This is a genomic window from Mycobacterium shunyiense, assembly GCF_058270075.1.
On record NZ_JBZDPU010000007.1, the window covers coordinates 1 to 227,169 of the forward strand.

At 66.2% G+C, this 227,169-nt stretch carries 217 protein-coding genes, 2 tRNA genes and 1 other RNA gene (1 of these 220 only partly in view); 102 read left to right on the forward strand and 118 right to left on the reverse strand.

Annotation, left to right across the window (positions count from 1 at the left end):
- Positions 1-104: 104 nt before the first annotated feature.
- The 3 genes from AC4ELH_RS05560 to AC4ELH_RS05570 form a co-directional block, all read right to left on the reverse strand.
- On the reverse strand, positions 105-1,439 hold the full coding sequence (locus AC4ELH_RS05560; protein ID WP_064878835.1) for a macrolide-binding ATPase MABP-1: 1,335 nt from the start codon (positions 1,437-1,439) through the stop codon (positions 105-107).
- Positions 1,440-1,481: 42 nt separating this feature from the next.
- Positions 1,482-2,333, reverse strand: a complete 852-nt coding sequence (locus AC4ELH_RS05565) for a cyclodehydratase (protein WP_498883433.1) — start codon at positions 2,331-2,333, stop codon at positions 1,482-1,484.
- 61 nt (positions 2,334-2,394) lie between these two features.
- Positions 2,395-3,843, reverse strand: coding sequence for a zinc-dependent metalloprotease (locus AC4ELH_RS05570; RefSeq protein WP_498883434.1), 1,449 nt, complete (start codon positions 3,841-3,843; stop codon positions 2,395-2,397).
- 91 nt (positions 3,844-3,934) lie between these two features.
- Between AC4ELH_RS05570 and AC4ELH_RS05575 the strand changes: the two genes are divergently transcribed.
- From AC4ELH_RS05575 to AC4ELH_RS05610, 8 genes are all read left to right on the forward strand, one after another.
- A complete protein-coding gene (locus tag AC4ELH_RS05575) occupies positions 3,935-4,963 on the forward strand; it encodes a YlbL family protein (protein WP_448442683.1) in 1,029 nt (342 codons plus the stop codon).
- A 98-nt stretch (positions 4,964-5,061) separates the two neighbouring features.
- The gene (locus AC4ELH_RS05580; protein ID WP_463790027.1) at positions 5,062-8,070 is read left to right on the forward strand and encodes a UPF0182 family protein; all 3,009 of its coding nucleotides are present in this window, start codon (positions 5,062-5,064) and stop codon (positions 8,068-8,070) included.
- Positions 8,071-8,238: 168 nt separating this feature from the next.
- Entirely contained in the window at positions 8,239-8,760 is a 522-nt protein-coding gene (locus tag AC4ELH_RS05585; protein WP_064878844.1) for a WXG100 family type VII secretion target, read from the forward strand.
- A gap of 25 nt (positions 8,761-8,785) precedes the next feature.
- A complete protein-coding gene (locus tag AC4ELH_RS05590) occupies positions 8,786-9,961 on the forward strand; it encodes a type VII secretion target (protein ID WP_498883435.1) in 1,176 nt (391 codons plus the stop codon).
- Positions 9,958-10,488, forward strand: coding sequence for a hypothetical protein (locus tag AC4ELH_RS05595; protein WP_498883436.1), 531 nt, complete (start codon positions 9,958-9,960; stop codon positions 10,486-10,488). The genes AC4ELH_RS05590 and AC4ELH_RS05595 overlap by 4 nt, the downstream gene beginning before the upstream one ends.
- A 129-nt stretch (positions 10,489-10,617) precedes the next feature.
- Positions 10,618-12,012 (forward strand): FAD-binding oxidoreductase, encoded by a 1,395-nt coding sequence (locus AC4ELH_RS05600; protein ID WP_498883437.1) that lies wholly within the window; start codon positions 10,618-10,620, stop codon positions 12,010-12,012.
- Between the two features lie 84 nt (positions 12,013-12,096).
- Positions 12,097-12,173 (forward strand) — tRNA-Met (locus AC4ELH_RS05605).
- A gap of 43 nt (positions 12,174-12,216) precedes the next feature.
- Complete coding sequence (locus tag AC4ELH_RS05610; protein ID WP_498883438.1) at positions 12,217-12,414, forward strand: hypothetical protein; 198 nt, start codon at positions 12,217-12,219, stop codon at positions 12,412-12,414.
- 27 nt (positions 12,415-12,441) lie between these two features.
- On the opposite strand, the gene AC4ELH_RS05615 is transcribed toward AC4ELH_RS05610, so the two are convergent.
- The 3 genes from AC4ELH_RS05615 to AC4ELH_RS05625 all read right to left on the reverse strand — a co-directional run bounded on the left by AC4ELH_RS05615 (position 12,442) and on the right by AC4ELH_RS05625 (position 15,779).
- On the reverse strand, positions 12,442-13,197 hold the full coding sequence (locus AC4ELH_RS05615; protein WP_498883439.1) for a hypothetical protein: 756 nt from the start codon (positions 13,195-13,197) through the stop codon (positions 12,442-12,444).
- A gap of 9 nt (positions 13,198-13,206) precedes the next feature.
- Positions 13,207-14,274: a class I SAM-dependent methyltransferase gene (locus AC4ELH_RS05620; protein WP_498883440.1), complete on the reverse strand. Its 1,068-nt coding sequence runs from the start codon at positions 14,272-14,274 to the stop codon at positions 13,207-13,209.
- A gap of 74 nt (positions 14,275-14,348) precedes the next feature.
- Positions 14,349-15,779, reverse strand: coding sequence for a TIGR00366 family protein (locus tag AC4ELH_RS05625; protein ID WP_064878854.1), 1,431 nt, complete (start codon positions 15,777-15,779; stop codon positions 14,349-14,351).
- A gap of 366 nt (positions 15,780-16,145) precedes the next feature.
- Here AC4ELH_RS05625 and AC4ELH_RS05630 point away from each other — a divergent pair, with 366 nt between their 5' ends.
- Both AC4ELH_RS05630 and AC4ELH_RS05635 read left to right on the forward strand, forming a co-directional pair.
- Entirely contained in the window at positions 16,146-17,588 is a 1,443-nt protein-coding gene (locus AC4ELH_RS05630) for a DHA2 family efflux MFS transporter permease subunit (RefSeq protein ID WP_498883441.1), read from the forward strand.
- A gap of 38 nt (positions 17,589-17,626) precedes the next feature.
- Positions 17,627-18,364, forward strand: coding sequence for an SDR family oxidoreductase (locus AC4ELH_RS05635; RefSeq protein WP_498883442.1), 738 nt, complete (start codon positions 17,627-17,629; stop codon positions 18,362-18,364).
- 93 nt (positions 18,365-18,457) lie between these two features.
- Here AC4ELH_RS05635 and AC4ELH_RS05640 read toward each other — a convergent pair whose 3' ends face one another.
- Positions 18,458-18,607: a hypothetical protein gene (locus AC4ELH_RS05640; protein WP_498883443.1), complete on the reverse strand. Its 150-nt coding sequence runs from the start codon at positions 18,605-18,607 to the stop codon at positions 18,458-18,460.
- A gap of 243 nt (positions 18,608-18,850) precedes the next feature.
- Here AC4ELH_RS05640 and AC4ELH_RS05645 point away from each other — a divergent pair, with 243 nt between their 5' ends.
- Complete coding sequence (locus AC4ELH_RS05645) at positions 18,851-20,347, forward strand: PucR family transcriptional regulator (protein ID WP_498883444.1); 1,497 nt, start codon at positions 18,851-18,853, stop codon at positions 20,345-20,347.
- On the opposite strand, the gene AC4ELH_RS05650 is transcribed toward AC4ELH_RS05645, so the two are convergent.
- Genes AC4ELH_RS05650 through AC4ELH_RS05660 form a run of 3 tightly spaced genes read right to left on the reverse strand, consistent with a single transcriptional unit; the run spans position 20,307 to position 24,123 of the window.
- A complete protein-coding gene (locus tag AC4ELH_RS05650) occupies positions 20,307-21,464 on the reverse strand; it encodes a CaiB/BaiF CoA transferase family protein (RefSeq protein ID WP_498883568.1) in 1,158 nt (385 codons plus the stop codon). The two genes, AC4ELH_RS05645 and AC4ELH_RS05650, sit on opposite strands and share 41 nt — an antisense overlap.
- A 2-nt stretch (positions 21,465-21,466) precedes the next feature.
- Positions 21,467-22,930 (reverse strand): aldehyde dehydrogenase family protein, encoded by a 1,464-nt coding sequence (locus AC4ELH_RS05655; protein ID WP_498883570.1) that lies wholly within the window; start codon positions 22,928-22,930, stop codon positions 21,467-21,469.
- Positions 22,927-24,123 carry an acyl-CoA dehydrogenase family protein gene (locus AC4ELH_RS05660; protein ID WP_463790038.1) on the reverse strand — a complete coding sequence of 399 codons (1,197 nt, stop codon included), beginning with the start codon at positions 24,121-24,123 and terminating at the stop codon, positions 22,927-22,929. Before AC4ELH_RS05660 ends, AC4ELH_RS05655 begins: the two co-directional genes overlap by 4 nt.
- 208 nt (positions 24,124-24,331) lie before the next feature.
- Between AC4ELH_RS05660 and AC4ELH_RS05665 the strand changes: the two genes are divergently transcribed.
- Positions 24,332-26,401 carry an acyltransferase family protein gene (locus tag AC4ELH_RS05665; protein WP_498883445.1) on the forward strand — a complete coding sequence of 690 codons (2,070 nt, stop codon included), beginning with the start codon at positions 24,332-24,334 and terminating at the stop codon, positions 26,399-26,401.
- A 3-nt stretch (positions 26,402-26,404) separates the two neighbouring features.
- On the opposite strand, the gene AC4ELH_RS05670 is transcribed toward AC4ELH_RS05665, so the two are convergent.
- Both AC4ELH_RS05670 and AC4ELH_RS05675 read right to left on the reverse strand, forming a co-directional pair.
- Positions 26,405-26,827, reverse strand: coding sequence for a nitroreductase family deazaflavin-dependent oxidoreductase (locus AC4ELH_RS05670; RefSeq protein ID WP_064878870.1), 423 nt, complete (start codon positions 26,825-26,827; stop codon positions 26,405-26,407).
- A 39-nt stretch (positions 26,828-26,866) separates the two neighbouring features.
- Positions 26,867-27,847: an NADPH:quinone oxidoreductase family protein gene (locus AC4ELH_RS05675; protein WP_498883446.1), complete on the reverse strand. Its 981-nt coding sequence runs from the start codon at positions 27,845-27,847 to the stop codon at positions 26,867-26,869.
- 69 nt (positions 27,848-27,916) lie between these two features.
- On the opposite strand from AC4ELH_RS05675, the gene AC4ELH_RS05680 reads away from it, so the two are divergent.
- Positions 27,917-29,014, forward strand: a complete 1,098-nt coding sequence (locus tag AC4ELH_RS05680; RefSeq protein WP_498883447.1) for an NAD(P)-dependent alcohol dehydrogenase — start codon at positions 27,917-27,919, stop codon at positions 29,012-29,014.
- A gap of 43 nt (positions 29,015-29,057) precedes the next feature.
- Complete coding sequence (locus tag AC4ELH_RS05685; RefSeq protein WP_448442716.1) at positions 29,058-29,984, forward strand: alpha/beta fold hydrolase; 927 nt, start codon at positions 29,058-29,060, stop codon at positions 29,982-29,984.
- Here AC4ELH_RS05685 and AC4ELH_RS05690 read toward each other — a convergent pair.
- A complete protein-coding gene (locus tag AC4ELH_RS05690; protein WP_498883448.1) occupies positions 29,974-31,335 on the reverse strand; it encodes a flavin monoamine oxidase family protein in 1,362 nt (453 codons plus the stop codon). The two genes, AC4ELH_RS05685 and AC4ELH_RS05690, sit on opposite strands and share 11 nt — an antisense overlap.
- 27 nt (positions 31,336-31,362) lie before the next feature.
- Here AC4ELH_RS05690 and AC4ELH_RS05695 point away from each other — a divergent pair, with 27 nt between their 5' ends.
- The 4 genes from AC4ELH_RS05695 (at position 31,363) to AC4ELH_RS05710 (ending at position 35,038) form a co-directional block, all read left to right on the forward strand.
- On the forward strand, positions 31,363-32,334 hold the full coding sequence (locus AC4ELH_RS05695) for a TIGR03617 family F420-dependent LLM class oxidoreductase (RefSeq protein ID WP_064879137.1): 972 nt from the start codon (positions 31,363-31,365) through the stop codon (positions 32,332-32,334).
- A 45-nt stretch (positions 32,335-32,379) separates the two neighbouring features.
- Positions 32,380-33,873: a flavin-containing monooxygenase gene (locus AC4ELH_RS05700; protein WP_448442718.1), complete on the forward strand. Its 1,494-nt coding sequence runs from the start codon at positions 32,380-32,382 to the stop codon at positions 33,871-33,873.
- A gap of 128 nt (positions 33,874-34,001) precedes the next feature.
- On the forward strand, positions 34,002-34,676 hold the full coding sequence (locus AC4ELH_RS05705; RefSeq protein WP_498883449.1) for a TetR/AcrR family transcriptional regulator: 675 nt from the start codon (positions 34,002-34,004) through the stop codon (positions 34,674-34,676).
- On the forward strand, positions 34,673-35,038 hold the full coding sequence (locus tag AC4ELH_RS05710; RefSeq protein WP_498883450.1) for a DoxX family protein: 366 nt from the start codon (positions 34,673-34,675) through the stop codon (positions 35,036-35,038). Before AC4ELH_RS05705 ends, AC4ELH_RS05710 begins: the two co-directional genes overlap by 4 nt.
- 36 nt (positions 35,039-35,074) lie before the next feature.
- Here the strand turns inward: AC4ELH_RS05710 and AC4ELH_RS05715 are convergent, their stop codons facing one another.
- Entirely contained in the window at positions 35,075-35,830 is a 756-nt protein-coding gene (locus AC4ELH_RS05715) for an AraC family transcriptional regulator (RefSeq protein WP_498883451.1), read from the reverse strand.
- Here AC4ELH_RS05715 and AC4ELH_RS05720 point away from each other — a divergent pair.
- Entirely contained in the window at positions 35,829-36,230 is a 402-nt protein-coding gene (locus tag AC4ELH_RS05720) for a DUF4345 domain-containing protein (protein WP_448442726.1), read from the forward strand. The two genes, AC4ELH_RS05715 and AC4ELH_RS05720, sit on opposite strands and share 2 nt — an antisense overlap.
- 183 nt (positions 36,231-36,413) lie before the next feature.
- On the opposite strand, the gene AC4ELH_RS05725 is transcribed toward AC4ELH_RS05720, so the two are convergent.
- Together AC4ELH_RS05725 and AC4ELH_RS05730 are read right to left on the reverse strand one after the other, a co-directional pair.
- Positions 36,414-37,529, reverse strand: a complete 1,116-nt coding sequence (locus tag AC4ELH_RS05725) for an Rv3169 family protein (RefSeq protein WP_498883452.1) — start codon at positions 37,527-37,529, stop codon at positions 36,414-36,416.
- The gene (locus AC4ELH_RS05730) at positions 37,530-38,675 is read right to left on the reverse strand and encodes a phosphotransferase family protein (protein WP_064929171.1); all 1,146 of its coding nucleotides are present in this window, start codon (positions 38,673-38,675) and stop codon (positions 37,530-37,532) included.
- 45 nt (positions 38,676-38,720) lie between these two features.
- Here AC4ELH_RS05730 and AC4ELH_RS05735 point away from each other — a divergent pair, with 45 nt between their 5' ends.
- The 6 genes from AC4ELH_RS05735 (at position 38,721) to AC4ELH_RS05760 (ending at position 44,274) form a co-directional block, all read left to right on the forward strand.
- Positions 38,721-39,329, forward strand: coding sequence for a TetR/AcrR family transcriptional regulator (locus AC4ELH_RS05735; protein WP_498883453.1), 609 nt, complete (start codon positions 38,721-38,723; stop codon positions 39,327-39,329).
- Positions 39,330-39,425: 96 nt separating this feature from the next.
- Positions 39,426-40,718: an MFS transporter gene (locus AC4ELH_RS05740; protein WP_498883571.1), complete on the forward strand. Its 1,293-nt coding sequence runs from the start codon at positions 39,426-39,428 to the stop codon at positions 40,716-40,718.
- Entirely contained in the window at positions 40,715-42,079 is a 1,365-nt protein-coding gene (locus AC4ELH_RS05745) for an LLM class flavin-dependent oxidoreductase (RefSeq protein ID WP_498883454.1), read from the forward strand. The genes AC4ELH_RS05740 and AC4ELH_RS05745 overlap by 4 nt, the downstream gene beginning before the upstream one ends.
- A gap of 41 nt (positions 42,080-42,120) precedes the next feature.
- Positions 42,121-42,519 carry an SgcJ/EcaC family oxidoreductase gene (locus tag AC4ELH_RS05750; RefSeq protein WP_498883455.1) on the forward strand — a complete coding sequence of 133 codons (399 nt, stop codon included), beginning with the start codon at positions 42,121-42,123 and terminating at the stop codon, positions 42,517-42,519.
- A gap of 2 nt (positions 42,520-42,521) precedes the next feature.
- Positions 42,522-43,196 (forward strand): PIG-L deacetylase family protein, encoded by a 675-nt coding sequence (locus tag AC4ELH_RS05755; protein WP_463790051.1) that lies wholly within the window; start codon positions 42,522-42,524, stop codon positions 43,194-43,196.
- A gap of 31 nt (positions 43,197-43,227) precedes the next feature.
- Positions 43,228-44,274, forward strand: a complete 1,047-nt coding sequence (locus tag AC4ELH_RS05760; protein WP_498883456.1) for a zinc-dependent alcohol dehydrogenase family protein — start codon at positions 43,228-43,230, stop codon at positions 44,272-44,274.
- Here the strand turns inward: AC4ELH_RS05760 and AC4ELH_RS05765 are convergent.
- The 18 genes from AC4ELH_RS05765 to AC4ELH_RS05850 all read right to left on the reverse strand — a co-directional run bounded on the left by AC4ELH_RS05765 (position 44,271) and on the right by AC4ELH_RS05850 (position 62,033).
- Complete coding sequence (locus AC4ELH_RS05765) at positions 44,271-45,047, reverse strand: enoyl-CoA hydratase (RefSeq protein WP_448442738.1); 777 nt, start codon at positions 45,045-45,047, stop codon at positions 44,271-44,273. The two genes, AC4ELH_RS05760 and AC4ELH_RS05765, sit on opposite strands and share 4 nt — an antisense overlap.
- Before the next feature lie 57 nt (positions 45,048-45,104).
- The gene (gene nuoN, locus AC4ELH_RS05770; RefSeq protein ID WP_448442739.1) at positions 45,105-46,670 is read right to left on the reverse strand and encodes an NADH-quinone oxidoreductase subunit NuoN; all 1,566 of its coding nucleotides are present in this window, start codon (positions 46,668-46,670) and stop codon (positions 45,105-45,107) included.
- A 2-nt stretch (positions 46,671-46,672) separates the two neighbouring features.
- A complete protein-coding gene (locus AC4ELH_RS05775) occupies positions 46,673-48,262 on the reverse strand; it encodes an NADH-quinone oxidoreductase subunit M (RefSeq protein WP_448442741.1) in 1,590 nt (529 codons plus the stop codon).
- Positions 48,256-50,136 (reverse strand): NADH-quinone oxidoreductase subunit L, encoded by a 1,881-nt coding sequence (nuoL, locus tag AC4ELH_RS05780; RefSeq protein WP_498883457.1) that lies wholly within the window; start codon positions 50,134-50,136, stop codon positions 48,256-48,258. The genes AC4ELH_RS05775 and nuoL overlap by 7 nt, the downstream gene beginning before the upstream one ends.
- Positions 50,137-50,143: 7 nt before the next feature.
- Positions 50,144-50,443: an NADH-quinone oxidoreductase subunit NuoK gene (nuoK, locus tag AC4ELH_RS05785; protein WP_064878910.1), complete on the reverse strand. Its 300-nt coding sequence runs from the start codon at positions 50,441-50,443 to the stop codon at positions 50,144-50,146.
- A gap of 4 nt (positions 50,444-50,447) precedes the next feature.
- A complete protein-coding gene (locus AC4ELH_RS05790; protein ID WP_448442987.1) occupies positions 50,448-51,191 on the reverse strand; it encodes an NADH-quinone oxidoreductase subunit J in 744 nt (247 codons plus the stop codon).
- 14 nt (positions 51,192-51,205) lie between these two features.
- Positions 51,206-51,730: an NADH-quinone oxidoreductase subunit NuoI gene (nuoI, locus tag AC4ELH_RS05795; RefSeq protein WP_064878914.1), complete on the reverse strand. Its 525-nt coding sequence runs from the start codon at positions 51,728-51,730 to the stop codon at positions 51,206-51,208.
- A 1-nt stretch (position 51,731) separates the two neighbouring features.
- Positions 51,732-52,955, reverse strand: coding sequence for an NADH-quinone oxidoreductase subunit NuoH (gene nuoH / locus AC4ELH_RS05800; RefSeq protein ID WP_448442745.1), 1,224 nt, complete (start codon positions 52,953-52,955; stop codon positions 51,732-51,734).
- Positions 52,952-55,354: an NADH-quinone oxidoreductase subunit G gene (locus AC4ELH_RS05805; RefSeq protein ID WP_498883458.1), complete on the reverse strand. Its 2,403-nt coding sequence runs from the start codon at positions 55,352-55,354 to the stop codon at positions 52,952-52,954. Before AC4ELH_RS05805 ends, nuoH begins: the two co-directional genes overlap by 4 nt.
- A gap of 92 nt (positions 55,355-55,446) precedes the next feature.
- A complete protein-coding gene (nuoF, locus tag AC4ELH_RS05810; RefSeq protein WP_498883459.1) occupies positions 55,447-56,763 on the reverse strand; it encodes an NADH-quinone oxidoreductase subunit NuoF in 1,317 nt (438 codons plus the stop codon).
- The gene (gene nuoE, locus AC4ELH_RS05815) at positions 56,760-57,491 is read right to left on the reverse strand and encodes an NADH-quinone oxidoreductase subunit NuoE (RefSeq protein ID WP_110776842.1); all 732 of its coding nucleotides are present in this window, start codon (positions 57,489-57,491) and stop codon (positions 56,760-56,762) included. Before nuoE ends, nuoF begins: the two co-directional genes overlap by 4 nt.
- A 58-nt stretch (positions 57,492-57,549) precedes the next feature.
- Positions 57,550-58,854 carry an NADH dehydrogenase (quinone) subunit D gene (gene nuoD / locus AC4ELH_RS05820; protein WP_064878924.1) on the reverse strand — a complete coding sequence of 435 codons (1,305 nt, stop codon included), beginning with the start codon at positions 58,852-58,854 and terminating at the stop codon, positions 57,550-57,552.
- Positions 58,854-59,537: an NADH-quinone oxidoreductase subunit C gene (locus AC4ELH_RS05825; RefSeq protein WP_064959444.1), complete on the reverse strand. Its 684-nt coding sequence runs from the start codon at positions 59,535-59,537 to the stop codon at positions 58,854-58,856. Before AC4ELH_RS05825 ends, nuoD begins: the two co-directional genes overlap by 1 nt.
- Complete coding sequence (locus tag AC4ELH_RS05830; protein WP_036388633.1) at positions 59,534-60,088, reverse strand: NuoB/complex I 20 kDa subunit family protein; 555 nt, start codon at positions 60,086-60,088, stop codon at positions 59,534-59,536. The genes AC4ELH_RS05825 and AC4ELH_RS05830 overlap by 4 nt, the downstream gene beginning before the upstream one ends.
- The gene (locus AC4ELH_RS05835) at positions 60,079-60,447 is read right to left on the reverse strand and encodes an NADH-quinone oxidoreductase subunit A (protein ID WP_055112226.1); all 369 of its coding nucleotides are present in this window, start codon (positions 60,445-60,447) and stop codon (positions 60,079-60,081) included. The genes AC4ELH_RS05830 and AC4ELH_RS05835 overlap by 10 nt, the downstream gene beginning before the upstream one ends.
- A 173-nt stretch (positions 60,448-60,620) precedes the next feature.
- The gene (locus tag AC4ELH_RS05840) at positions 60,621-61,019 is read right to left on the reverse strand and encodes an Rv3143 family two-component system response regulator (RefSeq protein WP_448442752.1); all 399 of its coding nucleotides are present in this window, start codon (positions 61,017-61,019) and stop codon (positions 60,621-60,623) included.
- A gap of 64 nt (positions 61,020-61,083) precedes the next feature.
- Complete coding sequence (locus AC4ELH_RS05845; protein WP_064959443.1) at positions 61,084-61,599, reverse strand: YceI family protein; 516 nt, start codon at positions 61,597-61,599, stop codon at positions 61,084-61,086.
- A 41-nt stretch (positions 61,600-61,640) separates the two neighbouring features.
- A complete protein-coding gene (locus AC4ELH_RS05850) occupies positions 61,641-62,033 on the reverse strand; it encodes a nuclear transport factor 2 family protein (protein ID WP_498883460.1) in 393 nt (130 codons plus the stop codon).
- 55 nt (positions 62,034-62,088) lie between these two features.
- Here AC4ELH_RS05850 and AC4ELH_RS05855 point away from each other — a divergent pair, with 55 nt between their 5' ends.
- Entirely contained in the window at positions 62,089-62,724 is a 636-nt protein-coding gene (locus AC4ELH_RS05855; protein ID WP_498883461.1) for a class I SAM-dependent methyltransferase, read from the forward strand.
- Between the two features lie 5 nt (positions 62,725-62,729).
- Here AC4ELH_RS05855 and AC4ELH_RS05860 read toward each other — a convergent pair whose 3' ends face one another.
- The 8 genes from AC4ELH_RS05860 to AC4ELH_RS05895 are packed head-to-tail and all read right to left on the reverse strand — an operon-like array spanning position 62,730 to position 70,370.
- A complete protein-coding gene (locus AC4ELH_RS05860; RefSeq protein ID WP_498883462.1) occupies positions 62,730-63,077 on the reverse strand; it encodes a DUF6285 domain-containing protein in 348 nt (115 codons plus the stop codon).
- Positions 63,074-64,054: a phosphotransferase family protein gene (locus AC4ELH_RS05865; RefSeq protein WP_448442757.1), complete on the reverse strand. Its 981-nt coding sequence runs from the start codon at positions 64,052-64,054 to the stop codon at positions 63,074-63,076. The genes AC4ELH_RS05860 and AC4ELH_RS05865 overlap by 4 nt, the downstream gene beginning before the upstream one ends.
- Complete coding sequence (locus AC4ELH_RS05870) at positions 64,051-65,295, reverse strand: acyl-CoA dehydrogenase family protein (protein WP_064878943.1); 1,245 nt, start codon at positions 65,293-65,295, stop codon at positions 64,051-64,053. Before AC4ELH_RS05870 ends, AC4ELH_RS05865 begins: the two co-directional genes overlap by 4 nt.
- 20 nt (positions 65,296-65,315) lie before the next feature.
- Entirely contained in the window at positions 65,316-65,927 is a 612-nt protein-coding gene (locus tag AC4ELH_RS05875; RefSeq protein ID WP_498883463.1) for a TetR/AcrR family transcriptional regulator, read from the reverse strand.
- 7 nt (positions 65,928-65,934) lie between these two features.
- A complete protein-coding gene (locus AC4ELH_RS05880) occupies positions 65,935-66,837 on the reverse strand; it encodes a hydroxymethylglutaryl-CoA lyase (RefSeq protein ID WP_498883464.1) in 903 nt (300 codons plus the stop codon).
- A 1-nt stretch (position 66,838) separates the two neighbouring features.
- On the reverse strand, positions 66,839-68,041 hold the full coding sequence (locus AC4ELH_RS05885; RefSeq protein ID WP_498883465.1) for a CaiB/BaiF CoA transferase family protein: 1,203 nt from the start codon (positions 68,039-68,041) through the stop codon (positions 66,839-66,841).
- Positions 68,038-69,264 carry an alpha/beta hydrolase family protein gene (locus AC4ELH_RS05890; RefSeq protein ID WP_498883466.1) on the reverse strand — a complete coding sequence of 409 codons (1,227 nt, stop codon included), beginning with the start codon at positions 69,262-69,264 and terminating at the stop codon, positions 68,038-68,040. The genes AC4ELH_RS05885 and AC4ELH_RS05890 overlap by 4 nt, the downstream gene beginning before the upstream one ends.
- A 2-nt stretch (positions 69,265-69,266) precedes the next feature.
- Positions 69,267-70,370 carry a homogentisate 1,2-dioxygenase gene (locus AC4ELH_RS05895; RefSeq protein WP_064878952.1) on the reverse strand — a complete coding sequence of 368 codons (1,104 nt, stop codon included), beginning with the start codon at positions 70,368-70,370 and terminating at the stop codon, positions 69,267-69,269.
- Positions 70,371-70,545: 175 nt separating this feature from the next.
- On the opposite strand from AC4ELH_RS05895, the gene AC4ELH_RS05900 reads away from it, so the two are divergent.
- Positions 70,546-71,103, forward strand: coding sequence for a type 1 glutamine amidotransferase domain-containing protein (locus tag AC4ELH_RS05900; RefSeq protein ID WP_064959435.1), 558 nt, complete (start codon positions 70,546-70,548; stop codon positions 71,101-71,103).
- A gap of 7 nt (positions 71,104-71,110) precedes the next feature.
- Here AC4ELH_RS05900 and AC4ELH_RS05905 read toward each other — a convergent pair whose 3' ends face one another.
- Together AC4ELH_RS05905 and AC4ELH_RS05910 are read right to left on the reverse strand one after the other, a co-directional pair.
- Positions 71,111-71,734, reverse strand: coding sequence for an NAD(P)H-dependent oxidoreductase (locus AC4ELH_RS05905; protein ID WP_064959434.1), 624 nt, complete (start codon positions 71,732-71,734; stop codon positions 71,111-71,113).
- A 26-nt stretch (positions 71,735-71,760) separates the two neighbouring features.
- Entirely contained in the window at positions 71,761-72,927 is a 1,167-nt protein-coding gene (locus tag AC4ELH_RS05910; protein WP_448442769.1) for an acyl-CoA dehydrogenase family protein, read from the reverse strand.
- A gap of 461 nt (positions 72,928-73,388) precedes the next feature.
- On the opposite strand from AC4ELH_RS05910, the gene AC4ELH_RS05915 reads away from it, so the two are divergent.
- Positions 73,389-74,366 carry an esterase family protein gene (locus tag AC4ELH_RS05915; protein ID WP_064878964.1) on the forward strand — a complete coding sequence of 326 codons (978 nt, stop codon included), beginning with the start codon at positions 73,389-73,391 and terminating at the stop codon, positions 74,364-74,366.
- Between the two features lie 228 nt (positions 74,367-74,594).
- Here the strand turns inward: AC4ELH_RS05915 and AC4ELH_RS05920 are convergent, their stop codons facing one another.
- From AC4ELH_RS05920 to AC4ELH_RS05930, 3 genes are all read right to left on the reverse strand, one after another.
- Positions 74,595-75,815 (reverse strand): acyl-CoA dehydrogenase family protein, encoded by a 1,221-nt coding sequence (locus AC4ELH_RS05920; protein WP_055112260.1) that lies wholly within the window; start codon positions 75,813-75,815, stop codon positions 74,595-74,597.
- Positions 75,816-75,842: 27 nt separating this feature from the next.
- Positions 75,843-77,240, reverse strand: a complete 1,398-nt coding sequence (locus AC4ELH_RS05925; protein ID WP_463790073.1) for an acyl-CoA dehydrogenase family protein — start codon at positions 77,238-77,240, stop codon at positions 75,843-75,845.
- Positions 77,241-77,334: 94 nt separating this feature from the next.
- A complete protein-coding gene (locus tag AC4ELH_RS05930) occupies positions 77,335-77,784 on the reverse strand; it encodes a winged helix-turn-helix transcriptional regulator (protein WP_448442989.1) in 450 nt (149 codons plus the stop codon).
- Positions 77,785-77,903: 119 nt separating this feature from the next.
- On the opposite strand from AC4ELH_RS05930, the gene AC4ELH_RS05935 reads away from it, so the two are divergent.
- Positions 77,904-78,821 (forward strand): NADP-dependent oxidoreductase, encoded by a 918-nt coding sequence (locus tag AC4ELH_RS05935; RefSeq protein ID WP_448442774.1) that lies wholly within the window; start codon positions 77,904-77,906, stop codon positions 78,819-78,821.
- A gap of 2 nt (positions 78,822-78,823) precedes the next feature.
- Here the strand turns inward: AC4ELH_RS05935 and hisN are convergent, their stop codons facing one another.
- Positions 78,824-79,606: a histidinol-phosphatase gene (gene hisN / locus AC4ELH_RS05940; RefSeq protein ID WP_448442776.1), complete on the reverse strand. Its 783-nt coding sequence runs from the start codon at positions 79,604-79,606 to the stop codon at positions 78,824-78,826.
- Positions 79,607-79,629: 23 nt separating this feature from the next.
- Here hisN and AC4ELH_RS05945 point away from each other — a divergent pair, with 23 nt between their 5' ends.
- Positions 79,630-79,962: a hypothetical protein gene (locus AC4ELH_RS05945; protein WP_448442778.1), complete on the forward strand. Its 333-nt coding sequence runs from the start codon at positions 79,630-79,632 to the stop codon at positions 79,960-79,962.
- On the opposite strand, the gene AC4ELH_RS05950 is transcribed toward AC4ELH_RS05945, so the two are convergent.
- The gene (locus AC4ELH_RS05950) at positions 79,963-81,333 is read right to left on the reverse strand and encodes an FAD-dependent oxidoreductase (protein WP_064878981.1); all 1,371 of its coding nucleotides are present in this window, start codon (positions 81,331-81,333) and stop codon (positions 79,963-79,965) included.
- A 150-nt stretch (positions 81,334-81,483) separates the two neighbouring features.
- Between AC4ELH_RS05950 and prfB the strand changes: the two genes are divergently transcribed.
- The 11 genes from prfB to AC4ELH_RS06005 all read left to right on the forward strand — a co-directional run bounded on the left by prfB (position 81,484) and on the right by AC4ELH_RS06005 (position 93,754).
- Positions 81,484-82,593, forward strand: coding sequence for a peptide chain release factor 2 (gene prfB, locus AC4ELH_RS05955; protein WP_064878984.1), 1,110 nt, complete (start codon positions 81,484-81,486; stop codon positions 82,591-82,593).
- Positions 82,594-82,599: 6 nt separating this feature from the next.
- The gene (locus AC4ELH_RS05960; protein ID WP_064878987.1) at positions 82,600-83,574 is read left to right on the forward strand and encodes a mechanosensitive ion channel family protein; all 975 of its coding nucleotides are present in this window, start codon (positions 82,600-82,602) and stop codon (positions 83,572-83,574) included.
- Entirely contained in the window at positions 83,571-84,095 is a 525-nt protein-coding gene (locus tag AC4ELH_RS05965; protein WP_463805825.1) for an Rv3103c family proline-rich protein, read from the forward strand. Before AC4ELH_RS05960 ends, AC4ELH_RS05965 begins: the two co-directional genes overlap by 4 nt.
- A gap of 45 nt (positions 84,096-84,140) precedes the next feature.
- Positions 84,141-84,830, forward strand: a complete 690-nt coding sequence (gene ftsE, locus AC4ELH_RS05970) for a cell division ATP-binding protein FtsE (protein ID WP_055112280.1) — start codon at positions 84,141-84,143, stop codon at positions 84,828-84,830.
- On the forward strand, positions 84,831-85,727 hold the full coding sequence (ftsX, locus tag AC4ELH_RS05975) for a permease-like cell division protein FtsX (RefSeq protein ID WP_064878993.1): 897 nt from the start codon (positions 84,831-84,833) through the stop codon (positions 85,725-85,727). It abuts the gene before it with no gap.
- A gap of 10 nt (positions 85,728-85,737) precedes the next feature.
- Complete coding sequence (gene smpB / locus AC4ELH_RS05980; RefSeq protein ID WP_064878994.1) at positions 85,738-86,229, forward strand: SsrA-binding protein SmpB; 492 nt, start codon at positions 85,738-85,740, stop codon at positions 86,227-86,229.
- 174 nt (positions 86,230-86,403) lie between these two features.
- Positions 86,404-86,772: a transfer-messenger RNA gene (gene ssrA, locus AC4ELH_RS05985) on the forward strand.
- Positions 86,773-86,901: 129 nt separating this feature from the next.
- Positions 86,902-87,876, forward strand: coding sequence for a cutinase family protein (locus AC4ELH_RS05990; protein WP_498883467.1), 975 nt, complete (start codon positions 86,902-86,904; stop codon positions 87,874-87,876).
- 120 nt (positions 87,877-87,996) lie between these two features.
- Positions 87,997-88,731 carry a YwaF family protein gene (locus AC4ELH_RS05995; protein WP_498883468.1) on the forward strand — a complete coding sequence of 245 codons (735 nt, stop codon included), beginning with the start codon at positions 87,997-87,999 and terminating at the stop codon, positions 88,729-88,731.
- A gap of 110 nt (positions 88,732-88,841) precedes the next feature.
- Positions 88,842-91,727 (forward strand): MMPL/RND family transporter, encoded by a 2,886-nt coding sequence (locus AC4ELH_RS06000; protein WP_498883469.1) that lies wholly within the window; start codon positions 88,842-88,844, stop codon positions 91,725-91,727.
- A gap of 617 nt (positions 91,728-92,344) precedes the next feature.
- Positions 92,345-93,754 (forward strand): glycoside hydrolase family 183 protein, encoded by a 1,410-nt coding sequence (locus AC4ELH_RS06005; RefSeq protein ID WP_082448917.1) that lies wholly within the window; start codon positions 92,345-92,347, stop codon positions 93,752-93,754.
- Here AC4ELH_RS06005 and AC4ELH_RS06010 read toward each other — a convergent pair.
- Together AC4ELH_RS06010 and AC4ELH_RS06015 are read right to left on the reverse strand one after the other, a co-directional pair.
- Positions 93,726-94,379: a TetR/AcrR family transcriptional regulator gene (locus tag AC4ELH_RS06010; protein WP_064959426.1), complete on the reverse strand. Its 654-nt coding sequence runs from the start codon at positions 94,377-94,379 to the stop codon at positions 93,726-93,728. The two genes, AC4ELH_RS06005 and AC4ELH_RS06010, sit on opposite strands and share 29 nt — an antisense overlap.
- A complete protein-coding gene (locus AC4ELH_RS06015; RefSeq protein WP_498883470.1) occupies positions 94,376-95,707 on the reverse strand; it encodes an aromatic ring-hydroxylating oxygenase subunit alpha in 1,332 nt (443 codons plus the stop codon). Before AC4ELH_RS06015 ends, AC4ELH_RS06010 begins: the two co-directional genes overlap by 4 nt.
- 98 nt (positions 95,708-95,805) lie before the next feature.
- On the opposite strand from AC4ELH_RS06015, the gene AC4ELH_RS06020 reads away from it, so the two are divergent.
- Positions 95,806-97,566 carry an N-acyl-D-amino-acid deacylase family protein gene (locus AC4ELH_RS06020; protein ID WP_498883471.1) on the forward strand — a complete coding sequence of 587 codons (1,761 nt, stop codon included), beginning with the start codon at positions 95,806-95,808 and terminating at the stop codon, positions 97,564-97,566.
- A gap of 18 nt (positions 97,567-97,584) precedes the next feature.
- Positions 97,585-98,598 carry an alpha/beta fold hydrolase gene (locus tag AC4ELH_RS06025; RefSeq protein WP_064879015.1) on the forward strand — a complete coding sequence of 338 codons (1,014 nt, stop codon included), beginning with the start codon at positions 97,585-97,587 and terminating at the stop codon, positions 98,596-98,598.
- On the opposite strand, the gene AC4ELH_RS06030 is transcribed toward AC4ELH_RS06025, so the two are convergent.
- Positions 98,543-99,160 carry a TetR/AcrR family transcriptional regulator gene (locus tag AC4ELH_RS06030; protein ID WP_064879018.1) on the reverse strand — a complete coding sequence of 206 codons (618 nt, stop codon included), beginning with the start codon at positions 99,158-99,160 and terminating at the stop codon, positions 98,543-98,545. The two genes, AC4ELH_RS06025 and AC4ELH_RS06030, sit on opposite strands and share 56 nt — an antisense overlap.
- A 133-nt stretch (positions 99,161-99,293) precedes the next feature.
- On the opposite strand from AC4ELH_RS06030, the gene AC4ELH_RS06035 reads away from it, so the two are divergent.
- From AC4ELH_RS06035 to AC4ELH_RS06060, 6 genes are all read left to right on the forward strand, one after another.
- A complete protein-coding gene (locus AC4ELH_RS06035; protein ID WP_448442798.1) occupies positions 99,294-100,244 on the forward strand; it encodes a metal-dependent hydrolase in 951 nt (316 codons plus the stop codon).
- Positions 100,237-101,403, forward strand: a complete 1,167-nt coding sequence (locus AC4ELH_RS06040; RefSeq protein WP_498883472.1) for a hypothetical protein — start codon at positions 100,237-100,239, stop codon at positions 101,401-101,403. Before AC4ELH_RS06035 ends, AC4ELH_RS06040 begins: the two co-directional genes overlap by 8 nt.
- Before the next feature lie 62 nt (positions 101,404-101,465).
- Positions 101,466-102,500: an LmeA family phospholipid-binding protein gene (locus AC4ELH_RS06045; protein ID WP_498883473.1), complete on the forward strand. Its 1,035-nt coding sequence runs from the start codon at positions 101,466-101,468 to the stop codon at positions 102,498-102,500.
- The gene (locus AC4ELH_RS06050; RefSeq protein ID WP_498883474.1) at positions 102,500-103,054 is read left to right on the forward strand and encodes a chorismate mutase; all 555 of its coding nucleotides are present in this window, start codon (positions 102,500-102,502) and stop codon (positions 103,052-103,054) included. Before AC4ELH_RS06045 ends, AC4ELH_RS06050 begins: the two co-directional genes overlap by 1 nt.
- A 113-nt stretch (positions 103,055-103,167) precedes the next feature.
- The gene (locus AC4ELH_RS06055) at positions 103,168-103,818 is read left to right on the forward strand and encodes a hypothetical protein (RefSeq protein WP_236734631.1); all 651 of its coding nucleotides are present in this window, start codon (positions 103,168-103,170) and stop codon (positions 103,816-103,818) included.
- A complete protein-coding gene (locus AC4ELH_RS06060) occupies positions 103,815-104,258 on the forward strand; it encodes a hypothetical protein (protein ID WP_498883475.1) in 444 nt (147 codons plus the stop codon). Before AC4ELH_RS06055 ends, AC4ELH_RS06060 begins: the two co-directional genes overlap by 4 nt.
- 26 nt (positions 104,259-104,284) lie before the next feature.
- On the opposite strand, the gene AC4ELH_RS06065 is transcribed toward AC4ELH_RS06060, so the two are convergent.
- Positions 104,285-105,871, reverse strand: coding sequence for a PTS transporter subunit EIIC (locus tag AC4ELH_RS06065; RefSeq protein WP_498883476.1), 1,587 nt, complete (start codon positions 105,869-105,871; stop codon positions 104,285-104,287).
- A 135-nt stretch (positions 105,872-106,006) separates the two neighbouring features.
- On the opposite strand from AC4ELH_RS06065, the gene AC4ELH_RS06070 reads away from it, so the two are divergent.
- From AC4ELH_RS06070 to AC4ELH_RS06085, 4 genes are all read left to right on the forward strand, one after another.
- A complete protein-coding gene (locus AC4ELH_RS06070) occupies positions 106,007-106,477 on the forward strand; it encodes a PTS sugar transporter subunit IIA (RefSeq protein ID WP_498883477.1) in 471 nt (156 codons plus the stop codon).
- 12 nt (positions 106,478-106,489) lie between these two features.
- The gene (gene nagB / locus AC4ELH_RS06075; RefSeq protein WP_064879037.1) at positions 106,490-107,275 is read left to right on the forward strand and encodes a glucosamine-6-phosphate deaminase; all 786 of its coding nucleotides are present in this window, start codon (positions 106,490-106,492) and stop codon (positions 107,273-107,275) included.
- Positions 107,276-108,421 (forward strand): N-acetylglucosamine-6-phosphate deacetylase, encoded by a 1,146-nt coding sequence (nagA, locus tag AC4ELH_RS06080; protein ID WP_498883478.1) that lies wholly within the window; start codon positions 107,276-107,278, stop codon positions 108,419-108,421. It abuts the gene before it with no gap.
- 145 nt (positions 108,422-108,566) lie between these two features.
- Entirely contained in the window at positions 108,567-111,185 is a 2,619-nt protein-coding gene (locus tag AC4ELH_RS06085) for a helix-turn-helix transcriptional regulator (RefSeq protein ID WP_498883479.1), read from the forward strand.
- An 11-nt stretch (positions 111,186-111,196) separates the two neighbouring features.
- Here the strand turns inward: AC4ELH_RS06085 and AC4ELH_RS06090 are convergent, their stop codons facing one another.
- On the reverse strand, positions 111,197-111,397 hold the full coding sequence (locus AC4ELH_RS06090) for a hypothetical protein (RefSeq protein ID WP_064959415.1): 201 nt from the start codon (positions 111,395-111,397) through the stop codon (positions 111,197-111,199).
- Between the two features lie 20 nt (positions 111,398-111,417).
- Here AC4ELH_RS06090 and AC4ELH_RS06095 point away from each other — a divergent pair, with 20 nt between their 5' ends.
- Both AC4ELH_RS06095 and AC4ELH_RS06100 read left to right on the forward strand, forming a co-directional pair.
- Positions 111,418-111,777, forward strand: coding sequence for a DUF488 domain-containing protein (locus AC4ELH_RS06095; protein ID WP_448442816.1), 360 nt, complete (start codon positions 111,418-111,420; stop codon positions 111,775-111,777).
- 85 nt (positions 111,778-111,862) lie between these two features.
- Complete coding sequence (locus AC4ELH_RS06100) at positions 111,863-112,513, forward strand: GNAT family N-acetyltransferase (protein WP_064879050.1); 651 nt, start codon at positions 111,863-111,865, stop codon at positions 112,511-112,513.
- 10 nt (positions 112,514-112,523) lie between these two features.
- On the opposite strand, the gene mbtN is transcribed toward AC4ELH_RS06100, so the two are convergent.
- The 6 genes from mbtN to crcB (AC4ELH_RS06130) are packed head-to-tail and all read right to left on the reverse strand — an operon-like array spanning position 112,524 to position 117,430.
- Entirely contained in the window at positions 112,524-113,699 is a 1,176-nt protein-coding gene (gene mbtN / locus AC4ELH_RS06105; RefSeq protein ID WP_064879053.1) for a mycobactin biosynthesis acyl-ACP dehydrogenase MbtN, read from the reverse strand.
- Positions 113,696-115,261, reverse strand: a complete 1,566-nt coding sequence (gene mbtM, locus AC4ELH_RS06110) for a long-chain-fatty acid--ACP ligase MbtM (protein ID WP_448442991.1) — start codon at positions 115,259-115,261, stop codon at positions 113,696-113,698. The genes mbtN and mbtM overlap by 4 nt, the downstream gene beginning before the upstream one ends.
- Positions 115,262-115,266: 5 nt before the next feature.
- Complete coding sequence (mbtL, locus tag AC4ELH_RS06115) at positions 115,267-115,536, reverse strand: mycobactin biosynthesis acyl carrier protein MbtL (RefSeq protein WP_055112333.1); 270 nt, start codon at positions 115,534-115,536, stop codon at positions 115,267-115,269.
- A 60-nt stretch (positions 115,537-115,596) separates the two neighbouring features.
- On the reverse strand, positions 115,597-116,670 hold the full coding sequence (locus tag AC4ELH_RS06120; protein ID WP_448442819.1) for a DUF190 domain-containing protein: 1,074 nt from the start codon (positions 116,668-116,670) through the stop codon (positions 115,597-115,599).
- Entirely contained in the window at positions 116,667-117,035 is a 369-nt protein-coding gene (gene crcB / locus AC4ELH_RS06125; RefSeq protein ID WP_064879061.1) for a fluoride efflux transporter CrcB, read from the reverse strand. The genes AC4ELH_RS06120 and crcB (AC4ELH_RS06125) overlap by 4 nt, the downstream gene beginning before the upstream one ends.
- Complete coding sequence (crcB, locus tag AC4ELH_RS06130; protein WP_055112339.1) at positions 117,032-117,430, reverse strand: fluoride efflux transporter CrcB; 399 nt, start codon at positions 117,428-117,430, stop codon at positions 117,032-117,034. Before crcB (AC4ELH_RS06130) ends, crcB (AC4ELH_RS06125) begins: the two co-directional genes overlap by 4 nt.
- 48 nt (positions 117,431-117,478) lie before the next feature.
- Between crcB (AC4ELH_RS06130) and AC4ELH_RS06135 the strand changes: the two genes are divergently transcribed.
- Positions 117,479-120,847, forward strand: coding sequence for an ATP-binding protein (locus AC4ELH_RS06135; RefSeq protein WP_448442821.1), 3,369 nt, complete (start codon positions 117,479-117,481; stop codon positions 120,845-120,847).
- Here AC4ELH_RS06135 and AC4ELH_RS06140 read toward each other — a convergent pair.
- The gene (locus AC4ELH_RS06140) at positions 120,795-121,493 is read right to left on the reverse strand and encodes a hemerythrin domain-containing protein (RefSeq protein ID WP_448442823.1); all 699 of its coding nucleotides are present in this window, start codon (positions 121,491-121,493) and stop codon (positions 120,795-120,797) included. The genes AC4ELH_RS06135 and AC4ELH_RS06140 overlap by 53 nt on opposite strands.
- A 92-nt stretch (positions 121,494-121,585) precedes the next feature.
- Between AC4ELH_RS06140 and pgm the strand changes: the two genes are divergently transcribed.
- From pgm to AC4ELH_RS06155, 3 genes are all read left to right on the forward strand, one after another.
- Positions 121,586-123,232, forward strand: a complete 1,647-nt coding sequence (gene pgm, locus AC4ELH_RS06145; RefSeq protein ID WP_448442825.1) for a phosphoglucomutase (alpha-D-glucose-1,6-bisphosphate-dependent) — start codon at positions 121,586-121,588, stop codon at positions 123,230-123,232.
- Complete coding sequence (locus tag AC4ELH_RS06150; protein WP_055112345.1) at positions 123,229-124,491, forward strand: MFS transporter; 1,263 nt, start codon at positions 123,229-123,231, stop codon at positions 124,489-124,491. The genes pgm and AC4ELH_RS06150 overlap by 4 nt, the downstream gene beginning before the upstream one ends.
- A gap of 55 nt (positions 124,492-124,546) precedes the next feature.
- Positions 124,547-124,619, forward strand: a tRNA-Ala gene (locus AC4ELH_RS06155).
- Between the two features lie 281 nt (positions 124,620-124,900).
- On the opposite strand, the gene AC4ELH_RS06160 is transcribed toward AC4ELH_RS06155, so the two are convergent.
- The 3 genes from AC4ELH_RS06160 to AC4ELH_RS06170 form a co-directional block, all read right to left on the reverse strand.
- The gene (locus tag AC4ELH_RS06160; protein ID WP_448442993.1) at positions 124,901-125,656 is read right to left on the reverse strand and encodes a nucleotidyl transferase AbiEii/AbiGii toxin family protein; all 756 of its coding nucleotides are present in this window, start codon (positions 125,654-125,656) and stop codon (positions 124,901-124,903) included.
- Positions 125,656-126,300, reverse strand: coding sequence for a type IV toxin-antitoxin system AbiEi family antitoxin domain-containing protein (locus tag AC4ELH_RS06165; protein WP_498883480.1), 645 nt, complete (start codon positions 126,298-126,300; stop codon positions 125,656-125,658). Before AC4ELH_RS06165 ends, AC4ELH_RS06160 begins: the two co-directional genes overlap by 1 nt.
- A 336-nt stretch (positions 126,301-126,636) precedes the next feature.
- Positions 126,637-126,825, reverse strand: coding sequence for a hypothetical protein (locus AC4ELH_RS06170; RefSeq protein WP_448442830.1), 189 nt, complete (start codon positions 126,823-126,825; stop codon positions 126,637-126,639).
- Positions 126,826-127,042: 217 nt separating this feature from the next.
- Here AC4ELH_RS06170 and AC4ELH_RS06175 point away from each other — a divergent pair, with 217 nt between their 5' ends.
- A complete protein-coding gene (locus AC4ELH_RS06175; protein ID WP_448442832.1) occupies positions 127,043-127,357 on the forward strand; it encodes a hypothetical protein in 315 nt (104 codons plus the stop codon).
- A gap of 251 nt (positions 127,358-127,608) precedes the next feature.
- On the opposite strand, the gene AC4ELH_RS06180 is transcribed toward AC4ELH_RS06175, so the two are convergent.
- The 4 genes from AC4ELH_RS06180 to AC4ELH_RS06195 all read right to left on the reverse strand — a co-directional run bounded on the left by AC4ELH_RS06180 (position 127,609) and on the right by AC4ELH_RS06195 (position 130,790).
- Positions 127,609-128,031: a DUF6319 family protein gene (locus AC4ELH_RS06180; RefSeq protein ID WP_110917080.1), complete on the reverse strand. Its 423-nt coding sequence runs from the start codon at positions 128,029-128,031 to the stop codon at positions 127,609-127,611.
- A gap of 103 nt (positions 128,032-128,134) precedes the next feature.
- Complete coding sequence (locus AC4ELH_RS06185) at positions 128,135-128,833, reverse strand: HAD family hydrolase (protein WP_498883575.1); 699 nt, start codon at positions 128,831-128,833, stop codon at positions 128,135-128,137.
- A 43-nt stretch (positions 128,834-128,876) separates the two neighbouring features.
- The gene (locus tag AC4ELH_RS06190) at positions 128,877-129,263 is read right to left on the reverse strand and encodes a MerR family transcriptional regulator (protein ID WP_448442836.1); all 387 of its coding nucleotides are present in this window, start codon (positions 129,261-129,263) and stop codon (positions 128,877-128,879) included.
- A gap of 18 nt (positions 129,264-129,281) precedes the next feature.
- Positions 129,282-130,790, reverse strand: coding sequence for a SulP family inorganic anion transporter (locus AC4ELH_RS06195; RefSeq protein ID WP_448442838.1), 1,509 nt, complete (start codon positions 130,788-130,790; stop codon positions 129,282-129,284).
- 349 nt (positions 130,791-131,139) lie between these two features.
- Between AC4ELH_RS06195 and AC4ELH_RS06200 the strand changes: the two genes are divergently transcribed.
- On the forward strand, positions 131,140-131,661 hold the full coding sequence (locus AC4ELH_RS06200) for a hypothetical protein (protein WP_498883481.1): 522 nt from the start codon (positions 131,140-131,142) through the stop codon (positions 131,659-131,661).
- On the forward strand, positions 131,658-133,124 hold the full coding sequence (locus AC4ELH_RS06205; protein WP_498883482.1) for a peptidoglycan-binding protein: 1,467 nt from the start codon (positions 131,658-131,660) through the stop codon (positions 133,122-133,124). Before AC4ELH_RS06200 ends, AC4ELH_RS06205 begins: the two co-directional genes overlap by 4 nt.
- A gap of 7 nt (positions 133,125-133,131) precedes the next feature.
- Here AC4ELH_RS06205 and AC4ELH_RS06210 read toward each other — a convergent pair whose 3' ends face one another.
- The gene (locus AC4ELH_RS06210) at positions 133,132-134,628 is read right to left on the reverse strand and encodes a potassium/proton antiporter (RefSeq protein WP_064961162.1); all 1,497 of its coding nucleotides are present in this window, start codon (positions 134,626-134,628) and stop codon (positions 133,132-133,134) included.
- A 79-nt stretch (positions 134,629-134,707) separates the two neighbouring features.
- Between AC4ELH_RS06210 and AC4ELH_RS06215 the strand changes: the two genes are divergently transcribed.
- On the forward strand, positions 134,708-135,400 hold the full coding sequence (locus AC4ELH_RS06215) for a potassium channel family protein (RefSeq protein WP_448442997.1): 693 nt from the start codon (positions 134,708-134,710) through the stop codon (positions 135,398-135,400).
- Between the two features lie 22 nt (positions 135,401-135,422).
- Here the strand turns inward: AC4ELH_RS06215 and AC4ELH_RS06220 are convergent, their stop codons facing one another.
- Complete coding sequence (locus tag AC4ELH_RS06220; protein ID WP_448442842.1) at positions 135,423-136,688, reverse strand: HNH endonuclease signature motif containing protein; 1,266 nt, start codon at positions 136,686-136,688, stop codon at positions 135,423-135,425.
- Between the two features lie 68 nt (positions 136,689-136,756).
- On the opposite strand from AC4ELH_RS06220, the gene AC4ELH_RS06225 reads away from it, so the two are divergent.
- Positions 136,757-137,056 carry a hypothetical protein gene (locus AC4ELH_RS06225; RefSeq protein WP_498883483.1) on the forward strand — a complete coding sequence of 100 codons (300 nt, stop codon included), beginning with the start codon at positions 136,757-136,759 and terminating at the stop codon, positions 137,054-137,056.
- Positions 137,057-137,060: 4 nt separating this feature from the next.
- On the opposite strand, the gene AC4ELH_RS06230 is transcribed toward AC4ELH_RS06225, so the two are convergent.
- The 3 genes from AC4ELH_RS06230 to AC4ELH_RS06240 all read right to left on the reverse strand — a co-directional run bounded on the left by AC4ELH_RS06230 (position 137,061) and on the right by AC4ELH_RS06240 (position 140,304).
- Positions 137,061-138,437, reverse strand: coding sequence for an NtaA/DmoA family FMN-dependent monooxygenase (locus AC4ELH_RS06230; protein WP_498883484.1), 1,377 nt, complete (start codon positions 138,435-138,437; stop codon positions 137,061-137,063).
- 18 nt (positions 138,438-138,455) lie between these two features.
- A complete protein-coding gene (locus AC4ELH_RS06235; protein WP_498883485.1) occupies positions 138,456-139,616 on the reverse strand; it encodes an LLM class flavin-dependent oxidoreductase in 1,161 nt (386 codons plus the stop codon).
- Positions 139,617-139,767: 151 nt separating this feature from the next.
- A complete protein-coding gene (locus tag AC4ELH_RS06240; protein WP_498883486.1) occupies positions 139,768-140,304 on the reverse strand; it encodes a methyltransferase family protein in 537 nt (178 codons plus the stop codon).
- A gap of 89 nt (positions 140,305-140,393) precedes the next feature.
- On the opposite strand from AC4ELH_RS06240, the gene AC4ELH_RS06245 reads away from it, so the two are divergent.
- On the forward strand, positions 140,394-140,993 hold the full coding sequence (locus AC4ELH_RS06245) for a TetR/AcrR family transcriptional regulator (RefSeq protein ID WP_064879090.1): 600 nt from the start codon (positions 140,394-140,396) through the stop codon (positions 140,991-140,993).
- A 4-nt stretch (positions 140,994-140,997) separates the two neighbouring features.
- Here the strand turns inward: AC4ELH_RS06245 and AC4ELH_RS06250 are convergent, their stop codons facing one another.
- From AC4ELH_RS06250 to AC4ELH_RS06260, 3 genes are read right to left on the reverse strand one after another with little or no spacing between them, the layout of a single operon-like run.
- On the reverse strand, positions 140,998-141,630 hold the full coding sequence (locus AC4ELH_RS06250) for a nucleotidyltransferase domain-containing protein (protein ID WP_448442854.1): 633 nt from the start codon (positions 141,628-141,630) through the stop codon (positions 140,998-141,000).
- Positions 141,623-142,429, reverse strand: a complete 807-nt coding sequence (locus tag AC4ELH_RS06255) for a Fic/DOC family protein (protein ID WP_498883487.1) — start codon at positions 142,427-142,429, stop codon at positions 141,623-141,625. The genes AC4ELH_RS06250 and AC4ELH_RS06255 overlap by 8 nt, the downstream gene beginning before the upstream one ends.
- Complete coding sequence (locus AC4ELH_RS06260) at positions 142,423-143,451, reverse strand: putative nucleotidyltransferase substrate binding domain-containing protein (RefSeq protein ID WP_498883488.1); 1,029 nt, start codon at positions 143,449-143,451, stop codon at positions 142,423-142,425. Before AC4ELH_RS06260 ends, AC4ELH_RS06255 begins: the two co-directional genes overlap by 7 nt.
- A gap of 171 nt (positions 143,452-143,622) precedes the next feature.
- Between AC4ELH_RS06260 and AC4ELH_RS06265 the strand changes: the two genes are divergently transcribed.
- From AC4ELH_RS06265 to atzF, 5 genes are read left to right on the forward strand one after another with little or no spacing between them, the layout of a single operon-like run.
- A complete protein-coding gene (locus tag AC4ELH_RS06265) occupies positions 143,623-145,161 on the forward strand; it encodes an amino acid permease (RefSeq protein ID WP_064879101.1) in 1,539 nt (512 codons plus the stop codon).
- A 2-nt stretch (positions 145,162-145,163) separates the two neighbouring features.
- Positions 145,164-145,991, forward strand: coding sequence for an urea amidolyase associated protein UAAP1 (locus AC4ELH_RS06270; RefSeq protein WP_498883489.1), 828 nt, complete (start codon positions 145,164-145,166; stop codon positions 145,989-145,991).
- Positions 145,988-146,608 carry an urea amidolyase associated protein UAAP2 gene (locus tag AC4ELH_RS06275; protein WP_064961153.1) on the forward strand — a complete coding sequence of 207 codons (621 nt, stop codon included), beginning with the start codon at positions 145,988-145,990 and terminating at the stop codon, positions 146,606-146,608. Before AC4ELH_RS06270 ends, AC4ELH_RS06275 begins: the two co-directional genes overlap by 4 nt.
- On the forward strand, positions 146,605-148,599 hold the full coding sequence (locus AC4ELH_RS06280) for a 5-oxoprolinase/urea amidolyase family protein (RefSeq protein WP_448442862.1): 1,995 nt from the start codon (positions 146,605-146,607) through the stop codon (positions 148,597-148,599). Before AC4ELH_RS06275 ends, AC4ELH_RS06280 begins: the two co-directional genes overlap by 4 nt.
- On the forward strand, positions 148,596-150,257 hold the full coding sequence (gene atzF / locus AC4ELH_RS06285; RefSeq protein ID WP_448442864.1) for an allophanate hydrolase: 1,662 nt from the start codon (positions 148,596-148,598) through the stop codon (positions 150,255-150,257). Before AC4ELH_RS06280 ends, atzF begins: the two co-directional genes overlap by 4 nt.
- A gap of 18 nt (positions 150,258-150,275) precedes the next feature.
- Here the strand turns inward: atzF and AC4ELH_RS06290 are convergent, their stop codons facing one another.
- On the reverse strand, positions 150,276-150,854 hold the full coding sequence (locus AC4ELH_RS06290) for a TetR family transcriptional regulator (RefSeq protein ID WP_498883490.1): 579 nt from the start codon (positions 150,852-150,854) through the stop codon (positions 150,276-150,278).
- Between the two features lie 182 nt (positions 150,855-151,036).
- Between AC4ELH_RS06290 and AC4ELH_RS06295 the strand changes: the two genes are divergently transcribed.
- Positions 151,037-152,623: an FAD-dependent oxidoreductase gene (locus AC4ELH_RS06295; RefSeq protein WP_498883491.1), complete on the forward strand. Its 1,587-nt coding sequence runs from the start codon at positions 151,037-151,039 to the stop codon at positions 152,621-152,623.
- Here the strand turns inward: AC4ELH_RS06295 and AC4ELH_RS06300 are convergent.
- The 3 genes from AC4ELH_RS06300 to AC4ELH_RS06310 all read right to left on the reverse strand — a co-directional run bounded on the left by AC4ELH_RS06300 (position 152,601) and on the right by AC4ELH_RS06310 (position 155,960).
- Complete coding sequence (locus tag AC4ELH_RS06300) at positions 152,601-153,500, reverse strand: DMT family transporter (protein WP_448442870.1); 900 nt, start codon at positions 153,498-153,500, stop codon at positions 152,601-152,603. The genes AC4ELH_RS06295 and AC4ELH_RS06300 overlap by 23 nt on opposite strands.
- Positions 153,501-153,584: 84 nt before the next feature.
- Positions 153,585-154,727, reverse strand: coding sequence for an acyl-CoA dehydrogenase family protein (locus AC4ELH_RS06305; RefSeq protein WP_498883492.1), 1,143 nt, complete (start codon positions 154,725-154,727; stop codon positions 153,585-153,587).
- A complete protein-coding gene (locus AC4ELH_RS06310) occupies positions 154,728-155,960 on the reverse strand; it encodes an acyl-CoA dehydrogenase family protein (protein ID WP_498883493.1) in 1,233 nt (410 codons plus the stop codon).
- Between the two features lie 197 nt (positions 155,961-156,157).
- Here AC4ELH_RS06310 and AC4ELH_RS06315 point away from each other — a divergent pair, with 197 nt between their 5' ends.
- Positions 156,158-156,520, forward strand: a complete 363-nt coding sequence (locus AC4ELH_RS06315) for a PAS domain S-box protein (RefSeq protein ID WP_207549021.1) — start codon at positions 156,158-156,160, stop codon at positions 156,518-156,520.
- Between the two features lie 2 nt (positions 156,521-156,522).
- Here AC4ELH_RS06315 and AC4ELH_RS06320 read toward each other — a convergent pair whose 3' ends face one another.
- Together AC4ELH_RS06320 and AC4ELH_RS06325 are read right to left on the reverse strand one after the other, a co-directional pair.
- Entirely contained in the window at positions 156,523-157,173 is a 651-nt protein-coding gene (locus AC4ELH_RS06320) for a ScbR family autoregulator-binding transcription factor (protein WP_463790119.1), read from the reverse strand.
- A gap of 13 nt (positions 157,174-157,186) precedes the next feature.
- Positions 157,187-157,867 (reverse strand): TetR family transcriptional regulator, encoded by a 681-nt coding sequence (locus AC4ELH_RS06325; RefSeq protein WP_088305047.1) that lies wholly within the window; start codon positions 157,865-157,867, stop codon positions 157,187-157,189.
- Between the two features lie 369 nt (positions 157,868-158,236).
- On the opposite strand from AC4ELH_RS06325, the gene AC4ELH_RS06330 reads away from it, so the two are divergent.
- Positions 158,237-159,136 carry an FAD-binding protein gene (locus AC4ELH_RS06330; protein WP_064957778.1) on the forward strand — a complete coding sequence of 300 codons (900 nt, stop codon included), beginning with the start codon at positions 158,237-158,239 and terminating at the stop codon, positions 159,134-159,136.
- On the opposite strand, the gene AC4ELH_RS06335 is transcribed toward AC4ELH_RS06330, so the two are convergent.
- The 4 genes from AC4ELH_RS06335 to AC4ELH_RS06350 are packed head-to-tail and all read right to left on the reverse strand — an operon-like array spanning position 159,083 to position 164,132.
- The gene (locus AC4ELH_RS06335; RefSeq protein ID WP_064879128.1) at positions 159,083-160,945 is read right to left on the reverse strand and encodes a putative bifunctional diguanylate cyclase/phosphodiesterase; all 1,863 of its coding nucleotides are present in this window, start codon (positions 160,943-160,945) and stop codon (positions 159,083-159,085) included. The two genes, AC4ELH_RS06330 and AC4ELH_RS06335, sit on opposite strands and share 54 nt — an antisense overlap.
- Positions 160,946-160,964: 19 nt before the next feature.
- The gene (locus tag AC4ELH_RS06340) at positions 160,965-163,163 is read right to left on the reverse strand and encodes an Rv1355c family protein (RefSeq protein ID WP_498883494.1); all 2,199 of its coding nucleotides are present in this window, start codon (positions 163,161-163,163) and stop codon (positions 160,965-160,967) included.
- Entirely contained in the window at positions 163,160-163,915 is a 756-nt protein-coding gene (locus tag AC4ELH_RS06345; RefSeq protein ID WP_064957777.1) for a hypothetical protein, read from the reverse strand. The genes AC4ELH_RS06340 and AC4ELH_RS06345 overlap by 4 nt, the downstream gene beginning before the upstream one ends.
- A 19-nt stretch (positions 163,916-163,934) precedes the next feature.
- Positions 163,935-164,132: a hypothetical protein gene (locus AC4ELH_RS06350; protein ID WP_498883495.1), complete on the reverse strand. Its 198-nt coding sequence runs from the start codon at positions 164,130-164,132 to the stop codon at positions 163,935-163,937.
- Between the two features lie 243 nt (positions 164,133-164,375).
- On the opposite strand from AC4ELH_RS06350, the gene purU reads away from it, so the two are divergent.
- From purU to AC4ELH_RS06370, 4 genes are all read left to right on the forward strand, one after another.
- Positions 164,376-165,266, forward strand: a complete 891-nt coding sequence (gene purU / locus AC4ELH_RS06355) for a formyltetrahydrofolate deformylase (protein WP_498883496.1) — start codon at positions 164,376-164,378, stop codon at positions 165,264-165,266.
- Between the two features lie 22 nt (positions 165,267-165,288).
- A complete protein-coding gene (locus AC4ELH_RS06360; protein WP_055119889.1) occupies positions 165,289-165,741 on the forward strand; it encodes a MaoC family dehydratase in 453 nt (150 codons plus the stop codon).
- Positions 165,742-165,901: 160 nt separating this feature from the next.
- Positions 165,902-167,254 (forward strand): flavin-containing monooxygenase, encoded by a 1,353-nt coding sequence (locus tag AC4ELH_RS06365; RefSeq protein WP_498883497.1) that lies wholly within the window; start codon positions 165,902-165,904, stop codon positions 167,252-167,254.
- Positions 167,251-168,168 (forward strand): alpha/beta hydrolase, encoded by a 918-nt coding sequence (locus tag AC4ELH_RS06370; RefSeq protein ID WP_064886160.1) that lies wholly within the window; start codon positions 167,251-167,253, stop codon positions 168,166-168,168. Before AC4ELH_RS06365 ends, AC4ELH_RS06370 begins: the two co-directional genes overlap by 4 nt.
- A gap of 52 nt (positions 168,169-168,220) precedes the next feature.
- On the opposite strand, the gene AC4ELH_RS06375 is transcribed toward AC4ELH_RS06370, so the two are convergent.
- Genes AC4ELH_RS06375 through AC4ELH_RS06385 form a run of 3 tightly spaced genes read right to left on the reverse strand, consistent with a single transcriptional unit; the run spans position 168,221 to position 171,746 of the window.
- The gene (locus AC4ELH_RS06375) at positions 168,221-169,711 is read right to left on the reverse strand and encodes a class I adenylate-forming enzyme family protein (protein WP_498883498.1); all 1,491 of its coding nucleotides are present in this window, start codon (positions 169,709-169,711) and stop codon (positions 168,221-168,223) included.
- Positions 169,712-169,717: 6 nt separating this feature from the next.
- Entirely contained in the window at positions 169,718-170,539 is an 822-nt protein-coding gene (locus AC4ELH_RS06380) for a mycofactocin-coupled SDR family oxidoreductase (protein ID WP_090434121.1), read from the reverse strand.
- Between the two features lie 25 nt (positions 170,540-170,564).
- Positions 170,565-171,746 carry an acyl-CoA dehydrogenase family protein gene (locus tag AC4ELH_RS06385; protein WP_498883499.1) on the reverse strand — a complete coding sequence of 394 codons (1,182 nt, stop codon included), beginning with the start codon at positions 171,744-171,746 and terminating at the stop codon, positions 170,565-170,567.
- 66 nt (positions 171,747-171,812) lie between these two features.
- Here AC4ELH_RS06385 and fabG point away from each other — a divergent pair, with 66 nt between their 5' ends.
- The 5 genes from fabG (at position 171,813) to AC4ELH_RS06410 (ending at position 176,954) form a co-directional block, all read left to right on the forward strand.
- On the forward strand, positions 171,813-172,601 hold the full coding sequence (fabG, locus tag AC4ELH_RS06390) for a 3-oxoacyl-ACP reductase FabG (RefSeq protein WP_064886168.1): 789 nt from the start codon (positions 171,813-171,815) through the stop codon (positions 172,599-172,601).
- Positions 172,598-173,815 (forward strand): acetyl-CoA C-acetyltransferase, encoded by a 1,218-nt coding sequence (locus AC4ELH_RS06395; protein WP_498883500.1) that lies wholly within the window; start codon positions 172,598-172,600, stop codon positions 173,813-173,815. Before fabG ends, AC4ELH_RS06395 begins: the two co-directional genes overlap by 4 nt.
- Entirely contained in the window at positions 173,812-175,005 is a 1,194-nt protein-coding gene (locus AC4ELH_RS06400; protein WP_418048651.1) for an acyl-CoA dehydrogenase family protein, read from the forward strand. Before AC4ELH_RS06395 ends, AC4ELH_RS06400 begins: the two co-directional genes overlap by 4 nt.
- Positions 175,006-175,008: 3 nt before the next feature.
- Positions 175,009-175,677 carry a GntR family transcriptional regulator gene (locus tag AC4ELH_RS06405; RefSeq protein ID WP_418048650.1) on the forward strand — a complete coding sequence of 223 codons (669 nt, stop codon included), beginning with the start codon at positions 175,009-175,011 and terminating at the stop codon, positions 175,675-175,677.
- A gap of 89 nt (positions 175,678-175,766) precedes the next feature.
- Positions 175,767-176,954 (forward strand): CaiB/BaiF CoA transferase family protein, encoded by a 1,188-nt coding sequence (locus AC4ELH_RS06410; protein ID WP_064886172.1) that lies wholly within the window; start codon positions 175,767-175,769, stop codon positions 176,952-176,954.
- Here the strand turns inward: AC4ELH_RS06410 and AC4ELH_RS06415 are convergent.
- From AC4ELH_RS06415 to AC4ELH_RS06425, 3 genes are read right to left on the reverse strand one after another with little or no spacing between them, the layout of a single operon-like run.
- Positions 176,951-177,421 (reverse strand): nuclear transport factor 2 family protein, encoded by a 471-nt coding sequence (locus AC4ELH_RS06415; protein WP_498883501.1) that lies wholly within the window; start codon positions 177,419-177,421, stop codon positions 176,951-176,953. The genes AC4ELH_RS06410 and AC4ELH_RS06415 overlap by 4 nt on opposite strands.
- The gene (locus AC4ELH_RS06420; protein WP_498883502.1) at positions 177,414-178,244 is read right to left on the reverse strand and encodes a TIGR03619 family F420-dependent LLM class oxidoreductase; all 831 of its coding nucleotides are present in this window, start codon (positions 178,242-178,244) and stop codon (positions 177,414-177,416) included. The genes AC4ELH_RS06415 and AC4ELH_RS06420 overlap by 8 nt, the downstream gene beginning before the upstream one ends.
- The gene (locus tag AC4ELH_RS06425) at positions 178,241-179,080 is read right to left on the reverse strand and encodes an SDR family NAD(P)-dependent oxidoreductase (protein ID WP_448442907.1); all 840 of its coding nucleotides are present in this window, start codon (positions 179,078-179,080) and stop codon (positions 178,241-178,243) included. The genes AC4ELH_RS06420 and AC4ELH_RS06425 overlap by 4 nt, the downstream gene beginning before the upstream one ends.
- Before the next feature lie 69 nt (positions 179,081-179,149).
- Between AC4ELH_RS06425 and AC4ELH_RS06430 the strand changes: the two genes are divergently transcribed.
- Complete coding sequence (locus AC4ELH_RS06430) at positions 179,150-179,749, forward strand: TetR/AcrR family transcriptional regulator (protein WP_064886179.1); 600 nt, start codon at positions 179,150-179,152, stop codon at positions 179,747-179,749.
- A gap of 14 nt (positions 179,750-179,763) precedes the next feature.
- Here AC4ELH_RS06430 and AC4ELH_RS06435 read toward each other — a convergent pair whose 3' ends face one another.
- From AC4ELH_RS06435 to AC4ELH_RS06475, 9 genes are read right to left on the reverse strand one after another with little or no spacing between them, the layout of a single operon-like run.
- On the reverse strand, positions 179,764-179,949 hold the full coding sequence (locus AC4ELH_RS06435; protein ID WP_498883503.1) for a hotdog domain-containing protein: 186 nt from the start codon (positions 179,947-179,949) through the stop codon (positions 179,764-179,766).
- A complete protein-coding gene (locus tag AC4ELH_RS06440; RefSeq protein WP_498883504.1) occupies positions 179,946-180,152 on the reverse strand; it encodes a PaaI family thioesterase in 207 nt (68 codons plus the stop codon). The genes AC4ELH_RS06435 and AC4ELH_RS06440 overlap by 4 nt, the downstream gene beginning before the upstream one ends.
- Positions 180,149-181,276 carry an NDMA-dependent alcohol dehydrogenase gene (locus AC4ELH_RS06445; RefSeq protein WP_498883505.1) on the reverse strand — a complete coding sequence of 376 codons (1,128 nt, stop codon included), beginning with the start codon at positions 181,274-181,276 and terminating at the stop codon, positions 180,149-180,151. The genes AC4ELH_RS06440 and AC4ELH_RS06445 overlap by 4 nt, the downstream gene beginning before the upstream one ends.
- Positions 181,273-182,742 (reverse strand): class I adenylate-forming enzyme family protein, encoded by a 1,470-nt coding sequence (locus AC4ELH_RS06450; RefSeq protein WP_498883577.1) that lies wholly within the window; start codon positions 182,740-182,742, stop codon positions 181,273-181,275. The genes AC4ELH_RS06445 and AC4ELH_RS06450 overlap by 4 nt, the downstream gene beginning before the upstream one ends.
- 16 nt (positions 182,743-182,758) lie before the next feature.
- On the reverse strand, positions 182,759-184,183 hold the full coding sequence (locus AC4ELH_RS06455; protein ID WP_498883506.1) for a class I adenylate-forming enzyme family protein: 1,425 nt from the start codon (positions 184,181-184,183) through the stop codon (positions 182,759-182,761).
- A 13-nt stretch (positions 184,184-184,196) separates the two neighbouring features.
- Complete coding sequence (locus tag AC4ELH_RS06460; protein ID WP_498883507.1) at positions 184,197-185,645, reverse strand: class I adenylate-forming enzyme family protein; 1,449 nt, start codon at positions 185,643-185,645, stop codon at positions 184,197-184,199.
- Positions 185,645-186,418 carry an enoyl-CoA hydratase/isomerase family protein gene (locus AC4ELH_RS06465; RefSeq protein WP_498883508.1) on the reverse strand — a complete coding sequence of 258 codons (774 nt, stop codon included), beginning with the start codon at positions 186,416-186,418 and terminating at the stop codon, positions 185,645-185,647. Before AC4ELH_RS06465 ends, AC4ELH_RS06460 begins: the two co-directional genes overlap by 1 nt.
- Before the next feature lie 6 nt (positions 186,419-186,424).
- The gene (locus AC4ELH_RS06470) at positions 186,425-187,231 is read right to left on the reverse strand and encodes an enoyl-CoA hydratase/isomerase family protein (RefSeq protein WP_498883509.1); all 807 of its coding nucleotides are present in this window, start codon (positions 187,229-187,231) and stop codon (positions 186,425-186,427) included.
- A 9-nt stretch (positions 187,232-187,240) separates the two neighbouring features.
- Positions 187,241-188,035 carry an enoyl-CoA hydratase/isomerase family protein gene (locus AC4ELH_RS06475; RefSeq protein ID WP_448442920.1) on the reverse strand — a complete coding sequence of 265 codons (795 nt, stop codon included), beginning with the start codon at positions 188,033-188,035 and terminating at the stop codon, positions 187,241-187,243.
- A gap of 91 nt (positions 188,036-188,126) precedes the next feature.
- On the opposite strand from AC4ELH_RS06475, the gene AC4ELH_RS06480 reads away from it, so the two are divergent.
- From AC4ELH_RS06480 to AC4ELH_RS06490, 3 genes are read left to right on the forward strand one after another with little or no spacing between them, the layout of a single operon-like run.
- Positions 188,127-188,900, forward strand: coding sequence for a FadR/GntR family transcriptional regulator (locus AC4ELH_RS06480; RefSeq protein WP_064886192.1), 774 nt, complete (start codon positions 188,127-188,129; stop codon positions 188,898-188,900).
- Positions 188,890-189,792, forward strand: coding sequence for an enoyl-CoA hydratase/isomerase family protein (locus AC4ELH_RS06485; RefSeq protein ID WP_498883510.1), 903 nt, complete (start codon positions 188,890-188,892; stop codon positions 189,790-189,792). Before AC4ELH_RS06480 ends, AC4ELH_RS06485 begins: the two co-directional genes overlap by 11 nt.
- Before the next feature lie 52 nt (positions 189,793-189,844).
- A complete protein-coding gene (locus AC4ELH_RS06490; protein WP_064886194.1) occupies positions 189,845-191,026 on the forward strand; it encodes a thiolase family protein in 1,182 nt (393 codons plus the stop codon).
- Here the strand turns inward: AC4ELH_RS06490 and AC4ELH_RS06495 are convergent.
- From AC4ELH_RS06495 to AC4ELH_RS06520, 6 genes are all read right to left on the reverse strand, one after another.
- Positions 191,013-191,858 (reverse strand): MerR family transcriptional regulator, encoded by an 846-nt coding sequence (locus tag AC4ELH_RS06495; protein ID WP_064886195.1) that lies wholly within the window; start codon positions 191,856-191,858, stop codon positions 191,013-191,015. The genes AC4ELH_RS06490 and AC4ELH_RS06495 overlap by 14 nt on opposite strands.
- A gap of 9 nt (positions 191,859-191,867) precedes the next feature.
- The gene (locus tag AC4ELH_RS06500) at positions 191,868-193,406 is read right to left on the reverse strand and encodes a flavin-containing monooxygenase (protein ID WP_498883511.1); all 1,539 of its coding nucleotides are present in this window, start codon (positions 193,404-193,406) and stop codon (positions 191,868-191,870) included.
- Between the two features lie 13 nt (positions 193,407-193,419).
- Positions 193,420-194,340, reverse strand: a complete 921-nt coding sequence (locus AC4ELH_RS06505; protein WP_064886197.1) for a hypothetical protein — start codon at positions 194,338-194,340, stop codon at positions 193,420-193,422.
- A gap of 37 nt (positions 194,341-194,377) precedes the next feature.
- On the reverse strand, positions 194,378-195,235 hold the full coding sequence (locus AC4ELH_RS06510; protein WP_448442927.1) for an SDR family NAD(P)-dependent oxidoreductase: 858 nt from the start codon (positions 195,233-195,235) through the stop codon (positions 194,378-194,380).
- Positions 195,235-196,227, reverse strand: coding sequence for an alpha/beta hydrolase (locus AC4ELH_RS06515; protein ID WP_064886198.1), 993 nt, complete (start codon positions 196,225-196,227; stop codon positions 195,235-195,237). Before AC4ELH_RS06515 ends, AC4ELH_RS06510 begins: the two co-directional genes overlap by 1 nt.
- Before the next feature lie 200 nt (positions 196,228-196,427).
- Positions 196,428-197,168: a TetR/AcrR family transcriptional regulator gene (locus tag AC4ELH_RS06520; RefSeq protein ID WP_179964497.1), complete on the reverse strand. Its 741-nt coding sequence runs from the start codon at positions 197,166-197,168 to the stop codon at positions 196,428-196,430.
- A gap of 261 nt (positions 197,169-197,429) precedes the next feature.
- Here AC4ELH_RS06520 and AC4ELH_RS06525 point away from each other — a divergent pair, with 261 nt between their 5' ends.
- The 9 genes from AC4ELH_RS06525 to AC4ELH_RS06565 all read left to right on the forward strand — a co-directional run bounded on the left by AC4ELH_RS06525 (position 197,430) and on the right by AC4ELH_RS06565 (position 206,966).
- Positions 197,430-198,191: a crotonase/enoyl-CoA hydratase family protein gene (locus AC4ELH_RS06525; protein WP_003881296.1), complete on the forward strand. Its 762-nt coding sequence runs from the start codon at positions 197,430-197,432 to the stop codon at positions 198,189-198,191.
- 41 nt (positions 198,192-198,232) lie between these two features.
- On the forward strand, positions 198,233-199,027 hold the full coding sequence (locus tag AC4ELH_RS06530) for an SDR family NAD(P)-dependent oxidoreductase (protein ID WP_064886199.1): 795 nt from the start codon (positions 198,233-198,235) through the stop codon (positions 199,025-199,027).
- An 8-nt stretch (positions 199,028-199,035) separates the two neighbouring features.
- A complete protein-coding gene (locus tag AC4ELH_RS06535) occupies positions 199,036-200,043 on the forward strand; it encodes a dihydrodipicolinate synthase family protein (RefSeq protein WP_498883512.1) in 1,008 nt (335 codons plus the stop codon).
- 112 nt (positions 200,044-200,155) lie between these two features.
- The gene (locus AC4ELH_RS06540; RefSeq protein WP_448442932.1) at positions 200,156-200,977 is read left to right on the forward strand and encodes an enoyl-CoA hydratase; all 822 of its coding nucleotides are present in this window, start codon (positions 200,156-200,158) and stop codon (positions 200,975-200,977) included.
- Between the two features lie 4 nt (positions 200,978-200,981).
- A complete protein-coding gene (locus tag AC4ELH_RS06545) occupies positions 200,982-202,229 on the forward strand; it encodes an amidohydrolase family protein (protein WP_498883513.1) in 1,248 nt (415 codons plus the stop codon).
- A gap of 8 nt (positions 202,230-202,237) precedes the next feature.
- A complete protein-coding gene (locus AC4ELH_RS06550) occupies positions 202,238-203,860 on the forward strand; it encodes an acyl-CoA synthetase (protein WP_448442936.1) in 1,623 nt (540 codons plus the stop codon).
- On the forward strand, positions 203,857-204,696 hold the full coding sequence (locus AC4ELH_RS06555; protein WP_448442938.1) for an amidohydrolase family protein: 840 nt from the start codon (positions 203,857-203,859) through the stop codon (positions 204,694-204,696). Before AC4ELH_RS06550 ends, AC4ELH_RS06555 begins: the two co-directional genes overlap by 4 nt.
- 33 nt (positions 204,697-204,729) lie before the next feature.
- Positions 204,730-205,773: an acyl-CoA dehydrogenase family protein gene (locus AC4ELH_RS06560; RefSeq protein ID WP_463790150.1), complete on the forward strand. Its 1,044-nt coding sequence runs from the start codon at positions 204,730-204,732 to the stop codon at positions 205,771-205,773.
- Positions 205,774-205,775: 2 nt separating this feature from the next.
- Positions 205,776-206,966, forward strand: coding sequence for an acyl-CoA dehydrogenase family protein (locus AC4ELH_RS06565; RefSeq protein ID WP_498883516.1), 1,191 nt, complete (start codon positions 205,776-205,778; stop codon positions 206,964-206,966).
- Positions 206,967-207,061: 95 nt separating this feature from the next.
- On the opposite strand, the gene AC4ELH_RS06570 is transcribed toward AC4ELH_RS06565, so the two are convergent.
- Positions 207,062-209,362 carry an MMPL family transporter gene (locus AC4ELH_RS06570; protein ID WP_498883518.1) on the reverse strand — a complete coding sequence of 767 codons (2,301 nt, stop codon included), beginning with the start codon at positions 209,360-209,362 and terminating at the stop codon, positions 207,062-207,064.
- A gap of 102 nt (positions 209,363-209,464) precedes the next feature.
- Here AC4ELH_RS06570 and AC4ELH_RS06575 point away from each other — a divergent pair, with 102 nt between their 5' ends.
- On the forward strand, positions 209,465-210,064 hold the full coding sequence (locus tag AC4ELH_RS06575) for a TetR/AcrR family transcriptional regulator (RefSeq protein ID WP_498883520.1): 600 nt from the start codon (positions 209,465-209,467) through the stop codon (positions 210,062-210,064).
- Between the two features lie 51 nt (positions 210,065-210,115).
- Here the strand turns inward: AC4ELH_RS06575 and AC4ELH_RS06580 are convergent, their stop codons facing one another.
- The 3 genes from AC4ELH_RS06580 to AC4ELH_RS06590 form a co-directional block, all read right to left on the reverse strand.
- The gene (locus AC4ELH_RS06580) at positions 210,116-211,300 is read right to left on the reverse strand and encodes an amidohydrolase family protein (protein WP_498883579.1); all 1,185 of its coding nucleotides are present in this window, start codon (positions 211,298-211,300) and stop codon (positions 210,116-210,118) included.
- Positions 211,301-211,450: 150 nt separating this feature from the next.
- Positions 211,451-212,599 (reverse strand): thiolase family protein, encoded by a 1,149-nt coding sequence (locus AC4ELH_RS06585; RefSeq protein WP_064886208.1) that lies wholly within the window; start codon positions 212,597-212,599, stop codon positions 211,451-211,453.
- Positions 212,600-212,611: 12 nt separating this feature from the next.
- Positions 212,612-213,037, reverse strand: coding sequence for a Zn-ribbon domain-containing OB-fold protein (locus AC4ELH_RS06590; protein ID WP_498883523.1), 426 nt, complete (start codon positions 213,035-213,037; stop codon positions 212,612-212,614).
- Between the two features lie 28 nt (positions 213,038-213,065).
- On the opposite strand from AC4ELH_RS06590, the gene AC4ELH_RS06595 reads away from it, so the two are divergent.
- The gene (locus AC4ELH_RS06595) at positions 213,066-215,303 is read left to right on the forward strand and encodes a molybdopterin-containing oxidoreductase family protein (protein ID WP_498883525.1); all 2,238 of its coding nucleotides are present in this window, start codon (positions 213,066-213,068) and stop codon (positions 215,301-215,303) included.
- 109 nt (positions 215,304-215,412) lie between these two features.
- Positions 215,413-216,948 carry an aldehyde dehydrogenase family protein gene (locus tag AC4ELH_RS06600; protein WP_498883527.1) on the forward strand — a complete coding sequence of 512 codons (1,536 nt, stop codon included), beginning with the start codon at positions 215,413-215,415 and terminating at the stop codon, positions 216,946-216,948.
- Between the two features lie 52 nt (positions 216,949-217,000).
- On the opposite strand, the gene AC4ELH_RS06605 is transcribed toward AC4ELH_RS06600, so the two are convergent.
- The 3 genes from AC4ELH_RS06605 to AC4ELH_RS06615 all read right to left on the reverse strand — a co-directional run bounded on the left by AC4ELH_RS06605 (position 217,001) and on the right by AC4ELH_RS06615 (position 219,802).
- Positions 217,001-217,699 (reverse strand): TetR family transcriptional regulator, encoded by a 699-nt coding sequence (locus tag AC4ELH_RS06605; protein ID WP_498883529.1) that lies wholly within the window; start codon positions 217,697-217,699, stop codon positions 217,001-217,003.
- Between the two features lie 14 nt (positions 217,700-217,713).
- Positions 217,714-218,934, reverse strand: a complete 1,221-nt coding sequence (locus AC4ELH_RS06610) for a cytochrome P450 (protein WP_498883531.1) — start codon at positions 218,932-218,934, stop codon at positions 217,714-217,716.
- Between the two features lie 82 nt (positions 218,935-219,016).
- The gene (locus AC4ELH_RS06615) at positions 219,017-219,802 is read right to left on the reverse strand and encodes an SDR family oxidoreductase (RefSeq protein ID WP_498883532.1); all 786 of its coding nucleotides are present in this window, start codon (positions 219,800-219,802) and stop codon (positions 219,017-219,019) included.
- A gap of 160 nt (positions 219,803-219,962) precedes the next feature.
- Here AC4ELH_RS06615 and AC4ELH_RS06620 point away from each other — a divergent pair, with 160 nt between their 5' ends.
- On the forward strand, positions 219,963-221,450 hold the full coding sequence (locus AC4ELH_RS06620; protein ID WP_064957782.1) for an aldehyde dehydrogenase family protein: 1,488 nt from the start codon (positions 219,963-219,965) through the stop codon (positions 221,448-221,450).
- On the opposite strand, the gene AC4ELH_RS06625 is transcribed toward AC4ELH_RS06620, so the two are convergent.
- The 3 genes from AC4ELH_RS06625 to AC4ELH_RS06635 are packed head-to-tail and all read right to left on the reverse strand — an operon-like array spanning position 221,434 to position 224,728.
- Positions 221,434-223,077, reverse strand: coding sequence for an acyl-CoA synthetase (locus tag AC4ELH_RS06625; protein ID WP_498883533.1), 1,644 nt, complete (start codon positions 223,075-223,077; stop codon positions 221,434-221,436). The two genes, AC4ELH_RS06620 and AC4ELH_RS06625, sit on opposite strands and share 17 nt — an antisense overlap.
- A 20-nt stretch (positions 223,078-223,097) precedes the next feature.
- Entirely contained in the window at positions 223,098-223,715 is a 618-nt protein-coding gene (locus tag AC4ELH_RS06630; RefSeq protein WP_064957747.1) for a cysteine hydrolase family protein, read from the reverse strand.
- Positions 223,712-224,728, reverse strand: coding sequence for a Rieske 2Fe-2S domain-containing protein (locus tag AC4ELH_RS06635; RefSeq protein WP_498883534.1), 1,017 nt, complete (start codon positions 224,726-224,728; stop codon positions 223,712-223,714). The genes AC4ELH_RS06630 and AC4ELH_RS06635 overlap by 4 nt, the downstream gene beginning before the upstream one ends.
- 220 nt (positions 224,729-224,948) lie before the next feature.
- Between AC4ELH_RS06635 and AC4ELH_RS06640 the strand changes: the two genes are divergently transcribed.
- Together AC4ELH_RS06640 and AC4ELH_RS06645 are read left to right on the forward strand one after the other, a co-directional pair.
- On the forward strand, positions 224,949-225,287 hold the full coding sequence (locus AC4ELH_RS06640) for a hypothetical protein (protein ID WP_498883536.1): 339 nt from the start codon (positions 224,949-224,951) through the stop codon (positions 225,285-225,287).
- Between the two features lie 77 nt (positions 225,288-225,364).
- Positions 225,365-225,799, forward strand: a complete 435-nt coding sequence (locus AC4ELH_RS06645; protein WP_064887793.1) for a nuclear transport factor 2 family protein — start codon at positions 225,365-225,367, stop codon at positions 225,797-225,799.
- Positions 225,800-225,861: 62 nt separating this feature from the next.
- Here the strand turns inward: AC4ELH_RS06645 and AC4ELH_RS06650 are convergent, their stop codons facing one another.
- Entirely contained in the window at positions 225,862-226,803 is a 942-nt protein-coding gene (locus AC4ELH_RS06650) for an LLM class F420-dependent oxidoreductase (RefSeq protein ID WP_498883538.1), read from the reverse strand.
- A gap of 90 nt (positions 226,804-226,893) precedes the next feature.
- Between AC4ELH_RS06650 and AC4ELH_RS06655 the strand changes: the two genes are divergently transcribed.
- Positions 226,894-227,169, forward strand: partial view of an NAD-dependent epimerase/dehydratase family protein gene (locus AC4ELH_RS06655; protein WP_498883540.1) — the start only. The gene runs 744 nt beyond the window's last position; only the first 276 of its 1,020 coding nucleotides appear in the window; its start codon is at positions 226,894-226,896; its stop codon lies off the right edge, out of view.

Sequence of the window (227,169 nt, forward strand, 5' to 3'; positions counted from 1 at the left end):
GCCGAAGAACTCGACCGACTACTGTCAGACCCGTCCACATTCGTTGCAGCCACCGCCTGAATCCAAGCCGAGAAGAACGCGCCCTGAGCGCAGGCTCGACGGTTCTAGGCTGCTTCGTCCGCGAAGCCCGGAACCAGTTCGGTGGCAATGGCTTTCATCGGCACATGCGCGTCCAGCTGACAGCACATGGCGATCGTCGAGGCGATCACCCGCAGCGGAATGGCCAGGTTCGGCGGCAGATCGAGCTGGCGGGCTGTCCTGATCTGGGCCACCCAGTTGTCCATCTGACCGGCCGCCATCCGCTGAATCCAGCGGCGGTTGTAGTGGAACACGTCGACCTCGATCGGTTCGACGTACTGGCGCAACATGTCGTCGACTTCTTCGATCGAAACCTGTTGGCCCTTCTGGATGAAACCGGCTTCCTCCATGGTGGGCAGCAGGTCGTCGTAGTTCTTGTCCCGGGCCAGCCGGATGCACTCACCCAGCGCCGTCGGGAAGCCGTCGGGCAGTGGCGCGACAGCACCGAAGTCGATGACGCCCATCCGCCCGTCGGGCAGAAGCATGAAGTTCCCCGGATGGGCATCGCCGTGCATCATCTGCAAGCGCTTGGGCGCGTCGAAGGTGAGTTCGGACAGTCGGGTGCCCATCAGGTCGCGCTGTTCGGGTGTGCCGTCGCGGATGATCACCGACATCGGGATGCCGTCCATCCATTCGGCGATGACGACCTTCGGTGCGCTGGCGACGATGGCCGGAATGCGGAAGTGCGGATCGTCGCGGTACGCCTTGGCGAACGCACGCTGATTCTCTGCCTCGAGCCGGTAGTCCAGCTCCATGTCGGTGCGTTCGATCAGCTCGTCGACGATGCCCTGGATGTCGACGCCGGGGGCCAGCTGCTTGAACACGCCGACCAGGCGCTGGATCGTCTTGAGGTCCGCGCGCAGTGCCTCGTCGGCACCGGGGTACTGGATTTTGACGGCCACCTCGCGGCCGTCGGACCAGACCGCCTTGTGCACCTGGCCGATGCTCGCCGAGGCCACCGGGGTGTCGTCGAAGGAGGTGAACCGCTCCCGCCATTTGGTGCCCAACTGTGCATCGAGCACGCGGTGCACCTTGGCGGCCGGCAGCGGGGGAGCCTCGCGCTGCAGTTTGGTCAGTGCTTCGCGGTACGGCTTGCCGTACTGCTCGGGGATGGCCGCCTCCAGCACCGACAGTGCCTGGCCCACCTTCATCGCTCCGCCCTTGAGTTCACCGAGCACGGCGAACAATTGTTGAGCGGCCTTGTCCATCAGTTCGGCAGTGACTTCGTCCTTGGACTTGCCGGTCAGACGCTTGCCGAAGCCCAGTGCTGCCCGTCCGGCCATGCCGCCGGCCAGACCGGCCAGCTTCGCATTCCGTGCGACGCTTCCCCGTTTGATGTCGGTCACCAGACCATCATCCACGATGCTCCTGAATGCGCCGCAACTAACTGGCAACATTCGTTTTCAACACGGGCAGTCGGGGTGACGGGACCAATGCCTGGCGGCGATCGCGTACCCGTCGGCGTCGAGTTCGAGTGTGGTGTTGAGTGTCGGCGGCGCCTCGGGCGCAGGCTGGGTATCCCCGGAATGGCTGACGGCACGGATCACCAGATCGACCTGACGCATTGCCAGGGCGGCGGTGGCCAGGATGGTCGCGCGGCTGGCGCTGCCCACGGCACCTCTGAGCTGGGTGGCCACGGCCGGCCACGCCGCGTCGCGATCGGCGCGGTGCAGATCGGCGCAGTGCAGGCAGCTGGTCAGGCCGGGGACCACCAGCGGCCCCACCAGACCGGCGCCGTCGCGGACCCGCACCGGCAGGTGGGCGATCCCGCCGCGATGCAGTTCTTGCAGCAGCCGCGGGTCGGACATCTGGTAATCGGCCAGCACCACGAGGTCGGTGGAGGCCGCGACGTTTCTGGTGTGGGGGTGCGTGCTGTGCCTGACCCGAGCGCCTGAGCAGCGCAGGCCGTTGGTCAGGAGTTCCGACAGCGGTCCGCGGCCGTGCACGCGGATGGAGGCCGACCGGGTCGGCTGTGGCGGCGCGGCCGTCAGCGTCGTGAGCATCCCCGCTTCGGTCAAGGCGCCGATGAGCTCGTCGATCCCGTCGGCGTCATCGTCGAATATTCCTGCAGCCGTGAGTAATTCGTTGTGAGTGGCGCCGGCCTGCAGTTCCCGCAACAGATCGGCCAATTGCGCCTGGCTCATTCCGGCCGGCGGCCGCACCAATACGGCGCGCCGCGGATCCCAGCCCAACTGAACAGAGTCGTCGGGGCGCAGCAGGATCGGACGGCCTGCGGCGAGCACGTAGCGCGTCATGCGATGACTCTGCCACGGCGGCCGACACCGCCGTTTCAGTTATCCACAGGCCGTGCGGGGGTCAGGCCTGGCTGTCGCCGTCGCCCTTGGTGTCGTCATCCTTGGTGTCGTCGTCGCCACCCTCGCGCTGCTCTTTCTCCAGGTCGGCTTCTTTTTCAAGATCAGCCAGAGCCTGTTCGAAGGCACTGTCGATGCCGCTGGTGTCGCCGCCGACCATCCGGTCGATGAAGCCGGCCGGCTCGTCGAGATCGGCGGCGCTCGGCAGCAGGTCGGGGTGCTGCCACACGCTGTCGCGGACATCGGTGCCGACGGCCTCGGTGAGCCGTTCCCACAACACCGCGGCTTCGCGCATCTTGCGGGGGCGCAATTCCAGGCCGACGAGCGTGGCGAAGGTCTGCTCGGCGGGTCCACCGGTGGCGCGCCGCCGGCGAAGCATTTCGGCCAGCGCGGAGGTGCCGGGAATGCGATCGCCCAGTGCTGCGGTGACGACGGTCTGCACCCAGCCTTCGATGAGCGCCAGCAGGGTTTCGAGCCGTTCCAGCGCGGCTTCCTGTTCGGGTGTGGCCTTGGGCTCGAAGATGCCCTGGTTGAGCAGCTGTTCCATCTCCGACGGGTCGCCGAGGGAGGCCGGGTTGAACCCGCGGGCGAAGTCCTCGATGCCCGACATGTCGACCTTCATGCCCTTGGCGAAGGCCTCGACGGCGCCGAGCAGCTGGCTCGACAGCCACGGCACATGGCTGAACAGCCGGTGGTGGGCGGCCTCGCGGGCGGCCAGGAAGGTCAGGATCTCGCTGCGCGGACGCTCCAGCCCCTCGGCCAGAGGTTCGATGGCCTCGGGCATGAGGGCCGCGACTCCCTTGGGGCCCAGCGGCAGGCCGACGTCGGTGGAGGTCAGCACCTCGCGGGACAGCTTGCCCAGCGCCTGGCCCAGTTGGGAGCCGAACGCCATGCCGCCCATCTGCGACATCATCGCCAGCAGCGGGCCGGCCATGCTCTTGGCCTCTTCGGGCAGCGCCGACGCCCACACCGAGGAGATCTGCTCGGCCACCGGGTCACACAGTCGCTTCCAGGTGTCCAGCGTGTTGTCCAGCCAGTCGCTCGGGGTCCACGCCACCGACCTGGTGGTGCCCGCGGGCAGCGGGGTGACCCCGTCGAGCCAGGTCTCGGCCAGGCGTACCGCGTCCGCGACCGCGCCGGCGGTCTTCTCCGGCACCGGGGCGACGAATCCGATCGAGTTGGACGCCAACTGCCGGGCCAGGTCGTAGTTCACCGGACCGGATTGTTTGCCGCCCATGGCGCCACTTGCGCCGCTGAACATCTCCCCGAGCTTGGTGAAGATCTGCCCGAGATCGCCCATGTCGAAGTTGGCTCCGCCCATGCCGAAACCGAACGGATCCGACCCCGGACCTGGCCCGGAGTTGCCGGAACCGGATCCCGAATCGGGGTCCTTCTTGTCTTTGTCTCGGTCGGGGTCGTTCCCGGCGGAAAAGCCGAAGGGCAGGTCAGCCATACCCACAACGGTACTCATGACGGGGTGCCCGGGTGTGCCTGTGGGTCACGCTGTGGGTGAACACGATGGTTCAGGCTTTACTGTGGGCGGCGTGAACAGGCGGATTTTGACGCTGCTGGTTGCGCTGGTGCCGATTTTGGCGTTCGGCGTCCTGCTGTCGGTGGTGACGGTGCCCTTCGTCTCGTTGGGGCCGGGTCCGACGTTCAACACCCTGGGCGAGGTCGAGGGCAAGCAGGTCGTCGACATCCAAGGCCCCGATGCACACGTCCACCCCACGGCGGGGCACCTGAACATGACCACGGTGTCCCAGCGTGACGGCCTGACCCTGGGCCAGGCGATGGCGTTGTGGATGTCGGGCCGTGAGCAACTGGTGCCGCGCGATCTCGTGTACCCGCCGGACAAATCCAAGAACGAGATCGACGAGGCCAACAACTCGGATTTCAAGAGGTCCGAGGACAGCGCCGAGTACGCGGCGCTGTCGTTCCTGAAGTACCCCGTGGCGGTGACCGTGCAGAGCGTCACCGATCCGGGTCCCTCGGCGGGCAAGCTGCGCGACGGTGACGCGATCGACGGCGTGAACGGGGTACCGGTGGCCAACCTCGACGAGTTCCAGGCCATCTTGAAGAAGACCAAGCCGGGCGAGCAGCTGGTGATCGACTTCCGTCGCAAGAACGCTCCGCCAGGGGTCGCGACGATCACGCTCGGGGACAACCCCGATCGGGACTACGGGTTCCTGGGCGTGGGCGTGCTCGATGCGCCGTGGGCCCCGTTCGCCATCGACTTCAACCTGGCCAACATCGGCGGCCCGTCTGCCGGGCTGATGTTCAGCTTGGCCGTCGTCGACAAGCTGAGCACCGGTGATCTCAACGACGGCAAGTTCATCGCGGGCACCGGAACCATCACCGGTGAGGGCAAGGTCGGGTCCATCGGTGGCATCACGCACAAGATGCTGGCGGCCAAGGAAGCGGGCGCCACGGTGTTCCTGGTGCCGGCCGACAACTGCACCGAGGCACGTTCTGCGCCCCAGGACGGCATGGAGTTGGTGAAGGTGGACACCTTGACCCACGCCGTCGATGCATTGCACACGATTTCTGCCGGTGGCGAACCGCCTCGTTGCTGAAACCCGCGCGCAGCCTGTGGATGACTAGAGTTGTAGAAAATCGGGCGGCCCCGTCGGGCATGCCACGAGTCCACCGAGGCTGAAACGGGAGTTCACGAGTGGGGATGCGGCCCGCGGCGAGGATGCCGAAGCTGACGCGACGTAGCCGGGTACTGATCGGCCTGGCACTGGTGGTAGTGCTGGCGCTGTTGATCGGACCTCGGGTCGTCGACGGCTATGTCGACTGGTTGTGGTTCGGCGAGCTGGGGTACCGCTCGGTGTTCACCACAGTGCTGGCCACCCGGCTCATCGTGTTCCTCGTGGTCGGCCTGCTCATCGGTCTGGTGGTGTTCGCCGGCCTGGCCCTGGCCTATCGCACCCGTCCGGTGTTCGTCCCGGCGGCGGGCCCGAACGATCCGGTGGCGCGTTACCGGACCACCGTGTTGGCCCGGCTGCGCTTGTTCGGGATCGGGGTGCCGGTCTTCATCGGCCTGCTGGCCGGTGTCATCGCGCAGAGCTACTGGGTGCGCGTGCAGTTGTTCCTGCACGGCAGTGACTTCGGGATCACCGATCCTCAGTTCGGTCGGGATCTGGGCTTCTACGCGTTCGACCTGCCGTTCTATCGGCTGGTCCTGACGTATCTGTTCGTCGCGACCTTCCTGGCGTTCGTCGCGAATCTGCTGGGGCACTATGTGTTCGGCGGAATCCGTCTCGCCGGTCGCAGCGGAGCGCTGAGCCGCGCTGCGCGCATCCAGCTGATCAGCCTGGTCGGCTTCCTGATCCTGCTCAAGGCATTCGCGTACTGGCTGGACCGCTACGAGTTGCTGAGCAATACCCGCGCCGGCAAGCCGTTCACCGGTGCGGGCTACACCGATATCAACGCCGTGCTGCCTGCCAAGCTGATCCTGCTGGCGATCGCCCTGATCTGCGCGGTGGCGGTGTTCTCGGCGATCGTGCTGCGTGATTTGCGGATTCCGGCCATCGGCGTGGTGCTGTTGCTGCTGAGCTCGATGGTGGTCGGTGCAGGGTGGCCGCTGATCGTCGAGCAGTTCAGCGTCAAGCCCAACGCCGCGCAGAAGGAGAGCGAGTACATCAGCCGCAGTATCACCGCGACCCGGCAGGCCTACGGGCTCACCGACGACACGGTGACGTACCGCAATTACGAGAGCAACGGTCAGACCACCGCTGCGCAGGTCGCTGCGGACCGGGCGACCACGTCGAACATCCGGTTGCTCGATCCGACGATCGTCAGCCCCGCGTTCACCCAGTTCCAGCAGGGTAAGAACTTCTACTTCTTCCCGGATCAGCTGGCCATCGACCGCTACGCCGGCCCCGACGGCGGTCTTCGTGACTTCGTCGTCGCCGCACGCGAACTCAATCCGGACCGGCTGATCGAGAACCAGCGCGACTGGATCAACCGGCACACCGTCTACACCCACGGCAACGGCTTCATCGCCTCGCCGGCCAACACGGTGCGCGGTATTGCCAACGACCCCAACCAGAACGGTGGTTACCCGGAGTTCCTCGCCAGCGTCGTCGGTGCCAACGGCAAGGTGGTCTCGCCCGGGCCGGCACCGCTGGACCAGCCCCGGGTGTACTTCGGGCCGGTGATCGCCGATACCGCGGCCGACTATGCCATCGTCGGCAAGAACGGTGACGTCGACCGCGAATACGACTACGAGACCAACACCGACACCAAGAACTACACTTACTCGGGCACCGGCGGTGTGCCGATCGGTAACTGGCTGGCCCGGTCGGTGTTCGCCGCCAAGTTCGCCGAGCGGAACTTCCTGCTGTCCAACGTGATCGGTGAGAACAGCAAGATCCTGTTCAACCGGGATCCGGCCGAGCGGGTGGAGGCGGTGGCGCCGTGGCTGACCACCGACACATCCGTGTACCCGGCGATCGTCAACAAGCGAATGGTCTGGATCGTCGACGGCTACACCACGCTGGACAACTATCCGTATTCGGAGTTGACGACGTTGTCGAGTGCGACGGCCGATTCGAACGAGGTGGCGGTCAACCGACTGGCACCGGACAAGCAGGTGTCCTACATCCGCAACTCGGTCAAGGCCACCGTCGATGCGTACGACGGCACGGTCACGCTGTACGCCCAGGACGAGCAGGATCCGGTGCTCAAGGCCTGGATGAGCGTGTTCCCCGGCACGGTCAAGCCGAAGGCGGACATCTCTCCGGAACTGCAGGCGCACCTGCGTTATCCCGAGGATCTGTTCAAGGTTCAGCGGTCGCTGCTGACCAAGTACCACGTCGACGACCCGGTGAAGTTCTTCACCAACGCCGACTTCTGGAATGTGCCGCTCGATCCCAACCCGACGGCAAGCAGCTATCAGCCGCCGTTCTACATCGTCGCCAAAGACCTGGTGAACAACAATGGTTCGGCGTCGTTCCAGTTGACCAGTGCATTGAACTGGCTGCAGCGCGAGTTCTTGGCGGCCTATGTCAGCGCCAGCTCGGACCCGGCGACCTACGGCAAGATCACCGTGCTGACGATCCCGGGCGAGGTCAAGGGTCCCAAGCAGGCGTTCAACGCGATCAGTACCGACACCGCGGTGACGCAGGACCTCGGTGTGATCGGACGCGACAACCTGAACCGGATCCGGTGGGGCAACCTGTTGACCCTGCCGGTGGCCGACGGTGGATTGCTTTATGTGGCACCGGTTTACGCGTCACCGGGAACCAGTGACGCAGCCTCGACCTATCCGCGGTTGATCCGGGTGGCCATGCTCTACGGCGACAAGGTGGGTTACGGCCCGACCGTCGGTGCCGCGCTGACCGAGCTGTTCGGGCCGGGTGCCGGCGCCACCGCCACCAATGTGGCCCCCACCGACGGCAAGCCGCAGTCTGCCGCGACGCCGGAAGCGGCACCGGCGGCGCCGCCACCGGCCAATGCCGACGGCCAGGCGCCCCAGGCGGTCCCACCGCCGGCCGCCGCAGTGCCGCCAGGTGAGCCGGTGCAGCTGTCGCCGGCCAAGTCCGCGGCGCTCAAGGACGTCGAGTCGGCGCTGTCGGAGGCACAGGATGCACAGCGCAGTGGCGACTTCGGTAAGTACGGGCAGGCGTTGCAGCGCTTGAACGATGCGATGAACAAGTTCAATACCGCCAAGTAGCCCTAACGCACGCGAAAAGACGCGTAGGTACCGCAGATCTCGGGATTTCGGGTACCTACGCGTCTTCTCGTGGTAGTTGCCGCGCCGAATATTGGTGCATCACCGGGCCGCTCCGGTGGGTGACAATGGACCAGTACTCGGTGGGCGGTTGGCGGTGGGGAGTCGCTGGTGGCGGTGACGATTTCGCAAGTGCTGGGCAGCCATCCCGAGCAACTGGTGTCGGCCGCCGGTGATGTGGCCTCGGCAGCGGGTGACATCGACAATCAGATCGCCCGCGAGCGCCTGCAGTTGACCCGGTTGGCGTCGGACTGGCGCGGCACCGCGTCCGACACCGCGCAGGGCCACGCCACCGAGATGTTCGGCGATCAGGAGCTCTACCGCGACAGGCTCAAGTTGCTGCACACCGCGATGTCCTCCGGTGGTGCGGAGCTCGGCAGCATCCGCACCCGGGTGTCGGATCTGGTGTCGAGTCCGGAGGCGGACCTGTTCGACATCTCCGACGAGGGCCGGGTCTCGCTGGGATGGCGGCTGAAGGCCCTGGTGGCGGTCTATCCGGTACTGGCCCTGAAGTGGGGGATGCGTCGGCTGGCGTTGCAGACGTCCATTCAGACCGCGTTGGCCGAATTCGACGCGGCGGACAAGTCGACGGCCAGCAAGATGGACCGGATCAACAAGGGGCTCGTGAAATGAAGCCTCGGGCCGTCGGCTGCGTGACATGAGTGACGCCACGCTCTACGTCGATGAACAGACGATGCGGGAGACGGCGTCCACCTTCGACACCGCGGGCCATGGCGTCAGCGGCAATCGCGCCGGTCCGGTCATCTCCGGTGCCGCCGGGGCGATGCCCTCGCTGGCGGTCGGGGCGGCATGCGGGACGGTGGGATCCGCACTCACCGAGCAGGCCAAGATGCTGGGCGGCGATGTGACGGTGTACGCGCAGAAGCTCCGGGTGGCCGCCGACCGTTACGAGCGCGGGGATGACGAGGCGGCCGAACGCATCGACTTCACCGGGACGGCCGAGCTGCCCGACGCCGGTGAGCATCCGCCGGTCACTGATTACGAGAAAGCGTTGCGTGATGCCGGGCTTCTCACCGGCCCGGTGGTGCCAGGATCCAAATACGCTCAGTGGCTGGAGAATGCGTCCAAGCACGGGGTCGACCCGCAGACCATGGTCGACATCGCCCGGGCACAGAACATCACCCCGCAGTCGTTCGACGTGCTCAACGGACTGCAGGAGGTCAAGGACAAGGACGGCAAGTCGTTCTTCATCCTGCCGCCCGGTACCAGCAAGGAGGACGCGAAGAAGGCCGTGGTGATGACCTACATCCTCAACGCCGGCACCGACTACGACGCCGCCGAGGCCGGTGCGGACGGGAAAGTGGGCACCGCCGACGACGTTCACAACGATTTCGAGGAAACGCCCTACTCGGCTTCCGAGGTGCAGCGCATCATCGACCGACAGAACGCGAACTCCTGGAGCTATGACCAGATTTTCGACAAGGGCGGCGGGGGATCGTTGGCCACGACACCCAACGGCATGCTGATGGGGTTGGGCGGGCCGGTGATGGACAAGATCGGCGTCCACGGCGGTACAACCTACGGCGACGTGTTCGTGATGAACATCGACGGATCCAAGGATCCGGCTGCTCAGCTGAGCCAGATCATCCAATCGGGGGCCAACTGGGGACAGGATGACAGCGGTGTGCCGTTCCAGAGCACCCTCGACCTCGACCGCCTGTTGCACCACGAGGAGCGCCATTCCGAACAGTGGGCCCAGAAGGGATTCGCCTGGATGGCACGGGATTACGGGCTGGGTGCGATCATCGAACAGAAGACCGGCATCAACCCGCTGGAACGCGATGCCGGCTTGTCCGACGGGGGTTATTCGTGAGGTCCTGGCTGGCCGTGCTGTTGACGCTGCTGGTGGCGGCGGGGCTCACCGCTTGCCGGACCGGGGACCGCCCGTGGTCGGATGCCCCGTTCGCCGCCCCGATGCGACCGGCGTTCGGTGCCCGGGTCACCGACGGCAAGCTGGAGATCTGGATGCCGCCGGGCTGCGCCGGGGTGCGGTCGGCGGAGGTCGGGTTCGGATTCGGCCCGAAGCTCGTGTTGACCGATCCCTCCGGTACGGCGACTCTCGACCGGTTCACCGTCGGCGGACCCTATCCGGGTCTGACCGTGACGGAAGCGCCGCCGCCTGACTTCGATTGGCGCACAGAAGAATATTTGTTCCTCAATGTGCAGTCCACACCCGGGGGGTATCCCGCGACCGCTCGGACGGCCGAGATCGTCGCCGGATCTGACAGTCACCCGGCCGACACCTTCTACTTCGAAGGCGTCGGTTGGCTCGACGCCGCGGGTGTGGCGGAGAAAGAAGGCAAGGAGTTCGCGGGGGTGTGTACGCCGCAAAAGAAGTGATGCGGCTCAGGTCTACTGCCGCGCCACTGCCTCTCTGAACTGGCCGCCAAGTCAACGCCAAGTCGGCTAGGCGATGCTGTGTGGCGAGTATCTTGCACGACTTTCTGCGCTCATCTTGAGAGGACCCCGATGACCCTGACCGATGTCGCCCACGACGGCCTGGACGACGCGTTGAAGGGCCTGCGAGCCCACGTCGCCGCCCCCGTGGCCCTACCTGGGGAAGCCGGCTATGAACGGGCCACCCCGTGGAATGCGGCGGCCGTTGTCGAGCCTGCCGCGGTGGTGCTGGCGGCCACCGCCTACGACATCGCCAACACCGTGGGCTTCGCGGCGGCCAGAGGCTACCGGGTCGCCGTCCAGGCCACCGGCCACGGCGCCATGGTGGTGGCCCCCGACACGATCCTGGTGCTGACCTCTGAGATGACCGGTGTCACCGTCGATCCCGTGGCGCGTACCGCGCGGGTGGCGGCCGGGGCCACGTGGCAGCAGGTGCTCGACGCGGCCGCCCCGCACGGTCTGGCCGGGCTGGGCGGTTCGGCCCCCAGCGTCGGCGTGGTGGGATTTCTCACCGGCGCAGGCATCGGGCCGTTGGTCCGCACTTTCGGGTTGTCGTCGGACTACGTGCGGTCGTTCGAGTTGGTCACCGGGGCGGGCGAGTTGCTGCGCGCCACGCCGGAGGAGAACGCGGAGTTGTTCTGGGGGCTGCGCGGCGGAAAGTCCACGCTGGGTATCGTCACCTCGGTCGAGATCGATCTGCTGCCGATCGCCGAGTTCTATGGTGGCGCGGTGTATTTCGACGGCGCAGACGCCGGCGTTGTCCTCCGCGAGTGGGCGGGCTGGTGTGCCGACCTGCCGGAGTCGGTATCGACATCCATTGCACTGCAACAGCTCCCGCCGATGCCCGGCGTTCCGGAACCGTTGGCCGGCCGCCTGACCGTGGCGGTGCGGTACGCGGCCGTCGGCGATTTCGCCGAGGCCGAGCGGTTGCTGGCGCCGATGCGCGCAGTCTCGACCCCGGTGCTCGATACCGTCGCGGTGATGCCCTATGCCGCCATCGGCGCCGTGCACGCCGACCCGGTGGATCCGATGCCGATCTTCGAGCACCACACGCTGTTGCGGGAACTGACCGCGGAGACGGTCGAGGTGCTGCTGGCCGCGGCCGGGCCTGATTCGGGCTCGGTGCAGACGATTGTGGAAGTCCGGATGCTGGGCGGGGCGCTGGCCCGTGAGGGACGGCACCGCAGCGCGTTCTGCCATCGCGACGCCGCTTTCGCGGTGAGCACCATCGGGGTCCTCGTGCCCCCGATGGCCGATGCCGTGGTGCCGCAGGCCGGCGCGCTCATCGTGGCCCTGTCGCCATGGTCCAGCGGCGGCCAGCTCGCCAATTTCGCACCGTCCGAGGACGCCGGGCGGGCCGCCCGCGTCTATGACGAGGACACCCGGCACTGGTTGGCCGCACTGGCCGACCGGCACGACCCGGCCGGGGTGTTCCGGTGCGGTCAGGTGGTGCGTTTTGTGGGCTGATTTCCGGTCGTTTTCGGGCAGGAAACCTCTCTGAGCACTCGATTTGGAGCTCGACGTAAGACCCCGGTAACCTTGTATTCGCAACGCGGGGTGGAGCAGCTCGGTAGCTCGCTGGGCTCATAACCCAGAGGTCGCAGGTTCGAATCCTGTCCCCGCTACCAAGAGGAAATGGCCCTCGGAGATTATCTCCGAGGGCCATTTTCTATGGATTGGGAACGCGGATCGACAGTGCTTGTCGGTGGAGATCTGAACTCCCACACGTGGGCACGAGCCGTCGACCCCGCGACGTGCACCACGCAATGGGAGATCACCAGCGACGTCAAATACACCGTCGTCAACGCCGGAAGCGGGCCAATTCAAACGACGCCAAGCGAGATCACCCAGCTCGTCGCACCTGCCTGATCCAACGAAACGAGACGTGACCGCAGGCTATTTCGTCAGCGTGTCCCGCATCCCCGGCGCGAGCACGCCCGCGACGGCGTCCCAGTGCACGGTCACCGGGTAGTAGTCGCCGAGTACGTGGGCGACCGAAACGTAGACAACCAGTCCGTCGTCGTCGGGTACCCAATTGCCGAGTTGATCGGCGACCGGGGCCGGCGCGGGCTGATTGGCCAACTTCTCCTCGTCGGCCATCTCGGCCTTGATGCCGTCGACCAACGCGGTCAGTCCGGCAGTCTGGTCGGTGAACAGATCGGTGATCAGGATCGGCTTCGCCGTGTGGACGTCGATCACCTTCGTGGACACGGTGTTGAACGGGTGCGCTGCATGGTCGACGAAGATGTTGAGCAGCAGCACGCCGGCCACCGCGCCGAAACCGATGTGGGACACCTCGCTGCGCTTGTCTTCATCGATGACGCCGGGCGCGACCGTCACCGGGTGGTTGTCGTCGGGCGGTGTGAGGTATTCGGCGAGGGCCGCGCGCATCCCGGTGTTGAACTCGTCGCGGGCCGTTGCGTCTCCGTCGCGCAGCTGAGGGAGCTCCGCCCGGTAAGTGACGGGCCCTTTGGCGCCGTTGACGGCTTCGATGAATCCGCTGAACGGCGCGACGTTGGCCGATGCGCTGGTGGTCGGAGCCGGACTGCTGGAGTTGCCCGAACCGCCGGAGTGGCACGCCGTACCCACGCCGATCATCGACACGACGACAGTTACCGAGGCTATTCGGCGTATCACGGCTGACTCCCGCATGTCGCGACCCTAAGCCTGTGAAGTAACTGCGGGTGATGGTTTCGGCCGGGTAGCCGAAGCGAACAGGTTGATCCCCGTGGCTTCGCGACGAATCTCGACCGGCGCGTGCCCGAACTCCGATCGTGCGAACAGATCTGCCAAGTCTTGCGGCGACCGGTGAATCAGCCTCCAGTCCAGCAGGTGGTCCATGAACGCCCGGTCCGGATTGTCGACATCGAAGTTCCCGACAATCGCCGTGCCACCTGGACGCAGGTGGCGGTAGATCCAGTCGAGCAGTCTGATGACGAGGTGATCGGCCAGATAGTCGATGAGGCCAATCGAATACACCAGATCCTGATCGCCCAACGTCAGAGTTTGACGTCCCAGCGCTAGTTTGACGACGTTGGCTTGAACGAACGTAACTCTTCCGGTCACACCGGCACTGTCTGCGAGGCTCTGTGCGTAGGCCAATGCCTGGTCGTCGATGTCCAGACAGGTAGCGGTGATGTCCGGGTGGTCTGGCTCGGAGAAGATGTCGAAGATCTCCCGGGCGGGCCCGCAGGCCAGACTTGTTATCGCAGCCCGTCTATCGTTGCAGGCCCGCGCAGTGTCGATGATGGTGTCGCGCAGCAGCTGTCGACGATTCTTCACGGCGCGCGAGGCCGGTATGTCGAGAAACCACCGGTCGATGTAGGGACCGAGCCTGCGTACCCCGTCCGGTTGGTCGTCGTAGACCATCTGCAACGTCAGATAGTCCCCGGCATAGCCCCGCGGTTTGGTGTAGGAGCGGTCGATCAGGGTGCTCAGCCCCAGGTACGGGTAGGTCTCCGCGTGTATGAATGCCCCCATCTCGTCGACGCCGGGGTTACCCGGCCGCAAGTGGAGGTGGATCTGGTCGGAGAGGGCATTGCAGGCGGACGAAACATGGGCCTGTGCCTCATCGGGTGTGGCACGGCCGTCGATGATCAGCTTGTCCGCGGCCAACATCGCTTCTTTGAAACGGGCTGCGATGAGGGCCAAGGGATGTGGTGCATCGTTGGCGGATACCAGGAATGTGGGAGCGCTCCCATTGTGCGGCGCCGCGTCCGTGATTGTCATGGGCCGATACTTGCGTGACGCTGCAGTGCAGTATGCAGTAGTGCACTACTCGATTTTTGTTTGTGACACCGACTTCAGATCACGTACGGCGCAATGAGCGTGGTGGCGCCCAGGACCACGACTCCGATCAGGAACGCGACGACCGTAAAGCCCATCACCTGACGGACATTGAGTTTCGCAATCGCCAGCAGGGGCAGTAGCCAGAACGGCTGGATCATGTTCGCCACGCCCTCGCCGACGGCCACCGCCATGGAGATCAAACCCAGGTACGCCGGTGAGTCCTGACCGATCGCCAGCGCCGAATCGACGGCGATCGGGCCCTGTACCGCCCAGTGCCCACCGCCCGACGGCACGAACAGGCTGATGATCAATGAGCCGATGAAGGTCAGGAACGGCAGCGTGTACTGGGACGCGCCGTTCACGAACGCCTCGGCCAGCAGGGTCTGCAGCGGTTTGGCACCCTCCACCGCCTGATAGCCCAGCAAGCCGACCAGACCGCCGTACAGCGGGTACTGCAGGAGCAGTGGGCCGGACACCTTGGCAGCACCGGTGAAGGCCCGGATGAACCGGATCGGTGTCCGGTGCAGCAACGCACTGGTGATGGTGAACAGCATGATCATCGACGAGATGTTCAGTGCGAAGCCGCTGAGGATGAAATAGGCGATGCCCGCGGCGAATACCAGGACGTTGAGGATCCACAGGTTTTCCAGCCATTCGGCGAACGTCTTCTTGCCTTCCGCCGGCGAAGCGGCCGATCCGCCCACGTCCTCGGGCGCATCCTCGTCCTCGAACACCGCGGGATCGGGTGCGAGGCTCTGTGTCGGTTCCATCCGCCAGATGGCGAGCGCGAGCAGCGCCAGCACGACGATCACCGACAGCCAGCTGTAGGGCTGGAAAATCGTCTGGCTCAGCGGCACGGTGACGCCGGTGATCTTGTGGATCACGTTGATCGGGCTGCTGCTGTCCGTGTTCGCCAGGGCGATCGACGACGAGAGCCCCTGCGTCCACACGATGAAGCCCATGAACGCCGCCGCGATGAGGTAGCCGAAATGCGCGTCGGTGAATCGCTTCGCGACCTGGCGGGCGACCAGCGCGCCGGCCACCAACCCGAGTCCCCAGTTCAGCAGGGAGAGAACAGCGCTCACGCCGAAACAGAGGAAGGCGCCCTGAACCTGGTTGTTCGGTTTGGCGGCGATGGCGACGATGGCCCGCTTCAGAATCGGCGCCTCGGCGAGGGTGTAACCCGTCACCAGGATCAGAACCATCTGGAACGCGAACGTGAAGATGTTCTGCGATCCCCACACGCCGCCGTACCACGCCTTGAGCATGCCGTCGGGCGTTGCACCGTGTACGAGGAAGGCGACCAGTCCGGCGACGATGAGGGTCAGGATGACCGCGAACAGGTATGGGTCGGGCATCAGACGCTCGACATAGCGGACACACAGCCCGGTGAGGGACTGCATGATTCCGCGGCGCTTGGTCCGCGGTTCTTCGCTCGTGGTCATTGATCCACCTCGCCGTTTTGGTGCCCCATCGCTGCCGCCGTCGGCAGCAGCCGCCGCGGTTCGGCACGGACTCTAGTCTTTGGAGCACTCCGCAGTGGGCGGTTGGCCGGGACGGATCGACAGAGTCCACTCGCCGACGAACTGCCGGGTGGATGGTGCCCACTCGGTGCGAATATCGCACTGGCCCAGCGCTTCGTGCGGCGTGGCTGCGCTCGTCTGCTGCCGTGTTTCGAGGCGGCTCGATGGGCGAGCACTGCCGGCGCCGGTCAACCACAGCAAAAAATCGGTTTCCCTGATGTCGGGTGTCCGACCTACCCTGGGTGGCTGCGCAGGCAAAGCTCGGGGGAGCTAGGAGAGTGGGAAACAATGACGGGCCCGAGCACGGGGGAGATCGCGGCGCAACCGCGTGCCCAGTCGAGCGCCAATGTCATCATCGCGCTGTTGGTCAGCTCGGCGTTCGTGATGATCCTCAACGAGACGATCATGAGCGTGGCGCTACCTGCACTGATCGTCGACCTGGACATCTCGGCGAGCACCGCGCAATGGCTCACCAGTGGCTTCCTGTTGACCATGGCGGTGGTCATCCCGATGTCGGGTTCGCTGCTGCAGCGGTTCCCGGTGCGCAGTATCTACCTGGCGTCGATGACCCTGTTCTGTACCGGCACATTGGTGGCCGCGCTCGCGCCGGGGTTCACGGTTCTGCTGGTCGGGCGCATCGTGCAGGCCTGCGGTACCGCGGTCATGATGCCGCTCCTGATGACGACGGTCATGACGCTGATTCCCGCGGACCGGCGCGGCCAGATGATGGGCACCATCTCGATAGTCATCGCCGTCGCACCGGCGATCGGGCCCACGCTGTCGGGGTTCATCCTCGGCTCACTGGACTGGCGATGGATGTTCTGGATCGTGCTGCCGATCGCCCTGCTCGCGCTGAGCGCCGGTCTGGCGTGGCTGCGCGTCGACGACGAACGGGAGGATCCCACCCCGATCGATCCTGTCTCGGTCCCGCTGTCGGCGATCGCGTTCGCGGGCTTGGTGTTCGGGCTGTCGCTCATGGGCGAATCCGCTCACAGCCCGCAGTCGGTGCCTGCGTGGGTGCCGATGGTGATCGGTGCGGCGGCGATGGTGGCCTTCGGTGCGCGGCAGATACTGCTGCAACGACGCGACCGTGCGTTCCTGGATCTGCGGCCCTTCACCTATCGGCGGTTCTCGGTGTCGCTGAGCCTGGTGGTCCTCGGCTTCATGGGGTTGTTCGGCGCCATCATCATGGTGCCGCTGTACGTGCAGGACGTACTGAAGCAGAGCGCACTGGTGGCCGGGTTGGCGACGCTGCCCGGCGGGCTGTTGATGGGGTTGGCCGGGCCGCTGGTCGGCCGAGCCTATGACCATCACGGCGCCCGTCTGCTGGTCGTGCCCGGGTCGTTGATGCTGTGTGTGTCGCTGTGGGGTTTCACGCTGCTGTCGGCGGCGTCACCGGTCTGGGAACTGGTGGTCTTGCAGTCGGTCATGATGTTGGGCCTGTCGATGATGTTCACCCCGTTGATGACTGACGCGCTCGCAGTCCTGCCAGACCGGCTCTATGCGCATGGCAGTGCCATCCTGACGACGCTGCAGCAGGTTGGCGGTGCCGCGGGAACCGCGTTGTTCGTGACGGTGATGACCAAGGCGTCCCACTCGGGTGGGGCCCCGGATCTGCCCGGCGTGCATGCGGCCTTCACAGCCGCCGCGGTGATCAGCGTGTTCGCCGTGATCGGGTCCTTCTTCACCGCTCCGCGTCCGAGCCCCGCGGGTGGCACGCCGATACATTGAGCCCGGTCGCTCGGTCGAGGTCGGGCACAATCGGGCGCATGGGCAAAGTCGTGGTCATCACGGGTGCGGGTAGTGGTATCGGCCGCGCGACGGCCCGGGTTCTGCTGGACGCCGGACATCAGGTGGCGCTGGCCGGCCGCCGCGCCGAGCCGCTGGCCGAGGTGGGAGGCGGGAATCCCAACGCCCGCATCGTGCCGACCGACGTCACGGATTCAGCCTCGGTGCAGGCGTTGTTCGCCGACGCGGTGTCGACATTCGGGCGCGTGGATGTGTTGTTCAACAACGCAGGGGTGTTCGGGCCGTCGGCGTCGATCGCCGACCTCGACGACCAGCAGTGGCACGACACTTGGCGCACCAACGTCGACGGCGCGGTGTTCTGTGCACGGGAAGCCGCTCGAGTCATGGCCGCCCAGCTGCCGCGCGGCGGGCGGATCATCAACAACGGATCGATCTCGGCACACCGGCCCCGCCCCAAGAGCCTGGCCTACACCGTCACGAAACACGCGATGAGTGGGCTGACCGCATCAATGTTGTTGGACCTTCGCGATATCGACATCTGCGTCACCCAGATCGACATCGGCAATGCCGCGACCGACATGACTGCGGGATTCAGTCACCAGACCCTGCAGGCCGACGGAAGTCTCGCAGCTGAACCGACTTTCGACGTCGGGCATGTGGCCCGCGCCGTGGCGCACCTGATCGATCTGCCCCTGGAGGTGTCGGTGCCGACGCTGACGGTCATGGCGCGGTCCATGCCGTACTTCGGCCGCGGCTGAGGGAACAGACCCCGAGATCAACCGGCGATCGCCAACCGCCGAAAAACAACAGAGCCGGAGGGGCCACCGGCTCTGTACAGCGGAATCGTCATCTCAGCGATCTGCATCCTGAAGCTCGTGCCGCTGAACTACTGCGATCAACTCTTCGCGAACCGACGAATTCGGCAGTTCGTTGATCCGCGCATAGAGGCGGCGCCGCATGTTGGCGCGCTTCTGGTTTGCGCGAAACTGTGCGAAGGACATACTTCTCACTCCTCGAAAGTGCCCCGGATCACGGGTACTCGTTGTTTGTTGACGTCCACACCTCGGGGATCGCCCGAGCGAACTGGACATCTCCCATGCTCCTCGCAGCGGCTGTCTAAAAGCAATTCTTAGAGTGTGAGTTTCGCTACAGCTCAACCAGTTTCGTCGCAGCGGAGTGGGCGCAGTCACAGTCAGGCGTCCAGGTGATGCCGCCGACTGCGGAAAAGGAGTAAGACTTCTCCTGTGGCACTCACCGTGCGAGATCTGACCGAGGTCGACAGTCTCGGTCTGGTCCTGGTGGCCGGAGCGCGCGGCGCTGACCGTGAGATCGCGTGGGCGCATGCCATCGAGTTGCCCGACCCGGCTCCGTATCTGGCCGGGGGCGAGTTGGTCATGACGACCGGCATCAACATCGGAGCTGACGCCGACGCGCAATTCGCCTACGTGGCACGCCTGGCCGCGGCCGGGACCGCGGCACTCGCCGTCGACACCGGCACCATGATTGCCGACATCCCGCCGGCGGTACGTGCCGCCGGAGATCAGTTGGGGATTCCCGTGCTCGAAGTGCCCGCCTCGACGCCGTTCATCGCGATCGCCAGGGTGGTGATCGACGCGCTCAAGGCCGACGAACTGCGCTCGGTGCAGCGCGTGGTCGACGATCAGGAGGTACTGGCCCGGGCGACACTGCGGGGCGGCATTCCCGGGGTGGTCGACGCTTTGGCGGATCGTCTGTCCGCGACCGTTGTCGTGGTGGACAACGACGGCACCGTGCTGGCGGCCGGGGGTGACGACCAGGAGCGGCTGATCGTCGTGCTCGGAGAGCAGGTTCAGCCCGCGCATCGGCACGGCGGCGCCCATGTCACCGCTGACGGGGATGCCTACGTCACCATCCAGAATCTGCGGGCCGCCCAGCCCGTTCGCGGCCGGCTTGCGATACGCACGTCCGATCCGATGTCCAACGCCGACCGGCTCCTGGTCGCCCATGCCGTGTCGCTGATCTCGATCGCGATCGAGAAACCGGCCCGGGTGGTCGACGCCGAACAGCTGCTGCGGACCGCGGTGGCCCGCGAGATGATTTCCGGCACCGGAGCTGTCGACGGTGCGGTGTTGCGCTACTTCGGTTTTGAGCCCGACGATGACATCGTGGTGGCGTCTTTCACCGGTGCGGGCCCGCTGCTGGCCGCGCAGCACGTGCTGGGACGGGTGCTGACATCGTTTCTGATGGCCCCGATGGGTGACGAGATCGTGATCATCGTTCCGGCGACCGGGAGCCGACGCCGCATCCGCTCGGTGATCGAGGAACTCGAGCAACAGACGGGTATCACGGTCGGTGGCGGGATGAGCCGGCCTGTCGGGCCGACCGATCTGTCCACGGCCTTGGAGCAGGCCCGCATCGCGGCGAATTCGGGCAGGGAGCGGTTCACCGAATTCGGTGAACTCAGCCCGATGGGTGTGCTGCTCGAGGGCCGGAGCACGGCCGAATTGCGGGTGTTGGCAGCACCATTGGATGCACTGGCGGGTGGGGAGGATCTGATCCCCACCTTGGCGGCCTTCCTCGGTCGCAACGGTCAGATGGAGGCGGCGGCGGCTGAGCTTGCGGTGCATCGCCACACCATGCGCAACCGGATGCGGCGAATCTCCCAATTGTTGGGTGACGACCTTGAATCGGCCGATACCCGGGCACAGTTGTGGCTGGGGCTCAAGGCCTGGCAGCTGCTGGCGTCTCGCCGGCCGGGCTGAGCGTGTCGTCGACGGAGCCCAGGCTTGGTGGTCCACTTCGGTAGGTGACCGGGGTGGCCGACAAGGTGATCGGGTTGGCCACTTGAGGTGTCGGTGTCCCTGGTACCGGCACGGTTGCCTCCAAGCCGAGTCGGCGGGCGAACGCGAATGCCTCCGACAGATCGTTGATTGGGCCGGCCGGCACGCTCGCGGCGGTCAGCACCGCGTACCAGTGATCGGCGCCGTGTCTCTTCAACGCGGTTTCGATGATGGCGCACAACGCATCCCGGTGGGCGACCCGGTCCGGATTGGTAGCGAACCGGGGGTCCTGGGCCAGCTGTGGTTCGCCGATGGCGGCGGCGAAGGACCGGAACTGTTTGTCGTTGCCGACGGCGACCGCGATGGGCCGGTCGGCGGTGTCGAACGTCTGGTACGGCGCGATACTCGGATGGCGATTGCCCATGATCTGCGGCACTGCGCCGGCCCCCAGGTATCCGGAGGCCTGATTGACCATGGAGGACAACAACACCGAGAACAGGTTGGTGTCGACGCGCTGTCCGACCCCGGTGCGGTCGCGGTGCGCCAGCGCCGCCAGGATTCCGCTCAGCGCGTGCAGGCCGGCCAGCACATCGACCAGGGCCACGCCGGCCTTGGTCGGATCGCCCGGTTCGGTTCCGGTGACGCTCATCAACCCGCCGACCGCCTGCACCAGCAGGTCGTAGCCCGGCAGCGCGGCGCCGCCGTCGCGGCCGAATCCGGTGATCGAGCAATAGATCAGGTCGGGACGGACCACCCGCAGATCCTCGTAGCCCAGACCGAGTTTCTCCATGGTCCCCGGCCGGAAGTTCTCCACCACGATGTCGGCCCGGGCCACCAGGGAGCGGGCGTGCTCCCGGCCGGCCGGATCGGACAGGTCGAGTGCCACTGAACGCTTGTTGCGGTTGACCGCGTTGAAATACGTTGCCACACCGGTCGAGTCGTACGGCGGGCCCCACGCCCGGGTGTCGTCGCCGGTGCCCGGGCGTTCGATCTTGATCACCTCGGCGCCGAAGTCGCCGAGCATCATGGTCGCGTACGGCCCGGCCAGCACGCGGCTGAAATCGACGACGACGACTCCGTCGAGGGCGCCCATCCTCACGCTCATGCTCCCGGCCGCCCGCCCCGCAGGTACACCGTCGTGGTGTGGGTGAAGAATTCCCGTGCGGCGCCGCCCTGCTCCTTGGGGCCGAGCCCGCTCTTCTTGGCCCCGCCGAACGGTACGTGCGGATCGGCGCCGGCCGACTCGGAGTTGACGTGCAGCACGCCGACGTCGATCTGCTCGACAGCCCGCAGTGCCCGGGTCAGGTCCTGGGTGAAAACCGCCGCCGAGAGCCCGAACTCGCTGTCATTGGCAAGGCGGAACGCGGCGTCGGCGTCGGCGGCCCGCTTGACGGCGAGGACCGGTCCGAACAATTCGTCGGTCCATACGTCGGCGGCTTGACCGTTGAGTTCTACGACGGTTGGCGGGATGAAGTAGCCCTCGGCCAGTGGTCCTTCCGAGTAGGGGGTACCGCCGGTCAACACCGTGGCGCCCTGCGCGGCAGCGGCCTGAATCCCCGCCGAAATGGACCGGTGTGCAGCGTCATTGGCGACAGGTCCCATCTGGGTCGCGTCGTCGGTGGGGTCCCCGACGGCCAGGGCCGCCGCGCGCTCGGCCAGTGCGGCCAGGAACTCGTCGGCGATCCCGTCGGTGACGATCAGGCGGGACGTGGCCGTGCATTTCTGCCCGGTAGAGCGGAACGCCCCGAGCATCACCTGCTCAAGGGCCAGTTCGACATCGGCGTCGTCGAGCACGACGGCGGCGTTCTTGCCGCCCATTTCGGCCTGAGCGGGGACTCCGCGCGCCGCCGCGGCCGCGGCGATTCGCCGCCCGACCCCGGTGGAACCGGTGAACGTGATGCCGTCGATGCCTGGGTGGTCGACGATGGCGTTGCCGATGTCGGATCCGCCGATCAGCAGGTTGAGCACGCCGGAGGGCAGGCCGGCCTCGGTCAGTGCCTGCGCGAGCCGGATCGCCAGCAGTGGAACGGTGCTCGCGGGTTTCCACACGACGGTGTTGCCGTAGATCAATGCGGGCGCGATCTTCCAGGCCGGAATGGCGATGGGGAAGTTGAACGGGGTGATCACCCCGACCACGCCGAGCGGTTTGCGGGTGATGAGGATCTGTTCACCGGCCCGGGGCGAGGCGTAGATCTCGCCCGCCTGCCGGTCGCCCTCGTTGCCGTAGTAGCGCAGGATCTGCGCGGCCCGCCGAACCTCGCCGATGCCTTCGGCTTTCGTCTTGCCTTCCTCGCGGGCCAGCTCCATGCCCCACGCCTCGGCGTTGCGGTCGACGATGTCCGCCGTGCTCAGCAGCACCGTACCGCGCTGATGCATCGGGGTGGCGGCCCAGGACGCGGCAGCCTCGCCGGCGGCACGCACCGCGGCGTCGACGTCGGATGTGCGGGCATTACTGCCCTGGGCCACAACCACACTCGGTTGTGTCGGGCTCACGCTGAGCAGCGTGTCGCCGGTGCCGGGTAGCCACTGTCCACCGATCAGGTGCTCGATGGCAACGGTCATCAGCGGAAGGCCGCCTGCCCGGTCAGGGCCTTGCCGATCGACAGCAGGTGCATCTCGGAGGTGCCCTCGTAGGTGAGGACGGACTCGAGATTGTTGGCGTGGCGCAGCGGTGAGTATTCGAGGGTGATGCCGCTGCCGCCCAACAGGGTCCGGCATTCACGGGCGATGGCCAGTGCTTCGCGGACGTTGTTGAGCTTGCCCAGGCTGATCTGCTCTGGCCGCACCTCTTCGGCATCCTTGATGCGGCCCAGGTGGATTGCCAGCAGCATCCCCTTGCCGAGTTCGACGGTCATGTTCGCCAGCTTTTCCTGGGTGAGCTGGTAGCTGGTCAGTGGCTTGTCGAACACCTCGCGCGAGCCGGCATAGTCGATCGCGGTCTCCAGGCTGTCGCGGGCCGCACCGAGCGAGCCGAACACGATGCCGAACCGGGCCTCGTTCAGGCACGACAGCGGGGCCGACAGTCCTTCGGCCAGCGGCAGCTGCGCCGAGGCCGGCAGCCGGACGTTGTCCAGCACGAGCTCGGAGGTGACCGAGGCACGCAGGGAGAGCTTGCGGTGAATCTCGTTGGCGGTGAAGCCCGGGGTGTCGGTGGGCACCAGGAAGCCGCGAATGCCCTCGTCGGTCTGCGCCCACACGGTGGCCACATCGGCGAGGTTGCCGTTGGTGATCCACATCTTGGTGCCGTTGAGCACCCAGTCGCTTCCGTCGCGGCGGGCGCGGGTGCGCATGCCGGCGGGGTTGGAACCGAAGTCGGGTTCGGTCAGGCCGAAGCAGCCGATCGCATCACCGGCGGCCAGCCGGGGCAGCCATTCGTTCTTCTGTTCCTCCGAGCCGTAGCGGTAGATGGAGAACATCGACAGCGAGCCCTGGACGGAGACGAAGCTGCGGAACCCGCTGTCGCCGGCCTCCAGCTCCATACAGGCCAATCCGTAGCTGACGGCGTTGGTGCCCGCGCAGCCGTAGCCCTGCAGGTGCATGCCGAGAACGCCGAGCTTGCCGAACTCCTTGGCCAGCTCCCGGGGCAGGGTGGCCGATTCGAACCATTCGCCCACGTTGGGCCGTAGGCGGGTGTCGACAAACTTGCGCACGGTCGCGGCGATCTCGCGTTCGTCGTCGTCGAGCAACCGGTCGGTGTCGAACAGCTCCAGCGGCCGGTAGGTGGACTTCTTGGCGGCCGGTGTGGCGGTGGCGGTCATGACTCAAGGCTAGATTTGCCCACGCACACATGCCTATGGCCGATTCGTACAACAGGGGTGTGCTACCTGTCCGATGGGGAGCATTCGGATGCCCGGTCGCCGGGCCTGACCACCGGGTTGGGTGGCCTATGCTCGGTGCGGCGAACGGCGTGGCCCCAGGGTGTTCCGTCGTCAGTGACCGGCGAAGACAGCCCAGGGAAAGTTCAGCGTGCAGGTGATTGTTGGCGATCCGGTTCTCGTTCCTTCCGTTCCGCGGCAGGTTCGTGATGATCTGATCGGGTTGAGTGGTGTGGCCATCGTGATGGTCGTCATCTGCCATTTCTGGTTCGGGCGGGCCTGCGGCGGGCTGGATGTCCTGCTGGTTCTGACCGGCTTCTTCATCGGTGGTCGCGTCCTGCGCAGCCTGACGAGCCCCGCGACGCTGGTCGCAGAGATGGGCCGGGTGGCGCGCAGGGTGGTGCGGCCGTTGGTTCTCGTGCTGGCCGTGTGTGCGGTGCTGACGGTGCTCGTCCAGCCGGAGACCAGGTGGGAGGCCTTCGCGGATCAGACCCTGGCCAGCCTGGGCTTCTACCAGAATTGGCAGTTGCTTGGCTCGGCGGACGACTATGTGCAGGCGGGCGAGACGGTGACCCCGCTGCACCATCTGTGGGCGCTCTCGATGCTGGGCCAGTTCACGCTGGCGTTCGTTGTGCTCGCCGGGGTGGTCATGGCGGTGACGGCGCGCCGCGGACGCACCGCACGACCCACAATCCTGGTCGGGGTGTCCGCTGTCGCACTGGTGGCCTCGCTGTACTACGCCGTTACGACGCAGTCGGACAGCCCGATGCTCGCCTACTACAGCACCTTCGCCCGGGCCTGGGAGGTGTTGGCCGGGGTTCTCGCGGCCGCCCTCGTGGCCGTGCCGGTGGGTCGCCTCCGGTGGCCGGGTTGGCTGCGCGCCGGTGTGGCCGCAGCCGGTCTGGCGGCGATCCTGGTGTGCGGTGTGCTCACTGACCGGACGGTGCAGTCCCCGGGAGCCTGGGCGTTGATTCCGGTGGCGGCGACCGTGCTGGTGATCGTGAGCGCAGCTCAGGCGATGCCGCCGAGGGCGAACGAAATCCTGCGCAGCGGCCCGTTGGTCGTGCTCGGATCGATGGCCTACCCGCTGTACCTGTGGCACTGGCCGTTGTTGATCTTTTGGCTGGCCTTCATCAATGACGATGCGGTCGGCATGGTCGATGGCGCCGCTGTCGCTCTGGCCGCGGTGCTGATCGCCTGGCTCACCGCGTGGTCGGCCAGGGCGCAATGGCAAGCCCGGTGGTATCGGCTAGCCCGCACGTGGGCCGTGCCGGGTGCCGCGGTTCTGCTGGTGACGGTGATGCTCGTGGCGTTGTCGCTGATGTGGCGCGGACATGTCGCCCTCGCCCGGGCCAGCGGCGCGGAACTGGGCATGCTGTCGATCCGGGACTACCCGGGCGCGCTCGCGCTCACCGAGAATCACCGGGTCGCCAAACTGCCGATGCGCCCGAGCGCGCTGGAGGCCGACGACGACATCCCGCCGTCGTCGATCGACCATTGCGTCACGGGATTCACCGGTGGTGAGGTCGTCAGCTGCGTGTACGGAGATCCCGACGGCGCCCACACCATCGCGTTGGCGGGCGGGTCGCATTCCGAGCACTGGCTGACGGCGCTACATCAGATCGGACGCCAACACGGCGTCAAGGTGACCACCTACCTGAAGTTCGGCTGCCCGCTGACCACCAAACCCGTGCCGATCATCGCGGGGTCGTTCGAGAAATATCCGTCCTGTCGGACGTGGTCGGACAACGCCTTGGCGCAGATCATCGCCGACCGGCCGGACTACGTGTTCTTCACCTCGACGCGCCCGATCCTCAACGGCCCGGGCGACTATGTGCCCGATTACTATCTGGGCATATGGGATGAGTTGTCCGCCAATGGAATTCCGATGCTCGGCATGCGTGACACGCCGTGGATGCTCCGTGACGGCTGGTTCTTCTCGCCGGTGGACTGTCTGTCCAAGGGGGGTGACGTCGAGTCTTGCGGGGTGCCGCGCAACGAAGCCCTGGCGCAACGCAATCCGACCCTCGATTACCTGGCCGACTATCCGCTGATGAAGGTTCTCGACCTCACCGATGCGGTGTGCCGGCCGACGATCTGCCGCGCCGTGGAGGGCAACGTGTTGGTGTACCACGATGCCCACCACCTGTCGGCGACTTACGTGCGCACACTCACCACCGAGTTGGCCCGGCAGATGTCCGACGCCCTCGGATGGTGGTAGTCGTCATTCGACGATGAAGACCGGAATCTGTCGGTCGGTCTTGGTCTGGTATTCGGCGTAGGGCGGGTAGGCCTCGACGGCGAGCTTCCACCAGTGTTCACGCTCGTCACCGGAGATCTCGCGGGCGGTCAGCGAGACCGTCTTGTCGCCGTCCTGCACCGTCACGGCGGGGTGGGCCTTGACGTTGAAGTACCACGACGGATGCTCCGGCGCGCCACCCTTGGAGGCCACCATCGCGTAGCGGCCGTTCTCTTCCACGCGCATCAGCGGTACGTACCGCTTCTTGCCGGACTTGGCGCCCGTCGTCGTGAACAGCACGATGGGGCGGTCGAGCACCTCGACGCCCTCGGTGGTGCCTTGTTCCAGGATGCGTTGGGTCTGGTCGCGTACCCAGTCGGTCGGGCTCAGTTCGGCATGTTCACTCACGCCCCCCGCAACACCGACACCGGCGTTGTTATTCCCGGGTCACCGCAGCTTCAGCACCACCTTGCCCTTGGCGCTGCGGTTCTCCAGCGACGCGATGGCCTGCGCGGCCTGCTCCAGTGGAAACACCTCGGGCTGTGGTGCAGGCACCACGCCGGAGGCCAGCAGCGGCTGCAGTTCGGCCCACTGCTCCTGCAGGTAGCCGGGATGGGAGAAGGTCCAGGCGCCCCAGCCCGCGCCGACCACGTCGACGTTGTTGAGCAACAGGCGATTGACCTTGACCGTGGGGATCTCACCGCCGGTGAACCCGATGACGAGGAGCCGTCCGCCGACGGCCAGTGATCGCAGCGAGTCGGTGAAGCGATCCCCGCCGACCGGGTCGACCACGACATCCACGCCCCGCCCGCCGGTGATTTCCTTCACCGCGTCGCGGAACCCGTCGGCGAGCACCACGTCGGAAGCGCCTGCGGCCCTGGCGATCTCGGCCTTCTCCTCGGTGGACACCACCGCGATGGTGCGTGCGGCTCCGAGTGCCGGGGCCAGTCGCAGCGCCGAGGTGCCGATGCCACCGGCCGCACCGTGCACCAGGACGGTCTCACCCTCGGCCAGCCGGCCGCGGGTGCGCAGGGCGAACTGGACGGTCAGGTCGTTGAACAGGATGCCGGCGCCGGCCTCGAACGACACGGCGTCCGGCAGGGGGAACACGCGCTCGGCGGGCAAGGCGACGACTTCGGCCATGCCGCCCGACAGCATGGTCAGGCCGAGCACGCGATCGCCGGCAGCGACATGGGCATCGGCCGGGGCGCTGCGCACCACGCCGGCGATCTCGGCACCCGGGGTGAACGGAAGCTCAGGCTTGTACTGGTAGAGACCACGGGTGAGCAGGGCGTCGGGGAAGGCAACGCCCGCGGCGTGGACGTCGATCACGACCTGCTCGGCGCCCTCGGCGCTGGAGGGCTCCTCCACCTCGGCCACCCGCACTGCGTCCGGACCGTCGAGTCGGGTGATCTGTGCTGCACGCATCGTTGTCTCCTTCTGGTGGGTCGCCAGCCAATTGTGACAGGTGTCAAGTGCGTGGCTTAGCATCACCGGATGCTCAACGCCCGCGCTGCGGTGGTGCTCGACGCCGGAGCCGATCCCCAGCTCACCGACGTGCAAATTCGTCCACCCCGCGGCGACGAAGTGCTGGTTCGCATCGACGCGGTGGGCATCTGCCACACCGATGTGAGTGTCGCGGCACGGTTTCGCAAACTGCCGATGGTGTTCGGTCACGAAGGTGCAGGCAGGGTCATCGAGGTCGGACCGAATGCCGTACCCGGCGTGGGGGACCAGGTCGTCCTCACCTTCGCCAGCTGCGGCGCCTGCTCCAACTGTCAGGCGGACACCCCGGCCTACTGCGAGCGTTCCACCGACCTGAACATGCGCGGCACCCGCGGAGAGTCCAGTGCGCTGCACGCCGACGGGGTCCCCATCGGGGGCGGCTTCTTCGGTCAGTCCAGTTTCTGCACGTATGCGATCGCCGGCAGCCGAAACGCTGTGGTGCTGCCCGAGCCGATCGACCCCGCGCTGGCCGCCCCCCTGGGCTGCAGCGTGCAGACCGGGGTGGGTGCCGTGCTCAATGTGCTTGCGCCGCAACCCACGGATGCACTTGTGGTGTTCGGGGCCGGAGCGGTGGGGCTCTCCGCGGTCATGGGCGCCCGCATCGCGGGGTGCCGGGCCGTCGTCGCTGTCGACCCGATCGCCGAACGACGTTCGCTGGCAACCGAGTTGGGTGCCACCGCCACGATCGATCCGACCGCCGGCGGCGACGTGGCCGCAGCTGTGCTCGAGCTGACCGGGGGAGCGGCCGCGGCAGTCGACACCACCGCGCGCCCAGACGTCCTCATGACAGCAATCACGGTGTTGCGTGAGCGCGGCACCCTGGCGCTACTGGGCCTCGGCGCGTTGACGGCCGAACTGCCGGTCGCCGCGATCATGGGAAAGGGGCTGAGCCTACGCGGCGTGGTCGAGGGTGACAGCGAACCGCAGACCTTCATCCCGCGCCTGGTCGATCTGTACCGCCGTGGCGAACTACCGCTCGACAAGTTCGTCAGCCGCTACCCCTTCGACGACTTCGGCCGCGCGTGGGCTGCCGCAAAGTCCGCTGACGTGGTAAAACCCGTCCTGATCACCCAAGCGGTAGGCTCGTAATCCCTCTGTTTCACCCGGCAACGACGCCAACGATCGGAGCATCATGACCCTTCCCCAGCTACCACCGGGACGCACTGTCGAGGTGCGCGCCGTCGACGGCGTGCGGCTGCATGCCGAGGTGTTCGGACCCGAGGACGGCTACCCGATCGTGCTGGCTCACGGCATCACGTGTGCCATCGGCGTCTGGGCGCACCAGATCGCCGATCTGGCCGCGGACTTCCGCGTCATCGCCTACGACCATCGCGGACACGGCCACAGCGAGACCCCGCGCGGGCGTCACCGCTACAGCCTCAACCACCTCGCCGCCGATCTCGACGCGGTGCTGGACGCCACGCTGAGGCCCGGTGAACGTGCCGTTGTCGCCGGGCATTCGATGGGCGGTATCGCGATCACTTCATGGTCGCAACGCTATCCGGCCCGGGTGCCCGCCCGTGCCGACGCCGTCGCGCTGATCAACACCACCACCGGAGACCTGGTGCGCGATGTGAAGCTGTTGAGGGTTCCGGCCCCGCTGGCGTCGACGCGGGTTCGGGCGGCAGGTACGGCGATCCGGACCTTCGGCGGTACGCGGATGCCGCGGATCATCGAGCGTCCCAACAAACGTTTCGTCGCCCGTCTGGCGGTGGGCCGTGACGCCGACCCGTCGGTCGCTGAGTTCATCTATCAACTGTTCGCCGAGACTCCGGCCGCCGGACGCGGCGGCTGGGCCCGCACGCTGGTGAACGGGCTGGGCCCACAACATATCTCGCTGCAGAACCTGTCGGTGCCCACGCTGGTGATCGGCAGCTCCAAGGACCGCTTGCTGCCCATCAACGCCGCCCGCCGGATCGCCGACGACGCCCCCAACCTGCATGCCTTCGTCGAGATGCCCGGTGGGCACTGCGCCATCCTGGAATGCCCGTCGCAGGTGAACGCCCAGTTGCGGGCGCTGGCCGAATCGGTAGCGTCGCCGCAGGCGGTCAATCAGTAAGGCGGCCCGCGACTTCGGCGGCCGCACGCTGACCGGACCGGACCGCTCCGTCGAGAAATCCGGTCCACTCATTCGCGGTTTCGGTGCCGGCCCAGTGGATCGCGTCCACCGGTTCTCGCAGCCACCTGCCGTACTGGGTCCACGATCCCGGCGGCACCGCCGCGGTGGGCCCACCCGGTGCGAATTGTTCTGCGCTCCAACAATGGTCGACGTAATCGATCGGTTGTCGGGCGGCGTCGCCGAACAGGGTGGCGAACCCGGACAGGGCCTGCTCGCGCCGCTCTGGGGGTGACAACCGGTCGAAGGTGCGGGCGTCGGTGAAACCGAGCAGGATTCCGGGGCCGCCGGAACTGCCGTCGGCCGGGCTCACATCGAAGGTGATGAACACGGGACCCTCGTCGGACAATGCCTCGCCTGAGCACCCGTTGGTGCGCCAGAACGGTTGTTCATAGGCGGCATATGCCTTGCTGAGGTTGCCCTGCGGCCAGTTCGCGGCCAGGTCGGTATACGGTTTGGGCAGCGCCGGGCTGAACTCGATCCCGGTCCGGTGCTGCGGCGGGATCGCCACGATCACCGCACGTGCCTGCACCGCGCCGGAGGGACAGGTCACCGCGACGGTGCCGTCGTCGTGGCGTTCGATGCGGTCCACCGGGGCATCGAGCACCACCCGATCTCCTAGTTCCTCGGCCATCTTCGACGCGATCTGCTGGGTGCCGCCGGGAAACCGGTCCTGTTGGGCGCCGCCACGGACGTCGAGCATGCGGTCGAGCCCACCGGCGGCCTTGACGTAGCGGGCGGCGTGCAGCATCGACACCTCGTCGGGCTCGGCGCCCCAGGTGACTCGGGACATGATGGCCATGAGGTTGCGCGTCGAAGCGTTGGCCCCGGCCGAGCGCAGCCACTGCTCCAGTGTGAGCTCGTCGAGCTTCTCGGCGTTCGAACTCTTCCACGGCTCATTGACCCGGATGAGCCGGCAGAGCCGTTCGAAGCGCCACTGGATGCGGGATACGTCGAACAGTTCCATCATCGACAGCCGCGGGATCGTGCTGCGGTAGGCCCGGACCCGGCCATGCCAGAGAATCAGATTCTTGCCGCGGTCGTAGGTGGGCACGGTGCGGCACCCGAGTTCGTCGGCCAGCGCCAGCACCGCGTCCTGGGTGGGGCCGACGAACGTGCCGCCCAGGTCGACCGGCACCCCGGCGATCGTGGTCGTCGACGATCGTCCGCCCACCCGGTCGCGCCCCTCGAGCACCACCACCTCGTGTCCGAGCCTGGTCAGGGCGCGGGCAGCGGACAGGCCGGCGAAGCCGGCACCCACGACGACGACGTCGGTGCTCGTTGGGATGCTCACCTGTCTAGGCTCTCACGCGTGAAGGTCATGACAGCGTTGTTCGGGCCGCGCGACGCGATGGGTCGGGCTGCGGCCCTGCGCGAGGCCGGTGCCAGTGGAGTGTTCACCTTCGAGGGACCCCACGATGTATTCACCCCGCTGACGCTCGCCTCCACGGTCGGGGATCTCGACCTGATGACGAATGTGGCAATTGCGTTTCCCCGTAACCCGATTCACCTGGCACACCAGGCCATCGACCACCAGATCCTGTCCGGTGGAAGGTTCACGCTCGGGCTCGGTACGCAGATCCGGACGCAGATCGAGAAGCGGTTCGGCGCGGACTTCGACCGGCCCGTGGCCCGGATGTCAGAGTTCGTCGCGGCCTTGCGGGCGATCTTCGCTGCCTGGGACACCGGGGAGCGGCTCGACTTTCGAGGCGACTACTACCGGCACACGTTGATGACACCGACGTTCACCCCGCGGGACAACCCGTACGGTCCGCCGCCCATATATGTCGGCGCGCTGGGCCCGCGGCTCACCCGGGCCACCGCGCAGTTCGCCGACGGCTTGTTGGTCATGCCGTTCGGTTCGAAGCGGTTCCTGCACGAGGCGACGTTGCCCGCGGTGCGTGACGGGCTCGCCGCCGCCGGACGTGACGCGGGGGAGCTGGCGATCGTCCCGGAGATCATCGTGTCTGTAGGGGACGACCACGACGCGACGCGACGGCTGCTGGCCTTCTACGGATCGACCCCGGCCTATCGCCCGGTGCTGGACGTTCACGGCTGGGGTGACCTGCAGCCGGAACTCAACGCGCTGTCCAAGCAGGGCCGCTGGCAGGAGATGGGTTCGCTGATCGACGACGAGGTGCTGCACACCATCGCGGCATGCGGTAGCCCCGCCGATGTCGCCGCTCACATCCGCGACCGCGTGGCCGGGGTGTCCGACCGGATCTGCCTGTACCAACCCGGCCCGATCGCGGTGGAATCGCTTGCCCAGATCGTCGACGCGCTGCGCGACTGAACGCCTAGGGTGGGTGGTACTCGTCGGGACCAAAGGAGGTTCGCCATGGGCGGTGATCGCCATGCGGCGGATCCGGACTATTCGGATGTGCTCATCATCGGGGCCGGGATCTCGGGGTTGGGCGCGGCCTATCGTGTCCACGAGAAGAGTCCCGGGCTGACCTACACCGTGCTGGAACGCCGATCGCGGATCGGCGGCACCTGGGACCTGTTCCGGTATCCGGGGATCCGCTCGGACAGCGACATCTTCACGCTGAGCTTTCCGTATCAACCCTGGACCCGGCCCGAGAACGTCGCCGATGGCAGCGATATTCGCGACTACCTGACCGACACCGCCCGGGAACATGGAATCGACCGCCATATCCGGTTCAACACCCGTGTGCTGTCGGCGGATTGGGATTCGGACACCGACACCTGGACGGTGCACGCCGAGCAGGACGGCCAGGCCGCGACCTTCCGGTGCCGGTACCTGTTCTGCGGCACGGGCTACTACAACTACGACGAGCCCTACACCCCGGAGTTCCCCGGAATCGAGACGTTCGGTGGCGACGTCGTGCACCCGCAGTTCTGGCCCGAGTCACTGGATTACTCGGGCAAGCGCGTCGTGGTGATCGGCAGCGGGGCCACCGCGGTCAGTCTGGTGCCCGCGCTGGCGCAGCAGGCCTCGCACGTGACGATGCTCCAGCGCTCACCGACCTACATGGTGTCGGCGGACCGCATCGTTCCCTCGGTGCAGGCGATCCGTAAGTTTCTGCCGCGCAAGCTATCTCATCAGATCGTGCGGTTCCGCAACGCGATGATCCACGTGCTGAGCTACTTCTTCTTCCGTAAGGCACCCGACCTCGGTCGCCGGTTCCTGCGCAGCCGGACGGTGGCCCTGCTGCCCGAGGGGTATCCCGTCGACGTGCATTTCAAGCCGCGATACAAGCCGTGGGATCAACGGTTGTGCCTCGTGCTCGACGGGGACCTGTTCGAGCACATCAGCGACGGACGGGTCGATGTCGTCACCGATCACATCGACCACATCGACGCCGCGGGCATCGTGTTGAAGTCGGGCGGGCGGGTGGACGCCGACGTGATCGTCACGGCGACCGGCCTGCAACTGCAGGCCCTCGGCGGCATCCGGTTGTCGCTGGACGGTCACGAGGTCAAACCGACCGAGCGATATGTCTACAAGGAGTTCCTGCTCGAGGATGTCCCGAACCTGGCTTGGTGCATCGGCTACACGAACGCGTCGTGGACGCTGCGGGCCGACATGACCGCGCGTGCGTTCGCAAACCTGTTGGCCTACATGGGCGCTCACGGCTACACCCACGCCTACCCGCACAAGGGTGCGGCGCCGATGCCGGAGAAGCGGACCTGGGATCTGGAGGCCGGCTACATCCAGCGTTCCGAGCATGCACTGCCGCGTTCGGGCACCAAGCGGCCGTGGCACGTGCGACACAACTACGTGCTGGATGCCATCGACCACCGCTTCGACCGCATCGACGAGTCGATGGTCTTCGGCCGCGCCCCCGCCGCCGAGTCGGTGGCCTCCTAAGCACCGCGAGCGGGCGTGTCTGCTGCGAGACACGCCCTATTTCGTCAGCGGTTTGCGCACGATCGTCACGTGAATGCGCAGGACAAACGGTTCCAGCCGCAGCCCGCACCGCGCCAGCAGTATGCCTGGTGCGCCGCCTTTCCGCTGTTCGGACAATCTCGTCCTTGACACAGCCCAGACGAGGTGGCAACCTCCTGAACATGTTCACTGAACATGTTCAGTCAAGGACCGAACAGCGAGATGCCACCCAGCGCAAGGTTTTGGCGACCGCTGAAAAGCTGTTCCGCGAGCAAGGCTTCGAATCGACGACTGTTCGGCAGATCGCAACCGATGCCGGAGTAAGCAGCGGGACCGTGATGAGCGTCGGAGACAAAGACGGCTTGTTGGTGGCAGTGTTCGACGACCGGATCGCAGCGGTGCACGCCAACCGAAAAGGTCTCACCCGAAGGCCATCTCACGCGAATGCACCGAAGGCGATTGCCAAACTGTTCGAACCGTTCCTGACCTACTTCGCCGAAGATCCAGCCCTCTCACGCCGGTATGCGTCGATCATTGTTCGCGGAGATCACACTTCGAGCATCTTTGGTGATCTGGCAGAAATCCTGGTGGGCGAAATCGAATCGGCTCTGCTGCACGTCGGTGTCGGCGAGTCTGATGCCGCGCGCAACGCTCGCACCATCTATTTCGCATACCTGGGCATTGTGCTCAGCGGCAACAACCAGGCATTGGGACACCGGTCGGTGCCCGACCAACTACGCGACGTCATCGAGTGCGTCATCGCACCAACCCGACAAGGAGAATGATTGTGATCGACACGCCGCACTGGTGGTGGCTCACCGCAATTCTGGCGATCGTGATCCTCGGGGACGCGCTGATCTCGCTCAAGCCGCCGCGATTTATCCAAGGATGCCTCGATGGTGTCGGACTCCCTCGTGACTGGTGGTGGGTGCTGATCGTGGTCAAACTTCTTGCCGGCGTCGGGTTGATTGCCGGCCTCAAATATCCAGGCGTGGCGTTCTCGGCCAATGCGGGAATTGTCGTCTATTTTCTGTGCGCCTGCTATGCGCATTACCGCGCCCGATTTCTGAAACAGGAATTCTGGATCAATTGCCTGGGCATGCTCCTGTTCTCAGCCTTCATACTGGTGGTCTCATACGTGGCATGAGGCCTTCTGCCCAACACGTTGGGCATGCTGGCCATGTCACGGCGTACGGATACGAAGACCCGTCGAGAGCAACTGCGTCGCCGACAGTCCAAAGGTGGTCTTGAAGCTGTCGGCCAGGTGTGACGGGCTGGCGAACCCGGCATCGGCAGCTGCGGTGGTCAGATTCTCACCGGCCGCCACGGCAGTCCCGGCCGCGACGAGCCGGCTCCAGATCCGGTAGCGCCGCAGACTGGTCCCCGCCTCGCGGCGGAACAGGTGCAGGAACCGCGATTCGGAGACCCCCGCGGCGGCTGCCAGTTCGCGTGCGGATACCGCTGCGGCGGGGTTCTCGCGAATCTGCTTGGCCACCAATTCGATCCGGGGGTCGATCCGGTGGGGGGTATCCGGGGCGGCGAGGTCCAGCCAGCGCCGCGCCGCCTCGTCGTCCTCCGGCATGGCCGTCAGTCTGGTCTCTGCGGCATGGCCTACCCCGATGCCGTCCCGGAACTCGGTGAACTGCTGCCGGCACGACGCACTGCGTTGCGAGCTGGGATCGAGGTAGCTCGACACCAACCCACCCTGCATCGAAAGGTGATGGGTGAGCCGCGGCGGGATCAACACGCTGCGTGCGACGGTGGCGCTGCCCTGGAGTGTCACGGTCAGCGGTCCGTCGATCCCGACGGCCAGGCACCACACCGATCCGGAATGCGGCTCAAGGCCGAGCCCCGGCCCGGTGTAGAGCGCCTGCCCCGGCCACAGCCACACCGTCGGGCAGCAGGTTTGTGGAAGCGCGGGCCCGGGTTCAGGCGGCATGCTGGCCTCCTCATCAATTGATCAGGAGGCTACCGTGGTCATCGCAGTAATCGTCGTGGCCGGGGTGTTCTTCCTCGGCATGGGTGTCTACGCACTGGCAGCTCCGCAGGCGATTCTGCGTCCGTTCGACTACGACCTCAGAACCGCCGCCGCCCGCGCGGAAGTCCGTGGCGTGTATGGCGGTTTCGGTATCGCGATCGCCGCGGTGCTGACCTACGCGGCCATGACGCCGGGGGCGGTCCGGACCGGGATCCTGATCACCGTCGGCGCCGCGCTGGTCGGGATGGCCGTCGGCCGCGGTGTGTCGGCGGTGTTCGACGAACGTACGTCGTTCTATCCCAACTGGTTCTACTGCGTGGTCGAAGCGATCGGCGCGGGCGCGCTGTTCTGGGTGGCCTGAGTCAGCCGCTCTGCCGCGCTTTTCCGCCGCATCGTCACGCCAGAGTGGCGCTCAAGCCCGAGCGTCACGCCAGCGTGACGCCGTGGTTCGGGCTCCGATTGCCATGTCACGCCAGAGTGGCTGCCGGCGGCGGCAGCCACTCTGGCGTGACAAACTGCCGGCTAGAGAGTGACAAACTGAGGGCTACGGGGCGACAGTCAGCCAGTCGGCGAAGCCGGACGGATCGTGACGGCCGAGTGCGCCGTGCTCGAACAGGCCCCAGCCCTCGACCGGTGCACCGTCGCCTTCGGTGCAGACAGCGCGACCGACGTGGTCGATCACACCGAACGCAGTTCGGCCGACGACCGCCGGATCGGTCATGTCGTAGGTGCGCCGTTCGGTGAACTTCTCGCCCTTCCACACGCCGTGAATCCAGTCGACGTCGCCGCCGTAGCCGCCGCCGACGTGAATCGGCACGGGCAGTTTGGATTCCACGTCGAAGCGGACGGGGGTGCCGTCGGGTGTGGTGGCCTCGATGGTGGCTCCGGTGGGGATCCGGGTGCCAGAGCGGTAGTGGATCTTCACCCGCGGCCAGCCGAGTTGCTCGACACGACCGTCCTTGAAGACCCGGCTGCAGTCGTTGAGGGATCGGAACCCGCTGGGGTCTTCCTGGATGATGAAGACGATCGAGAAGTCGTCGAACGCCATCGGGACGTACAGCCACCACATGCCTTCGAACGGCGGGTCGGCCGGTCGCCCTGCAGGCTCGGCCTCACCGACCGGGCGGATGCCCCAGGACCGGTCGCGGGAGCCGATCCAGGTGTCCGGGTCGACGTCGATGCGCTGGCCGTCGATCTCCAGATAGCCGCTCCAGGAACCTGTTTGGGCGAAGCGCTGGGCGTCGAGCGTGACCCGGTTGCCCTGACGCATCAGGTGCGGCTGCTCTTGCACCACGTCGAACAACCCGTTCCAGGTGAGATCCGCGGCGACACCCTCGGTCTCGTCGAGCACGATGCGGATCTTCTTGAGCGGCTCGGTGACCTCGACCCGGTAGCCCAGCACATGCTGGTTGAGCCGGTCTTGATCGATCGCGTCGGACAGGTGTACCGCCGTCTGCTCGTTGCCGCGGCGTACCAGGAAATAAGCGTCCTTCACCCCGAGGTTGGGGTAGTAGCCGAGACCGGTGATGACGAAGATGTCGCCGGTGCGGTCATGGGCGTTGAAATACGAACGGTCGTAGAAGTTCCGGTCGGACGAGCCGGGCCAGGCGATCGGCTGGGGGACTTGGTGGACGGGGTATTCGTCCATCGGGCCGAGCATTTAGGACTCCTCGATCAGGCGCCGCAGCAACGGCGCGTGGTAGAACATCGTTTCGACATCGTCGGGCTTCTCGGTCTCGCCGAAGTGCACGCGGCGGGCGCCGGTGCGCATGAACACGCAGCACCAGATGACCCCCGAGTAGATGTAGAACCAGCGCAGGTCGCTGAGTTCGGCGCCGGTCAACTCGCGGTAGGTCGCGCGGACATCCTCCTCGCGCATCACGTCGGGCAGACCGGGCAATCCGGCCATACCGGACAGTTCCTGAAACACCATGTGCGCGAAGATGATCCAGGAAACATCGAGTTCGCGCGGGCCGAGGGTGGCCATCTCCCAGTCGAGGACCGCAGCAGGGCGGAAGTCGTCGTACAGCACGTTGCCGATACGCGAATCACCCCACGTCAGAACGGTTTCGGAGGCCGCCACGTCCTCGGGGAAGTTGTCCTCGAGCCATTTCAGCGCTCGCTCGACGAGTGGTGAGCGGCCGATATCGGGGACCGAGAATTCGTACCAGTCCTTCAGCCAGCCGAAGTGCCGGCGCAGCGGGGTGTCACCGGGCGGATCGATCTCCGACAGGAACCCGAACCGCTCTGCGGCGTCCGGGATCGCATGCAGCTTGGCGAGCACCGCCACGGTGCTGTCCTGAAGTTCGCGCTGGCGTTCGATCGGGGCGTCGGCGAACCAGTTCCCGCCGAAGGTGTAGGGCATGACATCGGGCGGCACCTGGCCGTCGACTCGGTCCATCAGGAAGAACGGCGTGCCCAGCACCTCGCCGGTGGTGTCCATCCAGCGCACGTTGGGGACGGGAACGTCGGTGAGTTCGCCGACCTGCCGCATCACCTCGAACTGGTGGTCAAGCCGGTACGACGAGAACACCGGGACATCGTCCTGGGTGGGGGCGACGCGGGCCACCCACTTTTGCTCCTTCGGCTCGCCGTTCTCTTCCCAGCGTCCGGTCAGCATGATCGTTTCTGAGGACATACCGTTTGAGTCCACACCGCTTTCCACGGTGATCTCGGGGGTGACACCGCCCGGCATCACGGTGGACAGCCATTTCGACAGCACCGAGGGGAGGGTGGTGACGTCGCGACTGGAGCGTTGCAGGTGGTCGACGTTCTCCACAGGAGCGTCCACGGCCTCGTTTGCCATTCAACTGTTCCTTACGGCCACAATTACGATACTGTTAGTAGCGTTATGAAAGCAGAGCCATCACCGGTTGGCAAGACCGCCGGAGCGGGGCGTCCCCGTGACCCGCGCATCGACGCTGCCATATTGCAGGCCACCGTGGACCTGCTTGTCGAAATCGGTTACGCGAACCTGACGATGGCCGCGGTCGCCGAGCGCGCGCAGACCACGAAAACCGCGCTGTACCGCCGGTGGTCGAGTAAGGCCGAGCTGGTCCACGAGGCGGTGTTCCCCGCGACCGCGTCGGGCCTGACCGCTCCGGCCGGTGACATCGCCGCCGATATCCGGGCGATGATCGGCGCTGCCCGCGACGTGTTCACCAGCCCGGTGATGCGCGCGGCCCTGCCCGGACTGGTCGCCGATGTCGTCGCCGATACCGACCTGAACTCCCGCGTGATGCAGCGGTTCGCCGGAACCTTCGTCACCGTGCGCGCCCGGATCGTCGACGGCATCGTCCGGGGCGAGGTCCAATCTGATGTCGACCCCGACCGCCTGGTGGAGCTCATCGGCGGGTCGACCATGCTGCGGATGCTGCTGTGGCCCGAACGTGAACTCGACGACGAGTGGGTGGCGCAGACGGCGGCCATCCTGGTGCACGGGGCCACCGTCAAGCCGTGACGTCCGACGCCTTTACGTCAGCCTGAGGACAAATCTTCCGAGCGGTTCCAACCCCGCATAACCTGCGGCCACGTGACTGTTACCGCCCCACGTTCACTGGCCACTGCCAAGCCGAGTGCGCGCACCGTCGCGCTGGGCAGTGCGGTCGGCACCACGATCGAGTGGTACGACTTCTACCTGTACGCCACGGCCGCGGCCCTGGTCTTCAAACCGTTGTTCTTCCCGAACATCTCGTCGACGGCGGGCACGCTGGCCTCGTTCGCGACCTACGCCGCGGGGTTCGGTGCCCGGCCCTTGGGCGCCCTGATATCTGGTCACTACGGAGATCGGCTGGGGCGCAAGGTGGTTCTGGTCACCGCGCTCGTGGGGATGGGGCTGAGCACCTTCGCGATCGGACTCCTGCCGACCTACGCCCAGATCGGGCTGCTCGCGCCCGTGCTGCTGGTCGGCCTGAGGCTGCTGCAAGGCCTGGCGGTGGGCGCCGAATGGGGCGGTGCGGCACTACTTTCGGTGGAGCATGCACCGCCAGGCCGCCGCGGCCTGTTCGGCAGTTTCACCCAATTGGGTTCCCCGGCCGGCATGTTGCTCTCGACGGCGATCTTCTACGTGACGAGAACCGTCGCAGGCCCCGAAGCCTTCCTCGCCTACGGTTGGCGAATCCCGTTCCTGCTCAGTGCCGTCCTGGTCGTGATCGGTTTGGTGATCCGGCTGCGGCTCACCGACGCCGAGGTTTTCACCGAGGTCCGAGACCGCGGTGAGGTGGCGCGGCTGCCTGTGCTGGAGGTGCTGCGCACCCAACCGCGCAATGTGTTGATCACCACCGGGCTGCGGTTCTCGCAGATCGCCCTGTTTGTCCTTCTGACCACGTATTCCTTGACCTACCTGCAGGATTCGTCGTCCGCGGGCAGTCAGGTCGGCTTGACGGCAGTCTTGATCGCGTCGGCCATCGGCCTGGTCAGTACGCCGGCATGGGCAATGCTGTCCGACCGGATCGGCCGGCGGCCTCCGTATCTGTTCGGTGCGGTGGCCGGTGTGGTGGCCCTCATCCTGTTCTTCGTCGCGGCGGGAACCGGGTCCCACATCGCGATCGTGTTGTCGATCGTGTTCGGTGTCAACATCGCTCACGACGCCATGTACGGGCCGCAGGCCGCCTGGTTCGGGGAATTGTTCGACACCCGGGTGCGCTACAGCGGTGCCTCGTTGGGGTATCAGATCGGTGCCGTGCTCTCGGGCGGTTTCGCACCGCTGATCGCGGCGGCGCTGCTGGTCGCAGGTGGCGGCACCCCGTGGCTGATCGTCGGATATTTCGTAGTGCTGACGGCGATCACGTTCGCGGCGGCCTATTTCGCGCGGGAAACGCATCGGGATGAGATCGGGGACGCGCGATGAGCAGGATCTATCTCAACGCCTTCGACATGGCCTGCGTCGGACATCAGTCCGCGGGTTTGTGGCGCCACCCCGAAGACCAGGGGTACCGATACCGCGAGCTCAAGTACTGGACGGATCTGGCCCGCACGCTGGAGGCCGGCGGCTTCGATGCGTTGTTCCTGGCCGACGTGCTCGGCGTCTACGACGTGTACGGCGGATCGCGGGATGCCGCGGTGGCCGATGCCGCACAGGTACCGGTCAACGACCCGACACTGGCCGTCTCGGCCATGGCGGCGGTCACCGAGACCCTCGGATTCGGTGTCACGGTGTCGTTGACCTACGAGCAGCCTTATGCGCTGGCACGGCGGTTCTCGACACTCGACCACCTGACCGACGGCCGCGTGGCCTGGAACATCGTCACCTCCTATCTCGACAGTGCCGCCAGGAATCTGGGGCTGGATGCCCAGATCCCGCACGACGAGCGCTACGAGATCGCCGAGGAGTATCTCGAGGTCTGCTACAAGCTGTGGGAGGCATCGTGGGAACCCGACGCCGTCGTCCGGGACAGGGAACGCGGCGTGTTCACCGATCCGGCGAAAGTCCATGACATCGAGCACAAGGGGCGCTACTTCAGCGCCCCAGGGCCGTTCCTGTGTGAACCGTCTCCGCAGCGCATCCCTGTGCTGTTTCAGGCGGGTGCCTCGCCGCGAGGGGTCCGGTTCGCCGCGGCGCATGCCGAGGCGGTGTTCGTTTCCGGCCCGACGCCCGAAATCGTGGCCAAGCCGGTCAAGGCGCTGCGCGCCGCTGCCGCTGAGCACGGCCGAGATCCCCGGTCCATCAAGGTTTTCACGATGCTGACCCCGATCGTCGCAGAGACCCATGAGGCGGCCGTGGCCAAGCTGGACGACTACCGGCAGTACGTCAGCACCGAAGGTGCGCTGGCGCTGTTCGGTGGCTGGACCGGGGTCGATCTGGCCGAACTCGGGGCCGACGAACCGCTGAGATACGTCCAGACCGAGGCCAATCGTTCGGCGTTGGCGTCGTTTACCACGCAGGACCGGAACTGGACGGCGGGAGAGCTGGCCGACGAGGTCGGTCTAGGCGGGCGTGGCCCGGTGGTGGTGGGTTCGCCGACCGAGGTCGCCGACGAACTCGAACGCTGGGTCGACGAGGCCGACGTCGACGGGTTCAACCTGGCCTATGTCACCACACCGGGCACCTTCGTCGACTTCGCCCGCCATGTCGTGCCCGAACTTCGTCGTCGCGGCCGAGTGCCCGACCACGGTGAGCGGGTGACACTCCGTGAGCGCCTGGGAGGGGCCGGACCGTTGCTCTCACCGGACCATCCCGGTGCCACCCACCGGCCGCCGGACTGGGCCTGAGGCATTGACATGAACCACGGTTGAGGTCCGACACTGGTGGCATGAACCTGAAGGAGCGGCAGGACATCAGGGCCGTCATGGCCGCCACCACCGACCTGTGGGTAGCACACGACATGGATGGCTGGGGCCGGTATTTCACCGAGGATGCCGACTTCGTCGCACACGGCGGAATTTGGTGGACCTCGCGTCAAGCGAATGTCGAAGGGCACCGCGATGTTCCGAAATCCGTTGTCCGGCAGAAGTGCAACTACACCCAGCGGGTCGAGTCCATCGCCGAGGTCGCTCCGGGTGTGGCGCTGGTGCACACCCGCTGGGACTGGCCCGACCGCGTCCAGCCGGGCGCACAGGCCCAGGACCGCAGCGGCATCATCAGCTACGTCCTCGTCGAGAACGACGGACGCTGGCTGATCCGCTCCGCCCACAACACCCGGGTGCGCTAGCGATGGCCATCCAAACCTTTCCCACCGATTGGCAGACCGCGCTGGTGTTGGTGGCCCACCCGGATGATCCCGAGTACGGCGTCGGGGCCGCCGTCGCCAAGTGGACCGACGAGGGAAAGTCCGTGCAGTACGCGCTGGCTTCGCGCGGTGAGGTCGGCATCGCCGGTATGCCGCCGGAACAGGCCGGGCCGCTGCGGGAAGGGGAGCAGCGGCGGTCGGCCGCCATCGTCGGCGTCGATGACGTGTCGTTCTGGGACTTTCCGGACAGCAACATTCGCGACACTCCCGAACTGCGGGCGAAGATCGCCGACACCATCGCGGCGGTGCGTCCCGACGTCGTCGTCACCCTCTACAGCGGGCCCAGCTGGGCGCCCGGCGCACCCAATCAGCGTGACCACATCGAATTCGCCCACGCCGTCGCGGCGGCTTACGACAGCTTGACCGATCCGCCGGCCTGGCTCTTCGAGAACGGGCCGGACCCGTCGCACTGTGAGGTCGTCGACGGCTATACCGATGTGGCGGTGAGATCTCTTGCCGCCCATGAGGTTTACCTGTCGGTGCTCGACCCGAAGACTCCCGTCGTCGAACAGGCCCGGCAACAGGTGGAGATGTCGACGCCCGCCCTGCCGGGATTCGGCGGGCGAACCGTCGGCTTCATTCTGAAGCGGCATCGCTGAACCGGGCAGGAATCGGCTTACCATCGCAGCTGTGCGTGCAGTGGTCTATTCCGAGGTGGGCGTGCGGCCCGTCGTGGTCGACGTGGCCGATCCCGAATGTCCCGACGACGGGGTGGTCGTCGAGGTGGCGGCCACCGGCGTGTGCCGGTCCGACTGGCACGCGTGGCGGGGCCACGATCCGGTGGCCTTGCCGATCATTCCCGGTCACGAATTCGCCGGGACCGTTGTGGCGTTGGGTGCCGACGTGTCGGGCTGGCAGGTGGGCGATCGGGTGACCGCGCCGTTCGTCCTGGGTTGCGGTCGCTGCGAGTTCTGCTTGTCCGGGAACGCCCAGGTGTGCCCCGATCAGCTCCAGCCGGGTTTCACTCTGCCCGGCTCCTTCGCACAGCGGGTCGCGGTCCCGCGGGCGCAGGCCAACCTTGTCCGTCTGCCTGACGAGGTCTCGTTCGTGGCGGCGGCTTCGCTGGGGTGCCGGTTCGCGACCTCGTACCGAGCCCTGGTCGTCCACGGTGAGGTACAGCCCGGCCAGTGGGTCGCGGTCCACGGGTGTGGCGGGGTAGGCCTGTCGGCGGTGATGATCGCGAAAGCCTTCGGCGCCAAGGTCGTTGCCGTGGACCGCAGCGCTCAGGCGCTGGACGTCGCGAACCGTCTCGGAGCCGATGAGCTGATCAATGCCACCGAGATCCCCGACACCGCAGCCGAAGTCGTGCAACGGACCGGCGGCGGTGCACACATCGGGGTCGACGCGATCGGACATCCGGCGGTCGCGGCGGCCTCCGTGTCCTCGTTGCGGCGGCGCGGTCGGCATATCCAGGTGGGGCTCCTGCTGGGTGATGCGGCACAGACCGCGCTCCCGATGGACCGGGTGATCGCCCAGGAACTCGCGATCCTCGGGTCGCACGGTATGCCTGCCGTCGACTACCCGGCGATGCTGGGTCTTCTCGCGTCGGGTGCACTGCAACCGGAGTTGTTGGTAACCCGGCGGGTGGGGCTCGATCAGGCGGGCGCGGCGATGGCCGCCATGGACACGCCCACCGGGCCGGGGATCACGATCATCGAGCCGGCCTCGCCGGGCTAGCTGTCGATCTGGCCCCGGTTACGTTGGGCCACCGCCTGATAGCGGTCACCCAGACCGTCGAAATCCCGGGCCTGCGCGCCGGCGATCTCCTGCTCGGCGGCGAGTGCGGGACCGACGATCGGTTGGCTGCCGCGGGTGTAGATCTCTTTGAGGCCTGCCATGGTCGGTCCCGGTACCTCGGCGATCTGACCGGCCAGTTCCAGTGCCCGCTCCAGTAGCCGCTCGTGCGGCACCACCTCGGTGACCAGGCCGAGGCGTTCGGCGCGGGCGGCATCGATAACCTCACCGGTCATCGACAGCCGCCGCGCCATGGCCGCACCGACCACGTGAGGCAGCCGGGCCGTCATCCCGCCGCCGGGCAGGATGCCGATCCGGGCGTGGGTGTCGGCGAACACCGCCCGCTCGGAGGCGATCAGGAAGTCGCAGCCAAGCGCCATCTCCAGCCCGCCGGTGAACGTCGCCCCGTTGATCGCCCCGATGATCGGAGTGCTCAACTCGCCGGTCTTGGTGATGCAGTTGTGCGACCGGAACTTCTCGAAGTAGTCCATGCCGAGGGTCTGCGCCTCTTTGAGGTCGACGCCGGCGCAGAACGCGGGGTCGGTCCCGGTGAGCACGATCGTCCGTACGGCCGGGTCGGTGTCGGCCTCGTCCAGGGCGCGGTACAGCTCCTCGATCAGCTCGCGTCCCAGCGCGTTCCGCGACTGTGGACGATGCAGGGTGAGGACCCGGACAGCGCCGTGGTCAGTGGTAAGGACAACATCGCGAGCAGACATAAAATCGCATGCTACGCCGCATATTTGTGCGAGTTTGCGTCTGCTCGCGGTGAGAAATCAGCGCAGGAAGGTCTCGGCATTGTTGGCCAGGTCCAGCAGCGGTTGCGGCAGGGCGCCGAGCGCGAAGGTGACGGCCGCGGTGACGGTGATGACGGCGGCGGTGAGCCCGCTCGGAACAACGACTTCGGGGGCCCCCTCGGGCGGGTCGGTGAAGAACATGAGCACGATCACCCGCACGTAGAAATAGGCCGCCACGGCACTGGCGATGACGCCGATGATGACCAGCGGGATGGCCCCGCCCTCACCTGCGGCCTTGAACACCGCGAACTTGCTGACGAATCCGCTGGTCAGCGGAATTCCGGCGAATGCCAGTAGGAACAACGAAAACACCACGCCGACAATGGGATATCGCCGGCCCAGACCGGCCCACTGCGCCATCGACGTCTCCTCCTCGTCGGCGGCGTTGCGAACCAGACCGACAACCGCGAACGCGCCCAGCGTGCTGAATCCGTAGGCGAACAGGTAGAACAGCGTGGAGGACACACCGGCCGGGTTGGCGGCGATCACGCCGGTGAGGATGAAACCCGAGTGGGCCACCGCGGAGTAGGCGAGCATGCGTTTGACGTCCGTCTGGGTGACGGCGGTGATGGTGCCGACCACCATGGTCAGGATCGCGATCGCCCACAGCACGGGCCGCCAGTCGTCACGCAACTGCGGCAGCGCCACGTAGAAGATGCGCAGCATGGCGCCGAACGCGGCGATCTTGGTTCCTGCGGCCATGAATGCGGTGATCGCGGTCGGGGCGCCCTGGTACACGTCGGGGATCCACGAATGGAACGGAACGGCACCGACTTTGAACAACACGCCGACCAGCAAGAGGGCAACACCGATCAGTGCCAGCGGAGTGTTGGGTGCCTTGGTGTCCACGGCGGTGGCGATTCCGGCCAGATCCAGGGTGCCGGCGTAGCCGTACAGCATGGCCGCGCCGTAGAGGAAGAAGGCCGACGAGAACGCGCCCAGCAGAAAGTATTTCATCGACGCTTCCTGCGACAGCAGCCGCCGGTGTCGGGCCAGCCCGCACAGCAGGTAGAGCGGAAGCGACAGGACTTCCAGCGCGATGAACATGGTCAGCAGATCATCGGCGGCCGGGAACAGGAGCATGCCGCCGATGGCGAACATGGTCAGCGGGAAGACCTCGGTCTGCATCACCCCTGACTTGGTGGCCATCTTCTCGGCCACGCTTCCCGGCACCGCCGAGGCCTGTGGCGTGAAGCCGTCCAGACCGGCGATGCCGTCTTGCGTAGCAGTTCTGGGTTGCCGTTCGGCGATCAACAGGATCCCCAGTGCACCGACGACGGCGATGGTGCCCTGCAGGAACAATGCGGGTGCATCGAGGACCACCGAGCCCAAGACCGCGGGTCGGCCGGGGGTGCCGTGAAGGTCCCGGGCCAAAAGGACGACAGCCACGACGGCGGCGAGCAGTCCGCCCAGTGCAAGGGCGACCTGTACCCGGTAGCGGGCCGGTCGGGGCAGGAAAGCCTCGACCAGTACACCGGCCACTCCCACCCCGAACACGATCAGCATGGGGGACAGCAGGCCGTATTCGATGCTCGGCGTCACCATGATCAGCGGACCCCCTCTGCCAGCTTGGGCAACACCTGCGGTGGCGGATCGTTCTGTCCGATGGTGGTCAACGTGTGCTGGACGGCCGGATTGATCACGTCCAGAGCGGGTTTGGGATAGATGCCCAGCACCAGCAGCAGCGCGATCAGGGGGACCACCACGGCGAGCTCGCGAGGAACCAGGTCCCGGATCCGGTGTCCGTCGCCGGCGAGCCCCTCGGGGAGCGGGCCGGTCATCATCCGTTGGTACATCCACAGGATGTACACGGCGGACAGCACCAGTGCGGTGGCGGCGAACACCGCGACCACCGGGTACCGCGTGAATGTGCCGATGAGAACCAGGAATTCACTGATGAACGGCGCCAGGCCCGGCAAGGACAACGTGGCCAGGCCGGCCACCAGGAACGTTCCGGCAAGGACCGGGGCCACCTTCTGCACGCCGCCGTAGGAATCGATCAACCGGGAACCATGGCGCGAGACCAGGAATCCGGCGATCAGGAACAGTGCGGCCGTGGAGATCCCGTGGTTGATCATGTACAGGGTCGACCCGGCCTGACCCTGACTGGTCATCACGAAGATGCCCAGGATGATGAAACCGAAATGCGAGATCGAGGTGTAGGCGATCAACCGCATCACATCGGTCTGGCCGATCGCCAGGACGGCGCCGTAGACGATGCCGATCACCGCGAGAGTGATGACCAGGGGCCGGAAATACGTTGACGCATCGGGGAACAACGGTAGGCAGTAGCGCAGCATGCCGAACGTGCCGACCTTGTCCATGATGGCCATCATCAGCACCGCGCTCGCGGGGGTGGCCTGAACCGCGGCATCGGGCAGCCAGCGGTGGAAAGGCCACAGCGGCGCCTTGACGGCGAATGCGAACATGAAACCGAGGAACAGGAAGTTCGCCACCATCGGGTTGATCACGAGCTCACCGGACGAGACCGCGGCGACGATCGCGCGGAAGTCGAACGTGCCCGAATCGAAGGCATCGCTGCCCGCGGTGACCACGTAGAGCCCGATCACCGCGGCCAGCATGACCAGGCCGCCGAACAGGTTGTACAGCAGGAACTTCACCGCCGCTTTAGATCTGTGCTCCCCGCCGAACCCGCCGATCAAGAAGTACATCGGGATCAGCATGGCCTCGAAGAACACGTAGAACAGCAAGATGTCCAGGGCCACCAGGGACATGAACACCATGCCCTCGACGGCCAGCGTCAGCGCCAGGTAGGCCTGGACGCCGCGGCCGCCCAGCCCGGTCTGGTGGGTGGCGTCATTCCAGCCCGCGACGATGAGCAGCGGCAGCAGCACCGCGGTGAGGACCACCAGGGCCAGAGCGATTCCGTCGACCCCGAGGATGTAGCCGGTGCCGAACGACGGGATCCAGCGGTGTGATTCGACGAACTGATACTGCTCACCGGCGGGAGCGAAGCCGACGGCGAGCACGGCGGCCAGACCCAGCGCGGCCAGCGAGACCACCAGCGCGAACCATTTGGCCAGTGTCCGCTGCGCCGCGGGCAGCAGCATCACCACGGCGGCTCCCACCGTCGGGGTGGCCCACAACGCCGTCAGCCACGGAAATGTGCTCACCACAGTCGCACCGCCAGGATCGTCGCCACCACCAGGGCCGCCCCGCCCAGCATGGAGAGCGCATAGGAGCGGGCGAAGCCGGTCTGCAACTGGCGCAACCCGTCCGATGTTCGGCTGACCAGCGCGGCCAGGCCACCTGCGGTGCCGTCGACCACCTTGTCATCGACGGTCACCAGGGCCGCCGTCAAGGTCTGGCCACCTCGCATGAACACCGCCTCGTTGAAAGCGTCGCCGTACAGGTCGCGCCGGGCCGCCACCGTCAGCGCCGAGCCGTCGGGCACCTCGACCGGAACCGGCCGCTGCGCATACATCCGGTAGGCCACCGCAATGCCGACCGCGACGACGGCCAGCACCACCACAGTGACCACCCACGCAGGGATCGCATGGTGCGCCTCGTGAGCGCCGACAACCGGCTCGAGCCAGTGCGACAGCGTGCCACCGATCGCCAGCGCGCCGCCGGAGACCACCGAGCCGACCGCGAGCAGGATCATCGGCCAGGTCATCACGGCCGGCGCCTCGTGCGGATGCGCCTGCTCATCCCAACGCTTTTCGCCGAAGAACGTCATCAGCATCACCCGGGTCATGTAGAACGCGGTGATCCCGGCCCCCAGAATGGCTGCCCCGCCGAGGATCACCCCGCGTACGCCCCCGGCGCCCAGCGCCGCCTCGATGATGCTGTCTTTGGAGAAGAAGCCGGCCAGCGGCGGGACTCCGATGATGGCCAGATAGCCGAGTCCGAACGTGGCGAACGTGATCGGCAGGACCTTGCGCAGACCGCCGTAGCGGCGCATGTTCACCTCGTCGTTCATCGCGTGCATCACCGACCCCGCCCCGAGGAACAGGCCGGCCTTGAAGAATCCGTGCGTGAGCAGGTGCATGATCGCGAACGCGTACCCGGCGGGCCCGAGGCCGGCGGCCAGCACCATGTAGCCGATCTGGCTCATGGTCGACGCGGCCAGCGCCTTCTTGATGTCGTCCTTGGCGCAGCCGATGATCGCGCCGAACAGCAGCGTGACCGCGCCGACGACGACCACACCGGTCTGAGCTCCCGGGGCCAGGTCGAAGATCGGCCCGGACCGCACGATCAGGTAGACGCCGGCGGTCACCATCGTGGCGGCGTGGATGAGCGCCGACACCGGGGTCGGGCCCTCCATCGCGTCCCCGAGCCAGGACTGCAGCGGCACCTGGGCCGATTTGCCGCAGGCGCCCAACAACAGCAGGAGGCCGATCGCGGTCAACGTGGCTTCGCTCAATGCCGGTGCGGCGCCGAACACCCCGGCGAACGAGATCGACCCGACGGTGGCGAACATGATCATCAGCGCGATGGCCAGACCCATGTCGCCGACCCGGTTGACGACGAACGCCTTCTTGGCTGCGGCGGCCGCCGACGGCTTGTGCGACCAGAACCCGATCAGCAGATACGAGGCGAGGCCCACGCCTTCCCACCCGGCATACAGGCCCAGGTAGTTGTCGGCGAGCACGAGCAGCAGCATGGCCGCCACAAACAGATTCAGGTACGCGAAAAACCTTCGCCGATCAGGATCTTCGGCCATGTACCCGATGGAGTAGATATGGATCAAGGACCCCACGCCGGTGATCAGCAGCACGAAGCACACCGACAGCTGATCGAGTTGCAGGCCGAAATCGACCTGCAAGCCGGCCACCGGCACCCAGGAGAACAGGGATTCTGCGACGGCCCGGCCCTCGTCGGGGCGGCCCAGCATCTGGCTGAACTGCACCGCTCCGACGGCGAAGGCGCTCAGCGCGGTCGCGCAACCCAGCAGATGCCCCCACCGGTCGGACCGTCGGCCGCTCAACAGCAGCACCGCTGCTCCGGCGGCCGGGAGTGCGATCAGAAGCCACACAGGTAGTGTCATGTCGCCCTTAGTGCTTCAGCAGGCTGGCGTCGTCGACCGAGGCCGAATGGCGGGTACGGAAGATGGTCATGATGATGGCCAGGCCGATCACCACTTCGCAGGCGGCCACCACCATGGTGAAGAACGCCACCACCTGACCATCGAGATGACCGTGCATGCGGGAGAACGCCACGAACGCCAGATTGGCGGCGTTCAGCATGAGCTCGACGCACATGAACATCACGATGGCATTGCGCCGCAGCAGTACTCCCGAAGCGCCGATGGTGAACAACAGCGCCGACAGGTAGAGATAGTTGTCGGGATTCATCGCATCACCCCTCCCCGTTGGCCGAGTTACTGATCGTGCGCTGCGGCAGGATGGCGCTCACCGACAACGCCGCATCGGAGCCATCGGGCAGTCGGGCCGGGACATCGACGGCGTTATGCCGTGCGTAGACACCGGGATTGGGCAGCGGCGTCGGATGACCTCCGGCCTGGAACCGTTCGACGGCCAGTTCTCGCTGGGTTTTGCGGCGCTCGAAGCGCTCTCGGTGCGCCAGTACCATCGCGCCGAGAGCGGCGGTGATGAGCAGTGTGCTGGTCAGCTCGAATGCCCACAGGTACCGGGTGAAGATCAGGGCCGCCAGTCCTTCCACGTTGCCACCGCTGTTGGCCTGGGCCAGCCCGGTGAACCCGCTGACAGACACGCTGCCGATCCCGGCGATCAACAGGATGCCGAACCCGGTGCCCGCCGCGAGTGCCGCAATGCGTTGGCCGCGTATCGTTTCGGCGAAGGATTCGGCCAGGTCGACACCGATGAGCATCAGCACGAACAGGAACAGCATCATCACCGCGCCGGTGTACACCACCACCTGCACCACGCCGAGGAACAAGGCGTCCTGGGCGATATAGAGCACCGCCAGCGCGATCATGGTGCAGGCCAGAAACACCGCGGAGTACACCGCTTTCGGTGCGGCGACCACGCCGATGGCGCCGAGCACCGCGACCGTCCCGAGGATCCAGAACAGCACCGCCTCCGATGTCGACGTCCGCGCAGAATGTTCAGCGGCGAGCATCAGGACGTCGGGGCTCACTGGGCGTCCTGGGAAAGCGGGGTGATCCGGCCGAGGTAGTAGTCGTCGTCGGTACTGCCCGGCGCCATGTCGTGGGGTGGTGCCTGCATCCCGGGTTGCATCGGGGCCAGCAGCTTGTCCTTCCCCCAGATCAGGTCGGCCCGGTTGTCGTCGGCCATCTCGTATTGGTTGGTCATCGTCAACGCCCGGGTCGGGCAGGCCTCGATGCACAATCCGCACCCGATGCAGCGCAGATAGTTGATCTGGTACACCCGGCCGTAGCGTTCGCCCGGCGAAAAGCGTTCGTCGGCAGTGTTGTCGGCGCCTTCGACGAAGATGGCGTCGGCCGGACAGGCCCAGGCGCACAATTCGCAGCCGATGCACTTCTCCAGGCCGTCGGCGTAACGGTTGAGTTGATGACGGCCGTGATATCGCGGTGCGACCGGTCCCGGTTTCTCCGGATACTCTTCGGTGATCGGCTTTTTGAACATCGATCCGAAGGTGACCGCGAATCCGGCCAGGGCGTCGACGAACTTGGGCATCTTAGGCATCGACAGCCTCCTTTCCAGCATTCGGCAGCGGAGGTACCGGGTAGGCGCCGGCGCTCTGCTGCGGTATCGGCTGAGCAATCCTGCCCCGCAACGCTTTCCACAGCGCGGCTGCCAAAACCGCCACGATGACGACCGCGGTGGTCACCAGGCCGGTGGCCCAGTTGTGGTACCCGTGCTCGCGCAGGCTGTGAGTGACGGCGACGACCATGATCCACACCAGTGACACCGGGATGAGCACCTTCCAGCCCAATGCCATGAACTGGTCGTAACGCATCCGGGGCAGGGTGGCCCGCAGCCAGAAGTATCCGAACATGAACATCCACACCTTGGCGGTGAACCACAGCAGCGGCCACCAGCCGCTGTTCGCGCCGTCGATCAGGTTGAACGGGAACGGTGCATGCCAGCCGCCGAGGAACATCGTGGTGGCCAGCGCGGAGACGGTGGTCATGTTGACGTACTCGGCGAGCATGAACATCGCGAACTTCAACGACGAGTACTCGGTGTGGAAGCCGCCGACCAGTTCTCCCTCGGCCTCGGGCAGATCGAAAGGCGCCCGGTTGGTCTCGCCCACCATCGACGTCACATACACGACGAACGAAGGCAGCAGCAGGAACACAAACCACGTGCTGTCCTGGGCCGCCACGATGCCCGAGGTGGACATGGTGCCCGCGTAGAGGAACACCGCGGCGAACGACAGGGCCATCGCGACCTCATAGGAGATCACCTGGGCGCTGGAACGCAGACCGCCCAGCAGCGGATAGGTGGACCCCGACGCCCACCCGGCCAGCACGATGCCGTACACCCCGATCGAGGTGACAGCCAGGATGTAGAGCACCGCGACGGGCAGATCGGTCAACTGCAGCGCGGTACGGTGGCCGAAGACCGAAACCTCGCCTCCCATCGGGATCACCGCGAACGCCATGAATGCAGGGATCACCGAAATGATCGGCGCCAGCAGGTAGATGGGCTTGTCGGCGCCGGCAGGGACGAGCCCTTCCTTGAGTGCCAGCTTGACCCCGTCGGCCAACGACTGCAGCAGACCCCAGGGGCCCACCCGGTTGGGGCCGGGCCGCAACTGCATGCGGCCCAGCACCTTCCGTTCGATGAGGATCGCCGCGAGCACGGTCAGCAGCAGGAAGACGAACACCCCGAGTGCCTTGGCCAGGATCAGCCACCACGGGTCGTGACCGAACAGGGTGGGGTCGGGGTAGGTCATGAGTCGGCCTGCCCGATCGAGGCCCGCGTGATCGAGACCAGGGCACCGGCGGTCACCCCGAGTTGTCGATGGATCGCCGACCCCGGGGAATTGGTGGGTAGCCACACCACCCGGTCGGGCATCTCGGTGATCGACAGCGGCAAGGTGACCGATCCGCGGTCGGTGCTCACGGTCACCGGATCTCCCGCTGCCACACCGAGTTCAGTGGCGGTACCGGGCGAGAGCCGCGCCACCGGGCAGACCGCAGTGCCGGCCAGATAGGGTTCGCCGTCCTGCAGGCGTCCGGCGTCGAGCAGCAGACGCCAGCTGGCCAGCACCGCCTGTCCGGGCCCGGGGGTCGGGCGTGGTTCGGGTGTCGCCACCGGCTCCGCGGCGCGGGGTCCGGTCCAGCTACCGAGCCGGGCCAGTTCGCCGTCCGCGGCGTCGGGTCCGGTCAGCCCGAGGTCGACGCCGATCTCGTCGGCGAGGTAGTGCAGTACCCGCAGGTCGGGAATCGCGTTCGTCTGCAACGCCGGCTTGAACGGGCGAATCCGGCCTTCCCAGTTCACGTATGCGCCGGCCTTCTCCACCACCGGCGCCACGGGGAACACCACATCGGCCAGCTCGGTGACCTCGCTCTCGCGCAGTTCGAGACTGACGACGAGCGGGGTGGCGCGCAGTGCGGCCAGCGCCGTGGCCGGGTCGGGCAGGTCGGTAACCTCGACGCCGCCGAACAGAAGCGCGGCGAGTTGTCCGTCAGCTGCCGCGGCCAGGATGGCGTTGGTGTCGCGTCCGGTGGTGCCGGGCAGTTCGGCGGTGTTCCACACCGTAGCCGTCTGGGTTCGTGCGTCGGCATCGGTGACGGGGCGACCCCCGGGCAGCAGGTTCGGCAGGGCGCCGGCCTCTACGGCGCCGCGCTCGCCGGCCCGGCGCGGCACCCACGCCAACCGGGCCCCAGTTGCCGTGGCCAGGCGCTGCGCGGCCGACAATGCGCCGGGTGAGGTGGCCAGTCGCTCACCGACCAGGATCACCGCCCCTGGTCCTCGCAGTCGCTCATCGGTCTCCAGCGCGGCCAGTGCATCCGCCTCGGCTCCGGGGACCGTGGGGATCAGCGTGCCCGCCATCTTGGTCAGCCCGCGACTGGCGAACGGTGCCACCGAGAGCACCTGCTGGCCGTTCTTGCGGGCGGCCTTGCGCAGTCGCAGGAAGACGATCGGGGATTCCTCTTCGGGCTCCAACCCGACCAGCAGCACGGTCGGTGCCTTTTCCAGTTCGGCGTAACGCAATGTCATCGGTTGTCCGGCGATGCGGGCAGCCAGGAAATCGGCCTCCTCGCCGGAGTGCGGCCGCGCGCGGAAGTCGATGTCATTGGTGCCCAGCACCATCCGGGCGAACTTCGAGTAGGCGTAGGCATCCTGCACGGTGCAGCGCCCGCCGACCAGCACACCGGTGCTCGACGCGGCAGCCAGCAGGCCCGCCCCGGCCACCGTCAGCGCTTCTGACCACGATGCCGGGCGCAACGCGCCGTTCTCCCGGACCAACGGCGTCGTGATCCGATCTCCGACCGTGGCATAGGTGAACGCCCACCGACCCTTGTCGCAGTTCCACTCCTCATTGACCTCGGGATCGTCACCGGCCAGGCGCCGCATGACCTTGCCTCGGCGGTGATCGGTGCGCTGGGCACATCCCGACGCGCAGTGTTCGCAGACACTGGGGCTGGACACCAGGTCGAATGGCCGGGCCCGGAAGCGGTAGGCCGTCCCCGTCAGCGCCCCCACCGGGCAGATCTGCACGGTGTTACCGGAGAAGTAGGACTGGAACGGCTCGCCGGGGGCGATGCCCACCTGTTGCAGCGCACCACGTTCCAACAGTTCGATGAACGGGTCGCCGGCGATCTGTGCGGAGAACCGGGTGCAACGGGCGCAAAGCACGCACCGTTCGCGATCCAGGAGCACCTGCGCGGAGATACTGATCGGCTTCGGATAGGTCCGCTTGACGTCCTCGAACCGGGTTTCGGGGCGCCCGTTGGACATTGCCTGGTTCTGCAGGGGACATTCACCGCCCTTGTCGCAGATCGGGCAGTCCAGCGGGTGGTTGATCAACAGTAGTTCCATCACACCGCGCTGGGCCTTGTCGGCAGCTTCGGAGCTGAACTGGGTGTGCACCACCATGTCTGGGCTGACCGTGGTGGTACAGGAGGCCATCGGCTTGCGCTGACCCTCGACCTCGACGAGGCACTGCCGGCAGGCCCCCACCGGGTCGAGCAGCGGGTGATCGCAGAACCGCGGGATCTGGACACCCATCAGTTCGGCGGCGCGGATCACCAACGTGCCCTTGGGGACACTGATCTGTTCACCGTCGATGGTGAGCGACACCATTTCCACCGGCGGGGTGTCCTTGGTCGGCTCGGCCAGCGTCATGCACGGCCCCCTTTCCTTGCGCGAGCAGACGCGAACTCGCACGGCGCGCCCGGTAAAAGTGCGACTTTGTGTCTGCTCGCGGTGAGAAACATCTACGCACCCGCCCCTTCGGTCGCCATCAACGTCGAGGCGTGCGGATCGAACGGGCAGACCCCGTCCAGGTGCGCCACGTACTCGTCACGGAAGTACTTGATCGAGGACATGATCGGGCTGGCCGCACCGTCACCCAACGCGCAGAACGACTTTCCGAAGATGCCGTCGGCGATGTCGAGCAGTTTGTCGATATCGGCCCGGGTGCCAGCACCGGTTTCCAGGCGGGCGTAGATCTGGGCCAGCCAGTACGTGCCTTCGCGGCACGGTGTGCACTTGCCGCAGGATTCGTGCGCATAGAACTGTGTCCAGCGTCGTACTGCCCGGACCACGCAGGTGGTCTCGTCGAAGATCTGCAGCGCTTTGGTGCCCAGCATGGATCCGACGGAGGCCATGCCCTCGTAATCCAGGGGCACATCGATGTGTTCGGTCGTCAGCAGCGGTGTCGACGATCCGCCCGGAGTCCAGAATTTCAGGGTGTGCCCGTCGCGGACGCCACCGGCGTAGTCGAGTAGTTCGCGCAGGGTGATGCCCAGCGGCGCTTCGTACTGTCCGGGCCGGTTGACGTGGCCCGACAGCGAATACAGCGTGAAGCCAGGGGATTTCTCCGATCCCATCGACCGGAACCAGTCCACGCCGTTGACGAGGATCGGGGGAACGCTGGCGATGGACTCGACGTTGTTGACCACTGTCGGGCAGGCGTAGAGGCCCGCGACGGCGGGAAACGGTGGGCGCAGTCGTGGTTGGCCGCGGCGGCCCTCCAGGGAATCCAGCAGCGCGGTTTCCTCGCCGCAGATGTAGGCGCCCGCTCCGGCGTGCACGGTCAGTTCCAGGTCGAATCCGGAGCCGAGGATGTCGGTGCCCAGATATCCCGCCGCATAGGCCTCGGCGACCGCGGCCTGCAGCCGGCGCAAGACCGGCACCACCTCGCCACGGACATAGATGAACGCGTGGCGGGCCCGGATCGCGTACGCCGCGATGATGATGCCCTCGATCAGAAAGTGCGGTGTGGTCAGCAGGAGCGGAATGTCCTTGCACGTACCGGGTTCTGATTCGTCGGCATTGACGACGAGGTAATGGGGCTTGGCGGCCGGACCGTCTTCTCCCTGGGGGATGAACGACCACTTGGTGCCGGTCGGGAAACCTGCGCCGCCGCGTCCACGGAGTCCGGAGTCCTTGACCAGCGCGATCACGTCGTCGGGCCCCATCGCCAGGGCGCGCTGCAGCCCGCGGTAACCGTCATGGCGGAGGTAGGTGTCCAGCGTCCACGGTTCTGGTTCATCCCAGAATCGGCTCAGTACCGGGGTCAGCGCGGTCACGAGATCGGGCCTCCCGCTTCGGGAGTGGACATGCCGCGTTTCCTGGCTTCCCGCAGACCGGCCAGCGTGGCTGTGCCGGGGGCACCTCCCGGGGTGTGCGGGTCGGTCAGACCGGCCAGGGTCCGGGCGGTTTCCCGGAAAGTACACAGTGGTGCACCGCGGGTCGGGGCCGGCGGCGTTCCGCCGCGCAGGCCGTCGACGAGATCCCGCGCCGACGACGGGGTCTGGTTGTCGTAGAACTCCCAGTTGACCATCACCACCGGTGCGTAATCGCAGGCGGCATTGCACTCGATGTGTTCGAGAGTGACCCGGCGATCGGCCGTGGTGTCCCCGGCATGGATGCCCAGATGATCCTGCAGGGCATCGAGTATCGCGTCGCCGCCCATGATCGCGCACAACGTGTTGGTGCACACCCCGACGAGGTATTCGCCCGTCGGCGTGCGCCGGTACATCGAGTAGAACGTGGCGACCGCGGCCACCTCGGCATCGGTCAGGCCCAACAGCGTGGCACAGAAACCGATTCCGGCCGATGTCAGGCAACCGTCCTCGGCCTGCACCAGATGCAGCAACGACAACAGCGCAGAGCGGGCTTCGGGATAACGGGCGATGATCTGCTCGGCGTCGGCGGTGAGCCGCGCCGTCACCTCATCCGGATATGCCGCGGGCCCGTTGATCGGCGGGCCCGCTTCATCGGGGCGTTGCCCCAGTTGAATGAATACGTCAGTCATCCGTGCTGTCTCCTCTTCGCGCAAGCGCTCACAGGCCGTTTCCTCTTCGCGCAAGCGCTCATCGATCAACCCCGCCCATCACCGGATCGATCGACGCCACCGCGGCGATCGCATCGGCGACCATGCCTCCCTCGCACATCGCCGCCACCGCTTGCAGATTCGTGAACGAGGGGTCGCGATAGTGCACCCGGTACGGCCGGGTGCCACCGTCGGACACCATGTGCACTCCGAGCTCGCCGCGCGGGGACTCGACCGCGACATAGACCTGCCCGGCCGGTACCCGGATGCCCTCGGTGACGAGCTTGAAGTGATGGATCAGCCCCTCCATCGAGTGGCCCATGATCTTGGCGATGTGTTCGGGGGAATTGCCCAGACCGTCGGGGCCGACCTTGAGATCGGCGGGCCAGGCCAGCTTCTTGTCGTTGATCATCACGGGACCGTCGCCCATCTTCTCGAGCCGGTCCACACACTGCTCGACGATCTTGAGCGACTCCCGCATCTCCTTGACCCGGATGATGTACCGGCCGTACGAATCGCAGCGGTCATCGGTGATGACGTCGAATTCGTAGTTCTCGTAACCGCAGTACGGCTGCGCGCGACGCAGATCGTGGGGCAGCCCGGTGGAGCGCAACACCGGGCCCGTGATCCCCAGCGCCATGCATCCGGTCAGGTCGAGATACCCGACACCGACCGTGCGGGCCTTCCAGATGTAGTTCTCGTTGAGCAGATCCTCTAGGTCCTGCAAGCGGTTCGGTAACAGGTCGAGCAACGCCCGGACCTCACCGAGCGCGCCGTCGGGCAGATCGGCGGCCAGCCCGCCCGGCCGGATGTAGGCATGGTTCATCCGCAGCCCGGTGATCGACTCGAACACCCGCAGAATCTCTTCGCGTTCCCGGAACCCGTAGAACATCGCGCTCATCGCGCCCAGCTCCATCCCACCGGTGGCCAGTGCCACCAGATGCGATGTGATCCGGTTGAGTTCCATCAGCATCACCCGGATCACGCTGGCGCGCTCGGGAATATCGTCGGTGACGCCGAGCAGCTTCTCCACGCCCAGGCAGTACGCGGTCTCGTTGAAGAACGGCGAGAGGTAGTCCATCCGGGTGACGAAGGTGACGCCCTGCGTCCAGTTGCGGTATTCCAGGTTCTTCTCGATCCCGGTATGCAGATAGCCGATGCCACAACGGGCTTCGGTGATGATCTCGCCCTCGATCTCCAGGATCAGCCGCAGCACACCGTGCGTCGACGGATGCTGGGGACCCATGTTCACCACGATGCGTTCGCCGGCATGCTCACGGGCCGCGGCCACCACGTCGTCCCAGTCCTGTCCGCCGACCACCACGACGGGGGATTCGGTGCTCATCAGTTGTAGGACCTCCGCTGATCGGGCGGCGGGATCTGCGCGCCGTGGTATTCGACCGGGATTCCGCCCAGCGGATAGTCCTTGCGCTGAGGGTGGCCGACCCAGTCGTCGGGCATCTCGATCCGGGTCAGCGCCGGGTGACCGTCGAACACGATGCCGAAGAAGTCGTAGGTCTCGCGTTCGTGCCAGTCGGTGGTCGGATAGATGGTGAACAGCGACGGCACGTGCGGATCGGCATCGGGCGCTGCGACTTCCAACCGAATCCGGCGGTTGTGGGTGATCGACATCAGCGGGTACACCGCGTGCAGTTCACGGTCGGTGTCGTCGGGATAGTGCACCCCGCTCACGCCCAAGCACAGCTCGAACCGCAATTGCGGATCGTCGCGCAGCACACTGGCCACCGCGGGCAGCTGGACCCGGCTGACCTCCAGGGTGAGCTCATCACGATGCACCACCACGCGTTCGATCGACACCGCATAGCGTTCCTCACCGAGGATCTCGGCGAGCCGGTCCACGATCTCGTCGAAATACTGGCCGTAGGGGCGAGGGGAACTGCCGGGCAGTGCGACCGAGCGGACCAGGCGGCCGTAACCCGACGTGTCGCCGGTGCCCGAGGCGCCGAACATGCCGCGACGCGTCCCGATCACCTCGGCGCCCTCGCTGTTTCCGTTGGCTGTACTCACCGCAGCAGCCCCTTGAGCTCGATGGTCGGTGTGACGGCCAACGCTGCCTGCTCGGCCTCTCGGATCGCCTCCTCGCGGTTGACGCCGAGCGGCATCTGCTGAATCTTGTCGTGCAACTTGAGGATTGCGTGCAGGAGCATTTCCGGCCGCGGTGGGCAGCCGGGCAGGTAGATATCCACCGGCACCACATGATCGACGCCCTGTACCACTGCGTAGTTGTTGAACATGCCGCCGGAGGAAGCACAAACCCCCATGGCCAGCACCCATTTGGGCTCGGCCATCTGGTCGTAGATCTGGCGCAGTACGGGTGCCATCTTCTGGCTGACCCGGCCCGCCACGATCATCAGGTCGGCCTGCCGCGGTGTCGCCGAGAACCGCTCCATCCCGAACCGGGCAATGTCGAAACGCGGCCCGGCTGTGGACATCATCTCGATTGCGCAGCAGGCCAGACCGAAGGTGGCCGGCCACAACGACCCCTTACGCACGTAACCCGCGACGGCCTCCACCGTCGACAGCAGGATCCCGCCGGGCAGACGTTCCTCTAATCCCAATTCAAGCCCCCTCGCCGCCAGACATAGGCGTAAGCCACGAACACCGTGAGCATGAACAGCAACATCTCCACCAGCGCGAACAGCCCGAGGTTGTCGAAGGCCACGGCCCACGGGTAGAGGAAGACGATCTCGATGTCGAACACGATGAACAACATCGCCGTGAGGTAGTACCGGATCGGCATACGCTGGCCGGTCACCCCTGCAGCCCCGGGTTGCATCGGTTCGATACCGCATTCGTAGGCCTCAAGTTTGGACCTGTTGTAGCGCCGCGGGCCGATCACGAGCGCGATTCCCACGGAAACCACGGCGAACGCGGCCGCGATCGCTCCGAGAACCAGGATGGGCGTATATAAATTCATGCCACTTATCGCTCCCTCGGGTGGGCTGTCGATGTGAGCTAACCCACAGCCTAGCGAGGTTTGCGGCCTGTGCCACACATTTTGGTTAGTATCGTTTCATATCGGGGCAGCGTGTCGCTGCGGCCGTAGCCATGCCGCGAAAGTCAACGGCAACAGGGTAATTCGCGGAAAAGTTATCGGACCGGAGCGCGCAGCAACGACACCACCGCGTCACCCAACCGGATCGGATCGATCGGGTGCGGGACCGCCGCTTCGGCCTGTGACCAGCTAGCCAGCCATGCGTCGTCGGGTCGCCCGGTCAGCACCAGGATCGGAGGGCAGTTCGCGACTTCGTCCTTGAGCTGTTTGGCCACTCCCATGCCCCCGGCCGGGGTGGCCTCCCCGTCGAGAATGGCCAGGTCGATACCGCCGGCGTCCATCTGTGCGACCACTATCGGTGCGGTGGCGATCTCGACGTATTCGAGTTCGGGCAGTTCCGGGTGCACGCGTTTGCCCAGTGCGAGTCGTACCTGTTCGCGGGTGCGCGGGTTGTCGCTGTACACCAGGAGGCGCAGCGGCGCGGGGCCGGCCATGCTGCCGATGCTACTGCGCGCGGTGCCGTAGGCCGGTCAACTCAGCGAATTCTGTTGCAGGGCATCAGACTCGGGTGAACACGAGTTCACCGGACAGGATCGTCGTCGGACCGACCATCCCGAGCATGTCGCCCGACACGCCGAAGTCGTCTCGTTGGACCTCGCACTGACCTGACAACTGCAGCGCGCCGTCGTCGAGTGCCTCCACATCGACGGGCAATTCGACGGGCTTCGACACTCCGCGGACGGTCAGGACCGCCGTCAGCCGCACCCGGTCGTCGGATGGCTCCAAACCTGTCACCTGCACCGTGATGTTCGGATGGCCCTCGACATCGAAGAAATCGGCAGACCGCAGATGGTTGTCCCGCTTCCCGATGCCGGTGCGAACAGATGCCGCTTCGATCACCACCTGGCCGCTCACTCCGGCGCCGGCGGACCCTTCACCGCGAAATTCGGTGAACTGCCCGGTGACGGTGGTCAGGCCCCACATCGTCTTGTTCCTGAACGTCACCTTGGATCGGTCTGGAACCAGGATCCAGTTCCCGGCGCTGACGGTCAGGATGTCGCTGGTCGTGGCCATGAAACCTCCAATTTTCGCTCGGATCGGGTGAGCAGCTCGGTTCAGGCGAACAACGGCGCGATGTCCTTCGGATCGAAGTATTCGTCGATGCGGTGGATAAGACCGTCGGTACCCACTCTGATCACGATGCACACCCGCAGTGCGATCAACGTGCCGTCCCGGGCACCGGCGTGCAGGACATGTTGCTGGACGAATCCGCCGTCGAAGAACTGCCGGTCCAGCACCTCGTAGCGGCGCTCGCCGGTGGCGTTGATGAACCAGTCGATGACTTTCAAGGCGCGGGTCCGGTCGTTGTCCCTTGGATCGCCGGTGTGCCATACCGCGACGTCATCGGCCCACAGTTGAGCCACGCCGGCCTTGTCGCCGCGTTCCATCGCGTCGAACAGTCGGTGCGCGATGTCGTCGACGGCTTCGGCTTCGGCAGGGGACATCATCGGCTCCTCGGGTAGGGCTTGACCTCAATGGCTATTCAGGTTTCAGACTCGAATCATGAACTCCACGCCTGCACATTCACTGTTCGACGAAGCCTACGAGTCCCGTACCGCGCCGTGGGTCATCGGCGAGCCGCAACCGGCCGTCATCGAGTTGGAACGCACCGGCCGCCTCGGCGGCAAGGTGCTCGATGTCGGCTGCGGCGCTGGTGAACACACCATGCTGCTGACCCGCCTCGGCTACGACGTGCTCGGTATCGACTTCTCCGAAAACGCGGTCGCCCAGGCCCGAGCGAACGCCGCGCAACGGGGTATCGACGCGCAGTTCGCCGTCGCCGACGCGACCCGGCTCGGTGAGGCGGAGGGCCCGCGGTACGACACCATCGTCGACAGCGCGCTGTTCCACGTCTTCGACGATGCCGACCGGCCCCGCTATGTGGCCGCTCTGCACCGGGTGTGCCGGCCGGGTGCGACGGTGCACGTATTGGCGCTGTCCGACGCGGGCCGCGGTTTCGGACCCCAGGTCAGCGAGGAGATCATCCGCCAGGCCTTCTCCGAAGGCTGGGAACTGGAATCTCTGGAGACCACGACATACCGCGGTGTGGTGGGTGCCGCGCATGCCGAGGCGATCGGCGAGCCGGCCGGGGCCCGGGTCGACGAGCCGGCGTGGCTGGCCCGGGTCCGCAGGCTCTGAGGGGTTCACGGCTCGTCGTAGTCCGGATGTGCGGCGGCGAGCCGTTGGCGCACCAGGACACGCAGACAGGCGGTGACGTCGTCGGCTCGGTCGTCGAGCTGCCCGGCGCGGATCGCCGCCGCGAGTGAGGCCTCGTCGGTGAAGCCGACGCCGCTCAGCGCGGCTTCGGCGACCGGGACGGCCTCGGCGGCCAGCAGTTCGCGTTCGACCATGCGCAGCGCATTGGCCGCAACCCGGGCCTGAAACTTGACCGGAGCGGCAACCGACTCACTGTCGCGCACCTCGGTGTCGAGGAACTCCGCGACCGCAGCCACCAGCTCGGCCGCGGTCGGCCGTCCGTACAGGTTGATCACCAGCTGCTCCCGTCCAGCAGACCCAACAGATCCCACTCCGTCTCGCAGACCCGACGGCCAATGGTCGCCAGCTCCACCGACCGGGTCTGCCCGCTCAGATGGCGCTCGGCCTGATAGCGGCAGATCACGCCCCAACGCAGGGTGGCGAGCACGAGCCACCAGCGGATCGCCGATCGGTCCAGCGGCTGCCCGCCGGCTTGCTCGTAGGCGCTCAGAAAGCTCTCGATGCTGCCCAGCCCACCGGCTCCGAGGTCGCCCGGCGCGCCGAACCGCCAGGCCCGGATGCAGAACCAGGCCAGGTCCTCGTACACCTCGCCGAGGTGCACCAACTCCCAGTCCAGTACCGCGGCCAGACCCGAGTCGTCCACGATCAGGTTGCCCATCCGGAAGTCGCCGTGCACCAGCCGCAGCGGTGAGGCGGACGGCCGGTTGGTTTCCAGCCAGCGAAAGGCCCATTCGAAAGTGGCGGTGGTATCGCACATCTCGTCGAGCTGCCCGCGCCACTGGGAAATCTGGTCGAGCTCCACGAGGCCGGCCAGCGCCGGCGGTTCGGCCCGGTGGATGGCGGCCAGCGCCTGCGCGCACTGCGTGAGCAGCCGGGACCGGCCGGCGTCGTCGAGCATGCGCTGAATACGCCGCACGATGGTCTCGCCACCGATGAAGTCGCAGATCAGGAACGGATCGCCCAGGGCGGCAACGGAATTGTCGGCGACGATCACGTGGGGGACCGGCGCCCCGGCCCGGGCCGCAGCCTGTTGGGCGCCGGCCTCAAGCTCCATGCCGGCGTGCACCTCGTCAGGTGCGCCGGTCCGCAGGATCAGGGCACGCCGGGCCGAGTCCGTGACCGCATCGAACGACCACGTGGTGCGGCTGGCGCCGCCGGTCAGCTCGCGCAGATTCTCGACGGCGACCTCGGCGCCGAGCACCGGGGTGAGGACGTCGACCAGTCGGGGAGTGAGCAAGGCGGGGCTGGTCACCGCTTTGCCTTGCCGAACCCGAACAACCGCTGCGCCACCCGACGCATCTGGATCTCCTCGGCACCCTCGGTGATCCGGTACCGCCGGTGGTGGCGGTAGATGTGCTCGAACGGTTCGTGACGGCTGTATCCGATGCCGCCGTGTACCTGCATGGCACGGTCGGCGGCCTCACACACCAGCCGATTGGCGCGGTAGTTGGCCATCGAGACCTTGTCGGACACCTCCATATGGTGGTTCTGGTCCAGTTGCGTTGCGGCATAACGGACGAGCAGCCTGACCATCTGCGCCTCGGTCTGCAATTCCACCAGTGGCCACTGCACGGCCTGGTTCACTGCCAGCGGCTTGCCGAACACCATCCGCCGGTTGGCGTAGTCCACGGCACGGTCGATACAGAACTGGGCGGCGCCCAGGCTGCTGGCCGCCTGACGAATGCGGTTCTCGTGCAGGAAGGTCTGCCCGACCTCCAGACCGCGGCCGATCTCGCCGAGCACCGCGTCGGCCGGCACGCGTACATCCTTCAGTTCGACCTCACCGTGATCGGTGGGCATGTTGAACGTCCACCAGTAGAACGGGACGGTGAATCCCGGCGCGTCGGTGGGCACGAGGAATGCGGTGATTCCCTGAGCTGATCCGGCACTGCCCGACGTCCGGGCGAAGATCAGATCATGGGTGGCCCGGTGCACTCCGGTGTTCCACCGCTTGCGCCCGTTGATGATCCAGCCGTCCCCATCGGCTACTGCCGTCGTCTCCAGCCAGGTGGCATCCGAACCGTGGTCGGGTTCGGTCAATCCGAACGCCATGGAACGCTTGCCGGTGAGCATCGCCTCGACCCAGTCCGCCTTCTGGGCCTCGGTGCCGAAGCGGTCCATCATGATCACCTGAGGGAAGTTCCCCACGATCGAGGACTCGTCTTGCAGGTCGTTGTGCAGCCCCAGCCCCTTGTGCGCCAGGTGTTCCCGGATCACTGCCATGTCCAGGTTGCTGCCATCGCGCCCACCGAACCGGGCGGGCAGGCCGTACCGCAGCCACCCTGCGGCGTCGGCCCGTCGCCGCATCTCGTCGAGCAGGTCCTCCCAGGCCCGGGCGGGCACTCCGCCGTTCTCCCAGTCGGTGCGGGCATATTCGCGGCGCTGGTCGAAGTACTGCATGTGCTCACGCTCAAGCGGCTTGATCTCGGCCTCGATGAACTCGTCCATCTCGGTGAGCACGGTTGAAAGATGTTCGGGCAAAGCGAAATCCACGGTGATCTCTCTTTCTCGGGTCAGAAGCCGTACAGGGTTCTCTTCCAGATGGTGGACAGGGTCGTGATGGCCTCGGCGTCGCTGATCTCGATGCCGAGACCGGAATGACCGACGAATACCGTGGTGAAGTTCTCGAACAGCAAGGCGATGGCTGCCGCCACGTGTTCCGGTTGTAGGCCCTGGGCGTGGCCCTGGTCCTGCGCGTGGCGCACCGAGGCGATGACGATGTCGACACCGAACCGCCGGAACTTGTTCTGCACATCGGCAAATCGCTGCTGCGTCGCAGCCAACTGGGCAACCGCGATCATGATGCCGATGTTCTGTTTGAAGATGTTCCAGTAGCCGGTGACGACCGTGGTGAAGAACTCGGTGTCCTCCGGAGAGTCCGGCAGGTGCAGGTTCAGCCCCGACGGCTCGACGACGTCGTGCAGGAAGGATTCGGCCAGCGCCGCCAGCAGATCCTCCTTGTCGGTGAAATACCGGTAGAACACTGCTGGACTCTTGCCCGCGGCGGAGGTGATATCCGAGAGCGTGGTGCCGTGAAAACCGCGTTCGGCAAAAAGTTTCCGCGCGGCGAGCTCGATCGCCGATCTGGTCTGGCGGCCTTTGGTGCCCAGCTCGGCAGCGGTCATCGACGCCTCAGTTCAAGATCCGGTCGCCTGCGCGCAGCAGGGCACTGGGAAGCTCGTGGCCCACGGCTTCCTGTGCGACACGTGCGGCGTCGATCGCGGCCGACAGGTCGACGTCGACGGCGATATCGCTGTCGCGCAACAGGTAGACCAGATCTTCGGTGGCGATGTTGCCGCTGGCTCCCGGGGCGAACGGGCAGCCGCCCAGCCCGCCGACCGATGCGTCCAAGCGGGTGACCCCGGATTGCACCGCCGCGTAGGCACTGGCCAGACCCGCGCCGCGGGTGTTGTGGAAGTGCGCACCCAGTGGCAGGCCCCCGGTCAGCGGCCGGACCTGAGCGATCAGAGAGCTCACCCGACGCGGGGTGGTCGTGCCGATGGTGTCGGCGATGGCGATCCGGTTGACGCCGAAACCGACTGCGGACGAAACGATGTCGAGCACCCGCCGCGGATCGGTCGGGCCGTCGAACGGGCAGTCCCACGCGGTGGCGACGATGACCTCCACCGAGGTGTTGCTGTCTGCCGCGATGGCCACGATCTCGGCGATCTGCGCCGTGGCCTCGGCCGAGGTGCGTCCGACGTTGGCCTGGGAGTGGGCGTCGGAGGCGGACACCACGTACTCGATCGAGCCCAGCCCCGCGGCAATGGCGCGTTTGGCGCCGTTGGGGCTGGCCACCAGGGCGGAGAACTCGACGTCGGGGAACTTGTGCAGTTCCTCGGCGAGTTCGGCCGCATCGGCCAATGCGGGCACTTTCGAGGGTGAGACAAATGCCGTCGCCTCCACCTCACGTACCCCGGTGGCCACGATGGCCTCAAGGATTGCAACCTTGGCGGACAACGGAATCGGCGCCTCGATCTGCAGGCCGTCGCGTAGACACACCTCGCGGATGTCGACCTTCTCGGGCAGGTTCATCTCACAGCACCCCCTCTGCACGCAGGGTTTCCAGGTCTTGTGCGCTGCGCCCGAGCAGGTCGCCGTACACCTCGTCGTTGTGCTGGCCTGGCCGGGCCGAGCCGGCGTTACGGATCGTGCCAGGTGACTCGGAGAGCACCGGGACGACGCCGGGGCCCTTGACGTTGCGCTGCACGCGCTCGTCCCAATGGTCGGCCAGCATGCCGCGGGCCTGCAGTTGCGGGTCCTGCATGACCTCGGCGACGGTGTTGATCGGCCCGCTGATCACCCCGGCTTGTGACAGGGTCTCGATGATGTCGTCTGGCTCGCGTTTGGCTGCCCAATCACCGATGATCTTGTCCAGCTCATCCTGATTGCGGCCCCGGGCAACATGATTGGAGAACCTGTCGTCGGTTGCCAGCTCGGGGCTACCCATCGCGGCGCACAACCGGCGGAACACGGTGTCCTGGTTGGCCGCGATCACCACCCAGCTGCCGTTGGCACTCTGGTAGATGTTCGACGGCGCGATGCCTTCCAGCCGGGTGCCCGACGGTCCGCGGACCACACCGCCGACGTCATAGTCGGGGATGGTGGATTCCTGCACTGCCAGGCAACTTTCGGTCAGCGCGGTGTCGACGACCTGACCCTCTCCGGTGACGGTCCGCCGGTACAGGGCAGCCAGCGCACCCTGTGCGGCGAACATGCCGGCCAGGCTGTCGCCCAGCGACAGGGCCAGCCGCGGTGGGGGACCACCGGGGAACCCGTTCATGTGGCGCAGTCCGCTCGAGGCCTCGGCCACCGAGGCGTAACCGGCCTTGCCGGCGTCGGGCCCGGTCTGCCCATACCCTGACACTCGCACCAGGATGATGCCCTTGTTGCGTTCTCGCAGAACGTCGTAGCCCAGATTCCACTTCTCCAGGGTGCCGGGCCGGAAGTTCTCCACGATGATGTCGGACCGCTCGACCAGGTCCAGAAAAAGCTCGCGGCCCTTGGCGGTGCGAAGGTCCAGGGTGACGGCCTTCTTGTTGCGGGCGTGCACGGTCCAGAAGAAGTGGTGCCCGTCGAGCTCGGCCTGTCCCCAGGTGCGCAGCGGATCCGGGGTGGCCGGCAGTTCGACCTTGATGACCTCGGCGCCCATGTCGCCCAGCAGCCTGCCGGCGAACGGACCGGAGATCAGAGTGCCGAGTTCGATCACCCTGATGCCGTCGAGAGGTCCGGTCGTCATAGTGACTGCTCCGGTGCCCGGTCGCTTGGCTCCTGCCCGCCGAATCCGTGCCGGTGCAGCCAATCCGTGCTGATTGCGACGGCCTGGCGCAGGGTGCCGCGCTGATCCGGACCCGAGTAGTAATGGTTGGCGCCGGGGATCTCGTGCATCTCCTTGTCGGAATGCCCGATCGCCTCGAACAGCCGACGGGTGTGGCTCGGCGTGCACGCGTCGTCGGCCAGGTTGCCGATCACCAGCGCGGGGACCGCGATGTCCGGCCCGGCCTTGACGGCGTCACCGTTGGCATCGTCATAGCTCCACTGCGACAGCCAGCTGCGCAGAGTGCAGAAACGCGCCAGTCCGACCGGACTCATGTTGACCACCTGCGGATCACCCAGATAACACGTGCCGGGCCGACGATCGTTGGGATCGACGGTCGGGTCCAGCCAGCGCGGGTCGGCCATGGTGCCGTGCACGACGAATGCGAATTCGTCATCGGGACGTCCGGCGGCCTTGAGCTCGGCGAGTTTTTCTTTGACCCACTTGGTGATCCGCCGGTTGCGGGCGATCTGGGCCTGGTGGTAACGCTCCAGGAACTCCGCTGTGTAAGGCGGCTGATTGGGGTTTTCCGGGTTGTAGAGATCCAGTTCCGGGTCGCGCTTGGAGGGATCGTTCTCATCGAGGATGGACGCGTCCATCCATTCGGTCATGGTGCCGTGCCGGCTGATATGGGCCGCGAGCAGCATGATTCCATCGGCCGGGATCAAGCCCAGTTTGGTCAGATCGGGCCCGTCGCCAGAGGGGCTTGCCGTCACCGTCGGGTTCTGCGCCTGCTGTTGGTAGAACACCGAAAGGGATCCGCCGCCGCTCCAGCCGGCCAGCACCACCTTGTCGTATCCGAGTCGATTCTTCGCGTCCTTGATGCACTCGCCGAGATCCTCGACCACCTTCTCCATCAGCAGGGCCGAGTCGGTGCCACGGAACCGGCTGTTGCAGTAGATGACGTGGTGGCCGGCGCGGGCCAGCGCGTTGATCATCGGCAGGTAGGCGCCGCCGCCGATCGGGTGCATGAACACCAACACGGTGTCGGACGGCTTCTCGGGGCGCAGCAGGTAGCTCTCGAGTACGACCAGCTCGGCGACGCCGCCGTACACGTCGCGCACCGACGAGTTGTTCTGGTAGGCAACCAGGTACGGGATGCGGTCGTACTCGTGCTTCACAGGTGCTTCGGTGGTTGCAGTCATGTCTAGTGTTGCCCCAGGTCGTTGGCGAGGATTTCAGCGGACGGGATGAGACGACGGCGGGTGTCGATGGCGATCACCGACCAGTCGACCCGGTCGTAGTCGTCGAACTTGCGGCGCGCGCGTTCGCGCGCCTTCTCGGGCGCCCCATGGTGAACGCCTTGCGGTGCATGGGAAACCAGGCCGGGCGGCATCGGGATGCCGTAGAGGGTTCCGCCGTGGAAGAACGCGATCTCGTCGTAGTCGACGTTGCGGTGGTACCAGGGAGTGCGTTCGGTGCCCGGCACGCTCTCGGCGGGTTTGGGTAGGAAGTTCATCACGTACACACCGGTGGCCTGCATGAAGAGGTGCACCGTCGGTGGCAGGTGCACGCTCTCGGAGGTGATGACGGTGTAGTCCTCGATGTTGAAGGTGAACGGGAAGTTGTCGCCCCGCCAGCCTTCCACGTCAAGGGGATTGTGTTGGTAGAACAGCGAAGTCGGACCGCCGTCATGAATGAGGCGCACCTCGTACTCGTCCCGCCCGTCATCGTCGATGGGTTGCGGTTCGGGGATGGTGACCTGCGCCGGGTCGAAGGGGAAGTGGCGGCCCAGGGTGCCCGCCGGCGGGACCCGGAAATCGTCGGTAGCCTGGACCATGAGGAAAGTACTCGCTCCGTCCTCTCCACTGTCGGGCACCTGACGGAACGTGCAGGCCTTCGGGATGTACACCCAGTCGCCTTCGCGGTAGCGCAGTGGGCCGAATTCGGTTTCCAGCAGGCCCGCGCCCTTGTGCACGAACAACAGCAGGTCGCCGTCGACGTAGCGGACGAAGAACGGCATCTCCTCGCTACGGCGGCTCAGCAGCACCTGGCAGTCCGCGTTGGAGAACATCAGCAGCGGACCGCCGTGCGCGTCGGTGGCGTCGCTGGGCTTGAGCTCACTGGACAAGACATCGGTGGGGCGCAGGGGGCCGACGGTGCGGTAGGCGGTGGGGTCGTTGCGCCGGTACATGTTGGCGGTGCGGCCGACGAAGCCGCCGCGGCCGAGTTCGTCGTCCTTGAGGCCGTCGAGGTCGGCATGCACCCGCTTCGGGGTCTTGCCTTTACGCAGGTGGACGAATGATTCCATGCTCGACTCCTGAAGGTGCGGGGCGAAAACTGAAAGTGACTTTACTTTTCATTACAGCGGCTGACAAGGGGTGACAAGGCAACGATCTGTCGCGTTTTGGGTCCGACTCCCCGGGGTAGCCCTTGATGGGCGCCCACGCCCGCTGCTGCACGTCGGTGTCAACGAAAGGACTCGCATGCGAAAGGAATTGGAAGGCCGCAGGGTGGGAATCCTTGCCGCCGACGGTGTGGAGCGCATCGAACTCGAACAACCCCGCGACGCGGTCGAGAACGAGGGCGGTCACGTCGAACTGTTGTCGCTCAAAGCCGGCGAAATCCAGGCCCGTGATCATGACCTCGAACCCGCAGGCACGTTCCCGGTGGACCGCACGGTCGCCGAGGCGAAGGTCGACCAGTTCGACGCGCTGATCCTGCCCGGCGGCACCGTGAATCCGGACAAGTTGAGGCTCGACAAGAACGCTGTGGCGTTCGTCCGCGATTTCGTGCAGTCGGGCAAGCCCGTCGCAGCCATCTGCCATGGTCCGTGGACCCTTGTGGAGGCGGATGTGGTGCGCGGCCGCACACTGACCAGCTACCCGAGTATCCGCACGGATCTCAGCAACGCCGGCGCCACCGTGGTGGATCGGCAGGTCTGCGTCGACGGCAACCTGATCACCAGCCGCGCCCCCGGTGACCTGCCCGCGTTCTGTGAGGCGATCACCGAGGTCTTGGCGAGTAGCCCCGCCCAGACCTGAGCGCGGGTCAGGCCCCGGCGATGTGCGCTGCGGCACGTGCCCGGGCGACGGCCTCGCCACGCATCTGTTCGCGTTCGGCGGGCGTCCACCTGGTGGTGGGTTCCACCACCAGGGTGTCGACGCGGTAGCCCAGCATCCCGAACACATATTCCAGATACGGCTTCTGGAAATCCTGCAGTTCGGGGTGGCGCCCGTCATAGGCGCTGCTGCGGGTCAGGATGAGCTGCAACGGTTTTCCCTCGCCGAGGGTGCCCACGTGTTCGCCGCGCTCGTTGAGGGTGAAGCTGGCCACCGGCTGCACGATGACGTCGATCCACGCCTTGAGGGCATGCGGCACATGCCAGTTCCACATGGGGGAGGACACCACCAGCCGGTCGAAGCGGCGTACCCGCTCGATCTCATCGAGCACCTGCTGCCACACCGCGTGCTGATCGTCGGTGATCGGCTCGCCGAACAGTTGCGCGAACTTCGCGATCGCGGCGTCCCGGCCGAAGCGCAGCGCGTCCTCGTCCCACACGGAGAACCGTTCCACCTCGCCGACCGCGTCGGCGGCATCCAGATAGGCCAGCGCCAACTGGGAGGACAACGCGTCGTCCCCCTTCGGGCTGGCCTCGATCCACAGGGTCTTCATCAATCTCTTCCGTCAGATCAGCTCGCTCAGATCATGGATGTACGGGGGATCTTCATCCCCAGCGCCAGCGCACCGGCCAACTCGCGGCTGGTGTCGTAGTCGAACACCACGTGGCCGGACAGCACGTCGACGTCGCGTTTGAACCGCTGCAACGGGCTCGAAAGAAAATGGATGCTGGCTCCGCCCGCGCCCATCAGATCGCCGATCACCGCCTTGGATTCGGAGACGATGTGTGCAGCCGCCAGACGGGCCTGCGCGCGAACCGGCTTGTCCACGGCGTCGCCGGTCGCCACGATGGCCTCTATCTCGCCGACCGTGTCGGCGAGCAGGGCGCGCAGAGCGCGCACCCGGACCTGCGCCCCGGCCAAGTGGGCCTGCGCGATCGGCTTGTCCTTCTGCATGACGCCCTCGTAGGGCAGCACACGTTCGCCGAGGCGTTGCGCATAGATCTCGGTGACCCGCTCGGCGCTGCCCAATGCAGGCATCGCCGCCAGAAGTGCCAGTGCGGGCACCATCGGCCAGCGGTAGGCGCTGCTGTCGTGCAGACCGGCGCCGGGTGCGGTACCGGAATAGATGTCGAGCACCTTCACCAGTCGGTGCTCCGGGACGAACACGTCGGTGGCGATGGCGTCGTTGGAACCGGTGGCCCGCATGCCGTCGGTGTGCCACACGTCGGCCACGGCCACATCGCTGATCGGCAGCAGTGCGAGTGCCGGATACAGCGCGTCGTCGGGTCCGCACAGTGCCGCGACGATGATCCAGTTGCCGTGCATGACGCCGGTGGCCCAGGACCACCGGCCGGTGAGGCGGATGCCGCCGTCGGCCGGCAGTCCGCGCCCGGTCGGCGCGAGCGGGGCGGGCGCCAGGAACGGGCGGCTCGCGAAGGCCTCGTCCTGGGCCTGCTCGCCGAACAGCGCCAGCATCCAGTTGTGCAGGGCCAGGAAGCCGATGGTCCAGGCGCTCGACGTGCATCCGTGGGCCATCCGGCGTACCGGATCCAGGATGGCCGGGAAATCAGCCTGCTGACCGCCATAGCGGGCGGGCACCAGGAGTTCCGTGAAGCCGGAGTCGACGAGGTCGGTCACCGTCGCGTCGGGAAGCCGGCGCAACTCCTCGGCTTCACCGGCGCGATCGGCCAGTCGAGCGACGAATTCGGCGGTGATGACGCGGTCCGTGGTGGGGGGCGAGGTCATGGCCGAAAGTTACCATACTTTTTTGTATGGCCCCTTTGGGGGCTGTCCCTGAGGCCCCGGCCGGGCATTTCGAAAACTGGTTGGCGACGATCGGATAACCCTCCGGACACCAGTTGTGAACAGATGCGTATCGGTGTTCATCGACCGCCGTCCGCGCGGTCGCGAGTGTCGAACCGTTTTCCCAGGTAGATCGACTGCCGGCGCGTAATAGATAAAGTCAGAATCACTTTTTGAAATCCCCAGACGTGCAGTTCGGCGGCGCGCCGCGGGTTTTCCCCCGTCATGGGCCCGTGATTTACTCATGGCGCAACAACTGAATTCTTCGGTCCGCTCATCAGAGGCACCGGCTCAGACGAGCGGGCGTGACAGTGCAGTGACTCGGTCGCTGCGGTGTCGCTTGGCGATGCTTATCGCTGATCGCGCAAATGGCGTAGTTGACCGGAAACGGATGGATTCGCAGTATGACCTTCATTGACAAGATTCGTGGCCATTGGGCACGCCGCATGACGGTGGCGGCTGTGGCAGCGCTGTTGCTGCCTGGCTTGATCGGAGTGACGGGCGGGTCGGCGACCGCGGGAGCATTCTCCCGGCCGGGTCTGCCGGTGGAGTACCTGATGGTCCCGTCGCCGTCGATGGGCCGCGACATCAAGATTCAGTTCCAGAGTGGTGGGCCGGGTTCGCACGCGGTGTACCTGCTCGACGGCCTGCGTGCTCAGGACGACTTCAACGGCTGGGACATCAACACCAACGCGTTCGAGATGTTCCTCAACAGCGGCCTGTCGGTGGTCATGCCGGTCGGTGGTCAGTCCAGCTTCTACAGCGACTGGTACAACCAGGCCTGCGGTAAGGCCGGTTGCACCACGTACAAGTGGGAGACCTTCCTGACCAGCGAGCTGCCGCAGTGGCTGGCCGCGAACCGCGACGTCGCGGCGAACGGTAACGCCGCGATCGGCCTGTCCATGGCCGGCTCCGCCGCACTCATCCTGGCGACCTACCACCCGGACAAGTTCATCTACGCCGGTTCGATGTCGGGCTTCCTGAACCCCTCCGAGGGCTGGTGGCCGTTCCTGATCAACATCTCCATGGGTGATGCCGGCGGCTACAAGGCCAACGACATGTGGGGTCCGACCGAGGACCCGAACAGCGCCTGGAAGCGCAACGACCCGATGGTGCAGATCCCCACGCTGGTTGCCAACAACACCCGGCTCTGGATCTACTGCGGTAACGGCCAGCCCAACGAGCTGGGCGGCGGCGACCTGCCTGCCACCTTCCTCGAAGGTCTGACCATCAAGACCAACCGCACCTTCCAGGACAACTACATCGCTGCTGGTGGCACCAACGGTGTGTTCAACTTCCCGGATTCCGGTACCCACAACTGGGCCTACTGGGGCCAGCAGTTGCAGGCCATGGTTCCGGACCTGCAGCGGGTGCTCGGCTAAGCCGGACAACACGCGATAACGAGATCGCCCAGAACACCAAGTGTTCTGGGCGATTTCGTTATGTGCGGGTTCCGTGCCCGATCCAACAGCTGCCGCTACCGATGACCGCAACCGATGGCCGAGCAGACGCAAAAGTGCCCGGTTTCCATGGAAACCGGGCACTTTCGCTGGGGGCCCCTCCCGCTTGCGGGGGACTGCTCGCCGGGAGAAAACCGGCAGGGGGACGAACTACTTCAGTTCGGCCGAGGACAGGCCCAGCAGACGGCGGGCGACCACCAGCTGCTGAATCTGCTGAGTGCCTTCGAAGATGTCCAGGATCTTCGAGTCCCGGGCCCACTTTTCCAGCAGGGTCTGCTCGGAATAGCCGGTGGTACCCGCCATTTCGACAGCCTTGAGGGTGATGTCGCTGGCCACGCGGGCGGCCTTGGCCTTACCCATCGAGGCTTCCTTGGAGTTCGGGATGCTGTTGTCCGCCTGCCATGCCGAGCGCACTGTCAACAGGTAGCCGGCCTCCCAGTCGGCCTCCATGCGCAGGAACTCCGCGGCCGCGGCGCTCTGCGCGTGGGCGGGCTTGTCGTAGGAGATCTCGATACCGGCGTCGGTGAGGATCGCCCGCAGGTCCTCCAGCGCGGCGCGGGCAATACCGACGGCCATGGCCGCCACGATCGGCCGGGTGTTGTCGAAGGTCTCCATGACCCCGGCAAAACCCTTCTCCACGTGGACTTCCGGATCGCCCAGGAGGTTGTCCTTGGGGATGCGCGCGTTCTCGAAGCGGATCACCGCGGTGTCGGATGCCTTGATGCCCAGCTTGTGTTCAAGGCGCTCGACAGTGACCCCGGGATGTTCGCGCGGCACGATGAACGACTTGATCGCCGCCCGGCCCAACGATTTGTCCAGCGTCGCCCACACCACGATGTGACTGGCCCGCGAACCCGCGGTGACGAAGATCTTCTCGCCGTTGATCACATACTCGTCGCCGTCGAGCACCGCGGTGGTGGTGACTGCCGCCGAATCCGATCCGAAGGACGGCTCGGTGATGGCCATGGCGGCCCAGACGTCCTTGCCGAGGCGCTCGAGCTGCTCGGGGGTGGCCACCGAGGAGATGGCGGCGTTGCCGAGGCCCTGACGCGGCACCGAGAGCAGCAGGGCGACGTCGCCCCAGCTGATCTCCAGCGCGTTGAGCAGTGCGGACATGTTGGCACCGTTGACGGTGACCTTCTCGCCCTTGGTGTTGGCGTCGTCGCGGAACGCCTCGGCACCGGCGAACGAGATGGTCTTGGCTTCCGAGATGCCTTCGAACAGGGTGGCCAGGGTGTCCAGCTCGACGGGATAGGCGTGCTCGGCGAGGTCGTACTTGCGCGAGATTGGGCGAAGCATCTCCGCAGCGCCCTGGTGGCCCTTCTCGATGACCGCCTGGAGCTTGCGGGGCATTTCCAGATTGATTGCCATGATTAGTCTTTCAGCTCGGATCGATGGCTAGATAACTACGACACCCTCGGCGACGCCGATGGCCCGCAGATCGCGGTACCAGCGCTCGACCGGGTGTTCTTTGGTGTAACCGTGACCGCCGAGCAGCTGGACGCCGTCCAGGCCGATCTGCATGCCCTTGTCGGTGCCGAGCTTGCGGGCCAGTGCCGCCTCGCGGGCGAACGGCAGTCCCTGCTCGGCACGGGCGGCGCCACGCCAGGTGATCAGCCGCAGACCGTCGAGTTCGATGGCGATGTTGGCGGTCATGAAGGCCACCGACTGGCGGTGCGCGATCGGCTCACCGAAGGCCGTGCGTTCCTTGATGTAGGGGATGACGTAGTCGAGCACCGCATGCGAGGTGCCGACCGCGAGGGCGGCCCAGCCCAGCCGGGACAGGGCAATCGCCTCTGAGTAGTCCTGGTCGGTGGCCTCGTCCTCACCAAGGCGGTTGCTCAGCGGCACCGCCACATTGTCGAGCTCGACCTGTCCGAGCGCGGCCGCGCGGATGCCCATGCTCGGATCGGCCTTGACCGTGAGCCCCGGCGACGAGGCCTCGACGATGAACAACGCCGGCTTACCGTCCAATTGCGCTGCCACGATGAACAATTCGGCGTTGGCAGCGGCCGGAACCAGCGACTTGACGCCGGACAGGCGATAGCCGCTGGGGGTACGAACCGCAGTGGTCTTGAGTGCGGTGGGATCGAACAGGGGGTGCGGTTCGGCGATCGCCACACACGCCTGCGGCACGTTCTCGCCGGCGAATTCCTTGAGGTAGGTGGCCTGCTGGTCGGCGCTACCCCAGTGGGTCAGGGCCGAGGCGACGCCGCCCGGCGCCAGGATCGGCAGTGCCAGGCCCATGTCGCCGTAGGCCAGGGCCTCGGCGACGAGCGCGTTGGTGACGGTGCTGCGGTGCTCGGCGATGCCGTCGAAGTCCTCGGGCACGTTGACGGCGGTGATGCCCAGCTCAGCGGCCTTGGCAATGAGGTCCGCGGGGTAGGCCGCGGCCTCGTCGGCGTCGTGCGCGGCGGGTCGCAGGATCTCCCCGGCGAACTCCCGGACCGTCTCGACGATCATCTGCTGGTCTTCGTCGGGGGTCAGGTCGAAGTAGTCTGCCCCGCTGGCCTTCAGCCTGGTGGGTGCCTTGCCGAGCCCCTGGATCCGCTGGAATTGGCGGGTGGCCGCGCCCGCGGTCGAAAACACCTGCTTGACACCGTATTTCAGGCCGCGGTTCAGCGGATCGCGCAGGCCGTAACGGTCCAGGAATTCCTGGCCGACGATGGGCGTGATCAGCGCCAACCCGATGTCGGTCGCTGTCCGCTTGTGCTTGTGCAGTCCGACCGCGCTTTGCCGGCCGGAGCTGGAGGGACGGGATGGGGTGCCGTTCTTGGACGGCAGGGTGTTGGTCATGTCAGCTGCCTCTGCTGGTCGTAGCGACGCATCTGACCGTATCTTACTCCGGAGTAAGGTACGGCATCTGTTACCAACTTCACAGCGCTACAGATCAGGGTTCGGCGGCCGAGAGCTGGTCGTACTGCTCGCGGTTTGTGCGCACCTCGTCCATGTGCGCCTCGGCCCACGACTTGACCCCGATCATCAATCGCTGCAAGGAAAAGCCCAGGTCGGTGAGCTCGTAGGTGACTGTGACCGGCACGCTTGCGGTCACGGTCCGGATGAGCAGGCCGTCGCGTTCGAGGGATCGCAGCGTCTGGGTGAGCATCTTCTGGCTGACCCCGGCCAGGCGCCGGGAGAGTTCGGAGTAGCGCATCGGACGTGGTTCGCCGGATTCGCCGGCTTCCGGTAGTGGGCCGTCGCCCCCGAGCGCCGCCAGGATCAGCGCTACCCACTTGTCGCTGATGCGGTCGAGCAGCTGGCGGCTGGGGCAGTTCGCCAGGAACGCGTCGTATTCCATCTTTGCTCGGGCCCGTTTCTGGGCCGCGGTTGTCGTCGGCACGTCGGCTCCCATCGGTCCCGGTGAGTTACGCACCTGGAAGTGCGTACTTCCCATTGGAGAGTTACCCATCCATCGTGGAGTAGTCAACACCTCACCACAAGACCCAGGAGTGAATGAACATGTCCGTTCCCACATTTCGCATCGCAGTCGTCCGTACCCCGGCCGGCCCGGACTCGATCGAAATCGTCGATGTGCCGCTGACCGAACCGGGTCCCGACCAGGTCCGGGTGAAGGTCGCCGCCGCGGCGGTCAACCCCGTCGACCTCGGCGTGGCAGCCGGGGTGTTCCACGACCTAGGCCTGGTCGATCAACCGAACTGGACCGGACTCGGCTGGGATTTCGCAGGCACCGTCGAGGCTGTCGGGGCAGGTGTAGATCTGGCTGTGGGAACGCGGGTGGCCGGTGTCGTGGCCGGATTCGACCGGGACTACGGCACCTACGCCGAGCAACTGGTGGTGTCGGCGGCCGATGTTGCTGTCGTGCCGGACGAATTGGACTTGATCGCGGCATCTACGGTGCCGCTCAACGGATTAGCCGCGGCGCAGATCCTCGATCTGCTCGGCGATGCACCGGCCCGCGGGGCTCGGCTGTTGGTCACCGGCGCCGCGGGTGCGGTCGGGGGATACCTCGTCGTGCTCGCCCAGGAGCGCGGTTGGAAAGTGACCGGGCTGGCCCGCGAGCGCGACGAGCAGTTCGTCCGCGGCCTGGGAGCCGGCTTCGCCGCCGACGCGGAGCCGGGCTGGGATGCGGTCGCCGACGCTGGTGCACTGCAGCAGGCGGCTCTCGCGCTGGTCCGCGACGGCGGGCAGTTCGTCGGGGTACAGCCGAGCGCAGAACTGCCGGTCGAACGCGGCATCACCGTGTCAGCCGTGGTGGCTCACCCCGACGGCACCCGGCTCGCCGAACTCCTCGGCGATGCGGCGTCCGGGCGGTTGCGGACCCGCGTGTATGCGGTGCTGCCATTGGATCAGGCCGCCGACGCGCACCGCGCCATCGCCAAGGGCGGAGTGCGTGGGAAGTACGTGCTCCAGCCGTGAGCTCAGTTGCCGGCGAGCCGGTCCAGCACTGCGGCGTGCACCAGGCCGTTCGTGGCCAACGCACTGCCGCCGTGGGGACCGGGTGCGCCGTCGACGCTGGTGAAAGTGCCCCCGGCCTCACGGATGAGGATGTCGAGCGGGGCGATGTCCCACAGCTTCACCTCGGGTTCGCAGGCGATGTCCACCGCGCCCTCGGCCACCATGCAGTACGACCAGAAGTCGCCGTAGGCGCGGACCCGCCACACCGCGTCGGTCAGCGCGACGAAGTTGTCCCGGCGGTCGTCCCAGCCGGTGGTGAGGTCCGAGTACGACAGGCTTGCCGAGGCGAGATCGGCGACGCCTGACACCGACAGTTTGCGGGTCGTCCCGGCGAACGAACCGAACGCGCCCTGACCCAGGCCCGCCCACCAGCGCCGGGCCAGGGCCGGTGCACTCACCACGCCGACGGTCGGGACGCCGTCTTCGAGAAGGGCGATCAGTGTGCACCAGACCGGGACGCCGCGGACGAAGTTCTTGGTCCCGTCGATCGGATCGATCACCCATTGGCGTCCTGTCAATGTCGTTGTCCCACCGAACTCTTCACCGAACACCGTGTCGTCGGGGCGAGCCGTGGCCAGCGATGCGCGCAAAGCTTCCTCGGCGCCGCGGTCGGCGTCGGTGACCGGGGTCAGGTCGGGTTTCGTCTCGATGCGCAGGTCCAGGGCGCCGAAGCGGTCCATGGTCAGTGTGTCGGCCTGATCGGCCAACTCGAGGGCCAGTGCCAAGTCATCTGAGGTGGAACTCATGCCGAAAGTCCTACCATGGCCTGGTGTGGGAAATCGGCATACTCCTCTTGCTCGTCGGCGCGCTGGTGCTGCTGTTGGCGCCACGGATCATGGCGCGTCGGGGAATTCGCGGTGAACTGGCGCACGGCACGTTGCTGGTGACCGGGGTGAGCCCGCGTCCTGATGAGACGGGGGAGCAGTTCGTCACCATCACCGGTGTCATCACCGGCCCGACGGTCAACGAGCACGTCGTGTATCAGCGCATGGCCGTCGACGTCAACGAGTGGCCGACCATGGGGGCGCTGTTACCCGTCGTCTATTCGCCGGGCAACCCGGACAAGTGGGCCTTTGCGCCCGCGGAGCCGCCCCCGACCTGATCAGGCGTGGGCGATCCGGAGCAGCTCGGCCACACTCGCCAGCTTCACCCGGGGCCGGCCCACCGTCTCGCCGGAGGCACGCTCGTGCGCGTCGATCAGCTGCCAGTGTTCACCGGTGACCAGCTTCGGTTGATGTTCCAACAGCCATTCGGCCAGTTCGACGTCGTACTCTGAACCGCGCTCGTCGACGCCGGCCGTCGCAAGGTCGTCGAGCAGGGTGTCGACTGTCTCCTGCGAGTCCTTCTTGTTGCTGCCGATCACACCGGACGGTCCCCGCTTGATCCAGCCCACCACGTATTCGTTACGGCTGCCGTCGATTCGGCCGTCGGTGTGCGGGATCGTGCCGGAGCGTTCGTCGAACGGCAGCCCCGGGGTTGGCACGCCGCGGTAGCCGACCGCCCGCACCACCAACTGGACCGGCAGTTCCTCGCGCTCTCCGGTGTCCTTGGCCACCACGCGTCCGTTCGGGTCGCGGACAAGTTCGTTGCGGCCCAGCACAATCGACTCGACCCGGTCCTCGCCGTGCAACTCGATGGGGGAGGTGCAGAAGCGGAATACGATGCGCCGCTTGGATTCTTGAGGCGGCTCGTCGACGTACTTCCGCAGCACCCTGATGTTCTGTTTGACGGTCTTGCCCGCCGCTTCGAGGTCTTCGTCGGTGATGTCGGCGAAATCGGCCGGGTCGAGAATGACGTCGACGTCGCCCAGACCTTCCATGTCGCCCAGCTCGCGCAGTTCCAGCGTGGTGAAGGTCGCCTGCAGCGGGCCCCGGCGTCCGATTACGACGACTTCTTCCACCCCGCGGGTGTCCAGCGAGGCCAGCGCATGGTCGGCGATGTCGGTGTTGGCCAGGGCCTGCGGGTCGCTGACCAGAATGCGCGCCACGTCCAGCGCGACGTTGCCATTGCCGACGACCACGGCCCGCCCGCCCGCCAGGTTGGGCGCCATGCCGTCGAAATGGGGATGGGCGTTGTACCAACCGACAAAATCGACTGCGGCCACGCTGCCGGGCAGCTCTTCGCCGGGGATGTGCAGGGCCCGGTCGGATTGTGCTCCGATGGCGTAGACGACCGCGTCGTAGCGTTGCGCCAACTCGGCCGGGGTGACGTGCTCACCGACCTTGATATTTCCGAAGAACCGGAAGCGTGCATCGGCTGCGGTCTTGTCGAACTGGGCGCTGATCGACTTGATCTTCGGATGGTCGGGCGCCACTCCCGAGCGCACCAGCCCCCACGGAGTCGGCAGCATCTCGAGCATGTCGACTCGCACGTCGCGATCGGAGTCGGGTAGATCGGCGAACTTCAGCAACGATGCGGCAGCAAAGAATCCCGAAGGGCCGGAGCCGACGATCGCTACGTGATATGGGCGCATACCCTGCCTTCTTACGAGCGGAAAAACCGTCACAGACCCAGCCGATGGCGTGCCGGGCCGGGTACCAACCGACTTTAAACACAGATCGTCTGCGCTGCCGCCAGTCGGAGAGAACTGCCGCCGAAATGCCGCCGGGTACCCTGAACATTCGTGGATCCAGACCGCCAAGCCGCCGTAGCCGCACTCGACACCACCCTGACGACCGTGGAGCGGGTGCTCGACATCGATGGCCTGCGCCAGCGGATCGACATGCTCGAGCAGCAGGCCTCCGATCCGAACCTCTGGGACGACCAGTCGCGCGCCCAGAAGGTCACCAGTGAGCTCTCGCACGCGCAGAGTGAATTGCGCCGCGTGCAGGACCTGCGTCAGCGTGTCGACGACCTGCCGGTGCTGTTCGAGCTCGCCGCCGAAGAGGGCGGTGAAGAAGAAGTCGCCGAGGCCGACGCCGAACTCGCCAAGCTTCGCGAGGAGATCGAGACCCTCGAGGTCCGCACCCTGCTCTCCGGTGAATACGACGAGCGCGAGGCCGTCGTCACCATCCGCTCCGGCGCCGGTGGCGTCGACGCCGCGGACTGGGCCGAGATGCTGATGCGGATGTACATCCGCTGGGCCGAGAAGCACGACTACCCGGTCGAGGTGTTCGACACGTCCTACGCGGAGGAAGCCGGGATCAAGAGCGCGACCTTCGCCGTGCACGCCCCGTTCGCCTACGGCACCCTCTCGGTGGAGCAGGGCACCCACCGGCTGGTGCGGATCAGCCCCTTCGACAACCAGAGCCGCCGCCAGACGTCGTTCGCCGACGTCGAGGTGCTCCCGGTGGTGGAAACCACCGACCACATCGAGATCCCCGAAGGCGACCTACGCGTCGACGTGTACCGCTCCAGCGGTCCCGGCGGGCAGTCGGTCAACACCACCGACTCCGCCGTCCGGCTCACCCACATCCCCACCGGCATCGTGGTGACCTGTCAGAACGAGAAGTCGCAGCTGCAGAACAAGGTCGCGGCGATGCGCGTGCTGCAGGCCCGGCTGCTGGAACGCAAGCGTTTGGAGGAGCGCGCCGAGATGGATGCCCTCAAGGGCGACGGCGGCAGCTCGTGGGGCAACCAGATGCGGTCCTATGTTCTGCACCCCTATCAGATGGTGAAAGATCTGCGCACCGAGTACGAGGTCGGAAACCCGGCCACCGTGCTGGATGGAGACATCGACGGATTCCTGGAAGCAGGGATCAGATGGCGCAACAGAAAAGATGAAGACGACTGATCGACGATGACTGATACCGTGCTCGCCCTTCCTCTCGCCGACCGCTGGCACGATTTCTGGGTCGGCGAGATCGGCGTGTGGATCCTGACCACCGGACTGCACATCGCCTTGTTGTTGATCGGCGGCCTGCTCGCCGCGCGGTTCATCAACTGGGCCGCGCAGCGGGTGGTGCGCCGGATCGACGCCGAATATCAGGAGAGCGACCAGCTGGTGCGCTCGGAGAGCGCCAAGCACCGGCAGGCCGTCGCCTCGGTGATCTCCTGGGTGTCGGTGGCGGTCCTGTTCATCATCGTGCTCGTCGAGGTCACCGATGCGCTCGCGGTACCGATCGCCTCCCTGGTCGCCCCGGCCGCGGTGCTCGGTGCCGCCCTCGGTTTCGGTGCCCAACGGATCGTGCAGGATCTGCTCGCCGGCTTCTTCATCATCACCGAGAAGCAGTACGGGTTCGGTGATCTGGTCCGACTCACCATCGCCGCGGCCAACGAGGCCGAGGGCACGGTCGAGGACGTCACGCTGAGGGTCACCAAGCTGCGGTCCTCCGAAGGCGAGATGTACACCGTGCCCAACGGGCAGATCGTCAAGGCGCTGAACCTGTCCAAGGACTGGGCACGGTCGGTCGTCGACATACCGATACCGTCCACGGTCGATCTCAACATGGTCAACGACGTGCTCAACGATGTCGCCGAGAAGGCCGCCGAAGACGGCGAGCTGTCCAAGCTGCTGCTCGACAAGCCGCAATTGATGGGCATCGAGAGCCTCGGAGTCGACACCGTGAACTTGCGGATGGTCGCCCGTACCCTGCCGGGCAAACAGTTCGAGGTGGGCAGGCGGTTGCGAATACGGGTCGTGCGCGCGCTGCGCCGGGCCGGTGTGGCCTCGTCAGGCGCGTCGGTCGCCGCTGCCGGGGACGTCATCCATCCGGCAGCCGTCGCCGAGACGGTCGCCGCGCCTCCGGCATCGGCTCAGGAGTCGAAGAAGTGAAACCCGACTTCACCAAGCTGACCGACGCGGCCAACAGGCTCTGGCGCAGCAGGCTGGGTCGGGTTCGCACCTCGACGGTGGTGCTGATCGTGGCGTTCATCGCGCTGTCGTGGCTGCAGCAGGAGTACCGGCCCAAGCAGACCGCGCCGCAGTCGCCTGATACCCAGGTGGTCCCGCCCGGGTTCGTGCCCGATCCCGACTACACCTGGGTGCCGCGCACCAAGCTGCAGACCCCTCGTTCGACGACGCAGACGACGCCGACGGAGACGCCGGAGACGACCGAGACGACCACACCGACGACGACGGAGACCACCACTCCGACCGAGCCGGTGCCCGGAGAGTCGACCAGTACCACCACCACGCCCTCACCGGGTGCTCCGCGGACGACGGTGTTCGATCCGGACGGTCCGGGACTGCTCCCGCCCATCACGTTGCCATTGGGGCCTGCGCCTGCGCCGGCCCCGCCTGCCGAGCAGCCGCTACCCGGCCAGGAGTCGGTGGCCCCGACATTGCCGCGATAGCCTGACCTGCCGGATAGTTCCGCCCCGCTACACTGGCGTGCCGTGATGATCACCCTCGACCGCGTGACGAAGCACTACAAGTCTTCGGCGCGCCCAGCGCTCGATGACGTCTCGTTGAAAATCGACAAGGGTGAGTTCGTCTTCCTGATCGGCCCGTCGGGTTCGGGCAAGTCGACGTTCATGCGACTGCTGCTGGCAGCCGAGACGCCCACCTCCGGTGACATCCGGGTGTCGAAGTTTCACGTCAACAAGCTCGCCGGCCGGCACGTGCCGAGCCTGCGTCAGGTCATCGGCTGCGTGTTCCAGGACTTCCGCCTGTTGCAGCAGAAGACGGTGTTCGAGAACGTGGCGTTCGCGCTCGAGGTGATCGGCAAGCGTGGCGAGGTGATCAACCGGGTGGTCCCGGATGTGCTGGAGATGGTCGGCCTGTCCGGCAAGGCCAATCGGTTGCCGAGCGAACTGTCCGGTGGCGAGCAGCAGCGCGTCGCCATCGCGCGGGCCTTCGTCAACCGCCCACTGGTCCTGATCGCCGACGAGCCCACCGGAAACTTGGATCCGGAGACCAGCAAGGACATCATGGACCTGCTGGAACGGATCAACCGGACCGGCACCACGGTGCTGATGGCCACCCACGACCATCACATCGTCGACTCCATGCGCCAACGGGTCGTCGAACTCGAACTCGGCCGGCTGATCCGTGATGAGCAGCGCGGCGTCTACGGAATGGATCGCTAAGTGCGCTTCGGCTTTCTTGTCAATGAAGTTCTGACCGGACTTCGTCGCAACGTCACGATGACGGTGGCGATGATCCTGACCACCGCCATCTCCATCGGCCTGTTCGGTGGCGGTCTGCTGGTGGTGCGGTTGGCCGATCAGTCCCGCGACATCTACCTGGACCGCGTCGAGAGCCAGGTGTTCCTGACCGACGACATCTCGGCCAACGACCCGAACTGCGACGAAGAAGCGTGCAAGGCGCTGTACCGCATGATCGACGACCGCGACGACGTGCGCTCGTTGAGCTTCCTCAATCGCGAGCAGGCCTACGACGATGCGATCAAGAAGTTCCCGCAGTACAAGGATGTCGCGGGCAAGGACGCGTTCCCGGCGTCGTTCATCGTCAAGCTCAACGACCCTGAGCAGCACGAGGCATTCGACAAGGCGATGCAGGGTCAGCCCGGTGTGCTCAACGTGCTCAACCAGAAGGACCTGATCGACCGGCTGTTCGCCGTGCTCGACGGGCTCAGTAGCGTCGCGTTCGCGGTGGCGCTGGTGCAGGCGGTCGGTGCGGTGCTGCTGATCGCCAACATGGTCCAGGTGGCCGCGTATACGCGGCGCACCGAGATCGGCATCATGCGCCTGGTCGGTGCGACCCGCTGGTACACCCAGTTGCCGTTCCTCGTGGAGGCGATGATCGCGGCCTTGATCGGTGTGGTGATCGCCATCGTGGGCCTGATAGTCGTGCGCGCGGTGTTCCTCGAGAAGGCGCTCGACCAGTTTTATCAGTCGAATTTGATTGCCAGGGTCGACTACGCTGACGTGCTCTACTTCAGCGCACCATGGATGCTGTTCCTCGGCTTGGCGATGTCCGGGATTACCGCGTACGTGACGCTGCGGCTCTACATACGAAGGTAGTCGTGAACTAGTGGCGACCAAGAAGTCCAGCCCCGCCGGCAATAAGCAGATTGTGGCCAGCAATCGCAAGGCGCGGCACAACTACATGATCCTCGATACCTATGAGGCGGGCATCGCGCTCATGGGTACCGAGGTCAAGAGTCTGCGTGAAGGACAGGCCTCACTGGCCGACGCGTTCGCCACCGTCGACGACGGTGAGATCTGGCTGCGCAACGTGCACATCGCCGAGTACCACCACGGCACCTGGACCAACCACGCGCCGCGGCGCAACCGCAAACTGCTGTTGCACCGCAAGGAGATCGACAACCTGATCGGCAAGATCCGCGACGGCAACCTGACGCTCGTCCCGTTGTCGATGTACTTCTCCGACGGCAAGGTCAAGGTCGAGCTGGCGTTGGCCCGCGGCAAGCAGGCCCACGACAAACGCCACGATCTGGCCAAGCGTGACGCCGACCGCGAGATCACCCGCGAGTTGGGCCGCCGCGCCAAGGGCATGTCGTAGTTCGTTGCACCGCCAGCGTGCGTGTCTGCTGCCCGACACGCCATATTTGGCGGGCCGTTTGCGCGCGCTCGGCGGGCGCGCACGACACGAAACTGCCGCGGAATAATCACTTGGCGTTGGCCGTTGGGTTTGGCGTACCATTGACTGTCCTGCCGAGATCCGGCAGGGATGCGAGGGGCTGATCGGTTTCGACTTCGCGCATCGAATCAAGGGAAGCGTGCCGGTGCAGGCAAGAGACCACCGTAAGCGTCGTTGCAACCAATTAAGCGCCGATTCCAATCAGCGCGACTACGCACTCGCTGCCTAAGCGACTGCGTGTCTGTCAGACCGGGAGCGCCCTCGGCCCGGACCCTGGCATCAGCTAGAGGGACCCACCCACGGGTTCGGTCGCGGAACCCGTGGGGACATCAAACAGCGACTGGGATCGTCATCTCGGCTTGTTCGCGTGACTGAGAGATCCGAGTAGAGGCACAGCGAACTGCGCACGGAGAAGCCTCGAGGACATGCCGTAGGACCCGGGTTCAATTCCCGGCAGCTCCACCGAGAAGATGCAGGTCAGGGATCTAATCCCTGACCTGTTTCTTTTTCTTTCATCACCTTGTCACCACCCAGTCCGGGCCGGCCGGCCCCACACATGAGTCCACTCGTCCTGGTTACGGGTTAGATTGAGGCATGTTTTCTCACCGCAAACGTCGCCCTCAGCAGGGCAGTGCGCGGTCAGGTGGTCGCTGGGTCGGGCTTGGCGCTGCTGCACTTCTCACTTCCGGAATCCCACTCGTGGGGCTCACCGCGCCGCCGGTAGCGTCGGCCGCCGACTGCGCCGATGCGGAAGTCGTCTTCGCGCGGGGCACCGATGAGCCGGCCGGTATGGGCCGGGTCGGCGATGCTCTCGTCGATGCGCTGCGCAAGCAGACCGCCGGCATGAAGATCGACTCCTACGGGGTCAACTACAAGGCCAGCAAGCTGCAGTTGCACGGCGGCGACGGCGCCAAAGACGCGATTTCCCACATCAAGTCCACGCTGTCCTCCTGTCCCGACACCAAGATCGTGCTGGGCGGTTATTCGCAGGGCGCGAGTGTGATCAACATCGTGGCCGGCAACCCGCTGGGCAACATCACGTGGGGCGATTCGCTGCCGCGTGAATACGCCGACAACGTCGTGGCGATCACCACCTTCGGTGACGTGGGCACCCGAACCAAGCAATCGATAGCAACCCAGAGCGCACTGTACGGGTCCAAGGCGATCGACCTGTGCAACCCCATGGATCCGATCTGTCACGAGGGCCAGGGCAACGAATGGAGCGGGCACACCGAGGGCTACGTCCCCGTGTACACCACCCAGGCGGCATCATTCATCGCGTCGAAGCTGCTCGCCGGCTCGGGACAGTCGCTGCCCGGGTACGGTCCCGCGCTGCCGGATTACGGTCAGCTGCCTGAGTTCGGCCAGTTGCCGGGGTCCGGTCCGACGCCGGTGTATGGCCCACTGCCGGGCTCCGGCCCCGACACGTCGCTGCACGGTCCGCAACCGGGGTACGCCCCAGCGCCGGGGTACAGCCCGGAGACACCCGGATACGGAACGCAGCCACCCGGGTCCGATTCGTCGACACCCGCGCCGTCCGCACCGCCTGCCGGAATCGGGTGGGTCTAGGTAGTCCACGGGGCAAGGGCCGCAGAGATGCGGCCCTTCTTCGTTTTCAGCGCAGAGACGCGTCCCCACCTGCGATCATGGGTAATCGTTCCCTGCGATGAAACGGGGGAGTTGATCGAATTGTCCAGTGCACAACGCGAGTTCTCGGCGTACGGCCCGTCGCACCTGGTGGTGCTGGCGGTGTTCGTCCTCGGCGCGGTGCTGCTGGTCGTGATCGGCCGGCGGCAGACGCAAGCGCAGGCCCGAATCCTTAGCCGTGTCCTGGCGGTTGCGCTCATCGCGGCTTTTCTCGTGGCGTTGGCCTACAAGCTGGCCGACCCCACCATCGACAACTCGGTGCCGCTCCAGTTGTGCGACCTGGCCGAACTGGCAGCCGCGTATGCCCTGTGGTCGCAACGGCATTGGGCCTTCGTCCTCACCTATTTCTGGGGCCTGGTCCTGAGTTCACAGGCTTTGATCACGCCGGACATCGGCACGGCAAAAGACGGTGCTCCGGACTTCCCCCATCACCTGTTCCTCACGTTCTTCGCGCTCCACGTGCTCGTCGTGTGGGCGGCCATCTATCTCACCTGGGGGCGAGGGATGCGACCACGGTGGCGTGACTACCGCTTCGCGGTCATCGCGACGCTCGCGTGGGGAGCCGTCACCTTCGCCTTCAACGCGATCACCGGGGCGAATTACGGCTACCTCAACAGGAAGCCGCCCACCGCGTCACTGCTGGACGTGCTGGGCCCGTGGCCGGTGTATCTGCTGGCCGAGGTCGTCATCGTGCTGATCGTGTGGGCGTTGATGACGTGGCCGTGGGAGCGGGTGCGGCGTAGCTGTGAGGTAGCTGTCAGTGGACCCGCGAAGTGATTATTGACACTGACACTTTGACAGGCTAGGTATATTACGCGCGACTGCGAATGTGTATCGCTTGCGACCTGTCCCACCGGGCGACAGTGGCCTGATCGAAGGGGCGGGTTGTGCAGACCAAGGCAACGGAAACGAGCACGGGACCGGACAGGTCGGGCATCGCCCGCTTCATCCGCGTGCTGGCCGTGCCGATCCTGCTCGGCTGGGTGGCCCTGACGGTCCTGACGAATGCTCTCGTCCCGCCGCTGGAGAAGGTCGGCGAGGAGCACACCGTCGGTCTGAGTGCCAAAGACGCTCCGGCGATGATCGCCATGCGCAAGATCGGCAGTGACTTCCAGGAGTTCGATTCCGACAGCAACGCCATGGTGGTGCTGGAAGGCGAGCAACCCCTGGGCGACGACGCACACCACTACTACGACGGCATCGTCGACAAGCTCGAGGCCGACACCGCCCACGTGCAGCATGTGGCCGACTTTTGGGGCGATCCGCTGACGGCCTCGGGTGCACAGAGCAACGACGGCAAGTCCGCCTACGTCCAGGTCTATCTTCGCGGCAACCAGGGCGAGACGCTGGCCAACGATTCGGTGGCCGCGGTGCGCGACATCGTCAACCAGTCGTCACCGCCGGCCGGGATCAAGGTGTACGTGACCGGCGGAGCGCCGCTGGTTTCCGATCAGCACCACGCGGGCGACAAGAGCGTCGCGCGGGTCACCGCCATCACGCTCGTGGTGATCGCGGTGATGTTGCTGATCGTCTACCGCTCTATCGCCACCATGATCCTGGTGCTGCTGATGGTCTTCATGGAGCTCGGTGCGGCCCGCGGCATCGTGGCGTTCCTGGCGCACACCGACATCATCGGTTTGTCCACTTTCGCGGTCAATCTCCTGACGTTGATGGTTATCGCGGCGGGAACCGACTATGCGATCTTCGCGATCGGTCGCTATCAAGAGGCGCGTGGCGCCGGTGAAGACCGGGAAACCGCGTACTACACGATGTTCCGCGGTACCTCCCATGTGGTGCTCGGGTCCGGCATGACGATCGCCGGCGCGATGCTGTGTCTGAGCTTCACCCGCCTGCCGTACTTCCAGACCATGGGAGTGCCATGTGCGGTGGGCACATTCGTCGCGGTGATCGCCGCGCTGACGATGGGCCCGGCAGTCATCGTGATCGGCAGCCGGTTCGGGCGTTTCGAACCCAAACGCAGTATCCGGTCGCGCGGCTGGCGCCGGGTCGGCATCGCGGTGGTCCGGTGGCCCGGCCCGATTCTGGCCGCGACGCTGGGCCTGGCCCTCATCGGCCTGCTCACGCTGCCGGGTTACAAGACCAATTACGACGCCCGCAAGTACCTGCCGTCAGATCTGGCCGCCAATGTCGGATATCAGGCTGCCGAACGGCATTTCAGCGCAGCGCGGATGAATCCGGAACTGCTGATGATCGAGACCGACCGCGACCTGCGAAACCCCGCAGACTTCCTCGTCATCGACAAGATCGCCAAGGGGATCGTCCGGGTCCCCGGAGTCTCCCGGGTGCAGGCGATCACCCGGCCCAACGGCCGCCCGATCGAACACACGTCCATCCCGTTCCTGCTCAGCCGGCAGGGCACTACCAACACGATGAACCGGAAGTACAACCAGGACCGGATGGCTGACATGCTGGTTCAGGCCGACGAGATGCAGAAGACCATCGATACGATGGAACGGATGTCGCAGCTGACCCTGCAGATGGCCGACATCACGCATTCGATGGTCGCCAAGACCAAGACGATGACTCTCGACATTGCCGAATTGCGGGATCACCTAGGCGATTTCGACGATTTCCTGCGTCCGCTGCGGAACTACCTCTACTGGGAACCGCACTGCTCCAGCGTTCCGCTGTGCTGGTCGGTCCGAGCGATGTTCGACACCCTCGACGGGATCGACCCCCTGACCGACGACGTGCAGGAACTGGTGCCCGACCTCGAGCACCTCGACACGTTGATGCCGCAGCTGGCCGCGTTGATGCCCGAGCAGATCGAGTCGATGAAGTCCATGAAGACCATGATGCTGACGCAGCGGGCCACCCAGGCCGGCCAGCAGGATCAGATGGCTGCCATGCAAGAGAATTCGACGGCGATGGGGAAGGCCTTCGACGAGGCGCGCAACGACGATACGTTTTATCTTCCGCCGGAAGCCTTCGACAACAAGGACTTCAAGCGCGGCATGAAGAACTTCATCTCACCCGACGGAAAGTCGGTGCGGTTCATCATCAGTCACGAGGGCGATCCCGCGACGCCGGAGGGCGTCAGCCATGTGGAGCCGATCAAGCTGGCGGCCAAGGAAGCACTCAAGGGCACGCCGCTGGAGGGTTCCAAGATCTATCTGGCGGGTACCGCGGCCACCTACAAGGACATGAAGGACGGGTCGTTCTACGATCTGATGATCGCCGGAATCGCCGCGGTGTCACTGATTTTCATCATCATGCTGCTGATCACGCGCAGCGTGGTGGCGGCAGCGGTGATCGTCGGCACGGTGCTGCTGTCGCTCGGCGCTTCATTCGGGCTGTCCGTTCTCGTCTGGCAACACCTCCTCGGCCTGGAATTGCACTGGATGGTGTTGGCGATGTCGGTCATCCTGCTGCTGGCAGTCGGGTCCGACTACAACCTGTTGCTGGTGTCCCGCTTCAAGGAAGAGCTGTCCGGTGGCCTGAAGACCGGCATCATCCGGGCGATGGCGGGCACCGGTTCGGTGGTGACCTCGGCGGGTCTGGTGTTCGCTTTCACCATGGCGTCATTCGCGTTCAGTGATCTCAAGGTCATGGCGCAGGTGGGCACCACGATCGCGCTCGGCCTGCTGTTCGACACGCTGATCGTGCGGTCGTTCATGACCCCTGCCATCGCCGCGCTGCTGGGCCGTTGGTTCTGGTGGCCTCAGGTCATCCAGTCGGCAGCGTCGAAGCGACGCCTGGCGTCTCTGCAGCAGGACGGAAACACACAAAGCGCCTACACAGCCCAGACTTAATAAGCGGATCTAACGTAATTGGTGGAAGTCGAAACCGAACACTTCCGCCGCCGCCCCCGCCTCCCGCCTACGGGGTTGGTTGGGGTTATGGCGGATACGGTCCGCCGTCGGTATGTGCCACCGGGCCTTTCCGGTTGGTTCAAGTCTGTAGCTGACCTGCAAACGGAACTGCCCACGTGTGAGCTGAAAGCGCTCGCACGTGGGCAGTTTCGCCTAATTACTTCTTGTTGCCGCCGGGCCGTGGAGGTGGCGGCGGCTTGGCCTTCGTGGTGGGCTCGAACTTGCCGCCCTTTTTCGGATCGAATGTTCCTGCCATGGTGATCCCTCTCGCTCGTTTCGATAGTTCCACCACTTCCCACCGTAGTGCGGAACGCTCGCCCGTGGGGAGTGTTCGTGGGTGCGCCGGGCGGTACCGCGCGGTTGACATCGAATTTCCCGGTCGAAAGCAACACGCCGCGTCGGTTGCGACACGGTCACGGGACGATACCTATCGGTGCATCACTGGTCACATCGACACCATTGATCACTAACGTCACATCAGCCAACTGTGACGTCATGTCGACGTCCCTGCATTGGGAAGGTGTGACATGTCGCGACGTCCTCGAGGTGCTTCGACGATGGCAGCGGCGGCCGCAATAGGACTCGTCGTCGCCGTCGGGGTGGCGCCATCGGCATCGGCCGAACCCTGCGAAGGCGCCGCTGCGGCCGCGCAACCTCTCCCGAACCAGGCCTTCCAGATTCCCAAGCCGTCCCGGCTCGCCCCGCTCAACCGCCCGATCGGGCATATGCCCGCCGGGGCCAACGACCGGGCTCCGCTGCCCAAGCTCGGGCAGTTGCCACTGGCCCTGCTGAAGGCGCTGATGCCGAACTCCGGACAGGTCAGGCAGAAAGCGGCCGTGGTGCCGGCACCCAATCCTGGTGGCGCTCAGCCGGTCCCGAATGCGGCTCAGCCGGCCCCGGTCCCCGCGGCGCCTCAGCCGGCTCCGGCGCCGGCGGCCCAACCAGCCCCGGGTGCGCCTCCTGGCACGTCGATCGTGGGTTGGGTGACCGGTCCCGACAGCCCCAACCAGACGATCAAACGCTTCGCCATCACCGGAACTGACCTCGGAATCATGTGGGACAACGGGGATCCGGTGAACCGGCAGGTGCTGATGGCCTTCGGCGACACCAACGGCTACTGCGGTATTCCCGGCAAACAGTGGCGGTACAACGCGTTGTTCCGTAGTCAGGACGGATCGCTGTCGAATACCGTCGCCGTGCCCGATGGTGTGGTGGCCAACAAGTACTCCGGTTCACCGGTGTGGCGCCAGGGCATCTCCAAGCAGATCATCAACAGCATCGGCCGGGCGCCAGAGGAGACGGGCATCATCCCGACGGCGGGAATCTCGGTCGGGCGCAATCAATATCTGAACTTCATGTCGATCCGGAACTGGGACAGTCCAGGTGCGTGGTCGACCAACTTCTCGGCGATCGCGATGTCGCCGGACAACGGTGAGAACTGGGGTGTGTACCCCGGGACGATCCGGCCGCCCGGCGGGGGTAACGAGAACTTCCAGATGGGTGCGTTCCTCAAACCGGGTCCCGGTGATCCGTACATCTACACGTTCGGCACGCCGAACGGACGCGGCGGCTCGGCCTATATCGCGCGGGTGGCTCCGGGACTCATCCCGGACCTCACCAAGTACGAGTACTGGAACGCGGACAACAACGCCTGGGTACCGGGCAATCCGGCCGCGGCGACGCCGGTGATCCCGGGTCCCGTGAGCGAGATGTCGGCCCAGTACAACACGTATCTCAAGCAGTACCTGGTGCTGTACGGCAACGGGATGAACGATGTGGTGATGCGGACCGCGCCGGCGCCGCAGGGCCCGTGGGGGCCTGAGCAGTTGATCGCGCCGTCGTCGCAGATCCCTGGCGGCATCTACGCGCCGTATCTGCATCCGTGGTCGACGGGCAAGGAGTTGTACTACAACCTGTCGCTGTGGTCGGCCTACAACGTCATGCTGATGAAGACCGTGTTGCCCTGACCCGGCCGTTGACCGGCCTCAGCGGTGCCAGCAGGGCGTCGAGGCCGTACTCGAACACCGCGTCGTAGTCGGTGGGGGACTGCAGGGCGGCGACGAGCGCCTGATCGGGCCAGTCGGCGGTCCACAGGGACGGATCCTCCTCCTGGTGCCGGGGGCCGCGGACCGCTGAGAACTGCATCACCGCGGACGAGATCACGTGCACCTGCACGGCGCGCAGCACCAGTGCGGCCCGTGTTCCGGTGACATCCAGCTCTGCCAGTTCGGCGGCGAGCCGCTGTTGTACGGGCAGAAACAATGTCGGGGTGCGGTCCCGCTCGTGGGCGATCGCCAGTAGATGCTGGTGCCGGATCAGCAGGCTGCGCTGGTTGCGTGCCAGTGCGGCAATTCGATTCACGGGGCTGTCACCCTGCATGGGCAGGCCGGCCATCTCGGTCAACAGACGGTCGACCAGACTGTCGAAGAGGGCGTCGCGGCCCCCGACGTGCCAGTAGATGGACGTGACGGCCACGCCGATGCGCTCGGCGAGCCCCCGCATCGAGAACGCTTCCACCCCGTCTTTCTCGATCAGATCGGCCGCCGCATCGAGGATGACGTCGGCGTCGATCGGCTTCGGTTTCGGACTCATTCGCCGGCTTCCGCCTCGGCGATGCGCTCGGCGTCCGGCAGGTCGAGGTAGCGCTCAAGGTTGCGGTGCATGTTGATGATTCTGCGCTCCTCGGCGGACAGGGCGAGGTGGGTGAAGCCCGGCTGGTGCAATCCGCGCTGCAGGCCGGTGAGCACGGCGATGTCCTGGCTCATCACCACGCCGGGGTGCGCCTCCTCGGCGCCCATCCGGACGTCGGTCGGGTTTACCCGCGGAGCATGGGCCGGCATGCGGGCCATCAGCGTCATCACCAGTTGACCGCGGTCTGGATCCGATCCCGGCAACGACGTCATCACCGTCAGGTGATCGGCGCTGGCGAGCAGGGTCAGGTTGGGGAAGATGTTGTACTGGTGCAGGCACATCACCTGATCGGTGCTGGCCCAGCCGATGTCCACGCCGCGTCCGGCTGCGAATTCCCTGATCTGCGAGGCGATCACGTCGGCCACCGACTGGCCGGGGGACTGCCGGTCCGACGGGAACGGGGTGCCCTCGGCGACTCCCATCAGCGCACCTTGGGTGTACACGTAGGCGTCCCACACCTCTTCGTCGCTCAGCGCGCCGGACAGTCGCGGACTCGGTACTCCGTACAGCGATTCGGATTTGCCCGTGTGGCCCCAGATCGTCTGGGGTGCGTAGACGTCGTCCATGCACCGGTGCAGCTCGGGATGCAAGGTCTGAACGTGGTAGGTCTCGCTGTACCCGTCGGCGATGGTCTTCCAGTTGGCCTCGACATCGATGGTCATCGTTGCGTAGCAACGGAAGTCGCCGAGCCCGCACCACGCGATGTCTCCCGGGACCGCTTCCAGGTAGTCGGCCAGCGGCATCGCCGCAGGGTCGAGGTTGACGAAGACCAACCGTTCCCAGGTGTCGACCTGCACCGGCGCCAGCGGGAACTCGGACATGTGCACCGACCCGAACCCCTTGCGGTTAGGAATGCGTTTGAGCACACCGGCCAGATCCCAGGTCCAGCCGTGGTAGCCGCATTTCAGTTCCCGCAGTGAGGAGCCGGCACCGGTGCACAGGGTGTTGCCGCGGTGGCGGCACGCGTTCTGGAAGGCGCGCAACTCCCCGTCGTCCCCGCGGACGATCAGCACCGAGTAGGGGCCGCAACGGTATTCGAAGTAGTCGCCGGGGTCGGCCACATGATCGACCGTGCAGGCCTGCTGCCACACCCGCGGCCACATCCGTTCCACTTCGAGGCGCGCGAACGCGGGCGAGGTATAGCGTTCGGCCGGCACCCGGGTGGGGCGCGCCGGCGGTTCGCCGATCGCATCAGCCCGCCGGTGTGTGTCAGTTGAGCTGTGGGTCATGGGGCACCTCCCACTGAGAAGGAGAATCTCGGGACGTCGCAATGTAACGGTGTTACATTGCGACCGTAGCGGCCTCCACGCCTCAAGGGAGCAAAAACGTGTTCGATCTCAAAATCACGGGCGGTACGGTCGTCGACGGGACCGGTGCGGACCGGTTCACCGCCGACGTCGCGATCAAGGGCGGAAAGATCGTCGAGGTGCATCGGCGCGGCGCCGAAGACCCGGCACTGGCCGGCGACGCCGCCGAAACCATCGACGCCACAGGCAAGATCGTCGCCCCCGGCTTCGTCGACATTCACACCCACTATGACGGTCAGGTCTCCTGGGACGCCGTGCTCGAACCGTCCAGCAACCATGGCGTCACGACCGTGGTGGCCGGCAATTGCGGTGTCGGCTTCGCACCGGTGCGTCCCGGCCAGGAGGAATGGCTGATCTCCCTGATGGAGGGCGTCGAGGACATCCCCGGCACGGCGCTCACCGAGGGCATCACCTGGGGTTGGGAGACGTTCGGCGAATACCTGGACGTGATCGGCAAGCGTGAGCTGGCCGTCGACATGGGCACCCAGATCGCCCACGGCGCCATCCGGGCGTACGCGATGGGGGAGCGCGGCGCCCGCAACGAAGCGGCGACACCTGATGACATCAAGGCCATGGCCAAACTGGTGCAGGAGGCCATCGAAGCTGGAGCGCTTGGCTTTTCATCGTCGCGCACCATCGCGCACACCGCCATGGACGGCGAGCCGGTGCCCGGAACCTTCGCCGCCGAGGACGAGTTGTTCGCGCTGGGCCGGGCCACCGCGGCCGGTGGCGCGGCGGTCTTCGAGCTGGCTCCCCAAGGTGCCGCCGGTGAGGACATCGTCGCACCCAAGAAGGAACTCGACTGGATGCGTCGGCTCGGCGAGGAGATCGACTGTGCGCTGAGCTTCGCCCTGATCCAGGTCGACGCCGACCCCAACCTGTGGCGCGAGCAGCTTGACCTGTCGGCGGCCGCGCACAAAGCGGGTAGCCGGTTGTTCCCTCAGGTGGCGGCGCGGCCATTCGGCATGCTGCTGGGCTTCCCCGGTCACCATGCCTTCACCCACCGCCCGACCTACCGGCGACTGCAGGCCGAATGCACGCGCGAGGAACTCAGCGAGCGGCTCGCCGACCCCAAGGTACGCGCGGCGATCCTGGCCGAGGAAGACCTGCCGATCGATCCCAGCAAGCTCTTCGACGGCATGTTCATGCTGGCGCAGAATGCGGCAAACCGCCTGTACCACATCGGTGAACCGCCGGATTACGAGCCGACCGACGAGCGCACCGTCGCGGCGATCGCCAAGCAACGCGGCATGGACCCGCTGGCCGCGATGTATGACCTGATGCTCGAGGCCGATGCCGGTGCCATGTTGATGTACCCCATGTTCAACTACTCCGACGGCAATCACGATGCGATCCGCGAGATGCTGACGCATCCGGCCGGCGTGCTGGGTCTGTCCGACGGCGGCGCGCACTGCAGCATGATCTGCGACGCCTCGTACCCGACGTTCCTGCTGACGCACTGGGCCCGTGACCGTCATCGTGGCGAGAAGCTGCCGCTGGAGTACGTGATCCGCAAGCAGTCGCACGACACCGCGCAGCTCTACGGTATGTCGGACCGCGGCGTGATCAGTGTGGGCAAGAAGGCCGACGTCAACGTGATCGACCTGGATGGCCTGACCTTGCATGCGCCGAGAATGGCCTATGACCTGCCTGCCGGCGGAAAACGGTTGGTGCAGGGGGCAAGCGGTTACGACGCGACAATCGTCAGCGGGACGGTCACCCGCAGGCACGGGGTGGACACCGGGGCCCGTCCGGGTCGTCTGGTGCGTGGGACCCGCTGATCAGTAGGGTCTTTCGTCATGGCGGATTTCCGTTACGACCCGCGTCAGCGTCCGGCCCAGCCTGCGGCGCCGGCCGCTGACGCGTTCAGAATCCACACTGCCGCTGTCGCCGAAGGGGTTTCGCTGGCGTACGTCCGCGAGGGCGTCGGCGGTGTGCCCCTTCTGCTGGTGCACGGGTACCCCGAGACCAAGCGGATCTGGTGGCGCAACATCGAGGCCTTGGCCGCAGCCGGCTTCGAGGTCATCGTCCCGGACCTGCGCGGCATGGGCGACAGTGCGATCCCGCCCGACGATCAGCACGACATCGTCACCTACTCCCGCGACCTGTATGCGTTGGTCCACGACCAACTGGGCCACGAGTCCTGCCTGATCGCGGCCAGCGATGTCGGTGCCGTCGTCAGCACCGACCTGATCCACCGGTATCCGGGATTCGTCACGCACTTCTGTGTTTTCAACACCGTGCCGCCCATGGGAGTCGACTACTCGGGAATCGGCACCCAACATCCGGGGTTCGTCGGCGGCGCAGCCGATCCCACCGGTGACTACCGCTGGATGCAGGGCGCCTTCCCCGACCAGCTCGCCGCGATGCTGCCCACTCCGGAAGCTCGCAGGCAGTGGGTGGCGGCGATGTATACCAACCGGCTGTGGGGCTCGGCCTACGCGTTCACCCAGTCCGAGGTGGACTTCATGACCGAGCCGTTCGCCGACGAAGCGCGGCTACGGGCGGGGTGGGCGTCGTATCAACTCGCCTACGGCCGCGCCATGGCCGAGATCCCGCTGATGGCTGCGGTCGAGGTGCCCACCCTGGTGCTGTACGGACCCGAAGATCATGTGGTCGGCGAGGATTTCGTGCCGCGCACCGAGCGGGCGTTTCTCAATCGCATTGGGCCGCTGGTGGTTCCGGGTGCCGGCCACTTCCTGCAGTGGGAGCGCGCCGATATCTTCAACCGGTTGATCCCGGCGGTGTTCGGCGAGGTCATTGCGCGCCATCGGTCGGCTGAGCCAGAATTGCGCCGCCCAGCCAGCGTCTGAGGAAGCGCCGCAGTTCTTCTCGGCTGCGGCCGGGTTCGTTGGGGGCGATGAAGAAGGACAGCATCGTGCGCAGGGTGAATTCCACGAGCTCGCGCAGCGCGGATTCGTCGTATCCGTACTTCGCCCAGTCGACGTCGAACCGGGTGATCATCCGCATGCCGAAGGCCTGACCTTCGCCGGAGGCGACGTTGACCGAACTCGCGGCGGCCTGCGGTCCGGACAGCATGATCCGCAGGTGCGGTATCCGGGTGACTTCCTCCAGGGTGAACATGACGCCCTCGGTCATCGCCTCGGCGGGGTCGGTGATCCCTCGCACGCTTTCGGCGAGCCGGTCGAGAAAGCCTTCCACCGAGGCGATCGCGGCCGCGTGCATCAGTGCTTCGGCGGTGGGGAAGTAGCGGTACACGGTCTGGCGGATGACGCCGAGCGATGCCGCGACGTCGGCGATGCTGATCCCGGTCCCCGTCTCGGCGATCAGCTGCACAGCGGCGGCCACGATGCGTTCGGAAGCTTCCTCGTCGCTGCCGGGCGGTCGCCCGTCCCACCCGCGCCTACGCGCCACGGTCCGGATTCCTGGCCAGCAACATTCCTGCAGGATATCGCCACCCGCCGTTGACGGGCCGCAGCCGTGTGTAGTAATCATACAAAGACGGCGTTGTTTGTATGATTGCTTTGGACGAGCTGAGGTGGCACCCATGACGGATCTGATCGTGCGGAAGATGAGGTTCGCGTTCGCGGACCACCGCGTCCCCTTCCTGTGGAACGAGACCAACCCGGCGTTCTCGTCGATGGCCAACGCGGTGTCGTTCCTGGCCATTGCCTTCGAGAAGATGATCGGCCACATGATCACCGAGGCCATGCCGTTCATCACCGACCCGGAGGTGGCCGAGGAGGCTCAGGCCTTCGTCCGGCAGGAGGGCCAGCACGCGATGGCCCACCGCCAGCACGCCAAGGGCCTGATCAAGACCTACCCGGGTCTCAAGGAGACCCTCGACGACGTGGTCAAGGCATTCGACGACCTGACTGCCGAGACGCCGCTGAAATACCGGCTGGCCTACACCGCCGACCTGGAGGCGACGTTCACCCCGGTGTTCAAGCTGATGCTCGACCATGACGACACGCTGTTCGCTCCGGGGGACGACCGGGTGGCCTCACTGTTCCTGTGGCACTTCGTCGAAGAGGTCGAGCACCGCAGCTCGGCGTTGATCATCTATGACGCGGTGGCCGACGATCCGTGGTACCGGATGCGGGTCGCGCCGTCGATCTTCAAACACGTCTGGGCGGTGCTCAAGATCGCCACCGAAGGCTTCAACAAGCACGTTCCGCTGGAGGAGCGTCAGATCGACGCGGTGTCGATGTTCGGTATGCAGGCGCGGAGAAAGGCTCTGCTGCAAAAGCTTCCGTTCACCAAGACCCCGTATGACGGACCGGTCGCGAACGCGTTCGCGCATCTGCCGGTGCGCGAGATGCTGACCGCCCTGTCCGGTGTCGTGCGCAGCCAGGTCCCGGGCCACAATCCGGCCCACGAGAAACTGCCGGCATTGGCCGACGAGTGGTTCCAGCGCTACGAGGACGGCTACGAGGTCACCCAGTGGTACACCGCAGGTGATGCCACGGCGCAGAAAGCGAGCACGGCCGATGTCTGATCTGTGTACTCCGACATTCTCGGGTTTGGCGCAGCGCCTGGGCTTTTCATGTGACACCGCAGGCGGTCTGGTCGAGTTCCGCAACCCGTTCGGGCTGGAGAACTGGACGCTGCCGGTGCTCGAGCTCACCGTGATCGTCGGGGCGGTGCTGGCCCTGGTGTACGCAATCGTGCGGCTGCGCCGGCACAACGATCCGACCAACCTGGTGCTCTGGTTCGGCGCCATCGCGTACCTGCTGATCATCGAACCGCCACTGTATTTCCCCGGCGCATTCGGGATCGCCGAGCACGTCGACACGATGTTCGCGCACAACGTGTTCACCGTCGACTTCCTGTGGGGCCGGCTGCCGCTCTACATCGTCGCGATCTATCCGATGATGGCGACGGTCGCCTACGAGATCGTCCGGATCCTAGGGGTCTTCCGCCGCCGCGGTGTGCTCATCGGTGCGATCTGCGTCGGGTTCGTCCACCACGCGTTCTACGAGATCTTCGACCACATCGGGCCGCAGCTCCGGTGGTGGGAGTGGACGCTGGATCATCCGATGAACCAGCCGTTCTTCGATTCGGTACCGCTGCCCAGCGTCGTGGTGTTCGCTGCGCTGTGGCCGATGTCGCTGGCGTTCTGTGTGCAGCTGTTCGTCGGCCGGCACGTCCAGGACGGCAAGACCTTCACCGCGCTGCAGATCGTGGGACGCACCATCGTCGTCGGTGTCCTGGCTTCGATCGGAACCGCCGTGCTGCCCCTGCCGGCCACCGTGGGTACGTCGATCTCGGGGAGTACCACGGTCGGTGGGTTCATCTACGCCGCCGAACTCGTGGTGCTCGTCCTGGTGGCGATCCCGGTACTGTTCGGTCAATGGTCGAGCCTGCGCAAGGACCGCGATCCTGCGACCGTGCGGTACTCCAATCCGCTCATCCTGCGCTACGCGGCGGTGTACCTGGCCGTCATGACCGTCCTGTGGCTGACGGCCCTGCCGGCCTACTTCGGCGCTGTCGACGGCCTCACCGCTGCGGGCGACCCCACCGGGAGCCTCTGGTACACGGTGGCCTGCCTGGTGACCGCGGGTCTGTCGATTGCGGCAGCGGCCACTGCAAACCCTGCTGACCTGCAACAACAGCCGGACGCGGTGGCGCCGGCGGTGGCAGCGAACCAGGAATGAGGAGCGAACCCACAGGCGTGCCACACGTCTGACGCAGTAGGTGATGAGGCAGAATTGCGGTGATGCCGACACCGCCGCAACGCCCCGGCGAACCCGGCCGGCGAGGCCGGGGCTCTGTGCCGCCGCCTGACCCGGCCACCCGGCGGCTGCCTCGTCCCGGCCGGCCCGAGGCGCCGACGGAGCAGCTCCGGGCCCGTCCTCAGCCACCCGAGGCTGCGACCGAGCAGATCCGGGCGCGCCGTCAGCCCCCTGAAGCCGCGACCGAGAAGATTACAAAGCCCCGCCCACCGGCGGCGGCCCGGCCGGCGGGACCACCGCCGACCAAGCCGCCTGCTGCAGCGGAGGAGCAACAACCGGCGAAACGCTCGTCGCAATGGCGTAGTCCGCAGGCGATCATCCTCATCGTCGTCATCGCGGTGTCCCTGGTGGTGATCGGGCTGACGGGCGGCGAACTGTTCGCCCGCCACAAGGCGAGCTCCCTGCTCGTCTCGGTCGCCGAATGCGTGGTGGAGGACAACGCCTCGGTTTCTTTCGGGGTGAACCCGCCGTTCCTGTGGCAGCACATCACCGGGCACTACACCAACATCTCCGTGGAGACCGGCGGCAAACAGGTGCAGGCCGCCAAGGGGATGACCGCGGATGTGGCGCTGTCCGACATCAGGTTGCAGGGCACCTCGGACTCGAAGGGCACCATCGGATCGTTGAGCGCCACATTGACCTGGACGGCGGCCGGGATCAAGGACACGGTGGCCGAGAACCTGCCGGGCGTCGGCTCTTTGGTGACCGATGTGAGCACGGACCCCGCTGCGGGCACCATCACCATGAAGGCGGTGGGGGACACCAAGGTGACCGCCAAGCCCGTGGTGAACGACGGAAACCTGGACCTGCAGATCACCGACGTCAGTGGTCCGTTCGAGAAGGAGACCGTGCAGACGGCGCTCGATGCCCTGATGACGAAGCTCAACGACGCCTACCCGCTAGGGATCCACGCCGACAGCGTCTTGGTGACCGACACCGGAGTGGTCGGCAAGTTCTCCAGCCAGAACGCGTCCATTCCCAACGACGGTTCTGACGACGCCTGCTTCGCGAAGCTCTGATGTTCCGAATCGCGGCGGCCGGAGCGCTGATACTGATGACTCTGTCCATCGCGCCGCCGGCCCGGGCGCAGGAACCCAGCCCGCTGCAGCCGCTCGTCGATGCCGCCGCGCAGCGACTGCAGACGGCGGACCCGGTGGCCGCCAACAAGTTCCGTACCGGTGGACTGATCGAGGACCCGAAACGCGAACAACAGGTCATCGAGGCCACGACCGCCGAGGCCGACAGCCGCCACCTCGACCCGGCCTACGTGCGTGACGTGTTCCGGGATCAGATCGACGCGACCGTCGCCGTGGAGTACGGCCTGTTCTCGCAATGGAAACTGGATCCGGCGACCGCGCCGGTGACTGCACCCGACCTGGCCGCGTCGAGGACGACGATCGACGGACTCAACCACACGATGGTCGACGAGATCGCCGACCAGTGGCCGGTCCTGCATTCACCGGCCTGCCGGGCAGACCTGGTGAGCGCAGTCGAGAGCGTGGCCGCGGCGCGAAATTTCGACCCGTTGTATCGGCGCGCGCTGGACCACGCCACCAGCTCTTATTGCCGCTGACTACCGCGCACAGCCCACTATTGACGTTTCTGTAGACCGTGGGCGGGTATCCCTGGCCGCAGGAGGTTCAGGAAATGCCTACATGGAGTTGGATCGTCATCGCCGCAGTCGTCGTGATCATCGTGCTGCTCGCGGTGGTCGTCGGCGCGTCGATGATGCGTCAGAAGCGCAGTGAGCGGCTCAGGGAACAGTTCGGGCCGGAGTATGAGCACGCCGTCGAAAAAGCGGGCGGCCAGCGTGCAGCGGAGCGGGAACTGCTTGCGCGCGAACGCAAACACAACAAGCTGAAGATCAACGAGTTGTCGCCGGAATCCCGGACCCGGTACGTCGAGGCGTGGGGGGTGACCCAGGCCGGGTTCGTCGACAACCCATCCAAATCGGTAGGCGAGGCAGATCGCCTGGTGACCGAGGTGATGCGGGAACGTGGTTATCCGATAGACGATTTCGAGCAGCGTGCTGCTGACATCTCGGTCGACCATCCCAAGGTCGTCGAGCACTACCGTGCCGCGCACATCCTGCACCTTGCTCAGGATCAGGGGGAGATCGGTACCGAGGCGCAACGTGAGGCCCTCGTGCACTATCGCGCGCTCTTCGAGCAGTTGGTCGGCAATGCACCGGAATCGCATGCGGGGCCCGAAACGCGCTCCGGGCGCGATACGCAGGCTGCCGAACACGTGGCCCAGAGCGAGCACGGCGCCCCAGCCGAGGGTGAAACCGGCACGAACCAAACCGGCACGGATTCGACGAAGGAGGCGCGAGCATGACCACTCACGACGAACAAGCGGCAACCGCCCCGCCGCGCGACGCGGAGGTGCCGGGAGGCGCGGGGGTACGAGAGGACGCGGAGGTATCCGAGACCCGCGCCGCCGACAGGGCACGGCCCGCTCCCGCGGCAGATTCAGGCACTGGCCAGGCCGAGCCGGTGCACGACGACAACACGCTGCTGTTCGCCGACGAGCATCGGTCCGGACTGCACTCGCGCTGGAATGACGTTCAGGCGGCGTTCGTCGACGACCCGAAAGAGTCTGTCCAGAAAGCGGACAACCTTGTGGCGGAAGTCGTCGAGGAGCTCACCGCAAGTTTCGCCGACACCCGGTCCCGGCTCGAGGCGCAGTGGTCTCGCGGCGAGGAGGCCTCCACCGAGGATCTCCGCCTCGCGTTGACGCGTTACCGCGATTTCTTCAACCGGTTGCTGTCGGTGTGAGGTGCCGGAGGGGTACAGATTGAGAGCTAGAGACTGTCCACGATGGCGTTCTTCAGCGTCTCGGAGCTGGTGCCGAAGACCGCCTGAACGCTGTTGCCCACCTCGATGACGCCTGCGGCGCCGAGGGCCTTCAACCGGTCCTGGTCGACCTTGCTCTTGTCGGCGACCTCCATGCGGAGCCGGGTGATGCAGGCATCGACATTGACGAGGTTCTCCCGGCCCCCGAAGGCGGCGATGATCTGCTCGGCCTGGGTGTCCGGCCGGGTGGGGGCTGTCAGTGTGCCGGTGCCGCCGGCAGTAGTGGGATCGCCGGCTCCGCCGGCGGCGGCATCGGCTCCCTCACCGAGATTCGCCTGTTCCTCGGCCTCGAACTCGGCGTCGGGTTCACGGCCCGGCGTGCGCATGTTCCACTTCGTGATCGCGACGTAGAACAGCACGAAATAGATGACCGAGAACACCGCCCCCATGGCGATGAGCAGCCAGATGTTCTTCGCAGCCGGAGCACCGCCGTAGAGCAGCAGGTCGAGTAGCCCGGCCGAGAACGAGAAGCCCAGGTGGATGTCGAGCAGGTAGGCGATCGCCAGGGATAGTCCGGTCAAGACCGCGTGGATGACGTAGAGCGGGAACGCCACGAACATGAACGCGAACTCGAGCGGTTCGGTCACCCCGGTCAGAAATGCGGTGAGGGCCGCCGCCGACAGGATGCCGACCGCGACCTTGCGTTGCTTCTTGTTCGCGGCGAGGATCATCGCCAATGCCGCCGCAGGGAGGCCGAACATCAGGACGGGGTAGAACCCGGACGTGAGAATGCCGGCGGTCGGGTCGCCGGCAGCGAACCGGGTGAGTTCGCCGGTGACCACGGTGCCGTCCGGAGTCTGGTAGTCGCCGTAGAGGAACCACACGTATGAGTTCGGAATATGGTGCAGACCCAGGGGAATCAGCATGCGGTTTGCGAATCCGTAGACGAACGCGCCCAACGCGCCGCTCCCGCCGATGAACCGGCCGAGGCCGGTCAGCCCCGCATCGAAGATCGGATAGAAGTAGCTCATCAGGAAGGCGATGAACAAACTGGCCAGGGACACCACGATCGGTACGAACCGCCGCCCTCCGAAAAAGCCGAGATAGGAAGGTAATTGGATGGTGTGGTACCGGTCGAACAGCCAGGCCGTCACCAGACCCACCACGATCCCGGCGAACACGCTGTAGTTGATCTGAGCCTGGTCACCGGCCTTGTCCACCTCGCCGGCCAGCACGATGGGGGACATGGTCTTGAAGACCGCGGCCATCACCAGGTATCCGACCACCGCGGCCAGCGCCGTCGAGCCGTCGGCCTTTCGGGCGAAGCCGATCGCGACACCGACGGCGAAGAGCAGGGGCAGATTGGTGAACAGGGCGTCGCCGGCCGCGCTCATCGCCTTGAAGAACGCGCCGATGACGGGGGAGTCGATCCGGCCCAGCAGATCGGGTTGGCCGAGCCGTAGCAGGATGCCCGCGGCGGGCAACACGGCGATCGGCAGCATGAGGCTCTTGCCGAGCCGTTGCAGTTGCGCGAAAGCAGGTATGCGCAGACCGGACTTCTCCTGTGCACCTTCAGGTTTCGTCGTATCGCTCATCGCACCACCGTCCTCCTGGCCACCCTGCGCGAACCGCCGTAAAGCTGTGCGGAAGCTTAGACGAGAACCCGTGAACTCGCGGCCGTCTTCCGGCCGCCCTCGTATTGTTGGGACACCACAGAAGGAGCCACCACAGTGAGCTTGACGCGAGTACTCGCCCCGGTCGCCGGGCGCGCGGTAGCACTCCAGGATGTTCCGGATCCCGTGTTCTCGGCGGGCATGGTCGGGTACGGTGCCGCGGTGGATCCGCCGCGCGGCGTGATCGACGCAATCGCACCGGTCAGCGGCAAGTTGCTGAAACTGATGCCGCATGCCTACGTCATCATGACGGCCGAGGGCGTCGGTGTGCTGGTGCACCTCGGGCTGGATACCGTCGCTCTGAACGGCGAGGGCTTTACCGCCCACGTCAGCCAGGGAGAGGATGTTGCCGCCGGTCAGGTGCTGATCACCTACGACGTGCCCGCAGTCGAGGCGAAAGGTCTCAATCCCATTGTCCCCGTAGTGGTCATGGACGAACGTGAACCCGGCAATGTGACAGTGGCCGGGCCGGTCGCGGCCGGAGCCGATATCGCGTCGGGCGCAGAACTTTTTACTGCGGCCAAGTAGCTGGTCGAGTAGATGGAAGTCATCATCCTGGCCGATGCCGACGAGATCGGCAGGGTGGCCGCCGACGCGTTCGGCGGGCTGCTCGATCGTAAACCGAACGCCGTCCTGGGCCTTGCCACCGGGTCGTCGCCGCTGGCGGTCTACGACGAACTCGCCGCCCGGTGCGCTGCGGGACAGATCTCGTTCCGGCACGCCAGGGGATTCACCCTCGACGAATACGTGGGCCTGCCCGTCGATCATCCTGAGCGCTACCGCAATGTCATCGACACCGTGTTCGTCTCGCGCGTCGACTTCGCCCCCGGGGCGGTGCAGGGCCCTGACGGCCTGGCCGACGACATCCCGGCGGCGTGCGCGGCATACGAGGCGGCCATCCGCACTGCCGGCGGCGTCGATCTGCAGGTCGTCGGTATCGGCACCGACGGGCACATCGCCTTCAACGAACCCGGGTCCTCGCTGGCCTCGCGCACCCGGATCAAGACGCTGACCCGCCAGACCCGCGTCGACAATGCCCGGTTCTTCGGGGACGACCTCGATGCGGTGCCGACACACTGTCTCACCCAGGGGTTGGCCACCATCATGGCGGCCCGGCACGTCATCCTGGTGGCCCTCGGTCGCAGGAAGGCCGAGGCAGTGCACCACCTCGTCGAGGGCGCCGTGACCGCCATGTGGCCGGCCACCATCCTGCAGCACCATCCGCACGTCACGGTTCTGCTGGACGACGCTGCGGCGCAGCGGCTTCAGCTCATCGACTACTACCGCGAGACCTACCTCGCGAAACCGGATTGGCAGGGCATCTGAGTGCTGCTGACTGCCGACACGCTCATTGCGGGCGCAGAACTGTTACGGCCGGGGTGGATCGACCTGTCGGGCGGGAAGGTGACGGCGGTGGGAGCGGGTCGCCCGCCCCGAAGTGCCGATCGCGAACTGGGTGCGGTGACTGTGATGCCGGGTTTCGTCGACACCCATTCCCACGGCGGTGGCGGGGGCAGTTTCTCGGCCGCCTCGACGGCCGATACGTCGGCCGCCGTGGCGCTGCACCGTCGCCACGGCACCACCACCATGATCGCCTCGCTGGTCACCGCGAGCCCCGACGACCTGCTGCACGAGGTCGGCGCACTGGCGGCGGATGTCCGCGCCGGACTGATCGACGGCATACACCTCGAAGGTCCGTGGCTGTCGACCGTGCGGTGCGGTGCTCATCAACCCGCGCTCATGCGGGACCCGGACCCGGCCGAGATCGACCGGTTGCTGGCCGCCGCGGCGGGAACGATCAGGATGGTGACCATCGCTCCAGAGCGTCCCGGTGCGCCGGCCGCGATCCGGCAGTTCGTCGACGCCGGCGTGGTGGTGGCTGTCGGCCATACCGAGGCCACCTACGAACAGACCCGCGCAGCGATTGCGGCCGGCGCCACGGTGGGCACCCATCTTTTCAACGCGATGCGTCCGGTCGACCGGCGAGAGCCGGGCCCGGTGATCGCGCTGATCGAGGATCCGGCTGTCACCGTCGAACTCATCACCGACGGCGTCCATCTCGATCCGGCCATCTACCGACACGTCACGCGCACCGTCGGGCCGGATCGCGCCTCGTTGATCACCGATGCGATGGCGGCCACCGGCATGCCCGACGGTCGCTACCAGCTGGGGCCCGTGCCGGTCGACGTGGCGGACGGGGTCGCCCGTGTCGGAGGGACGGATACGGTCGCCGGCAGCACCGCGACCATGGATCGGGTGGTCCGATTCGCCATGGCCCATTGCGGTTTGGACCGCGACGATGCGTTGTTGCTCGTCGCCCGTCAGGCCTCGCTGAACCCGGCTCGGGCGCTGCGACTGCCCGCCGGCGATCTGATCCCCGGGGCTGCAGCCGATCTCGTGGTGCTGGATCCGGATCTGTCGATCACCGGGGTCTTGCGGCGGGGTGTATGGGAGCTTGAACCGGCGGGGTAGCAATTTACCGGGCCGAGCTGCCGGGAAACCCGAGAACTGTTTCCTGAGGCAAAGATTCGTGTTGCGCCCGCTGCGAATAACCGTTACATATTCCGGTACCGGCGTACCGTCAGCCGGGTACGGCGCGAGTACCTAGGGGTCGTTTTTGTCCGACTGGCCATTCGTCGCACGGGATGCTGAACTGCGTGAAGCCGCGCAGGCGTTGCGTGGCGACTTCCGTGGTGTGGTGCTGGCGGGCGGGGCAGGCGTGGGGAAGTCGGCGTTGGCCCGGGTACTTGCCGAGCAAATGGAGGCCGACGGGCGTCCGGTGCGGTTTGTCCTGGGCACCGAAACCGGGCAGGCGGTACCGCTCGGGGCGTTTCTGCACGCACTCACCTTGACGGACGCGCATGACCCAACGGTGATGCTCGCCGCGGCGCACGAGGCGCTGGCCGCCCAACCCGACCTGGTCATCGTGGTCGACGATGCTCAGCACCTCGATCAGCTGTCGGCACTGCTGGTCCAGCAGCTGGCGGTGCACGGCGCGGCGAAACTCATCGTCACCATCCAGAACCGGGTGCCCACATCCGATGCGGTGACCGCGTTGTGGAAGGAACAGTTGCTGCTGCGGTTGGACCTGGAGCCCTTCACCCGGGCGCAGACCGCCGAGTTGATGGCAGCGGTGCTGCACGGTGATGTCGACCCCCGCGCGGTCGGTGAACTACACCGGTTCTCCTCCGGCAGCCCGCTCTACCTGCGGGGCGTCGTCAACGCGGCTCTCGGCGACGAGGCGTTCGTACGCGATGAGGGCCGGTGGCGGCTGTGCGGGCCGCTGCGGGCCAGCGCAGACCTGCACGCCCTGATCAATTCACGATTCGACACGCTCACACCGAACGAGCGCGATGTGGTCGAGATGGTGTCCACCGCCGAGGTCCTCGACTTCGATGTGCTGGCAGCAGTCTGCGACCTCGACGCGATCGCCAGCGTGGAACGGCGCGGAGCGATCCAGGTGCTCAACGATGCCGCCTGCACCCTGGTGCAACCCGGCCATCCGATCATCGGTGAGGTTGCGCGCGACCGATGCTCGAGCACCCGAAGCCGGCAGATCAACACGCAGCTGGCGTCGCTGCTGGCGGCACACCTTCAATCACCGGGCAACGGAGCGGTGCCGGACGTGCGCGGTCGTATCCAGCTGGCTCGATTCATGGTGGGAGGCGACGTCCCGGCGGATCCGGACGTTATCGCCGATGCCGCGGCCAGCGCGGTCACCATGTCCAATCTGACTCTCGGAGAAGAGCTTGCGCGGTACGCGGTAGATCACGGTGCCGGGATGCCCGCGGTGATCGTCCTGGCCGACGCGATGAGTTGGCAGGGCCGGGGCGAGCAGGCCGAGCAACTGTTGGCCCGGTCGGTGCCGGATCCCGACGACGAAGCGATGCTGGCCCGGTGGGGTTGTCTGCGGGCATCGAATCTGTTCTTCGGATGCGCCCGCCCGGACGCGGCGCATGAGGTGCTCTCGACGCTCCGCGAACAGCTGCACTGCCCGCAGACGGTGACCCTGGTGGCCGCGATGGAGGCGGTTTTCGCCTTCCACACCGGTGAGCTGGAGAAGGCGATCGCGTTGGGCACCGCAGTACTGGACCAGAAGGTGCCGCCGACGGCGACGGTATGGGCCGCGCTGGCCACGTCGAGCGCGTTGGCCTTGTCCGGGCGGTCGGACGAGGCCGTCGCGGTGGCGCATGCGGGTGAGCTCGCGGCCGAACATTGTGTGTCGGGCTCGCCGCGGTACTGGTTCGTCTTCGCTCGGGTGTCGGCGGCCCTGGGCGATGTAGAGCTGGACAAGGCGCACGGCATTTGCGATGCCTACGTCGAGAAGGCGGCCGGCTCGCCGCAGGCCGAGGCCATCGGCACCGCACTGCAGGGGAGGGTGGAGCTGGCCCGCGGCCGCCTGGCCTCAGCCTGTGATGCGTTGCAGACGGCGGTGTGGGCCACCCCGCAGGGCCTGCCGCCGGGGTGGCTGATGGTTGTCGTCGCCTGCCTGGCCCAAGCTGAGGGAATGCGTGGCGATGGTGTTGCGGCGGCTGCAGCCCTGGTGCGTGCCGAGGCCGCCGCAGCCGGGCCACGCGATGTGTTCCGGCCTGAGTTGGAGCTGGGCCGCGCGTGGGCTGCGGCCGCGACGGGCGAGACGGGCCCGGCCATCGCTCACGCAGTAGCGGCGGCGGACATCGCCGCGGCGAGCGGGATGGACGCCATCGAGCTGACGGCCCTGCACACCGCACTGAGATTCGGGGACTCGTCGGGGCACGAGCGGATTCAGCAGTTGGCGCGGCGGCGCGGTACCCGGGTGGCGGAAGCCGTCGGGGCGCACAGTCTCGGTCTGACACGGCATGATCCCGCGTTGCTCATCGCGGCGGCGGATCGGTTCGAGGCGCTCGGTGCGTTGGTGCTCACCGCCGACGCCGCCGCCGACGCAGCGAGGATGTACGCCGAGGCAGGCTGCCGCGGCAGTGAACTGGAATCCGCGGCCAGGGCGCTGTGGCTGGCGGGCCAGACCGGGGCGCGCACCCCGGCGCTGCGCTGTGCCGGCGACCCGCTGCCGCTCACGCATCGGGAGTGGGAGATCGCCGACCTGGTCGGGGTGGGGCTGAGCAACCGGCAGATCGCGGGCCGGCTGTGCCTGTCCGTGCGCACCGTCGATGGTCATCTGTACCGCATGTTCGCCAAGCTCGGCGTCGAGGACCGCGATCATCTGGCCCGGTTGGCGCGCTTCGGCCCGGCGGTGTGACGCTGCCGGTCTCAGGTTTCGTCGTCGCTCGCGGTGCGGGCGCCGACGAATGCGAGGAGTCGCGGGTCGGATGAGGTGAACCGGTCCACTTCCTCACCTCCGTCACAGCGCAGCAAGGAGATCGTGAGGCTGTCCGCAGTGCGGGTCAGTACGCGCCAGTGGGCGCCGGAATCCTGCCAGCGCTGTAGATCTTCGACCCGATCGAGGCTCATGCCAACTACCATGGCACGGCATGGCCGCGAAGAACCGTGTGCGGTTGGCCCGCGTGTATGAGGAGCCCGAACCCGATGAGGGGAAGCGGGTTCTGGTCGACCGGCTGTGGCCCCGGGGCATGAAGAAAACCGATCCGCGGGTGGGTCATTGGCTGCCCGCGGTGGCCCCGTCCACAGAACTGCGGCACTGGTACGACCACAAGCCCGAGCGTTACGACGACTTCGCCGCCCGCTATACCGAGGAGCTGCAGTCCGGTGAGGAGTCCGCGGCCTTCCACGAGCTGCGCACGCTGGTGGGCCAGGGCCCGGTCACCTTGGTGACCGCCACCCGCGAGGTCGAACTCAGCCATCTGACGGTGCTGGCCAAGCTCCTCGCCTGAGCAGGCCCACCGATCCGGCGGACCACCCGGCGCTCGGGAGGAAGGTAAACCTACCCTCACTCGCTACGGTAGGCTCGGCGCTCAAATGAGCGATATCGATACCGACGTGGCCGACTTGCCAGGGGCCCCCGTGCTCAAACGCGAGCTGACCGACATCACCGACGAGGTACGCGCCGTCGACGCGGCGCCCATCCCGGTTCTGGCCGAGCCGTATGACATCCGGCCGGCCGACGCCGACGCTGACGCCGAGTTGATCTCGGAGTGGATGAACCGTCCGCATCTGGTCGAAGCCTGGGAGTACGACTGGGCCCCCGAGCGGTGGCGGCGCTACTTGCAGGCCCAGCTGGACGGGCAGTACTCGCGGCCGTTGATCGCGAGCTTCCGCGGAAAGCCTGCCGGCTACGTCGAGTTGTATCGGGCGGCCAAGGATTCCATCGCGCCCCGCTATGCCGCCGACCCGCACGACATCGGCATGCACGCTGCGATCGCTGATCTCAGATTCGTCAACCGCGGCATGGGCCCGATCCTGTTGCCGCGCATCGTGGCCAGTGTGTTCGAACTGGACCCGGACTGCCGGCGGGTCATGTTCGACCCGGACCATCGCAACACCGGCGCTCGCCGGCTGTGTGAGTGGGCGGGGTGTGAATTCCTGGGCGAGCACGAGATGTCGAACCGTCGCATGGCCCTCTATGCGCTGCCGCGTACACCCGACGACGCCTTCGGCGCCGCCGGGTAGCGGGATTCGTTCACGCTCCGGCGAATTCGGCGTAGCCATCGTAGTCGGGCTTCATGGCCGCGGCCACCAGCTCCCACAGCACCTCATCGGTGCCGCCGCCGACCCGGGCCAGCTTCATGTCGCGCCACCACTTGCCCAGCGGGGTCTCGTCGACGAGATAGCCGGAGCCGCCGAAGATGTGCATGCACTCCGACGCGACCTCCTCGCCCAGTCGTGCCGCGGTCACCTTGAAGGCCGCGGCGGCGCGGAGGTCGAGCTTGCCCTGGAGGGCCACCCCGGCCAGGGCGTACCGAAGCATGTCGACCCGCGCCTGCAGATCGGCCATCCGCATCCGCAGCGCCTGGTGCTCAAAGAGCGTGTGACCGAACTGACGACGTTTCATCATGCGTGCCAACGTGATTCCGAGGATCCGTTGTGCCCCGGAGGCCACCTGCCCGGAAATCGACATCCGTTCATGGGCCAGGCCCCAGGAGATCGCGGCGAGCCCGGTCCCAGCGCGGGCCACCAGATGGTCGGCCGGCACCCAGGTGTCGATGTGCACCGCGGCGGTGTCCAGGGGACCGTTGCCGACCTTGCGGTAGGGGGTCTGCACCTCGACCTGTGAAGTCGGGACGGCGATGACGACGACGTTGCCGTGCCTGCTCGTCGGGTCGTGGTCGACGTTGCGGGCCACCACCATGATGTGATCGGCGACCGGGGACAGCGAGACGAACTTCTTGATGCCCTTGATCTCGAAACCGTCTCGGGCCGTGCGGACTTCGGTCTCCACGATCTGCAGATCCGAACCGCCGGATTCTTCCGAGGCGGCGATGCACAGCACGGCCTCGCCGCGGACGGCTTGTTCGCAGATGGTGCGGAGGTGATCGGACTTGCCGAACCGGCGTAGCAACGCGATGGCCGAATCGTGCAGGCTGACGCCCACGCCGATGCCCGAGGAACCGTTGCGGCCCAGCGCGAAGGCCAACTCGATCAGCTTGGCCACGTCGGGCTGCTGACCGTCACCCCACTTCTCGGTGAACACCCCGTTGCGACCGAGGTGTTCGATGAGCGCGCGCGGAAAGCGTTCGGTTTCTTCGGCTTCGGCGGTCCATGCCTTGACCTGATCGTCGAACACCCGATCCAGCAGATCGCGGTACTCGTCGAGGGAGGTGGTGGCCGGCGCCGGCGTGGGCACAGTAGCGGTCATGACTTCGCTTCCTCCAGTTGTCGTTTGACCTCCAGGCGGCGCAGCTTGCCCGAGGAAGTGCGGGGGAGTGAGCCCGGTGTCAGGAACACCACGTCAGCGGGCACGATGCCGCATTCGGAGGCCACCTGTTGGATGACCTGGCTGCGGGCTCCGGCCTCGTCGGCGCCACGGAACTCCGCCGCGATCACCAGGCCGGACCGGACTGCCTTTTCGCCGGCGCCCACCGCTACCACCGCGCCCTCGCGGACACCTTTGACCTGGGCGGCAACCCGCTCGATCTCGGTGGGGAAGATGTTGCGTCCGGCCACGGTGATCAGTTCCTTGGTGCGGCCGCACACCACCAGCCCACCGTCGACGAAGTAGCCCAGATCGCCGGTGGCGAACCAGTCGCCGGAATTCAGGGGTTCCTGGCCGAGGTAGCCCGACATCATCGAGGTGCCGCGGATCTCGACCTCGCCCACCTCGCGGTCGACGATGCCGGCGTTGTCGTCACTGGGGCGCAGACGCACCTCCATCCCGGCAATCGCCTCACCGAGGACCGCCAGCTGCTGCCGGTTGGAACCCGCATCGGTGGTGACGGTGATCTCGTCGATCACCACTCCGCGCCCGGGAACCGGAACCGTGACGGCACAGGATGATTCGGCCATGCCGTAGGACGGGGACAGGGCCCCGGGGTTGAAGCCGAAGCGGGCCAGTTCGGTGCCGAACCGGCTCGTCGCCTCACAGTCCACCGGCTCGCCGCCATTGAGGGCGAATCGCAGGGCTGACAGGTCGAGATCGGTCAGCCGCCTGGAGTATTTGCCGATCAGCCCGTAGGCCATGTTCGGTGCGGCGGTCAGCGTGGCGCGGCTCTCGGTGAGCCACCGCACCCAGCTGAACGGTGAGGCCGCGAACGCTGCGGTCGGCGCCTGCCATACCTCGATGCCGCGGATCGCCCCGGTGAGCAGGAAGGTCAGGCCCATGTCGTGGTACAGCGGCAGCCAGGAGCAACCGATATCGCTGGGCGACAGGATGATCCGCTCGGCCAGCCCGTTCAGATTGGCCAGTACCGCTGAGGGGGACATCTGAGCGGTGCGTGGGGTTCCGGTGGAACCCGCCGTGCCTTGCAGGACCGCGCACGGGCCGGTTCCCAGCGGCAGCGTTGTGGAGCGTCGATCGTGCGCCACCGCGGTGTCGTCATGGATGGCCACGGAAGGCTCGGCCTTCTCCAGCAGATTCAGGTAGTCACCGTGGCTGAACACGGTGCCCACGCCGATGTCGGTGAACCGCTTGAGCGTGGATTGCGCCCACTGCGCGGCGTCTGCTCCCCGGACGGGACCGGGCAGGACCGAAAGGGCGGCGCCGGAAAGGAGGGCGCCGAGCACCGTCGCGATGCCTTCGGCGGTGGGTTCACCCACCACGCCGACCGCCGGCGAACCGTCGTGACCGATCTGCTCGGCGACGTTCTCGGCACGGGCATACATCTGCGCCCACGGGTGGCGGGTCCAGGTGCGGGTCTCCTGGTCGTACATCACCAGATCGGCGTCGCTCGCGCTCAGAGACGCGGCGAGCGCCGTGGCCAACACGCTCACTGGCTGCTCTGCGCGGCAGGCACTTTCGCCAGGATGGCCGCCTCGAGGTCTCCGACGGTGTCGCAGCTGAGCAGGTCTTCTTCGGACAGGACGACCCCGAGCTTGTCCTCGATCGCCACCATGCCGACGGCGAACGCCACCGAATCCAGACCGGCGTCGTCGACGAGCCGGGATTCCCTGGTCACCCGGCGGACATCGACGTTCATGTCGTCGCGAAGGATCTCGGTGAGGGCGGCGCTGACCGCTTCGGGTGTTGTCGACTGCATGGGGTCGCACGGTACACGGCGAAGGAAAGCTAGGCTAGCCTTACCAAGCCCGCTGTGGGATTAGTAACTGAAGTGCGCCAGATCGGTGCCACCGAAGCGCCGGCCGGCATCGACGACAGTCGCCGAGGGCACCATCTCGGCGCTGATCACACCATGCTCGCGGGTGAGTTCGTCGATGATCTCGAAGGCGCCGGCGATCCGTTCCGGGGTGTCCACCACAATCGTCGTCACCGGCACCTGACGCCCGAACTGAAACACCCGGTCGCCGTGTGGCTTGTCGTCGCCGCTGAATCCCCACACCGCGCGCAGGACGGTGGCCCCGCCGGCGGCACCGGTCTGCATCAGCCTGCGGACGATCGCGCGGTGGATGGGCACCCCGTCGTGGTGTGCGGTCTCCGAGGTGTGCACCATCAACTTCTGCCACAGCTGTCGGCCTTGCGCGTCGGTGGCAGGAAGTTCGGCTGGGCGGGTCAGCAACTGCCCGCCCCGCTTGCACAATTGCGCCCGTTCGACCGTGAGCAGCGGATTGTTCGCCAGAAGTTCGGTGAGCTCACCGAGTGCGGTGTTCACCTGCACCCCGGTTCCGAGTCCGATGATCATCAGCGGCACGTCGGTGTTTCGGCCAAAGAACGCCGCGCGTCGACGCTGGCCGTGTGCGGTGCCGTCGACTCCGAGGAACACGGTGGCCCCCGCGAAGCCGCGCCGGTGCAGCAGGTCGCACACCGCACGGTAGGCCGGAACTCCGCCGACCCGGTGGTGGCGGCCGACGTACACCGTCAGCTTGCAGGTATCGGTCACGGTCGGCGCGGGCGAATCGCGCCGGATCAGCTGGGCCCGTTCGAGGGTGATCAGACCGCGGGGAATGAGATCGACGGTCTGCTCGGCAAGTGCGGAGATCTTGTCGGCGGCATCGACCGCCGCGATGGTGATCGGCGGATCTTCCGAGGCCGTCAACGTCTCGTCGGTACGCAGGTGATGGTGCGGACCGAAGCTGGAGATCCCGCGCAGCATCACGCTGATCGCGATGTCGCTGCCGCCGTACAGATCCAAGAGCGCGTCGGCGACGAAGCGGTGCTCGTGACGCGACCGTTCGGCGAAGTACGCGGTCAGCTTGAGGTAGTCGGTGGTGGTCACAGGTGGCTCCCGAGCGACATGCCCAGCCATGCCGCGGTCAGGCCGAGCGCCACGCTGACAGCGATGTTGCCGACTGCGGGCCAGATCCGGCGCTCCTCACCCAGCCGTTGGGTTTCCAGCATCCAGGTGGAGAACGTTGTGTAGGAGCCGACGAATGCGGTGCCGGCCAACAGCGCGGCGTGCCGGTCCAGGGCCAGTCCGCCGAGGAAGCCGAGCAGAAAGGCGCCGCTGAGGTTGACCGCCAAGGTGCCGAACGGGAAACCGCGGGTGTGGCGCGCGGACACCGCACGGTCCAACAGGAAGCGGCAGACCGCTCCGGCGCCGCCAAGGAGCAGCACGCCGGTCCACACCATCACGGTTGTCATCGGCGCACTGCCGCCCGACGCACCATCGCGGTCGCGATCGCCACTGCCAGCAGACCGGCGGCGATGCTGGCGGCGGTGTATCCCGCGGCCAATGCCCAGTTGCCGTGTTCGAGCATCGTGACCGTCTCGACCTGCATCGTGGAAAAGGTGGTCAGCCCGCCGCACACGCCGGTACCCAACAGTGGCCTGCGGTAACTGGACACGGGCAGCCGTTCCAGCAGTCGCGTGGTGAAGTAGCCGAGCAGAAACGCGCCGAGAATGTTCACGATGAACGTCGGCCACGGCCAGTGCCCGGGTTCGGGTGCCGCGAGCACCGCCAGTCCTGCGCGGGCGAGGGTGCCCAGCGCGCCGCCGACGAAAACTGCGGCGAGTTCGCGGCCGTCGTGACGGGTCATGATGCAAAGTATGTCGGTCGCCGGCCCGAGCGCTATCGTCGGCTCACTATGACGGCCCCGGATCATTCCGCACTTTCCGCGGTGCGGGTGGCTGCGCTGGGGCCGATCCGGGCGTGGGTGGCCGGCGAGCCGGTGGAACTCGGCGGCCGCAGGCAGCGATCGGTGTTGGCGCGGTTGGTATCCGCACACGGCGAGGTGGTGTCGGTCGACAGGCTCATCGACGACCTGTGGGAGGGGGAACCCCCACCGAAAGTGTTGTCATCGCTACAGGCCTACATCTCGCATCTCCGTCGCGTGCTCGAGCCGTGGCGCGAGCCGCGCACCGTGGCGGGCGTCATCGTCAGCGCGGCGCCGGGATACTGTCTGCGGCTGCCGGCCGAGGCCGTCGACGTGTGGCGTTTCGAGTCGAAAGTCTCTGCGGCAGAGCAGGAAGCCGAACCCGCCGAGCGGGCGCGACTGCTCGAAGATGCGCTCGCGGGCTGGTCGGGTGAGCCCTATGCGGAGGCGGCCGATGCGCTGTGGGCCGCCCCTGAAGTGGCCCGTCTGACCGAATTGCGGTTGGCCACCACCGAATCGTATGCACAGACGCAGTCCGTGCTGGGTCGCGACGCAGTCGTCGTGCGGGTTCTGGAGCGCCTCGCCCGCGATCACCCGGGTCGGGAGGTTGCCGCCGGGTTGCTCGCGACCGCGTTGTACCGGACCGGTCATCAGTCGGCAGCACTGGACGTCTTACGCCGTACCCGTGAACACCTCGTCGATGACCTCGGGCTCGAACCGGCGCGTCCGCTGCGGGATCTGGAACGCGACATCCTGCAGCAGGCCGATCATCTTGAGCCGATCCCGCTGGCAGAGAGGACGGTCGCTATTCCGCGGGTCGGGCGAAAGCCGCCACGGTCGTGTGGGCGGAGCACTGAACTGGCGGCGATCGCACGGACCGCGGAAACGGTTGAGCGCGAAGGTGGTCGCGTGTTGTGGGTCGGTGGCGAGGTGGGCTCCGGCAAGACCACACTTGTCGATACCGCCGCCGAGCGGCTACGCGCGACCGGCTGGGCGGTGGCCTCGGGACGCTGCCCGGAGGTGGATGGTGCACCGCCGGGTTGGGCGTGGACGGAGGTCATCCGTGAATTCGTGGCCGCGTGCGAACCCGATCAGGTCGCGGCGTTGGGCCCGTTGTTGCACGACGGCGGGACCGCGAGTGCCGACAGCGGCGGCACGTTCTGGTTGGCCCAGGCGCTCGCCGGCCTCCTCGGGCAGGTATCGGCCCGCCGACCGCTGGTCGTCGTGCTGGATGACCTGCACCGTACCGATGGCCTGACGCTGGAATTGCTGCGCTTCGTGACCGATCGACTCGGTGGTCATCGCGTGCTGATCGTCGGTACGTACCGGTCCTCCGAATTGGGGCCGGAGCTGGAGGCGGCCCGCGCGGCGCTGGCCAACCACGCCGCCGTCCACCTGGAACTGGCGGGCCTGGACGAGGCGGCCACTGCGGAACTGGCTGCCGAGTACGGCCTTTCGGCGCTATCGGGCGAGATGCTGCGACTCCTGCGTGAGCGGACCGGCGGCAATCCGCTGTTCATCCGGGAACTGGCCCGGTTGATGGTTGCCGAGGGCGTGGAAGCCGGCAAGGGCGGCGTGCCGGTCGGGGTACGTGATGTGTTGCGGCGCAGACTTGCCCGGTTACCCGCACCGACAGCCACGGCACTGCGTCAGGCTGCGGTGCTCGGTCGCGACGTGGACCTCGACCTTCTCGGCGATCTCGCGCAAGGCAACTCAGAGGATCTGCTCGACGCTCTCGAACCGGCTGTGCTGGCCGGGCTTCTCGACGAACCGGCGCCGGGCCGGGCCAGGTTTGCCCATGCCTTGATCCGCGACACGATCTACGACGACATGTCCATCCTGCGCCGGACCCGGCTGCACGCTGCGGCCCTCGGTCTGCTGCGCCGGCCGGGAAGTTCAGCGGATTCCTCCTCGCTCGCCTATCACGCCGTGGCCGCAGCGACACCCGACACAGCAAGTGCAGCAGCTGATTTCGCGATGTCCGCTGCCCGTGAGGCCGATTCGGTCGGCGCACCGGCGGAATCGGTGCGGCAGTGGCGGGCCACCGTTCGGATGCTGGATCTCGCCGGAGTCCGGCCCGCAGGCCCGCAGCCGAACATGCTGGAGCGGGCGGTTCTCGCGCGCTGTGGACTGGTCGCGGCGCTGGCGCGGGCCGGCGATGTCGTTTCGGCACGCGACGAACAGAAGCGGACGTTGGCACTGACAGTGGGCAACGACGTGTTGACCGTGGACGCGCTCACCCTGTGGGATGCCCCGCTGGTGTGGCGGCTCCGGGCCACCGACGCAGCCGATGCGGACATCGTGGTGCCGCTTCGGCGGGTACTGGCCCGCGATCATCCGGTGCCGGTGCGGGCGCGACTGTTGTCGACGTTGTTCGCCGAGTTGGAGGGTGCGGATACGCCCGCCGCATTGCAGGCGAGTTCGGAGGCGTTGGCGTTGGCACGTGCGGCGCACGCCGAGACTCCCGACGCCTACGGCAGGTTGCTGTGCGCGGCGCTCAATGCCCGTGCCTTCGCCGCGCTCGGCCCGGACCTGGCCGCCGAACGGGAAACAATGGCCGCTGAACTGCTCACGGTGGCGCAGGAGTGCGGCGCGGTCGACTACGAGGCGGTCGCACAGTGGCTGCTGTTCCTATCCGCGGCGGGCCGCTCGGACCTGGCTGCCGCGTTGGATCGCGTCGATCTCGCTGTGGCGCGGGCAGGTACAGGCCAGTTGGGTTACCTACTGGGCGTGCTCGACGTGTTCGAGGCGCAGTTGACGGTGCTGGCCGGCCGGCCCGACGAGGGGGAGCGGCGCTACGCTGCGGCGGCCGCTCAGTTGTCAGAACACGGAGCGCCCAACGGCGCATTGATGGCAGTCGTCGGACGGTTGACGGGGGCTCTGTTCCGTAACGACCTCGCCCCGCTGGCGGACGAGTTGCTCGCCATTCACAACATGGTGTCGAAGGCGGTCACCGACGCGGTGGTCCTGGCGTTGCTGGCCTCAGGAAGAGCCGATGAAGCACAACAGGTCTGGGCCCAGCGCGAGCCGGTGGAGCGGTCCTACTACTGGCTGGCGATGACCACCCTGCGCGCACACGCGTCGGCGGCGATCGGTGACGAGGCGGTCGCCAAGGCGACTGCCGAGGAGCTGCTGCCTTACTCCGGTCGGATGGCTGGGCTCGACAACGGCACGCTGCTCACCGGACCCGTCGACGAGGCGCTGGCCGCCGTCGCCGAACTGACCGGCGACGCTGAGCAGGCGCGCCGTTACCGCGCCGATGCCGCTGCGCTCCGTCAGCGTCTCGGGGCGGACGCCGCACGCGTGCTCAGCCGAACACCCGACGGTCGAATCGCCGGTGGCGCACCGACAACACGGTGATCAGCGCGAGCAGTATCGGACTGACGGTTTCGGACAGTGCGACGCGCTCTTGCTCGGTCATCACCGCCACGGTGCGTGGTCCGTCGAACGACATCCGCCCGCTCCGTTGGGCTGCCTTTTCGACGGCGGCCCAGTCGTCGACAGACACGTACTGCCGGATCACCGGGAAGATCTCTCGTTCTTCGTCGGCAATGTGTTCGTGCAGCAGTGCGTGCAGCTCGGTGAGGCCGGCGGCCAGCGGCGCCGCTGACGCCTTATCGCCGACATTCAGCCGGAACCCGACCGCCAGCGCGCGCAACCGGTCCAACCGCGGCTCGAGCGCCGCGTGGTCCTCGGTCAGCTCGGTCAGGTCGACACTCCCGCCCGCGGAGGCTTCGATCACCGGCCACAGGATCTGGTCCTCCGTCGTGTGGTGGTGATGAACCGAGTCGCACAGCAGGTTCACGTACCGGGCGACGGCGCGAGCGCGTCGGGGCGTGCACGTCATCACTCCATCCGCGAAAGCCGAGGTCAAAGTTGCGACGCGGCCGACGTCGGTGACCATGGCGCGGTGCGCAAGGCTGATACCGAGGAGGTCGGGTTCGGGATCGCCGGGACGTCGCGCGGTGACGTTGACGAGTCGTGTGGGTTGCATCGGAGTGTTCACGGCAGCCACGTTGCCGGGCCACACTTGTAACCGACTTGTGTAAGGCTTGCTCTGACCGTCGAACGCCAGTTGTCGGAGGGAAATCGGGAACCATGGCTGCCAATCCCCGCGCCGGGCAACCGGCTCAACCCGAGGATCTGATCGACATTGCCGAGGTGGTGACCGCGTACTACACCAGGCGGCCCGATCCCGACGACATCGCCCAGCAGGTGGTATTCGGCACCTCCGGGCACCGCGGCTCCAGTCTGGACACCGCGTTCAACGAAGGCCACATCCTGGCCACCACGCAGGCCATCGTCGAGTATCGCGCCGCGCGGGGCACCACCGGCCCGTTGTTCCTCGGCCGCGACACCCACGCGCTGTCGGAACCGGCCTGGGCGTCGGCGCTGGAGGTGCTGGCGGCCAACGACGTTGTGGCGATGATCGATTCGGCGGACCGCTACACGCCGACGCCCGCCGTCAGCCATGCCATCCTGACCTTCAACCGGGGCCGCGACGCCGACCTGGCCGACGGCATCGTCGTCACCCCATCCCACAACCCGCCCCGCGACGGCGGCTTCAAGTACAACCCGCCCAACGGCGGTCCCGCCGACACCGACGCCACGGGCTGGATTGCCAAGCGTGCCAACGAGATCCTGCGCGACGGGTTCAAGGACGTGAAACGCATGCCGTTGTCGCGGGCGGTGCAGATGGCGCAGCGTCACGATTACCTCGACGCCTACGTGACGGATCTGGCCAATGTGGTGGATCTGCACGCGATCCGGGCCGAGGGCATCCGCGTCGGTGCCGACCCGCTCGGCGGGGCCAGCGTCGATTACTGGGGCGCGATCGCCGAGCGGTACAACCTCGACCTGACCGTGGTGAACCCGCTGGTGGACGCGACGTGGCGGTTCATGACCCTGGACACCGACGGCAAGATCCGGATGGACTGCAGTTCACCGAATGCCATGGCTGGGCTTGTTTCGAAAGTCATCGGCCACCCCGACACCTATCAGATCGCCACCGGCAACGACGCGGACTCCGACCGGCACGGCATCGTCACCCCGGACGGCGGGCTGATGAACCCCAACCACTATCTGGCGGTCGCCATCGACTACCTCTACACCCACCGGCCCAACTGGCCGGGGGCCACCGCGGTGGGCAAGACCGCGGTGAGCAGTTCGATCATCGACCGGGTCGTGGCCGGCCTGGACCGCAAGCTGGTCGAGGTACCGGTCGGGTTCAAGTGGTTCGTCGACGGGCTGATCGGCGGCGGTATCGGGTTCGGCGGCGAGGAGAGCGCGGGGGCCTCGTTCCTGCGCATGGACGGGTCGACCTGGACCACCGACAAGGACGGCATCATCCTGGCGCTGCTGGCCTCGGAGATCCTGGCGGTCACCGGGTCGACGCCGTCGCAGCGCTATGCCGAACTGGCCGAACGCTACGGGTCGCCCACGTATGCGCGCATCGATGCGCCGGCTGACCGGGACCAGAAGGCACGGTTGGCCAAGCTCTCACCCGAGCAGGTCAGCGCCACCGAACTGGCCGGTGAACCCATCACCGCGAAGCTGACCGCCGCGCCGGGCAACGGGGCGGCGCTGGGCGGGCTGAAGGTCACGACGGAGAACGCCTGGTTCGCCGCCCGGCCGTCGGGCACCGAGGACGTCTACAAGATCTACGCCGAGTCCTTCCTCGGTCCTGACCATCTGGCGGAGGTGCAGGAGGCCGCCAAGGATGTGGTTAATACAGTCATTGGGTGAGCGTTACGGAGGGCGACTGTCAGCCCGGCACCAAGGCGAAGCTGCCCGGTGAAGTCTGGGTCCTGATCGTCGCCAATGCCGTCATCGCGCTCGGCTACGGCGTGGTGGCCCCGGTGCTGCCGGCCTACGCCCGCCACTTCGGCGTCAGCATCAGCGCCGCGACCTTCGTCATCACCGCGTTCGCCCTGATGAGGCTGTGTTTCGCGCCCGCCACCGGGGTCCTGATCCAGCGGCTGGGGGAGCGCCGCATCTACGTGTGGGGGCTGCTGATCGTCGCCGTCACCACCGGCGCCTGCGCCTTCGCACAGACGTACTGGCAGCTGCTGTTGTTCCGGTCGTTGGGCGGTGTCGGCTCGACGATGTTCTTCGTCTCGGCGCTGGGCCTGATGATCCGGGTGAGCCCGGAGGATGCCCGCGGCCGCGTGGCCGGCATGTTCTCCTCGGCGTTCCTGGTCGGCTCGGTCGGCGGGCCTGTGCTCGGCAGCCTCACCGCGGGCCTCGGCCTGAACGCACCGTTCGTCATCTATGGCGCGGCCCTGTTGGTGGCCGCCGCGGTGGTGTTCATCAGTCTGCGGCACTCCTCGCTGGCCGCACCTGCGCCCGACGAAGGCCCGAAGGTGACCGTCCGCACGGCGCTGCGCAACCGCGCCTACCGGGCGGCGCTGTTGTCGAACTTCGCCACCGGCTGGTCGGCCTTCGGGCTCCGAATCGCCTTGGTGCCATTGTTCATCGTCGACGTGTTGCACCGAGGGCCCGGGATGGCCGGGCTCGCGCTGGCCACCTTCGCGGTCGGCAATGTATCGGCGGTGATCCCCAGCGGCTACCTGTCCGACCGGGTGGGGCGGCGGCTGCTGTTGATCGTGGGGCTCACCGCGGCCGGCATCTCGACCGTGATGGTCGGATTCACCGACGGGCTGACGCTGTTTCTGGTGAGCGCCTACATCGCGGGTTTCTCGACCGGAATCTTCACTGCGCCACAGCAGGCCGCAGTGGCCGACATCATCGGCAACAAGGCCCGCGGCGGCACCGCAGTGGCGACCTTCCAGATGATGGCCGACGTCGGATCGGTCGGGGGCTCGCTGCTGGTCGGGCTGATCGCGCAGTACCTGTCGTTCTCCTGGGCGTTCGTGATCAGCGGGGTGATTCTCCTGGTGGCTGCGCTGGGCTGGGTCTTCGCTCCAGAGACCCGCGGAAGGCCGTCAGCCGAGCACACGCCGGCCCGCGCGCTGGGTCCCGAGGCCGGTGGAGAGGTTCCCTGACCAGCGATTTTGAACCTGGGGTAGCCGTGGTGTAACTTCGTGGGGCACGACAAACGGGGCTATGGCGCAGTTGGTAGCGCACCACACTGGCAGTGTGGGGGTCAGGGGTTCGAATCCCCTTAGCTCCACATTTGAAAAACCCGCTCTGACTTCGGTCAGGGCGGGTTTTTTGGTTTGTCGGCAACGTTCACGTTTTGGCCAAATGTCGGGGGTTCGCGGTGGGACGCCGAGAAGTTGATTGAGTCGGTGACGCTTCAGATCGCGGCTTTCTCGATTGACATCAATGAGAAGTACTCGGGCAGTGATGAACTCCTCGGCAGAGCAGGAGGCGCCCGACTTGGGCTTCCAGAGCATGCCGTCGTGCTCGATGACACCTCCGGGTAGTGGTCCGATGCCGAGGCCGGTACATCTAGGAAACCTCGGTGGCTTTACGCCAGGCGGTGCGCACTGCGTCGAGGGCTTCCTTCGCCGCGACCGTCAGATGGGTCTGTCCCGCCAGCTGGGCGTGCCAGTCCGCGTCCGATGGCGCGGTGCGAAATAGATATGCCCCCGGGTTCTTGGTGGTGGGGCCGTAGCGCCTGAACAACGCGGCCGCGACGGGGTCGATAGCCCCGATCTCGCTGAGCGCCCATAGGTCCCAGAGGTCGCGGGCGGCGTGTCGATCGGCCCATGTCGCGGTCTTCGATGCGGCGAACGCGGGCAGGGTGGGTACTAAGAGCTCGGCGGGTGGCGCGTCGGCGTAGCGCTGGACCAGGGCGCGGCATTCAGTCGGCCACAGAATGCGATCCCGGGACGAGAGCAGTTGGAGTCGTACCGGCCGGCCGTCCGCGGGGCGCAGCAGCACTGGCAGAGTATCGGCGGTCCAGCTCAGCTCAGGTTCGACGGTGAGCCGGCCGTGACTACGGGCCACCGCGCGGGGGAGCGCGACGTCCAGGTCCAGCGCAACCTGCTTGCGGTCGCCCAGGGCGATGAGGTCGATGTCCTCGCTAAGCCGTCCATCCGGGAGATGTGTGCGGGCCAGCGCCGTCCCGCCAATGAATTGGATCCGGTCACCGAACTGTCGACTCAGGAACGCCAGCAGATGCGAGATCAAGTGATCGCGTTCGACTTGTTCGGCGGCGACACCGAATTGTCTTGCCACCGCGTCGCGTTCGTCGAGGTTCATCATCTTGCTAGTGCCCAGCCTTCGGCCCGGCGCAGGGACGCTAGCCGACGCTGCTCGGCCGCCAATGCCCGAAGTCGGGTCTCATCGCTGCGTGCATACAGCGCGGTAACCGCTGCAGGAACGTCGGTTTCCGCAGCGCCGAGACCTGGGCGATGCGCTAGATCGAGCACGGTCTGCTCGGGCGTGGTCACCAATGTCGGCCCCAGCTCAGTGCGAATGAGCTCGGCGTCCAGCTTGCTGGTCTGGCGTTTGACGAATCGCACGATCGCCGGCCGGTCCGCGAGGGTAATCGGCCGATGTTGTTGTGGCACTGCAATGATCGCGGTCGCCAGTGCCCGCGGAATCGCCCCGTGTAGACGCGCGGCGCTGATACCCATGACAACGACGTCGTCCGCCCCGTAAACCGCTGCGCCGATTCCGGCGGCGGCAGCTTCCAGGCCAGGCATCCAATCGTGTCCCACCATGTCTTGGGGCACCACGGCGTAGTAGCCGTCTGCGAGGCGGTGCAGCAATCCGCGCTCGGCGAGACGCGCGAGCTGGGCTCGGGGGTGTGGATACACGGCCGTGGCGTCGCGCGGCCGGATCGTCCGCAGCGGGATCCGAGCCAGCGCAGGGGGAAGGGGAGTGCTGTGGTCTTGTGCCACGACGCCTCCTTCTAGGTATGCAGATCGTACTCTTTTAGAGTACGAAATGCGTACTTGATGGGCAAGGATGGAGGATTATGCAGTCCGCGCAGGCGAAACCCGTCCGCCCGCACGCCGCGACCGATAGTTCCGTAGCGGCGAGAATGATCCCCTACGGCTTCGGACGATGGAGGCGGTGATGGGAGTCAGGTCAGCTGGAGGGGCAGGGGTTCGAATCCCCTTGGCTCCACGTTGGAAGACCCGCTCTGAATTCGGTCGGGGCGGGCTTTTGGTTTGCTGGCTGCTGCCTCGTTTCCGCGATGAGACTCCGGACCGAAGCCGGACCGGTGGCCGCCATCAGTCCACGGCCCGCACTTCGGCGAGGCTGAGGAACCCAAAGTTGCGCAGCGCCAGGAGTTCGGTGTCGGTTGTCGCCTGTACGTCGTGGATGCGGAGGTAGCCCCCGCGAACCAGCGCGCGAGCGGTGCGGGGGGTGAATTGCTCGAACTCGGCTGGAATCGGGGGCAGCTCCTGACCTTCACCCATGCCGGTGACCGTATCTCAGAACATGACGCCTGCGATTACGGATCGCCCCGACTGGCCCGCCCATCGCTGCTGTCGACGGCTGAGTTCCACACCGATGCAACGACACGGGGCCACGCCCGTCGGGCAGTACCGGTCGGTTTGTCAAAATTAACGAAACAGTCAAAAGAACTTTTGAAAAGCCTCAGGGAAACCCGCTTCGACCGGTACCGTTCCGCTCGTGAAAAGCCAAGCGGTCAGCCGCCGCATCAAGCTGTCGATCGCTATCGCAGCAAGTTTCGCGTCCGTTGCAATGGTGGCGCCAGGAAGCGCTCAGGCCGATGAGGGGAGTTACCTAGCCGCGCTGGGGCCCCAACTCTTGCCCACGACATCCTTACTGACGCTTGGTCGTACCATCTGCGACAAGCTTCGCTACGGCGGTTCAACGCCCGAAAATGTCCTCATGTCATGGGAGTTGATCGGCTGGGCAAACCCTCCGATGGTGGATGCCGCACAGCATGAGTTGTGCCCGGACACGCTCGCGCCCGCGCCCTGACGAAAGGCGGTTCTGGCCGACTTGAAGTGCCTCGCTCGAAGTCGGACAAGACCTTTCGCGCTGCTTCGTGTTCGGCCGCCACCGCCAGCCAAGGACTGCGACGGTTCGGGTGCAGCGATTCGAGTGGAAGCTTCTCCGACACAATGTCCATGGCAGATCGTCAAGAAATTTGACGATCTGCCAGATGGCGGTAACGCCTCGTCAAGGCCGGAACGGGCCGGTTTCGAACGTGCCCTACGGCAATGCCGAGCTCACTCCAAGTCGGACAAGACCTTTCGCGCCGCTTCGAGTTCGGCTTCGAGCGCGGCGACCTTGGCGGCCTGCTGTGAGCGGGCCTCCTCGATCACCTCGTCGATGGGCGTCGAGAGGTCCTCGTGCAGCTCCTTGGCTGCGCGCGAGACGGCAGCAGCCGCGACCGCGACATTGCGCGCCAAGTAGGTGGTGCCCTGCTTGAGTTCGGCGTGCCATTCACCGTCGGCGGTGCCGGTGACGGTGAGCGTCAGCTCGATGGTCTTGGCTTTCTTGGCCGGCGCCTTCTTGGCCGGGGGCTTCCGTGGCTTCTCGTCGGCAGGAGCCTCCGCGACGGGCGTGGTGCTCTCGGGGGGAGTGGTCAGGTCGTCGGGAGTGTCGAAATCGGTGGGTGAGGTTTCTGGGGCCTGAGCGTCTACAGTCATCGTCACGGCGAACTCCTTTTCGGACATCGCCCGCACTGAGCGGGATGGGCGGCGAGGACATTAGAACACATGTTCGACCTCTGTGGTCAAGTCGACGCGCCCGTCACCCTCGCTTCGTCGGGTGGACGTCTCCGCGCAGATGTGCGCCGATGACGGTGGTGTCCAGGCGCCGCAGAAGCTCGAGCGGATCATCGAAAACAGCTTGTGCACCCGCTTTTTCGAGCTCGGAGTCGGCCACTCCGCCGCACCGTACGCCGACGAACGGTACGCCGGTGCGGGTGGCGGCTTCACCGTCCCACACCGCGTCGCCGACAAAGACAGCCTGCTCGGCGGACACGCCGGCGCGCTTCAATGCCACCTCGACGATGCCCGGGTCGGGCTTGGCGGTGTCGACATCTTTCGATGACGTCGCTGCCGCGATGGCGTCGTCACTGTCGAGAATCTTTCGGGTGATCGCGAGTTCGTCTTCCGGTGCGGAGCTGGCAAGCACCACCCGCACCCCGTGCTCGGCGAGATGGTGGAGCAATTCGCGCGCTCCGGGAAGTCGCACGATCAGGTCCGCGCTGTCCTTGTAGAGGCTGCTGTGCCGGTCCTTGAGGCGTTGCTGCACAGCGTCACTCGCGTCCCCGGACAGGTTTGCCACCAGGCTGTCGCCATCCATGCCGATGCTGCGGTGGATCCGCCAGGACTCCACATCGATGTTCTCCTCGCGGAACGCGCGCGCCCAGGCATGCACGTGCAGGTAGTTCGTGTCGACGAGCGTCCCGTCAACGTCGAACAGGACCGCAAAAGGGCTCGACATCGGCATGCGCGCGGTATACCCGCCTGCCCGCAGATCAAACGGCTCAGCGGTAGCGCGCCAGTTGCTCGGTCAGTTCCTGTGCGTATGCCAGTTGTCGGGTGAGTTTGGCGCAGGCTTCCTGCGCGCGGGTATGGCATTCGGCGAGATAGGTTGTCGCCTCGGCGCGCTGCGCGGCGGTCGAGGTAGGGGAGTTGAGGGTATCGAGGGCGTCGAGCAGTTCTCGCATTTCGTCGAGGGCGAAGCCCAACGGTTTCATGCGACGGATCGCCAGCAGTCGGTCGACGTCGTCGGCGGTGTAGAGGCGGAAGCCGCCTGCGGACCGTGCCGAGGGGACAACCAGGCCGACCTCGTCGTAGTGCCGGATTGTCTTGATGGACAACTCGGTTCGTGCGGCGACCTCGCCGATCTGTAGGTGATCCTGGCTGCTCAACGCTTCCCCCTGTGACGGTCAGTGCGCCGCGGTGGCATGGCCGCTGAGTCGGGCGTGCCGTTCTGCGCTGTTCTCGTTCATGCCCACGATGGTGGCGGTCTTGCCCTTGGCGGCGTATTTGGTGGTGATGGCGTCCAGGGTGGACACGGTGGACGCATCCCAGATGTGAGCCTGGCTCATGTCGATGATCACGTTGTCGGGGTCGCCGGCGTAATCGAACTGGTAGACCAGGTCATTGCTGGAGGCGAAGAACAGCTCGCCGCGGACCGCGTACACCCGGGTGTTCTCGTCGGGATGGTCGATGTCCACCACCTCGGTGAAATGGGCGACCCGGCGGGCGAACAGCACCATGGCCGTCAGGGTGCCCACGGCGACGCCGTAGGCCAGGTTGCTGGTCGCCACCGTGACCGCGACGGTGGCCAGCATGACGGCGGTTTCGCTCTTGGGCATGCGCCGCAAGGTTTTCGGGTTGATGCTGTGCCAGTCGAAGGTCCCGACCGACACCATGATCATCACCGCGACCAATGCGGCCATGGGGATTTGGGCCACGATATCGCCGAGGCCGACGACCAGACCGAGCAGGAACGCGCCGGCCAGGAACGTCGAGATCCGAGTCCGCGCTCCGCATGCCTTCACGTTGATCATGGTCTGCCCGATCATGGCGCAGCCGCCCATACCGCCGAAGAATCCGGTGACGATGTTGGCCACGCCTTGGCCGAGAGCCTCACGGGACTTGTCGGAGTGGGTGTCGGTGACGTCGTCTACCAGCTTGGCCGTCATCAGCGATTCCAGCAGGCCCACCACCGCCATGGCGAGTGCGTAGGGCGCGATGACCCCGAGCGTGTGCAGGGTGAAGGGGACGTTGGGAACCAGCAGAGACGGCAGGCTCGAAGGCAACTGCCCCTCGTCACCGACGTTGGGAATCGACCAGCCGAATCCGACGGTGGCGGCGGTGAGCACCACGATGGCTACCAGCGGTGCGGGGATCGCGGTGCTCAGTTTCGGTAGCGCCACGATGACGGCGATGGCGACCGCGACCATCGGGTAGACCAGCCACGGCACCCCGAGCAGATGGGGCAACTGGGCCAGGAAGATCAGGATCGCCAACGCGTTCACGAAGCCGACCATCACGCTGCGCGGCACGAAGCGCATCAGCTTCGCGACCCCCAGACCGCCGAGGACCAGCTGCAGCACTCCGGCGAGGATAACCGTGGCTATCAAGTAGTCCAGGCCGTGACTGCGCACCAGCGGGGCCACCACCAGGGCGACGGCACCCGTCGCCGCGGAGATCATCGCCGGCCGTCCACCGACGATCGCGATGGTTACCGCCATCGTGAACGAGGCGAACAGGCCGATGCGCGGATCTACCCCGGCGATGATCGAGAATGAGATCGCTTCGGGGATCAGGGCCAACGCCACCACGAGGCCGGCGAGCACCTCGGTGCGTAACCGGCGCGGCGAACGGAGCGCAGCGAGCACCGATTGCTGTTCGTGCGGCGTCACCGCATCGGTCGATCGTTTCAACACAACTCCGTTTCGGCGCCCTCGGTCCAACACGGAGGGCAGATGTGAGCACAGTCGAGACACGCGTCGTTGCGTGAAAGCTATTGCCGGAACATGCAATCGATCACGGCCGCAGGGCCTGCAGGCGCGGACGTGCGGCCGCCACGTTCGGCGTCGTAGCGGAACTCTACCCTTGGGGGAGGGTTGTGTTTCAAATCGAGAAACGTGGATGTGCTCGACGCCACAGCGAAGTGGATTGGGGCGGCGGACGGCCGGCGTGGGCTGAATTCGGGTAGCGCACTACTCACGCCAACGCCGCGGTGCCCGGAGTTGACTGGCGATCACCAACAGTCATCGCATTGCGGGGGGCATCATGACGCGTCACGGTCGAGACAGCTTCTACATCGTCGGTGAGGGTTTGGTGACGCCGGAAACGGCTGACGAAACCCGCACCCTGGCGGCGGAGGCGGTGACACGGATATCCGATACAGCTTTGCTCGGCAAGTTCCGCTTCTCGCGCATCGGGCCGAAAGGCACGCCGGCCAGCGTCGGGTTGATCACTGAATTGGCCAAGGCGATGACCGAACCGCCGTCGGATCAGGACGGTGAGATTCCGGCCGGATACACGTATCTGGGTCAGTTCGCCGATCACGACCTGACGAGGGACGACACTGTCGCTCCGCTCGGATCGGACCTCACGGTCGACGAGCTTGTCCAGGGCCGTTCGCCCACACTCGATCTCGATTCGCTCTACGAGCGCGGTCCGGTCAAAGACCCGCAGTTCTACACCGACGGGCTGCACCTGAAGATGGGCAGCACCATCGGGCAGGGCCCGATCCTGCTGGGTTCGACGGCTTCGACCTGCCGCGCGACCCGGCGCGGAAGACGGCGGTGATACCTGACCATCGCAACGATGAGAACCTGGTGGTGGCCCAGATCCACCTTGCCTTCATCAGGTTCCACAACCGGGTGCTCGACACCCTCGGCCCGGTTCCCGCTCCGGCAGTGTTCGAGACGGCGCGCGCGCTCGTCGTCAAGCATTACCAGTGGATGTTGCTACACGATTATCTACCGAAAATCGTCGACCCCGGAATCGTGCACGACGTCTTCACCCACGGTCGCAAGCTCTTCGAGAAATCACCGATTCCGGGCGATAGCCCCACCATGCCGATCGAGTTCTCCGTCGCGGCATTTCGGATGGGCCACAGTATGGTTCGCTCGGCCTACAACTGGAACAAGATATTCGACAACGGGCAAGGAACTCTGTCGGCGCTGTTCGCGTTCTCGGGAACCAGCGGTGGACTATCGGGCAACAGTCCCTTGCCGTCCACGTGGATCGCCGACTTCCGCCGGTTGTACGACTTCGCCGAGGCGGGACGTCCAGACTTGGTGGTACCGAAGGCCAAGTTCAACCGGGCGCTCAGGATCGACACCAGACTGACCGATCCGCTCGCGACCCTCCCACCGGGCTCATTCGGCGACGACCCCAATGTCCCGGTACCGCCGCTTCAAGCCAACCTGGCGTTCCGGAACCTCATGCGGGCCAACATGGTCAAGCTCGCCAGCGGCCAGCAGATGGCAGCACTGGCCAACGTCACCGCGCTCAACGCCGAGCAGATCCTCAAGGGCAACGGGGGTGCTCAGTTGAGCGGTCTTTCTGACGCGTTGGGCAACGAACTCGTCGCCAACACCCCATTGTGGTTCTACATCCTGCGGGAAGCCGAGGTGTTCGGTGGAGGGCGGCTCACCGGCGTAGGTGGCCGCATTGTGGCCGAGGTGTTCCACCGGGCGATGGAAGGAAGCAAGTATTCCATTGTGCGTGAACCACATTGGCGTCCCAACCTGGGGCCCGATCGGCTCACCTTCCGCATGACGGACTTGCTGCTGTTCGCCTTCGACGGGCGAGCCGAGTTGCTCAACCCACTCACCGACGACCCCGCGCAACAGGACACGATGATCGAACTTCGCTTGGGTACCGACAGTGCCTTTGTCAAGATCCTGCAGCATCTGTTGCGCGCGAGGGGTTTCGGTCTGAAAGTCGACGGCGACTTCGGCGCGCTCACCGATGCGGCGGTGCGGGTATTCCAAGGCAGTCAGGGCGTCAAGGTCGACGGCATCGTGGGACCGGTCACCTGGACTCGGCTGTTCATCACGGTCCGCCCGGGTAGCACCGGTGAGGCCGTGAAGGCAGTACAGGTAAGGGTGAACCTGAGTCAAGCCACCCCCATCGATGTCGACGGCGACTTCGGCCCGATCACCGACGCGGCGGTGCGCAAGTTCCAGAAGAGCCGCGCCATCGACGTCGACGGTGTCGTCGGGCCGGCCACGTGGCGACAATGCGTATCCGGTCCAGCGTGACCCGACGTCAGTCCTCTAGCCCATATTCGTCGAACCAGTAGGCGAGCTTGCCGCGCCGGCTCACCGCGCGCAGCCGGGCTTCGGCCGCCGTCCGTGTCTTGCTGGTGGTGACGATGAGCAGTTCGTCGCCGACGGCGATGCGGGTGTCCGGCAGCGGAACGAAGGTGCGGCCGTTGCGGATGATCAGCGTGATGACTGCCGGGTCGGGCAGCCGCAGTTCGAGGATGGTGACGTTGTGCAGCCGGGAATGGGGCTGCACTGTCATGGTCAACAGCTCGGCGTCGAGCACGTCCAGCGGTGCGGCTTCGACTTGGATCTCGCGGGTGATGTCGCGGGTGATCAGCCCGAGCGCGTTGGCCACGAATCGGATGCTGGGCGCCTGTATCAGGGTGAAGATCACCACGAGCACGAACACGATGTTGAGTAGTCGGTAGCTGTCGGGCACGCCCGCGACGATCGGAAACGTGGCGAGCACGATCGGCACCGCACCGCGTAAGCCCGCCCATGACAGGAAGAGCTGTTCGCGCAGCGGGATGCGGAATCCGGCCAGTGACAGGATCACCGACACCGGCCGCGCGATCAGCAACAGCACCAGCCCGATGACGATCGCCGGGATGATGTCGCCGGCCAGATCGTGCGGGTTCACCAGCAACCCGAGGAGGACAAACAGTCCGATCTGGGCCAGCCAGCCGACTCCCTCGGCGAACGATCGGGTGGCTGATTTGTGTGGCAGGCCGGAGTTGGCCAGCACCACTGCGGACAGGTAGGCGGCGATGAAGCCGCTCGCATGGGCGCTGCCCGCGGCGGCGAATGCGATGAAGCCCAACCCGAAGGTGGCGATCGGGTAGAGCCCCGAGGCCGGCAGTGCGATGCGGCGCAAGGCGAACGCTCCGGCGAACCCGACACCCAAGCCGAGCAGAGAGCCGGTGACCAGTTCGTAGAGCAGGTCGGTGATGGCGCCCTCGGGGTGGAATACGAACGGCACCACGCTGAACGTCAGCACCAGGATGACCGCGGGGGCATCGTTGAAGCCGGACTCTGCTTCCAGCAGACCGGCCAGGCGTCGGGGCAACGGCAGGATCCGCAGCACCGAGAACACCGCGGCCGCATCTGTGGAGGACACGATCGCCCCGAGCAGCAGCGCGAGTTGCCAGTCCACTCCCAGAAGCAGATGCGCGCCGACGGCGGTGATGGCGGTGCTGATCACCACGCCGAGGGTGGCCAGCACGCCCGCGGGCGCCAGCACCCCTCGGATATCGGAGAACCGGGTCGTCAAGCCGCCCTCGACGAGCACGATCGCCAACGCCGTGGTGCACACGTTGCGGGCCAGCTCGACGTTGTGGAAGTCCAGCCCGATCCCGTCGACGCCCAGCACCATGCCGACTGCCAGGAAAAACAGCAGGCTGGGGAAGCCGATGCGGGTCGCCACGCGCGTGCCGATGATGCTCGCCAGCAGCACGATGCCGCCGGTCAGCAAGGTCAGGTACAGCTGGTTCAGGCTCATCGAGAATTAGTTAATCAGGCAGAAGGGCCGCGAGTGTGCCGTGCCGATAGGGGAAAATGGCGGAGTGGGCGAACGGAAGATGCGAGTCGTGGTTGCCGGTGCGGGCAATGTGGGTCGCTCCGTGGCCCGTGAATTGCTCGACAACGGCCACAAGGTCCTGCTGATCGAGCAGCTGTACCGGCGCTACGAACCGCACACGGTGCCGGGTGCGGATTGGCTGCTGGCCGACGCGTGTGAGCTCTCGGCGATGGAGGGTGCCGGGATCGAAACCGCCGACGTGCTGATCGCCGCGACCGGTGACGACAAGTCCAATCTCGTGGTCGGGTTGCTGGCCAAGTCCGAGTTCGGGGTGCCGCGGGTGGTGGCCCGGATCAACGACATCCGCAACCAGTGGCTGTTCGGACAGGATTGGGGTATCGATGTCGCGGTGTCGACGCCGGGCTCGTTGGTCGCCGGCATCGAGGGTGCCATCGATGTCGGGCACCTGGTGCGGTTGATGATGTTGCGCGGCGGTCGTGTCGAGTTGACCAAACTCACGCTGCCAGAAGACAACCCGGTGGTCGGTCAGCGGGTGGACCGGCTGGACCTGCCGGTGGATACCGCGCTGGTCACCATCGTCCGCGGAAACAAGGTCAGGTTGCCCAAGCTTGACGATGTGTTCGAAGCCGGCGACGAGTTGCTCTTCACCGCCAACCGCACCTCGGAGAACTCACTGCTCGCTGCGATCCATGGCGGGGAGTTCCTGCGGGAAGTGGTGTCTGACGAGCCGTGACTGGCCTCGAGGTGGCCCTGGGCTAAGCGACTTTAGGCGGTGGTTTGGGTTGGAACGGTTGGTACCACCACCAGTCGGCGCGCTCACCGGTAGGTCCGGGGCACGGCGGGACGACAGGTGGGGGTGTCGTGGACGGGCGGGCCAACGACCCGCCCGGCAACCGTTTGCCGGCGCTGTCGGCGACCACGAGCCGGTCGGCGGGGCCGGTGATCGTGATGCCGCCCCGGTGGTGCAACCGGTGGTGAAACGGGCACACCAGCACCAGGTTGTTCAGTTCGGTCGGCCCACCGTCTTCCCAATGCACGATGTGATGGGCGTGCAATCCACGGGTGGATCCGCAGCCCGGGACCACACAGCACCGGTCGCGGTGTTCGAGTGCCCGGCGGAGGCGGCGGCTGATGGTGCGGGTGGTGCGGCCTGCGCCGATCACCTGGCCGCGGCGTTCGAACCAGGCCTCACAGGTGGCATCGCACAGTAGGTAGCTTCGTTCGTCGTCGGTGAGCAGCGGCCCCAGATGCAGTGCGGCGACGGGTTTGTCGCCGTGCTTGTCCAGGTCGACATGTACGGCCACGGCGGTGTGCTGTCCGTGCGGGCGGCGTGCCGTCTCGACGTCCCACCCTGCATCGATCAGGCTCATGAACGCATCCACCAGCTTGGGGAACGGCGGTGCCTGATCTGACGCCGGTTCACCGTCGGTGTCGTGGTCGCGTTTCCAGTCGGCGATCACCGCATCGTGGTGCGACTGCAGTGCGGTGTCGAATTTCGCCGCGTCCAACCGCGGCAACCGGATTCGCCAGGTGGTGTACTCGTCCTCGACGTTCTTGGTGATCGAACGCTCCGGTTCGGGCCGGGTTTCGGGTTCGGGGCGTGGTTCCAGCTTGACCGCAGTACGCAACTGGCGGACGGTGGCGACGGCGGCCAACTCGGCGTAGTGCTCATCGGAGCCGTCGGCGGCTTTTTCGGCGATCACCCCGACCTGATCCAGCGACAGCCTGCCTTCACGCATCCCTTGCGCACAGCGGGGGAATTCTTCGAGTCGACGTGCGACGGCCACGACGGATTCGGCGTTGCGTGGAGCGATGCCGGTTTTCCAGGCCACCAACGCTTGGATGGAGCGAGCGCCGGTGGCGCCGCACAGTTCGTCGCGATCCATCTCGGCGACGATCTCCACGATGCGTGCGTCGATCGCGTTGCGTTGGCCGGTCAGCTCGGCGACCTCGTCGAACAACATCTCCAGCCGCTGCACTGGGCTCACCCCACCAGTGAAAGAAGCTGCGCCCGAAGACATGACACCATCAAAGCAGAGGGGTACGACAAGTTCGGGTCGTACAACATGGTGGCTTTAGGCTGATGGCCATGGATGCCGAAGACGCCGAGGGTACCGAAGCGCCGGAACGCCGGCTGGTGATCAGAGTCAACTCGAACGCGAAGATGTCGCGCGGTAAGGCCGCCGCACACGCCGTGCATGCCGCGCTCAAGCTCTACGGCATCGAATACGAGCACCCGGTCATCGTGATCGGCGGCAAGCCCGACGAGATCCTCGCGCAGACGGTGCATGTGCGCGATGCCGGGCGCACTGAGCTCGTACCCGGCACACTCACTGCGGGGGCGAGCTGGGAGTACAAGGACCGCACCGAGCCCGACGCACCCGAGTAGAGGCCTAACCTGTTGCGGCTGTGCGTTCCTGGCGCGGCTGGGGCAGCTCCAGGCCCAGATGTTCTCGCAGCGTCGTCCCCTCGTAGTCGGTGCGGAACACACCGTGCTCCTGCAGTAGCGGTACGACGTGATCGACGAACGGGTCGAGCCCGCCCGGCGTGACGTGGGGGACCAGGATGAAGCCGTCGCTGGCATCGGATTGCACGAGATGGTTGATGGATTCGGCAATGGTGGCGGCCGAGCCGACGAAGTTCTGTCGCCCGGTGACCTCGATGATGAGCTCGCGGGTGGTCAGGTTCTCGGCTTCGGCCTTGGCGCGCCACTCGTTGGCGACGGCGATCGGGTCGCGGTGGATACGCACGCTGGCGCGGCCCTTGGCGATGGTGTTCTCGCCGACCAGTGGGTCGACGGTGGGTAACGGGCCGTCGGGGTCGTGATCGGTGAGGTCACGGTTCCACAGCTGTTCGAGGAACTTGATCGCGGTGGCGGGGGAGACCTGGGCCAGACGGACCTCGTGGGCCAACTCAGCAGCTTCGGCGTCGGTGTCGCCGAGCACGAAGGTGGCCGCGGGCAGGATCACCAACTGGTCGTGGCGACGGCCGTATTTGGCCAGGCGACCCTTGACGTCGGCATAGAACTTCTGGCCGTCTTCCAGCGTCCCGTACCGCGAGAAGATGGCGTCGGCGGCCGCGGCGGCGAACTCGCGTCCGCGGTCGGAGTCCCCGGCCTGGAAGATCACCGGGCGTCCCTGTGGGCTTCGCGGGACGTTGAACCGACCGCTGATGTCGAAATGATCATTGTGGTAGGCGAACTCGCCGGCGGTGGAATCGGACAGAAAGATACCGCTGTCCTGGTCGGCGACGATCTCGTCGCCTCGCCAGGAATCGAACAGGGAGTTGGCGGCGGCGAGGAAGCTCTCGGCCCGTTCGTAGCGCTGGTTCTCGGGCAGGAAGCCGCCGCGGCGGAAGTTCTCCCCGGTGAACGCATCCCACGAGGTGACGACGTTCCACGCGGCCCGGCCGTCGGAGAGGTGGTCGAGCGAGGCGAATTGCCTTGCCACCTCGTAGGGTTCGTTGAAGGTCGAGTTGATGGTGCCGGTCAGGCCGAGCCGGTCGGTTACCGCGGCGAGCGCGGCCAGCACCGTGAAGGTGTCGGGGCGTCCCACAACGTCGAGGTCGTAGATCTGGCCGCCCTGTTCACGTAGACGCAGCCCCTCGGCCAGGAACATGAAGTCGAATTTGCCGCGCTCGGCGGCCTGCGCGAACTTCACGAACGAATCGAACTCGATGTGGCTGCCGGATTCGGGGTCGCTCCACACCGTGGTGTTGTTGACCCCGGGGAAGTGCGCGGCCAGATGAATCTGCTTGACGGGCTTGCTCATGCGCGTGTCCTGTCGACGTCAGACGGTGGTGTAGCGGTTGGCGGGGCGGGGCAGGCCCAGCAGGCCGCGAAGGGTGGACGCTTCGTAGGACTGGCGGAACAGGCCGCGGCGCTGCAGCTCGGGTACCAACACATCGGTGATCTGCTGCAGGTCGTGCGGGAGGGCGGCCGGACGCAACCGGAAACCCGTGGCGCCGGCGGTATGCCAGGCTTCCAGCAGGTCAGCGAGCTGCCCGGGTGTACCGACGAAAATCTCAGCGTCACTGCGGTATTCGGCTCCCGCCAGGTCGTCGAGGCGTTCGCGTCGTGCGTGCGCCGCGTCAGGCGTGTCGTCAAGGAATACCACCAGGTCGGCGAACACCCGCACCGCAGCGGCATCGGCAGGTCGCGATGCGGCGATGGCATCGATGAGAGCGGTGACCTCATCGGTGCTGTGCGGGGTGACGAAGCCGACATCGGCGCTGCCGGCGATGAGTCGGTAGGCGGGGTCGACGTGGCCGAGCGCGGCGACGACAGGCTGCCCCTGCGGCGGCCGCGGGGTGATCGAGGGCCCTTTGACGGAGAACGAGGCGCCCTGGAAATCGATGTAGTGCAGCTTGTTCCGATCGATGAACCGTCCGGTGGCCACGTCGCGGATCTCGGCGTCGTCCTCCCAGCTGTCCCACAGTCGGCGCAATACCTCCACGTAATCGCCTGCCTCGTCGAACAACTCTGCACTCAGCGCGGCACGTTCGTCGGGCAGGCGTCGTCGGCCGAAATGGGCTGCGGCATCCCGACGGGAGGCGACCTGGACCCGCACCCCGGCGCGGCCCGTGCTGACGTAGTCGAGGGTGGCGATCGCCTTGGACGCGTGGAACGGCTCGGTATAGGTGGTGATGACGGTAGGTACCAGACCGATGTGGTGGGTACGGGGTGCGACACGGGACGCGATCAGTACGGCGTCGAGACGTCCGCGTATCCGGTCGGTGCGGTCATCGGGGCGGAACGGATGGTCGGACTGGAGGGTGAGTCCGTCTTCAATCGTGACGAAATCGAGCAGGCCGCGTTCGGCCTGGCCGACCAGATCGGTCCAGTACCGCGGGGTGAGTGTTTCGGCAGGGCGGGCCAGCGGCTCGCGCCAGGAAGCCGGGTGCCAGCCGGTGCCATCGAGTGCGACGGCGAGGTGCAGTTGGGTACCCATCGACGGTGCTCACTTTCAGTCGCGGTCTCTGGCGACAACGCGAGCTCACACCCGGGTAATCCCGGGCGGGAGCTGTCGCGAGTGTCCAACCCAGTCTGACCTGCCTGAAGAGATCGACGCAGGGTGATGCGAAAGTGCGTGCGCAGTTGGCTCACGCAGCGGTTCTGGAGGATTCGTCGAGCGGAACCCACGCGGTCGGGCGCGGAATCCACCGCGGAACGTTGCGCCGGAACTCGTCGTACTGAGCGCCGAACCGCCGGCGGAGGTGAGGTTCCTCGAAGACCGGGATCGCGATCACAGTCAGAGCGCAGAACAGTGCGAACCAGCCGAAGAGCCAGGGTGAGGCCATGGCCACCGCGGTACCGAGTTGGATGCAGAACACCGCGGTCATCATCGGGTTGCGGACGTGTCGATACGGACCTTCCACCACCAGGTTGACGGGGGATCCGATAGCCAGGGCGCCCTTGCCGATGCGGTCGAACAGGATCACCGTCCACGCCAGAAACCACAGGCCGAAGGCGATCAATGCTGCGCCCGCGATGGCGAGCAGAAGGCCCGAAGTGGTGGTCAGATCAGGTGCTTTCGCACCGGTGGTCCAGATGATCAAGGCCGGAATGAAGATCGTCATCGTCGCTGGGGCGATCAGCACCGAGATGGTGTGCCGCCACCAGAGTCGCCGTTCTGACATGTCGAGCTCCTTTCTTCAACTGCTGTTGAAGAAAACGCTACGCCTCGGCTTCCGTATAGGTCAACGGTTGTTGAACTAAACTTTGCGCCATGTCGGAGACCGGGCGTAGCGGCCGGTGGCGCACGGGCCAACAGAACAAGCAGCGGATCGTCGACGCGGCTCGCGAGCACTTCATGCGTGACGGGTACGAGAAGGCGACGGTGCGCAGGATCGCCGCAGAGGCCGGCGTGGACGTCGCGATGGTCTACTACCACTTCGGCAACAAAGAGGGCTTGTTCAATGCATCGGTGCTCGACACCCCGCAGCATCCGTTGCATCAGCTGGCGAATCTGCTCGACGAGGGGCCCGATGAGATCGGCTCACGGCTGGTGCGCGATGTCGTTCAGCGGTGGGACGGGGGAGCGTCCTTCGATCTCTTGCTGACGGTGTTCCGGTCAGCGGATATCCACCCCTTGGCGCGCAAGCTTTTACACGACACCCTTGCCGGTCCGGTCGCCCAACGGGTCTCGACGGAATTCGGTGTCGACAACGCCGAGCTGCGCGTCGAGTTGGTGACAGTGCACCTGGTTGGCCTGGCGTTCGCGCGGTATCAGCTCAAGATCGAACCGATGGCCTCGGCGAGCATCGACGACTTGGTCGCGTGGATGGGGCCGACGGTGCAGCGATACCTGACCGATCCAAATCCCTAGGCGCTCAGGCGTGTAGCCGGTTCAGCCAGGGGTGGGCCGGGTAGAGGTGGGTGAGCCAATCTGAGAGGCGCGTCCGTGCGTCGTGTGCGAGTCGCGGTGCTACGCGAGAGAAATCGTCCTCGTCCTTGGTCGCCGTGCGATGCGCCTTGAAGAGCAGTGCCACCTCGGGGATCACGTACGGTATCCCGTCGCGAACCTGGATGAGTTCGTCGTAGGGCAGTGTGATCGATGGGTCGCGCCGGAAGACCCACCGATCGCTGTCGTGGGGTTCGCGGAATACATCGAGGTGATACCGGCCGGTGGCCGGGTCGCGGCACCAAGTCTGGTGCAGGTCGGGATGATCGCCGACGTCGCTGAACGACCACAGCCGGCCGTCGCCGGCCACGTCCCATTCGAATCCGGCCAGTGCGTCGGCGATTTGCCCGAAGTCGTGGCGGGGGACGGCGATCTCGATGTCGGCGTGTGACCGAGGCGGGCCTCCCAGATACAGGTCGATGGCCCACCCTGCGGCCACGCACCAGGGGGCGTCGACGTCGGTGAGTCGCTCGGCCACTTCGGCAGGTGTCCAGGGCGCCCAAAGGCGGTCGGCCTCGTCGGCGCTGATTGCCCGGCCGTGCGGGGGAAGGTCGTCAGACATCGGCGTCCACTATGCTCGCCGGCCGCAGCCGTCCGCGCAGCACGGCCACGAAAGGCCGGGGGTCGGCGCGACCGTCGCGCCGGAATGGCATCGAGTCCCGAGACGCGTCGATCCACTCCGAACGGGACATACCGTCGAGCACGAGCCGGCGTCCGGCCCGGCGGGCGAGTAGATGCAGCAGCAGTGTTCCCGTGCGTCCGTTGCCTTCTCGGAACGGATGGATCTGGTTGTAGTCGGCATAGATTCGCGACAGTCGGTAGGAGAGTGTGCCGTCGTCGATGTCGGCACCGTCGCCGGCGAGCCGGTTGATCTCGGCCTGTAGCACGGCCAGGGCCCGCGGAATATGGGAGCACGGCCCGAACGCGCTGTCGCCCTTGCGGAGTTCGACGATTCGGGGCTCGCCGGCCCAGGCGTACACGTCGCCGAACACCTGTCGGTGCAACGATCGCACATCCAGATCTGAGTCTTGACAACGCAGATGCACCTGCAGGATCCGGCCTGCGGTCGCCACGAATTCCAGCTGCGTAAGGACCGTGGCGTCGTACACGCCGAAATTGTTGCGCAGCACCGATGTTCCTGGAATGAAATATGGACGGCGCCGCGCGAACACCCGCCGGCGTGGCGTCGGCGAGAGGGTGGGGATATGCGGCCCCAGGTACTCGCCGTACGTCGTTGCGCCGGTGAGCAGCGCGGTCAGGGATTCGATCTGTTCGGGTGTGGGCCGCCAGCCTTCCAGGCGCTCGGCGGCGATGGTCTCGGCCAGGGCGTGCTGCGCGGACTCGCCGGGGTCGCTCACCATGCGGAGAATGTCGAGGTCGACGCCAGATAGTCGAGTTTGCGTCGCACGCCGGTGAGTTCGCGGCCAATGCTGCGCAGCGCGGTGCGGTCCTGGGGTGACAGATCCGAGAGTTCGACATGTTCGTCGATGCGGTCGTCGGATTCGGCAGGGTCCCAGCATGCGGCCCGGGCCCGCCAGCGAATGCTGGACCCGATCGCGTGACATTTGGCCAGTGCCCTGGCGTCGTCGGGATCGAGGTAGCGGGTGCCTGCGGCCGCTCCGATGCGATCGGCGGTGAGCAGCGCGTCGGAGCCGCAACTGAGGGCGGCCCAGCGCGCGATCCGGACCACAGGGTCGACGGCGGCATGTTTGATGTCGACCCGGACATCGACGGACGTCAGTGTGCGCAACCGGGACGGGATGTAGGCACGGGCAAATGTGGCGTCCTGCAGCATCGCGGCCAGCGCCGTAGGTTGCGCCCGCACAGCGATACCCGCTTGTTCGCGCAGGTCGATGCTGTCGCCGACAGCTGGGCCGACGGGGACGGCGTCGGCCAGCAGGCCGATCATCACGACACCCCGGTCGGCTGACGGGTCCGCGGCCCACCCGCCGATCCCTGCTCCCCAGTCCTGGGCGGTGCGGTTGAACCGCACCCGCGAGGCGACCGCGCCGTTGTCGTCGGCACGGAACCCGCAACAACCCAGCAGTTCATGCACGTGTGCTGCCTGGGCCAGGGCCGAATCCGGCGTGACGTCGGAGCTGCGGACCACGAGGGTTTCGAGGTCGGATCCGGGAAGTGCGTCTCCGCGGCCGACGCTGCCCGACGCATACCAGTCGAGCCCGGGGGCGACCAGTCGCGCCGCGGTGGACAGCGCCGCGCGGGTGACGGACGACCACGCCGCGGCGACCGACGCCGCACCGACCCGCGCGTCGATCACCTTGAGCACCGCGTCGCGGGCCTGGGCGCCGGCTGTCACCAGGTCGTGCTCGTTGTCCGCCGACGCGATGCGCCAGCAGGCATCGTCCAGCGCTGCGACAGCCATGTCGGTGATTGTGACAGGACACCGGCCCGGTGAGGTTTCGGCAACGCAATGCTTACCGCTCGCTACATGAACGAAACACGCGGGTGACAGCTCGGTCATGCCGAGAGGCTTATCTATCGAGTGACAGTTAAGAAGCTGGCGGCACCGCCCCAGAGCCTGAGAGAAACGCCTATGACCAGCAGCGCTACCGCGGGACCTGATGTGTCCGGCCGTTTCGGCGACCATGACGACCTCGCCGAGTTTGGTTACGACCAGCAGTTGCACCGTCGGCTCGGCAAGTTCGAATCCTTCGCCGCGGGCTTCTCGTTCGTATCCATCCTGACGACGATCTTCCAGCTGTTCGGACTCGGGTTCGGCTTCGGCGGTCCTGCGTTCTTCTGGACCTGGCCTGCGGTGTTCCTCGGACAGTTTCTGGTGGCGCTGTGCTTTGCCGAGTTGGCCGCGCGTTATCCGATCTCGGGTGCCATCTATCAGTGGTCCCGCCGCATGGGTGGCGAGGTGATCGGCTGGTTCGGCGGCTGGTTCATGATCCTGGCGCAGATCGTCACCGCCTCGGCCGCGGCGATCGCGCTGCAGGTGGTGCTGCCCACCATCTGGTCCGGCTTCCAGATCATCGGCGAGGACCCGGCATTGACCTCACCGAGCGGAGCGGCCAACGCCGTGCTGCTCGGCACCGTCCTGCTGGTGCTCACCACGACGATCAATTGCCTTGGCGTCAAATGGATGTCGCGGGTGAACAGCGCGGGGGTGATCTGCGAGATCGTCGGTGTCATCGCCGTCATCGGGGTGTTCTTCACCCATGCCCAGCGCGGTCCGCAGGTCGTGTTCGACACCGGTCACGCCGGCGGGCAACCCGGCTACGTCTGGGCCTGGATCATGAGCGGGCTGATGGCGGCCTACGTCATGGTCGGCTTCGGCTCGGCCGGTGAGCTTGCCGAGGAGACCCGCAATCCCCGGCGCGTCGCACCCCGGACCATCAGGATGGCGCTGTCCGTCTCGGCACTCGGCGGTGGTCTGATGATCCTGGGCGCCCTGATGGCGGCCCCCAGCCTGACCGACGGACGCCTGGCGACCGAAGGCCTCCCGTACGTGCTCGACACCGTGTTGTCGTCACCGTGGGGGACGGTGCTGCTGGTCGACGTCTGCATCGCGATCACCATCTGTACCTTGGCAATTCAGACCGCCGCCTCACGGCTGATGTTCTCGATGGCCCGCGACGGGCGGCTGCCGGCTTCGTCGATCCTGTCCCGGGTCAACAGCCACACCGGCACACCGATCTGGCCGTCGGTGCTCATCGGTCTGCTGTGCATCGGGGTGCTGCTGGTCAACGTCGGCAATTCGGCGATCTTCGCGACGCTGGCCAGTGTCTGCATCATCCTGATCTACCTGGCCTACCTGTTGGTGACCGCGCCGCTGCTGTACCGGCGCATCAAAGGCTGGCCCGCCCAGCGGAATCAGGTCGACGCCGAAGGCTTGCCGCTGTTCTCGCTCGGCAAGTTCGGCATTGCGGTCAACGTCCTGGCCGTCCTCTACGGCACGGTCATGATCGTCAACCTGGGCTGGCCTCGAGCCGAGATCTTCAATCCCGCCGGGGACATGCCGATCCTGCAGTGGGCCGGACCCCTCAGCATCGCGGCCGCGATAGTCCTCGGCGCCCTGTGCTTCCCGCGGGGCAAGACCCACCCCAAACCCGTCACGATCGGAGCCTGAGGATGACCACAGCGACCACCGCCGGAGCCCGCGACCATGCTCGGGCCCAGGCCGGGACAATCACCGATTCGATGCCGGTCGTGCCGGCCTCGGCGTGGCCCACACCGCCGCAGAACGTGGCACCCGAGCAATTGACCTGGGCTGAAACAGTTCCCGGTGGCCGTTACACCAGCAAGGTGCTGGCCCGCGGCACCCGGCTGCGGCTGCGCGATCTGGACGGCACCGCATGCGCTCACCTGCTGCTGTGGCGAGCCGACGCGCCATGGGAGCGGCTCAACGTCGCCGACACCGTGAAAGTACCGTGGCAGGCCTACCTTTCGGCAGGTCATCCTCTGCTCAGCGACCAGGGACGGGTGCTGGCCACGCTGATGTCGGACACATCCGGTCACCACGACGCCCTGTGTGGCACCAGCACCCTGACCGGCAACACGGCCAAATACGGCGCGGGCGAGGTGGAATCGGCCAGTCCCGCCGGGCGTGAACTGCTCGCGCTCGCCGCCCTGAAGAACGGGCTGACCCGCCGTGACGTCGCGCCCAGCCTGTCGTTCTTCCACGGCGTGCGGGTCGATCTCGACGGCACGTTGGTGTCCACCGGTTCGGCCGGCGCCGGCGCCGCAGTCGAACTGATCACCCATCTGCCACTGATCGTGGCGATCGCCAACACCGCCCATCCACTCGATCCGGCTGCACAGTTCACCGTCGGATCGCTGGAGGTGCTGGCCTGGTCCGCACCGGGCGACCTGGCCGAGATCGGCGCCACCGTGGCCGACCGTGACCCCGAATACCAACGCGCCTACCTGAATTCCGAAGACGTCTGGAGTGCCCGATGACCCTCACCGCCACCCACACCATCGTCGACGAGATCGTCGCGCCCCGCGCTCCCTGGTCCAAGGTCGTGCGCGCCGGAGACGTGCTGACCATCGTCGACCTGCACGGCAACCAGGCCGTGGACACTTTGTTCTATGGCGCGGCCGACCGCACGGTGCGCTACAGCGCACCGGCCACGATCGCGGCCCAGGGCAACATCTTCCTGACCACCGGGTCGGTGCTGCGCGACAGTGACGGTGCACCGATGCTGACCATCATCGACGACGAGGTCGGCAACCACGACACCCTCGGCGGGGCCTGCTCGCAAGAATCCAACACGCTGCGCTACGGCCACCACACCAAACACCAGCACGCCTGCGTGGAGAACTTTGTCGGCGAAGGCGCCCGGTGGGGGCTGACCAAAGCAGACATCGTCAGCAACATCAACTTCTTCATGAACGTACCGGTGGATCCCGATGGCTCGCTGGGCATCGTCGACGGCCTGTCCGCCCCGGGCAAGACCGTGTCGCTGCGCGCCGAGATCGACACGTTGGTGCTGGTGTCGAACTGCCCACAGATCAACAACCCGTGCAACGGATTCGACCCCACGGCGGTGCGCATGGTGGTGACGCGCCCATGACCGCGATCGAGGTGATCCGGCCCGGCATGGCCACCACGATCCAGGATTGGCCGGGGCGCAGCGGGTACTGGCAGATCGGTGTACCTCCGTCGGGGCCCATGGACGACGTGTCCTTCCGGCTGGCCAACATCGCAGTCGGAAACGTTGAGGGCGCACCCGGTCTGGAAGCCACCATGGGCGGACCGGCGCTGCGCTTCGACACCAACACCTGGGTGTGTGTGACGGGTGCACCCGCACCGGTCAGCATCGACGGCGCCCGGGTACCGCAGTGGGTGCCGGTCCTGGTCGAGGCCGGTCAGGTGCTCGACGTGGGAATGGTCGACGGTCCGGGCTTGCGGATCTACATCGCGATGGCCGGCGGTCTACAGGCCGATGAATACCTGGGCAGCGCATCGACATTCACCCTTGGCCGGTTCGGCGGCCACGAGGGCCGGGTCCTGGCGGTGGGGGACAAGTTGGAAACCGCGGATACGCCGGTAGGTACGCGTCGGCGCATCCTGTCCGAGGAGCAACCGGCCATCGCCGGCCACTGGTACATCGCGGTGACCGTCGGCCCGCACTCGGCGCCGGAGTTCTTCACGCGCAACGACATCGACACACTGCTCAACCACGACTACGAGGTGCACTTCAACTCCGACCGCACCGGCGTCCGGTTGATCGGACCGAAGCCGGAATGGGCCCGCCCTGACGGCGGGGAAGCCGGCCTGCATCCGTCGAACATCCACGACAACGCCTATTCGGTGGGTTCGCTCGACTTCACGGGAGACACCCCAATCCTGCTCGGCCCGGATGGTCCGAGCCTCGGCGGTTTCGTCTGCCCGGTCACCGTCACCGCCGCCGACCGCTGGAAGCTGGGCCAACTCGCTCCCGGCGCCACCATCCGGTTCGTCCCGGTGAAGGCGACGGCGGCTCCCGCGCCGGCCACCTTCGGACCTGCGCGCCGCGCGTCGATTCCTGCGGTCTTCTCCGCCGGTGGTGACGAGGACGACGGAATCGTTGCCGGCACAACATCCTCAGATGGCACGACGAACGTCACCTATCGCCGGATCGGGGACGACAACATCCTGGTCGAGTACGGCGAGATGCGACTGGATCTGGCATTGCGGGCCCGTGCCCACGCCCTGCACCACGCGCTGGAGCAGCACCGGCCCGACGGACTCATCGACCTGACGCCTGGGATCCGTTCTCTGCAGGTCAAGGTGGACCCGGCCCGGCTGCCGCAGTCGGCTTTGGTGCCTCTGCTCACCGAGCTCGAAGCCTCGCTGCCTGCCGCGCAGGATCTCGTGGTGCCCAGTCGCACCGTCCGGTTGCCGCTGAGCTGGGACGATCCGTCGACCCGCGAGGCGATCGAACGCTATATGCACGGCGTGCGCGCCGATGCGCCGTGGTGCCCGTGGAACATTGAGTTCATCCGGCGGATGAACGGATTGGACTCGGTCGATGATGTGCACCGAATTGTCTACGACGCCGACTATCTGGTGCTCGGTCTCGGCGACGTGTATCTGGGTGCTCCGGTCGCCACACCGCTGGATCCGCGTCACCGCCTGGTGACCACCAAATACAATCCGGCCCGGACCTGGACTCCGGAGAATGCGGTCGGCATCGGCGGGGCATACCTGTGCATCTACGGTATGGAGGGGCCCGGCGGTTACCAGTTCGTCGGCCGCACCACGCAGATCTGGAATCACCGGCACCCGCTGGTCGCTCAGGGATTCGATCCCGAACACCCATGGCTGTTGCGCTTTTTCGACCGGATCCAGTGGTATCCGGTGTCTGCCGAGGAACTGCTGGATCTACGCGCCGACATGGCCGCCGGTCGCGGTCATGTCGAGATCACCGATGGAACATTCTCGCTTGCCGAGCACGAGCAGTTCCTGGCCGCCAATGCCGACGATATCGCTGCAACCCGCGCGAAGATGGAAGCGGCCCGCGCCGAGGAGCGCGAGCGTTGGGCGGCCGCAGGAGAATTCGTACGGAAGGAATCTGCGTGAGCAAGATCGCCGAGATCTACCGGAACATCGAAGCCAGTGGACGCGACGAGGTGTTCATCCACCTACGTCCGCAGGCCGAGGTGGACAACGATTACCGCACGGCGCTTGCCGCCGACGGCCCACTGGCGGGGCTGGTGCTGGCGGTCAAGGACAACGTTGACGTCGCCGGGATCCCGACCACTGCGGCGTGCCCAGACTTCAGCTATATTCCCGATGCCGACGCACCGGCGGTGACCGCTCTCAAGGCCGCCGGTGCTGTCGTCATCGGTAAGACCAATCTCGACCAGTTCGCCACCGGATTGGTGGGGACCCGCAGTCCCTATGGCGCCGTACGGGATTCCCGCCGGCCGGACTACATCTCCGGCGGATCGAGTTCCGGTTCCGCGGTGGCCGTCGCGCTCGGGTTCGCCGACATCGCGATCGGCACCGACACTGCCGGGTCAGGTCGCGTTCCGGCCGGATTGCAGGGCATCGTCGGGATCAAAGCCACGGTGGGCCTTGTCTCCACCGAGGGCGTCGTCCCGGCGTGTGCGAGCTATGACTGTGTGACGATCTTCGCTGCTGACCTGGCGACGGCCCAATCAGCAATGGCCGAGATGAGTGCCATTGCGCCGCAACGCCAGTGGCCGGCCGACGTCTCCTACGCCGCACCGGGGACTCCCAGAATCGCCATACCGGACACCCTGGATGGCCTCGACGACGAATGGCAGGCCGCCTTCGACGCCGCCGTACGCCAGGCGAAGGACTCCGGATTCGAGACGGTTCCGATCCCGATGGACGACTTCTTCGCCGCAGCCGGCCTTCTCTACAACGGCGCCCTGGTCGCTGAACGGTGGGATGCGGTGGGGGAGTTCGTGAGCACGGCAGGTCCTGGCGCGGAGTTGGATCCGACGGTGGCCGCGATCATCACTGCGGCTGGCGCATATTCGGCCGCGGACCTGCTGCGTGACCGGCGGCGGGTCGAGGAGTTGCGTCGCACAGCCTTGGCGCAGCTTGAGGGCTGTCACGCACTCATGGTGCCGACCGCTCCCGAGCATCCGCGCATCGACGAAGTCGCGGCTGACCCGGTCGCGGTGAATTCCCGGATGGGGCGGTACACCAACTTCTGCAACCTGTTCGACATGTGCGCCATCTCGATTCCCGCCGGCACCGTATCCGACGGTGCCCAGTTCGGAATCACCCTGTTGGCGCAGGGTTTCCACGACGGCGTCATCGCCGATCTGGCAGCCCGGTTCCTCGACACCCCGTCGGCGGAGACGTGGCCCGAGACGGGCGGCGCCCCACTGGCCGAACTTGCGGTGTTTGGCGCGCATCTGCGCGGGCAGCCGCTGGAACATCAGCTCACCGGGCGGGGTGCCCGCTGGGCCGGGCCCATCACCACGGCACCGCACTACCGTCTCTACGCCCTCGACACGGTTCCGCCCAAACCGGGTTTGACCCGGGTTGAGGACGGCGGAGCGGCCATCATCGGAGAACGATGGTTGTTGTCCCCGGCTGCACTCGGCGAGTTTCTGGCCGAGCTACCCGCGCCGATGTTGCTCGGGAACGTGGAGCTCGACGACGGTCGCTGGATCACCGGATTCGGTTGTGACCACACCGCTCCCACACACGGACGCGACATCACGGAGTACCGGGGCTGGTTGGCCGCGATGGCCTGAGATGCGCGTGCCGCAGGCTCAGCTCCCGGGGACGATCAGCGAGATCATGGTCTCGAGCTGGCGGGCCATCTGCCGGTAGCTCATCGCGCCTGACTGTGCCTGCAACAGTGCGCCCCAGAAGACCGCTTCCAAGGTGGCAAGTACCTCGGGCCAGGCCCCGGCGCCCAATGCCGTGGAGATCCGACGCGTGATCTCAACGGCAATCCGCCCACGTACGTCATCGACCACTTCGTCGTCGGTGCTCATCAGCGCCTGAGTGCAGGCCCGAGCCAGGCGAGGCTCATCGGCCATCAACAGTGTGAGAGCGGTGAGCTGCTCGGTGACCCGGCTGGTGGTGCTGGCCGCGGGATCGATGTCGAGCGGCAGCTGAATCACCCGGTCGAGGTAGAGCTCGGCGAACACCACCTCGATGGACGGGAAATGCGCGTAGAGCGCTGCGGGCGCCATCTTCGCGCGGGCCGCAAGTGCGGGCACCGAGACGTCGTTGTGCGCGTCGAGAAGTTGTGTCGCCGCTCCGAAGACGCGGCGTTGCGTGCGGGTGCGCTGACCCTGCGCGTCGTGTAGGCGGGTGACGGTAGCCACCTCTGGCCTGGACATGTGTCCAAGATATAGAGCCGTGCCGCGAATGGCAATCATTCGGTGAAACTGCCGGTATTTACATATTTTCAGGATTGTCATTCACGCAGATTGAGCACCGACCAACGCGCGAACGAGGCTTTCGTGTCGATAAATCGGACAGGTGTCCAGTATGATCTGATCAGATTGAAAGGGGAGGTCCGATGGCTTACGTGATCACGCAGAACTGCTGCAAGGACGCCAGCTGTGTACCGGTGTGCCCGGTGGACTGCATCCGCCCGGCCGAGGGTGGGCTGGATTCCGCGTCGGCCGAGATGCTCTACATCGATCCGGAATCGTGCATCGACTGTGGGGCCTGCTTCGAGGAGTGCCCGGTCGGCGCGATCCACTACGAAGAGGACCTTCCCGGCGAACTACGGCGGTTCAAGGACCTCAACGCGGCCTACTTCGAGCGCCACCCGCTCGAGCCGGTGACCGTTCCGGCAACACCATCTCGTGCTCGGGTCGAGGCGGGATCGTTGCGGGTGGCGATCGTCGGATCGGGTCCGGCCGCCTGCTACGCCGCAGCCGAGCTGATCGATGTGGACGGGGTGGAGATCAACCTGTTCGAACGCCTGCCCACGCCGTTCGGTTTGATTCGCGCGGGGGTGGCCCCCGATCACCAACACACCAAGTCGGTCGTCGCGATCTTCGAGCGGGCGTTCACCAACCCACGGTTCGCGAGCCATTTCAACGTCGAGGTCGGCCGTACCGTCAACCACGACGAGCTCCTGGCCCATCACCACGCGGTGATCTACGCGGTGGGCGCGGCGACCAGCCGGCGACTGGGCATCGACGGCGAGGACCTGATCGGCAATCACGCGGCCGCCGAGTTCGTCGGTTGGTACAACGGCCATCCCGACCACGCCGCCCACCAGTTCGACCTGTCGGGCGAGCGAGCGGTCATCGTCGGCAACGGCAACGTCGCCCTCGACGTCGCCCGGGTGCTGTTGATGGACCGGACCGCGCTGGCAGCCACCGATATCGCCGAGCACACCCTGGATGCGTTGGCCGACAGCGAAATCCGGGAAGTGGTGATCCTCGCGCGTCGCGACATCGGGCACGCCGCATTCTCGGCGGGTGAGTTCCTGGCGTTGGGGCATCTCGACGGTGTCGACGTGATCGTGGATCCGCAGGACCTACCCGCCGATGACGAACACGACGACGTCGAGACCTCGTTCAAGCTCGCCATCGCACGCGAATACGCACAGCGCAGCCCGACTCCCGGACACAAGCGCGTGGTGTTCCGCTTCGGCACAACCCCGGTCGCCATCCACGGACCCGACCGTGCCGAGGGGTTGGAGGTCAGCAGCGAGGCCCGTGGCGCCGAGGTGATCGAGACGTCACTGATCCTGCGCTCGATCGGCTATCGCGGCCTGCCCGTCTCCGGGTTGCCCTACGACGAGGACTCCGGCACCGTGCCCAACGACTCGGGCCGTGTCGTGCCCGGCACCTACGTGACCGGCTGGATCAAACGCGGACCGCGTGGGGTGATCGGCACGAACCGGTTGTGTGCCGAGCAGACCGTGGCCCAGTTGTGGGCGGATTTCGATGCCGGCCTGTTGGCCCGTGACGTCGAGGACCGTGAGTCGCTCGATGTGCTGTTGGCCGCCCGGGGAGCCGAGCCGGTCGGGTGGCCGGGATGGCGTGCGATCGACGCCGCCGAACGTGACCGCGGCGTGCAGGCGGCGCGGCCTCGGGTGAAGTTCGTGTCGATCGAGGAGATGCTCAGCGCGGGCCTGCGCGGCTGACTTCGGCCTCGACCTGCGGATCGGGGTCGCGGGGTGTGCGGGTTGCGAGGACCGACCCGGCGAGGATCAGCGCCAGCCCGGCCACGTTGTAGACGGTCAGCGGTTCGCCCAGAACAACGACGCCGGCGGCCAGCGCGACGGCCGGGTTGACGTAGGTGAACACCAACGCCCGTGCGCCTCCGACCTCACGGATCAATGCGAAGAACACCACGAATGCCAGCGCGGTGCAGACCACGGCGAGTGTGGCCAGCGCGATCAGCACCTGCCGCGACGGCATGTGGTCGGGCCAGGTCATCAATGCCGGCGTGGTGTAGATCAGCGCCGCGATCGTCAGACATGCTGCCGTGAGCGGAAGGGTGGGCACCTCGCCCAGGTAGCGTGCGGCGATCAGCGGCGCGATGGCGTAACAGGTTGCCACCAGCAGCACTTCGGCGATCGGCCAGCCATGCCCTCCGGTGAGGCCGGGCCCGGCCAGCACCGCCACACCGGACAGGCCGATCCCTAGTCCCGTGATCCGCTTGGCGCTCAACCGTTCTCCGCCGGTCAGCCGGTCGAGAACCGCGGCGATGATCGGGGCGGTGGCGATCAGCAGGCCGGTCAGCGAGCTGCTCAGGTGGCGTTCGGCATCCGTGAGCAGGAACCACGCCGCGATGATCTCGAAGAACGCGAACGCCAACACGGGCCGCCAGTGCCGTAACACCGGCGCCCACGCGGCCCGCGACATCACCAGCGGTAAGAGAACGGCGGCACCGACAGCAGTGCGGGCCAAGACCAGCACTGGCACCGACACGCCTTCGACGGCAATCTTGATCAGCAGGTACGGGATGCCCCAGATGATGCTCATGGCGCCCAGCAGCAGCCAGCCCCGCACACTCACCTGGTCCAGACTACGGGCCCCGGCACACGGCCGTCCGGGTGCTGATGCGGGGCGTGGCCCGGGCCATCAGCACCCGGTGAAGCGCTACGGCCGCGTCAGCTGCGCGTAACGGCCCACGTGGTAGTCCGTGGAACCGAACTCGTACTGCACCGCGGTGAGCCGCTTGAAGTAATGACCGATCGCGAGTTCCTCGGTCATGCCCATGCCCCCGTGGAGCTGCACCGCGTTCTGCCCGACGAAACGGGCGGCCCGTCCGATGGTGGCCTTGGCTGCCGATACCGCCTTGGCCCGTTGCGCGGGTTCGGCATCGAGGTTCAGTACGGCGAGATAGACCGCCGCCGAAGCCTGTTCGACCTCCATGTGCATGTCGACCATCCGGTGCTGCAGCGCCTGGAAGCTGCCGATGGGAAGACCGAACTGCTGGCGTTGTTTGCAGTACTCGACCGTGTCGGCCAGCACCTTGCGCATTCCGCCGACGGCCTCGGCGCACACGGCCGCCGCGCCCTCGTCCCGAGCCAGGTCCAGTGACGACCAGGCCTGTCCCTCGGTCCCCAGCAATGCAGAGGCGGGCAACCGGACGTCGGAGAATGTCAGGTCCGATGCCCGGCGGTCGTCCACCGTGCGGTACGGGTGCGCGGTGAAACCTGTTGTCAACGGAGGGATATCGATCAGAAAGAGCGAGATTCCGTCGGCGTCCGCACGTTCCCCCGAGGTACGTGCGGTCACCAGCAGGTGGGTCGCGAGCGGTGCGTCCACGGCCATCACCTTGGCGCCGTTGAGCACCCACTCGTCGCCGTCGCGCCGTGCGGTGGTGGACACGTCGCGCCAGTTGTCTCCGGAAGCCGGCTCGGTGGCGGCCAGCGCGACGATGGCCGAACCCGCCACGATCTCCTCGAGCAGGGCCGCGGCGGCCGTGTCGCCGGACCGGTGCAGCAGGCCACCGGCCACCACCACGGTGTCCACGAACGGTTCGATCACCAGGGCGTGGCCCAAAGCCTCGGCGATGACCATGGTTTCGACCGGGCCACCACCGATGCCGCCGGCTTCCTCGGGCAGGGTGGCGCCCAGGATGCCGAGCTCATCGGCAAAACCCCGCCAGATCTCGGGCTGCCAGCCGGGGCCGGTCTTGGCGGCGGCCCGGCTCGATGCCAGGTCGTAGCGGCTGGACAGAAACTTGGTCAGCCCGTCGCGCAGCAGTTCCTGTTCGTTGGTCAGGTTGAAGTCCATCTAGAGCCCCAGTTCTGCCTTGGCGAGGATGTTTCGCTGAATTTCGTTGCTACCGGCGTAGATCGAGCCGGCCCGGTCGTTGAAGTAGCGCAGTGGGGCGACCGCCTGCCACGGCGCTCCGCTGTGATAGCCGTCGGCGGGAGGTTCGTACTCGGCCACCGGCCCGCCCGGGAACGTGGCGTGCGGTTGGTAGGCGCGGGCCAGCGGGCCGGCGGCCTCCATCGACAGCTCGGTCAGGGTCTGGCTCAGTTCGGTGCTCAGAACCTTGAGCATCGACGACGCGGTGCCGGGATGGCCGCCCTCGGCCACCGCCGCCAGCACCTGATACTCCAGGATTTCCAGCACGTCGGTGCGGAGCCGGGCGTCGGCAAGCCGGCGGCTGAAGGCCGGGTCGTCGATCAGCCGACCACCGGTCGGTCCGGGCATTTCGGTGGCGACCGCTGAGATCTCATCACCCAGCACCTGCAACGCCGGCGCGTTGGCGCCGCCGCCGCGCTCGAACTCCAGCAGGTATTTGGCCACGGTCCAGCCGTCGTCGATCGTGCCGATCACATTGGCCTTCGGCACCCGAACCTCGTCGAAGAAGACCTGGTTTTGTACCTCTTCGCCGGAAGTCATGACCAGCGGGCGGATTTCGATGCCGGGCGAGGTCATGTCGATCAGCACGAAGGTGATGCCCTGCTGCTTCTTGGCGCCGCGGGTGGTGCGCACCAGGGCGAACATCCAGTTCGCTTCCTGGGCGTGGGTGGTCCAGATCTTGCTGCCGGTGCACACCAGGTCGTCTCCGTCAGGCACCGCTGCCATCGACAGGGCGGCCAGGTCCGAGCCGGCCTCGGGCTCGGAATAGCCCTGGCAGAAGAACACCTCACCGGTCAGGATGCCGGGAAGGAAGAAGTCCTTCTGGGCCTGCGTGCCGAATTTGATGATGGCGTGGGCCACCATGCGGATGCCCATGGGTGACAGCGACGGGGCGCCGGCGAGGGTCGATTCGCGGCTGAAGATGTAGTGCTGGGTCAGGCTCCAATCGCAGCCGCCGTGTTCGACCGGCCAAGCCGGGGCGGCCCAGCCCCGCTCGTGGAGGATCTTCTGCCAGGCCATGCTGGCGTCGTGATCGGCATACACGCTGGTCATCAACTGGCCTGCGCGGCGGAGTTCGGGAGTCAGATTCTTGGCGAGAAAGTCGCGAACTTCGTCGCGGAATTCCTGGTCGCTGGTCGACCACTTCAGGTCCATGCCTGCCCCTTCTACTGGTGTCGCTCCACAGAGTAAACCTAGTTAATCAAGTGACGCACACCACCCCGCTCGACGCTCGACCGCCGGCGCGGGGCGACACCGCCAGGTCGCTGGCCGGCGGTGGTGCCCGGCCCAGGTCACAGGCGATAATCGAGGGCGTGGAGCGTCGCCAGAGCGGTCAGGACCCTCAATCTCCGATGGCACTGCTGCAGAACCTGCCTGCCCTGGTGGTGCTGGAGAGATTCCCGGTGCCGGTGTTGGCGATCGCCGAAGACGGCACCATCCTCTTCGCCAACAGTGCCTTCGGCGAGATGGTCGGTCGCGACGCCGATGCGGTCAAGAACATGCCGTTTGCTGAGGTCTTCCATTCGCTGCCCGCCGACGAGTCCGCGGTCTCGGTGATGCGGGCCAACGCCGGGCTGCTCGTGGAGCTCGTCCATCGCGACGGGTCGATCGTGCGGGCACGGATGAGCAAATCGGCGCTGCTGCGCGGCGACGATCCGGTGGCCTTGGCGACGTTCGAGGACCTCACCGAGCAGTTGTGGGTCGACGAGCTCTAGGGCTATCCCGCGGCCTTCGCCCGCCGGAGCGACTCGCGTGCCAGGAACTCGCGGAAGTAGTCCAGCGACTCCCGGCTGACGATCGCGGGCAGCAGTAGATCCCACGTACGGGCCACGCGTTCACGGAGTTCGGTGCCGGTGGTGGCGCGCGAGAGCGCCTCCGCGCCCAGCATGGAGCCCAGGATCACCTCGGCGGCGCTCGCGACATCCAGGTTCTCGCGTAGGTCACCTTCCTCGGCGGCCTGGGTCAACTGTTGAGTGAGCTCGTCGAGCCAGCTCGTGTACACCCGGGTGGCGGCGACGTGGATGCCGCTGAACGTTCGCAGCAGCTGCATGCCGATCTGGGCGACCTTGTCCGAACGGGTGAAGTCGGCCACGACGAACAACCCGTGGATGGTGTTTTCCAAAGCCGGCGAAGAGGATTCGGCGATGACGCGGAACGCGGTCAACATGGCGGTGCCGCCCTCGCTGATGATTGCCTCGGCCAGGGACTCCTTGGAATCGAAGTGGTAGTACAGCGCACCCTTGGTCATCTCGGCCCGCGTGATGATGTCGCCGAGCCCGGTCGCGGGATAGCCGTGCTCGCTGAACAGGTCGACCGCGGCGGTGATGATCTTCTGCCGGGTCAGCTCCGATCGAGCCTGGCGTGCCATTGTGGCGTTCCTATCATTTGGTACGGGGGTGCAGCGGCGCCACTTTTTTGATGCCCACTGCGGTGCGACGCCGGATGAACTGTTGCAGGTAGCCGAGCCGCTCTGGCTCGACGAACCCGGGCATCGCCAGCCGCCAGCTGTGCTCGAGGTCGGTGAGGAACCGCGGTGGATCGTCGAGGTCACTGGTCTGGCGCACGCCCAGGTATATCGAAACCAGCAAGCGGGCAACCGCTTCGGGGTCGGTGTCGGCCGTGAAATCGCCTTCGCCGATGGCTCGTTTGGCGATGCCGGCGAAGCCTTGCACCCATTCGTTGAGAACCCGCGGCCCCACGTCGTCGGTCCGGCCGATGGACTCGACGAGGTTCAGGCAGGCCCGAGCCACCGGGTCACCGATGTCCTCGGCGGCAACCAGGCCCGAGAGGTCGATCAAGGTCTCGGCTCCGGACAGGTTCCGGGCGAGGACGTCCTCCACCGCCTTCTGGGCCCGCTGTGTCCGGTGCTCGACGATCGAGACCGCCAGTGCGTGCTTGGACCGGAAATGGAAATACAGCGCGCCCTTGGTGACGTTCGCGTCGGCGAGAATGTCGTCGAGACTGACCAAGCTGTAGGGCGTGTGCGCGAACTGTCGCGCCGCCGCCTGCAGGATCTGGAGGCGCGTCAGCTCTGCTCGCCGGTCGAGCTGCTCAGTCACCACGGGGCCTTCCTGACTCTGATCGGCCGGCGGCAGCGTTCTGATTTCATCCCACCGCCAGCAGACTCAAAGTCTTCACCGTACGTGCATAACATTCTAAAGGTATGTATCGTGCGTAGGGTGATAACTCTTGGTTCGTCGCGGGTTGCCCGCCCGGCGGTGGCACATGCCACGGTCGCGGGCGCTGTGGCGAGCGCCACCATTTGGCGGTCGGCAGTAGCCAAGGGCTATCCTGGAAACGTTGCCATGGCCTGCACCGGCAATCCCCCTCGAATCCCGGTGCGGGCCATGGCGACCTTAATTTCTGGTGCCTACCAAGATAATTCGATCTTGATGATGCACCCCGTGGTTCAGGCGGAGTGTCACTAGCCGATGTGGGATGACGAAGTCGACGTCGTTTGCTGTGGCTCGGGCTTCGGGGCGTTGGCCGCTGCCGTTGCCGCGGCGGATGCCGGCCTTGACGTGCATATCGTGCGTCCGGGAGATCCTCGATCGGTCACGCCCGGACCGGAGACACCGTGGCTGGGTGTGGGTATCGACGATCCCGAGACCCGCGAGTACTTCGACGCCCTGTCGGCGGACCTGACGCCGCTCGTCGACACCGAGTGCGACAGCGCGCTGACCGTCCGGGCAATCAGTGAATGGACCCCGGTTTCCGGACGTGGCCGGATCGCGCCGTTCTACGGTGCTCGGCTGCAGGACTGGGCGCAGCGTTGCCTGACCTCTCCCTACGGCGTGCTCTACACGCGGTTGGCGGACCGGGGCACCACCTCGATGCGCTCCGGCACCGGTGAGGAGATTCAGGTCAAGATGCTGGGCGCACTGGAGACCACGACGCCCGCGGACACCACCGCGGTGCTCGGTGACTGGTTGTCGGCGCAAGCCCGCGACCGGGAGATCCCGGCCGCGGACAACGGCACGCTCCAGCGCCTCGTGTTCGAGGAGGGCGAGATACTGGGCGCGGTGATCGACACCGCAGACGGACCGTTGGCCCTGCGGGCCCGCCACGGAGTTGCCGTCTCGACCGAACCTCATCCTGCCGCGACCTCGGCGGCCGATCAGCTCATCGAACCGGGCAAGCTCGTGCAGGTAGGCCTGGTCGGCTACAGCGCGAGCAGATTCGGCCGGGTCGAACTGCTGGAGCTCGAGCGGGACGGATCGGGATCGGGCTACTGCAACTCCGGCCGGGTGCACGACTCCAAGCGTGAGTCGGGTCGCTCACCTGCGCGGCGCGGCCGAGAAATGCACCGGTACCCGCCCTTTGGCCAGTAACGCGGCCATCTCGTGGCCGAGAATCGGCTTGGACAACAAGAAGCCCTGCGCGCGGTAGCAGCCGTGGCGCAACAGCGTCAGCGCGGCCCGCTCGGTCTCCACCCCCTCGGCCACCAGTTGTAGGCCGAAAGCCCCGGCGAGCGCGATCACCGCACGCACGATGGGTAGGTCGCCCGGGTCCGAACCCAGGCCGGCGACAAAGCTGCGGTCGATCTTGAGGGTGTCCACCGGCAGGGACTTCAACAGCGACAGCGCGCTGTAGCCGGTGCCGAAGTCATCGATGGCCACCTGCACGCCGACCTTGTGCAGTCCGGTCAGTGTCGAACGGGTGGTTTCGATGTCCTGCACCACGATGCTCTCGGTGATCTCCAGACAGACCGACCCGCGGGGCAGGCGGAACTCCTTCATCACGCCGGCCACCGAATCGACGAATCCGTCGGTCACCAGCTGCACCGGCGACACGTTGATGCGCAGCACGATGTTGCGGCCGACGCCGTTGGACCGCCACCGGGCGAACTCCGCACAGGCATTCCGGAGCACCCAGCGTCCCAACTCGCCTGCCAGATTTATGGATTCGGCCACGCCGATGAACGAGTCGGGGGACAGCAGGCCTCGCGTCGGGTGCTGCCAGCGGACCAGGGCCTCGGCGGCCAGCACCTCGCCGGTCCGCATGTCGATCTCGGGCAGGTAGTGCAGAACGAGTGCGCCGCTCTCGATCACGCTCTGCAGGTGCAACTCGATGTCGTTGCGGAAGTCGATCTCCATCGCCATCGCATCGGAGAACACCGTGACCCGGTTGCCACCGGAGTTCTTCGCGGTAAGCACCGCGTGATCGGCCCGGTTGAGCAGATCGGAGGTGGAGTCCCGGCCCGGCATTCCTTCGGCCAGACCGATGCTGACGGTCCGGGTGAGCATCTCGCCGTCGATGGTGACCCGTTCACGAAGCACCGACTGGAGTCGGTAGGCCAGAGCGGTGGCGGCCTCGGCGGTCATCGACGCCGCGGGGACCACGACGAACTCGTCACCGCCGAGTCGTGCGATGAGCTTGGGCGAGTCGTCGCCGCGCTGTAACCGCTCGGCCAGGATGCTGATGAAGGCATCACCGGCGGTATGGCCCAGGTAGTCGTTGATCGCCTTCAACCGGTCCAGGTCGAAGAACATCACCACGACCGGGCCGGGCTGGCCCGGAGCCAGCCGGGCCTCCAAGTGGGCCATGAGTGCCCTGCGGTTGTGCAGCCCGGTGAGGTGGTCGTGATCCGCGAGGTACCGTAGCCGGTCCTCGGCCTCGATGCGGGCCTGCACCTGCGCGAACAGCGAGGCGATCGCTTTGAGTGCGTTGAGCTCGGCGGGCAGCCACTCGCGGTCGCCGAACTTGACGAATCCCAGCACCCCGGTGGTGATGTCCCCGGACAGCAGCGGCACACAGGCCATCGAGGTGCTGGGGATGTGGCGTCCCGCCTCGATCGTGCGCTGATAGTCGTCGGTGGCCGGCTCCGGCCGGAACACCGCCGGTTCCTTGAGGTGCTCGGCCATCGCGAACACCGGGTCGGCATCGGCGAAGTGGATGACCGCGATCGGGTCGGTCGGGGTGTCCTGCGGGCGCGGCGGCCACTCGGCCACGAGCCGAGTCGCGTGCGCCTGGTGATCGTTGTGACGCAGGAAGCTCACGTCCACATCGAAGAACGAGACCAGCTCGGCCAGCACCTGTTGGCTCACCGAAACCGAGGTCGCGGCGTCGACCGCCATCAGCTGGGTGGCGACCGACGTGACGAGCAGTTCGAGGCTGCCTGGCACCAGATACCTCCGCATATACCTCTGCACCCGGCTCTCAGCCGTACTGTGGCGCCGAACCCGGTCGGGCTCGCCGTCTGCTGCGTACGGTCGGACGCGGCGCGTAGGACAACCTGAGCACCAGCGCCTGTGATTCGTCGCGCCCGGTACCGGTCAACCTGCGAAAAGCGTACTGCAGGTCGCGCAGGGTGCCGGCGTGGTCGGGCGAGAGTGTCTGGCGGTCCCGGTCGTCATGGGCATAGAGGAACACCGGAGACACCGGTTGGACCGCCAGCCCGTGGCGTTGGGCGCCGACCCAGACAGCCTCGACCGCCGACCCGGCCTGGGCGTAGTCGGTCAGCCGGCGGCCACGGACCGAGACGACCGCCAGCGCCGAGCTTGAGGTGACCCGTTCGTAGGTGTCGTCGCCGAGGGCCACCCCGGCGTTCCAGTCCGACAACTTCGCCATGACCTCGGGCCGGCGCAGGATGTCCAGCACCACCATGTCGCCCGAATCCAACCCGAGCGTCGTGACCTCGATACCGGTATCGGGTGCTGGATCGCCGGGCCAGCGCAGTTCCGACATCATCTCCCGGTGCAGCGTGGGGGTCAGATAGCGGATCCGGTCGGCCTTGGCGAGTATGCCTGCGGCGGTTTCGATCTCGGAAGGGGTGTCCAGGACCCTCAGATCGGCACCTTCGCCGCCGGCGGCAGCCCGCAGGGCGTCGAGCACCTCGACGGAGATCGGTGCCGACGTGCCTCGCAGCCGATTGGTCTCCCGGGCCAGCATCGGTTCGTAGAGTTCGGCCAGCTCAGGTGTGTCGCCGGGGGTGAACTCCGCGATCCCGTACAGGGGGGTGCCCTCGTCGCCGCGGGACCACCGCACGTGCCCGGCCAGGCCGTGAGCTGCCGCGGCGACTCGGGCATTGAACGCCGCGGCGCCCAGGGCCACCGCGCTGCCGCGGTACCCGACATCCATCGCCGTGGTGTATTTCGTCGCCAGCCGGAGGTTGATCCGGTCGTCGCTCGCTTCGATGTGCCACGGTTGGACGTTGCCGCCCGAGGGGGCGCGGGATGCCGCCTCGGTCAGGATGTCCGCCATCCCCGTCGGTCGGGGTGGCGTCGGCGCGGGGACGGATGCGGGTGGGGCCGCTGACGCGTCGCGCAGCGGATCGCCGATGCGGTCGAGAGCGTCGGCGATATCGACGCGCACCCGCCCCGACGGCATCGGCTCACCCAGGCCGATGCGTCGCACGGCGTTGGCGACGACGGTCGCCCCGAGGACCACTTCCGCGGCGAGTTGAGGCCAGGTGCTCAGCGTCTTGCCGACCTCCACCAGCGACGCCGCCATCCGGGCCGACAGCTCAGGTGCGTCGAGGATTCGCAGAACGTGCGGCACCTTGTCTTTGCTGCTGAGCCCCGCCAGGTCGCGTGCCGAGACGTCGCCGAGCAGACCGTGCAGGATCGGGCGCGCGGGATCCAGGTCGAACCGCTCGACGTCCAGCAGCCCACGATCCCCGGTGGTCATCAGCACCGGCAGTCTCCGGGCCCGGGCAGCCTCGCGGACAAGAACTTTCGCGTCCAGCGAGTCGCATTCCTCGACGACGACGTCGAGGCCGCGCAGGTACTCGTCGATCGACTCGGCCACCGCGCCGTTGCGATCGATGCGAACCCTGATGTACGGGTCGACCTCGGCGATCCGGCGCGCGGCCACCACGGCCTTGTTCAAGCCCAGGTCGAACACGGTGCCGGGGACCCGGTTGAGGTTCGCCAACTCGAGTTCGTCGAAGTCGGTGAGTCGAATCTCGCCGCAGAGGCCCTCGACCGCGAGGTTGTGGGCGATGGCGTGGCCGACGCTGAGGCCGACGACTCCGATTTTCAGGCGTGACAACCGCTGCTGCTCATCGGCACTGATGAGGTTGCGGTTGCGGTCCAGGCGTAGCCGGTTGAACGCGCCCGGTCCCAGAAGGTGAACCAGGCATCGCCGCCACGGGTAGTACGCCCACCTGGTCGGCTCCTCGAGCATTTCCTGGTCGACCGCAGGCACGAGCGTGCGGAGCGCAGCCTGTTGCTGACGGCATTCGTCGATGACCGTGATTCGCGGATCCCGGCGCAGCTGGTCGAGCGTGCTGCTCGATTCGCCGTCGCCGTCGCCGTCGACGAAGATCGCTCGATATTGATCGAGGTCGTTGTATTCACTCAATTCGGAATTCCCGATGTCTGTGTAGGCGCTTTCCTTGGGGCTTTCTGGGGTCATCGTCTCGTCCCGGCGGCGGTAACGGCGTCGATGCCGCCGGTTCGGGGGTACGCGCCGATTCGTTGTGCTTCGGCGAAGTAGCGCGACAGCTGCCCCGGATCGGCGTGGTTGGCGAAAGTGGTGCTGTCCCACCACATCATCTTGGTCTGGTATCGCTCGTCGGGATACGGTGTCGCCGGGATTTTCGCAGCCAGCACGCCGCCGGAGGACAGCCAGCGTTTCAGCACATAGGCGGCGGCGGTGGCCATACCGAACTGAATGTCCAACAGTGTCATGGCATGCAGCGGCATACGCGCCAGCGTATCGGTGAGTGCGCGGCTCTGCTCTGGGTCGTCACACACCCAGGCGGTCTTCATCTCGACCACTCCGAACGGCAGACGGTCGGCGATCATCTTGCGCACGGCGTCGAGTGCGGGCTGTCCGCTCCATTCGACGATGGCGTGGCTTTCGTCGACGCTCCGATACGGCCCCTTGGCCCGCAGACCGCCGACCACATTGCCCGAGCTGTTGATCCCGACACAGAACAGCGCCGTATCGTCGCCCGTCCGTAGGGCTTTCAGGTCCAACGCTTGCTCCACTGCATGTTTGCGGTAGTTGGAGCAGGCGCCGCGGACATATTCGTCCCACAGTTTGCGCTCGGCCGGCGGGCGGGCCACGACGATCGTGCACTCGCTGTCGGGGTCCCACCAGGTTGGGCTCTCGTCCAATGTCACGCAGCGGCGGGCGACGTCATCGAGTTGGGGAGCGGTCATCTGGAATCCATTTCGTCGGTCAGCCGTGCCTTCCGACGGGACGGCTGATTTGTGTGTGCAGCACGGTGTTGCGAATACGTGTGATGAGTATTGCGCCGCCGCGTAGTGAAATTCCAGCGAGCTGAGAAAACTTGTCCAGTGACGGGGTGAATTCTGCGGGCGCAGCACCGATTAACTCACCGGTACATGCAATTTTGGCAAATTCAACAATCGACATTTATGCCGAATATGTGCCTTACGGGCGAACGTGGCAAAAATCTTGAATTGACGACGATGCCGAATGCGTGGTCCCGGGGCGGCGGCGCACGCTTTTGCTGTGACCCTTCACAGCCAGTCCTTAGTGCGATTGACCATCGCGGTGAATGGCGACCGACTCGGCGGGGCTCCGGGCCATTCGGTTCGGTCGCGCATTGGTGGGTTGTGTGTCGGCTCGGAGAGCTGAGATGAGATTCTGGTGTCGATGACACAGGAGTATCCGAAAACCACCGCCCTGCCGGCTCAGGATGTCGGTCGGCTGTTGCTGCGTTGCGCGGACAGGCCCGGTCTGGTTTCGGCGATCAGCGGCTTCCTCACCGGTGCCGGCGCCAACATCGTGTCGCTGGATCAGCACTCCACCGAGCAGACCGGCGGCACCTTCATCCAGCGCACGATCTTCCATCTGCCGGGCCTGGCGGCGGTGCGCGACGAACTCGAGCGTGACTTCCGGCAACGGGTGGCCGAGCCGTTCGAGATGGACTTCCGCCTCACAGAGGCCTCCAAGCCCAAGCGTGTGGCACTGATGGCTTCCCGCGAGGACCACTGTCTGCTGGACTTGTTGTGGCGCAACCGGCGCGGTGAGCTCGACATGTCGGTGGTCATGGTCATCTCGAACCATCCCGACCTCGCCGATCAGGTCCGCGCGTTCGGAGTGCCGTTCCTCTATGTCCCGGCGACCCGGGGGAACCGCACCGAGGCTGAGCAACGGCTGCTGGAGTTGTTGCGTGGCAACGTCGATCTGGTGGTGCTCGCGCGGTACATGCAGATCCTGACGCCCGATTTCCTCGATGCTGTGGGCTGCCCGCTGATCAACATCCACCACTCGTTCCTGCCGGCATTCATCGGTGCGGCGCCTTACCGCAGAGCCAAGGAGCGTGGGGTCAAGTTGGTCGGTGCGACAGCGCATTACGTGACCGGTGACCTCGATGAAGGGCCGATCATCGAGCAGGACGTGGTGCGGGTGGACCACCGGCATTCGGTTGGTGACCTACAGCGGCTGGGCGCCGATGTCGAACGCCTGGTGTTGTCGCGGGCGGTGCTGTGGCACTGTGAGGACCGCGTAATCCGGTTCGGGAATCAGACCGTGGTCTTCTGACCACGGGTCGGGAGGAGTGAGCGTGAAAATCTTCAATGGTCTTGACGAGTTTGTGGCGGCAGCGGGTAGCGAGCTCGGCCCGACGGACTGGATGGAGATCACCCAGGAGCGGGTGAATCTATTCGCCGATGCGACCGACGACCATCAGTGGATTCACGTCGATCCCGAGAAGGCGGCCGGTGGACCGTTCGGCGGCACCATTGCGCACGGCCTGCTGACCCTGTCGTTGTTGCCGCACTTCACCCATCAGCTGTACCGCGTCGACAATGTGAAGTTGGCGGTCAACTACGGCTACAACAAGGTTCGGTTCATCACGCCGGTGCGGGTCGGGGCCAACGTGCGGGCGCGGGCGGCGATCTCCGACGTCGCGCAGCTCGACGGTGCGGTGCAGGCCACCATGACGGTGACCGTCGAGATCGAGGGCTCCGAGAAGCCCGCCGCGGTCGCCGAGTCGATCGTCCGCTTCATCGGCTGAGGTTTCGTTCTTTCGTGAGCAGACGCAAACCTGTCCATAAATCGCGTAATCGGGACAGGTTTGCGTCTGCTCGCGGCGTTTCTGACACTTGTCAGAATTCATTGACGGCCGTCAAAGGCCGCTGCTAGTGTTCTGCATCACAATGTGAAGGAGCACTGTATTGCAGCGTTCACTGCCGCGGACCGCGATCATCGGCTCGGGCATCAGCGGGCTCACCGCCGGAAAGATGCTCAAGGACTACCGGGTCCCGTACACCACGTTCGAGACGTCGGACCGCATCGGTGGAAACTGGGCCTTCGGCAATCCGAACGGACACAGCAGCGCGTACCGCTCGCTGCACATCGACACCAGCAAGCATCGGTTGTCGTTCAAGGACTTTCCGATCCCCGAGCATTTCCCGTCGTTCCCACACCACTCCGACATCAAGGCCTATCTGGACGCCTATGCAAATGCCTTCGGGCTGTTGGAGAACATCGAGTTCGGCAACGGGGTGGTGCACGTGACACGGGTCGACGGGGGCGGTTGGGAGATCGAGGATCAGGCGGGCGCCCGCCGTGAGTTCGACCTGCTTGTCGTCGCCAACGGCCACCACTGGGATCCTCGACTACCAGAATTTCCCGGCACCTTCACCGGTGAGCAGATCCATTCCCACCACTACATCGACCCGAAAGAGCCGCTCGAGCTGACCGGCAAACGGATCCTGGTGGTAGGCATCGGCAACAGTGCCGCTGACATCACCGTCGAGTTGTCGTCCAAATCCCTGCAGAACCAGGTGACGCTGTCCACCCGATCGAGCGCCTGGATCGTCCCGAAATACATTGCGGGACAACCGGGTGACAAATACTTCCGCACCAATCCCTACTTGCCGTTGTCGTGGCAGCGCAAGATGGTCCAGCTGATCGGGCCGATGCTCGGCACCGATCCGACCATGTACGGACTGCCTGCCCCGAACCACAAGCTGTTCGAGGCGCACCCGACACAGTCGGTCGAGTTGCCGTTACGACTCGGCTCCGGCGATGTCATTCCGAAGCCGAACGTTTCCCGTTTGGACGGTGACACTGTGCATTTCGAGGACGGGACCAGTGACGTCTTCGACGTGATCGTCTACGCGACGGGCTACAACATCACCTTCCCCTTCTTCGACCCCGACGTCGTCGATGCGCCCGGCAACCACATCCGGCTCTACAAGCGTATGTTCAAGCCGGGTATCGATGATCTTGTGTTCATGGGTTTCGCCCAAGCGATTCCGACGTTGTTCCCGTTCGTCGAGTGCCAGTCGCGACTGCTCGCGGCCTACGCGGTCGGGCGTTACGCCCTGCCGTCGGTGGCCGAGATGGAACGGGTGATCGACGCCGATCAGCAACTGCACGGCGGACACTGCACGGACCGTCCTCGGCACACCCAGCAGGTGGATTACTTCTACTACGAGCACGATATCCGGGTGCGCGAACTACCTGCGGGTGCCGCACGTGCGGCAGACGGTGGCGGCGTGACCGCAGGGGTGATCGCATGACTTACGCAGAGTTGACGTTCCACTCGGCCGGCGACCGGTGCAGTGCGTGGCACTTCCAGGCTGGAGACGACGGCTTCGCCGGACCGGAGGGCAGACCGGTCGTGGTGATGGCGCACGGCTTCGGTGGCACCAAGGACTCCGGGCTGCAGCCCTTCGCCGAACGCTTCAGCGCAGCTGGCCTGGATGTGGTGGCCTTCGATTACCGGGGCTTCGGTGCTTCTGAAGGGCTACCGCGGCAAAGCGTTTCGGTCGAACGTCAGATGGCGGATTACGGCGCGGCCATCGCGGCGGCCCAACAACTGCCGGGTGTGGACCGTCGGCGGGTCGTGCTGTGGGGGTCGTCGTTCTCGGGCAGCCACGTGCTGCGGGTCGCCGCGCAGTGCACTGATGTGGCTGCGGTGATCGGCATGACTCCGTTGACCAGCGGGCTGGCTGCCAGCCGCGCGGCCGTGGCGCATCGCGACGTCGCATCGGCATTGCGCTGGACCCTGGCCGGTGTGAAGAGTCGCGTGGCCGTGGCGGCGGGCCGGCAGCCGACGCTGATGCCGCTGGCGGCCAAGCCGGGGCAGGCGGGCGCGCTCGCCCTCGACGGGGCCTACGAAAGCTACAGTGCGATCGCCGGGCCGACGTGGCGCAACGAAGTCGATTCGGCCATCGGCATGGAGCTGGTGCAGATCCGCACCGGTGCTGCGGCCAAGGCGCTGAGATGCCCTGTGCTGATTCAGATCGCGGACTTCGACCGGTTCGTGCCGGCCAACTCTGTGATGAAGACGGCGGTCCAGGCCAGGGCCCAGGTCCATCACTATCCGTGTGATCACTTCGACGTGTGGCCGGGGCATGACTGGTTCGACACCGCCGCCGAGGATCAGCTGAGATTCCTGACCGCTCACCTCTCCTCGCGAGCAGACACTTAGGTACCGCCGGCGGGCCAAATCGGGTACATATGTGTCTGCTCGCGGGGCGATCTTAGGTGCGGTACAGCGCCGCGACGTCGGCCGGCCGCACCTTGAGGGCGGCATTGCGGGGGAGTGCATCGACCACCGCCACGGCCACCGGCACGTGATGGCTGGGTAGTTCCTCGCGCACCAGGTCTTTCAGCTCGGCCTCGGTGGGTGTCGGGGCATCCCGGCGTAGCTCGACCGCGGCGAACGGAACCGCGCCCAGGCGGGCGTCCGGAACTCCCACGACGCAGGCGTCGAGCACACTGGGATGTGAGATCAGAACCCGCCGAACCGTTTCCGGCAGGATCTTGAAGCCGCCGCGGTTGATCGCGCCGTCGCCACGCCCGTGGAGCATGACGAATCCGTCCTCGTCCATCGACGCCAGGTCCGTGGTGCGTACCCAGTCCGGACCGATGACGGCGACGGCGGCTTCGAGCACACCGATGGTCCCGGCGGGCACTTCGGCGGCGGTGTCCGGGTCGACGATGCGGACCCGCACGCCGGGAAGGGGCCGGCCGACGCTGTCGGGTTTGTCCGCGCCGTAGCGGCGATGCAGCTCAGGTGTCCAGCTGCATACCGATCCGGCGAATTCGGTTGCCCCATAGGCCCACAGCAAGGGGATCCCGTAGCGCCCCTCGAACTCGGCCCGCAATTCCGGCTCCAATGGTCCGGAGCCGCCCGAGAGTCCATCCAACGACGCCAAGTCCTCGCGCGGAACGTCGGCCTGTAGCAGCATGCGCAGGATCGCGGGCTGCACACCCGCACGGGTGATTTGGTAGGTCTTGATCGCGTCGACCCATTCGGGGACGCTGAACTTCTCCAGCAACACCATGCGCTTGCCGGAGCACGGCGCGGCCAGCAACTGGCAGACTCCGATGCTGCCGAACGGCCAGTACACCAAGGCTGGTGGGGTGTCGGCTCCGACCACCTCGGTGCCCGCACCGATCGTCATGCTCAGCACGGTGTGCTCAAGTACGTTGGTGGCGACCGGGATTCGTTTGGGCGGACCGGTGGTGCCACTGGTCAGGATGTGCAGGCCGGTCTTTTCCAGCGTCGGGTCGTGTCGGCTGCCGGGCTGCCGCGTCGCCGTCACACCGACCCGCAGCGGATCGCTGGACAGCACGACGCCGGCCGAGCCCGACGAGGCCACCGCGCCATGCAGCTCCGGTGTCCAGTCATCGACATCGGCGAGAACTGCCGGCAGCGCCAGTTTCTCGACGTCCCGGGCGATCGCGGTGGCGGATTGATAGGAGTAGATCATCACCACCGGGCGTCGCGTCGCGATGAACCCGAGGATCGTCGCCGCGTGGGCAATCCGGTTACGCACGACGATGCCGACCGGTTCGCCCGGCAGCACCCCGGCCTCGTCCAATGCGGTCGAGATCTGCTCGATGAACTGCGTGATCTCATTGCCCGAGTACCATTTTCGGGCGAATTCGATGAACGGCCGGTCACCGTACGCCGTCAGCCCGGTGGCCAGCCTGTCGGCGAAGTCCGTGCTTGTCGGGCTGGTCATGCCGGCCTAGAACTGGGTGGAGCCCAGATCGACGGCGACCCGACTGGCGGTGACATACCGTGACTCGTCGCTCGCCAGCCAGATCGCGGCATCGGCGATGTCCTCGGGTTCGGCGATGTAATCCGGCAGGAACGGCGTCACCATCTGCATCAGGCCGGGGTTGGTGTCATTGGCCCGGTTGAGCGCGGCCAGCATGTCGCCGGTGCCCATCGGGGTGTTGACCGCACCCGGGTGCAGGCTGTTGACGCGGATCTTGTGCTTGCCCAGCTCTGCGGCGAATGCCCGGGCCATGCCGGCGACCGCGTGCTTGCTGGCGGTGTAATGCACCATGAACGGCTGCATCTTGATGCCGGCTGCTGAGCTGATCAGGATGATCGACCCGCCGCGGCCGCCGTCGATGATGTGCTGGGCACCGGCCATCACGGTGTTCCACGTCCCGGTGACGTTGATGTCCATCACGTCACGGAATGACTCGGGGGTGGTCTCGTTCCAGGGCTCGGGGACGGTGATGCCCGCGTTGGCCACGATGATGTCGAGCCTGCCGAACTCCGCGACGCCTTTGCCGACGATTTCCCGCAGCGCGTCGTGGTCACGGGTGTCGGCGGCGGTGGCGATGATGCGCTTGCCGGTGGCCTCCACGAGGCGGACGGTTTCGGTCAGATCCTCAGGGGTGGCCGAGTCGTAGGGCACGCTCGGAGGCAGTGGACCGGCGATGTCGACGGCGATGATGTCGGCACCCTCTTTGGCCATCCGAACCGCGTGCGCGCGGCCCTGCCCACGGGCAGCTCCGGTGATGAAGGCGACCTTTCCGGCGAGCCGCTCGGTCATAAATTCTCCTTAGTGAATAGGTATTTCAGAGTTGACGTTGGGCGGCCTTGACCAGGCCGCCGCCGATGATGAGTCGCTGGATCTCACTGGTGCCCTCGTAGAGACGCAGCAGCCGGACCTCGCGGTAGATGCGCTCGACCGGGACCTCGCGCATGTAGCCGGTGCCGCCGTGGATCTGCACCGCGAGATCGGCGACGTTACCTGCCATTTCGGTGCAGAACAGCTTGGCCGCCGAGGGGGCGATGCGGCGGTCCTCGCCGGACACCCACTTGGCGGCGGCGTCGCGTACCAAGGCGCGTCCGGCCATCACTCCCGTCTGCTGGTCGGCGATCATCGCCTGCACCAACTGGAAGCTGCCGATCGGCTGGCCACCCTGGGTGGCCGCGGCGGCGTAGGCCACTGACTCGTCGAGCGCGCGTTGAGCGGACCCGACGGCGAGCGCCGCGATGTGGACCCGGCCGCGGGCCAGGGAGGTCATCGCGGCGCGGTAGCCGACTTCCTCGCTACCGCCGACGAGTGCGCTGTTCGGCACCCGGACCGCGTCGAAGGTGACGTCGGCGGTCCAGGCGCCCTCCTGGCCCATCTTGGCGTCCTTGGCCCCGACTTCGACGCCGGCCGCGTCCGCGGGTACCAGGAACACAGCGATGCCGGGGCCATCGGCATCGGCGGGGCGAGTACGGGCGAACACGACGAACAGATTCGCGGTGGGCGCGTTCGTGATGAACCGCTTCTGGCCGTCGATCACCCAGTCGTCCCCGTCGCGAACGGCCTTGGTGCGCAGGCCCGCCGGGTTGGATCCGGCGCCGGGCTCGGTCAGGGCGAACGAGGCGACGACATCGCCGGAAGCGATGCCCTCCAGCCACCGGGACTTCTGCTCGTCGGTGCCGAAACCCACCAGGACCTGGCCGGCGATGCCGTTGTTGGTGCCGAACATCGACCGCAATGCCAGCGACGTGTAGCCGAATTCCATTGCCAGTTCGACATCTTGGGCCAGGTTCAGGCCTAGGCCACCCCATTGCTGGGGGATCGCGTAGCCGAACAGCCCCATGTTCTTGGCCTGGTCACGGAGATCGTCGGGTACCTGGTCGGTGGCCAGGATCTCGTTCTCGCGGGGCACCACGGCGGAGCGGATGAAGCTACGGGTCTGCGCCAGGATCTCGGCGAAGTCCTCGTCGCTGACTTCGGAACTGGCCGCGGTCGTGGTCACAGGTGAGCTCCATTTCGTCGCGCGGAATCCGCGGGGGCGATGAATCTCCAATATCGTATATGAAATATGATCTGGGCCAGACAGAGCCCCCGCGATCGAAAGTTAGGTGATCAGGTGTCGTTGCTGACCGGTCAGACTGCAGTGGTGACAGGCGGTGCCCAGGGTCTGGGCCTGGCCATCGCGAAACGCTTTATCGGCGAGGGTGCCCGGGTGGTACTCGGCGACGTCAACCTTGAGGCCACCGAGGCCGCCGCCCAGGAACTCGGCGGGCCCGAGGTCGCGACCGCGGTGCGGTGTGACGTGACCTCAGGTGCTGAGGTCGAGGCCCTCGTGCAGGCCGCTGTCGAGCGGTTCGGCGGGCTCGACATCATGGTCAACAACGCCGGCATCACGCGCGACGCGACGCTGCGCAAGATGACCGAGGAGCAGTTCGACCAGGTCATCGCGGTGCACCTGAAGGGCACCTGGAACGGCACCAAGTCGGCTGCGGCGATCATGCGCGAGAACAAGCGTGGCGCGATCGTCAACATGTCCTCGATCTCGGGCAAGGTCGGCCTGGTCGGCCAGACCAACTATTCGGCGGCCAAGGCCGGCATCGTCGGGATGACCAAGGCGTCGGCCAAGGAGCTCGCGCACCTGGGGGTGCGAGTAAACGCGATCCAGCCCGGTCTCATCCGGTCGGCGATGACCGAGGCCATGCCGCAACGGATCTGGGATCAGAAGCTGGCCGAGATCCCGATGGGCCGCGCCGGTGAACCCGACGAGGTGGCCAAGGTCGCGCTGTTCTTGGCCAGCGATCTGTCGTCGTACATGACGGGCACCGTGCTCGAGGTGACCGGGGGTCGGCACGTATGACCCGCGACGCGGTTATCTGCGAACCGGTCCGCACTCCGATCGGCCGCTACGGCGGCATGTTCGCATCCCTGTCCGCCGTCGAACTCGGTGTCGTCGCGCTGAAGGGACTGTTGGAACGCACGGGTGTGGCACCTAAGCAGGTGCAGGACGTGATTCTGGGCCACTGCTATCCCAACAGTGAGGCGCCGGCCATCGGACGGGTCGTCGCGCTCGATGCCGGTCTGCCCGTGACGGTTCCCGGCATGCAGGTGGACCGACGATGCGGTTCCGGGCTGCAGGCCGTGATCCAGGCCTGCCTGCAGGTGCGCAGCGGGGACAACGATCTTGTGGTGGCCGGTGGCGCCGAAAGTATGAGCAACGTCGCGTTCTACTCGACCGACATGCGTTGGGGCGGGGCCCGCAGCGGCGTGCAGATCCATGACGGGCTCGCACGCGGACGCACGACCGCCGGTGGGCAGTTCTACCCGGTGCCGGGCGGAATGCTGGAGACCGCCGAAAACCTGCGGCGTGAGTACGCCATCACCCGCACTGAGCAGGACGAGCTCGCGGTGCGTTCACATCGCAGCGCGGTGGCGGCCCAGCAGTCCGGGGCGCTGGCCGAAGAGATCATTCCCGTGACGGTCCGTTCTCGTAAGGGTGACACGGTGATCGACACCGACGAGCACCCGCGCGCCGACACCACGGTCGAGGCGCTGGCCAAGCTGAAACCTGTTCTGCTCAAGCAGGACCCCGAGTCCACCGTGACCGCGGGCAACTCAAGTGGTCAGAACGATGCCGCGTCCATGTGCATCGTCACCACCCCGGAGAAGGCCGCCGAGCTGGGCCTGCGGCCGCTGGTGCGGATGGTGTCGTGGGGCTCGGCGGGTGTCGCGCCCAACGTCATGGGCATCGGCCCGGTCCCGGCTACCGAGGTGGCCCTGGCCAAGGCCGATCTGCAGCTCGGCGACATCGACCTGATCGAGCTCAACGAGGCGTTCGCCGCTCAGGCGCTGGCCGTGATGAAGGAGTGGAAGTTCGGCGAGGCCGACTTCGAGCGCACCAACGTCCGGGGGTCGGGTATCTCGCTGGGGCATCCGGTCGGGGCGACCGGCGGGCGGATGCTCGCCACGCTGGCCCGGGAACTGGATCGGCGGCAGGCCCGCTACGGGCTGGAGACCATGTGCATCGGAGGCGGCCAGGGGCTGGCCGCTGTATTCGAGAGGGTGTCATCGTGACCAGACTCGCCCAGACGCTGGGACTCACCGAGTTCCAGACCGAGATCGTTTCGACGGTAAGACAATTCGTCGACAAGGAAGTCATCCCGACGGCCCAGGAGCTGGAGCACTCCGACACCTACCCGCAGGCCATCGTCGACCAGATGAAGGACATGGGCCTGTTCGGGCTCATGATTCCCGAGGAGTACGGCGGTCTCGGCGAATCGCTGCTCACCTACGCGCTGTGCGTCGAGGAACTGGCCCGCGGCTGGATGAGCGTGTCCGGGGTGATCAACACCCACTTCATCGTCGCGTACATGATCCGCCAGCACGGAACCGATGCCCAGAAGCAGAACTTCCTGCCGCGCATGGCGACCGGCGAGACACGGGGTGCGTTCTCGATGTCCGAGCCCGAGCTGGGCTCCGATGTGGCGGCGATCCGCACCCGGGCCAAGAAGAACGACGACGGCACGTACACCATCGACGGCCAGAAGATGTGGCTGACCAACGGCGGTAGTTCCACCCTGGTGGCCGCGCTGGTGCGCACCGACGAGGGTGCCGACAAACCGCACCGCAACTTGACAGCCTTTCTGGTCGAAAAGCCCACCGGCTTCGGTGAAGTGGTTCCCGGGCTGACCATCCCGGGCAAGCTCGACAAGCTCGGCTACAAGGGGATCGACACCACTGAGCTGATCTTCGACGGGTACCGGGCGAGTGCCGACGACGTTCTCGGCGGCGTTACCGGTCAGGGCTTCTTCCAGATGATGGACGGCGTCGAGGTCGGTCGCGTGAACGTGTCCGCGCGGGCCTGCGGTGTGGGTATCCGCGCCTTCGAGCTCGCGGTGCGCTACGCCCAGCAGCGGGAGACGTTCGGCAAGCCGATCGCCGAGCACCAGGCGGTGGCGTTCCAATTGGCAGAGATGGCAACGAAAGTCGAGGCGGCCCATCTGATGATGGTCAACGCCGCCCGGCTCAAGGACTCCGGCGAGCGCAACGACGTGGCCGCGGGCATGGCCAAGTACATGGCGAGTGAGTTCTGCTCGGAGGTCACCCAGCAGAGCTTCCGGATTCACGGCGGGTACGGCTACTCCAAGGAGTACGAGATCGAGCGGCTGATGCGTGATGCACCGTTCCTGCTGATCGGTGAGGGCACCAGCGAGATCCAGAAGAACATCATCAGCAAGCGACTGCTGTCCGACTATCGGGTCTGAGCCGTGTCCATACCCGATTTCGCTTCTCGGCCACAGCTGGCCGAGGACGTGGCGCGGCTGATCCGTCGGCGGATCTTCGACGGGACCTATCCGGCGGGGAACTACATCCGGCTCGAGCAACTGGCGGCCGAGCTGGGGATCAGTGTGACGCCGGTGCGCGAAGCGTTGTTCGGCCTGCGCACCGAAGGGCTGCTGACCCAGCAGCCCCGGCGCGGGTTCTTGGTGCTACCGGTCACCCGGCGAGACATCGACGACGTGGCCGGGGTGCAGGCCCACATCGGCGGCCAGCTGGCATCGCGGGCCGCCGGCCAGATCACCGACGGTCAGCTCGTCGACCTCGACCGGATCCAGCGGGAGCTGGAGGTCGCCTATTCGCAGAACGATCACGAGGCGGCCGTGCGGCTCAACCACGCGTTCCACCGCGGGGTCAACCGGGCGGCCGAATCGCCCAAGCTAGCCCAGCTGATGTCCCAGATCACCAGGTACGCACTGGAATCGGTGTATCCGACCGTGGAGGGCTGGCCCGAGCAGTCCACCCATGACCACCGCCGGATCCTGGCCGCGCTCAAGGCGCGCGACGGGGATGCGGCCCGTGACGCCATGGCCGAACACCTGTGTGCCGCGTCCAAGCCGCTGACCGAGCACCTCGACCGGCTGGGCGTGCTGGAGTAGCAAATTGATCCGCGAGCAGACGCAAACTCGCACATTTCGGTGCAAAAATGTGCGAGTTTGCGTCTGCTCGCCGAGAGAAGGGTGGGCGCATGGCAGGGGTTCTCGACGGGATACGGGTGCTCGACTACGGCCGCTTCATCGCCGCACCGTGGTGCAGCGCGATCCTGGCCGACATGGGCGCGGATGTGCTGCGGGTGGAGAAACGTGAAGGCGGGGAAGACCGTTGGGTGCAGGCCGTCACCGAGGGCGGCGAGGGTGGCACCTTCCTGCAGTGCAACCGCAACAAGCGGTCGTTGACGCTCGACTCCACCACGGCCGAGGGCGCCGAGATCACCCGACGTCTGGTGGCGCAGGCCGACATCGTGATCGCCAACATGCCGGCGGCCGGGATGCGGGCCAGCGGACTCGATTACGAGACCCTCAAAGCGGTCAAACCCGACATCATCCTGGCCAGCGCCACCGCATACGGCGAGGGCGGCCCGTACAGCGACAAGATCGGTTTCGACGGGGCCGGGCAGGTGATGTCGGGTGCGGTCTACCGGCAGGGCCTACCTGACCTGCCGATCCGAACGGTGGTGCCCTACGCGGATTTCGGGACCGCGCTGACGTTGGCGATCGGCGTCATGATGGCGCTGTATCACCGTGACAAGACGGGCGAGGGACAGCACGTCGAGGGCGCCCTACTACCGACCGCGCTGATGCTGTCGAACGCGTTCTTGATCGAGCGCGAACTGCTGCAGGTCGACAAGCCCAGAATGGGCAACAAGGGTGCGTCGGTCGCGCCGTGCGACCTGTATCGCACCGCTGACGATCAATGGGTTCTGCTGCAGGTCGCCGGACAGCCCATGTTCAAACGCTGGTGCCGACTCGTGGGCCGCGAGGAACTGTTCGACGATCCACGATTCGCCAACGACGACATCCGCTGGGCCAACGGCGACATCCTCAACGACATCATGTCCGACTGGTGCGCCGACAAGACCAAGGCGCAGGTGCTGGAGCTGCTTGAGAAGGCGAAAATGCCTGCTGCCCCGTTGCATTCCACCCAGGATGTCCTCGATGACCCGCATGTGCAGGCCATGGGCTACCTCCAACGGATGCCATTCCCCGGGGCCTCCCGGGACGTGCCGATCATCGAAACACCGTTCCGGATGTCGGCGACGCCCGGCACGATCCGACGGCGCGCCCCGCTGCTGGGCGAGCACACCGACGAGGTACTGGTCGAGATCGGCTACGACGCAACGCAGATCGCGCAGCTCCGGGCGAACGCGATCGTCTAGCGCAGCAGTTCGCGCGACTCCGGGCTTCCGTTCAGTGCCCGGGTGGTGCGGCGCTCGATCTGCCACCGGCCGTCGATGCGACGCAGCGTGAAGTGGTTGGCGCCGGCGCGTGCGACGATCCACTTTCCGTCGCGGTGCACCACGAGCAGCGATTCGCACACCGCCTCCGCGGTATTGCCGTCGACGGTGACCCGAGCCGGACCGAGAAAGTGACAGGCACCGCGCGAGATGAGCGTTTGATGCGCATCCGAGTTCACCATGGCGGCCACGTCGGCGCGGCTGCACATCTGCCAGCCTTCGACGTCGTAGCCGCCGTCCTTGCTCCATAACGCCGCGACGTCATCGGCGGCACCGGCGTCGACGAGGGGACCGTAGGAGGCGATCAGCTGCGTCACCTCGACCTGGTCGGTCAGCTCCTGCAGTCGCCGCTCCAGGTCGTGCAGCCGGGATTCGAAGGGATCAGTCATAGGTGGTGCCGATGGTGTGCAAGGCTTCGAGCTGATCGCAGAAATGCTCGGCGCTGCGGGCCTGCAGTGTGCAGTTGGCGATCGTGGCCCCGACGTCGCGCAACCGGCTCAGCCGAGCGTGGGTGCTGCTCGGATCGCCTTGCGGGTCCAGCGGCACCCCCGGGGACAGCACGACATCGAAATTTGCCGGCGGGCGCCGCTGCGCGAGGAAGTCGGCGATCGTATCCGGCGGCAATCCGAAAGGCATCCAGCCGTTGCCCAACTCGACGGCTCGGCGCAGCGAGCGCTTGGTGCGTCCGCCCACCCAGATCGTGAGATCGGTGCTGGTGGCATGTGGTTCGATGGCGAACCCGTCGACCACCGGCTGTCCCCACGCGGCACGCAGCCTGGCGATGTCGCGGTCAGCGGCGGCCCCACGCCCTTCCCATGGGGCACCGAGCAACTCGAACTCCTCGGTGAGCGATCCGACCCCGACGCCGAGGACGACTCGCCCGCCGCTGAGCCGGTCGAGAGTCCCGTAGCTCTTGGCCAGCGCGACCGGGTGGTGGTACGGAAGCACCACAACGGCGGTGACCAGTCGGATCCGTCGAGTCCTGGCGGCCAGGAATGACAGCGTGGCCAGCGGGTCCCAGTACACCGCCCCGCGCACCGGTGCCGCTGAGGCGGGGATGCCGGTGTGCTCTGCATAGGTGATGTGGTGAAACCCCAGGGCTTCTGCTTTCTCGGCGATCAACGACAACTCGTCGGGGCCGGCGGTCGTTTCCCACGGGGAGAACTCACCGGGGTGTTGCATTACGACGGGGGTGGAGAGTCCGAGCTTCACTGTGCGGACCCCTCTTTTGATCCCATCAGCTGCCGCATCATCTTGTCGGTACGCAGGATGGTGGCGGCGCGGTCCGGATCATTGTGGGCATGAGCGACTTTCGCGTGTTGCGACACGACGTGCACGGGGCCCTGGCCGAGCGCGGCGAGACCTTCGCCGGCGACGTCGTCAGGCTCGGACACCACCATGCCTGGAACGTCGAAGTTGAGTCCGACCCGGTCCATCGCCGGGGTGCGGGTCACCCCCAGGACGAGCTCGAGCACGTCGACGTTGTCGTCCCGCAACTCCAGCCAGAGGCTCTCGGCGAAGATCCTGCCGAAGGCCTTGACGCCGCCATAGACCGTGTGCCGGTTCGAGCCGAGGTATCCGGCCATCGATCCGACGAGCAGGATGCCCCCGCGGCGACGGCTGCGCATCGCCGCCCCGAAATGGTGGACCAGGGCCAGCGGGGTGGTGATGTTCAAGTCGATGACCTGCTGAAACGCGGCGAGGTCACCGTCGAGAAACCGTGCGCTGTGGGTGTTCGCGCCGGCATTGTGGACCAGCAGGCCCACCTCGACGTCCCCAACTGCTTCTGCCACAGCGCCGGCCGAGGACGGCTCCGCGAGATCAGTGCTCAGGGTACGGACCTCGACCCCGCGGGCGCGGCAGAGTTCGGCGCACTCTGCCAGCGGCCCGGGCTTGCGGGCGACCAGAAGCAGATTCACTCCCGCCGCGGCGAGTCGTAGCGCGAAGGATCTACCGACCCCTTCCGAGCCGCCGGTGATGACGGCCCACGGGCCGTACTTCTGCGCATCGAACGCCGTCGCGTCGAGTTGGGAGTCTTCTTCGATCACCAGTCTGTTGTAGCATCACTGCGTATTGATTTCTAGAAGCAATTCTAGTTTTGCGAGGAGTTCGTCCGGATGGCGCGCATCGGAACACCCCGGAAACCCGGGCAGGCGTCGACGCCCCGCCAGCAGGCGCGCATCGCCGCGATTCTTCGGGCCGCCGACCGGTTGGGGGCGGTGCACGGGCTCGAGCGAGTGCAGATGTCCGACATCGCCGCCGAGGCCGGCGTCGCTCTCGGCACGCTCTATCGCTATTACCCGACCAAGCATCACCTCTATGCCGCATCGCTCAATGCATCCATTCGGTCGATGCCGGAATCGGGTGGTATTCCAGACGATCCGGTGGCAGCGGTATGCGACTTCCTGGGGGACGCCGCCGAGCGGTTGCTGGCACAGCCGTCGTTGGCCAGGGCAATGCTGGTTTCCATCAACGCTATTCGGTCCTCTGCCGATGCGCCTGCCGATCTGTCCATGCGGGAACGGATCCTGGCCGAGGCAGGGATTGCCGAACCCACTGCCGAGGATCATCGACTGACCAGGATGGTCGAGCAGTGCATGTACGGCATCCTGACCTGGGCCACTGCAGGGCAACTCGACACGGACAACGCGGTCGCCGATGTGCGGTACGCGTGCCGACTGCTGCTGGCCCCGTGGGACCAGCGGTGGCGGCGTTAGTGCGGAGCCGCGATTCAGGTCCGTGCCCGGATCATCGCGAAACTGACCGTGGCGATGACAGCCAGGTCATCATCGGGCATTGCGCGGATCTCGACTTGCACCACCATGGATCGTTTGCCGGCGTGGACAATTCGTGCCACCGCTCGGGCGGCGCCGTCGGTGACCGGTCGTAGGTAGCGCAGGCTGAGGTCCGACGTCACGACACTGTGACCCGGCGGCAGTCGCCGCATTGCCAGCTTCCCGCCGCGGTGTCGACGAGGGAGGCCAGCAGACCGCCCTGTAATCCGCCGTTGGTGTTGATCACGTGCGGGGCCACCGGGAGCTCGACCACCGCCTCATCGTCCGCGCCCGCGGCATCGCGGTATCCGATCAGCTGAAAAAGTTCGAAGATGTCAGCGGTCATCGGTCAGCCTCGGTGTAGCGGATGACACCGCGGATGTTGCGCCCCTCCAACATGTCGCGGTAGGCCTCGTTGATTTGATCGAGGCGGTACTCGCGGGTCACCATGTCGTCGAGGTTCAACTTGCCCAATTGATAGAGGGCGAGCAGTTCAGGAATGTCGAACTGGGGGTTGCCGCCGCCAAACAGGCTGCCTTGCAGTCTCTTCTGTAGCAGGGTCAGGCCGGCCAGGTTCAATGTGGTGTCGGAATCGACCACATTGCCCATCGCCGTGAGCACACACGTACCACCTTTGGCGGTGAGCCGCATCCACGACTCCACATCTCGCCCCTCGGTACGGCCAACGGTCACAATGACCTTGTGGCACATGCGGCCGCCGGTCGCTTCGGCCACTCCGGTCAAGGCAGCCGCTACGTCCGGGTAGCACTCGCGCGCACCGAACTTGAGTGCCTGGTCCCGCTTCCATTCGACCGGGTCGACGGCGAATATGCGGCGGGCGCCGGCGATCGCCGAACCCTGCAGGGCCGCGACACCGACACCGCCGATGCCGATAACCGCTACGTCCTCGCCCGGCCGGACGTCCGCGCTGCGTACTGCCGAACCGTACCCGGTGGTCACCCCACACCCCACCAAACAGGCCACCTCGAAGGGGATTGCCGGGTCGATCTTCACCACGGACGTCCGATGCACGACGACGTATGGAGCGAAGGTGCCGAGCAGTGACATGGGAATCACGTTCTTCCCATTGGTCTGTATGCGGAATGACCCGTCGGAGACCGAAGCGCCCGCGAGTAGTCCCATCCCGAGGTCGCACAGATTGCGCAGGCCAACCTGGCAAGCCGGGCAGGTTCCGCAGGAAGGGATGAAGGACATCACCACGTGGTCGCCGACCGCTAGACCCTCGGTTTCGGGCCCCACCTCCACGATCACTCCGGCACCTTCATGCCCACCCAGGATCGGAAAGTCGGCCATCGGGATGTCTCCGGTCATCAAGTGATGGTCGGAGTGGCACAGCCCCGCGGTTTCCAAAGCCACCTTGACTTCGCCTGTGCGGGGGTCGCCGATCTCGATCTCCTCGATCGACCACGGTTGACCGAAGTCCCATACAAGGGCACCTTTGGTTTTCATCGTCGGTTACCTTCCCTCAACATGGCGCGTAGTGCGGCATTGTCGATCTTTCCCGTGGCTCCGCGCGGCACGGCATCTTCGTCGTCCAGCAGCAGCCACAGCGTGGGCACCTTGAACGGACTCAGTACGTCCCGTGCGGCGGTGCGTAGCGAATCGGCCGCGAGACTGTCGCCGACGAGTACTGCCCCGACCTGATTGGTCTGACCATCGGGAACATTCACGACATGAGCGGCGCGGACTCCGGGAAGAGACCGAAGCGCCCGCTGTACTTCACTGGGATACACCGTGGCACCACTGACTTTGAACATGTCATCGGAGCGGCCGCGGTAGAACAGGAACCCGTCGCCATCGAGGTAGCCCAGATCTCCGGTGGGGTAGTAACCGTCGGGCGTGAAGACTTCCTCGCGGCTGCGGCGGCAGATTCCACGCATGACATGCCGCCCGCGGATCTGGATCTCGCCGGTGACGCCCGCGGGTTGTGTTGTGCCGGTCGCGATGTCGGCGATGCGAATGTCCATTCCCGGGAACGGTTTACCGCAGCTGCCCCACGCGGAGCGGGGCATGTCGGCATCTGCCGGGTAACCACAGTACGGCCCGAACGATTCGGTCATCCCGAACAGCGACGCCCGCGCGCCGGGCTCAGCACGCAGGTGCACCGGGAGCAGGGCCTCCAGGCTGCCCGGCCGCAGCGTCGAGAGGTCGGCGCTCGCGGGATGACGAGCGAGAGATTCGGCCTGCCCGGGCCATCCGCGGAACAACGTAACCTGTTCACGCCGAAGGAGTTCCAAGGTGGATTCGGGGTGGGGAACAGGCTCGGTCACCAGGGTGGCCCCGGCCACCAGCGCCGACAGGATGCCTGCACCGAAACCGCCCACCCAGAAGAACGGCATCGGCAGGTAAAGGCGTGTCTCGGCGGTGATGCACCGCGCACCGAGCCCGGAACGGACCGCAGCCAAGGCGTTTGCATGGGAGTGGACGACGCCTTTCGGTGCGCCACTGCTGCCCGAGGTGAACATGACGACGAGTGGGTCGCTGGGCCGTACCGGTGGCAACGGTGCGGTGCCGGTGAAAGCGAGGACGTCCTCGGGAGTCCACGTGTGGCGCAGCGACGGCACCGGACCGTGTGGGTAACGGCGGCCGCGGAACTGTTCGATGGCGATCAGGTACTGCACGGAGGCGGTCCGCAACTGGGCCGTGAGTTCCTGGCTGGTCAGTAGTGTGCTCAACGGGACGATGATCGCCCCGATTCTGGTGATTGCCATGGCAATCCGTACCCAGTCCGTCGAGTTGGGCATGATCAGACCGACCCGGGACCCCTTGGCGACCCCGGCCGTCATCAGCCCGGCCGCCAGCTTCCGAGTGCTGGTGTCGAGCTCGGCGTAACTGATGCGGGTGTCCGGATCGATCACCATGGGTTTGGTGGACGGCGCATGGTGACGCAGCAGCGCATCGACGGTGTCCGGCATCGAGTCAGGCAGAGAGTCAGGCATCGAACAGCCCCGCCAACGCCGGCATATCGACCTTGCCACTGGAAAGCGTCGGCAGCTCGGCGGGTGGGCAGACTGCGAATTCCCGCGGAATTTTGTACGCCGACAACATGTCGCGCAGCGCCCTACGCATCGCGTCGAAGTCAACCGGCGTGTCGGTGACGATCACGGCGGCGACGGTCTGACCGCGCACGGCGTCGGGAAGGCCGAGCACGTGCGCGGTGAACCCCAATGTCGCGAAGGCTTTTTCCACCTCTCCAGGTGTCACATTGGCACCCGCCGTCTTGATCATCGAGCCCGCGCGACCGAGGAAGTAGAAGTATCCGTCCCGGTCCACGCGCACGAGGTCTCCGGTGTGGAACCAGCCGTCGGGGTCGAAACAGTCCTCTCTGCTGCGTCCGTGGTAGCCCTGCATCATGTGCGGGCCGCGGATACATAGTTCGCCCGTCTCGAGCAGCTTGGTCTCGAACCCGGGCGCCGGCCTGCCGTAGCTGCCGCGTCGGCGCTCGGGTTGATCGGTCTCGTCGCCGTCGAGCAGCACGACGCTGCCGGACTCCGTCATGCCGAGCATGTTGTGGCGTAGCTCGGGATCCCGCGGACGGACGTCGGGCGCCATGATCGGATAGAGGTTGCCGCGGCGGGCCGTGAACTGCCGGCCGGCGTAGCTCGGGTGGTGCGTGAGATGTGCGATCCCGGCGACGAAACCATTGGTGACAGTGGGTCTCTCGGCCTCGATGAGGTCAAGGGTGAGCGCCGGGTCGGTGGCGTTCGAACAGATCAGGGTGGCACCGGCGGACATGGTGGCCAGCAGACCGAACGCGAAACCTCCGATCCAGAAGAACGGTGAATTGCAGAAGAGCCGATCAGAGCTCGTCAGCCCACGGATCGTGTTGAGGTTGCGTTGATGGCCGATCAGCGATGCGTGAGTATGCACGGCCCCTTTCGGCGGCCCGGTCGAGCCTGAGGTGTAGACAATGGCCAGCGGGTCGCAGCCGTCGACGTCGTCTTCGAATTCGGCCAGTGCCGGAACATCGGCGTGGGGCATCTCGAACAACACGTGTCGCAGGCACGGGCCGTCGATACCGGAAAGCCGTTGCGCATAGTCGTGATTGCGGTAGGAGCGTGCCGACAGCAGGATCGCGGTATCGCTGTCGCGCAGTTGGGTCTCCAGCTCGGCTGCGGTGAGAAACGTGGAGTACGGCACCACGACGGCGCCGATTCGCGCCGCGGCCAGCATGGCCACCACGAAGTCGACCCCGTTGGGATAGAGCAGCCCGATATGTGTGCCCTTGCCGGCCCCCAGCTGGATCAGGCCTCGAGCCGCCGAGGCAGAACGGCTCTCGGCTTCTGCGTAGCTGATCCGGCTGTTGTCGCAGATCAGCAGGGGATGAGCACCCCGGCCGCGCAGTCCGGCGAGCATAGCGGCCAGCGTGTCAGCCACCGGTGGCGAAGTGCTCGCGGACGGCACCCAGGTCAGCCTTGCCCGACGGCGTACGCGGGATGGTGTCGACAATCGCGATCCTGGTGGGGATCTCGTACCGCGCCAGCCGTCCCTGCAGATAATCGGTGAGTTCTGCCGAGGGGGCAGGCGTGCGCAGTTCCACCATGGCCACCGGCGTCTCACCGAGGCGCTCGTCGGGAATGCCGATCACCGCGGCGCCGCGCACGGCGGGGTGGCTCTCCAGGGCGGTGCGCACGTCGTCGGGCATCACTTTGAATCCACCGCGGATGATGGCCTGGTCGGCGCGGCCGAGTATCCAGACGAATCCGTCGGCATCGATGCGGGCCAGGTCGGTGGTTCGTATCCAGTCCGCGTCGGCGTCGAATTGCGCCGGTTTGACCTCCAACAGCCCCTTCTCGTCGGACCCCAGCGGGGTGCCGTCCTCGTCGACGACGCGCAGCCGGGCCCCCGGTTTGGCGCGGCCGACACTGCCCCGCTTGTCCTTCCAGTGTTTCTGGTGGTCGGCCAGCGTCCAGCTCGCCACCCCGCCACCGAACTCGGTCGCGGCGTACGAGGTCAGCACCGGGATGCCGAACTTCTCGGTGAACGCATCGGCATCGTCGGCCGACAGCGGGGCGGTGCCGGAGGTGACCGCGCGGATGCCGGCGAGGTCGTCGCGGGTGAGGTCGGAGTGCAGCACCATGCGCAGTGCGGCCGGCACCAGTGACACCGCTCGCGGCTGGTGCTCGCGCACGGCGTCGGCCCAGCGTTGGAGCTCGAACTTGGGCAGCAGCACGAATGGCCGTGCCTCGGCGATGCACAACAAGACCCGGAACACGCCGCCGACGTGGACCAAAGGCGAGTTGACGATGGCCACCCCGCGTCGCAGTTCGGTTGGTGCCGGGGAGTTTTCGGGATCGCGGCCGATGACGCTGCGGGCGAGCATGTCGTACGTCAGGTCCACGCGTTTGGGAGGGCCGGTGGTGCCGCTGGTCAACATCCACACCGCCACCCCCGGGCGCCCGGCGTCGTGCGCCGGATCCGGGGCGACAACCACCTCTGGCGCGGTGTCGAGATCGCGGATCGTCACGGTCGTCGTCGTGGGGGAGGGTGAGGCCAGCGCGGCCATGTCCTCGGCCAGGCCGACGAGTACCGGCAGGTCGAGTGTCTCGATGTCGGCCCGGGTGCGCTGGTCGCCGCGGGAGGGATTGATCACCACGACGGTGCCGCCGGCCGCCAGCACCCCGAGTAGCGCTGCCACGTGGGCGGGTTGGTTGCGCAGGAGGATGCCGACGCGGGTGCCGGCTGTCGATGCACCGATGCGCCGCGCGAGCGTCGCGACCTGTCCCCAGGTGAACCACTGGCCGTCGTACTGGATGGCCGGTGCGGCCGGGTCGAGTTCGAGTACGTCGTCGATGCGCCGTGAAAGCGGGTGGGGCATCAGCGGATCCGGGGCTGTGTCTTGGGCAGGGGACGCTCGCACAACTCGGCCTTGGCGATCGGATTGCCCAGTCGCGTATAGATGAGGCCCTGGTCCATCGCGGCACGGTACGGCTTGTCCAGGGACTCCCAGATGGCCTTCACCGTGCCCTGGGTGGCAGTCGGCGGTTTCGCCGCGATCGTGGCGGCGATCTCGTGTGCGCGGTCCCACAGCTGATCTCTGGCCACCACCTCGGTGACCAGTCCGATGCGCAGTGCTGTCTCGGCGCTTACCCGTTCGTCGTTGCCCATCAACGCCATCCGCAACGTATCGCCGAGACCGACCCGGCGCATCAGGCCGATCGGCTCCAGCGCCGAGACCAGTCCGGCGCTGACATGGGAATCGAAGAAGGTGGCCTCCTGGGAGCAGATCACGATGTCGGCCTCGTTGACGAAGTACAGCGCCCCGGCGGTGCACATGCCCTGCACCGCGCAGACCACCGGCTTCCACATCTTCTGCCACTTGGGGCTGAGCAGTTCACCGGGATCCTCGTGGTTCCAGACGATCTCGGGCTGTCCGTAGCTTGATTTCACGTCCAGCCCGGCGCTGAAAGCCCGGTCGCCGGCAGCCCGTAGCACCACCGCGTTGATGCCTTCGTCGTCCTTGATTGCATGCCACGCGTCGCGCATCTCGTGGCACATGGCGCGGTTGAACGAGTTGAGAGCCTCGGGGCGGTTCAGCGTGAGCGTGGCCACCCGGGTTTCGTGGTCGAAGTCGAGGAGCAGTGTCTCCATTGCCTGTTACCGTGCCTGCCAGTTGGGCTTGCGCTTCTCGACGAAGGCCCGCGGTCCTTCGAGCGCGTCTTCGGTGCGGACCACCCGCTCGCGGAACGTCTCGGCCAGGATCTCTCCTTCGTGCAGCGGCAGATCCAGGGTCTTGTGAATGGCCAGTCGGGTTCCTCGGACCGCCAGTGGGGCATTGAGACACACGGTGTCGGCGATCTCGTGGGCACGTTCCAGCAGTTTGTCGTGCTCGACGATCTCGGTGATCAACCCGAGTTCGTACGCACGCTCGACGGTCACGCGCTCGTGCTTGCCCATCAGTGCCATCCGCAGCGCCACCGATCGGGGGAGGGCACGGGCCAGGCGCACCATTTCGCGGGCGGCGACCAGACCGATGCTGACGTGCGGGTCGAAGAACGTCGCCTTGTCCGAGGCGATCACGATGTCGCCGGTGGTGACCCAGTCCAGTCCGGCGCCGCAGCAGATTCCGTTGATGGCCACCACGACAGGCTTGGCCATGGTGCGAAACGGCGGAGTTCCCTCCTGCGGCGCCTCCCACTGTTCGTACGTGGACAGGTAGGGGCGTTCGTTGACGACCTTTCCGTCGCCGGGGATCTCCTTGACGTCGGCGCCGGTGCAGAAGGCCCGACCGGTCGCGGTGACGATCATCAGCCAGACGTCGTCGTCGTTCTCGGCTTCGGTGTAGGCGGCCCGCAGTTCGGTGATCATGTGCGGGGACAACGCATTGAGCGCGTCGGGCCGATTCAGGGTGATGGTGGCCTTGTGGCCGTCCACCTCGTATTTGATGGTCTCGTAATCTGTCATCGATTCCTCTTATCGCCCGGTGAAGTCGGGATCGCGGTGTTCCCGGAACGCAGCCAGGCCTTCTTTGAAATCGCCTGTACGGCAGGAGAGTTCCAGGTTGGACAATTCTTGGTTCATGGACTGGGTCAGGGTGGCGTGCTGGCCGTAGGCAATGGCCTGTTTGGCCAGTCCGATCGCGACGGTCGGCCCGGCCGCCAGGCGTGCCAATAGCGAATCGACCGCCGTATCCAACTCGTCGGCGGGCACCGCGCTGTGGATCAGTCCCCAGTCGGCCGCCTGTGATCCGTTGACCTTCTCACCGAGCAGCAGCATGCGCTTGGCCCGGGCCACCCCCGCCAGTCGTGGCAGCAGCCAGGTCGCCCCCGAGTCGGGGGTGAATCCCCGGTTCATGAACGGTTCCCAGAACGTCGCCCCGTCCTCGGCGATGGTGAAGTCGGCGGCGAGGGCCAGGTTGCAGCCCAGGCCGACCGCCCAGCCCCGCACTGCGCATACCACCGGTAGCTGGATGGTGGACACCAGCTCGATGATCCGGTGCGCGGTGTGCGGGATCCGCCGGACCAGGTCACCGGTACGGGGCCGTTGTCCGGTGCTGTTGGTGGCGACCCAGTCGGCTCCGGCGCAGAAGTTTTCCGCCGCGCCGGTGATGGCGACGGCGCGCAGTGAATCGTCGTGTGCGGCTGCCGACAGGGTCGCGACCAGATCGTCGATCATCTGATGGCTCAACGAGTTACGCCGCGCCGGACGGTCGAGCGTGATGCGCAGGGTGGCGTCCGCACGGGACGTGGTCACCGAACCGTCAGTCACCTGGAAACCAGCCTTTCCGAATCCATACAGTTGCCCATACAGTAGGCGATGCGGTTACTATCTTGTACAAGTTAGCAAGGAAAGGTCGTTGATGGAAGGACGCGTACGGCGCATCCGGCAGCCTCGGGTTGCCGAGATCGTGGCGTCCAAACTGCGCGACGACATCCTGTCCGGCCGCCTGCGTGAGGGTGACATCCTTCCCACCCAGGAGAGCCTGTTCCAGGAGTTCGGGGTCAGCCCGCCCGCGTTGCGTGAGGCGATCCATCTGCTGGAGACGGACGGGTTGATCTCGGTGCGCCGCGGAAACGTCGGCGGTGCCGTGGTGCAGATGCCCTCGGCTGACCGCACCGCCCACATGATCGGCATGGTGCTGCAGACCCGCGCTGCCACGCCCGCCGATGTGAGTGAGGCGCTGCTGCGTCTCGAACCGATCTGTGCGGGCATGTGTGCGGACCGAGAGGACCGTGCCACCGAGGTGGTGCCTTACCTGCAGGCCGAGATCGACCTTCAGGCAGCACAGTTCGAGGACACCTCGCAGTACGTGCCGAACGCCCGGAGGTTCCACGAAGCCCTGGTGTCCCGATGCGGCAACGAGCCGATGATCCTGCTCATCGGCTCGCTGGAGTTGATCTGGTCGACGCACGAATCGTCGGTGTGGACCGGGGAAGACGGCGCCGGCATGTCCGAGAAGACCATGGGGGCCGCGTTGCGCGATCACCAGCGGTTGTTGGATGCGATCGCCGACGGCAATTCGGCGCGGGCCACCAAGCTCGCGGCCGACCATCTCACCGCCGCCCGGCGCACCACGCTGGCCGCCGGTAACGACAAAACCATTGAAGCGAGGTTGATTTCGCATGACAGATGACCGGGTGCTGTTCGAGGTCGATGCGGACCACCGCATCGCCACCATCACGCTGAACAATCCCAGGCAGCGCAACTCCTACGACGCGGCGATGCGCGACGAGGTGGCCCGTTACCTCGACATCGTGGCGGACGACGACGATCTGACCGTGGTGCTGCTGCGCGGCGCGGAGGGTGTGTTCAGCACCGGCGCGGACATGAACAACGCCTACGGCTGGTATGGCGATGAGCGCTCGCGCGAAGAGCAGAGGGCTGGAGCTGAAGGTCCTTCCACGCCCAAGAAGTCCCGTCCGAGCCAGCGGCGCCGACTCACGGTGGACCGCAAGTCGTTTGGCTTCTACCACAACTTCATGGGCTTCCCGAAGGTCACGGTGGGCGAGATCAGCGGCTACGCGCTCGGCGGGGGGTTCGAGATGGCGTTGATGACCGACATCTCGGTGATCGCCCGTGACACCAAGATCGGGATGCCCGCGACGCGGTTCCTCGGCCCCGCCCTCGGCAGCCTGCACATGTTCTTTCACCGCCTCGGTCCGGTGCTGGCCCGGCGGATGCTTCTCACCGGCGACATCATCGAGGCCGGCTCGATCGAGCACCTCGGTGTCTTCACCGACACCTGCGATGCCGACCAGGTGACGGCGCGGGCGCAGTACTGGGCGGCCAAGGCGGCCAAGATGCCCGCCGACGGGGTGGTGATCGCCAAGGAGGCGTTCCGCCTCGTCGAGCAGAGCCAGGCGTATCAGGGGGAGGAGGTGGCCAGCTACATCTTCCACGCCTACGGCACCAACCTGCAGTTTTCGCCCGGTGAGTTCAACTTCGTCAAGACCCGCGCGCAGCATGGCACGAAGGAAGCGTTCCGGCTGCGTGACGAGCATTTCCACGTCCCGGAACCGCAGTAGAAACCCGTCCTGATACCGTTACAGAAACACGATATAGCGTAAAGGTGGAACCATGCCAACACCCGTCATCGTGGGCGCTGCCCGCACAGCGATCGGCCGTTCCTTCAAAGGGACCCTGGTCAACACCCCGCCGGAAACCTTGATCACCACCGTCCTGCCCGAGGTCGTGCGTCGCGCCGGCATCGCCCCGGAGGCCATCGACGACCTGATCTTCGCCGAATCCAATTACGGCGGCGGCGATATCGCGCGCTACGCCGCCGACGCGCTGGGCTGGGAGTCGGTGCCCGGCCAGGCCGTCAACCGGCACTGTGCGGGGTCGCTCACCGCCATCGGTAATGCGTCGGCCCAGATCGGCTCCGGCATGGAGCGGGTCCTGGTGGCCGGCGGTGTGCAGTCGCTGTCCTCGTCGCCGCTGATGAAGTGGCGGGTGCCCGGGTTCGGGCCCGAGATCGAGTTCATCGAGCCGTGGATGACCCCGACGCACGTCGAGACCCCGGACGCACCCATGCGCGACATGTCGATCACGGTCGGCTGGAACACCGCACAGGCCGCCGGGATCACCCGCGAGGACATGGATGCCTGGGCCGCGCGGTCGCACCAGCGCGCCATCGCCGCCATCGACGCGGGCAAGTTCCTCGACGAGATCGTGCCGCTGAAGGTGAACCAACCCGACGGGTCGGTCATCGAGTTCAGCGTCGACGAGCATCCTCGCCGCGGCACCACCGCCGAGAAGCTCGCCGAACTCAAGGTCCTGCACCCGGAGATCGAAGGATTCTCCATCACCGCGGGCAACAGCAGCGGCACCAACGACGCTGCCGCTGCTGTCGCGCTGGTCGGTGACGACTATGCGGCCGCGGAGAACCTCAATGTGCTGGCCACCGTCAGGGCCTGGGGCGCGGTCGGCGTGCCCGCCAAGGACACGGGTCTCGGCGGCGTCGAGGTGATCGGCAAGGTCCTCGGCCGGGCCGGACTCAAGCCCTCGGATGTGGCGCTGTGGGAGATCAACGAGGCGTTCGCCTCGGTGCCGATCGCCGCGGTGCGCAAGTACGGGCTCGACGAGGAGCTGGTGAACTTCTCCGGCAGCGGCTGCAGCCTCGGCCATCCGATCGCCGCTTCCGGTGCCCGCATGGTCACCACGCTCGTCTACGAATTGCAGCGCCGTGGTGGCGGCATCGGCGTCGCCGCGATGTGCGCGGGTGGCGGCCAGGGCGGCGCGGTCGTCATCGAGGTTTAGATCGCTTGACCTGAGCCCGGCGGGGGCGATCCGGCGTGGTCTCCCCGTCTGGCTCAGGTTCGGCAGCGGTCTCCGGGCCGGATTCGGCCTCGGCCTTGCCCGCTGCCTGATACTCGTGCAACTCGGCACGAACAGCTTCGTCGAAGGCGCGGTCCAGGCTGGCATGCGCAAGTCGTCTGGCGGCCCTCCGCATGGTGTCCACCAGGTCGGCGGCCCAAGCGAGCTCGGCATCATTGGTGGGCAGCCAGCCCGGACCCCGCTGGCGGACAACTTCGGTATGACCGCCGCGGGTCAGCTCACGGGCGGCGGCGTCGAGCTTCTTGTCGACCGCGGTGCTGGTTTTCAGAAGTATCTCCAGCGGCATTCCGCGGGATACGAGTGAGCCGAAGTCATCGATGAGCCGTACATCGGGGACCGAGTAGATATTCGCATCGGCCGTCGGCGCGATCATTCCGTGGTTGGTCAGCCGGCGCAGCATCGATGTGTCCAGGTCGCCGAGCCGTCCTTCCAGCTCCTCGAGGGACATGGTGCGTGGCTGCGGGTGCGACCACGGTGCGGTGACCAATTCCTCGAGGTCGGACAGATCCAGCACATCGACGAGGTTCTGTCCGGGCTGCAACCCCGTCAGGAACTTCATGATGTGCTTGAGCGTGAAGCCCTCACTGAGCAACCGGGTGATCGCGCGCAGCTGGCGCAGGTGCCGATCGGTGTAGATCGCCACCCGGCCCCGACGCTGGGGCCGGGGCAGGAGCCCGTTGTCCTGGTAGACGCGAACGTTCCGGGTCGTCGTCCCCGCCTCCCGAGCGAGGTCGTCAATCCGATACTCGGTCACCCCGGAATCCTATCCGGTGGCCGCGGGGCTGCCGCTGACCTGCGCCAGGGGGCTCATGTCGTGGCCCGCCGCGGTCTCGTTGTCGCGACGCGCAGTGATCCTGTAGTCGTGCAGGTTCACCGTCTTCAGCTGATTGACGTATTGGGTGGCGAACCCCGGATACATGGTCGCGTTGAAACCGTCCTCGGTCAGATACCAGCTCTGGCAACCGGAGTTCCAGGTGGTGGAGCCCAGGCGCCGTTGGATGTCCTCGTTGTACCGGTTCTGGGCCTCGATACGGACATCCAGCGATTTCCAGTCGTGCCGCAGGAGCGTCGAGATCGCCTCGACGATGTAGTTGATCTGAGCCTCCATGTACACCAGTGCCGAACTGTGTCCAGGGCCGGAGTTCGGCCCGAAGGTGAAGTACAGGTTGGGATAACCCGATACCGCGACGCTGCGGTACGCGTAGGCGCCGCGGCTCCATTCGGCGGCCAGCTCACGGCCTTCGATGCCGGTGATCGGGAACGGGGTACCGGTCTTGCAGACATCGAACCCGGTGGCGAACACGATGCAGTCGAATTGGTGCTCGATGCCCTCGACGGTGCGAATCCCGTTGGGGGACAGCTGAGCGATGGGCCAGGTGACCAGCTTGCAGTTGTCGGCCTGCAGGGCGGGGTAGTACTCGCTGGTCATCAGGAGCCGCTTGCATCCGGCGGAGAAATCCGGCGTCAGCTGGCGCCGCAACCACGGATCCTTCACCTGCAGACGGAGATTGGCGCTGCTGACCGCCTCGACCAGCCGGGTGAACGGGGTGTCCCAGACGACGCCGAGGGCAACCGACTCGTGTCCCCAGTACCAGGCGCTTCTCATCAGGCTCTGGGTCACCGGGAGGATGCGGTAGAGGCGCTTCAGCCGGCCGCTGGTGGGAGTGTTGATCCGCGGCAGTACCCACCCGGGGGTCCGCTGAAAGACCTTGACCGTCTTCGCCGTCTTCACCAGTTCGGGCACGATCTGCACGCCGCTGGCACCGGTCCCGACGACCGCGACCCGTTTGTCGGTGAAGTCGTAGTCGTGATCCCACCGGGCGCTGTGGATCTTGTGGCCCTCGTAGGTGTCGATCCCGGGGATGTTCGGGAAGCTGGCGTTGGCCAGCGGACCGGCAGCGACGATCACACTTCGGGCCCGTACCGGTTCGCGGCCTTCGAGGGCGACGGTCCACTCGCCGGCCTCCGCGTCGTAGGAGATACCGACGACGGTGTGCCCGAACCGGATCGTCGGGGCGAGGCCGGACGACTCGACCATGCCGTTGATGTACTCCAGGATCTCGGCACTGCCGGAGTACGTGTGTGACCAGTCCGGGTTGGCAGCGAAACTGTACGAATACAGCCGGGACGGAATGTCGCACGCCGCACCGGGATAGGTATTGTCGCGCCAGGTTCCTCCGACTCGGGAATCGCGCTCGAATATCACGAAATCCTCGACGCCCTCGGCCTTGAGCCGGATGGCGGCGCCGATTCCGGCGAATCCGGCACCGATGATGGCAACGGAGATGGATGAAGAAGTCATGTCAGGGCTTCCTTCAGGCGACGGGTTCGTAGGTCAGTTCCTGCGACCAGGTGGGGGTGTTCTCGACCAACGACATCGGGATCATCCCGGTGATCTTGACCAGTGAATCGGCCAGCCAGTGGTACTTGGAGGTCCGGTCGATCACCTTGCGGCTCTGCCACGAGATGATTCGGTACATCGGCAATCGGCGGGCGAATTCGCTGCGTTCGCCGACGCTTTGGAACCTGCGCATCGCCTGGTACAGCCGGTCCTCGTTGACACCCATCTCGACGATGTTGTCGCGCATCTTGTTCAGCAGCGGGAAGTAGCTGAGCACTCCGACCAGGAATGTGGGCTTGATCCAGCCGCCCACCAGCTCGATCAGCAGCTTGCGCATATCGGCATGCCCGAGGATGTCCATCACCTCGAAGTCGACGGCCAGGTGCCGGGACTCGTCGGAGTTGATCCGCTTGAACACCTCCTGTGCCACCGGATCTTTGACCTCGTCGGTGATGAACTTGATCAATGCCCCGTCCAGCGCGACCTCGAGCATGGGGATGACGGTGCCGAGGAACGTCAGACCCATTCCGTCGGAATGCTTGTCGAGCCAGTTGATGACCAACTGGACGTTGACGTTCGGCGGTGGGATCTCGTCGTCCTCGAGCATGCCCCACCTGCGCATCAAGGCGAGTTCGGCGTTGGCGTGCTTCTGTTCCTCGGCGTGGAAATGCTCGTAGATGCTCTTGAGCGTCGGATTCGGTGCCTTCTTCGCCAGCGCGGCAAAGCCGCGGGCGCCGACGTTCTCGATCCACATCAGGTCGGTCATGAACGGCTTGAGCTTGGCGTGCAGTTCGGGTTCGATCAGCTCGGCTCCCGGCGCGTCCCAGTCGATGTCGATCAGAGCCCATTGCCGGTCTTTGATCATCTGCAGCATGTTGTCGAGATCCATCGCCATGGTGCGTCCTTTCGGTAGAGCGGGTGTCGGGAAGGGTTCAGTCTTTGGGGAGAACTCGGCCGAGCAGTCCGGCGCCCCGGACGTAGAGACCGGGGAAGTGCCGCTTCAGGTGCCAGATGACAGTGGCGTCGATCTGGGGCACCACGTACAGGCGGCCGCTGTCGTGCGCGTCCAAGGTGCGGGCTGCGACGTTCTCGGGAGACAGCCCGGTCCACCGGGCCAGTTGCTGGCTGAGGTTCATCGAGCCGGGGGTGATGCGGCCGTCCTGAAAGACGTTGGTCTTCACGAAGGTCGGGCACAGCACTGTCACCGCGACACCCGTGCCCGCGAGCTCGGCGGTCAGTGTCTCCGACAGCGACATGACGCCCGCTTTGGAGACGTTGTACGGCGCCATCGACGGTGCCGCAGCAAATCCCGCTGCCGAGGCCACGTTGATGATCCCGCCTCGGCCGGCCTCGCGCAGGATCGGCGTGAAGACCTCACACCCGTACACCACACCCCACAGGTTGATTCCGAGCGCCCAGTCCCAGTCCTCGAATCCGATGGCGCCGACGGGCTTGCCGCCGACGCCGACGCCGGCGTTGTTGATCACCAGGGTCGGTGGACCGCCGAAAACACTGGCGGCCTGCTTGGCCAACTGCTCGACTGCGCTGCGATCGGATACGTCGCAGACCACGGCGTGGCCCTTCCCGGTGCGGAGTTCCTCGATCAGTGCCACCGTCTCGTCGGCCCGGTCGGAATCGATATCGGCACAGATGACCTCGCCACCCCTCCGGGCGAGCTCAAGGGCGAACGACCGCCCGATGCCGCTACCTGCGCCGGTCACGACCGCCTTCGCTTCGGTGCAACGCCGATCGCCACGAAAAGCGTTGAGCAGCATGTCGATTCCGAACATCAGCACACCTCCATCTGGGGATTGGGTCGGTCGTCCGCGAGCACGGCGGAGAAGAACCCCGCCGCCCGCCGCAGCGCCGTCGCTGCTTCGGGCGCCAGCCGGGGCAGTGCCTGGAAAACGTGCACCATGGCGGGCCAGACCTCGAGGGTGCTCACCCCTCCGTTCCGGGTGATCTCGGTATCGAGGTAGCGCGCGTCCGCGCTGAGCATTTCGAACTCCCCGACCTGGATCAGCATGGGTGGCAGGCGATCCGCCTTCTCGAAGTCGAGGCGCAGCCGCGGCTGGTCGGGGTTCTGTGCCGCCGTGTACAGCCCGACCAACTGCCGCGCCGCCGTCGCCGACATCGCCGGATCACGGCGCACCTGTTCCTGCTGTAGCGCGAGTGCCATGGTGAGGTCGATCAGAGGGGAGAACAGCACGACTCCGGCGGGCTGGAAACCGGGTTCGTCGGCGTGCTGGAGCAGCAGGTCGCAGGTCAGGTGGCCACCCGCGGAGTCCGCGCCGATCACGACGTCCGATGCCGAATATCCCTGCGCGAGTAACCACCGATAGCCCGCTTCGACGTCGTCGGCGGCGGCCGGGAATCGGTGTTCGGGAGCCAGGCGGTAGTCGACCGAGAAAAACGGGATGCCGGTGGCCTGGGAAAGCTGTGCCACCAGCTTGCGGTGCGTGTGTGCCGAACAGATCACGTAGGCGCTGCCGTGGATGTAATAGCCGGCGCGCGTGCCGAACTTCACGCCCGGGCCGATCACCCATTCGCCGCGCAGTCCGGGCCGGCGGACAGGGATGACCCTGGTGCCGTCGGGCATCGATCCCAACGTCCCCATGATGGTGGCGATCAGTCCGCGGGAGAACCACACTCCCGGACGGTTCATCGGGATCACGCCGGTGAGGCAGCCCAACGTCCACCGGGTGGTGGCGGCCGCGACGACGGCGCGCAGGGAACGGCCACTGGGCACAGCCGGCAGGTCGGGTGAGGCAACTCCGGTCACGAGGGTTACGTCACCACAGACTGTTACATTTGTCAATGTAACAATCGGCGATGACGTCACGGGCCAGGTGAGCTGGGTGCCGGCTCACTTGGAAGCGGTGGGTACGCGAAATCGACCGGCCGCGAACGGAAATCCGGATTGGTGGCGCACGAAAGTGGCCGGAGCGCCAGGGGCGACTTCGGCTCAGGTGAAGGTTGCGCTTATTTGCGCTTGGACTTGGTCGCCGTCGGTTGTGCGATCCGTGCGGCCGCGTGGTCGAGGATGCACTCAAGGCCGTACTCGAAGTTCTTCTCGTCGGCCGCGCCGATGCGGTGTCCCTCGGTGGTGACCTGTGCGAGCAGAGGCGTGACTTCCGGGTCGATGACCATGGTCTCTTCGTAGTCGCCCGGTGCGTTGTCGTTGGCCCGGTTCTTTTCGTAGAGGCGGTGCAGCACCACCGAGCCGCGCACGTGTACGGAGACGGCCGAATAGGTGTCGAAGGCGTCCTCGACTGGCAATCCGGCCTCCACCAGGCCGGAGATCGCGGTCTCCATCTCTTGCACGCCGAGGCGTGCGGCACGCGGGCTCAGGGCGGAGCGAATGAGAATGAGATCACACAGAATCGGGTTGCCCATGAAGGCTTTTCGCATGGTCCTGGCGTGGTTGGCCAACGACTCGCGCCAGTCCTTCGCTTCGACGTAAGGAGTGGCGACCACGAACTCGCGGAGTGCGCGGTCGGTCATCGCGTTGAGCAGGTCATCCTTCTTGCGGAAGTACCAGTAGATGCTGGTGACGCCGACGCCGAGATGTTTGCCCAAGAGCGGCATGCTGAGGTTGTCGATCGACACCTGCTCGGCGAGTTCGAATGCACCCTTGATGATGTCTTCGGGATTGATGGACCCGCGTTCGCGCCGTTGACGTTTCTCAGCGGTCGGTTGCTTTGCCACTGCGGGCACCTCCATCGAAATCGATCCTGCTCAAGCCGTCCTGTGGCGCGGGTCAATCGCAGGTGAATTTACCGCCGGCCACCACCTGAACTGCGCCAATGTGCGCGTGTCGCGGGGTCTTGTCGCTGTCGAGCTTACCGGTAGCCTCTCTGTTGCTGCCGTCCACAGTGGGCGCCGCGGCGTCGCTCGGAGGTATTGGACGGGGTTCCGGCTTTTTACTGTAACCCATATAGTAGGCTTTTCCGGGTAATTGGGCCGCAAGCGAAGGGGCAGTTGGTGTCGGAAGTAGTTCTGCGGGAGCGTCGGGGTCGCACGCTCATCATCACGATCAATCGTCCGGAAGCACGCAACGCGTTCAATCTCGCGGTGGTCCAGGGCCTCGCCGATGCCATGGACGAACTCGACGACACCCCAGAACTGTCGGTGGCCGTCCTGACCGGCGCGGGCGGAAACTTCTGCGCCGGCATGGACCTCAAGGCGTTCGCATCGGGGGAACTGCCCTACGTGCCCGGTCGCGGCGCCGGCTTCACCGAGCGCCCGCCGCGCAAGCCACTGATCGCCGCGGTCGAGGGGTTCGCGCTCGCCGGTGGTACCGAGCTGGTTCTGGCGACCGACCTCGTGGTCGCCTCCAAGGTCGCCAAATTCGGTATCCCCGAGGTCAAGCGGGGTCTCGTGGCCGGTGGCGGTGGACTGCTGCGACTGCACCAGCGCATTCCGTACCAGAAAGCGATGGAACTCGCGCTCACCGGCGACAGCTTCACTGCCGAGGAAGCCGCCGCGTGGGGTTTCGTCAACAAGCTGACCGAGCCCGGTGAGGCACTCGACGGTGCCCTGGAACTCGCCGATCGAATCACCGCCAACGGCCCACTGGCCGTGGCCGTGACCAAGGAGATCATCGCGTCATCCTCGGAGTGGTCGGCCGACGAGATGTGGAAGAAGCAGGGCGAACTGCTCGGACCGGTGTTCTCCTCCAATGACGCCAAGGAGGGGGCGATCGCCTTCGCCGAGAAGCGGGCGCCCAATTGGACGGGTTCCTGAGACCGGCGGGCAGGAGCGAAGCGACCGGGGAGTAACTGGCCATGGATCTCGGTTTCGCAGGTGCGGCCACCGTTGTCGTGGGCGGTGGCCGTGGGATGGGTTTCGCAACCGCCCAGTGTCTGGCCGAGGACGGCGCGCGCATAGCGATCGTCGGTCGGTCCCAGGACGTACTCGATGCTGCCGCAACGGAGCTGGGTCGGCTGGGATCGCCGGAGGCGGTCGGGATCGTCGCCGACACCTCGGACAGCTCCCAAGTCGAGCAGGCTTTCGCCGAGGTCGGCGACCGGTGGGGTGAGCTGAACGCGTTGATCAACACGGTCGGCCCGGGTGCTGCGGGCAACTTCGAAGAGCTGACCGACGACCAGTGGCGGGACGCATTCGACACCGGTCTGATGGGCATGGTGCGCTGCGTACGGGCGGCATTGCCGTTGCTGCGCAACGCCGAATGGGCTCGCGTCGTCAATTTCTCCGCGCATTCGGTCCAGCGGCAGAGCACTCGGCTGCCGGCTTACACGGCGGCAAAGGCGGCGCTGAACAGCGTGTCCAAGAATCTGTCGCTGTTGTTGGCCAAGGACGAGATCATGGTCAACGTGGTCTCGCCGGGCAGCATCTCCTCGGAAGCGCTGCGAGGCTGGGCCGACACGGTTGGTGTCGACGGCAACGATCCGTATGCGTTGATGGCGGCCATCGATGAGCATTTCGGACATCCGGCCCACCTGCCGCGTGCTGGCCTTCCTGGTGAAATCGGTCCCGTCGCAGCCTTTTTGGCGTCCAAGCGCAACTCGTACATGACCGGGGCCAACGTCAACGTGGACGGCGGATCGGACTTTATCTAGGGGGCGGTATGGCAACGGCAGCCGAAGCGCGGGACTGGGCTCGCTCAGCCTTGCGGGGGATCGGTGACTCGCTCTACACCCCGTTCTGCGGAACCGATGGCGACGACATCGACTGGGATGCCTACCGGCACCTGGTGCGCTACTGCGTCGGCGACCTCGGTCATCAGATGCTCTGGTGTACCAGTGGTTTGGCCGAGTTCTGGGCGCTGACTCTCGCCGAGCGCAAGCGACTGCTCGAGGTGGCGATCGACGAGGGGCGCCGCGCCAACCCGGGTGTGGTCGTGCAGGCCTGCACCGCGGCCACGTCGGCCAAGGACTGTCTGGAGCTCACGCTGCACGCACAACATGCGGGCGCCGACATCGTCTACATCCAGACCCCCATGATGGAGGCGCACGCAGGGGAGGGCGTCCTTCGCTTTTTCTCCTACATCGCCGAACGCACGGATATCGCCCTGGGCATGTTCAATTCCCCGTCCTCGGGCTATGTCCTGGCACCGGACGAGAGCGCCCGGATCGCCGAGGTGATCCCGGCGGTGTGCGCCACCAAGGAGGGCGCCTTCCGGCCGGCCGCGAGCCGTCGGCTACACGAGCTGGTGCCGTACCTGGCGGTCTGGGAGTGCGACACCACGGTGTACCGGGCCGGCTGGTTGCGTGAGGGCATCGTCTGCCCGGCCCAGTTGGGTACTGCCGGATATCTCTACGAGACCCCGCAACGCCGCATCTTCACCGAGTACTGGGACCTGGTGTGCGCCGACCGGCTCATCGAGGCGATGGACTTCGGCCGGGAGTCCGGATTGGACCAGTTCGGTCTGGACATGGGTTCCTGGTTCACCTGTTATCCGGGTCGAGCCGACTATTTCACCCACTGGGCCGGCGCGTTCAAACACGCAGCTTCGGTGCTGGGGTTGCCTGTCGGCGAGTACCCGCACTCCCGTCCGCCCCAGGCATTGTTGCCGGATGCGGCGAAGGTCCAGATCGAGACCGCTTATCGCAAGCTCGGTTTGATCGATTCCTGAACCGCCTTTGTGCAGGTCGCGGCACCAACGCCGGGCTTGCGGAATGCACTACCGATAGGTATACAGTATGTATGTCTGAACGGCTGGTGTGGCATCGGGGAGGTATCGGCGGATGACGGTCGCTGACAGTGTCGGAACCGAGGCTGTTCTCTACGAGGTGACCGACGGCGGGGTTGCCGTCATCACCCTCAACCGTCCCGATCGGTTGAATTCCTGGGGCGCGGACATTTCGGCCGGCGTCTACGCGAGTTTCGATCGCGCCGAAGCCGATCCGGCGGTCCGGGTGATCGTGCTGACCGGGAGCGGCCGCGGATTCTGCGCGGGCGCCTACATGGGCGCCATGCAGGATCTCGGCGCCAGCATCAACGAAGACACCGATGTCAGCAAGATCGTCGGCGAACGCCACCCGCATTTCCTGACCGAACTGCGCAAGCCCGTCATCGCTGCCATCAACGGGGCGTGCGTCGGCATCGGGCTCACGCACGCATTGATGTGCGATGTCCGGTTCGCCGCTGCCGGAGCGAAATTCGCCACCGCATTTCCCCGTCGCGGGCTGATCGGCGAGTACGGCATCACCTGGATCCTGCCGAGGCTGGCCGGCTGGGGTGCGTCGGCGGACCTGCTGCTGAGCGGACGCACCTTCTTCGCCGAGGAGGCCGTGGCACTCGGTTTGGTGAAAGAGGTTGTGGCGCCGGAGGATCTGCTGAGCCGGGCACTCGAGTACGCCGAAGATCTGGCTCGAAACTGTTCACCGGCCTCGATGGCTGTCATCAAACGTCAGCTCTACGGCGACGCCCACGACAACGTCGTCGATGTCAGCGACCGGGCCGAGAAGCTCATGCACGAGTCCATGGTCCGCCCCGACCTCGTCGAGGGCATCACCGCATTCTTCGAAAAACGGCCCCCGAACTTCCCGTCCCTGAAAGAAGGTTGATGACATGACCGAAGCTCCAGAACGGCTTCCGTACCTCGCTGTCGACGTCGACAACCATTACTACGAGCCGACCGACGCGTTCACCCGGCACCTGCCCAAGGAGTTCAGGAGCCGCGGTGTGCAGATGGTGCAGGACGGCAAACGCACGTTGGCGGTGATGGGCGGAACGGTCAACCACTTCATCCCGAACCCGACGTTCGACCCGATCATCGAGCCGGGCTGCCTGGATCTGCTGTTCCGGGGAGAGATCCCCGAGGGCGTCGACCCTGCTTCCCTGATGAAGGTCGACCGGCTCTCCGATCATCCCGAGTATCAGAATCGCGATGCCCGGGTGAAGGTGTTGGACCGGCAGCGCCTCGAAACCGTGTTCATGCTGCCGACTTTCGCCTGCGGCGTGGAGGAGGGGCTCAAGCACGACATCGAGGCCACCATGGCCTCGGTGCACGCCTTCAACCTGTGGCTCGATGAGGACTGGGGATTTGATCGGCCTGACGGCCGCTTCGTATCGGCACCCATCATCTCGCTCGCCGATCCCGAAAAGGCGGTCGAGGAGGTCGAGTTCGTGATCAGCCGGGGCGCCAAGCTGGTGTGTGTGCGTCCGGCCCCGGTGCCGGGCGCGGTCAGGCCGCGCTCCCTCGGTGATCCGTTGCATGATCCGGTGTGGGCCCGGTTGGCCGAGGCCGGTGTCGCGGTGGTGTTCCACCTGTCGGACTCCGGCTACATGGCGGTGCCGGCGTTGTGGGGCGGCAGTGGGGTATTCAAGGGATTCGGCCGGCGTGATCCGCTCGACATGGTGATCATGGATGACCGCGCCATCCACGACACCATGGCCTCGATGATCGTGCACCAGGTGTTCACCCGGCATCCCAAGCTCAAGGTGTGCAGCATCGAGAACGGCTCCTACTTCGTCTACCGGCTGATCAAGCGGCTGAAGAAGGCGGCCAACAATGCGCCGTACCACTTCAAGGAGGATCCGGTCGAGCAGTTGCGCAACAACGTCTGGATCGCGCCGTACTACGAGGACGACGTAAAGCTGCTCGCCGCCACCATCGGGGTGGACAAGATCCTGTTCGGGTCGGACTGGCCGCACGGCGAGGGGCTGGCCGACCCGACCACCTTCACCGCGGACATCCCGCAGTTCCCGGAGTTCAGCCTCGAAGACACCCGGAAGGTGATGCGCGACAACGCACTCGAGCTCCTCGGTGACCCGACCCGGACTGCGCCCGGCGTCGCAGGCCTGGTGTCGGTCTAGCCGCCGCCATGGCCGAATGGACGATCGGCGCCGTCGTCGACGCGATTGCCGAGGCGGTACCTGACCGGGAGATGACGGTGTGCGGCACCCGCCGCACTACCTTCGCGCAGGGAGCTGACCGGACCAGTCGGCTGGCCAACTTTCTGGCCTCGCGCGGATTGGGCGCGCACCGCGAACGTGGCGACCTGAACCGCTGGGAATGCGGCCAGGACGTGGTCGCGCTCGTCATGCACAACGACCTGTATCCCGAGATGGTGATCGGCTGCCTCAAGGCGCGCACGGTCCCGGTGAACGTCAACTACTACTACTCGCCGGGCGAGGTGGCCGATCTGCTGGCGTACCTGAAGCCGCGGGCGGTGATCTACCACCGCTCGCTGGGGGCGAAGTTCGCCTCTGCACTGGGGGATGAAGCGCTGCAAGCCGAATTGCTCATCTCGGTCGACGACGGCGACGGCACCGAGCTACCTGGGTCGGTCACGTTGGAAGACGCTCTGGCGCAAGGTGATACCGACACCACGCCGCTGGGTTCCCCGGATGATCTGCTCATGGTCTGTACGGGCGGTACGACCGGGCGTCCCAAAGGGGTGATGTGGCGGCAGGGCGACATCTACGTGTCCTCGATGAACGGTGCCGACCACGAGCAGGTGAGCGAGATCCACGACAAGGTGGTCAACGCCGGCCCGCCGTGGTTCGCGGTATCGCCGTTGATGCATGCCGCCGGGATGTGGACCGCGTTCTCCGGCCTGCTGTCCGGCCAGACCGTGGTGCTGCACGACACCAAGCCACGCTTCGACCCGCGCTCCGTGCTCGAAACCGCGCAGCGGGAGAAGATCGGGCTGATGACGATGGTGGGCGACGCGTATGCCGCGCCGATCGTCGAGGAGCTGGGCCGGCGATCCTATGACCTCTCGTCGATGTTCGCGATCGGCACGGGTGGGGCGGCAACCAACCCGAAACATCAACGCGCGCTGTTGGAACATATCCCGCAGATCACCATCATCAACGGGTTCGGCTCTTCGGAGACCGGCAATATGGGATTCGGCCACACCCAACGCGAAACCCCCACCGCCGAGACCTTCCAGCTGCGGGCCGGAGGTTTGGTCCTGGCCGACGACTACTCCCGGTTCCTGGATCCCGGCGACACCGAGGTGGGCTGGGTCGCGCGTAACGGCCGAATCCCACTCGGCTACTTCAACGACGAAGCGGCGACAGTGAAGACCTTCCCCGAGGTGGCCGGCGAGCGTGTGGTCGTCTCGGGTGACCGGGCCTCGCTGGAGTCCGACGGCACCCTGCGCCTGTTGGGCCGGGATTCGTTGGTGGTCAACACCGGTGGAGAGAAGGTGTTCGTCGAGGAGATCGAGGAAGTGCTGCGCGCGCATCCGCTGGTCGTCGATGCGCTGGCGGTGGGCCGGCCCAGTGAGCGGTGGGGCGAAGAGATCGTGGCCCTGGTGGCTGTTCGCAACGCGGTCGCCGCCGATGCCCTCCGGGAGCACTGCGCCACCCAGCTGGCCCGGTTCAAACTTCCCAAGGACGTGCTGTTCGTCGAGGAGATTCGCAGACTCGGCAACGGCAAGGCCGACTATCGCTGGGCCAAGGGCCTGGCCTCGGAACAGGCGGAGATCAAGGCATGACACGCACAGAGAATCGGGTGATCGACTGTCTGGCCAACGTGCACTTCGGCGAGACGGAGAACCAGCCGACCTTCATGAAGAAAGTGCGCGACGATTATTTCAAGGGCCCGCAGTCGATGTACGACCCCATCGACCTGTCGGAGCTGCTCGACGAGATGGACACCCATGGTGTGCAGAAGGCGATCCTGATGGATTCGCTGGCCAAACCGTCGGTGACCGCGCGGAAGTTCGTCGAGGCGCATCCGGAGCGCTTCGCGCTGGCGATGGGCGGAGTCAACCTGTTGCGTCCCATCCCGTCGCTGCGTGAACTCGCAGCCGTCACAGCCGACCTTCCGGTCGCCTATACCGTTGTCGGACCCAGCTTCTGGGGAGACGGGCAGTATCCGCCGAGCGATGCCGTGTACTATCCGCTCTACACCAAATGCGCCGAGATGGAACTGCCGCTGTGCGTCAACACCGGTATTCCCGGCCCGCCGATTCCGGGCGAGGTGCAGAACCCCATCCACCTCGACCGCGTGTGCGTTCGGTTCCCGGAGTTGAAGCTGTGCATGATCCACGGCGCAGATCCGTGGTGGGACATCGCGATCCGGATGCTGATCAAATACCAGAACCTGCGGCTGATGACGTCGGCCTGGTCACCCAAGCGGTTGCCGGAGTCACTGCTGCACTTCATGCGGACCCGCGGCAAGAACAAGATCATCTTCGCCTCGGATTTCCCGGTATTGCGCATGCAGCGCGTCGTGCCCGAGGCGCTGGCGCTCGACCTGCCTGCCGATGTGCTGGACAACTACCTCTACAACAATGCCGCGGAGTTCTTCTTCGGCAGAGACGACTAGGACGCCCTCGGCGAAGCCGAGAAAGGAGCACGGATGGACCGCTACGAACTGCGCAGGCTGGATTACAGCCTGACCGAGGACCATGTCGACCTGCAGACCGCGTACCGGCAGTTCTTCAAGACGCACTCCGACATCGAGGCCGTGCGTGCCGCCGAGCCTTCGGGTTTCGACAAGAGTCTGTGGGAACGGTTGTGCGCCATGGGCGCCACCACGATGGCACTCCCGGAATCCGTCGGCGGTGACGGGGCGACCCTGGTGGACCTTACCTTGGTGGCAGAGGAACTCGGCCGCTCGCTGGCGCCCGTGCCGTGGATCGACCATGTCGTCGCGGCGCGGTTGCTGGCCCGGCTGGGCGCATGCGAGTCCGAAGAGATCGTGCAGGGCACCCAGATCGTCGGACTCGATCCGCAGCAGGTGGCGCCGACCGGTGCCCGGCTCATCCCGATTGGATCGATCGCCGACCACATCGTCGTCCGCGACGGCGACAGCATCGTGCAGCTGGGATTCTCCAGCCGCCCAGCCCGCGTCGACAACATCGGCAAACTGCCGATGGCGTGGGTGGATCCGGCAGCCGCGGACTCCCGGGTGGTGCTGGCCAGCGGTACCGACGCCGTGACGGAATATCAACGGGCGCTGGATGAATGGCGTCTTCTGACCGCGGCGGCGCTGGTGGGTCTGGTCGAGGAGACGATGACGATCGCTGCCGAGTTCGCCAAGTCTCGGTACACCCTCGGGGTGCCGATCGGGACGCTGCAAGGCATTTCGCATCCGTTGGCCAACATCGCGATCACGGTTCAGAGCGGGCGCGGACTGGCGCGTCGGGCGGCGTGGTTCCTCGACAACGAGCCGGACGAGCGGCCGGAGCTGGCTCCTTCTGCATTCGTCTTCATGGCCGAGGAGGCCGCCAAGGCCGCCACCATGGCGGTGCATGTACAGGGCGGCCTCGGGGTGTCGGCGGAGGCGGCGGCCACCGCGTACCTGGTGCGGGCGCGCGGTTGGGCGCTGGCAGGCGGTGACCCGGGTGCCACCGCGGTGCACATCGCTCAGATCGTCTCGGCTCGTGAAAGCAAGGTTTAGATATGGATTTCTCAACAGTCGAACTGTCCGCTGAGGACGAGGCGTTCCGCACCGAGGTACGTGAGTTCCTTTCGAATGTCGTGACCGAGGACGTCATCCGTCGCGACCGCGAGACCGGTGACAACTTCGACGAGGGCGTCCATCTGGCCCTCGGCGCGGCCGGGTACCTGGAGAAGGAGTTCAAGTCCGAAGCCGATGGTGGGTTCACCCGGGTGCAGTCGCGGATCTGGCAGCTGGAGAAGCGCCGGGCCGAGGTGCCGTGGGTGACCTGGGGAACGACGATCATGATCGCTCGTTCCGTCTCAAAGTTCGCCGCCCCGGAGATCCGTGACGACGTGCTGCGCGGGGTGTACGACGGCACCGTCCGGATGTGCTTGGGCTACACCGAACCCGAGGGCGGCTCCGATGTCGCGACGTGTAAGACCCGCGCGGTCCGGGACGGCGATCAGTGGGTAGTCAACGGGTCCAAGATGTTCACCACCGGCGCGCACAACTGCCAGTACGTCTTCCTGATCACAAACACCGATCCGGACGCGCCGAAACACAAGAGCCTCACCATGTTCCTGGTGCCCCTGGACTCCGACGGTATCGAGATCCAGGGCATCCGAACGATCGACGGTGACCGCACGAACATCGTCTACTACTCTGATGTTCGGGTCGACGACAAGTACCGGCTCGGTGACGTCAACGGTGGCTGGACGGTCGTGCGTGAACCACTCGACGCCGAGCATGGGGCGGTCGCGGCCGCCGACGATGGTCTGGCCGATGTCGCGATCATGATGCATCAGGCCGGATTCATGGCCGAGGCGGCAGACAACGTGGCCGCGCTGGTGGGTACTCCCGATGCCAGTGGTCACGCCGCGGTTGACGATGGATCGGTCGCATATCGACTGGGGCGCAGTGTGGCTCGTCTGGAGGCGTCACTGTCGTCGCCCAGCATTTTCGGCCGAGTCGCGTTGGCTCAGACCATGCGCGACATCGCCCCGGATCTGATGGACATCGCCGGATCAGTGGCCGCACTGCCGATCGGGGCCGACGGGGGAGCCGATGACCGCAGTGAGTACGTGTACCGGTTCGCGCCCTTGGTCGGCATCTACGGCGGCACGCTCGAGGTGTTCCGCAACATGATCGCCCAGCACGTGCTGGGCCTGGGCAAGCCGAACTACTCGGCGCCCAAGGCGAAGGCTTCCTGACTGGTCCAGCTCCAGCGCCGAAACGGCATTCCAGCAGGGCTTTACTCGCACTTTTCCTGCTGGAATACCGTTTCGGCGGAGGGGATCGGAGGGGATCAGGCCTCGGCCAACTGCTTGTTGAGCTGATCGCCCTCGATGTCCAGGTTGGGCAGGAAGCGCTCCAGCCGCTTGGGAAGCCACCAGGCCTTGTCGCCGAGCATCGACATCACGGCAGGCACGATCGCCATCCGCACCACGAACGCGTCGATCAACACCCCGAACGCCAGCGCGAAACCGATCTGCTTGATCATGGGATCGCCGTTGAACACGAACCCCGCGAACACCGACATCATGATCACTGCGGCGGCCACCACGACCCGGCTGGCCTGGGTGAACCCATGTGACACCGCGTCATCGCCGCGGTGCCCGTGCACATGGGCCTCCTTCATCGACGACACCAGGAACACCTGGTAGTCCATCGCGAGGCCATAGAGCACCCCGATCACGATGATCGGGAGCAGGCTCAGGATCGGCCCCGTCGCGCTCAAGCCGAACAGCTGTTGGAACCAACCCCATTGGAACAATGCGGTGGTGGCCCCGAACGTGGCCAGCACGCTGAGCAGGAATCCGACGGTCGCCTTGACCGGTATCGCGATCGACCGGAACACCACCAGCAGCACCAGCAGTGACAGGCCGACGACCACGCCGATGTAGAGCGGTACGGCTTCGGCGAGGCGATCGGTGGTGTCGACGCCCATCGCGGTGATACCGGTGACGCCGAGGTCGACGTTGTGCAGTTCGGCCAGCGGGCCGGCGTGCGCGCGGATGTCGCGGACCAGTTGGGCGGTGGCATCATCGGTTGGCCCGGTGTCGGGCACCACCGAAAACAGCGCGAATTCCTCGTTGTCGCTGACCTTTTGCAGACTGACCGATTCGACGCCGCTCTGTCGGCGCAGGTCGTTGTTGGTGTCCAGGAGGTCGGCGATGGTGAGCTTGCCATTGCCCGCCGCGGGTTCGGCTACTACGACCAGCGGCCCGTTGTAGCCCTCGCCGTAGTGGGTGGAGACCAGGTCATAGCTCTCGCGTTGAGGTGTGCCCTGGTTGTAGCTGGAACCGGCGGGCAGACCCATCGACATGTTGAGGGCCGGCAGCGCGAGCAGCGCGGCGATCACCACACCACCGACGGCGACGGGCACCCGGTGCCGCAGGACCGCACCGACCCAGGCAGTCGCGAAACGGTGATCGGTGCCCTTCTCGGTGGACTGCGCGCGCCGGGTCTTGTCCGAACAGATGCGCTCGCCGACCAGACCGAGCAGGGCGGGTAGCAGCGTGAGCGCTGCGATCACGGCAACGACCACGGTGGCAGCGGCGGCCAATGCCATCGGGGTGAGCAGCGAGATGCCGACCACGGTCAGCGCCACCAGCGCGATCACCACCGTCGTTCCCGCGAAAATGACTGCGCTACCGGCAGTTCCAAGCGCCCGCCCGGCCGCCTCGCCGGCACTGAGACCCTGGTCGATGATCAGCCGCCGCTGTCGGTTGACGATGAACATCGCGTAGTCGATGCCGACGGCGAGGCCGAGCATCAATGCCAGTACGGCTGTCATCGACTGCATGTTGACCAGGTGCGAGAACAGGAATGTTCCGCCGACACCCACGGCTACCGAGCTCAGCGCGGTGGCCAGGGGCAGCCCGGCGGCAACCAGTGAGCCGAGGGTGACAACCAGGACCAGGGCGGCGATGGCCAGGCCGATGACCTCACCGGCACCGACGATTTCAGGCATCTCGACCATGCTTGCCGAGGGCAGCACGTCGATCCCTGTGCCCGAGACCGCGTCGCGTGCAGCGGTCACCGTGTGCTCGACGGTGCCCGACGGCAATTCCGCGGTCTGCTTGTCGAATTGGAACTGGTACAGGGCCGCGACGCCGTCAGCAGACACCAGCACGCCGGGCACGGGTTGGCCGTTGACCATCATCGGGTGCGGGGCGTCAGGTCCGGCAACAGCCGGCACCTCGGACCGTGCGATGGCCGCCGAGGCGGTCAGGGTGGGGCTGGCCGGTCCCTTGGCCAACTCGGCCTGGGCCAGTGCGCGGGGGTCGAGCACGTGCTCGGACCGCGAAATGGAGTCGACAGCGCGCAGCACTGCGGCGCTGTTGTCGTGGTCGTCGATGCGCTGGCCCGTCGGGACGGCAAAGGCAATGAGCCCCTGTCCGCCCGAGGATTCGGGCATGCGCTGCGCCAGGTTGTCGATGACCTCCTGGGCAGGTGTGCCGTTGATGCGCATCTCGTTCGAGATCCTCGGTGGATTGGTCACGAGCAGGCCCGCCACCACAGCGATCAGGGCAAGCCAGCCGCCGATCACGAGCCATGGACGACCGAACGCAAAGCGCCCCAGCCGGTACAGATAGGTGGACATATAAGTGAGAGTAGGCTCTCAATATGGGAGTCAGCTATCGTTTGTTGCGAAGCCCATCCCCGGTGCACGAACATGACCTGCGCCACGTCCCCCGGAACGGATATGCCTGCTCGTACCAGCCGCCGTCGCACCGACGCCTATGCCAATGAGAGCCGTATCGTCGCGGCTGCTCGCGAGGTCTTCGCCGCGCGGGGTGCGGCAGCGACGTTGACGCAGATCGCCGCGCACGCGGGCGTCGGCAATGCGACGCTGTACCGCCACTTCCCGAATCGGCAGGCGCTGGCGGCGGCCGTGTACGAGGACGCATTCGCCACCGAGGTCGAGCCCGTGATCCTGGCGCTCATCGACAGTGACGCCCCACGTGAGGCCTTCATCGATGTGATCGAACGGCTTGCCGAACTGATGTATCTCCAGCGTCCGCTGCTGCCCTCGCTGGACCACCTCACCGTGCTGACTGCCAGATTGTTCAACCGAAAGCGTGACCTGCTGGAGGCGTTGGTGACGCAAGGGCAGGCCTCGGGCGATCTGCGCGCCGACCTCACGGTCGACGACGTCCCGACCTTCGTGGCCATGGTGACTGCCGCCTCGGTGGCGCTCGACCAGCCACCGCAACTACGCAGGCGTTACCTGAGTTTGATGCTCGACGCCCTCAATCCGGCAGACGCCCAGCCACTTCCGCCGTTGTCCGAGGGCAGCCGCTAACCAGACGGCACCAGGCTCGGTTGGACCGGTACCAGATCCCGGCAAACTTGCTCAGGTCGTGCTCAGTACCGGAGGCTTGACCGCACCCGGGTCGGGGTTGGCGATCGGCAGGCCCATGAACCGCCGGGCGTTGTCGCCCATGAAGTCGTAGGTGCGCCGGATGTCCATGCCCTCGGCGTACTTCCAGAAACCCTTGGGTTCGGCCAATCCTTCGGGATGCGGATAGTCCGAGCCGAAGAGCACCTTGTCCCATCCGACCGTTTCCACCACATCGGACACACAGCCCTCCCAGAACGGGCTGACCCAGATGTTGCGCCGGAACACATCATGCGGATGTTCGGGGAAGTTCTGCGGCATCTTCTTGTAGAGGTCCGCAAAATCGTGGAAGAGCGGGAAGATCCAGCTGCTGCCGTTCTCGACGCTGGCGATCCTCAGCTTCGGGAACCGGGTCAGGGTGCCGTGGCAGATCAGCGCCGTCAGCATGTCGGCGATCTCCCGGTGACCCAACACCATCCAGCGGAATGCGCTCTGCGCCATGAAATTCTGGGTGTACGGCGGCTCCCACTTGTTAACGTAATCATCGAGTGGGGGATAGCTGGCATGCAGGACGATGGGCAGGCCGGCGGCCTCGACGTCGCGCCAGAACGGATCGAACTCCGGCAGGGCGGGGGAGCGCCAGCCATGCAGGCCGTTGACCGGCCCCGGTTTGATCAACGCGACCTTGCCGTCGTGCTCGAGGATCCACTCCAGTTCCCGTTGCGCTGCATCGACTTCGGACAGGTTGATGATTGGTGTGGAGAACACCCGGTCGGCGTGGTTGAAGCCCCAGTGTTCGAAGATCCACTCGTTGAGAGCGTGGACGATGGCCAGCGTCAGCTGTGGGTCATCGGCACTGGAGTGCTCGACCAGGCTGCCCAGAGTGGGGTAGTTCAGCGCCTCGACCACGCCCTGCCGATCCAGTTCCTTGACCCGGTCTTCCGGGTTGCGGGTGGCCTCGGGCGCGTCGATGGCCTTGCCCTGCATCTCGCGCAGCGTCAGGCCTTCGGTGTTCTCGCCGGCGAAGAACTTTTCGTGCGCGCCCGGTGCGGCGACGCGCTCGAACGTCGGGTTGGGGATGAAGTCGGTGACCCGGTTGTTGATCACCACCCGGGTCTGCCTGCCGAACTGCGCGTACTGCACAGCGCGGCTGTACTTCTCGGGCAGGAACTTGGTCAGGGCGTCCCCGGTCTCGTACATGTGCTGGTCGGCATCGAAAATCGGTGCATCCCTGAACTGTTCGATGGAATGTTCAGTCACGGTTGTGGTTCCTTTTCTCCCGCGAGCAGACACAAAACTGCCCATTTCGGCCGGAAAATGTGCAGTTTTGTGTCTGCTCGGCCATGAAAGTCAGAGCGTCAGGACAGTGGCGCCGGCGGTGCCGGGTGCGCCGTAGAGCTGGGCGAAACCGACGCGCGGGTTGCCGGGCACCTGCCGGTCGCCGGCCTCGCCGCGCAGCTGGCGCACCAGTTCGTGGATCTGGCGCAGCCCGGAGGCGCCGATGGGCTCGCCGTTGGCGATCAGGCCGCCGTCGGTGTTGACCGGCAGCGATCCGCCGATCTCGGTGGCGCCGTCGGCCAGCAGCTTCTCCTGGTCGCCGTCGGCGCAGAAGCCGCATTCGGCCATGTGGATGATCTCCGCACCGGCATCGGTGTCCTGCAGTTGTACGACGTCGACGTCTTCGGGTGCCACCCCGGCCTTCTCGAACGCGGCGCGGGCGGCGTACACCGTCGGCGCCACGTCCTCCTCGACTGGCGCGCAGGTGGTATTGACCTCGTAGGCGCCGTAGCGGCGGGTCCGGACTTCGACGGCCTTGAGATAGACCGGCTTGTCGGTGTAGCGATGGGCGATGTCGGCACGGCACATGACCACCGCGGCCGCGCCTTCGTCGGGGGCGCAGAACATGTATTGCGTGAGCGGGTAGTTGAGCATCGTCGAGTTGAGGATGTCGTCCTCGCTGATCGGCTTGCGCCGGAACGCGTTCGGGTTCAGCGCCCCGTTGCGGAAGTTCTTGTTGGCCACCTTGGCCAGCGTGCGCTGGGAGATGTTGTGCTCGTGCAGGTAACGGTTGGCCTTCATGCCGAAGAACTGGGTGGTCAGATACTGGCCGTTCTCGGCGTACCAGCTGGGCATCCCGACCAGTGACGGGTCTTCGGTGAACGCGCCGCGGGGGTGCTTGTCCAGACCGACGGCGATGCCGATGTCGTAGTCCCCGAGCCGGATGCCGTCGGCGCAGGCCTTGGTGGCGCTGGCTGCCGTCGCGCACGCATTGAACACGTTGGTGAACGGAATGCCGGACAGTCCGACCATCCCGACGATGGCGTCCGGGTTGGCGACGGTCCAGCTGCCACCGGTGGCAGCGCCGACGTCCTTCCAGTCGACTCCGGCGTCGGCGACAGCGGCGAAGATGGCGTCCACACCCATCGCCATCGCGGACTTGCCCTCGAAGCGGCCGAACGGGTGAATGCCGACGCCGATGATGGCTACATCGTTGGTCATGTTGTTGCCTCTCTACACCGGCTGGAAGGCGAAGGTGACAACTTCGTTGCCATCTTCATCGGTGGTGAACGGGATCATGGTGAGTTCGACGTCCATGCCGAATTGCAGTTTGGCGGGGTCGTTTTCGGTGAGTCGTCCTTCGACGCGGATGACGGGTCCGGTGTCGTCGGCGAGCTCGACGAGGCCGACGCCGAAGGGCACGAAGTTCTTGCCGGTGGGGCCTTTGTAGGGGGCGCCGGGTGGGAAGCCCTGGGTGGTCCAGGCGATGACGGTGCCGCGTCGGGGCAGTAGGGCTTGTTCGGTGTTGCCGCCGGAGCACTTGGGGCAGCGGGCCTGGGCGGGGAAGGTGGTGGCCGCGCAGTCGGTGCAACGGCTGCCGATCAGCTGGGGTTCGGCGTCGGGCCAGGTCGAGATGTCCGGCGCGAGGGCCTTCTGCATGAGTCCGATTCCTCCGTGTTCGGCCAAAATGTCTAGCAACTGTAACTCTTACAGTAACGTAGACCAAGTGACCGAGAGTCAGGTCGAGTCCAAGGCCGAGAACAAGCCAACGTTCTGCCGGATCTGTGAGCCGCTGTGCGGCATGATCGCCACCGTCGAAGACGGCCGACTGACCGCCCTACGGCCCGACAAGGACCATCCGCTGTCGGCGGGGTTCGCCTGTCAGAAAGGCATCGCGTTCACCGAGGTGGTCAACGACCCGGACCGGGTGACCACTCCGCTGAAGCGCACCGGGGACGGATTCGAACCGGTGAGCTGGGATGCTGCGCTCGACGACATCGCCGCCAGGCTCACCCAGATCCACCGCAGGCACGGTTCCGGAGCGTTGGCCTGGTACATGGGCAACCCCGCGGCCTTCAGCTACTCACACCTGTTCGCCGCGATGACGTTCGCCAAGGGCATCGGCGGCGACAGCCACTTCTTCAGCTCCTCGACCCAGGACACCAGCAGTCGCCTGTTGGCCAACCAGTTCCTCTACGGAGCACCGTTCCCGGTGCCGATACCGGACCTGGTGCGGACCGAGCTGCTGATCATGCTCGGCGCGAATCCGGTGGTGTCCCATGGAAGTTTCCTGACCGCACCGCGGATCAAGGACCGCATGCACGACATCGTCAAGCGGGGTGGACGGGTGGTGGTGGTCGATCCCCGGCGCAGCGAGACCGCGGCCCAGTTCGAATGGCTCGGGATCACTCCGGATGCGGATGCATACCTGCTCCTGTCGATCCTGCAGGTGCTCTTCGAGGAGGGGTTGGTCAGCGGCAGGGCCCGGGTCCAGGCTGACGGATTGGATTGGCTGCGTGAGCAGTGCACGGTGTTCACCCCGGGACACACCCAAGGCCATACCGGTATCGAGCCCGAGACGGTGCGTACGTTGGCACGCGAGCTCGCGGCCACGGAACGGGCCGCCGTATACGGCAGGCTGGGCACGTGCGTCGGACGCAACGGCACGCTGACCACGTATCTGCTGGACGCGGTCAATCTCGTGGCGGGAAACCTCGACGTGCCCGGCGGCAGTGTGTTCAGCACCCTGGGTATCCCCGGCCAGAAGTGGGGTTCGATGGCGATGGGTGTCTCGTTGCGCCGGAGCTACCGCACCAAGCGCACTCGGATCGGCGGCCTGCCGTTGGTCATCGGCGCCGAGCCAGCGGCGTTCATGGCCAAGGAGATCACGACGCCCGGCCGGCGACAGGTCAGGGCGATGTTCATCGGTGCGGGGAACCCGGTGCTGTCGGTCCCCAACGGCGTGGAGTTGGAAGACGCGTTGGAGGCGACAGACCTTTCCGTCGGGCTGGACCTCTACGTCAACGAGACCACCGCGCACTGTGATTACGTGCTGCCGGTAACGACGATGTACGAGCGCGACGACTTCGCCGTCACTTTCCAGATGTTCCAGGCCACCCCGTTCCGCCAGGTGACCGACGCGGTGGTGGCGCCACGCGGTCAGGCCCGCACGGAGTGGGACATCGTGGTCGACCTGATCGGCCGGATGAAGGTGCGCACACCGGTTTTCGTTGCTCTTCGGCTGGCAGCCAGGCGAGCCGCACGACGGGGCAGACGGCTCAGTCCACGGTCGATGATCGACATGATGATCCGGATGGCCGATGGCGGTGACCGTTTCGGGCTGCGCCGCGGCGGGCTGACATTCCGCCGCCTGGCCGAACAGCATCCGCACGGGGTGGTGGTGGCACCGAACATCCGGACCGGGGTGCTCGGTGAGGTTGTGGTGTATCCGAAGGGCCGGATACGGCTCGCGCACGAGGACATCGCATCGGAGATCACCGCGATGTCGCGGCGCGCGGCGCCCGACGGCTACCCACTGCGCGTGATCGGGATGCGCGAACCGCGTTCGGAGAACTCCTGGTTGCACAATTCGCCATTGCTGATGCGTGGCAAGAGGATTCAACGAGCCCTCATGCATACCGCGGATGCTGCCGCCCGTCGCCTGGCAGACGGTGACGAGGTACGGGTGCGTTCACCGTACGGCCAGATCGACATCGAGTTGGCGCTCACCGACGACATCGTGCGCGGCACCGTGGCGATACCGCACGGATGGGGCCACAAGGGAACTGGTCGCTGGCGGATCGCCAATCAGGCCGGCGGTGCCAACGTCAACCAGCTCATGTCGAGCGATCCCGCCGATGTCGAGGCGCTGGCTGGTATGTCTTGGCTGACGGGTGTGCCGGTGCAGGTGGAACCGACCTGTTGACCCGTACCTCCGCCGAAACGGCATTCCGGCAGGCCGCTACTCGCACTTTCTCTGCTGGAATGCGGTTTCGGCGACTGGGTACTCTACTGTAAGTGTTACAGTTGTCCGCGTGAGTGAAGTCGTGGAGCAGGCCGTCACCAGCGTGGAGGTCGGTCGGCGCGCTGCGGGCCGGGCCGAAAAGCGGATGCTGATCGACGGTCAGCTTTTGGCCGCGGCGTCCGGAGCCGAATTCGACAACCTCAGCCCGGCCACGGGTCTGGTGCTGGGGACGACGGCGGCCGGTGGTGCGCAGGACATGGACGCCGCGATCGGCGCCGCTCGGCGTGCATTCGACGAATCCGACTGGAGCACCAACCGGGGCTTGCGGCAGCGCGTGCTGGGCCAGTTGCAGGAAGCCATCGAAGCCGAAAAAGATGACCTGCGTGAGGAATTGATCGCAGAGGTCGGTTGCCCGGCGATGACCACGCAGAATGCCCAGCTCGACTGGCCGCTGGCCGACGCGCTGCGCTACCCGGCCCGGTTGATCGACGAGTTCGAATGGGAGCGCACGCTCGACGGCGGTGGGCTGTTCGGTGAGCGCAATGCCCGCACCGTGGTCAAAGAGCCGGTCGGTGTGGTCGCCGCGATCACCCCGTCCAACTTCCCGATCGAGGTGATCCTCAACAAGCTCGGCCCAGCGCTGGCCGCGGGCAACACCGTGGTGCTCAAACCCGATCCGAACACGCCGTGGAACGCCACCCGGCTGGGCCGGCTGATCTCCGAGCGCACCGACATGCCGCCCGGCGTCGTCAACGTGGTGCCGACACCGTCCAACGAGGTGGCCGGACTGTTGGGCACCGATCCTCGTGTCGACATGGTGTCGTTCACCGGGTCGACGGCTGTCGGCAGGCATCTGATGCGGGTCGGCGCCGACACCATGAAGCGCACCTTCCTCGAACTCGGTGGCAAGTCCGCGATGATCGTGCTGGACGACGCCAAGCCCGGCCACATCATCCCCGGCGCCATCGGGGCGTGCGTGCATGCCGGGCAGGCCTGCGCGGCCAACACCCGGATGCTGGTGCACCGCAGCCTGTTCGACGAGGCGGTCGCGAATGTCACGATGGCATTCGGTGCGGTCCCGGTGGGCGACCCGGCACTGCCGACGACGTTGGTCGGTCCGCTGATCACCGCCGCGGCCAAGCAGCGCGTGCTCGAAGCGATCGAGGGCGCCCGGCGTGACGGCGCCGAGATCGTGGTGGGTGGGGGTGAACCCGCCGGGCTGGCAGATCACCTGCGCGACGGGCACTTCGTCGCACCCACCGTCATCGTCGGGGCCGACCCGGGCTCGGCGATCGCGCAGGACGAGGTGTTCGGACCGGTACTGGTGATGCTGCCGTTCGACGATGACGACGAGGCGGTACGGATCGCCAACGACAGTGCGTTCGGACTGGCCGGGGCGGTCATGTCGGCGTCACCCGAGCGCGGGATGGCGATCGCCCGACGGATCCGTACCGGGGCCATCGGTGTGAACGGTGGCATGTACTACGGCGCCGACGCGCCATTCGGCGGGTACAAGAACAGCGGTGTCGGAAGACAGTGCGGTATCGAGGGGTTTGCGCAGTACACCGAGACCAAGACCATCGGCTGGCGTCTGCCACGCCAGTAGTTCTTCCCGCGAGCAGACGCGAAAGTACCCGAGATCGCGCGTTTTGCGGTACCTACGCGTCTGCTCGGCAAAGGAACTCGGCACGATCGAGGATGCTGTCGAGAATGTGGTCGAAGTTTCCATCGTCGGCCATACCGATCCGGTAGCCCTGTCCGGGGATCGAGGCGATCAACGGCATCGACTCGGCATCGATCACCTGCTCCCAGTACTCACGGGGGAACTGGACCTCGTCGGTACGGCTCTGTAGCCGTTGCAGCACAGCCGAACTCCGCACCAGTACCGAGATGGCCGTATATGTGTCGAATGCCTGCCTGGCAGTGAGTCCGGCCGTCACCAGGGCGGCCACCGGCTGTTCGATCTTCTCCAGCGCGGTGCGTGCTGCGGGAATTCCGCGGGTGCCGCGAATCAGGATCAGATCGCACACAATCGGATTGGTCGTGAACATCTCGCGCATGCGGTGCGCATGCGCGCGCAGGGATTCCCGCCAGGTGCCGGCCTCGATGGACAACACGCTCATGTCGTAGTCGATCAGGACGCGTTCGGTCATCGCGTCGAGCAGCTCATCCTTGCGGCGAAAGTACCAGTAGATGCTCGTGACACCCACATCGAGATGGCGGGCCAGCTGCGGCATGCTGAGGTTGTCGATCGATACCTCGTCGGCGATTTCAAATGCGCCACGGACGATTTCGTCGACACTGATCGACCCGCGTTCGCGGCGCCGGCGACCGCTGGTGCCCGCGGGCCTGACCATGGCAGCAACCCCTTCTAGCGGATCGGCTCGAACGTGACAGGAATGGCCGTGGGGGAGCGGAACGGCTGACCGAAGATGTGCGGATCGTCGTCGGTAATCAGCTCGAGGTTGTGCACCCGCGACAGCAGGCTCTCCATGGCTACGCGGGTTTCCATCCGGGCCAGGTGCAGACCCATGCAGGTGTGTTCACCGGAGGCAAAGGTGATGTGTGGCACCCGCTTCCGGAAGATGTCGAACTCCTCGGGCCGTTCCCAGCGGTTCTCGTCGCGGTTGGCCGATCCCATGCAGACGTCGATCACAGCGCCGGCGGGCAGTGCCACACCGTCGAGTTCGGTGTCCCGGGTGGTCGACCGTTGCACTGTGGTGAGCGGGGTTTCATAGCGCAGCCCCTCCTCGATGGCCTGACCGATCAACTCGTGGTCGGCCTGCACCGCGGCGAACTGGTCGGGGTGGGTGAGGAGCAGATAGATCAGATTGCCCGAGGACCGATAGGTGGTCTCCAGCCCGGCCGGTAGAAGCAACCGGAGGAATGAGTAGATCGCCTCGTCGGTCAGCTTCTCGCCGTCGATCTCCGCGGTGACCAGGTCACCGATGATGTCGTCGGTGGGCTCGGACCGGCGCAGCTCGATCTGGGTCAGGAAATAGTCCTTCAGCGCCGCGGAGGCTTCGAACGCGCGCTTCCACTTCACCGTGTAGCTGATCAGTTCGACGGCGCGTTGCCGGAACCAGGGCAGGTCTTCCTCAGGCAGGCCGAGCAGCTTGGAGATCACCCGGGTGGGGAACTCGAAGGTGAAGTCGCGCACCAGATCGGCACTGCCGGCTTCGATGAACTCATCGACCAGCGCCTCGCAGATCGGACGGACGATCTCGGGTTCCCACCGCTGCAGGGACCGTGACTTGAACGCCGCCGAGACCAGGTTGCGATGGTCCCGGTGGGTCTTGCCCTCCATGGCCAGGATGGTGGGGCCGATGAACAGCCCGATGGTGTTGTCGTAGATCTTCGAGTTGAAGGACTTGCCGTCCCGGAACACGGTGTTGACCGCTTCGTACGACACCGCGGCGAATTGGTGTTCCGGCAGAAGGGATTCCGGTGTCTTGGACCAGTCCATCACCGAGCCGCGGAACACGCCGTGCTTGGCTCGGTGCCGCGCGAAGATCGGATACGGATCGCGCAGCAGGGTGGCCGTGTCGACGACGGATTCCTCACCCGCGAAATCCTGCACTTGACTATCCACAGCTCACCCCACCTGTCGGCGTCGACCGATCACTCTGATGCATATTACTGTAAATCTTACAGTAACTGAATCCGTGCGGCGCTCAGAGTGCGATCGGGGCACCGTTGCTCATCGCGGCGATGAAGCCGGCGTCGACCTGGATGTCCTGACCATTGATCCAACGTGCCTCGGGGGAGGCGAGGAAGGCGATCAGTGGAACCACATCGTCGACAGTGGCGTGCCGGCCCACGGTGGCCCGCACGAGGTCCAGGACGTCCTTGCCCATGGTCTGCTCGAAGTCGGACAGGATCGGCGTCTCGACCGGGCCCGGACTGACCGTGTTGACCCGCACCCCGTACTTGCTCCAGGCCGGTCCGGCCACCCGCTTGACGAACAGGATCGCGGCCTGCTTGGAGGTCGTGTAGACGGGAAAATCCGGATCCTGCCCGGTCTGCCATTGCGCCACCGAGTCGCCGTCGGTGAGTTCGAGAAGTCCGTCGAGGATGTCGATGCGCTGCTGCCAACCCAGTGCCGCGGTCGACGCAACGGTGACGACCGAGCCGCCGTGGCGCAACAGCGGCAGCATCCCTTCGGTCATGAGTCGCATGCCGAGATAGTTGACCTTGAGAACATCGGCGGCCGGCGCGGTGCCCGGTACGCCTGCGACGTGCGCCAGCAGGTCCCAGCCGTCGCCGATCTCGCCCAGTAGCCGGGTGATGTCGGCGGCATCGCGGAGGTCGCAGGTGGCGTGTTCGGAAGCCGGAGTGTCATTCGGGCGGAGATCCACCGCGAGCACGTGGTCGCCGCGGCCGAAGAAGTGCGCCGCGGTTGCCGCTCCGATCCCGGATCCGGCTCCGACGACGACGATTCTGCGTGCGGTTTCCGACATGCCCCAACCCTTCACCGAATGAACGACAGTAAGCATGACTGTAAACAATTCGGGCTGGTTGGACAATCGTCTTCGACCTGTCGGTGGAGTGCTACCGTTAGCCTTCCCGGAAGGATCTCCGGGAGATGTCATGCGTGCCCCTGGCGAGGAGACGGATTCGATGAGCGCGATCGAGGAGCGTGCGGCAGTGCAGTCGCAGCGCGACGACCTGGAGGAGCTGCTGGCGGCCCAGCGTCGGTCATTCGTCGCCGACGGTCCGCCCGATGTCGCGTTGCGCCGCAACCGCATCGACCGGCTGCTCGCGATGGTCCTGGACAACTCCGAGGGCTTCGTCGCTGCCACTGCTGCCGATTACGGGTCGAGGTCACGGTCGGCGGCGTTTCTCTCCGAGATTCTCGGCATGCTCTCGGTCGTCGAACACACCAGGGCGCACGTGCCGCAGTGGATGCGCGCGACGAAGCTGCTTCGAGCGACGCGCTTCGCGGGCTTGCGTGCCGAGGTGCTTCCCAGCCCGCTCGGTGTGGTCGGGGTGATCGGACCGTGGAATTTCCCCATCCAGTTGACGGTGTTGCCGGCGGCCGCGGCGTTCGCTGCGGGCAACCGGGTGATGATCAAGATGTCCGAGGTCACTCCGCGCACCGCCGAACTGATGGCGACCACCGTGCCGAAGTACTTCGACGCGACCGAGCTGCAGGTGGTCACCGGCGGGCCGGAGGTGGCTGCGGCGTTCGCCGGCCTCCCGTTCGATCATCTGTTCTTCACCGGTTCGCCTTCGATCGGGAAGCTCGTCGCCCGGGCCGCCTCCGACAACCTCGTCCCCGTCACGCTGGAGCTGGGCGGCAAGAACCCGGTGGTGGTGGCCCCCGGCGCTGATCTGGAACGGGCGGCAAGCCGAATCGCCCAGGCGCGCATGGTCAATGGTGGCCAGGTGTGCGTGTGCCCGGACTATGTCTTCGTACCCGATGCGCAAGTGGACCGGTTCGTCGAGGTCGCACGGAGAACCTTGAGCAACCTGTTCCCCAGCATCGTTGGCAATCCCGACTACTGCTCGTCGGTGAACCAGGCCAACTTCGACCGGGTCGTGGGGTTGATCGCCGACGCCCGCGCCCAGGGCGCCCGGATCGACTCCGTCGTGCCCGCGGGTGAGGTGCTGCCCGATCCGGGCTCGCGCAAGATCGCCCCGACCATCGTGCGTGACGTCGACGACCGGATGCGGATCGCGAGCGAAGAAGTGTTCGGGCCGGTACTGGTGGTGCGCGGGTACTCGGCACTCGACGAGGCCGTCCGCCACATCAACACCAACCCGTCCCCGTTGGTGGCCTACTGGTTCGGGCCGGACGATGCCGACTTCCGGCATTTCGTGAGCCATACCCGCAGCGGCGGCGTTGCCCGCAATGACTTTGCCGCGCACATGATCCCGTCCGACGCCCCGTTCGGCGGAGTCGGGCACAGCGGGACGGGCGCCTATCACGGTAAGGCCGGCTTCGATACGTTCAGTCACTACCGTTCGGTGGTGGGCAACGACCTGCCGTTCAGCGTCACGGGTCAGGCGGCCAAGCCGTTCAGCACCTCGATGCGGGTCAGCACCGACCTCATGCTGCGGCGGGCCCGCAGCCGAACCGCCGCCCGGCTCAAGAAGTTTCGCTGACCGCCTGCTCACGCGCCCAGCGGTAGTCGGCTTTGCCGGCGGGGCTGCGTTCGATGACGGGGCGGAACACCACGGCTTTGGGCAGCTTGTAGCGGGCGATCGAGGATTCGGCGTGCCGGATCAACTCGTCGGCTGCGGTCTCAGCACCCTCGGCGAGTGCCACGACGGCCACCACTTCCTGGCCCCAACGTTCACTTGGACGTCCCGTGACCACCACGTCGCGCACCGCCGGGTGCGAGGCAATCGCGGATTCGACCTCCTCGGCAAAGATCTTCTCGCCCCCGGAGTTGATGGTCACCGAATCGCGGCCGAGCAGCTCGATCGCGCCGCTGTCCAGATGGCGGGCCCGATCGCCAGGCGTCGCATAACGCACGCCGTCGATCACCGGGAACGTCGCCGCTGTCTTGGCGGCGTCGCCCTTGTATCCCAGCGGCACGAACCCGCGCTGCGCCAGCCAGCCCAGCCCGTCGTGACCGGCGGGCAGGACTGCGGTGAAATCCTCGGTCACCACACAGGTATCGGGTCCGGCGTTGAAGGTGCCGGTCGACACCGCCCCCGGGGCCGACATGTGGCTCATCTGGGCACCCGTCTCCGACGAACCCACGCCGTCGACGACGATGAGATTGGCCTTGGCATCGATGAGTTGCTGTTTGACGTAAGGGGTGAGTTGCGCACCGCCGTTGGCCACGACGGACAGAGATGACACGTCCGCAGCCCCTGACTTGATCGCATCCAGCAGGGGGCGTGCCATCGCGTCACCCACAACCGTCGCCACCAGCACCTGCTCGCGTTCGATGGTGCGCACCACGTCGCCGGCGTCGAAGCGATCCACCACGGCTGGAAACACCAGCGTCTGTCCCGTGGTGATCGCGGTCATCGCGGCCCACTGGGCCGCACCATGGATCAGCGGCGGCAGGATCATCAGCTTGGTGCCCGGATTGTCGACTGCACGCCCGACGATCTCCTCGACGGACTGCGCTTTCTCGCCGGTCACCATGTTGCGTCCGCCGAATGCGGTCATGAAGATGTCGTGCTGGCGCCACAACACGCCCTTGGGCATTCCGGTCGTACCGCCGGTGTAGAGCACGTAGAGGTCGTCCGGGCAAGGCTCGGCGGGCACCTCTGCCGAAGCGTCCTCGGCGACGATGGAGTCGTAATCCACTGCGCCGTCGAGCAGCTCGTTGCCAGAGCCGTCGGCGATCTGGATCAGCACCCGCAATGCCGGCAGGTCGGGCAGAACCTCGGCGACCCGTGGTGCGAACGCGGAGTGGTACACCAGCGCGGATGCACCGGAGTCGGCCAGCAGGTACTGCAGTTCGTTCTTGACGTAGCGGTAGTTGACGTTGAACGGGGCGACGCGAGCCCGGAAGGAGCCGAGCAGGGATTCGACGAACTCGGGTCCGTTGTAAGCGTAGATCCCCAGCAGATCCTGGCCCACCTCGTGACCGGCCAGTGCGCCACGTTCGGTCTGTGCACCCAAACCGCGTGAATGCAGATACGCCGCCAGGCGATTCGAGCGGTCCACGATCTGGCGGTAGGTGAACCGCCGGTCGCCCTGGACGATCAGCGGACGATCTCCGATGGCGGTGGCGACGGCCTCCGCGATAGCCGGAACGGTGAACTGCACGGGCTTCTCCTCTTGAGCGGTCAGCGCTGCCAGGCGTGCAGCAGGTCGTCGGTCGTGGTGACGGTAGCGAGCAGGGACAAGGTGTTGTCGATGACCGCGTCGGCATAGGCCGTCGGAATTCCGGCCACCGCATCGCGCGGCAGCACCACCCGGTATCCGGCGTTGACCGCGTCCATCACCAGGTTGATGATCGCGATGTTCACCGAGACACCGACGGCCACGATGGTGCTCACGCCGAGGTTGCGGAGAACGGCGTCCAGGTCGGTGCCGCCCATCGGTCCCAGACCGTGCCAGCGGGACAGGACGAGATCGTCTGGCTCCGGGCCGAACTCGGGAAGAAGGGTGGCGCCGGGCGTGCCGGGCAGGATGCCGACGTCGTTGCGGCCGATGGCGAAGATCTTGGCGTTGTGGTTCGAGCCCAACCCGTCCGGGCGTCGTTGCACCAGACAGTGCACCACTCGGGCCGAGGCGGCCCGCGCCGCCGGTAGCAGCCTGGCGATGTTGGGTAGCGCTTCCCGGCGCGCCTCGTCGGCGAGGGCGGCCAACCCCGCGTCGGGACCGACCACAGCGCCCTGGCATTCCTGGGTGACGATCGCGGTGTGCTCGGGTGCGACCAGTTCTTTCAGATCGGGTCTCATACGCCGGCGACAGCGTTCTCGACCGGAGGCACCTCGTAAAACTGGGTCGCCCACTTACGCATGGCCATATACGGTTTCGCGTCGATCTTGGCGAGTGGCGGATGCTCGACGTACTTCTGGTAGCGCCAGATGTCGCAGTCCTCCCACACGGTCTTGAGGAACTGCTTCTCGACCTTTGCCCGCACCTGCTCGGGAGGAACATCGGAGGTCTCGCCCGGAACCTTCGGCCACCAGATCGAATAGAACATGTCAGACACCTCGTCGTCGACCGGGGTGCAGGCGAAGATCAACCGGTGGTTCGACGACCCCTCGAAGGCGCTCATGGCGAAGCCGAGGCCGGAGAAGTGGCTGTGAATCCGCAGCGCCATCTTGTCAGGATCGTCGCTGCGGGCGTCGGGCCAGCCGGTCAGGAACCGCCATTCCTCGTCGACATGCTCCCAGTGCAGGCACACCGGCGTGACCGTCGCGCCGTGAACATAGCGGAAATGTGAACTGTCGGGCCCATTTTCAGCCACGATCTGTGGATGGACCGGGATCGCGTCGGCCCGGCTGGAGAACTCCGGGTAGGGCCGGTAGTACGCATTCGGGTCGGTGTCGAACTGCGGGAACTTGTGGAAGATGTCGGGCAGTTCCCACTGCGGTTCCTTGCCCTCGGGCTGGTACCACATGAAGATGCAGCCGTACTGCTCTTTGACCGGGTAGGACCGCAGTCGCAGGCCACGGTTGGGCTTGTCGGGTTGATACGGGATGTAGGTGTTGTTTCCTTCGGGGCCCCACCGCCAGCCGTGGAACGGACACTCGACGCAGTCACCGACGACCTTGCCGCCGTAACCGATGTGGGCACCCAGATGCTTGCAGTGGGCTTCCAGCACATGCAGCTCGCCGGACTCGTCGCGGTAGGCGGCGAGGTCCTCACCGAAGTACTTCAGTGCCTTCACATCGCCGACCTCGTACTCAGCCGACCAGCCGATCATGAACCAGCCGGTGACCTTCCAGGTGAACGGCACTTTCATGGCCCGCTGCCTCCCGTTTCACTGCTCGCGCGATACGTACGGAAGACATTACAGTATCCATTTCTGCACCGGAAGCGCCGGACGACGACGTGCGTGTCCAACCCGAAAAATTCCCGTCTCAGGCCGACCCGGGGAGCGCCTAGGGTTGGAACGTCAATGATGAATGTCGTTCATGTTTTTCAGGGCATGGTTAGGGGTAGGCGTGGGTCCGGATTTCTCAATGGTCGATTCTGTGCAGAAGGCCGAGGAGCTCTATGCGCAAGGCCAATTGGAGCGAATGCTGCTCTTGCCTGCCGAATTCGGTGGAGGAGACTTCGACCAGAACGTGGTGTACGTGCCGGTGGGCTTCACCGCGGCCAAGGCGGAGATCGACAACAACGTCATCTCTCCGCTGATCCAGGAAGGAAAGGTGCAGGCGTATTCGGCAGTGCCTGAGTACGAGGGCGCCAGCTTCGTACCCATCGCCATCCAGATATCTGCTTGGCACCCCGACTCCCCTGAAACAAGCACGGTCGCCGGAACTCTCGCCGCGTGGGGGTCGGCTCTCGAGCGCGGCTGATTCGGGGACGACCGGCCACGGATCGTAACTGAGGTGCTTACCGTATAGTTCGCCGCAGTCGATCAGGAGGTGACCCGTTGTCCGACGACATCGAGGCGATCAAGCAGCTCAAGGCCCGCTACTGCCGGTTTCTGGACACCAAGGACATCGACGCCTGGCGCGCATTGTTCGTCGACGACGTCGTGGTGACACTCGACATGGCCGTCTCGACCGGCGGCGCCGATCCGCAGACGGCGCCTCCGCTGAAGAGCTTCGATGAGTTCTTTCCGGTGGTGTGGGGCGGCGTCGAGAATGCGGCGACAGTGCACCATTGCCACACCCCGGAGATCATGCTGACCTCCGACACGACGGCAACGGGTATCTGGGCCATGGAGGACATGTTGTTTTTCGCCGACGGCAATGAGTTGCACGGGGCCGGCCACTACCATGAGACCTACGAAAAGCGTGACGGCACATGGCAGATCACCAGTCTGCACCTGACCCGTACCTTGCTGAAGTTCAAGACCGGCTAGGCGGTGAATCGTCCGCGTGAGTAACGCTGTGGCGAATTATCTGGCCGAGCACTGCCGTGGTGTTACCTGCGTGCACCCGAGACACCCTGGTCGGCAACGAGATTCATCGCCTCGCCAAACGCCTTGATGTAGTCGAGCGCGGCGGCCGGGCTGCTGCCGTCCACGTGCACCACGGCCCAGGTGGCGCCGTGGCCGGCGAGCTCGGCAAGAACCTCCTGCGCGTGGCGCAGCGAGGTCGCGTCGTCCAGATCGGTGTGTGGACACACCACCTGGATGTCGGCGGACGACGGGTCACGACCGGCATCGGCGAGTCGCTCGCGCAAGCGCTGTACGGCGGTGCCGAACTGGTCGGCGTTCTCGATGGCGGTGGTCCGCATGGTCGACGCCATGCCTGCCGCGGCGATGATGGGCATCCATCCGTTGCCGTGCTCGACCACACGCCGGATCGCGGCGGCGCCGTTCCCGCCGATCCAGAGCGGGGGATGGGGCTGCTGAGCCGTGCGCTGCAGCGCAACGGGTCCGACCGCCCCGAAATCCTGTCCGGAAAACGGTGTTTCGGGATCCGCCCAGATGGAACGCAGAGCCGCCAACGCTTCGTCGAGCAGTTCGGCACGACGGTCGATGTCCACACCCACTGCCGAGAACTCGGATCGCAGGTAGCCCGCACCGACGCCCGCGATGAGTCGGCCACCGGAGATCAGGTCCAGGCTGCCCAGTGCCTTGGCTGACAGGTACGGGTTCCGGAAGGGGAGCACGTAGAGGTTGGTCATCAACCGGATGTGCGAGGTGGCTGCCGCCATGAAGCTCAGCGCGGCGATCGGGTCGAGTGTGTTGTGGCCCCCGTTGTTCCGCCACTTGACCGAGGGGGCCGGATGCTCGCTCAACGCGATCGCCGAGAACCCCGCCGCTTCAGCCTGGGTGGCTACCGCGCGGATGGCCTCGGGTTGCAGGAAATCGTCAGGTGCGGTGGGCAGCTCGCTGGGGTATTCCAGGGTGTACTTCATCGATCTCCCCGTTTCTGACCCATTCTCGGGACGCTACTGAAAGCGTTACCGTAACATCGATCGCCAATTACCGATTCGGATGGAGTGGTGATGGATCGCCGGCGAAAAGTACTGGTCATGGGCGCGAGCGGAAACGTGGGTGCCTGTGTCACCCGCCAGCTTGTCGAGCGCGGTGACGACGTGCGGGTACTGCTGCGACGGAGCAGTTCGACGAAGGGTATCGAGGGCGTCGAGGTAGAACGCTGCTACGGAGACATCTTCGACACCGAGGCGGTGACGGCTGCGATGGCCGACCGCGACGTGGTGTTCTACTGCGTCGTCGACACCCGCGCACATCTGGCTGATCCCACGCCACTTTTCAATACG

Excerpts from the sequence above, each read along its gene's own strand:
- AC4ELH_RS05565 (WP_498883433.1), bottom strand. The coding sequence starts at position 2,333 with ATGACGCGCTACGTGCTCGCCGCAGGCCGTCCGATCCTGCTGCGCCCC.
- AC4ELH_RS05570 (WP_498883434.1), bottom strand. The coding sequence starts at position 3,843 with ATGGCTGACCTGCCCTTCGGCTTTTCCGCCGGGAACGACCCCGACCGA.
- AC4ELH_RS05590 (WP_498883435.1), top strand. The coding sequence starts at position 8,786 with ATGAGTGACGCCACGCTCTACGTCGATGAACAGACGATGCGGGAGACG.
- AC4ELH_RS05600 (WP_498883437.1), top strand. The coding sequence starts at position 10,618 with ATGACCCTGACCGATGTCGCCCACGACGGCCTGGACGACGCGTTGAAG.
- AC4ELH_RS05610 (WP_498883438.1), top strand. The coding sequence starts at position 12,217 with ATGGATTGGGAACGCGGATCGACAGTGCTTGTCGGTGGAGATCTGAAC.
- AC4ELH_RS05615 (WP_498883439.1), bottom strand. The coding sequence starts at position 13,197 with ATGCGGGAGTCAGCCGTGATACGCCGAATAGCCTCGGTAACTGTCGTC.
- AC4ELH_RS05620 (WP_498883440.1), bottom strand. The coding sequence starts at position 14,274 with ATGACAATCACGGACGCGGCGCCGCACAATGGGAGCGCTCCCACATTC.
- AC4ELH_RS05625 (WP_064878854.1), bottom strand. The coding sequence starts at position 15,779 with ATGACCACGAGCGAAGAACCGCGGACCAAGCGCCGCGGAATCATGCAG.
- AC4ELH_RS05630 (WP_498883441.1), top strand. The coding sequence starts at position 16,146 with ATGACGGGCCCGAGCACGGGGGAGATCGCGGCGCAACCGCGTGCCCAG.
- AC4ELH_RS05635 (WP_498883442.1), top strand. The coding sequence starts at position 17,627 with ATGGGCAAAGTCGTGGTCATCACGGGTGCGGGTAGTGGTATCGGCCGC.
- AC4ELH_RS05640 (WP_498883443.1), bottom strand. The coding sequence starts at position 18,607 with ATGTCCTTCGCACAGTTTCGCGCAAACCAGAAGCGCGCCAACATGCGG.
- AC4ELH_RS05660 (WP_463790038.1), bottom strand. The coding sequence starts at position 24,123 with ATGACCGCCACCGCCACACCGGCCGCCAAGAAGTCCACCTACCGGCCG.
- AC4ELH_RS05675 (WP_498883446.1), bottom strand. The coding sequence starts at position 27,847 with ATGCGTGCAGCACAGATCACCCGACTCGACGGTCCGGACGCAGTGCGG.
- AC4ELH_RS05680 (WP_498883447.1), top strand. The coding sequence starts at position 27,917 with ATGCTCAACGCCCGCGCTGCGGTGGTGCTCGACGCCGGAGCCGATCCC.
- AC4ELH_RS05685 (WP_448442716.1), top strand. The coding sequence starts at position 29,058 with ATGACCCTTCCCCAGCTACCACCGGGACGCACTGTCGAGGTGCGCGCC.
- AC4ELH_RS05695 (WP_064879137.1), top strand. The coding sequence starts at position 31,363 with ATGACAGCGTTGTTCGGGCCGCGCGACGCGATGGGTCGGGCTGCGGCC.
- AC4ELH_RS05700 (WP_448442718.1), top strand. The coding sequence starts at position 32,380 with ATGGGCGGTGATCGCCATGCGGCGGATCCGGACTATTCGGATGTGCTC.
- AC4ELH_RS05710 (WP_498883450.1), top strand. The coding sequence starts at position 34,673 with ATGATTGTGATCGACACGCCGCACTGGTGGTGGCTCACCGCAATTCTG.
- AC4ELH_RS05720 (WP_448442726.1), top strand. The coding sequence starts at position 35,829 with ATGCTGGCCTCCTCATCAATTGATCAGGAGGCTACCGTGGTCATCGCA.
- AC4ELH_RS05715 (WP_498883451.1), bottom strand. The coding sequence starts at position 35,830 with ATGCCGCCTGAACCCGGGCCCGCGCTTCCACAAACCTGCTGCCCGACG.
- AC4ELH_RS05725 (WP_498883452.1), bottom strand. The coding sequence starts at position 37,529 with ATGCTCGGCCCGATGGACGAATACCCCGTCCACCAAGTCCCCCAGCCG.
- AC4ELH_RS05730 (WP_064929171.1), bottom strand. The coding sequence starts at position 38,675 with ATGGCAAACGAGGCCGTGGACGCTCCTGTGGAGAACGTCGACCACCTG.
- AC4ELH_RS05735 (WP_498883453.1), top strand. The coding sequence starts at position 38,721 with ATGAAAGCAGAGCCATCACCGGTTGGCAAGACCGCCGGAGCGGGGCGT.
- AC4ELH_RS05745 (WP_498883454.1), top strand. The coding sequence starts at position 40,715 with ATGAGCAGGATCTATCTCAACGCCTTCGACATGGCCTGCGTCGGACAT.
- AC4ELH_RS05750 (WP_498883455.1), top strand. The coding sequence starts at position 42,121 with ATGAACCTGAAGGAGCGGCAGGACATCAGGGCCGTCATGGCCGCCACC.
- AC4ELH_RS05755 (WP_463790051.1), top strand. The coding sequence starts at position 42,522 with ATGGCCATCCAAACCTTTCCCACCGATTGGCAGACCGCGCTGGTGTTG.
- AC4ELH_RS05765 (WP_448442738.1), bottom strand. The coding sequence starts at position 45,047 with ATGTCTGCTCGCGATGTTGTCCTTACCACTGACCACGGCGCTGTCCGG.
- nuoN (WP_448442739.1), bottom strand. The coding sequence starts at position 46,670 with ATGGTGACGCCGAGCATCGAATACGGCCTGCTGTCCCCCATGCTGATC.
- nuoL (WP_498883457.1), bottom strand. The coding sequence starts at position 50,136 with ATGACACTACCTGTGTGGCTTCTGATCGCACTCCCGGCCGCCGGAGCA.
- nuoK (WP_064878910.1), bottom strand. The coding sequence starts at position 50,443 with ATGAATCCCGACAACTATCTCTACCTGTCGGCGCTGTTGTTCACCATC.
- AC4ELH_RS05790 (WP_448442987.1), bottom strand. The coding sequence starts at position 51,191 with ATGCTCGCCGCTGAACATTCTGCGCGGACGTCGACATCGGAGGCGGTG.
- nuoI (WP_064878914.1), bottom strand. The coding sequence starts at position 51,730 with ATGCCCAAGTTCGTCGACGCCCTGGCCGGATTCGCGGTCACCTTCGGA.
- nuoH (WP_448442745.1), bottom strand. The coding sequence starts at position 52,955 with ATGACCTACCCCGACCCCACCCTGTTCGGTCACGACCCGTGGTGGCTG.
- AC4ELH_RS05805 (WP_498883458.1), bottom strand. The coding sequence starts at position 55,354 with ATGACGCTGGCCGAGCCGACCAAGGACACCCCGCCGGTGGAAATGGTG.
- nuoE (WP_110776842.1), bottom strand. The coding sequence starts at position 57,491 with ATGACTGACGTATTCATTCAACTGGGGCAACGCCCCGATGAAGCGGGC.
- nuoD (WP_064878924.1), bottom strand. The coding sequence starts at position 58,854 with ATGAGCACCGAATCCCCCGTCGTGGTGGTCGGCGGACAGGACTGGGAC.
- AC4ELH_RS05835 (WP_055112226.1), bottom strand. The coding sequence starts at position 60,447 with ATGAATTTATATACGCCCATCCTGGTTCTCGGAGCGATCGCGGCCGCG.
- AC4ELH_RS05840 (WP_448442752.1), bottom strand. The coding sequence starts at position 61,019 with ATGGCCGGCCCCGCGCCGCTGCGCCTCCTGGTGTACAGCGACAACCCG.
- AC4ELH_RS05845 (WP_064959443.1), bottom strand. The coding sequence starts at position 61,599 with ATGGCCACGACCAGCGACATCCTGACCGTCAGCGCCGGGAACTGGATC.
- AC4ELH_RS05850 (WP_498883460.1), bottom strand. The coding sequence starts at position 62,033 with ATGATGTCCCCTGCCGAAGCCGAAGCCGTCGACGACATCGCGCACCGA.
- AC4ELH_RS05855 (WP_498883461.1), top strand. The coding sequence starts at position 62,089 with ATGAACTCCACGCCTGCACATTCACTGTTCGACGAAGCCTACGAGTCC.
- AC4ELH_RS05875 (WP_498883463.1), bottom strand. The coding sequence starts at position 65,927 with ATGACCGCTGCCGAGCTGGGCACCAAAGGCCGCCAGACCAGATCGGCG.
- AC4ELH_RS05880 (WP_498883464.1), bottom strand. The coding sequence starts at position 66,837 with ATGAACCTGCCCGAGAAGGTCGACATCCGCGAGGTGTGTCTACGCGAC.
- AC4ELH_RS05885 (WP_498883465.1), bottom strand. The coding sequence starts at position 68,041 with ATGACGACCGGACCTCTCGACGGCATCAGGGTGATCGAACTCGGCACT.
- AC4ELH_RS05890 (WP_498883466.1), bottom strand. The coding sequence starts at position 69,264 with ATGACTGCAACCACCGAAGCACCTGTGAAGCACGAGTACGACCGCATC.
- AC4ELH_RS05895 (WP_064878952.1), bottom strand. The coding sequence starts at position 70,370 with ATGGAATCATTCGTCCACCTGCGTAAAGGCAAGACCCCGAAGCGGGTG.
- AC4ELH_RS05900 (WP_064959435.1), top strand. The coding sequence starts at position 70,546 with ATGCGAAAGGAATTGGAAGGCCGCAGGGTGGGAATCCTTGCCGCCGAC.
- AC4ELH_RS05905 (WP_064959434.1), bottom strand. The coding sequence starts at position 71,734 with ATGAAGACCCTGTGGATCGAGGCCAGCCCGAAGGGGGACGACGCGTTG.
- AC4ELH_RS05910 (WP_448442769.1), bottom strand. The coding sequence starts at position 72,927 with ATGACCTCGCCCCCCACCACGGACCGCGTCATCACCGCCGAATTCGTC.
- AC4ELH_RS05915 (WP_064878964.1), top strand. The coding sequence starts at position 73,389 with ATGACCTTCATTGACAAGATTCGTGGCCATTGGGCACGCCGCATGACG.
- AC4ELH_RS05920 (WP_055112260.1), bottom strand. The coding sequence starts at position 75,815 with ATGGCAATCAATCTGGAAATGCCCCGCAAGCTCCAGGCGGTCATCGAG.
- AC4ELH_RS05925 (WP_463790073.1), bottom strand. The coding sequence starts at position 77,240 with ATGACCAACACCCTGCCGTCCAAGAACGGCACCCCATCCCGTCCCTCC.
- AC4ELH_RS05935 (WP_448442774.1), top strand. The coding sequence starts at position 77,904 with ATGTCCGTTCCCACATTTCGCATCGCAGTCGTCCGTACCCCGGCCGGC.
- hisN (WP_448442776.1), bottom strand. The coding sequence starts at position 79,606 with ATGAGTTCCACCTCAGATGACTTGGCACTGGCCCTCGAGTTGGCCGAT.
- AC4ELH_RS05950 (WP_064878981.1), bottom strand. The coding sequence starts at position 81,333 with ATGCGCCCATATCACGTAGCGATCGTCGGCTCCGGCCCTTCGGGATTC.
- AC4ELH_RS05960 (WP_064878987.1), top strand. The coding sequence starts at position 82,600 with ATGACTGATACCGTGCTCGCCCTTCCTCTCGCCGACCGCTGGCACGAT.
- ftsE (WP_055112280.1), top strand. The coding sequence starts at position 84,141 with ATGATCACCCTCGACCGCGTGACGAAGCACTACAAGTCTTCGGCGCGC.
- AC4ELH_RS05990 (WP_498883467.1), top strand. The coding sequence starts at position 86,902 with ATGTTTTCTCACCGCAAACGTCGCCCTCAGCAGGGCAGTGCGCGGTCA.
- AC4ELH_RS06005 (WP_082448917.1), top strand. The coding sequence starts at position 92,345 with ATGGCAGCGGCGGCCGCAATAGGACTCGTCGTCGCCGTCGGGGTGGCG.
- AC4ELH_RS06010 (WP_064959426.1), bottom strand. The coding sequence starts at position 94,379 with ATGAGTCCGAAACCGAAGCCGATCGACGCCGACGTCATCCTCGATGCG.
- AC4ELH_RS06015 (WP_498883470.1), bottom strand. The coding sequence starts at position 95,707 with ATGACCCACAGCTCAACTGACACACACCGGCGGGCTGATGCGATCGGC.
- AC4ELH_RS06025 (WP_064879015.1), top strand. The coding sequence starts at position 97,585 with ATGGCGGATTTCCGTTACGACCCGCGTCAGCGTCCGGCCCAGCCTGCG.
- AC4ELH_RS06035 (WP_448442798.1), top strand. The coding sequence starts at position 99,294 with ATGACGGATCTGATCGTGCGGAAGATGAGGTTCGCGTTCGCGGACCAC.
- AC4ELH_RS06040 (WP_498883472.1), top strand. The coding sequence starts at position 100,237 with ATGTCTGATCTGTGTACTCCGACATTCTCGGGTTTGGCGCAGCGCCTG.
- AC4ELH_RS06045 (WP_498883473.1), top strand. The coding sequence starts at position 101,466 with ATGCCGACACCGCCGCAACGCCCCGGCGAACCCGGCCGGCGAGGCCGG.
- AC4ELH_RS06050 (WP_498883474.1), top strand. The coding sequence starts at position 102,500 with ATGTTCCGAATCGCGGCGGCCGGAGCGCTGATACTGATGACTCTGTCC.
- AC4ELH_RS06060 (WP_498883475.1), top strand. The coding sequence starts at position 103,815 with ATGACCACTCACGACGAACAAGCGGCAACCGCCCCGCCGCGCGACGCG.
- AC4ELH_RS06065 (WP_498883476.1), bottom strand. The coding sequence starts at position 105,871 with ATGAGCGATACGACGAAACCTGAAGGTGCACAGGAGAAGTCCGGTCTG.
- nagB (WP_064879037.1), top strand. The coding sequence starts at position 106,490 with ATGGAAGTCATCATCCTGGCCGATGCCGACGAGATCGGCAGGGTGGCC.
- AC4ELH_RS06090 (WP_064959415.1), bottom strand. The coding sequence starts at position 111,397 with ATGAGCCTCGATCGGGTCGAAGATCTACAGCGCTGGCAGGATTCCGGC.
- AC4ELH_RS06095 (WP_448442816.1), top strand. The coding sequence starts at position 111,418 with ATGGCCGCGAAGAACCGTGTGCGGTTGGCCCGCGTGTATGAGGAGCCC.
- AC4ELH_RS06100 (WP_064879050.1), top strand. The coding sequence starts at position 111,863 with ATGAGCGATATCGATACCGACGTGGCCGACTTGCCAGGGGCCCCCGTG.
- mbtN (WP_064879053.1), bottom strand. The coding sequence starts at position 113,699 with ATGACCGCTACTGTGCCCACGCCGGCGCCGGCCACCACCTCCCTCGAC.
- mbtL (WP_055112333.1), bottom strand. The coding sequence starts at position 115,536 with ATGCAGTCGACAACACCCGAAGCGGTCAGCGCCGCCCTCACCGAGATC.
- crcB (WP_064879061.1), bottom strand. The coding sequence starts at position 117,035 with ATGACAACCGTGATGGTGTGGACCGGCGTGCTGCTCCTTGGCGGCGCC.
- crcB (WP_055112339.1), bottom strand. The coding sequence starts at position 117,430 with ATGACCCGTCACGACGGCCGCGAACTCGCCGCAGTTTTCGTCGGCGGC.
- AC4ELH_RS06135 (WP_448442821.1), top strand. The coding sequence starts at position 117,479 with ATGACGGCCCCGGATCATTCCGCACTTTCCGCGGTGCGGGTGGCTGCG.
- pgm (WP_448442825.1), top strand. The coding sequence starts at position 121,586 with ATGGCTGCCAATCCCCGCGCCGGGCAACCGGCTCAACCCGAGGATCTG.
- AC4ELH_RS06160 (WP_448442993.1), bottom strand. The coding sequence starts at position 125,656 with ATGAACCTCGACGAACGCGACGCGGTGGCAAGACAATTCGGTGTCGCC.
- AC4ELH_RS06170 (WP_448442830.1), bottom strand. The coding sequence starts at position 126,825 with ATGGGTGAAGGTCAGGAGCTGCCCCCGATTCCAGCCGAGTTCGAGCAA.
- AC4ELH_RS06180 (WP_110917080.1), bottom strand. The coding sequence starts at position 128,031 with ATGACTGTAGACGCTCAGGCCCCAGAAACCTCACCCACCGATTTCGAC.
- AC4ELH_RS06185 (WP_498883575.1), bottom strand. The coding sequence starts at position 128,833 with ATGTCGAGCCCTTTTGCGGTCCTGTTCGACGTTGACGGGACGCTCGTC.
- AC4ELH_RS06200 (WP_498883481.1), top strand. The coding sequence starts at position 131,140 with ATGACGCGTCACGGTCGAGACAGCTTCTACATCGTCGGTGAGGGTTTG.
- AC4ELH_RS06210 (WP_064961162.1), bottom strand. The coding sequence starts at position 134,628 with ATGAGCCTGAACCAGCTGTACCTGACCTTGCTGACCGGCGGCATCGTG.
- AC4ELH_RS06215 (WP_448442997.1), top strand. The coding sequence starts at position 134,708 with ATGCGAGTCGTGGTTGCCGGTGCGGGCAATGTGGGTCGCTCCGTGGCC.
- AC4ELH_RS06220 (WP_448442842.1), bottom strand. The coding sequence starts at position 136,688 with ATGTCTTCGGGCGCAGCTTCTTTCACTGGTGGGGTGAGCCCAGTGCAG.
- AC4ELH_RS06225 (WP_498883483.1), top strand. The coding sequence starts at position 136,757 with ATGGATGCCGAAGACGCCGAGGGTACCGAAGCGCCGGAACGCCGGCTG.
- AC4ELH_RS06230 (WP_498883484.1), bottom strand. The coding sequence starts at position 138,437 with ATGAGCAAGCCCGTCAAGCAGATTCATCTGGCCGCGCACTTCCCCGGG.
- AC4ELH_RS06235 (WP_498883485.1), bottom strand. The coding sequence starts at position 139,616 with ATGGGTACCCAACTGCACCTCGCCGTCGCACTCGATGGCACCGGCTGG.
- AC4ELH_RS06240 (WP_498883486.1), bottom strand. The coding sequence starts at position 140,304 with ATGTCAGAACGGCGACTCTGGTGGCGGCACACCATCTCGGTGCTGATC.
- AC4ELH_RS06245 (WP_064879090.1), top strand. The coding sequence starts at position 140,394 with ATGTCGGAGACCGGGCGTAGCGGCCGGTGGCGCACGGGCCAACAGAAC.
- AC4ELH_RS06250 (WP_448442854.1), bottom strand. The coding sequence starts at position 141,630 with ATGTCTGACGACCTTCCCCCGCACGGCCGGGCAATCAGCGCCGACGAG.
- AC4ELH_RS06255 (WP_498883487.1), bottom strand. The coding sequence starts at position 142,429 with ATGGTGAGCGACCCCGGCGAGTCCGCGCAGCACGCCCTGGCCGAGACC.
- AC4ELH_RS06260 (WP_498883488.1), bottom strand. The coding sequence starts at position 143,451 with ATGGCTGTCGCAGCGCTGGACGATGCCTGCTGGCGCATCGCGTCGGCG.
- AC4ELH_RS06265 (WP_064879101.1), top strand. The coding sequence starts at position 143,623 with ATGACCAGCAGCGCTACCGCGGGACCTGATGTGTCCGGCCGTTTCGGC.
- AC4ELH_RS06270 (WP_498883489.1), top strand. The coding sequence starts at position 145,164 with ATGACCACAGCGACCACCGCCGGAGCCCGCGACCATGCTCGGGCCCAG.
- AC4ELH_RS06275 (WP_064961153.1), top strand. The coding sequence starts at position 145,988 with ATGACCCTCACCGCCACCCACACCATCGTCGACGAGATCGTCGCGCCC.
- AC4ELH_RS06280 (WP_448442862.1), top strand. The coding sequence starts at position 146,605 with ATGACCGCGATCGAGGTGATCCGGCCCGGCATGGCCACCACGATCCAG.
- AC4ELH_RS06290 (WP_498883490.1), bottom strand. The coding sequence starts at position 150,854 with ATGTCCAGGCCAGAGGTGGCTACCGTCACCCGCCTACACGACGCGCAG.
- AC4ELH_RS06295 (WP_498883491.1), top strand. The coding sequence starts at position 151,037 with ATGGCTTACGTGATCACGCAGAACTGCTGCAAGGACGCCAGCTGTGTA.
- AC4ELH_RS06305 (WP_498883492.1), bottom strand. The coding sequence starts at position 154,727 with ATGGACTTCAACCTGACCAACGAACAGGAACTGCTGCGCGACGGGCTG.
- AC4ELH_RS06310 (WP_498883493.1), bottom strand. The coding sequence starts at position 155,960 with ATGGACCTGAAGTGGTCGACCAGCGACCAGGAATTCCGCGACGAAGTT.
- AC4ELH_RS06315 (WP_207549021.1), top strand. The coding sequence starts at position 156,158 with ATGGCACTGCTGCAGAACCTGCCTGCCCTGGTGGTGCTGGAGAGATTC.
- AC4ELH_RS06320 (WP_463790119.1), bottom strand. The coding sequence starts at position 157,173 with ATGGCACGCCAGGCTCGATCGGAGCTGACCCGGCAGAAGATCATCACC.
- AC4ELH_RS06330 (WP_064957778.1), top strand. The coding sequence starts at position 158,237 with ATGTGGGATGACGAAGTCGACGTCGTTTGCTGTGGCTCGGGCTTCGGG.
- AC4ELH_RS06335 (WP_064879128.1), bottom strand. The coding sequence starts at position 160,945 with ATGCGGAGGTATCTGGTGCCAGGCAGCCTCGAACTGCTCGTCACGTCG.
- AC4ELH_RS06340 (WP_498883494.1), bottom strand. The coding sequence starts at position 163,163 with ATGACCCCAGAAAGCCCCAAGGAAAGCGCCTACACAGACATCGGGAAT.
- AC4ELH_RS06345 (WP_064957777.1), bottom strand. The coding sequence starts at position 163,915 with ATGACCGCTCCCCAACTCGATGACGTCGCCCGCCGCTGCGTGACATTG.
- AC4ELH_RS06350 (WP_498883495.1), bottom strand. The coding sequence starts at position 164,132 with ATGTCGATTGTTGAATTTGCCAAAATTGCATGTACCGGTGAGTTAATC.
- purU (WP_498883496.1), top strand. The coding sequence starts at position 164,376 with ATGACACAGGAGTATCCGAAAACCACCGCCCTGCCGGCTCAGGATGTC.
- AC4ELH_RS06370 (WP_064886160.1), top strand. The coding sequence starts at position 167,251 with ATGACTTACGCAGAGTTGACGTTCCACTCGGCCGGCGACCGGTGCAGT.
- AC4ELH_RS06375 (WP_498883498.1), bottom strand. The coding sequence starts at position 169,711 with ATGACCAGCCCGACAAGCACGGACTTCGCCGACAGGCTGGCCACCGGG.
- AC4ELH_RS06380 (WP_090434121.1), bottom strand. The coding sequence starts at position 170,539 with ATGACCGAGCGGCTCGCCGGAAAGGTCGCCTTCATCACCGGAGCTGCC.
- fabG (WP_064886168.1), top strand. The coding sequence starts at position 171,813 with ATGATCTGGGCCAGACAGAGCCCCCGCGATCGAAAGTTAGGTGATCAG.
- AC4ELH_RS06395 (WP_498883500.1), top strand. The coding sequence starts at position 172,598 with ATGACCCGCGACGCGGTTATCTGCGAACCGGTCCGCACTCCGATCGGC.
- AC4ELH_RS06410 (WP_064886172.1), top strand. The coding sequence starts at position 175,767 with ATGGCAGGGGTTCTCGACGGGATACGGGTGCTCGACTACGGCCGCTTC.
- AC4ELH_RS06415 (WP_498883501.1), bottom strand. The coding sequence starts at position 177,421 with ATGACTGATCCCTTCGAATCCCGGCTGCACGACCTGGAGCGGCGACTG.
- AC4ELH_RS06430 (WP_064886179.1), top strand. The coding sequence starts at position 179,150 with ATGGCGCGCATCGGAACACCCCGGAAACCCGGGCAGGCGTCGACGCCC.
- AC4ELH_RS06440 (WP_498883504.1), bottom strand. The coding sequence starts at position 180,152 with ATGACCGCTGACATCTTCGAACTTTTTCAGCTGATCGGATACCGCGAT.
- AC4ELH_RS06445 (WP_498883505.1), bottom strand. The coding sequence starts at position 181,276 with ATGAAAACCAAAGGTGCCCTTGTATGGGACTTCGGTCAACCGTGGTCG.
- AC4ELH_RS06450 (WP_498883577.1), bottom strand. The coding sequence starts at position 182,742 with ATGCCGGACACCGTCGATGCGCTGCTGCGTCACCATGCGCCGTCCACC.
- AC4ELH_RS06455 (WP_498883506.1), bottom strand. The coding sequence starts at position 184,183 with ATGCTCGCCGGACTGCGCGGCCGGGGTGCTCATCCCCTGCTGATCTGC.
- AC4ELH_RS06460 (WP_498883507.1), bottom strand. The coding sequence starts at position 185,645 with ATGCCCCACCCGCTTTCACGGCGCATCGACGACGTACTCGAACTCGAC.
- AC4ELH_RS06465 (WP_498883508.1), bottom strand. The coding sequence starts at position 186,418 with ATGGAGACACTGCTCCTCGACTTCGACCACGAAACCCGGGTGGCCACG.
- AC4ELH_RS06470 (WP_498883509.1), bottom strand. The coding sequence starts at position 187,231 with ATGACAGATTACGAGACCATCAAATACGAGGTGGACGGCCACAAGGCC.
- AC4ELH_RS06480 (WP_064886192.1), top strand. The coding sequence starts at position 188,127 with ATGGAAGGACGCGTACGGCGCATCCGGCAGCCTCGGGTTGCCGAGATC.
- AC4ELH_RS06485 (WP_498883510.1), top strand. The coding sequence starts at position 188,890 with ATGACAGATGACCGGGTGCTGTTCGAGGTCGATGCGGACCACCGCATC.
- AC4ELH_RS06490 (WP_064886194.1), top strand. The coding sequence starts at position 189,845 with ATGCCAACACCCGTCATCGTGGGCGCTGCCCGCACAGCGATCGGCCGT.
- AC4ELH_RS06500 (WP_498883511.1), bottom strand. The coding sequence starts at position 193,406 with ATGACTTCTTCATCCATCTCCGTTGCCATCATCGGTGCCGGATTCGCC.
- AC4ELH_RS06505 (WP_064886197.1), bottom strand. The coding sequence starts at position 194,340 with ATGGCGATGGATCTCGACAACATGCTGCAGATGATCAAAGACCGGCAA.
- AC4ELH_RS06510 (WP_448442927.1), bottom strand. The coding sequence starts at position 195,235 with ATGTTCGGAATCGACATGCTGCTCAACGCTTTTCGTGGCGATCGGCGT.
- AC4ELH_RS06520 (WP_179964497.1), bottom strand. The coding sequence starts at position 197,168 with ATGGAGGTGCCCGCAGTGGCAAAGCAACCGACCGCTGAGAAACGTCAA.
- AC4ELH_RS06530 (WP_064886199.1), top strand. The coding sequence starts at position 198,233 with ATGGATCTCGGTTTCGCAGGTGCGGCCACCGTTGTCGTGGGCGGTGGC.
- AC4ELH_RS06535 (WP_498883512.1), top strand. The coding sequence starts at position 199,036 with ATGGCAACGGCAGCCGAAGCGCGGGACTGGGCTCGCTCAGCCTTGCGG.
- AC4ELH_RS06540 (WP_448442932.1), top strand. The coding sequence starts at position 200,156 with ATGACGGTCGCTGACAGTGTCGGAACCGAGGCTGTTCTCTACGAGGTG.
- AC4ELH_RS06545 (WP_498883513.1), top strand. The coding sequence starts at position 200,982 with ATGACCGAAGCTCCAGAACGGCTTCCGTACCTCGCTGTCGACGTCGAC.
- AC4ELH_RS06550 (WP_448442936.1), top strand. The coding sequence starts at position 202,238 with ATGGCCGAATGGACGATCGGCGCCGTCGTCGACGCGATTGCCGAGGCG.
- AC4ELH_RS06555 (WP_448442938.1), top strand. The coding sequence starts at position 203,857 with ATGACACGCACAGAGAATCGGGTGATCGACTGTCTGGCCAACGTGCAC.
- AC4ELH_RS06560 (WP_463790150.1), top strand. The coding sequence starts at position 204,730 with ATGGACCGCTACGAACTGCGCAGGCTGGATTACAGCCTGACCGAGGAC.
- AC4ELH_RS06565 (WP_498883516.1), top strand. The coding sequence starts at position 205,776 with ATGGATTTCTCAACAGTCGAACTGTCCGCTGAGGACGAGGCGTTCCGC.
- AC4ELH_RS06570 (WP_498883518.1), bottom strand. The coding sequence starts at position 209,362 with ATGTCCACCTATCTGTACCGGCTGGGGCGCTTTGCGTTCGGTCGTCCA.
- AC4ELH_RS06575 (WP_498883520.1), top strand. The coding sequence starts at position 209,465 with ATGCCTGCTCGTACCAGCCGCCGTCGCACCGACGCCTATGCCAATGAG.
- AC4ELH_RS06580 (WP_498883579.1), bottom strand. The coding sequence starts at position 211,300 with ATGTACGAGACCGGGGACGCCCTGACCAAGTTCCTGCCCGAGAAGTAC.
- AC4ELH_RS06585 (WP_064886208.1), bottom strand. The coding sequence starts at position 212,599 with ATGACCAACGATGTAGCCATCATCGGCGTCGGCATTCACCCGTTCGGC.
- AC4ELH_RS06590 (WP_498883523.1), bottom strand. The coding sequence starts at position 213,037 with ATGCAGAAGGCCCTCGCGCCGGACATCTCGACCTGGCCCGACGCCGAA.
- AC4ELH_RS06595 (WP_498883525.1), top strand. The coding sequence starts at position 213,066 with ATGTCTAGCAACTGTAACTCTTACAGTAACGTAGACCAAGTGACCGAG.
- AC4ELH_RS06605 (WP_498883529.1), bottom strand. The coding sequence starts at position 217,699 with ATGGTCAGGCCCGCGGGCACCAGCGGTCGCCGGCGCCGCGAACGCGGG.
- AC4ELH_RS06615 (WP_498883532.1), bottom strand. The coding sequence starts at position 219,802 with ATGTCGGAAACCGCACGCAGAATCGTCGTCGTCGGAGCCGGATCCGGG.
- AC4ELH_RS06620 (WP_064957782.1), top strand. The coding sequence starts at position 219,963 with ATGAGCGCGATCGAGGAGCGTGCGGCAGTGCAGTCGCAGCGCGACGAC.
- AC4ELH_RS06630 (WP_064957747.1), bottom strand. The coding sequence starts at position 223,715 with ATGAGACCCGATCTGAAAGAACTGGTCGCACCCGAGCACACCGCGATC.
- AC4ELH_RS06635 (WP_498883534.1), bottom strand. The coding sequence starts at position 224,728 with ATGAAAGTGCCGTTCACCTGGAAGGTCACCGGCTGGTTCATGATCGGC.
- AC4ELH_RS06640 (WP_498883536.1), top strand. The coding sequence starts at position 224,949 with ATGGTCGATTCTGTGCAGAAGGCCGAGGAGCTCTATGCGCAAGGCCAA.
- AC4ELH_RS06650 (WP_498883538.1), bottom strand. The coding sequence starts at position 226,803 with ATGAAGTACACCCTGGAATACCCCAGCGAGCTGCCCACCGCACCTGAC.